Genomic DNA, 230686 nt, shown 5'->3' on the forward strand with positions numbered 1-230686 from the left:
GCTGTGGCCCCACCCGATCCCATCCCGAACTCGGAAGTGAAACGCAGCTGCGCCGATGGTAGTGTGAATTCTCATGCAAGAGTAGGTCACCGCCAGGGGCTTTATCCCTCAAACGCCTTCCCATCCGGGAAGGCGTTTGTCTTTGTGCGCTTTGAAAATTTTGCTGCATCGATACACGGCCAACTGCCACGGGCATCGTCTGAAAGCGCCGAAGTCGTCCGATGCGCGCTGTGCAGCAAAAACTTATCGCCTATGATGCAAAGCTCACCTGAGCTGCAAGCCGCGGAGCGTTTCCAGTGTTTGTCCATGTCGAAACCCGCCGTCGTCGGCATGTCCAATGGGCCACCGTGCTCGTGGTGGTCGTGTGCGTGATCAGTTTCGTCGGCCTGGCCTTGATGCCTGGGCCGCAGCGCATGTCGATGTGGCTCGAATGGGGTACCGTGCCGGCGAACATCTTCGATCCGAAGGCGCCGCTGCTGCCGCAATTGCACGATCCATCGCTGCTACGCCTGTTCACCGCGCTCTTCATCCATCTCGCCTGGCTGCATCTGCTGGGCAATCTATTGTTCCTGGTGATCTTTGGTTTGCCGGCGGAACGCGCACTGGGCTCGCTGCGCTTCCTGCTGCTGTTTGTGCTCGGTGGCATGGTGGCGAACCTAGTCGGTGCGCTTTCGTTGACTGGCGTGCGTTCGCCGATCATCGGCTGCAGCGGCGCCGTGTCGGCGGTGCTGGGAACCTACATAGCGCTGTTTCCCCGCGCGAGACTAGGACTGGTGTTGCCCCTGGGTCTCTACCTGGAATTCGTGCGCGTCCCGGCCTTTCTCCTGATCGGCATCTGGGTGCTGTTGCAGTTGCTCTTCAGCTACGCCGGGCCCAGTTATGGTGCGGTAGTGTGGTGGACGCATATCGCCGGCTTCCTGTTTGGCGTGGTGTTTGCCTTGTTTTCGCGAGAAGGCATCGCGCGGCGTCTACGCGGATAACATAGGCTCATGCGCAACAAGAAACTCTACAAAGTCACCTTCCTGCATCTGGGCAAGTGCTACGAGCTCTATGCCCGCCACGTGGCATCAAGCAGCCTGTGGGGTTTCACCGAAGTCGGCGAACTGGTGTTCGAGCCCGTGGGCGAAGGCCTGCTGGTGGATCCCACCGAAGAGAAGCTGCGCGACGAGTTCAAGGACACGCGCGTATTGCACCTGCCGATGCAATCGGTGGTGCGGGTCGAGGAAGTGGAGAGCAAGGGCGCGCTGGTGATCCGTGATGCCAGCGACGGCCAGAAGATCACGCCGTTTCCGATGCCGCCGCGCGGGCGCTGAATCGCTGGCTAGACGTGGCGGATTACCGCGATCAGGATCTCCACGGCAATCAACACGATGATGGCCAGCTCCATCAGCTCGCCCCGCTTGCTCGATGCCTCTTCATATAACGCCGCGTAGCTGTCGCGGATGATGGCCAGCTTGCGATCGACGGCTTTGCTGACATGCGGTACGCGAAACAACTCGAGTGCCGCCGCATAAACGCGCGCGAGATAAACGTCCTCGGTGACTTGCAGTGCGTTGTCGACTTTCTCGGTGATCTCGGTGACTTCCGCCACGAGCGTGTATAGATGCCGCGCCAGATCGGCGTAGCGTCGCGCTGCAAAAGGGTTGGCGACGTTGTGCGTCGCTTCCACCAGGTCGTACATGCGTGGCAGTTCGGCATCGAGCAATTCGTCGTAGTAGCGCAACTCCAATAGCTGGGCGTTCGCCACTTCGAGAATATCGACCACGTCCGACTCACCGCGCGGTTCGTAGATGAAGGCGCGGTCCCAGGTGACGACGGCCAGATCGTCGGTGTAATACGAAAAGCGCTGCCGCAGCAGTTCCTGGCGAGCAGACTCGGAGAGCGGTCGTGATTCACCGGCAAGCAAGGGCACAAGGTCCAGCTCGTCGTGAAGCGTTGCTGTACTCACGACTCCTTCGAGCGCATGTACCAGGCCCAGTAGATAGTCCTCGTGCAGGACGGCCACACTCGGCCGCAACAGCGCGGGCCCCACGATGTCCGTGATCTGCGCCAGCAGACGCGTCCACGCGTCTGAATCGGAGGCCAGACCAAACGCGGCATCGACTGCATTCACTCGCGCGCTGAAGTCCACCCATGAGAGATCGTCGGCAGGCACGCTGATGGATAAGGCGGCGACTCCGAACTCGTAGAGCCTCGCGAGCGCGGTGGCTTGCAAGGCGCGGCCACCGACATCAACCTCGATGGGACCCAGGGTCAACTCGACGGGTGGTACGCCGAACGTCAGCGCCTTCGTCGGCGCGGTCACCAACCGACTGCGGGCGGCGGCAGTACGCGCCCGTTGCGCCCAAAGTGATTCGGCGGCGGTCAGATCGATGGTGTCGGCAATGTCGACCAGCCGCATCGCAATGACCGATGCGCGGTGTACATGCGGTTGTCGACCCATGGTGTTCGTCCATGTGACGGCGCTCTGTGGAAGCTTCGCGCCGATGGCCCGATTCTAGACCGTGAGCGTGACAGTCATGTCAGCCGGCGGCCAGCCCATGGTGACGCGAGAACTGCCGGAACAGGCGGCGCGCCAGCGGAGTCGGGGCAACCTGCTTAAACGTGTGGTGCGGATCGAAGCCTTCGCGCTTCATGTCGTGGTGCTTGCGGTCAATGTAGGCGCGCATCACATCCGCATTGAATTCAGGATGGAACTGCGCGCTCATCGCGTTCTTGCCGTAGCGGACGAGATGATTCGGGTCGCGCGAGGAACTGGCCAGTACGGTCGTGTTCTTAGGCAGCTCGAGTACGCTTTGTTCATGCGTGGCATGGGCGCGAAATGCAGACGGGAAGCTGCTTGCCAGCGGATCGTTTTTGGCGGCATCGAGCATGTTCAGCGTCACGGTGCCGATCTCGCGACCGCCGGGCAGGTAGTCGACGCGCCCACCCAGGGCATGCGACATCAGCTGATGGCCGTAGCACACGCCGAACATCGGCAGCTCCAGATCCATGGCATCCCTGATCCAGCCCGCCGTGCGTTCGCTCCATGCGGCACGCTCAGTGACCATCGCGGCGGAACCGGTGATCAGTGCACCGGCCACTTCGCTGGGTGGTGGAAGTTGTTCGCCAGCTTCCACGTCGACCACGCGGATGCGCTCCGGCAACAGCTGTGCACCAAGGCGGAACCAGTGGGGAAAGTCACCGTGACGCGCGCGAATGGGAGCAGGGGCGCGACCGGTGCGGATGATCAGGACAGGCTTCATGCGATACGACGAATACGTTGGGTGAGCGAGCAGCGTCGTCAGACGACGCCATGTTCGATGGGCGGAATCACGGTCAGCACTTCCTTGACGGTGGTGACGCCGCGCGCCACCTGGGCCGCCGCGGAAATGCGCAAGGGACGCATGCCTTCGGCGAGCGCGGCGTGGCCGAAATGACCCAGATCCAGCTGCGATGAAATCAATCCGCGCAGGCGCGAGGACAGCGGCAGCATCTCGTAGATGCCGGTGCGTCCCATGAAGCCTGTATTGCGGCACTCCAGGCAACCGACCGGTTTGTAGACCTTCTCGGGCAGCGGCACGTCCCAGCCGTGCGTGAGCGCCGTCCACTCGTGCGGCTCCTGCTCGGTGGCCTGCTTGCAGTGGGCACACAGCGTGCGCACCAGACGCTGCGCCACCACGCCGGTCAGGGTGGATTGGATCAGGTAATGCGGTACGCCCAGATCAAGCAGACGCGTGATCGCGCTGGGCGCATCGTTGGTATGCAGGGTCGACAGCACGAGGTGACCGGTGAGCGAGGCCTGCACGGCCATCTGCGCCGTTTCCAGGTCGCGGATTTCGCCAACCATGATGATGTCCGGGTCCTGTCGCAGCAGCGTGCGCACGCCAGTGGCAAAGTCCAGGTCGATGGCCGCCTGCACCTGCATCTGGTTGAACTCGGGGCTCACCATTTCGATCGGGTCTTCGACCGTGCAGACGTTCAACTCCGGCGTCGCCAGATGTTTGAGCGTCGAGTAAAGCGTGGTGGTCTTGCCCGAACCGGTAGGACCGGTCACCAGCACGATGCCGTGCGGGCGTTCCACCATCGTTCGCCAGGCCTCGCCCTCTTCGGGCGAAAAGCCCAGCTGCGAGAAATCCTTGGCCACGATGTCCGGATCGAAGATACGCATCACCACCTTTTCGCCGAACGCTGTCGGCATGGTGGAGATACGCAGTTCCACTTCACGTCCTGAAGCAGAGCGTGTCTTGATGCGACCGTCCTGCGGGCGGCGCTTTTCGGCCACATCCATGCGCGAGAGGATCTTGATTCGCGCGGTGACCGCGGTCATCACCGGCGGCGGCAGCTCGAATACCTTGTGCATCACGCCGTCGATGCGAAAACGCATCAGGCCGGCTTCGCGGCGCGGCTCCAAATGGATATCCGAGGCGCGCTGTTCGAACGCGTATTGCAGCAGCCAATCCACGATGTGCACGACGTGGCGATCATCCGCGCCGACTTCGCCGCCCTTGCCCAGCTCCAGCAGCTGTTCGAAGTTGAGGATGGCGGAGGAGTCGTAGCCGGTGGTCTTGGCGTCCTGCGCCAGCTGGATCGAGCGTTGTACGCCGTAGAACTCCAGCAGGTAGCGGTTGATGTCGATCGGGTTGGACACCACGCGCTTCACGTCTCGCCGCAGCATCTGCGAGAGGTCGGCCGCCCATGCATTGTCGAATGGCTCGCAGGTGGCGAAGGTCGCTTCGCCCGGCGCTACCGCCACCGGCAGGATGCGATGGCGTTCGGCGTAGGCGCGGCTGACCACCTGGGTCACCGCGGCCACGTTGATCTTCATCGGATCGATTTTCAGGTACGGCAGCTGGGCGTGGCCGGCGAGCCATTCGGTCAGCGCCTCCAGGCTCAGCGGTCGGCCCGGATCGCGCTGGTTGGGCAGCTTGGCGTTGGCCACCAGCACCAGCGGATGCAATTCCACGGTGGCGCGGCCGCTGCGCGAGCCCATGCGCACCTGCTTGGCGTCTTCGGCGAGCAGATAGCCGTCGACCACCAGCGTGGCGAGCATTTCATCCAGCGCCAGCCGACTGCGGCGGCCGAGCAGGGACACTGTTTGCGGCGAAGCGGCCATGCGGCGATCTCTCCGATAGGCTTTCTGCGCTGGATTCCAGCGGAGAAAGCGGTCCCGGCTATACTAACCCGCTTTATTGAAGCCCACGGAAAGCCATGTCCGCGCGCACCTTCCAAGATGTGATCCAGACCCTTAACCGCTATTGGGCGGCGCAGGGTTGTGTCCTGCTGCAGCCCCTCGACACCGAGGTCGGCGCCGGCACGTTCCACCCGGCCACTTTTTTGCGTTCGCTCGGTCCCGAGCCCTGGGCGGCGGCGTACGTGCAGCCGTCCCGCCGTCCTACTGACGGCCGCTACGGCGAAAACCCGAACCGCCTGCAGCATTACTACCAGTACCAGGTGGTGATGAAGCCAAACCCGGACAACATCCTGGACCTGTACATCGGTTCGCTGAAGGAGCTGGGCCTGGATCCGCTGGTGCACGACCTGCGCTTCGTCGAAGACAACTGGGAATCGCCGACGCTCGGCGCCTGGGGTCTGGGCTGGGAAGTCTGGCTCAATGGCATGGAGGTGACCCAGTTCACCTACTTCCAGCAGGCCGGCGGCCTGGAGTGCCGTCCCGTGACCGGTGAGATCACCTACGGTCTCGAGCGCCTGGCCATGTACCTGCAGAACGTGGACAACGTCTACGACCTGATCTGGACCGACGGCCCGCGCGGCACCGTCACCTATGGCGACGTGTTCCACCAGAACGAAGTGGAGCAGAGCACCTACAACTTCGAGCACGCCAACGTGCCCGAATTGCTGCGCTGGTTCGACGTGTGCGAAGGCGAAGCCAACAAGCTGATCGCCGCCAACCTGCCGTTGCCTGCCTACGAGCAGGTGATGAAGGCCAGCCACACCTTTAACCTGCTCGACGCGCGCCGCGCCATCAGCGTCACCGAACGCCAGCGCTACATCCTGCGCGTGCGCACGCTGGCCCGAGCGGTGGCTGAAACCTATGTCGCACAACGCGAAAAGCTCGGGTTTCCCGGCCTGAAGAAGAACGTGAAGGAGCAGGCTGCATGAGCGCCGCCACCAAGCCGCTGTTGATCGAACTGGGCACCGAAGAACTGCCGCCCAAGGCGCTGGATGACTTGTCCGCTGCGTTCCTGCGCGGCATCTGCGACGGACTGGCCAAGCGCGGCGTGGACGCCGGCCTGGACGAAGCGAGGCTGTATGCTTCGCCGCGCCGTTTGGCCGTCTATATCCCGGCCGTGGCGGTCAACCAGCCCGAACAAAATGTTGAACGTCGCGGCCCGGCCGTCAACGCGGCGCTCGATGCCGATGGCCAGCCGAGCAAGGCCTTGCTCGGCTTTGCGCAGTCTTGCGGAGTGACCGTCGAACAGCTGGAAAAGCTCGAGACCGACAAGGGTTCGTGGTTCGTGTTCCGCGCGGTCAAGCCGGGCCAGCCGGTGGYGGCTTTGTTGCCTGAAATCGTCGACGAGGCGCTCAAGGGTTTGCCGATTCCCAAGCCGATGCGCTGGGGCGATCACGACTACACGTTCGTGCGTCCGGTGCACTGGCTGGTGATGTTGCACGGCGCGGACATCGTCGACGGCAGCGTGCTGGGCCTGACCAGCGGCCGCAAGTCGCGTGGTCACCGTTTCATGCATGGGCAGCCGGTGCACGTGTCCGACGCCGATATCTGGCTGGACTCGATGCGCGCGGCCAAGGTGCTGGCCGATCCGGCCGAGCGTCGCCAGAAAGTGCGCGATGAAGTCGCCCGTGCAGCCAAGGAAACCGGTGGCGTGCCGCAGCTCGACGAGGCTCTGCTCAGCGAAATCGCCAATCTCACCGAATGGCCGGTGGCGATTGCGTGCACCTTTGATCGCGAATTTCTTGCGGTGCCGCCCGAAGCGCTGGTCACCACCATGGAGACCAACCAGAAGTTTGTGCCGGTGTTCGACGCCAGCGGCAAGCTCACCGAGCATTTCATCGGTGTCGCCAACATCGAGAGCAAGCAGCCGTCGGAAATCCGCAAGGGCTACGAGCGCGTGATCCGTCCGCGCTTCGCCGACGCCAAGTTCTTCTGGGATGAAGACCTCAAGACGCCGCTGGCCGGCTATCAGGATCAGCTCAAGCAGGTCACCTACCAGCAGGCGCTGGGCAGCCTGTGGGACAAGAGCGTGCGCGTGGCCGAGCTGGCCCGCATCATCGCCGCCCGCGTGGACGTGGATGCCGGCGCCGCGACGCGTGCCGCCTCACTCAGCAAGTGCGACTTGCTCACCCGCATGGTCGGCGAATTCCCCGAGTTGCAGGGCGTGATGGGTCGTTACTACGCGGCGCACCACGGTGAAGCGGCCGACGTGGCCGAGGCGCTGGACAGCTATTACCAGCCGCGCTTCGCCGGGGACGCCATCGCGGCCGGCAAGGTGGGCCAGGTGCTCGCCGTGGCCGATCGCTTCGATACGCTGGCAGGCATTTTCGCCGTGGGCATGAAGCCCAGCGGCAACAAGGATCCGTTCGCCCTGCGTCGTGCAGCGCTCGGTCTTGCGCGTACGCTGGTCGAAGGTGGTCTGGAGCTGGATCTGCGCGGCAGTTTTGTCGAAGCGCTCGAATTGTTGCCGGAAGCAGCGCTCGCCGCTGGCCTCAAGCCGGGCAAGGATGGCAAGGCGCCTACGCTCGACGCCGGCAAGCGCCGTGCCGCGCTGGCTGACGAACTGGTCGAATTCGTGCTCGATCGCCTGCGCGGTTATTACGCCGAGCAGGGCTTTACGAGCGAGCAATTCGAGGCCGTGGCGGCCGTCTCGCCGTCCAGCCTGGTGGATTTCGACCGACGTCTGCGCGCGGTCGGCGAATTCGGTCGCCGTCCGGAGGCCTTGAGCCTGGCCGCGGCGAACAAGCGCGTGGCCAACATCCTGCGCAAGCAGGCCGAGGAAGCAGGCGCTGCACCGGTGGGCACCACGGTCGACCCCGCCCATTTCGAGGCGGAGGCCGAACGCTCGCTGCATGCCGCGCTCGACGCCGCCCGCGCCGACACGCATGCGCCGCTGGAAGCCGGCGACTACGCCGCGGTGCTCACGCGCCTAGCGCAGTTGCAGGCACCGGTGGATGCGTTCTTCGACAGCGTGCTGGTGAACGCGGAAAACCCGGCGGTGCGCGCCAATCGCCTGGCCTTGCTGGGTCAGCTGAAGGCGCAATTCGGCGCCATCGCGGACATTGCCCGCCTCTAGCAACCGGCCATCGCAGCAAAGAAAAACGGCAGCCTCCGGGCTGCCGTTTTTTTATGCCGTCTGCAATCGATGCACTTACGCAGCGACCTGACGGCCGCGCTTCACGCGCTCGTGCAGGCGCTGGTTGAACGAGACCATCGCGGTGGCGTCCACGTCGGTGCCGCCCGGGCCGAGGATTTCATAGAGGTCGGCCAGCATGTCGGCGTTGTCGGCCAGGGTCAGGCGGCTCTCGGCCAGGTCCAGCTCCGACTGCAGGATGCGCAGCGCCGTGTTGAGGCGGTTCGGATCCATGGCCAGGCCGCTGGCATGCAGCGTGTCCGCTGCGGTGCGCAGTTTGGAGCGATGGCGGTTGGCCATCGTTTCCGTATTCGTCTGGTCTTCGCCGGAGGCCATCGCGTCCGTGGTCTGGATGGTCCCTTCGCCGGCCACCAGCCACACCAGGGAAATACCCAGGGTCTTGGCCAGGGTCACGCAGCGTGCGCGCGACGGATCGGTATTGCCATCGCGCCAGCTACGCACGACACCTTCAGAAAAACCGCACATCCGAGCGATCTCGGTGACGCTGCCCACGCGCTGGATCAGCACTTTGATGCGATCGGCAAAGGTGGACGAAGACTCGTTTGTCGAAATTTTTTGCATGTTCATCGCATTTTCCTGGCGGATGGCGACTTGTAAGGGGAGCGTGGCCCGAAATTTAGAAACGTCAGCGTGAAGCAAGCGTTACGAAATCGTTGACACTCGTAAGAAATTTCTCATATGGTCGTAAGTTCTTGGTAGTCGCAGCCCCTGGGGAGCAACTTCTACCGAGACCAAGAACGCAACGGTTGCGAATTGGTAATCAAGAATGCGCCGGGTTGTTCAGCTGGCAGACAGCAAGTTTTGAGGGTGCAACGCCTTTGAAGCCTGCCACTTGCGAGCAAGTCGGCATTTTGGCGTCGGTTGGGGCCGGCGTCTTTACTGGGGAGTAAATATGCAGTTCCGCAAGAAAGTTGACAATAAACTTACGGTGGCCGTCCGCCTGGCTCTTGCCGTAGGTACCTTCGCAGCCATGGCTCCGGCCCTGGCGCAGAACACCAGCGGCCCCGCAGCCAGCGAGAGCGAGGTCAAGAAGCTCGAAACCGTCACCGTCACCGGTACGCGCATTCCGCGCGTCGACGTGGAAACCGCCCAGCCGGTGGTCACGATCGACCGCAAGCAGATCCAGAACCAGGGTTTCACCTCGGTTGCCGACATTCTGCAGAACCTGACCGAAGTCGGTTCGCCGCCGATCAGCCGCGCCAACGCGCTGTCGTCGGGCGAAGACGTGGGTGGCTATTACGTCGACCTGCGCAACCTCGGTGCCAATCGCACGCTGATCCTGATCAACGGAAAGCGCCTGGGCGCCAACACCTCGGGCCTGCAGGATCTGGGTCAGATCCCGGTGTCGGTGATCGACCGCATCGAAGTGCTGAAGGATGGCGGTTCGTCCATCTACGGTTCGGACGCGATTGCCGGCGTGGTCAACGTGATCACGCGCAGCAACTTCACCGGCGCCGAGGCCAATGCCTACGTCGGCCAGTACGACCAGAATGACGGCAAGGGCCAGAGCTACGACTTCACGCTCGGTACCGCCAACGAGCGCGGCTCGATCATGGCCAGCGCGCAGTACCAGAAGGACGATCCGGTCTGGGCAAAGGACCGCGAGTTCAGCGCCTATCCGGCGGGTCCCTTCCACCAGTTCCCGAACGCCAAGGACGGTGTCAACGGCTGGAGCGGCATCACCCAGAACGGTTCGTTCAGCGGCCCCTGCGGCCCGGGCGGCGCCAAGGCCACCTGTACGCTCACGCCGGGTACCGACCCGCGCAATATCGCCAACTACCAGCCGCTGACCACCTCGCGCTACGCCAACTCCAACCAGGAGATGTCGCTGGCCACCGGTCAGGAGCGCACCTCGCTGTTCGTGGCGGGCAAGTACAACCTGCTCGACAACGTCACGTTCAAGACCGACTTCCTCTACAACAAGCGCGAGACCCTGCAGCAGATCGCCGGTTATCCGTACCAGTCGGCCGCCTTCACCAGGCCGATGGCGGCCACCAGCTACTTCAACCCGCTTGGCACCACGCTCAACTTCGCCCGTCGCGGCTGGGAAGTGCCCCGTACGACCAACAGCGAACTGGAAACCTATCGCTGGACGGCTGGCTTCGAGGGCTACTTCGAGCTGGGCGGCCGCAACTGGAACTGGGACGTTGCCGCGATGACCAATCGCAACAACATGCTCAAGACCGGTCACGGCGACTTCAACCTGATCAATGCGGAGGCCGCCGTCGGTCCGTCCTTCATGGGCACGGATGGCAAAGTGCATTGCGGTACCGCCGCCAAGCCGACCGCCGGCTGCGTGGCGTGGAACCCGCTGCTGCCGTATGGCCAGGCTGGCGCCGGCTCGCTGGCGGATCCGGAACTGCAGGCCTTCCTGTTCCCGGAATTCCACGACACCGGCAAGACCACCACGACGGATTACACCGCCAACATCGCCGGTACCTTTGTGGGCCTGCCGGCTGGTGACATCGGTGTCGCCGCCGGCCTTGAGCACCGCCAGGAAGACGGCCGCTTCGTGCCGGACGCGTTCAACCAGGCGGGCCTGAGCTCGGGTCTGGCGGCCACCACGACCGAAGGCAAGTACTCGGTCAACGAGGCTTACCTGGAATTCGACGTGCCGCTGCTGCGTGACGTGGTGATGGCGCGCGAATTGTCGATCGACGTGGCCAGCCGCTACTCCGACTACGACAACTTCGGCACCACCACCAACAGCAAGGCCAGCGTCAAGTGGAAGCCGATCGACGACCTGCTCGTCCGCGGCAGCTGGGCGCAGGGCTTCCGCGCGCCGACCATTTCCGACCTGTACGGCGGTATCGGCAGCAGCTTCGAGTCGTACACCGACCCGTGCGATACCAAGAGCGGTTCGGCCAAGGGCAACCCGGCCGTGGCCGCGCGTTGTACCGGTGGCTTCGGCGGCCAACCGGCCGTGGCAGCGAACTATGTGCAGCTGGGCCAGGCACTCAATCCGTGCAGCACGTATCCGTGCCAGACCAACTACCAGTTCACCACCGGCTCCAACTCGAAGCTGACTCCTGAAACGGCGACCACCCGCACGTTCGGCGTGATCTACAGCCCGCACTACGTCGAAGGCCTCGACGTGTCGCTGGACTGGTACAAGATCGACATCAAGAACGTGATCAGCCAGGACGAAGTGCAGAACATCCTGGACGACTGCTACGTGGCAGGCATCAGCTCGCGTTGCTCGGGCTTCACGCGTGATCCGGCCAACGGCGTCATCACCAACATGTTCTACGGCCTGACCAACAAGGGCTGGCAGAAGACGGCGGGTTACGACTTCGGCGTGAACTACCGCTTCACCATCGACGCGATCGGCCAGTTCGCCACGCACTGGAACACCACCTATGTCGACTACCTGAACATCAAGGCCGACGACAATCCGGACACCACCGTGCAGCCGGAAACCGGCTACGGCGGCAACTTCCGCACGCGTTCCAACCTGTCGCTGGACTTCACGCGTGGCCTGTTCGGCATGACCTGGACGATGCGTTACTACTCCGGCATGACCGAGCGCTGCTCGTACGTCAATCCGGTCGAGTGCAACGACATCGACCACGTCGATCCGTTCAACGGCGCGCAGGCCCAGCGTCACACCGGCTCCACCACCTTCAACGACGTCCAGTTCCGCTGGACCATGCCGTGGAAGGGCACCATCTCGGTCGGTGCGAACAACGTGTTCGACAAGCAGGGCCCCATCATGTACTCGAAGCCGAACAGCGCCTTCGTGTACTACGGTGGCTTTGACATCGGCCGCTTCTATTACCTGAAGTACAGCCAGCGCTTCTGATCTTGATTGAAACCGTGCCGCATCCTGAAAAGGGGCGGCACGGTGTCTTGGGATGCATTTATTCAGGACCACATAACAAAAAACGCAGGACTGTCAGCGCCAATCATTTTTCAATGCCATGGAGGTTATTGTGAAAATCAGGAAAGCGGATTTGATTGCGAAATGGATGTTGTTGCTGGCAGTGGCCTGTATTGGATTACTGCGCGTTAATACAGCTTACGCAGCGGCGCGTGCGAACGAGCCGCCCACGATTATCTGCAATAGCTGCAATTTGGAAGAGCCTTACGCGGGTGGCGCGTCGAATGACGTGCGGACGACGCTGGGCGTGTTGACCTGGGCGGCATCGGTCGGCAACGTCAGATACTTCCCTTAGGGTGGCCCTGGCGCGGCAATTTGCAGGGAATCCGCAGTCGTCGCCAATAGCAGGTGCATCGTGTATTGGTTTAGCGGAGCCACCGGTCTATGGACCGGGTCCGACGATAACTTTCTCACTGACTCGTTCTGCATGTCGCATTTCAACGACGTGAATTGGCCGTATGACAGATGCGTGTTTGATCCGCAGGGTACGGGCGCGCCGCCGCCCGAATCTCAGCCGATCAGGGGGCCGATTTGCATCGTGGGTGGTATCCCGGCCTGCTGATTTCTAATGTGCTCAGGCGTTGACATTGAAGCGCTCTTGGAGCGCTTTTTTTTGCCGCACGGATGCGTGCACCAGCTCGAAACCGGTAAGCGGGCGTAAAGTGCTTTGCAGGGCTGGTTGAAGCCTTTGGTGGGACATACGCAAGCGCATGGAGCCAACTTTTACAAGCCCTTACGTTTGGGCTATCCTCAAGGGCTCCCCCGTGTAGAGTCGAGGCGTGTTGGGCGCCTGTTGGTTCTCGCGCTAAGCCCTGACTATCGATAGAGGTTTTCACATGCGCCGTCTTGTTTGGTCGCTGATGTCGGTCGCTGCTCTGGCTCTTGCCGGTTGTGGCAATTCTTCCCAGTCGTCCGAGGGCGGCGCGCAGGGCGGCGACGCCGCTCAGACGCCGGCTCAGGCCAACCAGATCACCGGCCAGGTGGCCCTGCGTGATGCGGCCACCACCGTGTCGCCTGCCGCGAAGCTCGAGCTGACCCTGATCGACGTGTCCACGCCGGACGCCACCCCGCTGGCCACCAAGACGATCGAGTCGGCCAATACGCTGCCGATCTCGTTCCAGCTGCCGTTCAACCCGGCTGACGTGAACCCGGCCGGCCTGTACGTGCTGAAGGCGACGCTGGTCGATGGCGAGCGTCACTACAACCCGCCGCTGCAGACCCAGGTGCTGACCAAGGGCATGCCGACCCAGGTGAACATCCAGCTCGTGGGCGAGCAGACCCAGGGTGAAAAGGAACTGGCTGCCTTCACCTCCGTGCAGAAGCAGATCGGCGGCATGAAGATCAGCAACGGCACCAAGCTCGAAGACAAGGTCTCGCGCGGCTGGCAGGTGTTCCGTGAAGCGGGCGAAGTGAAGTTCATCCGCGAAGAAGTCGACTACGGCGACAAGGGCTTCACCAGCACCGACTACGCCTACAAGGACGGCAAGCCGTGGGTGGTCGTGCAGCAGAAGAAGTCCAGCAAGGATTCCAAGCCCAGCTCGACCGAGCGCGCGGCATGGGGCCAGGACGGCACGCTGGTGCTCAAGACCAACGACCAGGGCAGCAAGAGCTCGCCGCTGTCCGACGACGAAGCGGCCAGCCTGCAGAAGCAGAGCCAGTCGATCCTGAATCTGGCGACGGGCGGCAAGGGCAAGTAAGTCCCTCGCTGGTTTCGCCGAAAAGAGCCGCCCGCAAGGGCGGTTTTTTTTGGCCGTATGGATGGCCAAATCGGTTTGGATGTGGATGGCGGGGCGAGTTCGACAGCGCGCGGCACCACCGCAAAGCTTTGGTAGGAAGCCTTTCGGACGCGCATAGGTCCGCTCTTGGCACCGCCGCTGCGCGCCCGATCCCCAACAAAAAAGCCGCCCACTTTCGCAGGCGGCTTCTTGGCAGAACCAACGCAACCCTTAGAAGGCGTACTTCATGCCCAGGTTGACGCTGTTGTACTTCTGGCTGTTGTCGCCGAAGCGGCCGCTGTAGCCGACCCAGCCGCTCAGCGCCTGGCTGAACTGGGCGCTCAGGCCGATGTCGCCGGTGCCCCAGGTCTTGTCCGGCGTGAAGCCGACCAGTTCAAACGAGCCGGGCATGCCGTTGAGGCCGGCGGTGACCAGGCGCGGATCAGCCTTGCTGTCGTAGTTGTAGGCCACCTCGGCGTACGGCGACAGCATGGTGTTGCCGGCCTGCCAGTGACCTTCCAGGCGCCAGCCCAGGGTGGAGATCTGCGAGTCGCGCTGCTGGCTGCCGAACCACATGGCGGTGCTGTCGCTGCCGCTCTCGTTGTAGCTGTCGACCTTGACGGTCTGCCACTCGAAGTTGGCGAACGGACCGGTGCGCAGCGTGCCCACGTCGAACCAGTAGCCGCCGTTGATGCCGCCGCCGACATGGTTGCCGTCGGCCTTGGCCGTTTCGCTGCGGAGCATGTTGCCGAGCTGGATCTTGCGCTCGATGTCCGAGAAGTTGTCCTGGCCGAAGTCCACGTAGCCGCCGACGTAGGCGCCTTCCTGGTGCCACATCATGTAACCCAGGCCCGACACGTCCTGCAGCTTGTAGCCGCCGCCGCCGGCGTAGTCGGCGTTGTGCTGGCCGATGTTCAAGGCGATGCCGCCGGACCAGTTGTCGTTGAAGCGCACGTCGACGCCGGTGGTCAGGTTGACGTTGTCGCTGGAGGTGCGCGGCGAACCGCTGCTGGCATCGAAGCGCTGATCGCCGTAGTCCACATTGGCGAACACGCGGGTGTCGCTGCCCTGGCCGTCGGCCAGCATCTGGTTGCGGATCGCGCGGTTCTGGGCCTGGATCGAGGCCAGCGGCGCTTCCGCCAGCAGCGAGGCGTAGCCCGGCGCGCTGAGGATGGAGATCACGTACTGGCCCAGCATCACGTCAGCCGCGGTGGTGGGGTGCACGCCGTCGGCGAACAGATAGGTCTGGTTGGCGCCGGCCGCATAGGTGTAGGGCAGGCCCGAACCGGCCGGGCCGCAGGCGACCGAGCTGGAGCCCACGCCGCAGGCTTCGTTGGTGACATTGGTGAAGCCGTAGGCGCCCGGGTTGGCGATGACTTCGTTGAGCAGGCTGTAGGCGTCGACCGGGACGATGCCCTTGCCCATCTGGGCGAGGCCGGCGCTGAGCGTGCCGTTGAAGATCAGGCTGAGGCCGGTCAGCGACGAGGCGGCGCTGGCGCCCTGCTCGAGCGCAGACGGCGTCAGGCCGATGTTGGGCAGATTGAACACCAGGATGTTCTTGGCCCCGGCCTGCTGCATCTGGCCGATCAGCTTCACTTCCTGTTGCGCGGCGGCAGCCACGGAGGCCTGCGCCTGAGCGGCCGTCTGGAAGCCCGACACGCCCGCGGCGGCGAGCACCTGCTGGGTTACGGCGGCGGTCACTGCCTGGGTGATCTGCGGGGTCAGCGCGGCGATCTGTGCCGCCGGCACGCCGGCGGCCTGCAGCTGGGCAATCTGCAGCTGCACGTTCTGCTGGATCAGCTGCTGCGCGGTGGCGCCGGCACCTGCGGCGGTGGCCGCATAGAAGATGTCGTTGGCGCCGCCCCAGACCGAGTACAACGCCTTGCTGTCAAACTTGCCGGCAGCGAGGTAGGCATTGATCTGGGTGGTGATGGTCGGCACCGCCGACGGCGTGCCCGGCGAATTGGTCAGTACGCCAGCGCCGCCCCAGGCGTAATCGCTGCCGCCCGCCAGCGAGGCGGTGAGGCTGTAGCCGTAATGGCCGGCCACGTTCTGCACCGTCACCGCACCCGGGTTGGTGGTGAATTCCAGCGGCGGCTGGATGGCCGGATTGGTGGCCAGCGAGATATTGCCGGCGTCGCTCAGGCTGTCGCCGAACACCACCACGCTATCGAACTGGGATTTGGCGGCGAACGCCGGAGAACTGATCAGCAACGCGGCGGCAATGGCGCCTGCAATCGTGCGAGTACGGGGCATGTCGGTAACACTCCTTGAACCGGGCGGCTTTGTTATGACTGCGTTACGGTAATGCATGCCCATACGTAAGCGCATGCTGCGCCGCACCGAGAAGGTTGGGGGCTAGTCCAGCCCTCAACGTTGTAGGAGCGCACCCTGTGCGCGACCGGGGCGATAGTTGGCTATCGCTGCGCGGTTCGCGCACAGGGTGCGCTCCTACAAAGGGGACTCTTAGCGCTTTTGGGCCTTGGAGAAGGCGTCGGCGAAGGCGCTGTTGGACGGCGCGGGCGCCGGCTTGGGTGCACCGCCGCCACCGCCGCCTGGACGCGGGCCGCGGTTGTCGCGCGGGGCGCCTCGGGAGGCGTCGTTGCCGCCGGCCGGGCGAGCGCCACGGACCTGCTGGCCCGGTTCGTCGTCCAGGCGCATGGACAGGCCGATGCGCTGGCGTGGCAGGTCGACCTCCATCACCTTCACCTTGACGATGTCGCCGGCTTTCACGGCATCACGCGGGTCTTTGACGAAGGTGTGCGACAGGGCCGAGACGTGCACCAGGCCGTCCTGGTGCACGCCGATGTCGACGAACGCGCCGAAGGCCGCCACGTTGGTTACGCGGCCTTCCAGCACCATGCCGGGACGCAGGTCCTTCACGTCTTCCACGCCCTCGGCAAAGCTGGGCGCCACGAATTCCGGGCGCGGGTCGCGGCCGGGCTTCTCCAGTTCCTTGAGGATGTCGCGCACGGTCGGCAGGCCGAACGTCTCGTCGGTGAACTGCTCGGCCTTGAGGCCGCGCAGGAAGCTGGTGTCGCCCATGATGGAGCGCACTTCGCGGCCGCATTGGGCAATGATGCGTTCGACCACCGGATAAGCTTCCGGATGCACGGCGCTGGTATCGAGCGGATTGTCGCCGTTGGGCACGCGCAGGAAGCCTGCGCACTGCTCGTATGCCTTGTCGCCCAGACGCGGCACCTTCAGCAGCGCCTTGCGGTTGGCGAACGGACCGTTGGCATCGCGATGCTTCACGACGTTCTCGGCCACGCTGATGCTCAGGCCCGCGACGCGCGACAGCAGCGCTGCCGACGCGGTGTTCACATCCACGCCTACCGCGTTCACGCAGTCTTCCACGCGTGCATCGAGTGCGCGCGCCAGCTTCACCTGGTTCACATCGTGCTGGTACTGGCCCACGCCGATGGCCTTGGGTTCGATCTTCACCAGTTCGGCCAGCGGGTCCTGCAGGCGACGCGCGATGGATACCGCACCGCGCAAGCTCACGTCCACATCCGGAAACTCCTTGGAGGCGACTTCTGAGGCGGAGTACACCGACGCGCCCGCTTCGCTCACCACGACCTTGGAAAGTTTGTGCTCCGGATGCGTCTTGGCCAGACCCTTGATCAGTTCGCCAGCCAGCTTGTCGGTTTCGCGCGAGGCCGTGCCGTTGCCGATCGCGATCAGATCCACGCCGTGCTTCTGGCAAAGGCGTGCCAGGGCAGCCAGCGATTCGTTCCACTGGCGGCGTGGTTCGTGCGGATAAATCGTATCGGTGCCGAGCAGCTTGCCAGTGGCATCCACCACGGCCACTTTCACGCCGGTGCGGATGCCCGGGTCCAGGCCCATCACGCTCTTGGCGCCGGCGGGGGCGGCGAGCATGAGGTCCTTGAGGTTGTCGCCGAACACGCGGATCGCTTCGTCTTCCGCGCCTTCGCGCACGCGGCCGAACAGGTCGAGCGTGAGATGCAGATGCAGCTTCACGCGCCAGGTCATGCGCACGGTTTCGCGCAGCCAGGCATCAGCGGCACGACCGCGATCGAGAATGCCCGCATGCGCGGCCACGCGGCCTTCGCCTTCGACGTGACCCTGTTCCAGGTCCAGCGCCGGTGAGAGCTCCAATTCGATCACGCCTTCGTTGCGCGCGCGCATCAGCGCGAGCAGGCGATGCGAGGGGATCTTGCCGATCGGTTCGATGTGGTCGAAGTAGTCGCGGAATTTCGCGCCTTCGTTTTCCTTGCCTGCAACCACTTTGGCGCGAATCTGGCCTTTATCCCATAGCCACTGGCGCAACTCGCCGACCAGGCTGGCGTCTTCGGCAATGGACTCCATGAGGATGGCGCGCGCGCCATCCAGCGCAGCGCGCACATCGGCCACGCCCTTGTCGGCGTCGACATAGGACTCGGCGGCCGCTTCCGGCGACTGCGTGGGATCTTCGCGCAGGCCCAGGGCCAGCGGCTCCAGGCCGGCTTCGCGGGCGATCTGCGCCTTGGTGCGGCGCTTGGGCTTGTACGGCAGGTACAAGTCTTCCAGGCGCGCCTTGGTGTCGGCCGAGAGGATGTCGTTCTTCAGCGCATCGCTGAGCTTGCCCTGTTCTTCGACGCTGGCCAGGATCGCGCTGCGCCTCTCTTCGAGTTCGCGCAGATAGCGCAGGCGCTCTTCCAGCAGGCGCAGCTGCGTGTCGTCGAGACCGCCGGTGGCTTCTTTGCGATAGCGCGCGATAAACGGCACGGTGGCGCCGCCGTCGAGCAAATCCACCGCGGCATGAACCTGATCCGGCTTGGCGGCGATGTCCTGGGCAATACGTTGTTCGATGCTGAGCATGGGGCTAAGACGATTCCTGAGCGTTCGACAAAACAACGGATCGCCACGCGATCCGCCGGACCGTCGATCATAGCAAGTCGATGCGTGCTTACAGATTGGCCGCGGGCGCCTGGTTCGGCCGCAGGATCAGAAAGCCCGCTGCGCCAAGCTCGGCAGGCGCGGCCTCGTGATCGCCGGGACATTGCGTGGCCACACGGCGGTAATGCGGCAAGCGGCGCATGCGCATCGGCCGGACGTCCTCCTGTTCGCGTGCCACCGGCATCACCGCGAGCGCCGGTTGTGGCGTCACGTGCGGCGCACGCCCTGCATCCGCGGGTGGATGCCACAGGCTGAACGCCGCCAGCACCGCCACGATGACCGCCAGCGTGATCGCCGCCGCCAGCCAGCGGCCGGAGCGTGGTGGGGCCCGTACGGGTGCAGGTGCGAGTGCCGGCGTTTTTGCGGTGGCGGTCGAATCATCATTGCTTGCGACATCCGGCAGCGGCTCGTCGGCCGGCGTCGCGCTGGACGGGACGCGATGCACCTCGCCGATGAAGCGATAGCCCAGGCTGTGCACGGTGGCGATATAGCGCGGCTGCGACGCGCAATCGCCCAGCGCGTGCCGCAAGTGCGAGATCACGCGGGTGAGTACGCCAGGAGTGACGTGCCGATGTCCCCATGCGGCATCGAGCAAGGTGTCTTTGCCGACCACTTCGCCGGCTTGTTGCAGCAGGACCACCAGCACCGCATAAGCCTTGGGCTCGACGGAAATCGGGCTGCCTGCCCGTTCGAGACGGTGTGCGCGCGGATCGACGACGAGGTCGTCGCACTGGTAAATCCAGCCGCAATCAGCATGTGACTGGGCCATGAGCTTGCCTGGTGCACGGCCCCCTGTATGACAAGCATGCGCTACTTACGCAAATACGCGCATCCGCCATAGGTCATAACGTGCGCGCAGGTGCATGAATTGCGCGGCAAAGCGATCGGACGTCCATTTGCCAATGGGCCAGCTCGCCACCGAAGGCATGGCCCATTGGCCGAGCAGATGCAACGCGTGCGTGAATGTGATGTGCCCGCGATGTCAGTTCCGCCGTGTTGCCACGGCGGGACGTCTCACGGCGAGAAAGCCCCTACGACCAAAGCCTCTATCACCAAGGTTCGATGGCTCAGGCGTTGAACGAGCTGTCGCTGTTGCCGGGGTCCGTGCGACGCGTCGTCGTGGCGACGTCTCTGGCGCGGCCATTGAGCACGAGCGTCTTTGCGAGCATGTCGTGCAGGCCTTGCTTGCGCTGGGTCCAGGCAATCATCAGGAAGCCGAAGCAAAAGATCAGCGCACTGACAATCTTGCCGAAATAGCGGCCGGTGGCACGCATGAAGCTGATGCGATTGCCGTCCATGTCGGTGACGCGGATGCCCAGGGCCAGCTTGCCCAAGGTGCCCTGCCATGCCGAGCTCTCGCACAGGCCGAAATACAGCCACGCCAGGATGGTCTGCGCGATCAGTGCGGGCCACAGCGCGTTCATATAGGTATCGAGCGCCTGCAGCACCAGGTGCGGATCGTCGCCGGCAGCGAGCTTGGCCTGCACATAGGCCTCGGCGGCCTTGCTGGCGCCAAGCATATTGCTGAGTATCGTGTTGGGGATCCAAAGCACCAGCGCGTCCAGGATGTAGGCCGCCAGTCGCTTCCAGAAGCCGGCGTAGTCGTCCAGCGCGGCCACGGCGCTGCTGCCGCCATACGATGTCGCGGGGGCCGCGGCATAGGGCGGTGCCGGGGGCGCAGGCGAAAATGCCGGCGGCTCGACCTGCGACTCTTCGGGGAACAGCGACGACAGCGGCGCCCAGTCCGTCATGCCTTCATACCAGCCCAGATCGTCAGGGCTGATCTGTCCGCTGCGCAGCCACTGGCGGATATCCACTTCCTTGTAAGGGCCGTGTCGCTCGCCGTCCCGTCCGATCCAAACTTCCATGGTGCGCTCCGAGATGCATCGTCAGGCCCGCATGATGCCATGCGGGCAGGCCGTCCTGGTGCAGCAAAGATCCCGAATCAGGCGGCGTCGCGGCGCTTGAGGTGCACCAGCAGCAGCGAAATGGCGGCAGGCGTGACGCCGCTGATGCGCGCGGCCTGGCCAATGGTTTGCGGCTGTACGCGCTTGAGCTTCAGCAGCACCTCGGCAGAGAGGCCGCGCACCTTGTCGTAGTCGAAGCTGCCGGGTATCGCCGTCTGCTCGTGGCGACGCTGGCGCTCGATCTCTTCGCGCTGGCGCTCGAGATAACCGGCGTATTTGGTCTGCACCTCCACTTGCTCGGCCACGCTGGCGTCGTCAACCGCCGGACCGATGCCGTCGACGGTCGTGAGCGTGGCGTAATCGAGCTCGGGACGACGCAGCAAGTCCAGCACGTTGGTCTCGCGGCTCAGCGTGATGCCAAGCTGCTGCGCGACAGTGGCGCCGAGCGCATTCGCGGGCGCGGCCCAGATGGCGCCGAGTCGCTGCGTTTCGCGTTCCACCGCGTCGCGCTTGGCGCGCAGTGCATCGTAGCGAGCCTGCGGCACCACGCCGAGGCGATGGCCGGTTTCGGTGAGACGAAGATCCGCATTGTCCTCGCGCAAATGCAGGCGATACTCCGCGCGCGAAGTGAACATGCGATACGGCTCGATGGTGCCATTGCTGGTGAGATCATCGATCAGCACGCCGATATAGGCCTCGTCGCGACGCGGATGCCATGGCGCTTCGCCCTTCACCGCCAGCGCGGCATTGAGGCCGGCAATCAAGCCCTGCGCGGCCGCCTCCTCGTATCCCGTGGTGCCATTGATCTGGCCCGCGAAATACAGGCCCGGGATGGTCTTGGTCTCCAGCGACGGATGCAGGCCGCGCGGATCGAAATAGTCATACTCGATGGCGTAGCCCGGGCGCGTGATGTGCGCTTTCTCGAAGCCCTTGATCGAATGCACCAGCGCCAGCTGCACGTCGTACGGCAGCGAGGTGGAGATGCCGTTCGGATAGACCTCGAAAGTGTCCAGGCCCTCGGGCTCGATGAAGATCTGGTGCGAGCTCTTCTCGGCGAAGCGCACCACCTTGTCCTCGATCGAGGGGCAGTAGCGCGGGCCCACGCCTTCGATCTGGCCGCTGTACAGCGGTGAGCGATCGAGCGAGCCGCGGATCAGCTCGTGCGTGTGTTCGCTGGTATGCGTGATCCAGCAGCTGACCTGGCGCGGATGATCCTCGCGCGAGCCCAGGTACGAGAACACGGGCGCGGGGTTGTCGCCGGGCTGCTCTTCCAGGCCGGTGAAGTCGATGCTGCGCAGGTCGATGCGCGGCGGCGTGCCGGTCTTGAGGCGGTCGGCGGCCACCGGCAGTTCGCGCAGCTTCAGAGCCAGCGTGCTGGCGGGCGGATCGCCGGCGCGGCCGCCGGCGTATTGCGCGGGGCCGATATGGATCTTGCCGGCGAGGAAGGTGCCCGCGGTCAACACCACGGCGCGGGCGTGGAAGGACAGGCCCATCTGGGTCACCACGCCGGTGACGCGGCCGCCCTCGAGGATCAGGTCATCCACCGCCTGCTGGAACAGCTCCAGGTTCGGCTGGGTTTCCACCATCCGGCGGATCGCCGCCTTGTACAGGGAGCGATCGGCCTGGCAGCGCGTGGCACGCACGGCCGGCCCCTTGGAGGCGTTGAGCGTGCGCCACTGGATGCCGGCGCGATCCGCCGCCTGCGCCATGGCGCCGCCGAGTGCGTCGATTTCCTTGACCAGGTGACCCTTGCCGATACCGCCGATGGCCGGGTTGCAGCTCATCTGGCCGATCGTTTCGATGTTGTGGCTCAGCAGCAGCGTGCGCGCGCCCGTCCGTGCCGCGGCAAGCGCAGCCTCGGTACCGGCATGGCCGCCACCGACCACAATGACGTCGTAGGAAACTGGGTGAAACATAGAAAACTGCCCCGGAAGCGCAGGTTTGGACCAAGTTGGACGCTTATGGTAACTCCGTGACGGCACTTTGGCCGTTGGCACGCTTCCTGCTTTTACTTCCGTGCACTTTCCACGGGCAGAAGCTGCGCTTCATGCGCGCCGAGATCGAACGACAGGGGTTCGATCGCGTGCCGGGGAGAGGAAGCAAGACGGCGCCCCTCGGGGCGCCGTCGCCTTTTCTAAGCCTTGTAGGGTCGCAATGAGCCTGCAAGCGCTCTGGATAAGATCTGGCGCCCGGCGGTCTCAGGAACAGGGGGAATCCAGGATGACCGTGTTGCCGGGCGCCAGAAACCGAAAATTCGTCACTGGCAGCAGCAAGTTGCTGCGCGTCTTGGGGGCGATATTTACCCCTTACGCGTGAACGTGGAGTGACTAAAACGCCCGTTTGTGCCGAGTCTTGGCACCTCATGACGTACAGCGTCATTCCGTGATCCAGYCCCAAAATGAATGTGATGGCGGTCACGCGGCTGGCACGCGCATTGCTTCTGCTCCCATGCCGGACAAGGCTATGGTTTGGGGGATTAACGTCATGGAATTGAGCGTCGAACTGCAACCGGTTTATCCGCACCACGATCTATTGATCGAACTTGGCCGCGTCGAAATGGCCATGGACTATCTGGAAGAACGCAGCGAGAACGAACGCCAGGCCCTGCGCCCGCGTCTGCTCTCACGCATGACCCGCTTGCGCGACGAATTGGCACAACTGGCGATCTGATCGTCGCGTTCGCGACGGCCGCCAGTTTGGGACGACCGGAACATCGGGCGCCTGCACGTCAGCAACACCGCTTCATCAGGTTTCATCCTCTCGATTCACCTCATTACGCCCGGGTGCCCCGTCCAAGGACGGGACGCACTCGGGTGTTTTCTTTTGCGAAGTCGATTTAGCCGTGCTGCATGCTGCGCACGATCTCGCTGAGATTGCGCGAGAGATGAGGCTGCGCCGCCAATGATTCGATGGCAGCACGCGCCGCCGCATGGCGCGTGGGTTCCAGTCGCTGCCAGCCGTTGAACGCCGTGGCCAGTCGCGCGGCCACCTGGGGATTGAGCGCATCCAGCCGCTGCAGGCGCTCGGCGAGCAGCTGATAACCACTGCCGTCCGGACGGTGGAAACCGTCAGGATTGCCGCGTGCCCACGCACCAAACAGCGAGGTGACGCGATTGGGGTTCTTCATGGTGAAGGCGGCATCAAGTTCCAGCGCCTGCACGCGCTCGATCACCGCATCGCCCGGCAGCTGCGTCTGCACCGAGAACCATTTGTCCATCGCCAGCGGATTGTCGGCGTAGCGTTCGCGGAAATGCAGCAGCGCGGCATGCGTCTGGGTGGCATTGCCGCGCACCAGCACCGAAAGTGCGGCCAATCGATCCGTCATGCTCGGGGCGTTGTCGTATTGAAGTGTGGCGAGCGCTTGCGCACTCCACGGATCGATCGTGGCGATCAGCTCCAGCACGCGCCGCTTGAGGCGCCGCTGCGCCTGGCTGATGGCGTCGAGCTGCACATGGGTGTGCGCGACCAGCGCGTCATAGCGCTGCTGCAGCACTTCGCGGCCAATGCGCAGGGCCAGATGTTCCTGCAGCTTCAGGCGCAGCGCGTGCACATGGGAAGGATCGACCACGCGTTCGCGCTCGGCCAGTTCGATCTCGCTGGGCGGCGTCAGCAGGTCGGCCAGCAGGGCATCGTCGATGGCGCTTTCCCCGAAAAGGGCGGCCAGCGCATCGCACCACGCATCCAGCGCGTGCGTGGCATCGCCGTCGCGCAGATTGTCAAACGCGCGCGCCGCCAGTTGCTGCCCCGCTTCCCAGCGGTTGAAGCCATCCACGTCGTGACGCAGCAACAGCGCCAGCTCCGCGGGGGAGTAGTCGCACTCCAGAATCACCGGCGCGGAGAAACCGCGCAGCAGGGAAGGCACGGGCGCGGATGCGACCTGCTGGAACACAAACGATTGCTCGGCGCGATCCAGCACGATCACGCGCTCGGTGGCGCCCGATGCATCGGCATCGCCGCCCGGCAGGTGCAAGGGCATCATGTGCCCATGGCGATCGAACAGCGCCAGCTTCACCGGTATCGGCAAGGGCTGCTTGGTCGGCTGGCTGGGCGTGGGCGGCGTGTGTTGCGACAGGGTCAGCGTGTAGCTGCGATGCGCGGCATCGTAGTGACCGCGCGCCGTCACACGCGGCGTACCGGCCTGCGCGTACCACGCCAGATACGGCATCAGATCGATGCCGTTGGCTTCGCCAAGCGCGCCGAGGAAATCCTCAAGCGTGGCGGCGCGACCGTCGTTGCGGGAGAAGTACAGATCCATGCCGCGGCGGAATCCCTCGCGCCCCAGCCGGCCGGCCACCATGCGTACGAGCTCGGAGCCCTTCTCGTAGACAGTTGCCGTGTAGAAATTGTTGATCTCGCTGTACTGCGCGGGGCGTACGGGATGCGCGAGCGGGCCGGCGTCCTCGGGGAACTGTGCGCGGCGCAGCAGCGCGACATCTTCGATGCGCTTGAGCGGCGCTGAATTCATGTCCGCCGAAAACTGCTGTTCGCGAAATACCGTGAGGCCTTCCTTCAGCGACAGCTGGAACCAGTCGCGGCAAGTGACGCGGTTGCCGCTCCAGTTGTGGAAGTACTCGTGCGCAACCACCGCTTCCACTGCGCGGTATTCGTCGTCGGTGCTGCTGTCGGGGTCGGCCAGCAGGTACTTCGCATTGAAGATGTTGAGACCCTTGTTCTCCATCGCACCCATGTTGAAGTCATGCGTGGCGACGACATGGAACACATCGAGGTCGTATTCGCGACCATAGGTTTCTTCGTCCCAGCGCATGGAGCGCTCCAGCGCATCCATGGCGTAACCGCACTGGCCGATCGCATCAGGCTCGGCCCAGATCACCAGCTGCACGTGGCGGCCGCTGTGGGTGACGTAGTCGCGCGTGATCTTCTGCAGGCGTCCGGCCACCAGCGCAAACAGATAGCTGGGCTTGGGGTGCGGGTCGACAAAGCGCGCCCAATGGCGACCGCCTTCCAGCTCGCCGTGGCCATCGGGATTGCCGCCGGCCAGCAGCACCGGAAAGCGCTCGCGATCGGCGCGCAGGGTGACGGTGTAGCTGCTCAGCACGTCCGGGCGATCAGGGAAGTAGGTGATGTGGCGGAAGCCTTCGGCCTCGCACTGGGTCAACAGGAAGCCAGCCTCGCGCGATCCGGACAGATACAAGCCTTCCAGCGCGGTATTGGCCGCCGGCTGCACGCGCACGCGCGTTTCCAGCACGCTGCCGTCGCGCGCGCCATCCACTTCGAGCACGTTCTCGGCGACACGCCAGGCGTGCTCGGGCAGGGGCTGGCCGTCCAGCGAGATCGACAGCAATTCCAGGCCTTCGCCGTCCAGCCGCAGCGGCTCCTGCTGGGCAGGATCGCGCTGCAGGTGCAGGCGCGAGGTGACCTCGGCGTTATCGATGCCCAGGTCAAAGTCCAGCTCGATCTTGTTCACGAGCCAGGCCGGGGCGCGGTAATCGCTGAGCCGGATCACGGGGGAGGCGATGTCGTTGCGAATGCTCATGAGGGGCCGAAACTGCGGAAGCGGGGGATGAGTCAGGCTAACATGCGGGCCTTTCCCGGCAGGACAAGACAATGGCGGAGTTTCTTGCGGAACGCGGAAAACTGGGCGTGCACGAGATCGCGGTGCTGACCGACCCGGCGCGGGGCCATAGCGTGCGCATCGCGCGACGCGGCGCGACCCTGCTGAGCTTCGAAGTGCCCTCGCCGCATGGCACCCGGAACATCGCCGATGGCTATCGCGACGCCGGTGAACTCGACACCCGGCCCAGCTCCCGTTTCGCCATCATGGTGCCATTCGCCAACCGCATCGACGACGCGCGCTACGTGTTCGACGGCGAGCCCTACGACTTGCAGCCAGGCGTCGAAGGCGATGCGCGTGCGGCACGGCACGGTTTTGTGCGAGGTGTCGACTTCGACATCACCCAGCTCGCCGCCGATGAGCAAGGCGCGCGCGTCACCTTCGCCACCCAGGCGATCCGTCCGGGTGTGCATGCCGGCTATCCCTTTGCCATCGACCTGGCGGTGAGTTACACGCTGGATGCGAGCGGTCTGACGGTTGAAGCCGCGATGCGCAATGTGGGCAAGCACGCGGCGCCGTGTTTCTTCGGTTGGCATCCGTATTTCCGATTGTCTGACTCGCCCATCGAGGGCTGGGAGTTGCAGATACCGGCGGACAGCTTTGTGCGTACCGACGAGGCCTTCATCCCGATCGCCGGGGCCGGCGCCCGTGCGCCGCTGGAGCATGCGCCGGAATTGGATTTCCGCACGATGCAGGCCATTGGTCGTCGCGAACTCAACCACGCGTTTGCCGATCTGCGCCGCGACACCGATGGCCGTGCACGCACGCGCCTGCGCGACCCGCAGGGCGGCATCGGGATTGCCGTATGGCAGCCGTCCGGGGTGATGCTGGCCTTCACCGCCGACACGGTGACGCGCGACGTGCGTCGCTCGGTGGCGCTGGAACCGATGGAAAGCTGGTCCGACGCATTCAATCGCCCCGATTGCGCCGACGCGATTCGTCTGGAACCCGGCGCCGAGCGCCGTTTCACCTGTGGTGTGGAGATCGACAATCCATGAGCGTTTCCTTTCATCGAGCCGCCCTGCCCACGTTTGCGCAGGTGCAGGAAGCCGCCGCACGCATCGCCCCGTATGCGGTGGTGACCCCGGTGCTGCGCAACGTCGCGCTGAATGCGCTGACCGGCGCGGATCTCTACTTCAAGTGCGAAAACCTGCAACGCGGCGGCGCCTTCAAATTTCGCGGCGCCTGCAATGCGGTATGGTCGATGGACGATGAGCAGGCCGCGCGCGGCGTGGTGACGCATTCATCCGGCAATCACGGCAATGCGCTGGCCCTGGCGGCTGCGACGCGCGGCATTCCGGCGCATGTCGTGGTACCCGACGGCGCGGTGCGTACGAAGCTTGAAGCGATCGAGCGGGCCGGCGCGATCCTCCATCGCTGTGAAGCCACGCAGGCGGCGCGCGAAGCCAAGGCCGATGAAGTGCGGCGAGCGACGGGGGCCGAGTTGGTCCATCCCTTCGAAGACACACGTGTGATGGCGGGACAAGGCACGGCCGTACTGGAGCTGCTCGAACAGAGCGGCGGCCTGGATGTGGTCGTCACGCCGATCGGCGGCGGTGGCTTGATCGCGGGTACGTCCATCGCAGCGCACGGCATCGCACCGCAGTTGCAGATCCATGGCGCGGAGCCGATGGGCGCCGACGACGCGGCGCGCTCGCTGGCGGCCGGCGCGCGGGTGGGGCCGTTCGTGCCCGATACGATCTGCGATGGGCTGCGCACGCTGATTGGCGCAGCGAATTTCGAGGCGCTGCAGATGCATCGGGTGGAGGCGACCACGGTGAGTGATGCCGAGGTGATCGCGGCGATGAAGTTGTTGTGGAACGAGTTGAAGCTGGTGGTGGAGACCTCCAGTGCAACGGTGTTGGCGGCGGTGTTGAAGCGGCCGGAGGTGTTTCGGGGGAAGAGGGTGGGGTTGGTGCTTAGTGGGGGGAATGTGGATATTGAGGCGTTGCCTTGGTGACGCTTTTCTCCCTCTCTCCTTTGGGGAGAGGGTTGGGGCATTGCCACCTTTACGGTGGTAAGGGGCGGGTGCTCGCGGGAGCGTCTCTTCTTTGGCGTCATCCCGGCGCGGGCCGAGACCCAGGTTTCAGTCTCGCTCAGTTGTTGCGATCCCGCGATCTGGCCGCCTACGCGGCGGGCGTTTCGATCGGCTGCCGCCGACCGAGTCACTTTTCTCTTGCTGGCCCAAGAGAAAAGTAACCCAAAGAGAATGGCCTAAAACGCCCGCAGCATCGTGTTGGGATAAGCCCGATCGCTTGAGGCGCGTGGTTGCGGGACAACCTCCGAGGGTACACAGGGGATACTTCCAAGCGCTGCGCAACGCGCCCGAATCGCTGAGGACTTAAAGCGGGGCCTCGCTGCGCATCGGCTTTAGCATGCGCCTCCGCCATGCCGGCTTGTCTGTGGGAGCGCACCCTGTGCGCGACAGCCACGATGCGGTGTACCGCTCCGTAGGTTTGTCGCGCACAGGGTGCGCTCCCACAAAAAGCTGACCGTAGTGTTGATCCGCCAGCGTGATCCCCTACAAACGCGTTATAGCGAGGTGCCGCCTCTCAAACCTTCTTGATAAAACATGTCTTCAACACCAGCGTCGAGCGCCCATCGCGGCATTCGACTTCTTCCGGATTGTCTTCGTCCACGCGGATGGACTTGAAGACGGTGCCGCGCTTGAGGGTCTGCGAGGAGCCTTTGACCTTGAGGTCCTTGATCACTTGGACCGAGTCGCCGTCGGCGAGCACGGCGCCGTTGCTGTCTTTGACGTTCATGGGTGGTCTCCTGGTCGACGCAAACCGGGCATTTTAACCGCGCGCAGGTTGGGAGCGGCGTAGGCGCACGCCGCTCACGGCGAGCAAGCCGAGCAGGATGAAGATGATGCCGAGGATTTCCATGCCGCTGGGTTGCTCGTGCAGGATCGCCCAGGCGAGCAGCACACTGACGATGGGCACGCCCAGGCTGGCGACGCTGGCGAGTGCCGTTGGCAGGCGTTGCAGCACGATCAGCCACAGTCCCCAGGCCAGGCTCGACGCCAGGATGACGCTATAGGCCAGGCCCGCGATCAGATCCCAGGTCCAGTCGAAGGGACGCTGGGGGACGCATAGCGCCACCACGATCAGCGCCAGCGCGCCGAACAGCATCTGCCATGCGGTGAGGTTGAGCGGTGTGGGCTTGTGGTGAATGAAGACGCGTTTGCTGAGCACCGTGCCCATTGCCCATGCCAGACCTGCGCAGATGGCGAGCAGCGTGCTTTGCCGACTGCCCAGGCCGTGCCAGGGTTCGATGATGCAAGTGAGTCCCATCGCGGCCAGCCCCAGACCCCACCAGTGGCGGCGGGTCAGACGGTCGTCGAGGATCACCCACGCCAGCAAGACCGACCAGAACGGCATCGTGTAGGCCAGCAGCGCCACGCGACCGGCGCCGCCGCTTTCCAATGCCAACTGACCCAGGCCCTGGAAGGCGGTGGTCTGGCACAGGCCGATGACGATGGTCGGCAGCAACGGTGGCGGCCGCAGCGATTGCCGGGTCACCGCCAAGGCGCCGAACAGCACCAGCGCACCGAGCGAGTAACGCAGCGCGGAGAAGTTGAACGGGCCCGCATGCTGCAACACCTGCTTCATCACGATCCAGCTGTAGGCCCAGATCAGGATGGTGGCGAGCAGGGCGAGCAAGGCGTGGCGTGAAGCTGTGGTTGATGTCATGGCGTTCTGCACGTGGCATCGCGCGCGGCAGGCTGCCCTTGTCCGGCGCGCAGGGGTGGGATAGCGTCGTGGCTTTCCCGGCAGCTTACAGGGGATGGGCGTGACAGGAACCCGTGCGAGAAACGTCCTTGTGGCCTGCATCGGGCTGCTCGCTTTCGTGGGCATGCTGTTTGCGTTCCCCGACGTGCTGCAAGGATTGCGCTCGGGCGTCGCGTGGCCGAAGGCGGCACCGATCGCGCTCGGCGCGCTGCTGTTGTTGATCGCCAGCGTCAGCTTGCTGTTGCGCCGCCCGGAGCATGGCTGGATCTTTGCCGTCGCGGCGATCAGCTTGCTGCTGGGCTTATTCTGGTTGCCGTCGTTGCGGCAATTTCTCTGGCCATGGCTCGCGGTCCTGGCCGCGTGTGCCGGCGCCATCATCGGTTTTCGCACGGGGCGCGGCGACCAAGCCGCGGATTGAATCATGGCGACATCCATCAAAAAACGCTGCCCCTGGGGCAATAGCGACGACATGCACGACTACCACGACACCGAGTGGGGCACGCCGCTGCATGATGACCAGGCACTGTTCGAATTCCTCTGCCTGGAGGGTGCCCAGGCGGGCCTGTCGTGGCGAACGATCCTGCTCAAGCGCGACAACTACCGCCGTGTCTTCCACGACTTCGACATCAAGCGGGTCGCTGCGATGAAAGAGCGCGAACTGGAGAAGGCCTTGCTCGATCCGGGCATCGTGCGCAACCGACTCAAGGTTTATTCCACGCGTGACAACGCGATTGCGGCGCTGGAGGTGATCGGCGAATTCGGCAGCCTGGACGCGTATCTGTGGTCGTTTGTCGACGGCAAGCCCATCCGCAACAAGTGGACCGGGCAGGGCGACGTGCCCGCCAGCACCCCGCTATCCGATCGCATGAGCAAGGATCTGAAGAAGCGCGGCTTCCGCTTCGTCGGCACCACCATCTGCTACGCCTTCATGCAGGCGACCGGCATGGTCAATGACCACGTGGTGAGCTGCTTTCGCTACAAGCAGGTCTAAGACACCGCATCGATCATGTGGGAGCGCACCCTGTGCGTGACTGGGGCGCGCGTCGCGCTGGGAAGTCTCGATATCCTTGGGGCCGTCGCGCACAGGGTGCGCTCCCACAAATGTGTGCACCCCAGATAACGGTGTGCTTCAGCGACGCCGTGATCCGCGCAAGCTGTCGATGGAGAAGCTGGCCATTTCGCCGCCGCCGGCCAGGCGGCGCGATTGGCCCGGCGGCGGGCCCCAGGCGTGCGCCGTGACCACTTCCCAGGTGGCGGGAATGCGGCCATCGACGCGCATGGTTTCGTAGGCAGCCAGCATGCGCTGGTAGTGCCGCTTGCCCAGCAGGTGACGTTCGCGTTCGCGGTCGGCGTTGGTGGCGCCGAGTCCCTGCAGTTCCTTCAGTAGCTGGCGCGGTTCGCTGTAAGTGAGCGTGTAACGGTCCACGTCGAGCACGGGGTCGCGCAGGCCGGCGCTGATCATGGCGTCGCCAAGATCGTGCATGTCCAGGAAGCGGCTCACGTGCGGCTGCTGGTCGGCGTCGGCCCAGGCGGCGCGCAGTTCTTTCAACGTATCCGGACCGAAGGTGGAGAACACCAGCAGGCCGCCCGGCTTGAGCACGCGCACGCATTCGCCGAACAGCGCCGGCAGATCATCGATCCACTGGAAACACAAATTGGAATGCAGCACATCCACGCTGTGGTCGGGCAGCGGCAGCGCGGTGGCTTCGGCACACACGCGCTGGAACGGTTTCAGCCAGCTGATGTTCTTCTTGGCGGCGCGCAGCATGGGCAACGCCAGATCCATCGCGATCAGCTGCGCCTTGGGATAACGCTTGCGCAGCAGGGCCGTGCCGCGGCCGGGGCCTGCGCCCACGTCGATGACGCGTTCCGGCGCTTCCAGATAGAAGCCCAGGCGATCGAGCAGCAGGGTCTGCACTTCGCGTTGCAAGGCATCGTGCTGTTCATAGGTGGTGGCCGCGCGGCTGAAATTGCGGCGCACCTGCCGGCGGTCGAAATGCGAGTCGGTCATCGAAAACTGTCCAGCAGCGGCGCCAGGGCGTTGGCGACGCCGCTTGCGTAACCAAAGAACGGCGCGTGGCCCGCGTGCGCGATTTCCACATAGCTGCCGTGTGCCTGCCCGGCCGACCATGCCATCGCCGGTGGCGGCACGATGCGATCGCGACGGCCGACGATCCATGCACTGGGCACGCTCAGCGTGGCGAGATCGGCGCGGCGGTCGGTGGTTTCCAGGATGCGGATGCCTTCCTGCAGCACGCGCAGGTTCGGTTCGCCGCGTTGGAAGATCAGGCTGCGCAGGTGGCGTACTTCGGCGATCGGATCGCGGCTGCCCATGGCTTCGAGCGCAATAAAGCGCTCCAGCGTGCCGTGATAGTCGGTTTCCAGATCGTCGGCCAGCTGGCGCACCAGCTTGGGATCGCTGCCGTGGGGCCAGCTGTCGTCGCGCGAGAATTTAGGGGTGCCGTCGATGACGCCCAGCGCACGCGCATGCTGCGGATGTTCCAGCGCGGCGGTCATTGCGATCAGTCCGCCCAGCGACCAGCCCACCCAGATCGCCGGAGGCGTCATGCGTGCAATCGCTTCGGCGACGAGCGAGGGCTCCAGCGGCAGCGTGCTGTCGCGCGAGCAACCGTGACCGGGTAGATCGACCACATGCAGGGTGCAGCGATCGGCGAGCGCTTCGCACAGCGGCTCCATCATGCCGCCATGCATGGCCCAGCCATGCAGGATCACGACGGGGATTTCGCCGTGGCCGTGGGTTTCGATATGTAGACTCACCCAAGCCTCTCGTCGTTGGCGAGCTGGGGCGCAGGCGCCAGGCTCTTGTCCACCGCGCCGCGCTCATCGAACACGAAGCATTCGCCGCGCCAGTGGGTGCCGTCGGTTTCTTCGAAGTACTTCAGGATGCCGCCTTCGAGTTGGAACACGTTGTCCATGCCGATGTCCTGCATGTGCAGCACCGCCTTCTCGCAACGGATGCCGCCGGTGCAGTAGGAGACCACGGTCTTGTTCTCGTAGCGCGCGCGGTCGGCCGCGATGGCATCGGGAAAGGCGGTGAAGCTGCCGATGCGATAGTCCACCGCGTTTTCGAACAGGCCGACATCGGTTTCGTAGTCGTTGCGCGTGTCGATCAGCACGACCTCGCGACCGTCGTCGTCATGGCCTTGTGCCAGCCAGCGCTCCAGCGTTGCCGGCGCCACCGATGGTGCGCGACCGCCTTCGGGGCGGATGGTCGGCATGCGCATGGTGATGATTTCCTTCTTCAGGCGCACGCGCATGCGGCCGAACGGCACGTCCCCGGAGATCGATTCCTTCGGCTCAAGCCCGGCGAAGCGCGGATCAGTGCGCAGCCAGTCCATGAACGCTTCGACGGGCTCGCGTGGACCGGCCAGGAACAGGTTGATGCCCTCGGGCGCAAGCAGGATCGTGCCCTTGAGCGCCAGCGTCTGGCAGCGTTCAAGGATGCGCTCGCGCAGCGCAGGGAGATCGTCCAGGCCGACGAAGCGATAAGCGGAAAGGTTGATGATGGACATGACGGGGAAGGGGTACGGCAAGACCGCCATTATACGGGGCCGGCCAGCCGGAGCCGGGAAAGCGCCTCCAGCAGGCGGTCCACGTCGGTTTCCTGGTGGGCGGCCGACAAGGTGATGCGCAGGCGGGCCTTGCCTTGCGGCACGGTCGGCGGGCGGATGGCGGTGACCAGGAAACCCGCTCGCTCAAGCGCTTCGGAGGCCGCCAGTGCGGCTTGTGCATCCCCCAGCAGCAGCGGCTGGATGGGCGTGGGCGAGGGCATCAGAGGCAGGCCGAGCTGCGCTGCGCCGGCACGGAAGCGGGCGATCAGCGCGTGGAGTTTCTCGCGCCGCCAGCCTTCTGTTTGCGCCAGCCGTATGGCGGCCAGCGTGGCGGCAGCGAGCGCAGGCGGCATGGCCGTGGTGTAGATGTAGGTACGCGCGGACTGCACCAATCCGTCGATCAGGGCAGCGGAGCCCGCGACGAACGCGCCGCTGCAACCCAGGGCCTTGCCCAGCGTGGCCATCAGCACGGGGACGTCGTTCTGTGAGAGGCCGGCAGCCGATACGCTGCCTTCGCCGTGCTCACCCAACACGCCCAGGCCATGCGCGTCGTCGACCATCAAGCTTGCGTCTTCGCGATGACAGAGTGCGGCCAGCTCGGCGAGCGGCGCGATATCGCCATCCATGCTGAATACGCCATCGGTGGCGAGCAGCGCCGCCGTTTCGGGTCGAGCGCGCAGCTGGCGTTCGGCGCCTGCCACGTCGGCATGCGGATAACGCTTCAACTCGCAGCCTGCGAGCTGGGCGCCATCGAGCAGGCAGGCATGGTTGAGCTTGTCCTGCACGCAGACGTCGTCGCGCGCCAGCAGTGCCTGCATCACGCCGAGATTGGCCATATAACCGGTGGAGAACAGCAACGCGCGTTCGCGCCCGGTCCATTCGGCGAGCGCTTCTTCCAGCGCAGCATGTGCGTTGCGATGGCCGCAGATCAGATGCGCGGAACCGCTGCCGACACCATCGCTGTCGGCAGCGCGCTTGAGTGCATCGATCAATGAGGGATGCTGCGCCAGGCCGAGATAGTCGTTGCTGCAGAACGAGAGCAGGCGACGGCCGTTGCGCTCCAGCCACATGCCGTCGGCGTGAGTCACCGTTTGCAGGCGGCGGCGCAGGCCGGCCTGTTCACGCTGTTGCGTCTGGGCGGCGAGGCGGGTGAGCAGGTCGTCACGCATCGCGATGCGTCTCCCTGTGGGAGCGCACCCTGTGCGCGACCGCGGCGCAGTGGTGTATCTCTGTCATCGGTGGTCGCGTCATGCAGCGTGCGCTCCGGGCCTGTCGCGCACAGGGTGCGCTCCCACAGGGGCTGATCAGGCCGCGCAATGCTCCACGATATCCGCGTGCACGGTGCCCGACGTCTCCACCACTTCCAATGCATGCAGGTTCAGACGCTGGAACAGCTGGCGGTCGTGTTCCACGTCCGGGTTGCCGGTGGTGAGCAGCTTTTCGCCGTAGAAAATCGAGTTAGCGCCGGCGAAGAAGCACAGCGCCTGCACGGCGTCGTCCATCTGCTGGCGGCCGGCGGAGAGGCGGACCATCGAGGCGGGCATCAGGATGCGGGCGACGGCAATGGTGCGCACGAAATCGAACGGGTCGATGGCTTCAGTGCCGCTGAGCGGCGTGCCTTCCACCTGTACCAGCTGGTTGATCGGCACCGATTCGGGATGTTCGGGCAGGTTGGCCAGGGTCTGCAGCAGGCCGGCGCGCTGGTCGCGCGTTTCGCCCATGCCCACGATGCCGCCGCAGCAGGTTTTCAGGCCGGCTTCGCGCACGTGTTCAAGCGTGTCCAGGCGATCCTGGTACTGGCGGGTGTGGATGATCTCGCCGTAGAACTCCGGCGCGGTGTCCAGGTTGTGGTTGTAGAAGTCCAGGCCCGCGCCTTTGAGGGTCTTGGCCTGTTCGCCATTGAGCATGCCCAGCGTGGCGCAGGTTTCCAGGCCCAGGCCTTTCACGGCGCGCACGATCTCGGCGACCTTCTGCACGTCGCGGTCCTTGGGGCTGCGCCAGGCGGCGCCCATGCAGAAGCGGCTGGCGCCGGCGCTCTTGGCGGCCTTGGCCTGTTCGAGCACCGCTTCCACGCTCATCAGTTTCTGCGCCTGCACACCGGTGTCATAGCGCGCCGCCTGCGGGCAATAGGCGCAATCTTCCGGGCAGCCACCGGTCTTGATGGAGAGCAGGGTGGACACCTGCACGGCGTTCGGATCGTGGTGTTCGCGATGCACACTGTGCGCGCGAAACAGCAGTTCGTTGAACGGCAGCGCGAACAGCGCAGCCACTTCGGCGCGCGTCCAGTCGTGACGGATGGGTTGGGCCATGGCGACAGCTCTGGGGTTGGGGATGAGGACAAGTGTGGCAGCGCGCGTTTTCTTGTCAACTTTCGATGAAAGGCGCGGGTTGACGATGCGCGGACGTATGGCTGCCGCTACCATCGAAGCATTCACTCCGCGGGAGTTGTTGGCATGAATGCACGACAGGTCGGCATTGGATCGGTGCCGGCGGCCATCTGCAGCTTGCTCATACCCGGGCTGGGGCAGCTACTGCAACGGCGCCCCTGGATTGCCCTCGTCATGATCGTGCTCGCCGCCGTGCTCTGGATCGTCAAAATGGGCTGGGTCATCCATCTTTGGGCGGGCCTCGACGCAGCCATTTACAAGCCACGAAACTAAGGATGGCCCATGCGCATGGACGCGCTACCGCTCGGGCGACCCCTGCTTGGGGCGCTGCAACGTTTTGTACTCCCCTATCGCTGCCTGCTGTGCGGCGCCGCGGGCGCCGACGGGCTGGATCTGTGCCGCCAGTGTGCCGCCGAGTTACCGCGCAACCAGGCGTGTTGCGCTCGCTGCGCGCTGCCCCTGCCCCAGGCGGCCGAACTATGCGGCCAATGCCAGCGCCGTCCGCCGCCGTGGGATTCGGCCTGGGTGCCATTTCGTTACGCATGGCCACTGGACCGTCTGGAATCGCGTTTCAAGTTCGGCGCCGACCTGGCCGCGGGTCGCGTGCTCTCGTCGCTATGGTTGCGGGAATGGCCACCGTCGAACATGCCGGCGTGGCTGCTGCCGGTGCCGCTGCATGCCGGCCGACTGCGCGAACGCGGCTACAACCAGGCGATCGAGCTGGGTAAGCCGCTGGCAAGCCGGCTTGGTCCCTCGCTCCACGTCGACGCCTTGATCCGCTCGCGGGCCACACCGGCGCAAACTGAACTTGGCGCACTGGCCCGTCGCCGCAACGTGCGCGGCGCCTTCAACGTACGACCGCATACGGCGTGGCCCGGGCACGTGGCGCTGTTTGACGACGTGATGACCACTGGCGCCACGCTGAGCGAATGTGCGCGCGTGCTGAAGCGGGCGGGAGTCCGACGCGTCGATGTCTGGGCGCTGGCGCGCGCGCCAGCGGCAAAGACCTAAGCGGTCTCGCAGGATTCGCCCATCCACTCCTGCAGCTTGCCGTGCCAGAGGCGGTACTTGCGGCGCTGGCGAGTCCCGTTGCCATGGCAGTGGTAGCGCGCCCATCCCGTGCTGCTCGCCTCGACCGTGCAGCCTGCGCTGAAACAGCTGCTGCCCAGTACGGGCGCGAGGCAGCGCAGCGCCCGGCGCAGGTCGTTCACCGATCCGCTGCCGAAATGAAACACGAAGATGGCCGAGCCGCGTTGCAGCGGAAATCGCTGCAGATCGAGAAAGTCGGGATTGCAGGTGAGCAGCACCCGTTCATGCGCCAGCGCATAGGCAGCATGGGCGGCGTCGGTCTGACCCAGCAGCCCGCAGTCGGCGGACGTCCAAACCTGGGCGCCTGCCGAACGCAGCAGTTCAACGCCACGCGGCGGAAACGATGCATCGACCAGAAACCGCGCGCGGCTTTCCACGTTGCCTTCTTCGGGCGCATTGCGATCCCTGGAACTTTCGAGTTCCCGCCACATGACGCTGCACGTCCCCGCTTGCTGCGTTCAAAAGCACGGCCGATCAGCCTGCGACTTGCACGCACCGGCGGTGCTGGCGCAGCGATCGGCGGGGTTGTCGCGCGCTGTCATCCCGCGTGGCAAGCCACTCGCAGCACGAACGCGCGCAATCGTGATTCCCCTCGTTCTTTTCTAACGCCCGCATCGTTACCAGAGCAATACGACCTTTAGGCCAGGGTCGGCGAACGACAACGTTGTCAGTGCGGACTGCCTGCCTCGATCGCGATGCGGATGGCATCGGCGCTGGTGGTCGCCCCGAGTCGCTTGAGCAGGCTGGCGCGGTGCATCTTCACGGTCTTCTCTTCGATGCCCAGCAAATCGCCGATCTGCTTGTTGCGCATGCCGCGCGACATGTGTTCCAGCACCTGCTTTTGCCGTGGCGTGAGTGCGCCCACCAGGGCTGAGGCATGGGCGATACGCTGGTTGTGCGCGCGATCGGGGGTGCCGGAGACGTCCATCTGCGAGCCGATGAAGTACTCGACGGCGCCGTCGGCGCCGATCAGAGGCGCCACCATCACGGCATTGCGGAACGCGGTGCCGTCCTTGCGGTAATTGGTGAGCACGGTCAACGAGGGTCGCCCGTTGGCGATGGCGTCGCGCAGCAAGGCCCGCTGATCGGGCTCGCTGCCGGCGCCCTGCAGGAAACGGCAGTTTCGGCCCAGGATTTCATCCTCCTGGTAGCCGGTGAGCTCGCAGAAGGCGGCATTGACGCAGACGATCGGGTTATCCGGCAGACGCGGGTTGGTGACCAGGGTCGCAAGGGGAGACAGGCCAATGGATGCGAACAAGGCGCCTTCAAACCCAGTTTGATGCATGTGCGATTTCCTCAGTCACCCGGTGCGCGTGTGACTGCGATTCGAACAGAACGGGTCGGCAATACCAAGCCCCGCAAGCGTGCTTGTCGATGTTTTTCAGACGACCTGCAAGACGCGGGCCGTCCGGTACCGAACCATCGAGGTATCCATGCTGGCTTATTCACGCGCCCCGTCGATCGGGCGCAGCATGAAGGTGTTGTGTCCCCTGGAGAGCGCCATGTTGAATTGGCCTGAATACCGCAAACAGCTGCTCGGCCGCATCGGCGAGATCGCCAAGCTGAGCCCCGACACCGTGGCCGGCTACCAGACCCTGTCCGCCGCCGGCAGCAAGACCGGTCACCTGGACGCCAGGACGCGCGAACTGATCTCGCTGGCGGTGGCGGTCACCACCCGCTGCGACGGCTGCATCACGGTGCACACCGCCGAGGCGCTGAAGCAGGGCGCCACCCCGGATGAAATTGCCGAAGCGCTGGGCGTGGCGGTGGCCATGAATGCCGGCGCGGCGCTGGTGTATTCAGCGCGCGTGCTCGATGCCGTCCACAGCTATCAGGCGGAACGATAGGGCACGGCCCGGTAAGAGTCGGCGACCACCCAGGCCCCGCACGCGATGGCGGCGGAAATCGCCAGCGCGGTCCAGCCGGTGCGGTCATGAGGCGTGGCGACCACCGTGGGCACCCACACCAGTAGGGTGATGATCCATAGCATCGCCGCCTCGAGCCTTGCCGCCAGCTGCGGCAATACGCCAAACAGCACCGCCAGGCAGGTGGCGATGCTGCAGGCGCCGGTGAAATACGCCCAGCCCAGGGGGTACGGCAACCAGGTCGGAATCAGCGCTACGGTCTGCTCGCTGTAAACAAAGTGAGACAGGCCGATCATCGGCAGCGATAGCGCAAACACCACGCGCGCCGCGCGCACGCCGCGTCGCCCGGTGAGATGGCGCAACCCGTCGCTGCGTTCGCCCAGATGGCCGGCAAACAACACCCACGCAGCCGCGAAGATCACCGCAATCTCGCCCAGGCCCAGCCAGGTGGCCTCCATCGAGGGCACCACGATCACGGCGGGCAATTTGAGCAATACCGTCCACACCAGCATGAAGACCACCAGCAAGACCGATGCGGGCTTTGCCCAGCTGCGCAGCAGCAGTCCGATGCCGGCCACCAGTTCGATCAGCGCAAACAGATAGGCGATCGGCCGCGCCCCCGGCATGTGCTCGATCGGCAGGTGCTGCCACACCAGGGCGACGTCGCCGTAGATGAAGCCCAGCGCGCCCAGCGACATCATGCAGAGGGCCAGCCACTGCTGGGACAGGTGTGTCTGCGCAGCGCTGTTGCCCCACGCGCCGCTGCCAGTCAGCACCGAGGTTGATGCCCGATACGAACGTTCCATGCCTTGCTCCTTCACCATGAACGGACAGAGGGAGGACAGCGCTTCGATGCGAGGGCGGCCCTGGGGCGGCCACGGGCTCCCAGGGGCTGCCCGCCGCGCCATTAAATCGGCAGATACGGCGTGGCGCAATGGAGTGCGATGATGCGCCGGCGAGCCCCGTTCTTTTGATCCCGCTTCAGAGGAAGCCAAGGCCATGTATCGCCCCCGCCCCATCGTGAACCTGCCTGCCGACACGGACGCCGACGGCATCAAGGTCTACACCATTGCCGCCGGCAGCGGCGCCGTGGATATCTCGCGCTACTTGCCGCGCATGGCGGCGATGAAGCGGGCGCGACCCATCGCATGGTCGACCACGCCGGCCTTTGCGATCTGCCACGAAGCGGCGCAAGCGCGTTATCTGGTGCTGGGGTGGTGGGGCAACGACAACGAGATGTTCATCGCGGTGGCGGCGGAAGATGCCACCGGCTGGGTCGAGGACATGTCGCGCTATTCGTTCTGCCTGTGGGACATGGAAGTGATGTGGCACGAGCGCAATGCGTTCGTCGACTGGATGTATGGCGCGGTGCCCAGCCTGGACGCCTATCGGGCTGACCGGCTGTGCAAGGTGTAGGCATGGACAAACTTGGCTGGGCCGCCAAGGGCGTGTTGCGGTTGGTGTTTGTCGTGCTGCTCAGCCTGTTGATGGCGGCCCTTGGTTACGCGGCGATACTTGGCTTGATCTTGTGCTTTCCGCCACACGCCATCCAGTGATCGCCTTCAGGCCGCGCTGCTGGCGGCCGCACGCTGCAACAGCAACTCCCGCTCGCGCAGGTTGCGTGTGAGCGAGGCGGCGCGCTCGAATTCTTCGCGCGCCTCGGCATGACGACCCAGCTTGCCGAGCAGGTCGCCGCGCACGCTGGGCAGCAGGTGATAGTGGCGTAGCAGGGGTTCGTCGCGCAGTGCGTCCACCAGGTTCAGGCCCACCTCGGGGCCGAATGCCTGCGCGTGAGCCACCGCGCGATTGAGTGCCACCACCGGCGAGGGCAGGCGGCGCGCGAGCGTGTCGTAGAGCGCGGCAATGCGCGACCAGTCGGTGGCGTCCACGGTGCGCGCCCGCGCATGACAGGCAGCAATCGCCGCCTGGAGTGTGTACGGACGTTCGCTGCCGCCCAGTGCTTCGGCGCGTTGCAGCGCGGCCAGGCCGCGTTGAATCAGCAGCTGATCCCAGCGCCCGCGGTTCTGCTCGCCCAGCAGGATGGGCTCGCCGTGCGGCCCTTGCCGCGCGGCGGTGCGCGACGCCTGGATTTCCATCAGCGCCACCAGGCCATGCACCTCGGCTTCGGCCGGGGCCAGGCCAGCGAGCACGCGGCCCAGGCGCATGGCTTCCTCGCAGAGCGCCGGACGCATCCAGTCGCTGCCCGAGGTGGCCGCGTAGCCTTCGTTGAAGATCAGGTAGACCACTTCCAGCACGGAGGCGAGGCGCGCCGCGAGCTCGTCGCCGCGCGGCACTTCGAACGGCACCTGGGCTTCGCTGAGCGTGCGTTTGGCGCGCACGATGCGCTGTGCCACCGTGGGCTCGGGCACCAGGAAGGCGCGCGCGATTTCGCTGGTGGTCAGGCCGCCGAGCAGGCGCAGGGTCAACGCCACGCGCGCCTCGGTGGACAGCACCGGATGGCATGCCGTGAATATCAGGCTGAGCAGATCATCACCGACCGGATTGTCGAGCATGGCATCCGGGTCTCCCACGGATTGTTCGAGCTGGTCTTCGATCTCGCGCGTCAGTTCCCCTTCCTTGCGACGATGCAGCGCGTGGCGCCGCATCTGGTCGATCGCGCGATGCTTGGCGGTAGTCATCAGCCAGGCGCCCGGATTGCGCGGCACCCCCGTCTGCGGCCACTGCTCCAGCGCCGTGACCAGCGCGTCCTGCGCCAGTTCCTCGGCCACGCCCACGTCGCGGACGATGCGGGCGAGGCCGGCGATCAGGCGTGGCGATTCCATGCGCCAGACCGCTTCGATGGTGCGATGGATATCAGTGGCCGTCATGGCCGCCGATCACAACACCACGCCGGTGGCGGCGCAAGTTCGCGCGCACCATGCCGCCGCCGGAATCAGGGTGGCGACATCACCATCCAGTGCACGCCGAAGCGATCGCGCAACATGCCGAAGCTGGAGGCAAAGAAGGTCTTGGACAGCGGCATGGACGCCTCGCCGCCGCCCTCCAGCAAGGCCTCGAACGAGCGCTTGGCCTCGCTATCGTCCTTGGCATTGATCACCAGCGAGAAGCCGCGAAAATCCGGCGTGCCACCACATTCGCCATCGGATGCATTGACCAGCGATTCGCCGATCCGCATCGAGGCATGCATGATTTTCTCGCCATGCGCAGGGCGTGGACCGGCGGCCTGGTCGCCCGGTTGTTCGGGGCTGTCCTTGAATCGCATCAGCGTTTGCACCTGCGCGCCGACGGCCTTGCCGTAGAAGGCGAGGGCTTCCTCGCAGCGGCCGTCGAAGAACAGATAGGGCTGGATCAGCATGGTGACATCTCCTGGCGGGTTCAGCGTGGATCGCCCATGCGGGCGCGCTGCTGTGCTTCCAATTCGCGCGCTTCGGGCGTGAAGGCATCGCCGAAATCCTCCGCTTCGAAGACGCGGCGGATCTCGATTTCCGAGGCGCCGTCATCGAACGGGTTGGGTGCGCGCTTCATCCACTCGATGGCCTCTTCCAGCGAGCTCAGCTGCAGTACCCAGAAACCGGCGATCAGCTCCTTGGTTTCCGTAAACGGGCCGTCGATGACAGTACGCTGGTCGCCCTCGTAGCGCACGCGTGCACCGCTCCTGCTGGGGTGCAGACCTTCGCCGGCCAGCATCACCCCGGCCTTGACCAGCTCCTCGTTGAAGCGGGTCATCTCGGTCAGCAGTTTTTCGCTCGGCATCTCGCCGGCTTCGGAGGCCCGGGTGGCCCTGACCATGGCTACGAATCGCATGTGCTTGCTCCTGTGAGTGTGGCTCTTATGCACACGACGAAGGAGCCCCGGTGGAATCGACAGGGTAGGCGAAGAAACCTGTGGGAGCGCACCCTGTGCGCGACAACCCGGCGGCGCGGCGATTGGCGATGCCGCGTCGGGCACAGGGTGCCCTCCCACAGGTGATGACGAGAGGGGTGTTGCTTAGCGGAACGCCAGCGCCAGCACGATGCCGATCCAGACCGCCATGCCCAGCCAGTTGTTGTTGCGGAAGGCCCACAGGCAGGCGGCGCGGTCGTGGCTGCGGATGCGCCACATCTGCCAGCCGAACAGGCCAGCGGCCACCAGCAGGCCCATCCAGTAGGGCCAGCCCAGCATCGCGCGCTGGCCCACCAGCAGCATCGCCAGCAGGAAGGTGGCCATCAGAATGCCCAGGATCGGCAGATCCGCGTCGCCAAACAGGATGGCGGTGGATTTGGCGCCGGCCTTGATGTCCTCGTCGCGGTCCACCATGGCGTATTGGGTGTCGTACACCACCGACCAGATGATGTTGGCGATGAACAGCAGCCAGCCCACCGGCGGCACGGTATTCATCACGGCCGCGAACGCCATCGGGATCGCCCAGCCGAACGCCGCACCCAGCACGACTTGCGGCAGGTGTGTGTAGCGCTTGGTGAACGGGTAGATCGCCGCCAGACCGGCGCCCGCGAAGGACAGCCAGATGGTGAGCTTGTTGGTGAACAGCACCAGCACGAAGGAGAACACCAACAGGCTGGCGAAGATGATCAGGGCCTCGCGCGGCGTCACACGTCCGGCCGCGATAGGTCGCCCTGCCGTACGTTCCACCTGGGGATCAAGCTTGCGGTCGGCGAAATCGTTGATGGCGCAGCCGGCCGCACGCATCGAGAACACACCCAGCGTGAAGATCACCAGCAGCTTCAGCGGCGGGAAATCCGAGGCCGCCAGCCACAGCGCCCACCAGGTCGGCCACAGCAACAGCAGCGCGCCGATCGGGCGATCCATGCGGGTCAGCACCAGATAGTCGCGCGCCTTGCTGCGATAGGGCGCCGGCAAACGCTGCAGCAGCCAGTCGAGCACGCGCGTGGCGCGGGAGGAGCTATCCGCGGGCTGCGTCGAGCGCGCCGGTCTAGAGCCCGCGCCAGGGCGCGGACGCGGTGTACTCGTAGTCGGCAGGTTGCGCCGCTGGCGCTTGCGGGAAGTAGGAGCCATCCATGAAGTGTAGCGTGGCCCACCGCCGTGGGTAGCGTGACGCAGCGCCGGTTTGCGGGGCGCACCTTGTCGCAACACGGTCATAAAGCGGCCTAAACTTTCCACTTTCCCGACTGGAGATGAGCCCGTGCCCAAAGCCCTGAGCCACGTCGCCCTGATCGTTGCCCATCCCACGCGCACGGCCGAGCTGTTGACCGGCGTGTTCGAGGATGCGCGCATTTTGCGCGAGGAAGATCCGGCCGATAGCCATCCGGAAGTCATCGTGGCGCTGGCGGGGCTGGAATTTGCCCTGATCCGCGGCAGCGGTCCCGCGTCACGCAACGGCGACCACATCGCGTTCGCCGTGACCAAGCAGGAGCAGCTCGATTGCGCGCGGCGCATGGACGAGCTGGCGCTGGATTATCAGATGGCCCGCGAGGACACGGCGCTGTATTTCAGTGATTACGACAACCATGTGTTTGAGTTGGAGGTGGTCGAGTCGTGACGGAGAGCGTCGCGCACAGGGTGCGCTCCCACAGGAGGATCCAGCCCCCTGTGGGGTCCCTGTGGGAGCGCACCCTGTGCGCGACTGACGTGCCTCATTCCCTCAACAACAACCGATACGCCGGATTCTCGCTCTCGTCGCGATACGGATAGCCGAGTGTGTCCAGAAACGCCTGAAACAGGATCCGTTCATCCGGCGGCACCTGAATTCCGACCAGGATGCGCCCGTAATCCGCCCCCTGATTGCGGTAATGGAACAGGCTGATATTCCAGTCCGGATGCATATGCCCCAGAAAGCGCGTCAGCGCGCCCGGGCGTTCGGGAAACTCGAAACGGAACAGCTGCTCGTCGCGCGCCAGCGGTGAGCTGCCACCTATCATGTGGCGCAGGTGCAGCTTGGCCAGTTCATCGTCGGTGAGATCGAGCACGCCGAAATCGTGGGCACGGAAAGCCTCGATCAACGTCTCGCGCTCATCGCGATGCGCAGTCTGTATGCCGACGAAGATATGCGCCTGGCTGGCATTGCCGATGCGGTAGTTGAATTCCGTGATGCTGCGCTGATCCAGTGCCTCGCAGAAACGGCGGAAGCTGCCGCGTTCCTCGGGTATGGTCACCGCGAACACCGCTTCCCGCTGCTCGCCCACTTCCGCGCGCTCGGCCACAAAGCGCAGCCGGTCGAAATTGAGGTTGGCGCCTGAGACGACGGCCACCATCGGGTGTTCCGAAGCGCCATGCGTGGCGACGTATTGCTTGAGCCCGGCCAGCGCGAGTGCGCCGGCAGGCTCGGGCACGCTGCGGGTGTCCTGGAAGACATCGCGGATGGCCGCGCAGATCGCGTCCGTATCCACCCGCAGCATGGCGTCCACATGGCGCTGGCACAGCGCAAAGGTGAGATCGCCCACACGCTTCACGGCCGTGCCATCCGCAAACAGGCCGACTTCCGACAGCGATACCGGTGCGCCTGCCTCCAGTGATTGGACCATCGCATCGGAGTCGCAGGTCTGAACGCCGATCACTTTCACATCCGGACGCAGCGCCTTCACATAAGCGGCGATACCAGCGAGCAAACCGCCACCGCCGACGGGCACGAAGATGGCGTGCAGTGGCCCGGGATGCTGGCGCAGGATTTCCATGCCCACGGTGGCCTGCCCGGCGATCACCGCGGGATCGTCGAACGGATGGACGAAGGTGTAGCCGTGTTCGTGCTGCAGTCGTGCCGCCGCGGCTTGCGCATCGCTATAGGAGTCGCCGGTCAGCACGATATCGACCTGGTCGCCGCCAAAGCGACGCACGGCGTCGACCTTGACCTGGGGTGCCGTCACTGGCATCACGATCACTGCGTGTATGCCAAGCCGCGCCGCCGCCAACGCCACGCCTTGGGCATGGTTGCCCGCCGAGGCGGCGATCACGCCACGGGCTCGTTGCGCCGCGTCCAGCTGACACATGCGGTTATAGGCGCCGCGCAGCTTGAACGAGAAAACCGGCTGCTGGTCTTCGCGCTTGAGCAAGACACGCTGCCCCAATCGCGTGGATAGGAGCGTCGCCGGCTCAAGCGATGTCTCGCGCGCCACATCGTAGACGCGCGCGCCCACTGTCTGGCGCAGTAGTTCGTGCTCGCTCAGCGGATCCGCGTCCAGCGTGGCAGCAAGTGCATTCATGGCGTGGCGAGCGGGTGGCTTACCTCGATCACGTCCACCAGCTTGCGCGTCTGCTTGATGATCTGTTCGACGGTGGCGTCGGCGCCATGCAGCACCAGGGTGAGTTGTGAGACGGCCAGATCTTCGGTGGCGGCGACGGTAAGCGTGTCGATATTGCAATGACGCGCGGCGAACAGCCCGGCCACGCGCATCAGGGCGCCGGATTCGTTTTGCAACAGGATGGATAGCGTATGTCTCATGCGGGCTCCGTGTTGCCGATGCTCAGAACATGTCCGAGGTGGCATCGCCGTCCGACGCCGGTGCCACCCGCGACGGAATGAAATCGCCGGTGATCATCTGCGCGTACGTCGCCCCCGGACCCACCATCGGATACACGCCGGCATCCGGGTCAATCATCACTTCCAGAAATGCAGGGCCATCGAAGGCAAGGAAGTCGGCGATGGTCTCCGCCAGTTCCGCCTTGTCCTCCAGGCGCTTCGCCCACTCGAACCCATCAGCCTGCGCCGCCTTGATGAAGTCCTTCTTGTGCAGGCTCTTGTCCGACGATGCAAAGCGGCCACGGAAAAACAGCTTCTGCCACTGGCGCACCATGCCGTCGCCGATGTTGTTGAGCACGACGACCTTGACCGGCAGGCCATAGGTGGTGACGGTTTCCAGCTCGCCCAGATTCATGCGGATGCTGGCGTCGCCGTCGATATCGATCACCACCGCGTCGCGCCGCGCGAACTGCGCACCAATGGCGGCGGGCAGGCCGAATCCCATGGTGCCCATGGAACCGGACGTGAGCCAATGGCGCGGCTCGCGAAAATCAAAGTACTGCGCGGCCCACATCTGGTGCTGGCCCACGCCGGTGCTGATCACGGCGCGGCCTTGGGTGTGTTCGTTGATGGCCTGGATCACCGCCTGCGGCTGGATCAACGCGCTCTCGCGGTCGTAGTTCAGCGCATGCGTGTGCTTGAGCGCAGCAATATGGGAGTGCCAGTCCGCATAGCGCCCATCGTTTGCGAAATGCAGGCCGTGACGGATGCCGTATTGCTGCAGGCGCGATAGCGTCGCGTCGAGGTCGCCATGATGATGCCAGTCCACCGACTTCACCTTGCCGATCTCGGCGGGGTCGATGTCGATCTGTGCGATGAAGCGTGCGTGCGGGGCAAAGCGCTCCGGCACGCTGGCCACGCGATCGTCGAAACGAGCGCCAAGCGCGAGCAGGAAATCGCAGTCCTCGACGGCGTAATTGGCGTAGGCCGTACCGTGCATGCCCAACATATGCAAGGCGAGCGGTTCAGTGGTGTCGATCGCACCGATGCCCATCAAGGTGGTGGTCACCGGCAGGCCAAACTGCTTCACGAAAGCGCGCAGCGTGGCGGAGGACTCCGCCGAGATGATGCCGCCACCCGCATAGATCAGCGGACGCTTCGCCCTTGCCAGCGCGTTGAAGAAAATCTCGCACTGCGCGTCATCCACGCGTGCGCTCTGGATGGCGTGCTGGCGGGCGCGATAGCCGGGAATAGGCAGCGTGCCTTCACCGGCGAAGGTGAGCGGACTGTTCTGCACATCCTTGGGGATATCGACAACGACAGGGCCCGGACGTCCACTGCGCGCGATCTCAAAGGCCGTACGCAAGGTGACTTCAAGCCGCGAGGGATCGGTGAGCAGGAACACGTGCTTGGCGCACGGACTCATGATGTTGCTGACCGGTGCCTCCTGGAAGGCATCGCTGCCGAGCGCGCCGGTGGGCACCTGGCCGCAGATCACCACCATCGGCACGGAATCGGACATCGCATCGCGCACCGGCGTGACCATATTGGTGGCGCCCGGGCCGGAGGTGACGATGGCCACGCCCACCTTGCCCGAGGCGCGCGCATAGCCGGCCGCCATGAAGCCGGCGCCTTGCTCGTTGGCAGGCACGATCAAGGGCATCGGCTCGCCGCCCATCGGCGACAGATGCGTGGCATTGAATCGGAAGACCGCGTCGTACACCGGCAGGATCGCGCCACCCGAATAACCGAACAGCACGTCGACGCCTTCGTCCGCCAATACCTGCACGACGACTTCTGCACCGCTCATGGTCTGGCCGGCGAGCGCATGCGTCGAAGCGGGCATGTCGCGACTTTCAAGAGCACGTTGCAGTGGCACGTTCACGATGGTCGGGTTCCCCAGATTCGCCGATGCTTCGGCGGATCGAGTTGGTTGGAAAAGTGCCCTCCCCCAAATCATCGGGGGAGGGCCAGGAAGGGTCTTGCATGCTTGCGGGATAAGCGCCCCTCTCAAGTCGAACAACAACCAGCATGCCGCTGCGGCATCAGCCGCAGCGGCCAAATATCAACCTACTTTCTTGAGCGGCTCAGCCGAGGGCTTGGGCGCATTCGCCTGCAGCCACGGCATGCGAGCACGCAGCTTGGCGCCGACCTGTTCCACCGGATGCTCCAGGTCCGCCTGCTTGAACTTCTTGTAGTTCGGCAGGCCGGCCTGGTATTCGGCGATCCAGTTGCGCGCGAAGGTGCCGTCCTGGATATCGGTGAGCACGTCCTTCATGCGCGCCTTGGTGCCGGCATCGATCACGCGCGGGCCGCTCACGTAGTCGCCGTACTGCGCGGTTTCGGAGACGAACTCCAGCATGCGTGAAATGCCGCCCTCGTAGAACAGATCCACGATCAGCTTCAGTTCGTGCAGCACTTCGTAATAGGCGATTTCCGGCTGGTAACCGGCTTCGACCAGCGTTTCAAAACCAGCCTGTACCAGGGAGCTGGCACCGCCGCAAAGCACCGCCTGTTCGCCGAACAGATCGGTCTCGGTCTCTTCCTTGAAGTCCGTCTTGATCAGCAGCGCGCGACCACCGCCGATGCCATCGGCATACGCCTTGGCGCGGGCTTCCGCCTGGCCGCTGACGTCCTGGTGCACGGCCCAGATGCTGGGCACGCCGCGACCGATTTCATACTCGCGACGCACCAGCGCGCCCGGGCCCTTGGGCGCCACCAGGATCACGTCGATGTCGGCGCGCGGATCGATCTGCTTGAAGTGCACGTTGAAACCGTGCGCAAACAGTAACGCTGCGCCCGGCTTGATGTTCGGCTCGATGTGCTCGCGATATAGCTGCGGCTGCACCATGTCCGGCGTGAGCACGGCGACCAGGTCGGCGTCCTTCACGGCATCGCCCGGCTCAGCCACGGTGAAACCTTCGGCGCGGGCTTTCTCCCACGAGGGGCCACCCTTGCGCAGGCCAACCACCACGTCGAGACCGGAGTCGCGCAGGTTGAGTGCGTGGGCGCGGCCCTGGCTGCCAAAGCCCAGGACGGCGATGCGGGCCTTGGCCAGCGTGTCGTTGTTGTTGCTCATGCGGTGACTCCTGCGTTCGTGTCTTCGTTGACGTGTCGGGAAACAGAGGCGGATGGACTGCGTGATGCGATGGGTTGCGTGGTGGCTCCTTCAGACGCGGAGCCCACCAGGGCGACGTACTTGGCCATGGCGCCGCGCGTGACCTTGGGCGCAGGCGGTTGCCAGCTGGCGCGACGGGAGGCGAGATCGGCGGTGGTGCTGATCTGGCGCGTTTCGGCGTCGATGCGGATGCGATCGCCTTCGTGCAGCAGCGCAATCGGGCCGCCGCGCGCCGCTTCCGGTGCGATATGGCCGACCATGTAGCCGTGGGTGGCGCCGGAGAAGCGACCATCGGTGATCAAGGCCACGTCGTCGCCCAGGCCGCGGCCGATCAGCGCCGCCGTCACGCCCAGCATCTCGCGCATGCCTGGGCCACCCGCCGGGCCTTCATTGCGGATCACGATGACGTCGCCCTTCTCGATGCTGCCGCCCTGAACGGCGGCAAACGCCTGCTCTTCGCTTTCGAACACGCGGGCGCGTCCCTCGAAGTGGTTGGCGCCCTTGCCGGCGAGTTTGAGGATGCAACCGTCCGGCGCGAGATTGCCGTAGAGGATGGAATAGCCGCCGCGCGGCTTCAGCGGCTTTGACACCGGATGCACCACGTCCTGCGTTTCAGCTCGCGGTGCCGCAGCGACTTCATCGAACAGGCTGCGACCGGTGACGGTGGGTGCGTCGATCAGCATGCCCGCGGCAATCAGTTCTTCCGCCACGCGTGCGCTGCCGCCGGCCCCGAACATCTCGACCGCGGTGTAGCGGCCGCCAGGCAACAGATCTGCGATCACCGGGGTGTGTTTCGATGCAGGCTCGAAATCCTCCAGCGTCCACGGCGTACCCGCTTCACGTGCGATGGCGAGCAGGTGCAGCACAGCGTTGGTGGAACCGGCCGTGGCTGCGACCATGCGCGCGGCATTGCGGAACGCGGTTTCGGTGAGCAGTTCGCGTGGCGTGCGGTTTTCTTTTAGGCACTCCATCACCAGCTCGCCGCAGCGGCGTGCGGCCACTGCCTTCGCTGGATGTGTGGCGGGGATGTCATTGAAGCCCAGCGGCGACAAGCCCAGCGTGGAGAGCACCATCGCCATCGTGTTGGCAGTGAACTGCCCGCCGCATGCACCGGCGCCGGGGCAGGCATCGCGCTCCACTGAAGTCAGTTCGGCATCGCTGATCTTGCCCGCGCCGTGCGCACCGACTGCTTCGAACACCTGCTGGATGGTGATCGGATGGTTGTCGTGGGTGCCGTGCGCAATCGTGCCGCCGTACATCGCGACGGCCGGGATATTGAGTCGCGCCATCGCCATCGCAGCGGCAGGAATGGTCTTGTCGCAACCGCACAGCACCACCATCGCGTCAAGGCAGTGGCCATCGACGGCCAGCTCGATGGAGTCGGTGATCACCTCTCGGCTGATCAGCGAGGCGCGCATGCCGGGCGTGCCCATGGCGATGCCGTCGGTCACGGCGATGGTGTTGAATTCCACCGGCGTGCCGCCCGCAGCGCGAATGCCGTCGGCGACATGTTCGGCCAGTTCGCGCAGATTGAGGTTGCACGGGCTCACGTTGGACCAGGTGTGCACGACGGCCACCAGCGGCCTGGCAATCGCTTCGTCGTCCAGGCCGGTGGCGCGGAGCATGGCGCGCGCGGGGGCACGGTCGGGGCCGGTCTTGATCAGATCACTGCGCATGCGTGTTCCTTGAGAGATGCTCGAATGACTCAGCCACAGGCGCGGCCCCAGCGAAGAAAAGCTGCCGCGTTGCAGGCGTGTTCGTCGATGGCGGCCAACACCGCTTCCAATACCTGCTGCGTGCCGGCGTCGCCGCCGATGTCGCGGGTATGCGGACCGTGCTCCAGCACTTCGGCCACGGCCGCTTCCACCGTAGTCGCTTCTTCTTCCAGCCCCAGCGAATGGCGCAGCAGCATCGCGGTGGAAAGAATGGCGCCAATCGGATTGGCCACGCCCTGGCCGGCGATATCCGGCGCGGAGCCGTGGATGGGCTCATACAGTCCACCCTTGCCTTCGCCCAGCGACGCCGAAGGCAGCAGGCCCAGCGAGCCGGCCAGCGCGGCGGCTTCATCGGTGAGGATGTCGCCGAACAGGTTCTCGGTGACCACCACGTCGTACTTGCCAGGCTGGGTCAGCAACAGCATGGCCATCGAATCGACCAGCTGGTGTTCCAGCTTCACATCGGGAAATTCACCGGCGATGCGCTGCACGGTGCTGCGCCACAAGCGCGAGGTTTCCAGCACGTTGGCCTTGTCCACCGAGGTGACGTGCTTGCGGCGTTCCCGTGCCAGCTGGAATGCGCGACGCGTCACGCGCTCGACTTCAGCCACGGTGTACTTGCATTCGTCGATGGCGGTGTCGATGGTGCGTGTCTTGGCACCGAAGTACGCGCCGCCGGTGAGTTCGCGTACGAACAGCACGTCGACGTTTTTCAGCTTTTCGTTCTTCAGCGGCGACAGCTCGGCCAGCGCGGGATGCACCTGCAGCGGTCGCAGGTTGGCGTAGACGCCCAGCGCGGCACGCAGCGCCAGCAGACCCTGCTCGGGACGCACCGGTGCACTCGGGTCGGACCACTTCGGGCCACCGACCGCACCGAGCAACACCGCGTCGGCGGCCTTGCAGGCTTCCAGGGAGGCCTTGGGCAATGGCTCGCCGGTGGCATCGATGGCGCAACCGCCAATCTGGTGTTCTTCAAAATGGAAGTGATGGTCGTAGTGCGCTGCCACGGCATCGAGCACGGCCACGGCCGCTGCAGTGACCTCGGGGCCGACGCCGTCGCCGGGCAGGGTGACGATGTGCGCTCTCATGCAGCTTTCTCCGTGCGTTGTTCGTAGGCGGTGATGGCGTCGCTGTGTTGCTGCAGGTACCCAAGCTGGTCCACGCCGTTGAGCAGGCAGTGGCGGGCAAATGCTTCGAGCTGAAAATGGATATGGCCGCCGTCGGGCAGGGCGATCACTTGTTCCTTCACGTCGATGGACAGCTCGATGCCCGGGTGTTCCAGCAGCCAGCGGTGTTCGGCTTCGTCCAGCACGATGGCAAGCAGGCCGTTCTTCAGCGCGTTGTTGCGGAAGATGTCGGCGATCTCGCTGCACAGCACCGCCTGGATGCCGTAGTCGAGCAGCGCCCACGGCGCGTGTTCGCGCGAGGAGCCGCAACCGAAATTGCGGCCGGCGATGAGGATCGAGCAGCCTTTCGCCTGTGGCTGATTGAGCGGGAAGGCCGGGTTGTCGCTGCCGTCGGCCTGATAGCGCCAGTCGTTGAAGCACAGCTTGCCCAGGCCGGCGCGCTCGGTGGTGGTGAGGAAGCGCGCGGGGATGATGCGGTCGGTGTCGATGTTCTCGTCCGGCAGCACGGCGGTGCGGGAGTGGAGGCGGGTGATCGGGCGCATTAAAAAACCTCCGAAGGACAAAGTCCCTTCTCCCCTCCGGGGAGAAGGTGCCCCGAAGGGGCGGATGAGGGGCGGGTGCTCGCGGGAACGCACATCGAAGCGCGCTCTGATGTTTGACCGAGGCAAGAGTGACCCCTCACCTCAGTCCTCTCCCCGGAGGGGAGAGGAAGAAAAGCTCGCCCCTTCATGCGGCCACCTCCGTCGCATACTCACGCGGATCGGCAATGCGCCCCGCGACGGCCGATGCTGCCGCCGTGGCCGGACTCGCCAGAACCGTGCGCGCGCCCTTGCCCTGGCGACCTTCAAAGTTGCGGTTTGAGGTGCTCACCACCAACTGTCCCGGCTGCGCGAAGTCGCCATTCATGGCGATGCACATCGAGCAACCGGGCTCACGCCACTCGGCACCTGCAGCGGTGAATACGTGATGCAAGCCTTCGTTCTCCGCGTCGCGGCGCACCGCTTCGGAACCCGGCACCACCAGCATGCGCACACCATCGGCGACGCGACGACCGCGCAGTACGTGAGCGGCCTCGCGCAGATCCGAAAGGCGCGAGTTCGTACAGCTACCGACGAAGACCACGTCGACCGGCGTGCCCTGCATCGGCTTGCCGGCCTCGGCCTTCATGTAATCCAGCGCGCGCTTTTCCTGAGCATTGCGTGCCGCGGGAACCGGCTTGTCCATCGCGATGGCCATGCCCGGATGCGTGCCATAGGTGACGGTGGGACGCACCTTGCTCGCGTCGATGCGCACTTCGCGGTCGTACTCGGCGCCATCGTCCGTGCGCAGCGACTTCCAGCGTGCGACGGCTTCGTCCCAGGCGGCGCCCTGCGGCGAACGGGGACGGCCCTTCAGCCAGGCGAATGTCGTTTCGTCGGGCGCGATCATGCCTGCACGTGCGCCCGCTTCGATCGACATATTGCACACCGTCATGCGCTCTTCCATCGACAGCTGCTCGATGGCGTCGCCGCGATATTCGATGACGTAGCCAGTGCCACCGTCCACGCCGATCTCGCCGATGATGTGCAGGATCAGGTCCTTCGCACCTACGCCCGCGGACAGATGACCGTCCACATGGATGGCCAGCGTTTTCGCCTTGCGCTGAAGCAGGCACTGCGTGGCCATCACGTGACCGACTTCCGTGGTGCCGATGCCGAATGCCAGCGCACCGAACGCACCGTGGGTGGAGGTGTGGCTGTCGCCGCAGACGATGGTCATGCCGGGTTGGGTCGCACCCAGTTCCGGGCCGAACACATGCACGATGCCGCGATCGCTGCTGTTCCAGCCGTGTAGTTCAACGCCGAATTCGCGGCAATTGGTTTCCAGCTGCGACACCTGCGCCTTGGCTTCGGCGTTCGCGTAGGGACGCTCGCCGTCGGCGCCGGCGGGCAGGGTGGGCGTGGAGTGATCGAGCGTTGCCAGCATGCGATCGGGGCGACGCAGCTTCAGACCGCGCTCGCGCAGTTCGCTGAAGGCCTGCGGCGAGGTGACTTCATGCACCAGGTGCAGATCGACGTAGAGGATTGCGGGGGTGTCGGCGCTTTCAGCGGCGACGACATGGGCGTCCCACACTTTTTCAAACAATGTCTTTGCCATTACGCAGCCTCCTGCGCTGCTTCGATCTGGACGGGCGTGAGCCAGCCCCACTGGTCAGCTGTGGTGCCATCAAACAAGCCAAAGAACGCCTTCTGCAGTGCGCGTGTGACGTCGCCCGGACGTCCTGCACCCACCGGCTTGCGATCGACCGAACGCACTGGCGTGATTTCCGCCGCGGTGCCGGTCATGAAGATCTCGTCGGCGGTGTATAGCGCTTCGCGCGGCAGGTCGCGTTCTTCCACCACGATGCCCAGTTCGCCGGCCAGCGTGATCACCGACTCGCGGGTGATGCCGGCGAGGATGCCCGCGCTGGTCGGTGGCGTGAGCAGTTTGTTGTTCTTCACCAGGAACAGGTTTTCGCCCGCGCCTTCGCTCAGCAGGCCGTTATGACCCAGCGCGATGCCTTCGGCGTAGCCGCCGCGACGCGCCTCGAGCGCGATCAGCTGGCTGCTGAGGTAATTGCCGCCGGCCTTGGCCCAGCTGGGAAAGGTGTTCGGTGCGGGGCGCTGCCAGGAGGACACGCACACGTCGGCACCGTGCTCCAGTGCTTCGCCGAGATACGCGCCCCATTCCAGCGCCATGATCGCCACGTCCACCGGCGAATCGGTCTTCGGCAGCACGCCCAGGCCGCCTGCGCCGCGGAACACGATGGGGCGCACATAGGCCGACTTCATGCGATTGGCGCGGATCACTTCATGGCAGGCCGCGTTGATCTCGTCTTCGCTGTAGCCGATCTCGATCTCGTAGATGCGCGCCGATTCGAACAGGCGGCGCGTGTGATCGGCGAGGCGGAAATAGGCCGGGCCCTGCGGCGTCGCATATACGCGCTCGCCTTCGAATACCGAGGAGCCGTAGTGCAGCGCGTGGGTGCTGACGTGGACCGTAGCCTCGGTCCAGGGTTTGATCTGGCCGTTGTGCCAGAGGAAGGGCGTCGTCATTTGGTGCTCCTCGGTTTCACAGGCTCGCGACCGCAGCCCGTGGCGACACGGGTTGTTGTCGTTCGATGCGGTTGACGATGGCGAGCGCGGCATGTGCGGTCGCTTCGATGATGTCGGTGCTTACGCCGGAGCCACGCCAGTCGCGCTCGGCGTGGCGCGCAGTGAGTTGGGCCTGGCCTTGCGCGTCGCCGCCCTCGCTCACGGCGCGCACCTGGAACTGGGTGACGTCGAGCGAGGTGCCGGTAGCGCGCTCGATGGCACGCAGCACGGCATCGACCGGGCCGTCGCCGATCGCCGCTTCACCCACTTCATGGCCGCTGTCATGGGTGAGCTTCACCGAGGCCGACGCGCTGCCGCCCAGATGAGAGTTGGTGTTGAGCTGCACGATGCGCCAGGGGCCGGTGGCTTCCGGATCCATGCCCAGCGCGATCGCTTCCAGGTCCTGGTCGTGCACTTCGCGCTTCTTGTCGGCCAGCGCCTTGAAGCGCGCGAAGATGCTGTCCATTGCGGCCTCTTCCACCTCGTGGCCCAGGCTCTGCAGACGCTGGCGCAGCGCATGGCGGCCCGAGTGCTTGCCCAGCACCAGTCGCGTCTCGCCCATGCCCACGTCTTGCGGACGCATGATTTCGTACGTGCCGCGATGCTTGAGCATGCCGTGCTGATGGATGCCGGACTCGTGCGCGAACGCGTTGTCGCCGACCACGGCCTTGTTGCGCGCGACGGCTTGGCCGGTCAGCTGGGTCAGCAGGCGCGAGGTGGGATAGAGCTTGCGCGCGTCGATGCCGGTATCCACGCCGAAGTAGGCAGCGCGCACACGCAACGCCATCACCACTTCTTCCATCGAGGCGTTACCGGCGCGCTCGCCGATGCCGTTGATGGTGCATTCGACCTGGCGCGCACCGGCGGCAACACCGGCGAGACTGTTGGCGACCGCCATGCCCAGGTCGTCGTGGCAGTGAGTGGAGAAGATCACCTGGTCCGCCCCGCGCACGTGCTGGCGCAGGTAGGTGATGCGCTCGGCCATTTCGATGGGCGTGGTGTAGCCGACGGTATCGGGCACGTTCACCGTGGTGGCGCCGGCGGCGATGGCCGCGCTGAACACCTCGACCAGGTACTCCGGTTCGGTGCGCATGGCGTCTTCGGCGGAGAACTCCACCTCGTGGCACAGCTTTTTGGCCCGCTCGATGGCGGCGCAGGCCGTGTCGATCACCTGCTGCTTGCTCATGTTGAGCTTGTGCTCGCGATGCAGCGGGCTGGTGGACAGGAACAGGTGGATGCGTCCGTGGCGCGCCACTTCCAGCGCGCGGCCGCAGGCGTCGATGTCGTTGTCGTGGCAGCGTGCCAGGCCGCATACGGTAGGGCCGCGCAGCACCCGGGCGATCTCCGCGACCGAGGCGAAATCGTCCGGCGAGGCGCTGGGGAAGCCGGCCTCGATGATGTCCACACCCAGCGCCTCGAGCGCATGCGCCATGCGGAGTTTGGCCCGGCGATCCATCGAAAAGCCGGGTGCCTGCTCGCCATCGCGCAGGGTCGTATCGAAAATGCGCAGGCGTTCGGCGGCTACGTCGCCCACGTCGCTGTTCTCGCTGTTGCCGCTCTGGGGCGGGGTGTTATCGGGGTTCATCGCTGGCTCCATGGGCACACGCCTTGGGCAACAAAAAACCCCGCATCCGTTACCGGGTGCGGGGTTCTTTGGTCGTATTCAGGTGGTCTTTCTAGTTACCTGGACACACGCCCTCAGCCCGCACCTCCGTTGGTAATAAGGAGTACGAGTACAAGGGCAAGAAGGAGGTTGGTGCGAAGTCGCAGCAGGCCGGCGACCGTCGGGGGACGGATCGGTTCGGCAATGCGGTCATGGCTGTTGCGCTGCGACATGCAGACGAACCTAATGGCCCGTCCGACGGGTTGTCAACAGTTTCTTTTGAAAATGTTTAAATCGCGTGTCGAGTTAGGCATTCGGACGTCCAGATGGCTGGACGTCCTACGCACGTGTTGCACGTGCGACACAGTTGTCGCCGCAATCAGCGCGACGCGAGTTCTCGCAGATAGAGCGAAAGTGCTTGCTGCAGCTGGTTTTGCGCGGCCTTGCGCAGGTTCGCCGGTTGCTCGCTTTCGAGCGCGACAGCGGCCTTCATGAATTGCTGCACCACCATCGCCGCCGGACGTAGCTCGCCTGCGGCAATCCCTGGCGCGTGAATGGCGATAATCTGACTCAAATAATCGCGCATGCGCTGGCGAATGGTGCGGCCCAGCATCGAGGGCAGCGAACCGGCGGCCTCGACCAGGGTGGCGAAGGCCGGATGCTGCTTGCGGTAATCGGCGAACGCGCGGATCAGCCGCGCCGCAAGTTCCTCCGTCGACCAGTTCGGCGTTTGCGCGACCAGGGTCTCCATGCGCTCGTTCAGTCCGTTGGCATGCTGGGTGATCAGCGCCTCGGCAACGGCCTCCTTGGTAGGGAAAAACTGATAGAGCGAGCCGATCGAGGCCTGAGCGCGAGCCGCGATCTCGGTCATGGTGGTGGCATCGAAACCTTTTTCGACGAAGCAATCCGATGCCGCAGAAAGCAGCGCCGCCACGCGTTCGTGGCCCCGGCGACGGCTGGGCGCTCGCGCCCCCTGGCTTGTGTTTTGCGAGGACATCCTCATAAACTCCAATGTGAGGCTGTCCTCACATAATAGTCTTGAAAGCCGGCGCATGGGCGCGGCCCGAACAGGGTCGATTGTACGTTGATGCCGGCGCAATCCCTGCCTGATCCCTGCACATCGCTGGAGTTCTCCCATGGAAAAGCTTGATCCCCGCACCACCGCGCTCGTCCTGATCGACCTGCAGAAGGGCATTGCCCCGTTTGGCGCGGGCCCCCATGCGAGCGCTGAAGTCTTTCAGCGTGCCGGTCGCCTGGCGGCGCGTTTTCGCGAGTTGAAGGCGCCCGTGGCGCTGGTGCGCGTGGGCTGGTCGGCCGACGCCGGCGACATGTTGCGTCCGCTGACGGACGAGCCTGCACGCAACTTCACCCTGCCGGACAACTGGTGGGACTACGCCGATGAACTGGCCGTGGCCGAGGGCGACCTGCACATCACCAAGCGCCAGTGGGGCGCGTTCTACGGCACCGAACTGGAGTTGCAGCTGCGCCGTCGCGGCATCACGCAGATCGTGCTGGCCGGCATTTCCACCAATATCGGCGTGGAATCCACCGCTCGCCAGGCCTTCGAGCTGGGCTTCAACCAGGTGCTGGTGGAAGACGCCATGAGCTCGGGCGATGCCGCGCATCATCGTTTCGCGGTGGAGCACATCTTCCCGCGCCTGGGTCGCGTGCGGTCCACGGAGCAGGTTCTTGCTGCTCTGGCCTGATCCGTCGAAGGGTCTGTACTCTCCGGGCATCGACTGACGGAGAGTACGAACATGCTGATGAAGCGCGTGGGATGGATGGCAGCCTCGCTGCTGCTTGGCCTGGCCGGATCGACGCACGCCGCTGACGCGCATTTCGTCGCCAGCGAAGTGACGGTGGATGGTCACCGCTATCCCTTCCAGGTGTTCGTGCCCACCGGCTGGACGGCGGATCGCCCGTGGCCGGTGGTGTTGTTCCTGCACGGCAGCGGCGAGCGCGGCAACGACAACGAAGCCCAGCTCAAGCAGGGCCTGCCGCCGTGGCTGGCCAAACATGGCGATGAATTTCCTGCCGTGGTGGTGGCGCCCCAGGCGCCCGACGACACGGTGTGGAGCGGTGAAGTGGAGCGCGCCGCCGTGGCCGCTCTCGAGCAGAGCATCGCGACCTATCACGGCGATCGATCGCGGCTCTACCTGACCGGCCTCTCGATGGGCGGTTATGGCGTGTGGCAGCTGGCGGTCGATCATCCGGGCATGTTCGCTGCTGCCGCGCCCGTGTGCGGCGGCATCCTCGGGCTCGACGACATGCCCGAACTGAAGGTCTACGGCGTGCCCAGTGGTGCCGATCCCTACGCCTGGGTGGCGAACCGGGTGAGGCCGACGCCGATGTGGATCTTCCATGGCGCGATCGACGACCAGGTACCGCCGGCCGATTCGCGGGCCATGAACAAGGCGCTTACCCGCGCCGGCGATGAAGTGCGTTACACCGAATTTCCCGGTGTGAACCATGGTTCCTGGGTGCCGACCTACGACTCGCCGGCGCTATGGCCATGGATGTTTGCGCATCGCAAAGCTACGGCAGGCTGACGGTTCGTTCACAACCGTGTCTGGTTCCCCACCGAAATTTTAGCGTTCGATGTTGCGACGCCATATGGCCGACGGCCTAGGCGGCAGCGTTGCTGTGTCCCCGGCTCGCAAGTTTTTATGCTTGAAAGTATTGCAGCGCAGCGAAAAAAGCCCGAAATGGTGGCTTTACAAGTTTCCATGAAAACGTTTACGTTCCGCCGCAGCGCCGCCGGGGAATCCCCTGCCGCCCTGTCCTAGGAGCCGATGTGACCACCAAGAAGGCCACCATCAAGGATGTGGCGCGGGAGGCGAAAGTCTCGATCGCGTCGGTGTCCCGTGTGCTCAATGGCCTGGGCGGGGTCACGACGGAAACGCAAAATGCCGTGCGCAAGGCGGCGGCTCATCTGCACTACGTTCCCGATTCTGCCGCGCGCAGCCTGATCACCGGCCGCACCCACACGATCGGGGCGGTGCTGCCCGACCTGTACGGTGAGTTCTTCTCCGAACTGATCCGCGGCATCGATCTGGCGGCACGCGCCAAGGGCCTGCATCTGCTCGTATCCAGCTCGCACGACGGCGTGGAAGACGCGGCGGTGGCGGTGCGCACCATGCGTGGCCGCGTGGACGGCATGATCATTCTTTCCGAATTCGTCGATGGCCCGTTCCTTGACCGGAACCTGCCCTCGGACCTGCCGGCCGTGCTGCTGGACAGCCCGGTCGACCATGCGCGTTATCCGTCGATCAACATCGACAACATCGCCGGCGCCCAGGCGATGGTGAAGCATCTGCTCGATGCCGGCCACGAATCGGTGGCCTTCATCACTGGCCCGGCCGGCAACTACGACGCGCAAGAGCGCGAGAAAGGCTATCGCGCGGCGATGGCCAGGCACGCGCCCAAGGCCACGCTCAACATCATTGCCGGCGACTTCACCGAGGAATCGGGTTATCGGGCCGGCCAGGAAATACTGGCGCAGGCGACGCGTCCGCGTGCCGTGTTCGCTGCCAACGATATGACGGCGGTGGGGTGCCTGATGGCATTCAAAGAGGCTGGCGTGAAAGTCCCCGAGGACATCGCGTTGGCCGGTTTCGACGACATCCTGATCGCACGGTACGTTTCGCCTTCGCTCAGCACCGTGGGCGTCAGCATTGCAGATTTGGGCAAGAGCGCACTGCTCCTGCTCACCGAGCTCATGGAAGGCAAGGGGCACACCGGCTCCAACAGCCGCACTTTGCGTTGCGACGTCGTCGTGCGCGATTCGTGCGGAGCTCATCAGACCAACGTAGCAACGAAACAGCCTCCGGCGCTCGTCTGAGCGGCGGCCTTTTGTGGGAGGGGAGACACCTTATGAATATTCAACGCCAAAAAAGTAAACGTTTACTAGCTACCGCCATTGCCCTCGCGATGGCTTCTTCCGCGCCGGCCATCTCGTGGGCGCAGAGCTCGGATGCGAACATTCGTGGCCAGGCTCCCGCCGATGTCGACGTGGTGGCCAAGAACACCGCCACGGGCGCTACCCGCCGCACGCATTCGGACAAGGACGGCAGCTTCGCGCTGGTCGGTCTGCCGCCGGGCACCTATCAGGTGGATGCCGGTCCGGGCACCGCGCGCACGGTGACGGTGACGGTGGCTTCCACCTTCACCCTGAACCTCACGGCGCAGCAGGCCGCTGCAGCGACTCCGGCCGAAGCCAATGCGCAGAACCTGGGTGGCGTGACGGTGTCGGCCACCACGCTGGAGGAAGTGAAGACCTCCGAAGTGGGCCAGCTGGTGTCCCTGCGCCAAATCGAAACCACGCCGGCTGCGTCGCGCAACTTCCTCGAATTCGCCGACACCGTGCCGGGCATGGTGTTCACGCGCGACGCCAACGGCAACACCAGCCTTCGTTCGGGCGCGCAGGCCAGCTCCAACATCAACGTCTATATCGACGGCGTGGGCCAGAAGAACTACGTGCTGCCCGGCGGCGTCACCGGCCAGAACAACAGCCAGGGCAATCCGTTCCCGCAGCTGGCGGTGGCCGAGTACAAGGTCATCACGTCCAACTACAAGGCCGAGTACGACCAGCTCTCCAGCGCTGCGGTGACGGCCGAAACCAAGTCGGGCACCAATGAGTTCCACGGCGACGTGTTCGGCAGCTTCACCAACACGGCCATGCGCGCAGAGACGCCTTCTGAGCAGGCGAACAACAAGAAAGTCGATTCCAAAGAGAAGGATTACGGCTTCGACATCGGCGGCCCCATCCTCAAGGATCAGGCGCATTTCTACCTTGCCTATGAAGGCAAGGAATTCAACAGCCCCATCACCGTGGTACCCACGGGCAACTCCGCCCTGTGGGCAAACCTGCCGGCGAGCGCGCAGGCCGGCATCGGCCCGGCCAACCTGCCGTTCAAGGAGAACAACTGGTTCGGCAAGGTGGACTGGGAGCCGACCGACCGCGACCGCATCGAAGTGAGCGGCAAGTACCGTGACGAAACCGCCATCAGCGGTATCGGCGGCAACAGCACGGCCAATGCCTCGCTCAATACGCGCAACACCGACAAGCGCTTCGACCTGCGTTGGGATCACAGCACCGACAGCTGGTTCAACCGCCTGCAGGCCACGTACGAAGACGCCCAGTACAACCCCACGCCCATCACCACGGGCTACGGCGCGTCGTACACCGACGCCAGCGACCAGAACTCCACGCTGCTCGTGGACGGCTCCTCGCCGCTGTCGTATCAGAACAAGGGCCAGAAGGGCCCGGCCATCTCCGACGATTTCACCCTCAACGACATCCAGTGGCATGGCGACCACGTGATCAAGATGGGCGTGAAGTTCAAGTCGGTGAAGCTGACCGCGCAGGACGCGGGCGACACCAACGCGCTGTACACCTATGCGGTGGGTCCAAACGGCACCGAGTCGATTCCGTACAAGGTGCAGTTCGGCAACCCGACGCCGGGCCAGAGCCCGGTGGCGACCAGCCGTGACCAGCAGTTCGGCACGTACATCCAGGATGACTGGCAGGTCGACGACCACTGGACGTTCAACCTGGGCGTGCGCTGGGATTATGAGAAGACGCCTTCGTACCTCGACTACCAGACGCCGGCTGGCGTGGTGTCCGCGCTCAATTCGCAGGATCCGAACGGACCGGCGGGCCAGACCTATGCGCAGTCGCTCGCCCTGGGCGGCGTGAACATCAACGACTACATCAGCAACGGCAACAACCGCAAGGCGAAGAAGAACGAAATCCAGCCGCGCCTGGGCTTCTCCAACGATCTGTTCGGCGACGAAGAGCATGTGATCTTCGGCGGCTGGGGCCGCTCGTACGATCGCAACCTGTACGAATCGCTGCAGGTCGAAGAGACCAAGTCGGTGCTGTCGCAGCCCACGCTGTTCTTCAACACGCCATCGCAGCCGTGCACGCCCAGCGCCACCTGCCTGGCATGGAACCCGGCCTACCTGAGCATTCCTGCCCTGCAAGCGCTCGTTGCCAACAGCAACGCGGGCAAGGAAGTTGACATGATCAACAACAACCTCAAGGCGCCGTATTCCGATCAGCTGAGCATCGGCATGCGCAACAAGATCGGCGAGTGGAACACCAGCGTCGCCTTCGTGAACATCAAGAGCCACGACGGCATCGTCTATACGCTGGGCAACCGTCGTCCGGACGGCACCTTCTGGGGTGGCGGCAGCCAGCCGTGGAGCTTCGGCATCCCGGGTTACGGCACGCTGATCATCGGCAACAACGGCCTGCAGACCAAGACCAACCAGTTCCTGATCTCTGCCGAAAAGCCCTATACGGTGGATTCGCACTGGAGCGCTTCGTTCGCGTACACCTACACGAACGCCGTGCAGAACAACGACAACAACGACCCGACCGACCAGTACGCGTTTGACTACGAGAAGATCGGCAACTATCCGTACTCGGCGGCTCCGGGCGTCGCCAAGCATCGCCTGGTGGCGACCGGCTCGCTCGACGGCCCGTGGGGCTTCGTGTTCGGCAGCAAGCTGACGCTGGCCACCCCGGTACCCGATCTGGGCCTGTCCTGCTATGGCGCACCCGCGCCAGGCTACGACAGCGGCTTCACCAACGGCGGCGGCTGCCTGAACTTTGCGGTCCGTCCGCCGGGCGAAGGCAAGTTCCTGATCGGTGGCAAGGTGTTCGGTTACCGCGACATCGACTTCCAGGCGACCAAGAACTTCAAGGTCTACGGAAACCTCAACGCCTATGTGCGCATCGACCTGCTCAATGCGTTCAACTGGAACAACTACGTCAACTACATCGAGACCATCGGCAACAATGGTGTGCTCAACAAGCGTCAGGTGATCTACAACCCCACGGGCGATATCACGGGTTACCCGCGTACGCTCAAGGTCACTGCAGGTATCAACTTCTAAGTGGCACCCCCCATGGCCGTCATGATGACGGCACTTCGAGGCCCGCATATTGCGGGCCTCTCTTTAAAGAGCAGCCGATCATGATCAAGCCTCTCCTTCGCGCCGTCCTGGTCGGCGCTCTCACGCTCGCCATCGGCACTGCCTGGGCGGCCCCTGCGTCGGATGCCGCCGCCGGGCTCAAGTACAACGCGCTTCCCAAAGACCAGCGCGCCGCCATCGATGAACTGGAACAGCGCACGTTCCAGTGGTTCTGGGACAGCGCCGATCCGAAGACGGGATTGATTCCCGATCATTGGCCGGGCGAGTCGTTCGCCAGCATCGCCTCGGTGGGTTTCGGCCTGACCGCCTATGGCGTGGGTGCGGAGCGCGGCTATGTAACGCGCGAGCAAGCGGCGGATCGCACGCTGGCCACGCTGCGCTTCTTCAACGACGCGACGCAGAACGACAGCGAAGACGACGCCAGCGGCTATCACGGCTTCTTCTACCACTTCCTCGACATGAAGACCGGCAAGCGCTATGGGCGCGGCGTCGAGCTGTCGAGCGTGGACACCACGCTGCTGCTCGGCGGCGTGCTGTTCGCGCAAACGTATTTCGATCGCCATTCCGCCAAGGAAAAGCAGATCCGCGAGCTGGCGGACGCCATCTACAAGCGCGTCGAGTGGACCTGGATGCAGCCCAAGGCGCCGTTGATCAGCATGGGCTGGACGCCGGGCGGCAAGTTCATCCCGGCCAACTGGAAGGGTTACGACGAAGGCATGATGGTGTACGTGCTGGCGATGGGATCGCCCACGCATCCGGTAAGCGATGACGCGTGGCAGGCCTGGGCCAAGAGCTATCCCAAGCAGTGGGGGGAATTCCAGGGGCGCACCTTCCTCAACTTCGCGCCGCTGTTCGGCCATCAGTTCAGCCACAGCTGGATCGACTTCCGTGGCATCCAGGATGCCTGGAGCCGGGATCACAACACCGACTACTTCCAGAACAGCCGCGAGGCGACCTACGCGCAGCGCTCCTATGCGATCGCCAATCCCAATCATTGGGAAGACTACGGCGAGAACATCTGGGGCCTCACCGCGTGCAACGGCCCGGGCGACGCGGTGGTGAAACGCGACGACGGCAGCACGCGCGCGTTCTACGGCTATACGGCACGTGGCGCCGGGCTCGACTACATTTCCGATGACGGCACCATCGCGCCCACCGCCGCCATCGGCTCCATCGCGTTTGCCCCGGAAATCGTGGTGCCGGCGCTATTGGAGATGAAGAAGCGCTACGGTGACGCGGTGTATGGCAAGTACGGTTTCGTGGATGCCTTCAACCCCAGTTACGATACGGGCGCCAGGCCGAGTGAAGGCCGCGTCGTGCCCAACATGGGTTGGGCGGACGACAAGCAGATCGGCATCGACCAGGGTCCCATCGTGTTGATGATTGAAAACTGGCGCAGCGGTTTTGTATGGAACGTGATGCGCAAGAATCCGTATGTCCGCAAGGGTCTGGAGCGCGCCGGCTTCACCGGCGGCTGGCTGGAGTCCAAGCAGCGATGAGCGATGCCTGAGCTGTCTCGCCGCATCAACGCAACGACGGGCCGGGTGGCATGCCGCCTGCTGTCCGTCGCTGCGCTGCTGCTGGCGGGCTGCTCGTCCTCGCAGGACGCGCACACGCTCACCTTCTGGACCATCGGCCGCGAAGGCGAGGCGGTGGTGAAGTTGCTGCCGGAGTTCGAGCGTGAGCATCCTGGCATTCACGTGAAGGTGCAGCAGCTGCCGCTCAGCGCGGCACATCAGAAGCTGCTCACCGCGTTTGCCGGCGGATCCACGCCGGACCTCAGCCAGCTCGGCAATACCTGGCTGCCGGAGTTCGTCGCGTTGCAGGCGCTGGCGCCATTGCAGCAACGCGTGGCGACATCGACGGTGGTAAAGCCCGACGATTACTTCGACCACATCTGGTCGACCAACCTGATCGACGGCGCGCTCTACGGCGTGCCTTGGTATGTCGACACGCGCCTGTTGTTCTACCGCCGCGATCTGTTGAAGGCCGCCGGCTTCGATGCACCGCCGCGCAACTGGGCCGAGTGGCGACAAATGCTCGCCGCGCTCAGCCAGCCGGGCAAGGGGACCTACGGCATTCTTCTGCCCACCAACGAATACGAGCAGCTGATGTCGCTGGCGCTGGAGCAGCCCGAATCGATGCTGCGTGACGGTGGACGCTACGGCAATTTCCGCAGCGACGGCTTCAAGCGTGCGCTGGCGTTTTATGTGGACACGTTCCGCTTGCAGCAGGCGCCGGCGATCACCGCGGTGGAAGCGGGCAACCCCTGGGAAGAATTCGGGCGCGGCGTCTACGCGTTCTATTTCTCCGGTCCATGGAACATCGGCGAGTTCCGCCAGCGTCTTCCCGCCGACCGCGAGAACGAATGGGCTACCGCTCCCTTGCCCGGGCCCGACGGTGCCGGCACAGGTGCGGCAGGCGGTTCCAGCCTGGTGATCTTCCGCCGATCGGCGCACAAGGATGAGGCGTGGGCGTTGATCGAATACCTGTCGCGCCCCGACGTGCAGCAGCGCTTCTACGATCTGCTCGGCGACATGCCGGCCCGGCGCAGCGCCTGGGACGGCGGCAGTCTGCGTACCGATCCCAAGGTGCAGGCGTTCCGCGAGCAGCTCGAACACGTGAAGGCGACCCCGCCCGTGCCGGAATGGGAGCAGATCGCCAACGAGATGCAGCTGGTGGCCGCGCAGGCGGTGGCGGGCGAGTTGACCATCGATCAGGCCGCTGCCGAAATCGACCGCCGCGCCGATCGCATCCTCGAAAAACGGCGCTGGATACTCGACCACGCCCGCGTTTCCGAGGCCTCGCCATGAATGGGCAGCGCGCCGCCTCGTGGTTTCTCGCGCCGGCACTGCTGGTGCTCGGCGTGTTCTTCCTGCTGCCCGTAGTGGCGGCGCTGGGACTGAGTCTCACCGACTACGATCTCTACGCCCTGGCGGATATCCGCCACCTGCGCTTCGTCGCGCTCAACAATTACTGGGATCTGCTGCACCAGCCGAAGTTCTGGTCGGCACTGGGGCATACGCTGTATTTCGTGGTCGTCGGCGTGCCCTTGTCGATCATGGTCTCGCTCGGCGCCGCGCTCCTGCTCAACTCGCCGCTGGTGCGCTTCAAGACCTTGTTCCGCACCGCGCTGTTCGCGCCGGTCGTCACCACGGTCGTCGCGGTGGCGGTGGTGTGGCGCTACATCTTCAACACCAAGTACGGCTTGTTGAACTACGCGCTGGGTCTGGCCGGGATACACCCGGTGGACTGGCTGGGCGATCCGCACTGGGCGATGCCGTCGATCATCGTGTTCGCCGTGTGGAAAAACTTCGGCTACAACATGATCATTTTCCTCGCCGGTCTGCAGGCGATCCCGCGAGACCTCTACGAGGCGGCGCGCATCGACGGCGCTTCGATGGTGCAGCAGTTCCGGCATATCACCTTGCCCATGCTCGCGCCCACCCTGCTGATGGTGGGCATCCTCACCGTGTCGGGCTATTTCCAGCTGTTCGCCGAGCCTTATGTAATGACCGAAGGCGGCCCGCTGCAAAGCACCACCAGCGTGCTGTACCTGATGTACAACGAAGGCTTCAAATGGTGGAACTTCGGCACCGCTTCGGCCGTGGCCTTCCTGCTGTTCGTGATCATGTTCGTCGTCACCGCGCTGATGTTGCGCGTGGGCCGGCGCGGAGAGCCGGCATGAATCCGCGCTTCGCCCGAGCCGTCATCTACGGCTTGCTGATCGGCGGCACGCTGGTGGCGGTGTTTCCGCTGCTGTGGATGTTCTCGGTGTCGTTCATGCGCCCGGGCGAGGCCAGCAACCTGCCGCCGCCGCTGTGGCCCGCGCATGCCAGCTGGCACAACTACGAAGTGCTGTTCCTGCGCGCAGGCGTGGGGCGCTACCTGTTCAACAGCCTGGCGATATCGACGGCGATCACCGCCTTGTCACTCGCCTTCAACGTGATGGCCGGTTATGCCTTTGCCAAACTGCGTTTCGCCGGACGCGAACGCCTGTTCCAGGTGCTGCTGGGCATGCTGGTGATTCCGGCCCAGGTGGCGATGCTGCCCTTGTTCCTGATGCTGAAATACATGGGTATGGTGAACAGCTACGGCGCGGTAATCGTGCCGGCGATGGCCACCGCCTTCGGCATTTTCCTGGTGCGCCAGTACGCACGAGGCATTCCCGATGAGCTATTGGAAGCAGCGCGCATCGACGGGGCGGGCGAGTGGCGCATCTTCGGCCAGATCGTGCTGCCGCTGCTCAAGCCGATCATGGTGACGCTGGCCATCTTCACCTTTCTCACCGCATGGAACGATTTCATGTGGCCGCTGATCGCGCTGACCGGACAGGAGCATTACACGCTGCCGTTGGGATTGGCCTCGCTCTCGCGCGAGCACGCGCAAGACAGCGAGCTGATGATGGCCGGGTCGGTGGTGACCGTGATACCGGTGCTTGCCTTGTTCCTTGCGATGCAGCGCTACTACATCGAAGGACTGTTACTGGGCAGCGTGAAGGGGTGATGGTCCACTCAGGCGATACGTGCGCCGGCGAGGGGGTCGAACACATGCAGACGATCAAGCGCCAGCTCGAAATGCATCACGCTGCCGACTTCGGGCAGCGCGCCGGGCGGTACGCGCGAAACCAGCGACTGCTCGCCGCGACGCAGGTTGAGGAAGATCTCGTTGCCGACCGGCTCGGTCACTTCCAGCACGGCGCTCAGCGTTGCGCTCGCTTCACCCGCAGGACGCAGATCTTCGGGACGCACGCCGATCACCACTTCGCGATCGATCCACGGCAGCAGCTCGGGCGTCTGCGCGTCGAGCGCGCCCAATCGCACGCTGCCTTGCGGCGTGTCGAGCTGCCAGCCGTTGCCGTGGCGCAGCGGACCGCGCAGCAGATTCATCGCTGGCGAACCAAGAAAACCGGCCACGAACAGGTTCGCGGGCTTTTCATACAGCCCCATCGGTGTGTCGATCTGCTGGATCTGCCCGCCGTTGAGCACCACGATGCGCTGGCCCAGCGTCATCGCTTCAACCTGGTCGTGGGTGACATAAATCATGGTGGCGCCGAGCTGGCGATGCAGGCGCGCGATTTCCACGCGCATCGACAGGCGCAGCTTGGCGTCCAGGTTGGACAGCGGCTCGTCCAGCAGAAACACCTTCGGTTCGCGCACCAGGGCGCGGCCCAGCGCCACGCGCTGGCGTTGGCCGCCGGACAACGCCGCCGGCAGCGACGTCAGGCGATGCTCGATTTCCAGCTGTTTGGCAGCCTGCGTGACGCGCTGGTCGATCTCCGCCTTGGTCTTGCCGCGCAGGCGCAGGCCAAAGGCGAGGTTCTCCGCCACCGTCATGTGCGGATACAGCGCGTAGTTCTGAAACACCATGGCGATGTCGCGATCTTTCGGCGAGACCTCGTTCACCACGCGCCCGCCAATGCTCAGCGTGCCGGAGGAAATCGACTCCAGGCCCGCGATCATGCGCAGCAGCGTGGTCTTGCCGCAGCCCGACGGGCCCACCAGGACAAGCAGTTCGCCATCGGCGATATCGAAGCTTGCTTCGGCCACACCGATATGGCCGTTGGAGTAGACCTTGCTGATGCGATCCAGATTCACCGTTGCCATCGACGCCTGACGCTCCTTCTTTCCGGCGGCTGCATGGCTCACCGTATACGAATGTGGATGCAACCGGTGCACATCTCGGCCGCGCTCCGCTATTCTCAGTATGTAATCGTTTACATCAAGCCGCACTGCGGCATAGGGGATTCTTTCCAATGACCCAGAGCTATCGCTTTCCCCCAGGCTTCCATTGGGGCGCCGCGACCTCGGCCTATCAGATCGAAGGCTCACCCCTGGCCGACGGCGCGGGTCCGAGCATCTGGGAACGTTTCGCGCATACGCCCGGCATGATGGCCAATGGCGACACCGGCGACATCGCCTGCGATCACTACCACCGCTACAAGGATGACGTGCAGCTGATGCGCGCGCTCGGCCTGCAAGGTTACCGGTTCAGCATTGCGTGGGCGCGCGTCTTGCCCGAAGGCACCGGTCGCATCAATCAGAAGGGTTTGGACTTCTATTCGCGCCTGGTCGATGAGTTGCTGGAAAACGGCATCGAGCCCAACGCCACGTTGTTCCACTGGGATTTGCCCGCGGCGCTGGACGACCGTGGCGGCTGGCTCAATCGTGATATCGCCCACTGGTTCGCCGAGTACGCCAGCGTGATGTACAAGGCGCTGGACGGCCGCGTGAAGCGCTGGACCACGCTCAACGAGCCCTGGGTCGTCACCGATGGCGGTTACCTGCATGGCGCGCTGGCGCCGGGACATCGCAGCAAGTACGAGGCGCCGATTGCCGCGCACAATCTCATGCGCGCCAGCGGTGCGGGCATCCAGGCATATCGTGCGGAAGGCAAGCACGAGATCGGCGTGGTGTTCAATATCGAGCCGAAATATCCCGCCTCCAACAGCCCGGAAGACATCGCCGCCACACGCCGCGCGCATGCCTATATGAACGAGCAGTTCGCCGATCCCGCGCTGCTGGGCAGCTATCCGCCGGAGCTCAAGGAAATCTTTGGGCCTGCCTGGCCGGATTTCCCGGAAGACGACTTCAAGCTCACCAAGCAGAAGGTCGATTTTGTCGGCCTCAACTACTACACGCGTGCGGTGGTGAAGAACGATCCGAACGCCTATCCGTTGAAAGCCGTGCCGGTGAAACAGCCCAACACGACGTATACGGAGACAGGGTGGGAAGTGCATGCACAGGGCTTCACGGACATGTTCACGTGGTTCAAGGATCGCTACGGCGATATCCCCATCTACGTCACCGAGAACGGTTCGGCTTTCTATGACGCGCCCGTGGCCGAGGGCGATATCGTGCAAGACCCGCTGCGCAGCAGCTACCTGCGCGAGCACCTCAAGGCGATGCACCATGCCATCGAGCAAGGCGTGAACGTCAAGGGCTATTACGCGTGGTCGTTGCTGGACAACCTCGAATGGTCGCTGGGTTTTGCCAAGCGCTTCGGTCTCTACCATGTGGATTTCGCCACGCAGAAACGCACGCCGAAGGCGACGGCGAAGCTTTATGCGAGCGTGATTGAAACCCATGGCGCGGTGCTGGATACCTGACAACAGGCTGCTTACTGTGGGAGCGCACCCTGTGCGCGACAGCCTGATGACGGAGCGGCGACGACAGGCCGCGTGCGCAGATCTCGTGTAGGAGCGCACTTGTGCGCGACCACCTCACGGAGCGGTGACGACATCGCGCCGCGGTCGCGCACAGGGTGCGCTCCCACAGGGATAGGCATGGCCCTTATTTAGCCGGCCGCCGCCCGAGCGCTTTCCACCCGCCCATCCAGCCACGACTTCAACGCATCGTCGCTGGCCGCCATCGGCTCCGCATACGCCGGACGCTGCAACATCGCCGCCAAAGCCGGCGGCACGTCCAGCTGACGGCCGATCAACGGCTCGACCACGCTGTCGAACTTGGCCGGATGCGCCGTGGCGACGACCGCCCAAGGCAGCCCCGTCGAACCCATGCCATCGAGCACATGCATCGCTGTGGCCGTATGCGGACAGAACACCTCGTCATGGTCGCATGCGTGCCGCACGATGGTTTCGCGGATCGCGTCGTCGTCGACGCTGCTCGCATGCAGCTGCAGGCGCAGCTCATGGTCGTGCGGATAGGTCCAGCGCAGCCGCTCGAAATTGCTGGGTGCGCCTACATCCATCGCATTGGCCAGAGTGGCGACGGCCGGACGTGGCGAGTAGGGCGAGCCGTCGAAGTAATCGCTGAGCGTGGCGTTGGCATTGCAGGCGAGGTGGATTTCTCCGACCGGCAATCCCATGTCGCGCACCCACACGCAGGCCAGCGCGTTGCCGAGGTTGCCGGTGGGTACGATGAAGTTGAGCGGTGCGCGGTGCCGATGCCACCAGCTCAGCGAGGCCTGCGCGTAGTAGCTCATCTGTGGCAGCAGGCGGCCGAGGCTGATGCTGTTGGCCGAGGACATCGGCACACGCTGCTGCAGCGAGCCGTCGTTGAGCGCGGCCTTCACCATGCGTTGGCAATCGTCGAACGTGCCGTCCACGCGCAGTGCCTGCACGTTGTCGCCGAAGCAGCCGAGCTGGTGCGCCTGGCGTGGCGACACGCGGCCATCCGGATAGAGGATCACCACACGCACACCGGGTTGACGATGGAACGCGGCGGCCACCGCAGCGCCGGTGTCGCCGGAAGTTGCCACAAGAATCGTCAGCGGCGACTGCGCATCACCTCGCAGACGTCGGAAACAGGCGGCCAGAAAGCGCGCGCCCACGTCCTTGAATGCGGCGCTCGGTCCATGGAAAAGTTCCAGCACCGAGGCATCGTCGCGATACGCCAGCGGTCGCAGCGGCGTATCGAAGTCGAGCGCTTCACGGCAGATCGCCGGAAGTTCATGGGCAAGTGAGGAGCCGCGAAAAAACGGATCCAGCAGCGTGGCAGCGGTCTGCGCCAGCGTCTGGCTCGCATCGAATTCGCTCGCATCCCGTTGCGGCAAGGCCTCGGGTACATACAGCCCGCCATCGGGGGCCAGGCCCGCGGCGATGACTTCCTCGATGCGCGCCGCGTGTTTCGCGCTGCGCGTACTGCGGTAATGCAACGGCTCGCTCATGCGGCCTCGTCCTCGTCGACCAGCGTGGCGGCCGGTCCGTTGATGGGTGACACCAGCACGTCGCTGGCGAGGCCTTCGTCGGCAAACGCCGCCGACATGGCCACCGCAGCGCGCTCGGCGTCCTCGCGTCGCTCATACCAGCCAAATACGCTGGGACCGGCGCCGGAAATACTTGCGCCGAGCGCGTGGTGATCCAGGGCAGCCTGTTTCACGCGCGCGAAGCCTGGGACCAGCGGCGCGCGCCTTGGTTCCACCAACACGTCCTTGAGGCCTTCGCGCACCAGCTCCGCGTCGCCACGATGAAGGCCGGTAAGCACCAGGGCGAGGTTGGCCTGTTGCGCCACCACGTCGTGCAGCGAGAAGCCATCGGCGAGCACGGCGCGCGCCTTGCGGGTTTCCAGCACGGCGTGCGGATGGACCAGCGCGCAGTACCAGTTTTCGGGCACCGGCAAACGCAGCAATCGATCGCGCGTGGCCAGCACCAGGCCGCCGAGGAGCATCGGCCCCAGGTTGTCGCCGTGGCGGCTGCCGCTGGCCACGGCCTCGCCGTCGAGCGCGAAGCCATAGAGCGCTTCGCGCGGCAGCGGGCGTTCGAGCAAGGCGTTGGCGGCCACCAGCGCGGCCACGCACGAGGCAGCCGAGCCACCCATGCCCGAACCCAGCGCGATGCCTTTGTGCAACTCCACTTCAAAACCATGGCGCAGGCCAAGCGCGCGGCGCAGCGACAGCAGCGCCGCACCCGCCGTATTGCTGCTCGCCTCCAGCGGCAGATCGGTCACGCGCCCGTGGATGGCGGCGATGCGCACGGTGGGCTCGTCGATGCGACGCACGATGGCGCGGTCGCCGGCGCCGGCCACGCTATGGCCAAGAATGTCGAAGCCGACCGCGACGTTGCCGACGCTGGCATAGGCCATGGCTTGTGCGCTCAACGCGCGCTGGGGAATGGGCATGGGATCGATCAGTTGTGCATTCATCACCGCGCCTCCAGCGTTTCGGCAATACGCAGGAGATCGGCGAATACGCCTGCCGCCGTCACTTCCGGCCCGGCGCCAGGACCCTGCACCAGCATCGGGTTGTCGCGATAGCGGTGCGTGGTGAACTGTACGATGTTGTCGGTGAGCCGCGTATGGGCGAACGGATGCGAGGCCGGCAACAGCGCCAGCCGCACGCTGGCATGGCCTTTGGCGTCGAGGCTGGCGACATGGCGCAGCACGCAGCCCTGGGCCTGGGCATGCGCCACCTGCTGCGCCATCGGCGCGTCGAGCAGATGCAGCTGGTCCATCACTTCATCGGCCGCCACCTCGGCCAGCTCGCGCGGCACCAGGCTCTGCACGTCCACATCTTCCAGCGAGAGCGACCAACCCGCCTCGCGCGCAAGAATCACCAGTTTGCGCGCCACGTCCAGCCCGGAAAGATCATCGCGCGGATCGGGCTCGGTATAGCCCAGGGCGTGGGCTTCGCGCACGAGCTCCGAAAACGGGCGGCTGCCGTCGTAGCGATGGCAAAGCCATGCGAGCGTGCCGGAGAACATGCCTTCCACCGCGAGCAATTCGTCGCCGGTGTCGAGCAGGTCGCGCAGCGTCTGCACCACCGGCAGGCCGGCGCACACGGTCGCTTCGTAACGGAAGCGGGCACCGCTGAAGGAAGCGGCGCGGATCGCCTGCAGTCGCGCCAGCGGGCCGCTGCTGGCCAGCTTGTTCGGCGTCACCACGTGCAAGCCGGCAGCGAGCCACTCGGCATAGTGCGATGCCACCGCTTCGCTGGCGCTGCAATCGATTACCAGCGCATGGCGGCCATCGTCGCCACGCAGATGCGCGGCGAATTCGTCGAGGTTGCTCGGACGCCAGGTTTGCGCGCTGCCGTGACGACCGTTGAGCTCAGGATCGTCCGCATCCAGCCACATGCGGCGGCTGGCAGCCACGGCGCATAAGCGCAGCTCCAATCCGGCACGCGCAAGCCGCGGCTGGGCGGTTCGCAGCTGCTCGAGCAAGGCGCTGCCGACGCGGCCGGGACCGACCAGGCCCACGGCGAGGACGCGCTGGCGCGCGGTGGTCGTCGGCAGCGCCATGGCATGTGGCGGTAACGACGGTTGTTCGAGCGAAGGTGCTGCGACAGCGTTCACGATGGCCTCTCCTTGTGGATGGCCCGTGCTCGCAGAGGGAGTCGGAGTGTGCGCCGGCCCGCCTCATCGAGGGCGGGGCCGTTTGCGTCAGAAACTTATTCGCGCACGCAGCTCCACCCCGACCTGGTGGTAATAGTGGTCGTGGTGGTGGTGGTGGCGTGGGTCATGGCGCCGGCGGACAGCGACGCGCACCCAGTGTGGACCGGGTGCTGGAACTTGCGTGCTGGCGCAATAGATGGCGACATGGCTCGACCTTAGGCCCGATGCTGCACTGCAGTCAACAGATTCGTTTGAAACTTTCGGGGTGGCCAGAGCGAGTCGTCGAGGCGGCGTTACAAGGTGTTGCAGCGGTGTAGCAGTTCGATGCCGCCGTTGCGCGAACCGCTCTTGTGTAGGAGCGCACTTGTGCGCGACCTCACCTGCGAAGCGGCGCCGCTGTCGCGTCGCGGTCGCCCACAAGTGGGCTCCTACAAGGGTGCGTCAAGCGGGAGGCTTCTTGTGGGAGCGCACCCTGTGCGCGACTACCCTACGGAGCGATGACGACGTGGCGCGGCGGTCGCCCACAGGGTGGCCTCCCACAAACGCTCAGTCCCGCCCTGCCACGTGGTGGGAAAGCCCCAACCCCAGCCGTCACGTTTTGCGGGAAACCAGTACGTCTTGTCGCCTTGCAAGGCTTTGCCTCCGAGCATGCCCTGGGTGAACGCGCGGCGCAGTCTACGCCGCCGCGCGTTCACCGCCAGTGCCCGGTTTAATGCGACAGGTCGATCGCGTACACCGCCGTGCCGTCGCCGTTGTCCTTGAGCTGGCGGATGTTCTTCAGCCCCGCTTCGCGCGCCACATCCTGCTTGTTCGAGGCGGCCTTGAACACCACCTCACCGTGCGTCTTCACCGGCACGAAATGCCACGAAGTAACGGGCAGATCCTTGGCGGTCAGGGTCTGCTTGCGCTGCAGCCACTTGGCCAGGATTTCGCGGGCGCCGTCCGGCGCGGCCAGCACGATGTTGTTGCCGACCAGGCCGGGGAAGTTGCCGCCGCCGCTGGCGCGGTAGTTGTTGGTGGCCACGACGAATTGCTGGTCGGGCTTCACCGGCTTGCCCTTGTAGCTGAGCTTGACGATGCGTTCGCCGGCCGGCTTGGTGACATCAATCTGATAGCTCAGCTCGCCCTGGATCTGGTCGAAGTTGTAGCCGGGCAGGCGGTCGCTGATGAGTTCCTGCTCGCCGTCCTTGCTGGGGTCGATGCGGTTGAAGCGCTCGGCTGCTTTTTCCAGCCAGGCCTTGAGCCCGGAACCGTCGACTTTCACGGCTGAGAGCGTGTTCGGATAGAAATACAGATCTGCGGCGCTACGCAGGGTGAGCGGTCCCACGGCGATGTCGGTGTAGTCATCCGGGCCGCCGAAGCCGGTGCGGAAGGCCGCGGCGGCGGAGAGCACCGGCAGCTTGGCCAGTTCCGGATGCGTCTTGGGCAATTCGCTTTGCACGTAATCGCGCATGGCGGCGTTGATCGGCGCGAGCGCCGTCATATTGCCCTCGTCGGCGAAGTAGCTGCTCAGATGCACGCGCGTCTCGCCGATCGGCGTATTGACGTATTGCACGGCCGCTTCATGCGCCTGCTTCACCAGCGGTGCGATGGCCGGGTCGGCCGGGACGCAGTCGTTCTTCTTGGGGCAGATAGGACGCACTTCGCTGTGCGTCTGGCTGTCGTCGATCACCCAGTGGCCGTCCTTGCGCTGCAAGGCCAGGTCGATCACGCCCAGGTCCTTGCCGAAGAAGCCGCCCATCACGGCCGGCTTGCCGCGCACGAAGCCGCGTTCGGCATCCACGTCCTTCATGCCCTTGTAGTGCGGGCCCGGGAATTCGGTATGCGAATGGCCCATCAGCAGCACGTCGATGCCGGGCACGCCGGCCAGGTACCAGCCGCCGTTCTCCATGTCGGAGGTATACGGCGCGGTGTTGAGGCCGCCGTGCAGCACGGCGACCACGATGTCCGGATGCTGCGCTTCCAGTTCCGGCAGGTATTTCTGCGCCGCCTCGACCACGCCGGTGACCGTCACCTTGCCGGCCAGATTCTGCTTGTCCCAGTCCAGGATCGGCGGCGGGGTGAAGCCGATGATGCCGACCTTGAGCGGCACTTTCCGCGTGCTGCCATCGGGGCCGGTGACGGTGATGTCCTTCTGCACCACGGTCCAGGGCTTGAAGATGGGCGCGCCGTCGCGGCTGCTGAACACGTTGGACAGCACCAGCGGAAAATGCGGGCCGGCGCAGCGGTTGGCGTGGCCGCCTTCCACGTTCATCGGGGTGCCGGTGACCTGCGAAAGAAAGCCCAGGCCGTAGTTGAACTCATGGTTGCCGGCGGTGCCGCCGTCGTAGCCCATGGCATCCATGGCGCGGTAAATCCCCAGCTCCTCATCGCAGCCCACCGGCTTCACCAGCGACTGGTAGTCGGCCAGCACGCTGCCCTGGATGGTGTCGCCGCTGTCGAACAGGAAGCTGTTGGGGTACTGCGCGCGGGCCCGGCGGATCAGGGTGGCCACCCGCTCGTAGCCCACCGTGTCGTCCTCGCGCTGCTTGTAATAGTCGTAGCTGAGCACGTTGGAGTGGACGTCAGTGGTTTCCAGGATGGCTACCTGGGCGCGGCTGCCGTCGGGCAGGGCGGCGGAATGGCTGGTGGTCTGGCTGGCGCAGCCCGCCAGCACGGCGGCGGCGAGGGCGGCGAGGGGAAGAAGGCGGTGGGTCATCGGCCGGTCCATGGGGTGGGCAACGGGGGCAAAGCGGGAAACCTAGCAGATCGGCATGTCGTCTTGCCGGCGCAACGGCTGCTGAACCGCATAGGGGCGCCGTTTGGCCGTTGCCGGCCATTGTGCATGTGACAGTTGCAAGTCCGTAGAATTGCGCTCGAATGACACCGGGGCCAAACAGGGGGCCTTATCCATATGCCGCAACGAACACTGGGCTTTCTGAGAAAAACCGGACCTTGGCTGGTCGCGGCAGGATTTTTCCTGTTCTGCGTCAGCATGACCGCGTTGCGCGAGCCCGCCTTGTTGCAGCAGGCCTTCGTGATTGCGCTGATGGTGTGCGCGTTCGGCGTGCTGCTGTCGGCGTTTGCGCGCCCCGCCACGGCCCTGGTGGTAAGCGGCGGCTTGTTCCTCGGCCTGAACTTCCTGTCCGTGATGAAGCTGCGCTATCTGGACTCGCCGCTGATGCCGGCGGACTTCGTCTATTACGCGCGCAGCAGCCTGCTCGAAACGCTGGGCCATTACCCGCACCTGTGGATGCTGTCCCTGGTGGTGTGCGTGGTGACGCCGCTGGTGCTGTGGGCGGTGTGGCATTTCGATCGTCGCCTGGTGGCGCATCTCAGCCGCCGTCGTGCATGGAGCATGCGCCTCAGCGGCATGGCGCTATGGGCCCTGGCGTTCTGGGTGTGCCTGCTGCCCAACGGCCCGTTCGCCGAGGTGCATGCGAGGAACGTGTGGGAGAAACTCTCCGACGACGCGCAGATCACCAATTTCTTCGTCAACTTCAGCGACTCGGATGTGCGCATGCCGGACATGGGCGATGACGCCCAGGCCGAGCAGGAGTGGGGTTCCACGGCGTCAGGCGAGCCGGCGGCGATTCCGCGTTCGCCGGAATCCTATCCGGACATCGTGCAGGTGCTGGAAGAAAGCACCTTCAATCCGGCCAATTTCACCCAGTGCAACATCCCCGAGTGTCGCGTGGCGATGTTCAAGCCGGACGTGCGCACGCGCTCGACCGGCCCCATGCGCGTGCACACCTTTGGCGGCGGCACCTGGGTGAGCGAATTCGCCACGCTCACCGGCATGCCGCAGGACATCTTCGGCCCGGGCGGCATGTACGCCCCGTACGTGCTCGCACCGCACGTGCAGGACAGCCTGCCGCGTCAGCTGCAACGCCTGGGCTATCTCACCGTGGCGATCTATCCGACCAATGGCGCCTTCCTCAACGGACGCAACGCCTATCGCGCGTACGGCTTCGATCAGTTCTACGACGCCGGCCAGCTCGGCCTGGAAGAGTGGGAAGAGACCGACAAGCAGATGTTCGACGCAGCCAAGCGCGTCTACGACAAGGTGAAGAAGCCCGGTCAGCCGGTGTTCGTGATGATCCTGACGCTGGCGCAGCACGGCCCGCACGATACCGATCCGTTGTCCTCGTTGCCGGCGCCGTTCAACAAGGGCGTGCTCAAGGGCCTGCCGACGCGCGAGTCGCTCAACTTCAACACCTATCTGGCGAACCTGCACAATTCCGATGCGGCGATGCACGGGCTGGAACACGATTTCCTCGATCGCGCGCAGCCTACCGTGATCGTGCACTTCGGCGATCACCAGCCCTCGTTCAGTGGCTTGATCCGCGAGATGCCGCGCACGTGGCCGGATGAGCTGTCCTCGGTCAAGGACTACCTCACGTATTACATGATCAAGAGCAACTTCCAGGGTGCGCCGTTGCCGCATTACCCGATGCTCGACATCGCGCTGCTGCCAAGCATGGTGCTGCAGGCGGCGGATCTGCCGACCGATCCGTATTTCTCAGCGGCGATTTCGCTGCGCACACGTTGCAACGGTCTCTACACCGATTGCGCGCAGCCGGACCTGGTGAAGTCGTATCACGCGTGGATATTCAATCGGCTGCACGTGTACGAATAGGCGCCGCGACGCGATCATCTCTTTCATTGCAGGAGCGCACTTGTGCGCGACCAGCCGACGTAGCGGCGACGCCGAGCGCCGCGGTCGCCCACAAGGTGGGCTCCTACAAGGGTGCGGCAAGCTTGGGCATTTCGGTGGGAGCGCACCCTGTGCGCGACAGCCGAACGAAACGATGGCGTCGAGGCGCTGCGGTCGCGCACAATGTGCGCTCCTACACCGAAGCTGCATTGCCCCCGCAGTCGTGCTGTAGGAGTGCACCCTGTGCGCAACCAGCCAGCGACGGACTTCCAATCGCCATCACCTTCAGCATGCACATGCAGACGGCTACGCCGACTGCCAACGTGTGCTGCTCCCCCAGAACAGGGATTACTCGTATTTGTAGCGCCGATGTCCGCGCTGCAAATTCCGCGGGCAGGGCAAGCCAGGCCTCGCCGCAACGCGGGAGTTCAAATGAAAATGCTCAGGCCGTCTTTGCTTGTTCTCATCCTGTCCGTCGCTCCCTTGCCGGTCATTGCATCGGCATCAGCACCTGAATCTGACTACACAGTGGCTGCTTCCAGCCAGACGTTCGTGCTCACGCGCGGCACGCCGCTATATGACGCGTGGAAAGCTTTTATTGACCAGCAGAACATCGGTAGACGCAAACTGGGTTGGGGCTTGGGTCTACCGTATGACGTTGGCCGCATCACCCTGACGATCACGTCAGGTACCGTGCGGCCAGCGATGTTGCCGGGTCCGCCGCTCGACCCGCCCAATATGGGCCCGCCGATGCCGTTGCCGGCAAACGGCAGTGAGGGTCAGACCCTGACCATGATCAGTCAGACCACCACCGTCTATCAATCGTGGATCTACGTTTTCGAGGGCAGAGCGGGTGGCTGGCGAGAATTCAGCTACAGGGGTTATGCCTGCCGTCGCGCGAGAGAAAATGGTGAACTCTGTGAACCGTAGAATTTCGGGTTTGCTTCGACCAGAGATCAATCTACGCTGGCTGCGCGCCAGCCGAGCGTGCTGACCGTGTGGGAGCGCACCCTGTGCGCGACCGCAGCGTCAGAGCGCTGTCGCTCCGCCCGGCTGTCGCGCACAGGGTGCGCTCCCACAAAAGTATCGCGTTGGTTTCAGGCGTCGTAGCGGACGCCTGAAATCCAGGTTTCGGTGACGACAAGGTTTTTGTCCAGCACGGCGAAGTCCGCTTGCTGACCCGCGACGATGCGACCATGCGTGCGATCCAGTCCGAGCCACGCGGCGGGATAGGCGCTTGCCATGCGCGAGGCCTCGGCCAGCGGCAAGCCGACCATCTCCATCAGATTGCGCACGCCAGTGGCCATATCCAGCGCGGAGCCGGCGAGCACGCCATCGTCGCTCTGGCAGATGCCGTCGCGGGCGATGATGGTTTGTCCGTTGAGCACGTACTCGGGACTGTCCGCGCCCACCGGCGGCATCGCGTCGGTGACCAGCACGCTCTTGCCCTTGGCCTTGGCGGCAATCGCGACGCGCAGCGCGACCGGATGCACATGATGGCCGTCAACGATCAGGCCGCACCAGCTGTGCGGATCGTCCAGCGCGGCGCCGACCACGCCGGGCTCGCGACTACCGAGCGGCGTCATCGCGTTGTACAGATGGGTGAAGCCGCACACGCCGGCATCGAGCGCGGCGCGCGTGGCGTGATAAGTCGCCGCGGTGTGGCCGGCAACCACCAGCACACCGGCTTCGCTGAGCTGGCGAATGGTGTCGCGCGGTACTTCTTCCACCGCGAGCGTGAGCATCACCACGCCACGGCGATTGCGCGTGATGGCTGCGATATCTTCGGCATCAGGCAGACGAAACAGCGAGGCATCATGGATGCCCTTGCGTGCCGTCGCGAGGAAAGGGCCTTCCAGATGGATGCCCAGCACGCCCGGCACGCCTTGCTCGATGGCGGCATCGACCGCATCAAGCGCCTTGCGCATCACGTCCGCGGTATCGGTGATCAGGGTAGGCAGAAAACCCGTGGTGCCAAACTTGCGGTGCGCGGCGCCGATGGTCGCCAACGCTTCCACCGTAGGTTCGGCATTGAACAGCACGCCGCCACCGCCATTGACCTGCACATCGATGAAGCCGGGCAGCAGCAGCTGGCGCTTGAGGTCGTGCTTCGTGGCCTCCGCAATGCGCTTGTCGTCGTCGCGCACGATCGCTTCGATGCGCTCGCCGCGCACCAGCACAGCCAGTCCCTCGCGCGGACCATGATCGGTCAGCAGGCGAGCATTGATGAGTGCGGTGAGTGGCGTGCTCATTACATGGTCTCCGTGACCTTGCGCAGGTGCGGCGGTACGTCCGGATCAAAGCCGCGTGCAAGCGACAGCGCACTGGCTGCGCGATAGAAGCTTTGCACGGCGAGTAGCGGCGTCACGATGGGCGCGATGTTTTCCGGCAGCGGCAGTTTGTCCGGATCGTGATTGCCCGGCGCGGCGATGAACACGCGCGCGCCGCGCGAGCGGAACTCGTTCGCCACGGCAATCGTGTTGTCCTGCGTGCCGTCGTCCTGTGCGAAGAACAGCACCGGGAAACCTTCACCCACGATGGCCATCGGGCCGTGCTTCACTTCGGCGGCGCTGAAGGCCTCGGCATGGAGTCCACAGGTTTCCTTGAGCTTGAGCGCCGCTTCCAGCGCGGCGCCGAAACCAAAACCGCGACCGACCACGAACAGGCTGCTGGCACCGGTGAGGCCCTTCACCATGGCGCTCCAGTCGCAGTCCCAGCCACGACGCAGATCGTCGGGCAGGCGATCGACCACGTCGTGCAGCGTCGCGTCGTTGCTCCAGTGCGCGGTGAGCTGCAGCACGGCTGCAAGCGTCGCGAGGTAACTCTTGGTGGCGGCCACGCTAAGTTCAGGGCCGGCGCGCAGCGGCACGAAGGTGTCGGCCATCTGCGCGAGCGGGGAATCCTCCACGTTGACCAGGGCCACCACATGGGCGCCGGCATCCTTGGCGGCCTGCGCGCTGCGCAGCAAGTCGGGGCTCTTGCCCGACTGCGAGATGGCGACGAACAAGGCGCCGTCCATGTGCAGGTCGGCGTCGTAGATGGACGAAATGGACGGCGACGCCGAGGCGGTGATCAGACCCAGGCGGGTCTCGAACACATACTTGGCATAGGCAGCGGCGTGATCGGAGCTGCCGCGCGCACAGGTGACGATGAAGCGGGGCGGCCTGGCCCGCAGCTGCTCGCCGAGCGCCTTGAGGATGGGCGCATTCTCGCGCAGCTGTCGCTCGACCACGGCGGCCGCCTCGTGGGCCTCGCGGTACATCAGGGTCTGGCTTGCTTCTTTCATCGTCCTATCTCGGTGACATGCACGAGGCGCATGCCGCGAGGCCAAGGTGCGCGAGCGCGACCTCAGCCCTTGCGGGGCGCCGGGGTTTGCGGTGGCGCGGTGGATCCACGCACGACCAATTCGGGTACAAAACATTCGCTGTGCGGCAGTTCAACCGCCGCGCCGGATTTGCGCTGCAATTCCGCCATCAGCTGCAGGGCCGCATGGCGGCCGATGTCGCTGGTGGACTGACGCGCGGTGGTGAGTGCGGGCCACGCCTGCTTGGAGAACGGGCTGTCCTCGAAGCCGGCGATGGAAAGCCCCCACGGCACATCCACGTTGCTCGAACGGGCCGCGGCGAGCACGCCCGCGGCGATTTCGTCGTTGCTGCCGAAGATCGCGGTCGGCGGATCCTTCAGCGCAAGCAGCTTGCGGGCGCCGCGGAAACCGTCGTCGAACGCATAACGGCCGGGCAGCACCAGCTTCTTGTCCAGCGGCAGACCATAGTCGCGCAGCGCATCGGCATAGCCCTGGTAACGCTCCGGGCTGGAGCGATGGTGCGGTTCGCCCCACAGGAAGCCGATGCGCTTGTGGCCCATCTGGATCAGGTGTTCGGTGATCGCATAGGCGGCGCTGCGGTCGTCGATGTAGACGCACGGCGCGCCGTCATGGGGATCGTCGCGCGAGGAAATGATGCGCACGAAGCTGATGTCGTTGGCGATCAGCGTATTGACCAGCTCGGCCTGCTCGGACATCGGCGGTGCCAGCACCAGGCCGGCGAGACGATTGCGTTCCACCAGCGCGCACAGCTCCGCCGCCAGGTCGGGCGAGGAGGAATCACACGGATGGATCAGCAGGCCGAAGCCGCGTTCGCGGCAGGCGGACAACACGCCGTCCTGCATGCTGATCACGTAGTGCGCGTTCGGGTTGTCGTAGACCAGTCCGATCGCATAGGCATGCGTGCTGCGCAGACCACGTGCTGAAGGATTGGGCTGGTAGCCCAAAGCCTCGATCGCGCGCTCGACCTTTTCGCGCGTATCGGCGCGAACCGAGGCCTCGTGGTTGATGACGCGCGAGACGGTCTTGAGCGAAACGCCGGAACGCTTGGCGACATCCTTGATGGTGGGGTTGCGCAACACAAGAAACTCCGGCAATCGGTAAGTAGCGGCATCGTAGCCCAGCGAAGCCTTACCTGGCGGCGCGGCGGGCGCCGACCCAGGCTTCAGCGCGCGTGCTGGCCGACGCGGTGCCCCTTAACGCCGTAGTAAAGGATGTACAGGTAGCAGGGCACCATCAGCGCCATGAATACCAGCTGGAAGTTGAAGTGCTGTTTCAGGTGCACGAACAGCTGCGGCACCAGCGCGCCGCCGGCGATCGCCATGATCAGCAGCGCCGAGCCGCGCTCGGTGAGGCGGCCCAGGCCGTGGATGGCCAGCGGGAAGATCGCCGGCCACATCATGGCGTTGGCGAAACCCAGCGCGGCGACAAAACCCACCGAGGTATGGCCGGTGGTGATGTACGCGCCCAGCGTAAACAGCACGCCGAGCACGGCGGACACCGCCAGGTAGCTCTGCTGCGAGATGAAGCGCGGAATCAGCACCAGGCCCGCCAGGTAACCGGCGAGCATGGCGATCAGGGTGAACGAGGTGAAGTGCTTGGTCTCATCCAGCGGCAGGCCAAAGCCCTGGCCATAGGTGCCGATGGCATCTCCCGCCATCACTTCCACGCCCACGTAGAGGAACAGGCACAGCACGCCCAGCCACAAGTGAGGGAAGCTGAAGATGCCGCCCTTGGAGTGACCGATATCCGACTCGGCATTGGCGCCGGACGGCTTGATTTCCGGCAGCGGCGAGCGGACCACCCAGATCGCCAGCACCACCAGCAGGCCGGCCATGATCATGTACGGCATGTGGATCTTGGCGGCGAAGGCGTTGAGCAGGGCTTCCTTTGCCTCGGGCGAGGCCGCGGCCTTCACCTGCTGGTCGAAGGTGTCGATGCCCGACAACACCAGCGCGCCGAACACGAACGGTGCCAGCGCACCGGCGACCTTATTGCAGATGCCCATGAAGGCAATACGCTGCGCGGCACTGTCGATCGGGCCGAGGATGCTGATGTACGGATTGGAAGCGGTCTGCAGCAGGGCGAGGCCCGCGCCGATCACGAACAATCCGGCCAGCGCCGGATAGAAGATGCGCATGCTGACGAACTGGCCGAACAACACCGCGCCAATCGCCATCACGAACAAGCCCAGTCCCATGCCCTTCTTCATGCCGGTGCGGCGAAGCACGCTGGACGCGGGAATGGCCAGGAAGAAGTACGAAAAATAGAACACCAGCGGTACGAAGAAAGCAGACACGTCATCGACGTTGAAGGCGAGCTTGACGAAGGTGATCAGCGGACCGTTGAGCCAGGTCACGAAGCCGAAGATGAAAAACAGCACGCCGATGATCAGCATCGGTACCACGCTGGAAGAGCGTGGCTCGCCAGCGGCAAGCGTAGTGGCAGACATGGATGGACTTACTCCCCGCGGATGGCCGCTGAACGATGGACCCATGACGGTCCGATTCCCCCTCAAAGCCCTTCCCTCGCCGCGAAGGAGAGGGAGAGATGAGCGTTTATCGACGCTATGCGTAACGTTGTCAAATTCTGACACGAGTGAGTCATCCAAAGGTGCACAAAGCGGTGGCTGCACCGACCCCGCAAAAACCTCGCTTGTTGCGCCGCAATAGCGATGTTTTGGCAGCAGGACGGCTCTTTTGACTAGTTAAAAATCCCTTTGTTTACAGTGTGTTGCACTGCATCATGATCTTGCGGCAAGGACGTCATTTGCTGCGATTGCTGGACCGCGCCAAACCCTTGTTTCGCATGAAAAAACGGCCTGTTGACAACGTTGTCATCCGTGGCGAGACTCGGGCCAAAATCGGGTCGCAGGTCGTGCAATGCGACACAGCAATGACGAGGGGATGACGGTGGCGCAACGCGGTAACCACAGTCTGGAGGCACGTCGCCTGGCGCTCCCTGCGGGGGCGTTCCTGGCGGCTGACGTCGGCGGGACGCATGCCCGCATCGGCCTGGTCAGCCACGAGCCGGATGGGACGCGCCCGGTGACGGTGCTGCAGTACCACCGCTATGCCTGCGCCGACTGGCCTAGCCTCACGGCCGTGCTGCAGGACTTCGTCGGCCAGCTCGATCGCTCTGTGCACATCCGTCGCTGCGCCGTGGCCAGTGCGGGTTACGTGCTGGGCGATGCCATCGTCAACGACAACTTGCCCTGGCCGGTTTCCATTCGCGATATCCGCGACAGCCTCGGCATCGAAGAGCTCGCCGTCGTCAACGACTTCGAAGCCGTGGCCTATGCCACGCAGTTCCTCAGCCAGGCCGACACCACTGCAGTGATCGAAAGCGAGGCACTGCCCGCCGAAGGTCCGGTGCTGGTGATGGGGCCCGGCACCGGTTTGGGCTCGGCGGTGCTGTTGCCCGGCAAACCGCACGCCACCGTGCTGGCCACCGAAGCAGGCCAGATCGCGCTGGCGCCGGGCAACGAACGCGAGATCGAGATTCTTCGTGCGCTGTCGCGCGACCGTTCGTATGTCTCGTTCGAACACGCCTTGTCCGGCCCCGGCCTGCTCAACCTGTACCGCGTGCTGTGCACGCTGCGCGGGCAGACACCCGAACTCACTTTGCCCAGCCAGGTGACGCAGTCGGCGCTGGAGCGCGGCGACGAGGCAGCCGTCGAAGCCTTGGAGGTGTTCTGCGGATTGCTCGGCAGCTTTGCCGGCGATCTGTGCCTGCTGTACGGCGCACGCGGGGGCGTGTTCCTGGCCGGCGGGATTCTTCCGCAGATCCGCGACGTGCTGCTCGCCAGCAGCTTCCGCCAGCGCTTTTTCAACAAAGGCGTGATGCGCGCCTTCCTGCAACAGGTTCCCGTACGACTGATGGAGCACGGCCAGCACGGTGTGATCGGCGCCGCCGGGCTGTTCCTTGACTTGCAAGACCGAGAGGGCATGTCCGCAGGCTCTCGCGCCGGGGAGAACGAAGTACTCAGATCGTCCAACTGAACCGGGCCCATGCCCAACAGCCACGCCGCAGCCCATGTCCACGTGCTGGCTGCCGATTGCCTTCGAGGGGAGGACACCATGTCACAACGCAAATCATTGCTAGCCGCCAGCATCATCGCTGGACTCTGTCTATCCGGTTCGCTTCGCGCCGCCGATACGGCGCCCGCTGCGCAACCGGCGCCGCAACCCGCACCCGCGGCAGCGACACAGGACAACAGCAACCCGCAGACGACCGCCGACCAATCGCAGGCCAAGCAGTTGGAAACGGTGACCGTCACCGGCATCCGCGCCAGCCTGCAACAGTCGCTGGACACCAAGCGCAACGCAGACGCCATCGTCGATGCCATCACGGCCGAAGACATCGGCAAGTTCCCCGCCACCAACGTGGCCGAAGCACTGGCGCAGATTCCCGGCGTCACGCTGGACCGTGCGTTCGGCGCCACGCAGCGCGTGAGCATCAACGGCATCGATCCCAGCCTGAACCTCTCGTTCCTTGACGGCCATCCGATCGCGCAGGCCATGTGGCTCTACGGCGACAGTCCCAACCGCGGCTTCAACTACTCGTTGCTGCCGCCGGAGATCCTCGGCTCGCTGGAGATCTACAAGAGCCCGGAAGCGCGCCTGCCTGAGGGCAGCCTCGGCGGCACGGTGATCATGCACACCATCCAGCCGCTCGACGTGCCGGCGAACACGCTCAGCGGTTCGTTCGGCGTGAACTACAACGACATGGTCGAGCAGAGCCGTCCGAACGCGTCGCTGTTCTACAGCTGGCACAACGCCGACAAGACGTTTGGTGCGGATGTCTCCCTCTCGCACTACGAGCAAAAGACCGATCGCCAGGGCCAGGAAATCTTCGGCTATACGCCGGTATCGGCCATCGCCGCCGCCAATCCGGCCATTGCGGGGCAGATTGCCGCCGGCACGCTCAAGGCGTCCGACCAGATGCCAACGGAACTCAACGCGGCCGACTTCCAGCAGACCGAGAAGCGCAGCAGCATCCTGGTCAATCTGCAGTACAAGCCGAACGACCATTTCGACAGCACGCTCAGCCTGCTGTACATGACCGATCGCCTCGACAACCTCAACGTGTCGATGTACCCGATCGCCGGCTTCAACTACGCCGGCATCTCGCATCTCACCGAAGGCCCGAACGGCATCGTGGTGGCGGGTACCCAAGTCGGCACGCCCTGCTTCAACACCACCTCGTGCACCAGCACGGCCGAAACCTTCATGGATAACGACGCACGCAAGTCGTTCATCCGTACCAAGGGCGCCGACTGGCGCGGCACCTACAAGGGCGACGGCTGGCGCATCAACGGGCAGTTGGGCGTAAGCACCTCCGACAACACCATCACGCAGGCCTTCAAGGAACTGTTCTACGGCGGCGGCTTCGACTGGAACATCAACAAGGGCTTCAACTACACCGACCTTGCCACGGCGAACAACCCGGCCTATTGGGCCGACAACAACTTCGGCGGCAACATCGGCTACAAGCCGTACAAGGCGCGCGACGAGTATGCCCAGGCCGACTTCACCAAGGACTTCGACGGCTTCTTCAACAGCCTGCAGATCGGTGCCCGCTGGGCGTCGCACTGGGAAAGCCAGTCGCTGTTGATCGACAACGTGGGCGTGCCCAACCAGACACTCAACCAGATCGGTTACGGCGGCATCAGCGATCTGAGCGGCGCGTCCAGCATCGGCCTGTCCGGCAGCACCGTGCATCACGTGCAGACGCTGGGCTTCCAGTCGATCTACAACGCGGTGCTCGACGGCAACCAGCTGAGCTCCAACGATCCGGTCGACTACTGGGACAACACGTTCAATGTGCAGCAGCAGAACAGCGCGGGCTTTGCCCAGCTGAACTTCGGCAACGACAACGTGCACGGCAACCTTGGCGTGCGTTTCGTGCACACCAAGATCGACTCCTTCGGCTACAACGTGCCCAGCACCTGCAGCACCTGGGATTGCGTGTTCCCGCCCGGTTTTGGCTATGTCGGCACCACCAGCACGTCCAACGACTGGTTGCCGGCGTTCAACGTCGCCTGGAACGTGGCGCCTGACATCATCCTGCGCGGCGCGGGTTCCGAGACGATTGCGTACGCGCCCTACAACCAGCTGGCGCCGTACTTCGAAGCCAACGACACGGTGCTCACCGCGACCGCAGGCAACCCGAACCTCAAGCCGTATCGGTCGGTGAACTTCGACCTGTCCGGCGAGTGGTACTTCAACAACGAGTCGGTGATCGCGGTCTCGGGCTTCTACAAGAACGTGCTGAACTACGTGGTCAATGCCGCCACCGTGCAGGGTCGCCAGAACGGTTCGTGGGCGGAACTGATCCAGGGTTCCACCGGCCAGATGCTGGTGAACAACGGCATGTGTACCTTGGCCGGCTTCTGCCAGTACAGCGTCTCCGCGCCGATCAATGGCGGTCGCGCCAAGGTGAAGGGCGCCGCGATCAGCTACCAGCAGGCCTTCGGTGACAGCGGTTTCGGTCTGCGTGCCAACTTCACGTACTCCGATTCGAGCACCGCGGCCGGCGGCCCGCTGCCGTACAACTCCAAGGACTCGTACAACCTCTCGCCGTACTTCGAGAAGGGTCCGTACAGTGCCAGCATTGCGTACAACTATCGCAGCAAGTATCTGGCAGGCGGCTACGTGGCCGGTGCGCCCGATTCGTATACCGACAGCTACAAGGAACTCGATGCCTCGCTGGGCTACAAGTTCAACGATCACATGTCGGTCACCTTCGACGCGCTGAACCTGCTCAACTCGACCTACAAGCAGTTCTACGGTTCCAGCATGACGGAACTGGCCAACGAATACGCCAGTGGTCGCGAGTACATCCTCGAAGCGCACTTCAAGCTCTGATTTACCCAAACCTCCCCGGTAAGGGCCTGGCGTCTTGCCAGGCCCTCTTTTTATGCGTCGCGGCGTCGCTCAGTCGAGGGCGCCGGCGCCGTAACGATCGTCGGTGTGCTGCGTGGCCGCTACCTCCAACGCGATGGACAGGGCGCGCACCACGTCGTCCTTGCTCATGCTGGGCGCGTTCGGAAAGCGCGCCGCCTGCGAGGGCAGGTAGGGGATGTGGATAAAACCCGCGCGCAGTCCGCGATGCTGCTCGGCCAGGTGCAGCATCAGATACGCCACGTGATTGCACACGAAGGTGCCCGCCGTATTGGACACTTCGGCCGGCAGCCCTTCGGCGAGCAGTGCCTTGAGCATGGCCTTGATCGGCAGTGTGCTGAAGTACGCCGCGGGGCCGTCCTCAACGATGGCCATGTCAATCGGCTGTGCTCCGGCATTGTCGGCAATGCGGGCGTCCTGCACATTGATCGCTATCCGTTCGATCGATAGTCGGCTACGTCCGCCAGCCTGCCCGACGCCCAGCAGCAGCTTGGGCTGCACCTCGTCGATGGCCAGCGCCAGCTCGCGCTGCGAATCGGCGAAGGCCGTCGGCAGCAACCGGGCCACCACGCGATGGCCAGCGATGTGCTTGCCGTCGAGCGCGCGCACGGCTTCCCATGATGGGTTGATGTCTTCATTCCCGAACGGCGTAAAACCGGTCAGCAGGATGCGCGGTTGGCTCATGATCGGATCTCAAGTCGTGCGGCGTCAGCGAAAGACCAGCAGCCACATGATGACGAAGGTGGCGACGAAGATGCTGGCAGCGCTCCACGCCTGCGCGCGGATCACGCCATAGGGATTGCGCAGCTCCAGCAGTGCTGCCGGCACCAGGTTGTAGTCGGCCGCCATGGGCGTGAGCAGGGTGCCGCAATAGCCGCACAGCATGCCCATGGAACCGAGGATGGCCGGGTTGGCGCCGTAGCGATGCACCAGCAGCGGCAGTCCGATGCCCGCCATCATCACCGGAAATGCGGCGAACGCATTGCCCATGATCACGGTGAACAACACCATGCCCAGCGAGAACACCAGCAGGCACAAGAAGGCATTGCCCTCGGGCAGGATCATCTGCGCCAGCGCCGAGATCGCCGCGCCAACGCCGCTCTGGGTAAACACTTCGCCCAGTGCGGCCAGCAACAGCGGCAACAGCGCCGCCCAGCCGATCGCATCGAGCAGGCGCCGGCCTTCCGACAAGCCCTGATGCAGCGGCGCCTGCGCCACGCGCGCCGCCGCGAACAGCGCGAGCACGCAGGCGAGCGTCAGCCCGGTCAAGGTCATCTGCGGCTTGGCGAACAGCGCGTAACCGCCGATGGACAGATGTTCGCCGAACAAGGCCACCAGCAAGGTCACCAGTGGAATCAGCAGGGCGGGCACAAACAGCTTGTGGCCAAGGCGCAGGGCGGACGCCTCGCGTGCCGATGCACTGGCCGTCTCCGGGTGGGCCTGGCGGCGAAGGCGGGGCGCGAGCAGCGCGAGTGCGATCACCATGCATCCGGCGATCTGCGCAGGCAGGGCGTTGCCGGCCTTCTGTTGCGCCAGCACCACGTCGCCACCGGCAAACAGCAGGCCCAGCAGCGCCCAGAAGGAGGCGCGAGCGATCTGTTGCGCACGCGCGTTGCGCCAGGCGGTGTAGAACAGGAAAGCTGCAATCAGCCAGTACGCGTATTCGATGCGCAACATGCTCAGGCTTCCGCTTCGACGCGGGCGAGCGCGGCGCGCCGCTGCAGGCGGCGCTGGAACAACCACACGCGTACCGACTGGATCACGAAGGCGGCGATGGCCGTGGGCAGCGCCCACAATGCGATGGCCAGTGGCGTGAGATCGATGCCGTGCTGGGCGTAGAAGCCCTGGACCAGCAGCACCGCGCCCAACGCGATGAAGACATCCTCGCCGAAGAAGCGGCCGATGTTGTCCGTGGCGGCAGCGACCGCGCGCACTTCGTCGCGCTCGGCGTCGCTCAGGTCAGGCTTGATCTTCTCGGCCGCGGCCTCGCCCATCGGCGCCAGCAGCGGGCGCACTGTCTGTGCGGCGCCGGCGACGCCGGTGAGCCCGAACATGGCGAGCACTTCGCGTATGAACAGATAACCGATCAAGAGCCGGGCCAGCGTGAAGCCGCGCAGGCGGTTCATCCATTGCTGGGCGTGCTCGCGCAGGCCGGCGTGTTCGAGCAGACCGATGGCGGGCAGGGTGAGCACGAACATCAACAGCATGCGCGAGGACACGAAGCTCTTGCCCAGCAGGGCCAGCAGGTCGGCGGGATGCAAGCCGGCGAGCAAACCGCTGACCAGCGCAGCGCACACCACCACGGGAACGGCATTGAAGCGCAGCGCAAAACCGATGACGATGACCGCGACGCCGAGCAGCGGCCAGTAATTCATGCGCGTGCCCCGCTGGCGTGCGGCGCGGCGATACCGATGTCGGCCGCTTCCAGTGCGGCGCGCAATCGACGTGCGAAGGCCACGGCGTGCTCGCCATCGCCATGCACGCACAAGGTGTCAGCCTGCAAGGCCACGATGCTGCCGTCGATGGCGCGCACCTGACCTTCGCGTGCCATCGCCATCGCCTGGGCAATCGCCTCATCGCCTTCCTGGATCACTGCGTCGGGTTCGCGCCGTGGTTGCAGCGAGCCATCGGCGCGATAGCGACGATCGGCAAACGCTTCGGCCGCCACCGGGATGCCGGCAGCCAGCCCGGCATCGATCAGCGCCGAGTTGGCCAGGCCGAACAGAAACAGCGAGTGATCGAAATCGTGGACGGCCCGCGCAATCGCGGCCGCCAGCCTGGCATCGCGTGCCGCCATGTTGTACAGCGCGCCATGCGGCTTGACGTGGCGCAGTCGTGTGCCTGCCGCCTGCGCAAACGCCTGCAGCGCGCCGATCTGATAAAGCGTCATGGCATAGGCTTCGTTCGGCGTCACCGCCATCTCGCGTCGCCCGAAACCTTGCAGGTCGGGCAGGGAGACATGCGCGCCGATCGCCACATCGTGTTGTACCGCCATGGCGACGGTGCCGCGCATGATGTCCGGGTCGCCGCCATGGAAGCCACAGGCGATGTTGGCCGAGCTGACGATGGCAAGCAGCGCGGCATCGTCGCCCATGCGCCAGGCGCCGAAGGATTCGCCCAGGTCGCTGTTGATGTCGATGGTCTTGGCGATGGAGAGTTTCATGCGGATTCCAGGCGTTGTTCGATGCGTTGCAGCAGGTGTTGCAGCGAGGCCTCGCGCTCGGTGAGGCGTTGCAGCGCCTCGTCCAGAGTTGTCTCGCGGAAGGATACGGTATCGCCCGGCCGACGCTGCGCGAGACGCGGCAAATCCACCATGGCCAGCTGGCCGATGCGCGGATAGCCACCGGTCACCGGCGCTTCGGCCAGCAACACGATGGGCTGGCCCGAGGGCGGCAGCTGCAAGGTGCCGGGCAGGGTTGCTTCGGAAATCAGTTCCAGCGGCTGGCGCAAGTGCAGGGGCATGCCTTCCAGTCGATTGCCGGTGCGGTTGCTGTCCTTGCTCACCATGAAGCGCTGGGTGAACAGCGCGTGTTGCGAGGCATCGTCCAACGCATGCCAGTGATGACCGCGCAACAAGGCCAGCGGCGCGCGGGCATAGTCGAGCCAGGGTTGCGGATCGAGGCCCCAGCGCAACGCCTGCATGGTGAGTCCGGCGCGGAACCAGGATGCCGATGCGCGTTCACCGATGTCGATGACGTCGCCGCTCTGCGCAGCCCTGCCCACGCCGGCATGCAGATCGCTGCTGCGGCTGCCCAGTACCGACGCGCCGTCGAAGCCGCCGCGCACCGCCAGATAGCTGCGGCACCCGTGGCGCATGCCGCCGAGGCGAAGCACGCTGCCGGCGGGCAGGAAGCAGCTGGTCCACGCGGGCAAGGGTTGGCCCTCCACGCGCGCTTCAATCAGGCCACCGGTGAGCGCCACGACGGCGTCGTGTTGAAAGCGCAGCGTGGGACCGGCCAGCGTGATCTCCAGCACCGCTTCGTCGCCGGCATTGCCGACGAGGGCATTGGCCAGCCGCCTGGCCGGCTCGTCCATGGCCCCGGCGCGGCCCAGTCCCAGATGTGCATACCCGCGACGCCCTGCGTCCTGCAGGCTGGTGAGCAATCCAGGCTTGATGACCTCGACGCTCATGGGCGTGTAACCGGGTCGGTGGCAAGTCGCTCGTACTCGTCCTGGTCGATCGCGCGAAAGCGCACATGGTCGCCGGGCCCCAGCAGGGAAGGCGATGCGGCAGCGAGGTCGAACAGACGCATCGGCGTGCGCCCGATCAGTTGCCAGCCACCAGGCAGGCTTTGCGGATAGATGCCTGTCTGCTGCCCACCGATCGCGACACTGCCGGCGGGCACGCTGGTACGCGGATGGCTGCGGCGCGGCATGGCCAGCGTGGGATCGAGGCCGAGCAGATAGGGAAATCCGGGCGCGAAGCCGAGCATGGCGACGCGATAGCGCGCAGCCGTGTGGCGCGCGACCACCTCTTCGATCGATATCCGCGCATGCGTGGCTACTTCAGGCAAGTCGGCGCCGTCGTAGCAGACCGGAATGCTCACTTCGCGCACCGCCTTTGCCACTGACGAGTGCTCGTTCCATGCGGCAGCGATCGCTGCGCGCAGGCGTTCGGCACCGAAGCGGCCGTCATCGTCCAGCCATTGCAGCACATCGAAACGCAGCAACAGGCTGGCATAGGCTGGCACGCATTCCACGTTCTCAAGGCCCGCCTGCAGCTTGGCGGCTGCGGCGTGGACGCGATCGTTGACGGCGGCGTCGATGGTTTCGCCAAAGCGCAACAGCCATGCGTCCTCGGCCAGTGTTTCGATCTGTACGTCGGCCAGCGGAAATGTCACGCGCGCACCTTCCCGGCATCGTCTCTTTCAGCACGTGGGCTGAGTTGCTCTGTGCGTGTCGACATGCGGGCGATTCGTGGGCGGGGGGGGGCGGGTCAGGTGGAGTGTTGCAGAAGAGACTGAGTTTGCCGACTTGCACTGCGACACACCCGTGTCCAGGCAAAACCCTGCGCTCCCATTGGCGCTCATCACACGAAAACAGCCTGTTTGCGCAGTTCTTTGCGATCTTTTCGGCGCAGGTTCACATCACTGGCGGATTGAGGAGACGTGAAGTTACGTCGCGAGCTCCTGCGACTCGCGGACTTCGCAACGTTGTCAAATGAGCCCGCTTTCATCTGTCGCGACAGGGGAATAGAGGCCGAAAATCCCCCCGTGTCAGAGGGCAAATGGCTGGCCTGAGTCAAGCGCCATGGGGGTCGCCATGGCGCGCTGCGAGATCGTTTCCTGGCGATGCTGAAATGGATTAAAAATACATATTAAACAAGCGATTGATGACGATCATGGGACCTGTGGCAGCCTGCCAGTAGAACCAAGATGCTGCCCTGCCGCATAGGCCATTTTCGTATGTGCCGGATGGATTGTTGACAACGTTGTCAACCATTACCCAGACTCCGGCCAAATGAGGGAGAGTTCACAGGAACGTGACATCAGGATGACGAGGGGATCGCAAGTGGTCGAAGGGGTCAGCCACAACGCACGTGAGTTCTTGGCGCAAGAAGCCATGTTTCTCGCTGCGGACGTCGGAGGAACGCACGCTCGCATCGGACTGGTGAGCCGCGAGCCGGACGGCACGCGTCCGGTGACCGTGCTGCAGTACCACCGCTATGCCTGCGCCGACTGGCCCAGCCTCACCGCCGTGCTGCAGGACTTCGTCGGCCAGCTCGATCACAACGTGCACGTGAACCGCTGTGCCGTGGCCAGTGCGGGGTATGTGCTGGGCGACGCCATCGTCAACGACAACCTGCCGTGGCCGGTCTCCATCCGCGATATCCGCGACAGCCTCGGTATCGAGCAGCTCGCTGTCGTCAACGATTTCGAAGCCGTGGCCTATGCCACGCAGTTCCTGCATCAGGCCGATACCACGCCGGTGATCGCCACCGACGCCGCGCCGGCCGAAGGCCCGGTGCTGGTGATGGGTCCGGGCACGGGTTTGGGCTCGGCGGTGCTATTGCCCGGCAAGCCGCACGCGACCGTGCTCGCCACCGAAGCAGGCCAGATTGCGCTGGCGCCGGGCAACGAACGCGAGATCGAGATTCTTCGCTACCTGGCCCGTGATCGCGAGTACGTGTCGTTCGAACACGCACTGTCTGGCCCTGGTTTGCTCAATCTGTATCGCGCGCTGTGCGCACTGCGCGGCCAGGCCCCGCTGCTGAGCTTGCCCAGCCAGGTGACGCAGTCGGCACTGGAGCGCAGCGACGAGGCAGCGGTCGAAGCCCTGGACGTGTTCTGCGGTTTGCTCGGCAGCTTCGTGGGCGATCTATGCCTGCTGTATGGCGCACGCGGGGGCGTGTTCCTGGCCGGCGGGATTCTTCCGCAGATCCGCGAAGTGTTGCTCGCCAGCAGCTTCCGCCAGCGCTTTTTCAACAAGGGCGTCATGCGCGCCTTCCTGCAACAGGTTCCCGTACGACTGATGGAGCACGGCCAGCACGGTGTGATCGGTGCGGCCGGCTTGTACCTGGACGGACGCACGTAAAGACCGCGGGAAAACGAAGTACCGACTCAGCACTACACCGTTGCACTGAACCGGGCACACGCCCAGACAGCCACGCCGCAGCCGGACGACCCACAACATCCGCTGCAGAAAACGCCTTCGAGGGGAGGATCACCATGTCACACCGCAAGACTCTGCTAGCCGCCAGCATCATCGCCGGACTCTGTCTGTCCGGTTCGCTTTATGCCGCCGACAACACGCCTGCGCCGCAGTCCGGCCCGGCCGCGTCGGGCCAGGACAACGCACAGACTGCCGCTGAAAAGGCCAAGGCCAAAGAGCTTGGCACGGTCACCGTGGTCGGTATCCGCGATTCGGAAGCCGAATCGCTGAACCTCAAGAAGGCCGCTGACTCGCATATCGAAGTGATCACCGCCGAAGACATCGGCAAGCTGCCGGCCAAGAACGTGGCCGACACGCTGCAGCGCCTGCCCGGCATCAACATCAGCTCGTCCAGCGCCAGCGAAGGCGGCTTTGACGAAAACGATCGCGTGAGCCTGCGCGGCACCAACCCGAGCATGACCCAGACGCTCGTCAACGGTCACACCGTGGGCACCGGCGACTGGTTCGTGCTGAGCCAGGTGCAGACCGTGGGCCGCAGCGTGAGCTACACCCTGCTGCCGGCGGAAATCGTCAGCGAAGTCACCGTGCACAAGACTTCCGAAGCCAAGCTGCAGGAAGGCGGCAGCGCCGGCACCGTCGACATCACCACGCGCAAGCCGCTGCAGTTCGCCCAGCCGTTCACCGCGCAGGCTGCCGTGGGTGGCGTGTACTCCGATCTGCCTGGCGACACCAAGCCGCAGTTCGACGGCCTGGTCAACTGGAAGAACAACGACAACACCTTCGGCGTGATGGCGCAGGGCTTCTATGAGAAGCGCAGCCTGCAGCGCGACGGCCAGGAAATCGTCGGTGGCTATAACAAGATCGCGGCCACCGATGCGATCGCCGTGGCCCATCCGGACCTGGCGAACAAGTACTACCCGAACCTGATCGGCCAGACGCTCTTCACGCAGACGCGTACCCGCAAGGGCGGCACGATCGACATCGAGTGGAAGCCGCTCGACAACCTCACGCTGAACCTGGACACCTTCTATTCCAAGCTGGAAGCGGACAACTTCAACCGCAACTACATGCTGTGGAACAGCCAGTACGTGCCCAGCGGCGTAGGCCTGCAGAGCTATGCCGTCAAGGGCAACGTGCTGACCAATGCCGTGTTCGCTCCGCAGCCGGGTAGCACCACGCCGTACGGCGTGTACGACCAGATCTCGCGTCCGGGCGCTTCGTCCTCGTCTGCGTTCACCACGCTCGATGCCGAATGGCGCGCCACCGACCACCTGACGTTCACCGGCCAGGTCGGCACCACCCAGGGCAAGGGCAACAGCGACGAGCAGAACGTCAGCGAGCTGGGCTTCGGCGCCGGCGCCGGCGCGAGCTGGGGCATGCGTGGCACCGGCAATCCGACCAACTGGTCGATCGGCGGCGACAACACCACGCCGTCGGGCATCATTCCGTCGGCTGGCTGGATCTTCGGCGACCAGAACATCCACGTGAAGGACAAGGAAAACTTCTTCCAGGCCGACGGCGAATACGCCTTCGACAGCTCGCCGATCGCGCTGACCACGCTCGACTTCGGCGTGCGCTATTCCGATCACACCCGCGACAACAAGACCGACATCGGTCAGGGTCCGACCGGCGACTGGCAGAATCCGGCCAACTACCCGACCAGCTGGAAGAACTATCCGGGCAGCTTCAACAGCGATCTGGGCGTGAATGGCCCCGGTCCGGCCTGGTACTACAGCCCGGGTGACCTGGCCGCGTTCAATGCGAAGTTTGCCAACCGCGATCCGGTGACGCGCTTCAACTGGCAGAACATCTACAAGGTCAACGAGAAGGACACGGCTGCCTACTTGCAGGCGAACTTCTCCGGCGAGCGCTGGAGCGCCAACGCGGGCTTCCGTTACGTCTATACCAAGGAAGACATCAACTACAACTCCAGCGCGGTGTCGATCTACACCACGAACGGCCCGATCACCGGTTCCGCGTTCGGCGACTACTACACCAACACCTACAAGCACAGCTACGACAAGCTGCTGCCGAGCTTCAACTTCAAGTTCAACCTGACCGACGACCTGCTGGCACGCTTCGCCGCCTCGCAGACCATGACCCGTCCGGACTACTCGGCACTGGCCGGTTCGTACTCGTTGGATGACCTCACGCACACCGGCACCGGCGGCAATCCGCAGCTGAAGCCGCTGATCTCGACCAACTTCGATGCAGCGCTGGAGTGGTACTTCGCTCCGCGTGGCCTGGTGTCGGCCGGCGTGTATGACATGCAGCTGAGCGACTACATCAACTTCGGTAACCAGAACATCCAGTTCAAGGACCAGCAGGCCAGCAACACGGCCGGCCGCGATGTGTTCGCGACGTACCAGGTCAGCGTGCCGACCAACGTCGATGGTCACGTCAAGGGCGTGGAGTTGAACTACATCCAGCCGATCGGCGACAACTTCGGCGTGCAGACCAACTACACCTACGCCAGCGGTTCGGCGGAAAACGGCGTGCCGCTCCAGGGCACCTCGAAGAACACGTTCAACGTCTCCGGTTACTTCGAAAACCAGATGTTCAACGCCCGCATCAGCTACACCTACCGTTCGTCGTTCTACGCCGGCGTGAGCCGTACCGATACGTTCTACCAGGATGGCATTGGCAACCTGGCGGCCTCGTTCGGCTACAACATCAACTCGTGGATGTCGCTCACCCTGGACGCCATGAACCTCAACAACCCCAAGCTGAAGTACTACACGCTCAGCCCGAACTACGGCAAGCAGCCCTACGCGTTCTACGTGAACGGCCGCCAGTACTACGTGAACCTTCGCTTCAAGATCTGATTTAAGGCTTCCTCCCCGCCAACGGGCCCGGCACACTTGCCGGGCCCGATTTTTCTTCGGGGTCTCGAATGCCGTTCCAAGAACCTGCGGGAGCCGATGGCATGAAGCAACGTCTTGCGATGATCTTCGCGGTGCTGGTCGCGCAGGGTGCGCTGGCATCGGAAGGGAAGGTACTGGTCGACCAGGTCGGTTACGACACCGGCGCGGTCAAGCAGGCCATCGTGATGGATGCGTCCGGCCCATCGCCGCAGACGTTTCGCGTTGTGGACGCCAACTCAGGCAAGGTGGCCATGGAAGGCAAGCTTTCCGCGCCCACGGGTGTGGCTCGCTGGAACGGCAGCTACGCCATCGCCGATTTCAGCAGCATGCGTACACCGGGGCACTACTACGTGGACGTCGCACAGGACAGCAGCGACACACGCTCCTCGACCTTCGCCATCCAGGACAACGTGCTCGAGCGCAACACGCTCTCCAACGTGGTCTATTACTTCAAGGGCCAACGCTCCAGCGGCTTGCTGGACAAGGCCGACACCCATCTTCCGCATCCCGACGGTACGCCGGGCACGCTCGATATCCATGGTGGCTGGTACGACGCGACGGGCGACTACGGCATCCACCTGTCGCACCAGAACCCGACCAGTTACTTCAACACTCAGCAGTTGCCGCTAGCCGCCTGGAGCCTGTTGCGCACCTGGCAGCAGCTGGAAGCGCGCAACGACAAGAATTTCCGTGAGTACATCCGTCGCCTGCTCGACGAGGGCTTGTTCGGTGCCGACTTCCTGGTGCGCGACAAGCGTCCCGACGGTTCGTTCTATCAGTCCATCGACGGTCCCGGTCCCGGCAAGCTGCCGCAGGATCGCCGCATCGGCGATCCGAACTGGCGTACGCAGATCAAGCTCAAGCCAGGCGATCACACCGAGCGCGTCGATCAGCCGGCTCATGGTCCGCATGCGTATGAGGCCAGTTTCCGCGCTGGCGGCGGCATGGCGATTGCCACGCTCGCACTGGCGGCACGTACCGGCGTCGATGGCGACTTCACTGCGAAGGATTACCTCAAGGCCGCCGAGGACGCCTATCGCTTTCTCGACGCCCACAATCGCGAGCTGACCAACGACGGCAAGGACAACATCACCGACGATTACTGCGCCTTGCTCGCTGCGGTGGAGCTGTATCGCACCACGCACGACGAGACCTGGCGCAAAGCCGCGGATGCGCGAGCGGATCGCCTGCTTGCGCGCCTGATCACGCACGACGGCCATCGCGACTACTGGCGCGCCGACGATGGCACGCGTCCGTTCTTCCATCCCTCGGACGCCGGCCTGCCGGTCGTCGCGCTGGTTGAGTACGCCGGTATCGCCGATACGAAGCGCCAGGCCAAGGTGCGCGACATCGTGAAGCGCTCGCTCGAAGCCGAGCTGACCGTCACGAGCGAGGTCAGCAATCCGTTCGGCTATGCGCGCCAGCTGGTGCGCGGCGGCGATGGCCGCGTGCGCACGGCGTTCTTCTTCCCACACGACACCGAGGCCGCGCCGTGGTGGCAGGGAGAGAATGCGCGCATCGCCTCGCTGGCGGCGGCGGCGCGCGTGGCTGCGCCGCTGTACGCCAGTGCAGGCGACGAAGCTTTCCGAAAGAAGTTGCAAACCTACGCCTGGAACCAGCTGCACTGGATACTCGGCCGCAATCCGTACGACAGCAGCATGCTGATGGGCAGCGGCCACAACAACGCGCCGTACATGTTCTTCGACTCGTACGCGTACACCAATGCGCCGGGCGCGATCATCAACGGCATCACCTCGGGCTTGAACGACGATGAGGGCATCGCCTTCGACCTCGGTTACGCCCAGACCGGCAAGGACGAAGACTGGCGCTGGACCGAACAGTGGATTCCGCACGATGCGTGGTATCTGTTCGCCATCAGCCTTCCCCATGATTGACGTCACATGACGAGACGAACCATGAAGAAAACATCCTGCGTACTGGCCCTCGCCCTTTGTGGTCTCTCCGCCTTCGCCCACGGCGCCACACCGGTGAACCTGATCCCGATGCCGGCGCAGCTGAGCGTGAGTGGTCAAGGATTCACCGTGACGCCGCAGACGGCCATCGTGGTCGACAGCGGCGATGCGGATGCGCGCCGCACGGCCGAGTATCTTGCCTCGCTCACGGCTCACACGCGCCATCTGCAACTCGCCGTGAAAGCGGGTGCACCCGGCGAGGGTGCCATCGTGCTCAAGCGCGATCCGCAGGCGCCGGTCGCCAACGCCGAAGGCTATACGCTGGATGTGACGCCCCAAGGCATCCGCATCACGGCGCGCGACGAAGCCGGCCTGTTCTACGGCGCCATCACCGCATGGCAGCTGATGACGCCATCGCCGGGTACCGGCGATGTGCGCGTGGAACCCGCGCATATCCGCGACGAACCACGCTTCGCGTGGCGCGGCATGATGCTGGACTCCGCGCGCCATTTCTGGACACCGGCCGAAGTGCGCACCGTCATCGATCAGATGGCGCAGCACAAACTCAACACGCTACATTGGCATCTCACGGATGACCAGGGTTGGCGCATCGAGATCAAGCGCTACCCCGAACTCACCCGCATAGGCGCCTGGCGCACGCCGCCCACGCTCGGCAAGCAGGCACCGCCGGCTCCTTACGGCGGCTTCTACACGCAGGACGACATCAAGGCCATCGTGGCCTATGCCGCCGAGCGGCATATCACCGTCGTGCCGGAACTCGATATGCCTGGTCACGCGCAGGCCGCGGTCGCTTCGTATCCGGAGCTTGGCGTCACCGGCACGCGACCGCCGGTGTCGGTGGACTGGGGTGTGAATCCTTACCTCTACAACGTCGACGATCACACGCTGCAGTTCCTGCAGAACGTGCTCGACGAAGTGATGGCCTTGTTCCCGTCCACCTATATCCATGTGGGCGGCGATGAAGCGGTCAAGGATCAATGGAAGGCGTCTGCCACCGTGCAGGCGCGCATGAAGACGCTGGGCATCAAGACCGAAGACGCGATGCAGAGCTGGTTCATCGATCAGATGGGCAAGTACCTCGCGGCCCACAATCGTCGCCTGATCGGCTGGGATGAAATCCTCGAAGGCGGCGTGCCGGCGAGTGCCACGGTGATGTCGTGGCGTGGCACGCAGGGCGCCATCGATGCGGCCAAGCTTGGCCACGATGTGGTGCTGTCGCCGGCGCCGCAGCTGTATCTCGACCAGATGCAGAGCGATCTGCCGGACGAGACCACCGGCCGCCTGCCGTCGATGTCGCTGCAGAGCTATTACGACTTCGAGGCAGTGCCCAAGGCGCTGAGCGCGGCGCAGGCGAAACACGTGCTAGGCATGCAGGCCAATCTGTGGACCGAGCATATGCCGACCATGCGGCATGTTCAGCACAACGTGTTCCCGCGCATCGCCGCCTTGTCCGAAGCGGCGTGGACGCCGGCGAAGGAACACGACTGGCACGGTTTCCTCGAGCGCATGCCGTCCCAGTTGGCGCGCTATCGCATGCAGGACATCGCATACGCCGACAGCGCATTCGCGGCGTCGATCGACACGGATCGCAATGCCGCCATCAGCAGCGGCCAGGCCAGCGTGAAGTTATCGAACCAGGCCAAGGTCGGCAGCCTGCACTACACCACCGATGGCCGCGAGCCGGATGCGTCCTCGCCGCTGTATGTGCGTCCCTTCGCGGTGAAGCTGCCCACCACGATCAAGGCCGTGGCACTGGCCGCTGACGGCACGCCGCTGGCTGCCGCGCGTACGCGTGTGCTCGATCTGCCATCGCTGCGCACGCGCACCACGGGTGAGCTGGAGAACTGTCCGGGCAGCGATTTCCGCCTGCGCGTACAGCCCACGCCGGATGCCACCAGCATGGCGCCGACGTATCTGATCAACGTGTTCGACAACTGCCGCATGTATCGCGCGGCCAGGCTCGACGGTATCGCCGCCATCCGCGTGGACACCGCGAGCCTGCCGCGCAACTACGCGCTGGCGCACGAGGCCAAGCTGGTCAAGGCATATCCGTCGGCCACGCCGCAGGGCGAGCTGGTGGTGCATATGGACAGCTGCAAGGGCAAGCAGCTTGCCTCGCTCCCGTTGCCTACCGATCAGCCGGCCACGTTCACCCTGAAGGGCGCCTTGGCGAAACAGGCCGGCACGCATGACTTGTGTCTGGTGTTCACCTCGCCGATCACGGGGCCGATCTACGGTGTGGGCGCGGTGACGCTGGTGCCGGCAGATAAACCAGCACCATGAGTGATGCGCTTCGCCGCCTGCCTTCAGTTGATGCGTTGCGCGGATGTACGGTCGCACTGATGTTGCTGGTCAATGATCCCGGCGATTGGGATCACGTGTACGGGCCGCTGGAACACGCCCAGTGGCATGGTTGCACGCCGACCGACCTGGTGTTTCCGTTCTTCCTGTTCGTGGTGGGCGTCTCCATTGCGCTCGCCATCGGTCCGCGGGTGGAGCAGGGCGCCGACCAAGGGCTGCTGATGCGCGCAGCGCTGAAGCGCGGCCTGCGCATCCTGTTGCTCGGCGTGGCCATCAACCTGTTGGCATGGGCGATCATGCCGCAGGCGCACCTGCGCTTCCCTGGCGTCTTGCAACGCATCGGCGTGTGCTTCGCGGGGGCGGCTGCGTTCGCCATCTACGTCAAGCCGCGTCTGCAATGGATCACCATCGCCGCGCTGCTGCTGGGCTATTGGGTATTGCTGCTGGCGGGAGGTTCGCTGGAGCCGTTCGCCAATATCGTCAGCCGCATCGACTTCGCCATCTTCGGCCACACCGTCTATCAGATCGATCCGGTCAGCGGTCGCGGCCATGACCCGGAAGGACTGTTGGGCTGCCTGCCTTCGCTTGCCACCAGTCTGCTCGGCCTGCGTGCCGGACACTGGTTGCGCGACAAAAACATCAAGGCGCTGGCGCTGTCCGGTATCGCGTACTTGCTGCTGGGCTTCGCATGGTCGCTGCTGTTTCCGCTCAACAAGAATCTGTGGACTTCGTCGTTCGTGCTGTGGACCGCAGGTTGGGCCACGCTCGCGCTGGTGCTGTTCCATGTGCTGATTGACCAGCGCGGTTGGCCGGCCATCGGGCGACGCTTTGGCGTGAATGCCGTGACGGCCTACGGCGGTTCCGAGCTGATGCAGATCCTGCTGCTCGGCCTGGGCATTCTCGATCCCCTCTATCGTCGCGTGTTCGCCAGCTGGATCACGCCGATTGCCGGACCGTACGTGGCGTCGGTGACCTTTGCCATCGCGTTCGTGGCGCTGTGGTGGCTGATCGTCTATGCCATGGATCGGAAGAAGATCTACCTCAAGCTTTGAATACTGTGGGAGCGCACCTTGTGCGCGACAGGCGCCTCGTCGTTCCCGCTCCGTCAGGTTGTCGCGCACAGGGTGCGCTCCCACAAAAAACTCGCGGGTTACCGCGACGTCTCAGCGCGGTGAGCCGGCGCCGGCGCGCTCGCCGTCTTCGGGCAGGTCGTTTGGCAGCGCCACGCGCACGCGGTTGCCGCCCTCCTTCTTCACCTGATACATCGCCGCGTCGGCCGCGCGGGTGAGGTCGCGCGAGGTGTGCCCATGCCGCGGATAAGTCGCCACACCCACGCTGGTCGATGCGTGCAGCGTGCGATCCGCCAGCTGGAATGGCTGGTTGATCGCGGCCCGCAGTTTCTCCGCCACCTGGATGCTGTCGGCCACCGATTGCAGTCGGCACAGCAGCACCACGAATTCGTCGCCACCCATGCGACCCACCACATCGCCTTCGCGCAGATGGCCACGGATGCGCTGCGCCACTTCGCACAGCAGCAGGTCGCCGGTGTGGTGGCCGTAGCGGTCGTTCACCTGCTTGAACTTGTCCAGGTCGATATAGAGCAGGGCGAGATTGCCGCCGAAGCGCGACACGTTCTCCAGCGCCGCCTCGAATTGCTGGTGGAAGAGGTCGCGATTGGCCAGGTCGGTCAGCGGATCGTGTCGCGCGATGTGATGCAGCCGCTGCTCTGCCTGCTTGCGTTCGATTGCCGCCGCGACCTGGGTGGAAACGAATTGCAGCAGCTCCTTGTCGGTTTCCGTATAGCGCGTCGCGTCCGAATAACTCTGCACAACAAGTGCACCCACTGCGGCGCCCTGCGAGCACAGCGGCACGCCCAGCCAGTGCAAGGCGTCAGTGCCGATCACCGGCAGCGATGGGTCGGTCGGCGTGCCAGGCGTGACCAGCAAGGCCTGTCCGGTACGGATCAGTTGCGCGGTCAACGTGCCCGAATCGATGCTTTGGGCGGGCGGCGCCTCGTCGCGTTCGTCGACGAAATACGGAAAACTCAGTTCGGCGTGCAAGGGGTCGTACAGCGCCACGAAGAAATTGTTCGCGGGCAGCAGTGCACCGACGATGCGGTGAATCTCTTCATACAGCGCCGGCAGGTTGTCTGCGGTGTGCGCAGCTTCGGAAATCGCGTGCAGCGCGGCCGTCATCGATTCGGCGCGCTTGAGCGCGGTGATGTCGCGCGCCACCGCAATGCGCACCTGGTCGGCCTCGGACCAGCGCGCCGACCACATGATGTGCACGACCGTGCCGTCCTTGCGGATATAGCGGTTCTGGAAGTGCGACTGCGGCTGGCCGGACATGATGGCGGCGGCCACCTCGATGGTGGCCTGGCGGTCGTCCGGGTGCACCAGCTCGATCATGCGCTTGCCGAGCACTTCCTCCGGCTTGTAACCGAAGATGCGCTCGTAGGACGCACTGACGAAGACGTAGCGCCCCTCCATGTCCACGACACAGATGGCATCCCACAGGAGATCCATGATCTTGTTGAGGAAGTCGGGTTCCATGGGACGCGTTCGGCAGGCTAGGGCTGGCTCGGAGCTGGCGGTATGCCACTCTCAGGCAAGATGCGTGCCGCTACGGTGATCATGGCGCCAACGTCCTCCTCCCAGCGCGCCGGTGCCGGACGCTAGTCGTCCAGCAGCGCCCGGCCAGCATTCCACATCGTGCGGGTCAGTGGTCGGTTCTCGTGCGGGGTCTGCAGCACGACGAGCGTGGTGGTGCTGATGCTGGCGTGGATCTTCAGCAGCCGGTCCAGCACGGTTTCCAGGTGCTGGATGGACATGGCCACCACACGCAGCAGGGCCGAGTCCTCGCCCGCCAGGCGGCGGCAATCGAGCACTTCGGGGATGTCCGCCACCAGCACGCCCACCCGGGCGCAGATGCCGCCATCGCAGCGCAGACGGATCATGGCGTCGATCTCATAACCGAGCTTGCGGGGATTGAGCACGGCGCGGTAACCGGAAATCACGCCGGCTTCCTCCAGCCGCTTCACCCGCTCGGCCACGGCCGGTGGTGAGAGTTTCACCTTGCGTCCGAGCTCGGCGTAACCCAGGCGGGCGTCCTGCTGGAGGGCCTCCAGCAGCAACCAATCCGTGGCGTCCCAGATCGGTTTCGATTCAAAGGTGACTGCGTTCATAGACATTTCGTTCGTTGGCGAAACATCACCATCCTACGCTGATTCATCATTCAAGCGCAGCACGGCAAAACTTACGATGCGCAGTATTCCCCACCCGGATCAAGTCCATGCAAACCCCGGAACGCCTCGATGGGCGCGCGCTGGTTTTTATCGGCATCGCGCTGCTTACCTGGTCGTCGGCCTATGCCGCGATCGCCTATGCGCTGGCTTCGTTCACCCCGGGCGAGGTGGCGCTGGCGCGCCTGGCCATCGGTGCGCTGTGTTTCGCCGCCCTGCTGGTGGTGAAAAAAGTGCCGATGCCTGACAGGCGCGACTGGCCGCAACTGACGCTGCTCGGCGTGATCGGCCTCACCGTGTACCACTTGTGCCTCAATACGGCCGAAACCCGCGTGGCCAGCGGCACCGCCGCCATCTTGATCTCACTTGTGCCCGCGACAACGGCGGCCTTGTCGGCGATCTGGCTGCGCGAACGCCTGTCGCCACGCACGCTGACCGGACTGGGCATCGCGCTGGTGGGCGTGGTGGTGGTCGTGCTGACCAGCGGCAAGGACGTGAAGATCGAACCCATGGCGGCCCTGGTGCTGGTCAGCGTGGTGGCGTGCTCGATCTTCTTCGTGTGGCAAAAGCCGCTATTCGCGCGCAACACCATGCTTGGCGTCACGGGTTTCACCTTCTTCGTCGGTGCTCTCGCCTCGCTGCCGTTTGGCCTGCATCTGCCGCAGGCACTGATGCATGCCCCGGCATCGCATATCGGTGCGCTGTTGTGGCTGGGCATTGCGCCCACCTTCATCGGCTATATCGCGTGGAACGCCGCCCTGCAGCGCGCGCCTGCCTCGCAGGTGAGCAGCTTCATCTATTTCTCGCCGCCGATCGCTGTGTTGATCGGTTGGGTCTGGCTGGGCGAGCGCCCGACGCTGCTGACCCTGGTGGGCGGCGTGATCACGGTGGGTGGCGTGGTGCTCGCCAATGCCCGCCGCCGCGCGCCGGTAAGCGCGCCGGTGGTGGCCGCGCCGGCCAAGCAGCACTGAGGTGGCGCCGCTCCGCTTGGCCGATGTCGCCGCCCAGCTGCCCCAGGCCTGGTCCTCAAGCGTGCTCGCCAGCTTCGGCAACGCGCGCCTGAAGCTGCTGCGCATGGACGAGCGGTCTTACCCGGAAGAAAGCCACGACTACGACGAAGCCCTGCTGGTGCTCGACGGCGTGATGGTGCTGCGCATCCACGGCGAGGTGCTGCGGGTGGAAGCGGGCGAACTGTATGTGGTTCCGGCGGGCATGCCGCACAGTGTGGAGGGCGGCAGTCGCGGTACGCTGCTGATCATCGACACCTGATCAGCGCTGCCGGAGCCGCCGTGACCACGCTCTATATCGCCAACAAGAATTACTCGTCGTGGTCGCTGCGTCCCTGGGTCTTGATGACCCAGCTGGGCATCCCGTTCGAAGAACAGCTGCACGTGTTCGGCGAAGGCTCCAACTGGGATGTGTTTCGCCAGTTTTCACCGAACGGGCGCGTGCCCTGCCTGCACGACGGCGACACCGTCGTGTGGGATTCGCTGGCCATCATTGAGTATCTCGCCGAGCGTCACGCCGGCGTCTGGCCATCCCGACCCGATGCGCGCACCTGGGCTCGTTGTGCCTCGGCAGAAATGCACGCGGGCTTCAGCACGCTGCGCAATGCCTGCGGCATGAGTTGCGGCGTTCGCGTGCGGCTGCATGCGGTCGATGCTGCGCTGAAGGCGGACATCGCGCGCATCAATGAATTGTGGAACGAGGGCCTGGCGCGCTTCGGCGGTCCTTTCCTCGCAGGCGATGCTTTCACGGCTGTCGATGCGTTCTTCGCGCCGGTGGTGTTTCGCATTCAAAGCTACGACATTCCGACGGACGGCGCAGCGACCGCGTATGTCCATCGCATGCTCGCGCTGCCAGCGATGCGCCAGTGGTACACCGCCGCACTGGCCGAGCCGTGGCGCGATCACGCGCACGAGGCGGAAACGCGTCTGTACGGCGATGTGGTCGACGACTTTCGAACGGGCTGATCAGGCCACTTCGGCGGCGGCGTGCCGTTGTCGGCGCGCCTGCCATCGACCGGCGGCCACGAGCAGCAAGGCGACCACGATGAAGGCCGCCAGCACGCCGATCGCATCGATCAGCACCTGCGCATAACCCAGCGCGCGCACGTCGAGGAACGGATAGGGATACCAACCGTTCACCGCGCCACGCAGCAGCACGTAGAAGAAATACCCGGCGGGATAGCTCTGCCACACCAGCACCTGCGACCAACGCAGTCCGCCCTTGGGCACCGCCAGCCACCAGTAGCCGACATACAGCAGCGGCATGGCGTCATGCACGATCACATCCGCCCCCAGCAACCAGCCCGACGGGCTCCACAACTGACGCAGCATCAGGTTGTAGATGGCGCTGACGATCACGATGCTCATCGCCGCCGCCGTCTGCACGCCGGGCCGCGACAGGAACACGCCGAGCCGACTGCGTGGGCCGGTAGCTGCCGCGGTCAATACGCTGGTGGCCAGCAGGTTGGAGAGAATCGTGTAGAAGCCGAGAAACAGCCACACGCCTTCCAGCGCCGTACCGCCGTTGCCCTGGGTCAGGCGGATCGAGAACCACAGCTGTAGCGCCAGGCCGAACCAGCCGAGCAGGGCGGCGAACAGGGCGAGCGGGCGATAGGGCTGCAGCACGGTGTCAATCTCAGGGCGACGCAGCGGCCGTGGCACTAGGCGAAGCCGTTGGTTTTCAGCTGTGAGAACTGCTGGGTTTCCGGGTCATAAAGCACACCCCAGAAATGATTCCCGCCGTCACAGACGATGATGGGCTCGGGCTCTGCCTCTGCCTGAAAAGGAGTGCCAGTGCTTTTGCTCGCAATGTGAGCAACCTTGGCCGGTTTCTCTTTCGGTACTGCGGCGTTGACGTAAATAAAGCGATGGCCGTCGACGATCACACCAAGATATTGCCGAAAGGAAGCCGTCCGATCGCCGATGGATGGGGATATGCCCTGTTGCGTCGCGAGTGTGGCCAATTGGGGAAGCTGGGATTCCAATTCGAGCAACTGGGCAGTCGTAGGCGTCCAGGCTCCAGTGGCATGCGGGGTGTCACGCGAGCACTGCTTCATGGTCGCGTTGAGCGCAGAGACCGGAAGCAACTCGAATCGCTGCTCCTCGGTTGCCCATAGCCTGGGCATGACCAACAGCAGTGGGAGCGCGGCGGCCAGGAGCACCTTGGTGCGAGCCGCCGCAAACATCAGAACTTGTAACCGCGATGAATGGCGACGATGCCGTTGCTGAGGTTGCGCACGTCCACGCGGCCGAAGCCGGCGCGCTCCATCATGCCCTTCAGCGTCTGCTGGTCCGGATGCTTGCGGATCGATTCGGCCAGGTACTGGTAGCTGTCCGCGTCGCCGGCAAACAGCTGGCCGAGCTTGGGCAGCACCTTGAAGGAGTGGAAGTCGTAAAGCTTGCTGAAGAGCTCGCTCTGCACGCGCGAGAATTCCAGCACCAGCGCACGACCACCAGGCTTGAGCACGCGGCAGATATCCGCCAGCGCCTTGTCCTTGTCGGTGACGTTGCGCAGGCCGAAGGCCATGGTCACCGCATCGAAGCTGTTGTCCGGAAACGGCAGGGCTTCGGCGTTGAGCTGGGTCCAGCGCAGGCCCGACACCAGGCCGCGATCGGTCATGCGATCGCGACCCACGCCCAGCATGGCCGCATTGATGTCGCCCACGATGATCTCGCCGTCGGCGCCCACCACCGGCTTGAGCAGGGCGGCGATGTCGCCGGTACCGCCGGCCAGGTCGAGCACGCGATCGCCGCGGCGCACGCCGCTGATGGCGACGAAGTGGCGCTTCCACAGGCGATGGATGCCGAACGACATCAGGTCGTTCATCAGGTCATAGCTGCTCGCGACCGAAGTGAACACCTGGCCGACTAGCTTCTGCTTGTCGGCGACAGGGACGTCGCGGAAACCGAAATGGGTGGTGTTGGGGGACTGGTCGTTCATGGGGTAATGGTAGCGGATTGGGGTTGGGCTTCGTCGTGTGGGACGTCTGCTTTGCTCCCTCTCCCCGCCGGGGAGAGGGCTGGGGTGAGGGGCGGGTGCTCGCGGGAACGTGTCTATTCGTCGTCCCGGCGAAAGTCGGAAGCGCACCTGTGCGCGACCAGCCTACGGAGCGGTAGACCCCAGCGCTGCGGTCGCGCACAAGGTGCGCTCCTACAAGTGTGCGCCCGGGCCCGTGGGTGACGGCCTGCTCTTTGTGGGAGCGCACCCTGTGCGCGACGAACCTACGGAGCGATACACCGCGGCGTGGCCGTCGCGCACAGGGTGCGCTCCCACAGACAAGCGGGCAGGACGGTGGCTGAAGGGCTGAGGCCGATGCGCAGCAAGAGAATGCGGCCCTCACCACACCCAAGTGCACACCACACAAAAGAAAAACGCCGCCCAGCGGCGGCGTTTTCCCAACATCCAAATTCTTGCGACTACCGACAGCGAAGCGCTTACTTCGCCTGATCCACAATCCAATGCACCGCCGCCTTCACCTGCTCATCGGTCAGCGCCGGATTGCCGCCCTTGGCCGGCATCATGTTGCCATCCGGGCCCTTGTAGCCGTCGATGGCATGCTTGACCAGGGTGTCGATGCCCTCGGCCACGCGCGGACCCCAGTTGGCCTTGTCGCCCAGTTTGGGCGCACCGGCGACGCCGGCGGTGTGGCAGGCGTGGCAGAGGTTGTCGTAGATGGTCTTGCCGTCGGTGCTGCCGCCGTAGGCCACTTGCGAGGCGGCAGCCTTGGCGGCGGCTTCCTGCGCGGCCTGCATGGCGGCGCGGCCGGTGTCGCCGGCGTAAACCGCACCGGCCGGCGCGATGCGGGCCTGGGTTTGTGCGGTGGTCTGGGGATTTATTTCCTTCGGCTCGTGGTCGTAGATCCACCAGGCGCCGCCGATCAGCAACAGGGTCAATACACTCAGGCCCGCGATCAGCATGGAAAAGCTGCGCATGAAGCTCTGGTCGGACTTCGTCATGGAACCGCTCACGCAATGACTCCAATTCAATGGACAGATCAATGGACAGCCGAAGAGGCCGGATTAGCTATGGTTCAGGCAACAATTAGCCGAGTATAGACGAAGGCCGCGGCAAGTTTCAGTCGGGTCGGGCGGACAACGTGTCGCGCCCGAATAAGCCCTGATTTCATGCAAGTTTCGTCATTTGGACGCGATACGCTTGGAAAACCCTGCCATCGGTCATGGGGCACCCCTGTCAACTGGCATTGTCTATTTTCGTTGATCTGACCCTATCCTTTCACTCGACACATAGGTCAGGCGCGCGGAGCGCACCGGTGGGGTCGGGTGGCCTGTCTTTCATTCTGGGAGTTTTTTCATGTCGCGTTTTTGGAAGATCGCGCTGATCGTTGTGGCCGTGATCGTGGTGGGAGCCGTGGGCTTCCGTCTGCTGCATAAGCCCGCTGCCGAGGAAGGCGCACAGGGTCAGCACCGCGGTCAGCACAAGGGACAGGGACAGGCCGACGGCGATGCCTCGGACAAGGACAAGGATAAGGACGCCGCACCGGTGCCGGTGACGGTGGAGCCGGTGCTCAAGCAGGATGTGCCGGTCTACCTGACCGCGCTGGGCACGGTTCAGGCGCTCAACACCGTCACCATCAATCCGCAGATCAGCGGCCAGATGCTGAGCATCAACTTCAAGGAAGGCCAGGAAGTGAAGAAGGGCGACCTGCTGGCGCAGATCGACCCGCGTCCGTTCCAGGCCGCCTACGACCAGTCCACTGCCAAGCAGCAGCAGGACGAGGCGCAGCTTTCCACCGCGCAGAGCACGCTCAAGCGCAACGACGCGCTGGTGGCCCAGGGCTATGTGGCGCAGCTGGACATGGACACCTTCCGCAACAACGTGGCCAATCTCGCCGCGATGGTGTCGGCCGACAAGGCCGCCGTGCGCGCCGCCAAGGTCAACCTCGACTACACCCACATCGTCTCGCCGATTGACGGCGTGGCCGGCATCCGCAACGTGGATCCGGGCAATGTGGTCACCACCACCACCGCGGTGGTGACGCTCACCCAGATCCATCCGATCTATGTGATGTTCACCCTGCCGGAGCAGAACCTGGAGATGGTGCGCGCTGCCGCCGCCTCGGGCGATCCGCTGGAAGTGCTGGCGCTGGACCGCTCCGACGCGCACACCATTGCGGACGATGGCACGCTCAACGTGGTCGACAACCAGATCGACACCACCACCGGCACGTTCAAGCTGCGCTCGGTGTTCCAGAACGCCAAGAGCGAGCTGTGGCCGGGCCAGTTCGTCAATACGCGCCTGAAGGTGCGCACCGTGAAGGGCGGCCTGGTGATCCCGGCGCAGGCGGTGCAGCGCGGTCCGGATGGCGACTACGTGTACCTGGTGCAGCAGGACCAGACGGTCAAGATGAACCCGGTCAAGGTGGCCGGTGAAGTGGGCGACAGCCACGTGATGATCGGTTCGGGCCTGGCGCTCAACGATCTGGTGGTGACCGAAGGCCAGTTCCGCCTCAAGCCGGGCAGCAAGGTCAAGGCGCTCAAGCCGGGTGAAGTGCCGGCAGCGCCGACCGCGGCCGAGATGGACAAGGCCAAGAAGAACGCCAAGCAGGGCGGCCGCCGCGGCGGCTGATTTGAGAGGGGCGAGGGGTGGGTGGCGAGGGCGCGACAACCGGGCCCATCGCCACTCATGAAGGCTGGCGAGCAGTTCGGGTTTGCGCCCTCGCTACTCGCTGCTAACCCCTTCAGCAACGACACGGGGCGCCGCAGGACAGGCACCCGCCACACACATCGACGGCTAACCCCATGGGCTTCTCCACACTCTTCATTCGCCGACCGATCGCCACCTCGCTGTTGATGGTGGCGGTGCTGTTGCTCGGCATCCTCGGCTACCGCGAGCTGCCGGTGTCGGCGCTGCCCGAGATCGACGCGCCCAGCCTGGTCGTGACCACGCAATATCCGGGCGCCAGCGCATCGACCATGGCGTCCCTGGTCACCACGCCGCTGGAACGCAATTTCGGCCAGATTTCCGGCCTCGCCATGATGACCTCCGACTCGTCGGCGGGTCTGTCCACCATCGTGCTGCAGTTTGCGATGGACCGCGATATCGATATCGCGGCGCAGGACGTGCAGGCGGCCATCAACCAGGCGCGCGGCACGCTGCCGAGCACGCTGCCGTATCCGCCGGTGTACAACCGCGTGAATCCGGCCGACGCGCCGATCATCACGCTCAAGCTCACCTCCGACAGCCTGCCGCTGCGCGAAGTGAACAACTACGCCGACTCCATCCTCGCGCAGAAGCTCTCGCAGGTGCAGGGCGTGGGCCTGGTGTCGATTGCGGGCAACGTGCGCCCGGCCGTGCGCGTGCAGGTCAATCCGTCGCAGCTGGCCAACCTCGGCCTCACCATGGAGGACGTGCGCAGCTCGCTCACCGAGGCCAACGTGAACGCGCCCAAGGGCACGCTCAACGGCGCCACGCAGTCCTACAGCATCGGCACCAACGACCAGCTGGCCGATGCGGCCGAATACAAAGACACCATCATCGCGTACAAGAACAACGCGCCGGTGCGACTGTCGGACGTGGCCAACGTGATCGACGGCGTGGAGAACGACCAGCTCGCCGCCTGGGCCAATGGCAAGCCCGCCGTGCTGCTCGACATCCGTCGCCAGCCGGGCGCGAACATCGTGCAGACGGTGGAGCAGATCCGCAACATCCTGCCGCAGCTGCGCGCCGTGTTGCCGGCGGACGTCCATCTGGATGTGTTCGCCGACCGCACCATCACCATCCGCGCCTCGGTCGAAGACGTGCAGTTCACCCTGATCCTCACCATCTTCCTGGTGGTGGCGGTGATCTTCGTGTTCCTGCGTCGCCTGTGGGCCACCATCATTCCGTCGGTGGCGGTGCCGTTGTCGCTGATGGGTACGTTCGGCGTGATGGCCTTCACCGGCATGTCGCTGGACAACCTCTCGCTGATGGCGCTCACCGTAGCCACCGGCTTCGTGGTGGACGATGCGATCGTGATGATCGAGAACATCGTGCGCTACATCGAGCAGGGCAAGGACGGCAAGGAAGCGGCCGAGATCGGTGCGAAGGAAATCGGCTTCACCGTGCTGTCGTTGACGGTGTCGCTGATCGCGGTATTCCTGCCGCTGCTGCTGATGCCGGGCGTCACCGGTCGCCTGTTCCACGAATTCGCCTGGGTGCTCACCATCGCGGTGGCCATCTCGATGCTGGTGTCGTTGACGCTGACGCCGATGATGTGCGCCTACCTGCTCAAGCCCGACGCGCTGCCCGAGGGCGACGACGCGCACGAGCGCCACGCCGCCGCCGGCAAGAAAACCTGGTGGACGCGAACGGTCAACGTGTACGAGAGCTCGCTGGACTGGGTGCTCGGCCACCAGCGCTTCACCCTGTTGGTTGCAGCGGCGGCAGTCGTGCTCACCGTGTTCCTCTACGTCGTGATTCCGAAGGGCTTGTTGCCCGAGCAGGACACGGGCCTGGTCACCGGCGTGGTGCAGGCCGACCAGAATGTGGCGTTCCCGCAGATGGAAGTGCGCACCAAGGCCGTCGCCGATGCATTGCGTCGCGACAAGGCCGTGACAGGCGTGGCTGCCTTCATCGGCGCCGGTTCGATCAACCCGACGCTCAACCAGGGCCAGCTCAGCATCGTGCTGAAGGATCGCGGCGACCGCGACGGCCTGGACGAGGTGCTGGCGCGACTGCAGAAGGAAGCGGCCGGCATTCCGGGCGTGGAGCTGTACCTCAAGCCCGTGCAGGACGTGACGCTGGATAGCCGCGTATCGGCCACCGAGTACCAGTACTCGATGTCCGACGTGAACGCGACCGAGCTCTCCGGCTACGCCAACCAGATGACGCAGGCGCTGCGCGAACTGCCCGAGCTGGCCGACGTCGACAACAACCTCGCCGACCAGGGTACCTCGCTCAAGCTCACCATCGATCGCGAAAAGGCCAGCCGCCTGGGCGTGCCGGTGCAGACCATCGACGACACGCTGTACGACTCGTTCGGCCAGCGCCAGATCTCCACCATCTTCACCCAGCTCAACCAGTACCGCGTGGTGCTCGAAGTGGCGCCGCAGTTCCGCACCAGCACCGCGCTGCTCAACCAGCTCACGGTCAAGAGCAATGGCAGCGGCGCGCTGACCGGCAGCAATGCCACCGCGTTCGGCCAGGTGGCCTCGAGCAACTCGTCCACCAGCACGGGTCTGGGCGTGGCCAATACCGGCGTGATCATCGGTGGCGGCGGCACCATTCCGCTGGCTTCGCTGGCCACGGCTCAAGTGACCACGGCGCCGCTGGTGGTGAGCCATCAGCAGCAGTTGCCGGCGGTGACGGTGTCGTTCAACCTCGCGCCGGGTTATTCGCTGTCCGAGGCGGTGGATGCGATTCGTGGGGTCGAGCAGAAGCTCAACTTCCCGCCGCAGGTGCGTGGCCAGTTCATCGGCAAGGCGGCGGAGTTCTCCACCTCGCTCACCAATGAAGTGCTGTTGCTGGTTGCCTCCATCGTGGTGATCTACATCGTGCTGGGCGTGCTGTACGAGAGCTACATCCACCCGCTGACCATCATCTCGACCCTGCCGCCGGCCGGCGTGGGTGCGTTGCTGGCGCTCATCCTGTGCGATATGAGCCTGTCGGTGGACGGCATCGTGGGTATCGTGCTGCTGATCGGTATCGTGAAGAAGAACGCGATCATGATGATCGACTTCGCGATCGAGGCGCAGCGCGACGGCATGAATCCGCGCGAGGCGATCCGTCGCGCGTGTCTGCTGCGCTTCCGCCCGATCATGATGACCACGGCAGCGGCCATGCTCGGTGCATTGCCGCTGGCGCTGGGCAATGGCATCGGCGCGGAACTGCGCCGTCCGCTGGGCGTGTCCATCGTCGGCGGCCTGCTCTTGTCGCAGTTGGTGACGCTGTACACCACGCCGGTGATCTATCTCTACATGGAACGCTTCGCCGACTGGCTGAAGGAGCGTCGCGAACAGCGCGCGCTGGCGCGTGCGCAGACGCGAGGCGCCATGTAATGGCAACCACGCCGATCCGGCACCTGCCGGGTCGGCGGCAAAACCACGAAAGGGGCGCGGCCGGGATGGCGCGCCCCTTTTCGTTGTGCAATTTCCCCAGGTCCGGAGTGACGACATGAGCAAACTGAGAAAGCCGCAGGTCTGCGTGCTGGGCAGCGCCGAACCGGGCTCGCAGGCCTATGAGCTGGCCGGTCAGGCAGGCGAGCTGTTGGCGAGATCAGGTATCACCGTGGTCAGCGGTTGCGGCAGTCCCGCCACGCGGCACGCGGCGCAGCGAGCCATCGACTCGGGCGGACTGGTCCTGAGCATCATTCCGGCCGATGCGATGCCAGAGGACGACTGGCCCGCCAGCGTAGTCATTCCCTGCGGCATGGGCGACGCGCGCAACCTGTTGATGGCGTTGGCGGGAGACGCCTGCCTGGTGATCGGCGGACGCGCCGGCACGATCTCCGAAGTGTGCCTGGCCTGGCTGCATCATCGTCCGCTGCTGCCGTTGACCGGTTGCGGCGGCTGGTCAGACGGGCTGCTGCAGAACCCGCCCGACGAGCGCGGCAATTCGCCCATCCTGCCGTGGGATTCCATGGCCGCGCTCAAAGCGCAGCTGCAATCCCTGAGACTCCTGCATTTAGACGTCTAATACCGATTGACTTCCAGCCACCTGCGCCGGAATGACGGCGAGGAGATATTCCGTCGATCCACGCTCAAACGGCTTCAACCAAACCGACCGTCATGCGTTCTTGCGTTAATGTGCGGTATATACGTACCTTCGTGCGCGCGCCTCCTCAGTGGTGTGCGGCTTCTTTGAATTCCTTCGCGCCCCGCGCGTCGTACCTGGTTTCCTGACGGCATGAACATTTCCGGTCCTTTCATTCGCCGCCCGATCGGTACCTCGTTGCTGGCCATGGGCGTCTTCGCCGTAGGCCTGATCTGCTACGCGCTGCTTGGCGTGGCCGCGTTGCCGAATATGCAGTTCCCGGTGATCTTCGTGCAGGCCAGCCAGGCCGGCGCCAGCGCCAGCACCATGGCCTCCACCGTGGCTGCGCCGCTTGAGCGCCACCTCGGCCAGGTGCCGGGCATCGACACCATGCGCTCGTCCAGCTCGCTGGGCAGCACGCAGGTGTTCCTGATGTTCGAGGCGGGTCGCAATCTCGACTCGGCAGCGCGCGACGTGCAGGCGGCGATCAATGCCGCGCAGTCGGACCTGCCCAGCGGACTCAATGCGCCGCCGAGCTACCAGAAGGCCAACCCCAACGACGATCCGATCATCGCCTTCGCACTGACCTCGGAAACGCAGTCGGCGCGCGAGCTCTACGACATCGCCGATTCGCTGCTCGCGCAGCGCATTCGCCAGCTCGAAGGCGTGTCGGAAGTGGACATCCTCGGCGCTGCGACACCGGCCATCCGCGTCGACGTCAACCTGCGCCAGCTCAACGCGCTGGGCCTCTCGCCGGACCAGCTGCGCAATGCGCTCACCGCGGCCAACGTGACCTCGCCGCAGGGCTTCCTGTCCGACGGCAAGACCACCATGGCGGTGACCGCCAACGATTCGCTGCACAACGCGGCCGACTTCGCCAGCCTGGTGATCGCCTCCAACAACGGCACGCCGGTGCGCTTGTCCGACGTGGCGAAGGTGTACGACGGCCTGCAGGACGCGTATCAGGCGGCGTGGTTCCAGGGCAAGCCGGCGATCCTGATGTACGTGTATCGCCAGTCCACCGCCAACATCATCGGCACGGTGGATCGCGTCAAAGATGCGGTGCCGCTGCTGCGCGATTACCTGCAGCCCGGCACCACGCTGACGCCGTACTTCGACGGCACACCCACCATCCGCGCCTCGCTGCATGAAGTGCAGGCCACTCTGCTGATCAGCCTGTTGATGGTGATGCTGACCATGGCGCTGTTCCTGCGCCGGCTGGCGCCCACCCTGATCGCCACGGCGGCGGTGCCGTTGTCGCTCGCTGGTGCGGCGATGGTGATGTATGTGCTGGGCTTCACCCTCAACAACCTCACCTTGCTGGCGCTGGTGATTGCGATCGGCTTCGTGGTGGACGATGCGATCGTGGTGATCGAGAACATCGTGCGCCACATCGACCAGGGCATGACGCGGATGGAGGCGGCGCTGGCGGGCGCCAAGGAGATTGGCTTCACCATCGTCTCCATCACCGCGTCGCTGGTAGCGGTGTTCCTGCCGCTGTTGTTCATGAGCGGCATCACCGGCCTGTTCTTCAAGGAATTCACCATCACGCTGGTAGCGGCGATCATCGTTTCGGCGTTGGTCTCGCTCACGCTCACCACCTCGCTGTGCGGCCAGTTCCTCAGCGGCCACGAGCAGGACAAGCCGACCACGAAGGTGGGCGTGGCCTTGGAGAAATTCCAGGCCGGCATGCTCGGCGTGTACTCGCGCTGCCTGAAGTTCTCGATCAAGCACGCGCTGGCGTTCTCGCTGACCCCGCTGGTGCTGATCGCCATCACCATCCTGTTGTTCGGCCAGGTGAAGACCGGCCTGTTCCCGCCGCAGGACACTGGCCTTATCCGTGGCCGCGCCACCTCCGGCGCCACCGTGTCGTTCCAGGATGCGGTGGCCCGCCAGCAGCGCCTGATCGACATGCTCAAGAAGGACCACGACGTGGCGCGCGTGGGCTCGCGTCTGGGCACGAGCCGCCAGGGTTCCTCGGGCACCTTCGACATCGAATTGAAGACGCATGCGCAAGGCCGCAAGGACGATACGTTTGCCGTGCTGGCGCGCCTGAGCGCCAAGGCGGCGCGCTACCCGGATCTCAATGTACGACTGCGTCCCATCCAGGATCTGCCGAGTTTCGGCGGTGGCGGCGGCACCAGCCAGGGCGCGCAGTATCAGGTGTCGCTGCAGGGCGACAATCCCGAAGAGCTCACCTTGTGGCTACCCAAACTCGTCGCCGAGCTGAAAAAGAATCCCAAGCTCAAGGACGTGGGCAGTGATGTCGACGACGCCGGCCTGCAGCAGAACATCGTGATCGATCGCGACAAGGCCGCGCGTCTTGGCGTGGGCATCGGGACCATCGATGGCGCGCTGTACAACGCGTTCGGCCAGCGCCAGATCAGCACGATTTATTCCGACCTCAACCAGTACAAGGTGGTCGTCAACGCGTTGCCGAATCAGACGGCCACGCCGGCGGCCATCGATGCAGTCTACGTGGCCAGCACCAACGGCAAGATGGTGCCGCTCACGGCGTTCGCGCAACAGGTGCCAGGCCTCGCGCCGACCCAGATCTCGCACGAAAACCAGTACACCGTGATGAGCATGAGCTTCAATCTCGCGCCCGGCGTGAGCATGGGCGAGGCCTTGGAGATCATCCAGCAGACTGGCTCGCAGATGCGCCTGCCGGGTGACATCCGCATCAATATCGGTGGCGATTTCCGCCGCTTCCAGCAATCGCAGAGCGGCATGCTATGGCTGCTGCTGGGCGCGGTGGTCACCGTCTACATCGTGCTGGGCATGCTGTATGAGAGCCTGATCCATCCGGTGACCATCCTCTCCACGCTGCCCGCGGCAGGTGTCGGCGCGTTGCTGGCGCTGTGGTACACGGATACCGAGCTGTCGGTGATCGCGCAGATTGCGCTGGTCTTGTTGATCGGCATCGTCAAGAAGAACGCGATCATGATGATCGACTTTGCCCTCGTGTCGCGGCGCGAACATGGCCTGAGTCCGGCAGAGGCGGCCTATGAAGCGAGCATGGTGCGCTTCCGCCCGATCATGATGACGACGATGGTGGCGATTCTTGCCGCTGTGCCGATCGCGATCGGCCTGGGCGAGGGTTCGGACCTGCGTCGCCCGCTGGGTATCGCCTTGATCGGCGGCCTGCTGATTTCGCAAAGCCTGACCCTGCTCAGCACGCCGGCGCTGTATGTGATTTTCTCCTGCCTGGCCGATCGCTACTCCGCGTGGCGTGCACGGCGTCGTGCGCCCAAGCGTCATCCGGCCGTCGAGGGCGTCTGATCAAACGCATTCCTGTGGGAGCGCACCCTGTGCGCGACTGCGGCGGCGCAGAATCCGCGCTCCGTCGCCGGTCGCCCACAGGGTGGCCTCCCACAAAAAAACCTCGCCGCACCATACGTTTGCGCATGGCTACACCCCCACGCTTTCGCCCCTTCCGCGAAATCGTGACAATGAGGGGCTTTCGTCCGCCCGTTTCGACCCCATGTCGAACGCTTCGGGCGACGTGTGCGTCCGCGCACGGCGCTGCCTTCGGGCGCGCAACCCCCAATTTGAATACGCCGTAGCCAGCGAGGTCATAGCAGACAATGTCGAACACGCCCAAGATCATCTACACGCTCACCGACGAAGCGCCGTACCTCGCCACGCATTCGCTGCTGCCGATCATCAAGGCCTTCACCGCTACCGCCGGCATCCAGGTGGAGACGCGTGACATCTCGCTGGCCGGCCGCATCATTGCCCAGTTCCCGGACATCCTCCCGGACAACCAGAAGATCGCCGACGATCTGACCGAGCTGGGCAAGCTGGCGACCACGCCGGAAGCCAACATCATCAAACTGCCCAACATCAGCGCCTCGATGCCGCAGCTCAAGGCCGCGATCAAGGAGCTGCAGTCCCAGGGCTACGCGCTGCCGGACTATCCGGAAGATCCCAAGGACGTCAGTGAGTGGAACGTCAAGGCGCGCTACGACAAGGTGAAGGGCAGCGCCGTGAACCCCGTGCTGCGCGAAGGCAACTCCGATCGCCGTGCACCGCTCTCGGTGAAGAACTATGCGCGCAAGCATCCGCACAAGATGGGCGCGTGGAGCAAGGATTCGAAGACGCACGTGTCGCATATGGACGGCGGCGACTTCTACGGCAGCGAGAAATCGACGGTCGTTGAAAAAGCCACCAGCGTGAAGATCGAGTGGTTCGGCAAGGACGGCTCGAACACGGTGCTGAAGGAAAAGACCGCGCTGAAGGACGGCGAGATCATCGACGTCGCCGTGATGAGCAAGAAGGCGCTGACCGCTTTCATCGACGCGCAGATCGAAGACGCGAAGAAACAGGGCGTGCTGTTCTCGCTGCATCTCAAGGCGACCATGATGAAGGTCTCCGACCCCATCATGTTCGGCTTCGCCGTCAACGAGTTCTACAAGGACGTGCTGACCAAGCACGCCGATGCGCTCAAGAGCGTGGGCTTCGAGCCGAACAACGGCATCGGCGACCTGTACGCGCGACTCGGCCAGTTGCCTCAGCCGAAGCAGGATGAAATCCTCGCCGACATCAAGGCCGAATACGCCAACCGCCCGGCGCTGGCCATGGTCAATTCGGACAAGGGCATCACCAACCTGCACGTGCCGAGCGACGTGATCATCGACGCTTCGATGCCGGCGATGATTCGCGACTCCGGCAAGATGTGGAACACCGAAGGCAAGCTGCAGGACACCAAGGCGGTAATTCCCGATCGCAGCTACGCCGGTGTCTACGCCGTCGTCATCGACGACTGCAAGGCGAACGGTGCGTTCGATCCGGCCACCATGGGCAGCGTGCCCAACGTAGGCCTGATGGCGCAGGCCGCCGAAGAATACGGTTCGCACGACAAGACCTTCAAGATCGCCGGCGACGGCGTGGTCAAGGTGATCGACGAAGCCGGCAAGGTGCTGCTGGAGCAGCCGGTGGAAGCGGGCGACATCTGGCGCATGTGCCAGACCAAGGACGCGCCGATCCAGGACTGGGTGAAGCTCGCCGTCTCGCGTGCGCGCCTGTCCAACACGCCGGCCGTGTTCTGGCTCGATGCGAACCGCGCACATGACACGCAGGTGATCAAGAAGGTCGAGCGCTATCTGAAGGATCACGATTTGTCGGGTCTGGACATCCGCGTGCTGTCGCCGGTCGACGCCACCAAGTTCTCGCTCGAGCGCATCCGCAAGGGTCAGGACACCATCTCGGTGACCGGCAACGTGTTGCGCGACTACCTCACGGATCTCTTCCCGATCATGGAGCTGGGCACCAGCGCGAAGATGCTCTCCGTGGTGCCGCTGATGGCTGGCGGCGGCCTGTTCGAAACCGGTGCCGGCGGTTCGGCGCCCAAGCACGTGCAGCAGTTCGTGGAAGAGGATTACCTGCGCTGGGATTCGCTGGGCGAATTCCTCGCCATCGCCGCGTCGCTGGAACATCTGGCCAACCGTTACGACAACGCCGACGCCCGCGTGCTGGCCAAGACGCTGGACGAAGCGAACGGCAAGATCCTCGACAACAACAAGTCGCCGGCCCGCAAGGTCGGTGAACTGGACAACCGCGGCAGCCACTTCTACCTGGCCATGTACTGGGCACAGGCACTCGCCGCGCAGAACGACGACGCCAAGCTCAAGGCGAAGTTCGAGCCGATCGCCAAGGCGCTGACCGAGAACGAAGCAAAGATCATCGGCGAGCTCAACGGCGCACAGGGCAAGCCCGTCGACATCAAGGGCTACTACCACGCGAACGTCGAGCTGATCACCAAGGCCATGCGCCCGAGCAAGACCTTCAACGACGCACTGGCGCCGTTGCAGGGCTGAGCCAACTGTCGACCAAGCAAGTGAAATAGAAGGGCGCCGATGGCGCCCTTCTGCTTTTGGTGCAGTACGTTGGCGACAGTTGGCACGAAATAATCAGATTGACCGGCGCCAGAGCGAAGAGCACGTTGTTGCGGTGAGCCAATTTCCGCTCGACCCCGGAGAAATCGGGAGGGTTCGTACGGCTTTCCTGGCGCCTTTCGGGCAGGCCTCGTTGTTGAATTCTGGGATCTTTGAAGAGGCCGGGCACACCGTGTCGCGGCTGTGGGCCAGATGGAAATCGACCATCCATTTGGGGACCGCATCACCCTGGCCGGTCAAAATGATCCGGATGCGCGCTCGCTGGAGAACAACAGTCATGCTGACACCATCAATCATTCGAAGTGACGCACACAGCATTCGCAGGGCCTGGCGTCTCTTGCCGTGGCTGGCGTTGTGTCCATCGCTCGCGCTCAGCGCAACGCCCCATGGCGCAGCCAACCTCTGGTTGTTCGAGCAGCCGGAGCAAGCGGCGCCGCTGTATCGCGCACGCATCGCCGGCAGCGCGACGTTTCAGCACTACACGGCCAACGCGACGCTGGCATTCGCCTGTCGTACGGATGGCGGACGCGTATCGATGGAACTGGTGATCGACCCCAAGGCATTGGGCTTTGATACGGACCCATTTGAGGGGCCTGACGCGACGGCGCACGGTCCCCTCGTCGTGACGGGTATGCCGGCGACATCCGTCAAGCTGAAGGTTGGCGGCTGGTATGGCGATGGCGGTGCGTTCAATGTCGGTACGCCGTTCGTGTTTGGCGCGTCCACGGGCGACATTGATGCGGTGGCGAAACAGGGGCTCGCAGGCGGTGGAAGCGTGACGCTCGCCATACCGGCTGCCAAGGGCGGCGAGACGCTTAAGGCGACATTTCGCTGGCCGGACGACAGCGGCGTGTTGAAACGCGTCGTCGCGCCTTGCCTGGGCGCGCCAGCATCTCGCGGGCCATGATGAACGCCGCGTTGATGCGAAACCAAACGGCAGCTGGATAAAGATCCATCGGCTGTCGCCGTTCTCCGCGAGCCAGCGTTCTAGAATGGCGCGCAGGCAGCGGCGTCGGCTCGCCGAACGCACCTCCACAAGGAACCCGGCTGCTGCACGCGTGTCTCAAAGCAGCCCTTCAAGGAATTCGAAACGATGACACCCACCCGCCTGGCTCGTTCGTTATCCATGCTCCTGCTGACGGGGCCGCTCGCCATGGCGGGCACGGCGGTTGCACAGCAGGCACCTGCGCCGGCAAGCAGCGCGGCGGGCCAGGTGCAGAATCTCGAAGCGGTGACCGTCAGCGGCATCCAGCCCGGCCCCGGCCTGTGGAAGGTGAGCAAGGGCGATCACGTGATGTGGGTGCTCGGCACGTTGTCGCCGCTGCCCGACAAAATCCAATGGAAGACCGACGAAGTCGAGCAAACCATCGCCGAGTCGCAGGAGGTGTTGGGGCCGCCGTCGGTATCGCTCAAGCCCAAGACCAATTTCTTCGGCAAGCTCTTCCTGCTGCCGTCGCTGGTGGGCGCACGCAAGAACCCGGATGGCCAAACGTTGCAGCAAATGGTGCCGGCGCCAGACTATGCGCGCTGGCTGACGCTGAAGAAGCAATACATCGGCAACGACAGCGGCATCGAGAACTGGCGCCCGATCTTTGCCGCGGTCGAGTTGTACGACAAGGCGATCAAGCACTACGGACTCACCTCCTCCGGCGGCGTGAAGGATTCGGTCCGCAATATCGCCAAGAAGCACAACGTCAACTTCGTCACGGCGCGCTACACAGTGATGATCGAGGAACCGCGCAACGCGGTGAAGACGTTCAAGACATCGCCCATGGACGACCGCGAATGCTTCGGCCGCACGCTCGATACCGTGGAGCGCGATATGGGCCGAATCACCGAGCGCGCGAATGCCTGGTCTACGGGCGATATCGACACGCTGCGCAAGCTGCCGATGAACGACCAGCGCGAAGCATGCATCTCGGCCGTGACCGAGGCGGGCTTCGCCAAGCAGCTGGGTTTCAACGATGTGAAGCAGAAGGCCGATGCCTTGTGGATAGGCGCGGCGGAACAAGCACTTTCCACCCATACGCAGACCTTCGCCATGCTTCCGATGGAAGAAGTGCTGTCGCCGAAAGGTCTGATCGCCCGCCTCAAGGCCCAGGGCTACCAAGTCGAAGCGCCCGACGGCAGCGACGCGGAAGGCGTGGCGTCCCCCTCCCCATCGCCTTGAACCTGGCGCTCCCGCCTCCCCCGTGGGAGCGCACCCTGTGCGCGACAGCCTTTCGCGAAAACCTCAACCGCTCGCCTGATCCAACGCCGCAATCTCATCCTTGCTCAACTGCAAGCTCACGCCACCCAGCAATTCCTTCAGCTGCGGCACCGTGGTCGCACTCGCGATCGGTGCCGTTACGCTTGGCCGCGCAATCAACCACGCCAGGGCCACCTGTGCAGGCGTCGCGCTGTGCGCCTTGGCCACCTTGTCGAGCGCCTCGAGCACACGCAGCCCGTGTGGGTTGAGGAATTTCTGCACGGCGCCGCTTCGGGCTGCGCTCTTGGCGAGATCCGCCGCGCTGCGGTATTTGCCGCTCAAGAAGCCGCTGGCCAGCGCGTAGTAGTTGATGACGCCGATGTTTTCCGCGACCACCAGTGGTTCCAGTTCCTTCTCGTAACCGCCACGGCTGACCAGGTTGTACTCCGGCTGCAGCGTTTCGTATCGCGGCAAGCCGTGTTCGGCGGAGACTTTCAAGGCCTCGGCAAAGCGGTCTGCCACATAGTTCGACGCGCCGATCACGCGCACCTTGCCCTGTTCGATCAGCTTGCCGAAGGTCTCGAGCGTTTCATGCAAGGGCACCGTGGCGTCGTCTTCATGCGCCTGGTAGAGATCGATGTAGTCGGTCTGCAGGCGCTTGAGCGAACCTTCGACCGCCTGGTTGATGTTCATCGGCGACAAGCCGGGATGCTCCGCCCACTTCGCCACCTTGGTGGCGATCACCACCTTGTCGCGCTTGCCGCTGCGCTTGAGCCACTTGCCGATGATGGTTTCCGATTCGCCGCCGTAATTGCCGGGAACCCATGCCGAATAGACGTCCGCGGTGTCGATCAGGTTGAAGCCCGCGTCGACGAACGCATCGAGCAGCTCGAACGAGCGTTGTTCATCCGCGCTCCAGCCGAAGACGTTGCCACCGAAAGCCAGCGGCGCGACGGAAAGGGAGGATCGACCCAGGGGACGCAGTTGCATGGATGTGCTCCGTGTTCGATGTGGGGAAGAAAATCTTGGGGCATACTCGGGTGCCAAGGCCCGCGAGTATACGCGCCGCCCGTGTGATGCCCAGGCGAGCACGATGGCCTAGCGACAGCGAAGGAGGACGGATGAATAGCAAGATGACCGCACTGCGGTGTGCAGTTTTGACCGGTTTGGTTGTGATGGGATTGTGCACGTCGGCCGGCGCGGCGCCGTCGCAAACCACGGCCCGGCCGTGGAACGACACCACGCTTTCGCCTGATGCGCGCGCCCAGCTGCTGCTCGCGCAACTCACCCAGGACGAAAAATTCCAGCTGATCCGCAGCTACTACGCCGGTCCGGATCGTCCCGCCACGGCGCCGTTCCCGAAGGGCGCGATTGCATCGGCCGGCTACGTTCCACCCATCGAACGGCTTGGCATCCCGGCACTGGAAGAAAGCGATGCGGGCCTGGGCGTGGCCAGCTCCGACCGCATGCGTCCCGGCGATCACGCCACGCCGCTGCCGGCAGGCCCGGTGACGGCAGCGAGCTGGGATCCGCAGGTCGCCTATCGCGGTGGCGCGATGATAGGCAGCGAGGCCCACAACAAGGGCTTCAATGTGCTGCTGGCCGGCGGCGTCAATCTGACGCGCGAGCCGCGCAATGGTCGCAATTTCGAGTACGCCGGCGAAGACCCGCTGCTGGCCGGCAGCATCGTCGCCGAAGCGATCAAGGGCATCCAGGGTCAGCACGTCATCTCCACCATCAAGCACTACGCCTTGAATGACCAGGAGACGGCGCGCAACACCATCAACGTGCAGCTTGGCGAGCAGGCCATGCGCGAATCGGATCTGCTCGCCTTCGAGATCGCCATCGAGCGCGGCAAGCCCGCATCGGTGATGTGCTCGTACAACAAGATCAATGGCGACTGGGCGTGCGAGAACGATTACCTGATGAACCAGGTGCTCAAGCGCGACTGGAAGTATCCCGGCTTCGTGATGTCCGACTGGGGCGGCGCACATAGCGCGGCCAAGGCGGTCAATGCGGGACTGGACCAGGAGTCCGCGGGCGAAGTGTTCGACAAGGAAGTGTATTTCGACGCACCGCTGCGCACGGCGCTGGCCAAGGGCGAAGTGAAGCAGTCGCGCATCGACGACATGGTGCAACGTATTTTGCGCAGCATGTTTGCCGTCGGCGTGTTCCAGTATCCGGCCGGCAAGGCGCCGATCGATGCGCAGGCAAACCTGAAAGTCGCGCGTGAAACGCTGGAATCGGGCGCGGTGTTGTTGCGCAACGAAAACAGCCTGCTGCCGCTCGATCTCACCAAGCTGCAATCGATCGCGGTGATCGGCGCGCACGCCGACAAGGGCGTGTTGGCCGGCGGCGGTTCGTCGCTGGTGACGGCCATGGGCGGCAATGCCGTGCCGGGTCTGCCGCCGACCACCTGGCCCGGCCCCGTGATGTATCACCCGTACGCCCCGTTGAAGGCGCTGCGCGATGCGGCACCCAAGGCCGATGTGCAGTTTGCGGAGGGCACCGACGTGGCCGCCGCGGCGGCGCTCGCGGCGAAGGCGCAGGTGGCGGTGGTGTTCGTGCAGAAGTGGCAGGCGGAGTCGGTCGATACGCCGGATCTGTCGCTGCCGGACAACCAGGATGCCCTGGTCGATGCAGTGGCCAAGGCCAATCCCCGCACCATCGTTGTGCTCGAAAACAGCGGTCCCGTGGCGATGCCGTGGCTCGATCAGGTTGGCGCCGTGCTGGAGACCTGGTATCCCGGCGGCGACGGCGGCAAGGCGATCGCCAATCTGCTGTCGGGCAAGGTCAATCCCTCGGGCCGCTTGCCGGTGAGCTGGCCGCGCGATCTCTCGCAGCTGCCGCGCAAGGAGATTCCCGGCGTCTCCGGCGGCACGCAGCCCGAGTCCGTCGACTACGCCATCGAAGGCGCCAATGTGGGTTATCGCTGGTACCAGTCGCGTGGCATCAAGCCGCTGTTCCCGTTCGGCTATGGCCTCTCCTACACCAGCTTCCAGCATGGCCCGTTGAAGGTTGATGCAAAGGGCGCCCAGCTCGAAGCGACGGTGGAGATCGCCAATACGGGCTCACGCGCCGGCGCCGAGGTAGCGCAGGTCTATGTACACGTACCCGGGGCCAAGTCGGCCCGCCTGGCCGGCTTCGCCAAGGCATTCCTCAAACCCGGCGAGCACCGCACCCTCACCATCTCGCTGGAACCGCGACTGTTGGCGGATTTCGATACCGCCAAGCACGCCTGGGTGATCCGTGGCGGGCAGTACAGCGTCGTCGAAGGCCGTTCCTCGGAAGACCTGGGTACGCCGGTCAACGTCCAACTGGCCGCGAGCAAGCTTTGACTGTTCTGACACCGGCCTCACGGGGCCGGTGTCACCAGCTCAGCCGCAGCCGTCGTGGGCAAGTTTCGAGGGCGCCACGCTCTTGCGGATGGCCGTCATCAGGTTGGGGGTAGGCTGGCGCTTGCCCTTGGAGCGCGGCTGGCTCGGCGGTGCGTCAGCCAGACGACGCGCCAACTCCAGGTTGGTGATATGGCCATGCATGAACAGCAAATTCGTATAAATCGAGCTCATGACACCCTCCCGTCCGTTTGAGTGAGTCCTCAAGGTAGAACCGCCGCGCGCGACCAAAAAGCGATATATTCGCAAACCAGCCTTGAAGGAAATTCAAGATGGGACGCGTATCGCTGGATCTCCTCCAACAGTTCGTCCAGGTCGCCCGGCTGGGCAATCTTTCGCGCGCCGCCGAGCAAGCCAACCTCACCGTGAGCGCGCTCAGCCATCAGGTGCGGCAGCTGGAGCAACGGCTGGAACGCAAGTTGTTCGAGCGCGGTCCGCGCGGCGTGCAGCTCACGGCAGAAGGCCGCCGCCTGATGGAATCGGTGAGCCATCATTTCGAAGGCATCGATCGCGCCATGGCCGGCTTCCGCTGCCGCCGCGACGATGTGCTTACGCTCAGCGCCATTCCCGGTGTCATGTCCAGCTGGCTGGTGCCACGCCTGGCGCGACTGGTGGCGGCGCATCCCGAGCTCCAGCTCAACCTGCAGTCCAGCGTGGAGCTGGTCAATTTCGAACGTGATCCGGTGGACGCCGCCGTACGCTATGGACGCGGGCCGTGGCCGGGCCTGATCACCGAGCGGCTATTCGGTGAATGGATTGCGCCCGTGGTGTCGCCCGCGCTGATCGAGCGCATGGGCGATCTCGATCCCAACGACCTCAGCCAATGGCCGCTGCTGGGCGATCCGGGCGATCGCTGGCGCGACTGGTTCGCCGACGGTGAAAGCGCGTTGCCGCGTCGCTACGTGGCCCACTTCGACAATACCGACGCGCTGCAGCGCGGCGCCATGGAAGGCATGGGCGTCGCCCTGGGGCGCATGGTGATGGCGCGTCCGCTGATCGAAGCCGGCCAGCTCACGGTGCTCGGCGATCGCTATCAGCAGATTCCCGAGGCGTATTTCCTTGTGTATCCCGAGCACGCGAAGGATCACGCGGGGCTGCGCACGTTCCGTGAGTGGTTGCTGTGCGAGGCGGGGAAGTATGCGGAGACGATGTCGTACGCGACTGGCAACAGCCCTGTGTAGGAGCGCACTTGTGCGCGACCGGCGCTATGTCGATGCCATCACGCGAGGTTGTCGCGCACAAGTGCGCTCCTACAAGGTAGCGGCATGCACCAAAGTCGACGTACCCGACAGTTTCACATCCCGCCCCAACCCTTCATCATTCGCATTCCCCACCACAGCCCTCAAGGATCCAAGCCATGAAATCGCGCGCCGCCGTCGCCTGGGAAGCAGGCAAGCCTCTGTCCATCGAGCAGATCGATGTGGCCGGACCCAAGGCCGGTGAAGTGCTGGTGCGCATCGTGGCGACCGGCGTGTGCCACACCGATGCGTTCACGCTGTCGGGCGCCGATCCGGAAGGCCAGTTCCCGGTGATCCTCGGCCACGAGGGCGGCGGCATCGTGGAAGAAGTGGGCGAGGGCGTCACCTCGCTCAAAGTGGGCGATCACGTGATTCCGCTGTACACGCCCGAATGCGGCGAGTGCAAGTTTTGTCTCAGCGGCAAGACCAACCTCTGCCAGAAGATCCGCGTCACCCAGGGTCGCGGTGTGATGCCGGACGGGTCGTCGCGCTTCTCGCTCAACGGCAAGCCGCTGCTGCATTACATGGGCACCAGCACCTTCAGCGAATACACCGTCCTGCCGGAAATCTCGCTGGCCAAGATCAACAAGGCCGCGCCGCTGGAGAAGGTCTGCCTGCTCGGCTGCGGCATCACCACCGGCATCGGTGCGGTGCTCAACACTGCCAAGGTGGAACCGGGCGCGAGCGTGGCGGTGTTTGGCCTTGGCGGCATCGGCCTGTCGGTCGTGCAGGGTGCGGTGATGGCCAAAGCCGGCCGCATCGTGGTGGTGGATACCAACCCGGACAAGTTCGAGATGGCGCGTGCGCTGGGCGCCACGGATTTCGTCAATCCGAAGGATTATGCGGACACCTCGATCCAGCAGGTCATCGTCGATCTCACCGAGGGCGGCGTGGACTATTCGTTCGAGTGCATCGGCAACGTCAACGTGATGCGCTCGGCGCTGGAGTGCTGCCACAAGGGTTGGGGCGAGTCGATCATCATCGGCGTGGCCGGTGCGGGCCAGGAGATCAGCACGCGTCCGTTCCAGCTGGTGACCGGCCGCGTATGGCGCGGTTCCGCATTCGGCGGTGTGAAGGGCCGTTCGCAGCTGCCCGGCTACGTCGACCGCTATATGGCCGGTGAGATCAAGATCGACGAGATGATCACCAAGGTGTTGCCGCTGGAGAGCATCAACGAGGCCTTCGATCTGATGCATGAGGGCAAGGTGATCCGCTCGGTCATTCATTACTGAGCGGCAGCACCGGCGCCTCCCCGAGACCGCCCGAGGCCGCGAAAGACCGCCTCCAGCTTCCCGTGTTTAGCTAGTTTCACCCAGGGGTGGAAAACCTCCGCATTTCCACCCTTTGTATACATCGTGGCCGGCAAGCTCACGCGCGGTGCTGCGTGCGCCTTTCAGACGTTCAATAGGGGTTTTCAATGAATAGCCGTGTGTTTCTTGGGCTGGCCGTGGTGCTGCTGGCCGCTTGCAGTGGCAACTCCACACCCGCCAACGCGCAGGCGCAGGACCAGCCAGCCGGCGCCCTGGTGCCACCCACCAGCGCCACTGACTTCACGGCTTCCCAGCTGGATCAGGTGATTGCGGGCGACTGGCGTGCGCAGGACCACAAGGCGCGCGACGTCTATCGCCATCCCAAGGGCACGCTGCAGTTCTTCGGCATCCGACCGGATCTCACCGTCATCGAAATCACCCCGGGCGGCGGCTGGTATACCGAAATCCTCGCGCCGCTGTTGCGCAACAACGGCCACTACATCGCCGCCACCTCCAAGCCCGCCGCCGATGGCGAGGCTAGCCGCGATTTGAATTCCCTGAAGGCCAAGTTCGCTGCCGACCCCGCGCATTACGGCAAGGCGCAGCTGGTGGAATTCGACCCGAAGGCGCCCTCGTTTGGCCCGGCCGGTTCGGCGGACATGGTGCTGACCTTCCGCAACGTGCATAACTGGGTGGAAGCCGATACGGCGCCGGCCATGTTCAAGGCCTTCTTTGCCGTGCTTCGTCCCGGCGGCGTGCTGGGCGTGGAAGATCACCGCGCCGCCGACAACGCCAGCCTGGATGCGGTGAAGAACAGCGGTTACCTGCCCACCAACGTCGTGATCAAGCTCGCCACCGACGCAGGCTTCCGCCTGCAGGAATCGAGCGAGATCAACGCCAACCCCAAGGACACCAAGGACTATCCCAAGGGTGTCTGGACGCTGCCGCCCACGCTGACCCTGGGTGAGCAGGATCGTGCGAAGTACCTGGCCATCGGCGAATCGGACCGCATGACGCTGCGCTTCGTGAAGCCGGACACAGCGACGGCTTCGTCACACTGAGAGAGCAGCGATCCGTCGTTCGGCGGGTCGCTGCGCGCGCTGCATGCTGATTGCGCTCAACAAACCCTATGGTGTGCTTTGCCAGTTCAGCGATGCGGATGGGCGTCCCACGCTGGCTGGCTTCGTCAAGCAAAAAGACGTCTATCCGGCCGGACGGCTCGATCACGACAGCGAAGGTCTGCTGCTGCTGACCGACGACGGCCGGCTGGCGCATACGCTGACCGACCCGCGGCACAAAGAACCCAAGACCTACCTGGTACAGGTCGACGGACAGATCACCGACGAAGCGATCGATGCGCTCCGTCGCGGCGTTGTGCTCAATGACGGCCCCACGCTGCCTGCGCCCGCGGAACATGCGAGCGAGCCCGAGTGGCTATGGCCGCGCGATCCACCCGTGCGCTTTCGCAAGCTGATACCCACCAGCTGGCTGCGCATCACGTTGCGTGAAGGACGCAACCGGCAGGTGCGGCGCATGACGGCGGCGGTGGGTTTTCCCACGCTGCGCCTGATTCGCGAACGTATCGGGCCGTATGCGCTGGATGGACTCGCACCGGGAAGCACGCGCGTGGTCGGTTGACGACTGCTACGCGTGCGCCAGATCAAGGCCCCGCCATGGCGGGGCCTTTGTGCATCAGTCGGTAGGCAATCCAAAAAAGGCGCGTGCGGCCGCCGTGCTGTTCGCGGCAGTCTGCTCAGGTGACTCGCCGCGATCCCGCGCAATCTCATCGCAGATATGCCGCAAAAACATCGGCTCATTGCGCCGATGCGACGGCTGCGGCCTGACCGTGCGCGGCAACAGATACGGCGCATCCGTTTCGATCAGCAGGCGGTTGGCGGGAATCTCCTTCACCAGCTCACGCAGATGCGTGCCGCGTCGCTCGTCGCAGATCCAGCCAGTGATGCCGATATGGCAATCGAGCGCGAGATAATCACGCAACGCCTCGCCGGTATCGGTAAAGCAGTGCACGACCACGGCCGGCACTTTGTCGCGATAACGGCGCAGCAGGGCGATGAAATCATGATGCGCATCGCGCTGGTGCAGGAATAGCGGCTTCTGCACGTCCACCGCAATCTGCAACTGCCGCTCGAACACGGCCAGCTGTACATCGCGCGGGGAATAGTTGCGGTTGTAGTCCAGCCCGGTTTCGCCCACGGCGCGCACTTCCGCATGCGCCGCCAGCTCGCGCAGCAGCGCATCGGTGGCGTCGCCGTAATCGATCGCGTGGTGCGGATGCACGCCCGCCGTGGCATAGAGCGTGCCAGGGTGCGCCCGGGCCAGGGCCAAGGCATGCGTGCTTCCGTCGCGCGAAGCGCCGGTCACCACCAGCTGGACGACACCATGTTGCTTTGCACGATCGAGCACGGCATCAAAGTCGTGCCGAAAGGATTCGTGGGTGAGATTGGCGCCAATATCGACGAGTTGCATGGCCTGGCCAAGGTCTGGGAATAGGGCATTTTCCCAGAGTTTCCGTGCTGTGAGAACGATCCTGGACGATATTGGGCATAGGAGCCGGCTGACTGGCGATCCCACCAGGCACCTGGTCGACCGCGATGCGTCAATGCGCATCCGTATCGGACAAATCCGACCACTCGCGACGCCAATGGTAGCGAGACGCGCGCGCCTAATTCGATTGTTCGCTTACTGGTCGCCCGTTGATAGTCGTTCGGTCTTCGCAAGTGGCTGGAGGTCTCGCCATGGGGATGGCGGGACTGACGTGAGCTTGGGTCGAGGCAACGCTCGCTGCCGAAAGGCGGCACCGACATCATCAGGGAGGTTCAATTCATGGAGTGCATCATCACAAGAAGCGCATTGGCTGCCGCCGTTACTCTAGCGCTGTCGTTCACCATCACGGTTCATGCTCAAAACACGGCGTCCGTCAACGACGTCTCGGCGCGGATCAACACCAGCTCGCTGGAAGACTCCGGTACCTACAACCGCTTTATCGTCCGCTATCGCGATGACGCGCCCACCGCGTCGGTCGTGGCAAGCCAGGCTGCCGCTGCGGCGATGACGCGCGCCGGCAGGATGCAGCTTTCACTGTCCGTCCATGCGCCGAAAGTGACGTACAAGCGGCCATTGGCCATAGGTGCGCATGTCATCGCCACCTCGCGCAAGTTGAACCCGAGCGAGGCAAGCGCCTTCATGCAAGCGATCGCCAGCGATCCGAGTGTCGCCTATGTCGAGCCGGATGTGCTGCAACACGCCATCGGCATCAAGGCGCTCGCCGCCTTTGTTCCCAGCGATCCCATGTTCGCCAAGTACCAGACGGACTACCTGCCGGGCGACGGTCTTCCGACATCGGGCGGCAGTAGCGTGCCGAACTGGGGCGGAGCCAACATTACCGGCGCTTGGAATCTGACAGACGGCACCGGCGTGACCATCGCGGTGTTGGATACAGGTATCGTCAAGCACGCCGATGTCGACACCTCGTCGGCGGACGACGGTTACGATTTCATCTCCGACGGATATGTTTCCGGCCGATCCAAGGACGGCCGCGCGGCAGGTGGCTGGGATCTCGGCGATTGGACCACCGGCGCGCCGTATTCGTCAGGCAACGATCCCTGCGTTCTTCCTGAGGATGGGGATGACAGTTCGTGGCACGGGACCCATGTCGCCAGCGCCACGGGCGCGGAAATCACCAACAACGGCGTCGGCTTGGCTGGCATCGCATACAAGGCCAAAGTGCTGCCGGTGCGAGTGCTCGGGCATTGCGGCGGTTACGTCAGCGATACCGCCGACGCCATCGTCTGGGCCTCAGGCGGGCATGTGGATGGTGTTCCTGACAACAAGCATCCGGCGCAGGTCATCAACATGAGTTTGGGTAGCGATGGCTCGTGCAGCGACGCCAGCTCGACGGCCAAGGCCATCGCCAAAGCAAGAGCCAATGGCACGAGCATCGTCGTTGCTGCTGGCAACAGTAGCAGCGAGGCCGTGGGGTATTCGCCGGCGAGTTGCCCCGGTGTCATCACGGTGGCCTCGATTGGCGTGGGTAGCGGATTGGCGTTCTACTCCAACTTCAACGGACCCGAGCAGAACATCGTCAAGCTTGCTGCTTTTGGCGGTGGCGTCTATGCCAAGGATGACTCGTCAGGCGTCAAACTCAATCCCGAGGGTTTTGCGTGGCAAGCCGTCAATAACGGAAAGACCAAGCCGGTGCCAAGCCCTGGTGGCGATGCGTATGGTGGGATGGCGGGAACATCGCAGGCGGCACCGCATGTGACTGGCGTCGTTGCCCTCATGCAATCGGCTCGTCTGGCTGCTGGCCTGCCGCTGCTCACGCCGGACGATGTCCTTGGCATCCTGCAGAAGACGGCACACAAACCGCATGCCGGTGTCACCAAGGGCAGGACATTCGGTGCGGGCGTTCTCGACTCGAAAGCCGCCGTATTCGTGGCTGTAGGCAAGGCCGTTCCGCCGCCGGACCCCAGGGTGCTGAAGAACGGTGTGCCGCTCACCGGGCAAGAGGGCGACAGCGACAGCGAGGCGACTTACAAGATCGACGTACCTGCCGGTGCGCGATCATTGTTGATTCGCACCGCGGGTGGTACCGGCGATGTCTCGCTCTATGTAAAGGCGGGAAGCATGCCGACAAACACCTCCTTCGATTATTCCTCGGTGCATGTCGGCAACGCGGAGTCGGTCATCATCAGGAGCGTGCCCAAAGCCACCACATATTTCGTGCGTGTAGTCGGCGTGGAGGCTTATAGCGGAGTGAGCGTGCAGGCTACCTACAAGCTCTGACGAAACCGTGGCAGCTGTGTGGCCAAGTGCCGCGCAGTTGCCATGCAATCGAACCCTCTCCCGTGCGGCGCCCTCGCGGGCTTTTTGCGTACACGGCTCTACGCATCACTACGTTGACGGACGGCATGTCATTGGCTCCGTCGCTGAAATGTGCGCCTCATTGCATCCAGCATTTCGCGGCACTGGTCGCCTACGGCGCGCACTTCAGGTTACGTGGCCAAAATCTGGAAGCAGGGCATTACTCCGGAGTTTCCTCGTCATGAGGACGCAGCAAGATGACGTCGAAAGCAGAATCGGGCCGGCCAGAAGCACACCAGAGGCCCGCTTCCCTGCGGTGCGGCAATGCGCGTCCGTATCGGATAAATCTGACTATGGGTGGCGACAAATGCAGCGAGCTGCGCGCGCCTAATTCGATTGTTCGTCTCCTGATCGCCCGTCGATAGTTGTTTGGTCTCCGCAAAAGAACGGATTGGTTGCCTTTCGCAGTGCCGGCAACCGTGAGCTTGAGTGGAGGCAAGGCCGGCTGCCGAAAGGCGGCATCGACATCATCAGGGAGGTTTCAATTCATGGAATGCACCACCATCCGAAGTGCTTTGGCTGCCGCCGTTGCCGTCGCACTTTCGTTCAGCGTGACGGTTCATGCTCAAAGCGCGGCATCCGTTAACGACGCTTCAGCACGGATCAATACCAGCTCGCTGGCAAACAACGGTACCTACAACCGTTTTATCGTCCGTTATCGCGATGACACGCCGACTGCGCCGGTAGCGGCAGGCCAGGCTGCCGCGGTAGCCATGGCTCGCGCTGCCAGGTCGCAGTCTTCGCTTTCCATCCACGCGCCCAAGGTGGCCTACAAGCGCACCGTGGCCATCGGCGCGCATGTCATCACCACATCGCGCAAATTGAACTCAAACGAAGCTGCCGCTTTCATGCAGGCGATCGCTGCCGATCCCACGGTTGCCTATGTGCAGCCCGACGTGCTGCGACATGCTATCGGCATCAAGGCGCCCGCGGCGTTCGTTCCCAACGACAAGCTGTTTGACAAATATCAGACGGATTATCTGCCCGGCGACGGTATGCCAACCGCGGCCGGGAATAGTGTGGCCAATTGGGGTGGCGCAAATATCACAGGCGCGTGGAATCTGGCCGACGGTACCGGTGTGACCATCGCGGTGTTGGATACCGGTATCGTCAAACACGCCGACGTCGACACTTCGTCGGCGGGCGACGGCTACGACTTCATCGTCGACGGTTTCATGTCCGGTCGCGGCACGGATGGCCGTGCGGCAGGTGGCTGGGATCTGGGTGACTGGACCAAGGGTGCGCCGTACGCATCGGGTGACGACGCCTGCCTTTCCCCCGGCGATGACGGGGATGACAGTTCCTGGCATGGCACCCACGTCGCCAGCGCTACCGGCGCGGAGATCACCAACAACGGCATCGGTCTGGCGGGCATTGCATACAAGGCCAAGGTGTTGCCGGTGCGTGTACTCGGCCATTGCGGTGGCTATGACAGCGACATCGCCGACGCCATCGTCTGGGCGTCGGGCGGACATGTGGACGGCGTGCCCGACAACAAGCATCCCGCTCAAGTCATCAACATGAGTTTGGGTGGCGGGGGTAGGTGTACTGCTGCCAGCATTTACGGGAAGGCCATCGCCAGGGCACGGGCGAACGGCACTGCGGTGGTGGTTGCCGCCGGAAACTCCGACGCTCCCGCGGAGGAATTTACGCCGGCCAGCTGCCCCGGTGTCATCAGCGTGGCGTCGATCGGTGTGGGTAGCCGCCTGGCGTTCTACTCCAACTACAACACTCCCACCAACAGCACCATCGCGCTCGCTGCTTTCGGCGGCGGTGTCTTTGCGAACGAGGATGCATCCGGCACCAAACTCAACCCCGAAGGCTTCGCCTGGCAAGCGCTCAACAGCGGAGACACCACGCCGGTGGCAAGTCCTGCCGGCGATATATACGGCGGAATGGCCGGTACGTCGCAGGCGACCCCGCATGTGGCCGGCACCGTGGCCTTGATGCAGTCCGCGCGCCTGGCCGCTGGATTGCCGCTGCTTTCGCCCGATGACGTGCTCAGCATTCTGAAAAAGACCGCGCACAAGCCGCACTTCGCCCCCGATCCACTCAAGACCTTCGGTGCGGGCATTCTTGATGCCAAGGCAGCCGTGTTTGCTGCCGTTGGCAAAGCGGCTCCGCCGCCGGAAACCAAGGTGCTTCAGAACGGTGTGGCGCTCACCGGCCAACAGGGCGATGGGGATAGCGAGGCCTTCTACAAGATCGACGTTCCCGCTGGCGCACGCGCGCTGGTGATGCGTACCGCAGGTGGCACCGGCGACGTCTCGCTCTACGTGAAGGCAGGAGCCTTGCCGGCGGCGACGTCATTCGATGCGTCCTCGGTGCACGTGGGCAACGCCGAATCGGTGATCGTCAGGAGCGTCCCGAAAGCGACCACTTACTACCTGCGCGTGGTTGGCGTGAAGGCCTATCGCGGAGTGAGCGTGCAGGCCAGCTACAAACCCTGACACAACGCAGGCAGCTGCGTCGCCAGGAGCTGCGCAGCCGTCACACCCCATCGAACGAACCATCTTGTGCGGCACTTGCGTGCGCGGTTTGCGCGCGCGGCTCTGCGCATCACTACATAGACGGACGACATGGAATTCGTCCCGCCGCTGGCACGTCATAGGGCGAGTTCCATGCCGCTCCCATCAGGAGCAGTTGAATGAACAAGATCTACAGCAAGGTCTGGAATCGGTCTCTCGGCAAGCTGATCGTTGTATCGGAGTTGGCAAAGCGAAACGGCACAACCGGTTCAAGGCAGGTATCGGGTGTGATCCCGTCGATAGGCGTCGCGTTGCTGCTGGCGACGATGTCCGCAACGGCCGGTGATGCCCCCCAAGAGAAGGTCGGGTACGAGACCATCCTAGCCAGCAGCAGTCCCACGCACGTTGCGAATATCGATATGCACGCTAGCGGCAACACGGACGTCGCCGGTCATCTCATCGATGCCAATGGCGCCACCGACGGCAGCGAAGATGCGGCCGCGACGGCCACGCACGCACTGGCCGTTGGTGCCATGGCCAAAGCAAACGCCATCAATAGCGTTGCCGCTGGCTATCAATCGGAGGCGGGCGGTGAAGAGAGCATGGCCGTCGGTACCAACAGCACGGCTGCTGGCGCTCGCAGTAGCGCGGTGGGTTCCCATAGCCTTGCCGATGGCAGCGAGAGCACCGCCTTGGGTGCGGGCAGTGTGGCCTACGACGACAACAGCATGGCCTTGGGTGCGAAGGCAGTGGCGCAGGGCAAGGGCGCGTCCGCCATCGGTAGCGGCGCAAGCACCAATGCGGACTTTGCCTCGGCGATGGGCTATGGCGCGTACGCCAATGGCGTCAGCAGCCTCGCGCTGGGTGTCAACACGGCGGCCAACGGGGCCCGTGCGATTGCCCAGGGTTTCCGTGCCATCGGTGACGGTGACGACAGCGTAGCGCTCGGCACCAACAGTCATTCGGTGGGCACTAACTCGATGGCACTCGGTGTGGGTACGAGCTCGTTAGGTGCGCAGAGTGTCGCGCTGGGCAAAGGCGCGCGGGCGGAATTGAACAACAGCATGGCGTTGGGTGTGGAGGCTTATGCGGGAGGTGCCAATTTGCTCGGTGCCCCCGAGGCCGGTGGTGCCGTTGCCATTGGCTATCAGGCCCAGGCCAACGGTGCCGGCAGTGTCGCCATTGGTCGCTACAGTTTTGCCAATGCCCCGGATTCGGGTACCGCCTACGGCGTGGCAATCGGTGACGCCAGCATCGCCGGTGGGGCCGGCAGCTTGGCTGTGGGTCACGGTGCGCTGGCTTCATCGGACCTGGACCAGGCCATGGGCACTGGCGCCCGGGCCGACGGTGGGGACGGCAAGCGCAATCTTGCCATTGGCAACAACGCTTCGGCCGGTACTCTCGACGGCGCCAGCAAGATAGGCGATGTGAGTGACGCGATGGCTGTGGGCGCTTCCTCCCAGGCATGGGCAAATCGCGCTCAAGCCATCGGCGTGAACGCGTCGGCAGTGGGCGAGGACAGTGTGGCTGTCGGCCCCAACAGCGTCTCTGCGGCCATTGAAAGCACCGCAGTCGGCGCCGGCAGCGCGGCTTTTGACAACAACAGCACCGCCATGGGCAGCAACGCCGTGGCTCAGGGCATCGGCTCGTCGGCGTTTGGCAGTGGCGCCGGCACCAATGCCACTTACGCCACGGCCATGGGCTACAACGCTTTTGCCAATGCAGCGAACAGCGTGGCGATCGGTGTAAACGCGGTGGCGAAGGCGGCAAACAGCGTTGCCCTGGGCGCCTATTCGGTGTCGGATCAGGCCAATACGGTATCCGTGGGCACGATGGGCGGCGAGCGTCGCATCACCAACGTGGCTGCAGGCATGGGCGCCACGGACGCCGTCAACATGTCGCAGCTAAACAGCGTTGTCGCCAGCGCCAATAACGCGTTGGCCGGCGCCGTGATGTACGGCGATGCAGGCAAGTCCACCGTGGCGCTCGGTGGCGCAAGCGGCACCGTCGTCACCAACCTGGCCAATGGCACGCTGGGCAACGGCAGTACCGACGCCGTCAACGGCGGCCAGCTATTCGCTACCAATCAAGCGGTGGACAAGCTCGGCACGCGCGTGGGCAAGGTGGAAGCCACCATCGCCAACGTCAGCAACCTGAGCACCGGCCAGGCCGGCATGTTTCAGGTCAGCGGAACCAACGCTGCCGCGCCCACGGCGAGCGGAAACAACGCCACCGCCGGCGGCGCATCGGCCCTCGCATCCGGTGCCAACAGCACGGCCATCGGCAGCAGCGCGCAAGCCAAGGCGACCAATGCCGTGGCGCTGGGCAGCAACTCAGTGGCCACGCGCGACAACTCGGTATCCGTGGGTTCGGTGGGTCATGAGCGGCAAGTCACCAATGTAGCAGCGGGCGTGCAAAAGACCGACGCGGCAAACCTTGGGCAGGTGCAGGAAGCCCTGGTCACCGCCAAGACCTATGCCGATGCCGGCGACCAGAACACGCTGAGATCGGCCAAGGCCTATACCGATACCAAGCTGACCGGATTCACCACCACCGGCGATTTCAACGCCTTCCGTGACCAGGTGAACCAGCAGTTCCACACTGTCAACACGCGATTGGATCGCGTCGGTGCGATGGGGAGCGCCATGGCCGGCATGGCGGGCGCGATCGCCGCCGCACCCAATACCGAGAATCGCGTCAGTGCAGCGGTGGGCGGCTATAGCGGACAGAGTGCACTCGCCGTGGGCTACTCGCATCGTCTACCGGGCAACGGTGCCGTGCTGCTCGGCGGCTCCATCGCGGGCGGCGGCGAATCCAGCGGCACCGTGGGCGTGAGCTTCGGTTGGTAGTGAGGGGCAGGCAGCCGGCGTTCGACTGACGCCGGCTGCCTGGCTGGGTGTCGTCGCGCCTCAGGGCGATGCCCGCGCGTGGAACCAAGGAGCCGCCATGTTGTGTCTTGTCACGACTTTGAAGGGACTTGCCATGGCTGCGCCCGTCTTGCTGGCGACGGCGATCGTCTGGCGAGAAACGACGGTGCGTACCGAGTTGGCGGGTTCGCTGGCCGAGGGCATGGTCCTGGCCGTCGCCTGCATGTTCTGGCGCCCCGTGATGAAAGAAACCGGGCGCTCCCCGCGATGGCGCAAGGGTCGACGCTAGCCAGGTCATCGCTGCCGTCGCCATCCACCACCCCGCGCTGCCGTTTTGCACCCGGCGTGGCGGTGAGTTCTTGCGAATCGGCGATCGAGCCGGTACCTCGCAGCCGTGCCCATTGGCGCTGCCCGTCCTTTGCATGAATCGCGGAACACTGGCCGCGCGGTGTGGTCCGAACCAGTGAGCCGAGGTGAGAAACCGTGCTCGCGCGCGTATAGGCGGGTGTGTTAACAATGCGCCTCCGGTGCCGTTGGGGGCGACGTCCGGGTTGGAACCAGTCTTGAAACGGGGTGATGCATGTCGGCAGTCGCTAAGCCGGCGGCCAACGCGGAGGGTGCGGCAACGGAAGGCCGCGAGGTAGCGGTCTGTTCGCTGCTGGTCTCCCGTGGGCGGCTGAAGGAGTCGGATCTCGTCCGTGCGCGCCGTCTTCACGAAGAGTCGCCCGATGGCACGCTCACGGGCTTGATGGCCCGGCTGGGCCTGGTCTCGGAGCGCGATCTGGCTGAGGCCTGGTCCGAATTGCTCGCGATTCCCTTGCTGGCGGCCCGCGACGCGCCTGATATGCCCCCGGCCGAGCTCGACGTGTCCGCACGCTTCCTCAAGCAGCAGCATGTCGTGCCTGTCCGGGTGGGCGAGGACGGGCTAGGCCTGGTCGTCTCCGACCCCGCTGATCCGTATCCGCTGCAGGCCATCCAGCTGGCGGCCGGTCGGCCGGTGGCGATGCGCATTGGCCTGCGCTCGGAGATCGACGACCTGATCGAGCGCTACTACGGCACCGGTCGCTCGGCGATGGGCACCATTGTGGAGAACCTCGACGGCAGTGCCGCCGTGGAAGACGACGTGGAGCATTTGCGCGATCTTGCCTCCGAGGCGCCGGTGATCCGCCTGGTCAATCTTATTCTTCAGCGCGCGGTCGAACAGCGCGCCTCGGACGTGCATATCGAGCCGTTCGAAAATCGCCTGAAGGTGCGTTATCGCATTGACGGTGTGCTGCATGAAGTGGAAGCGCCGCCATCGAGCTCCACTGCCGCGGTGATTTCGCGCGTGAAGATCATGGCCAAGCTCAATATCGCCGAACGCCGCCTGCCGCAGGATGGGCGCATCCAGTTGCGCGTGCAGGGCAAGGAGCTGGACCTGCGCGTGTCCACCGTGCCGACCAGTTTTGGCGAATCGGTGGTGATGCGTATTCTCGACCGCGAATCGGTGGTGTTCGATTTTGCGTCGCTGGGCTTTACCGACAACTTCCAGCAGCGTTTCGTCGATGTGCTGGAGCGGCCGCACGGCATCCTGCTGGTCACTGGTCCCACCGGTTCGGGCAAGACCACCACGCTGTACACGGCGCTGTCGCAGATCAACACGCCCGACGTGAAGATCATCACGGTCGAAGATCCGGTGGAATACCAGATCGAAGGCATCAACCAGATCCAGGTGAAGCCGCAGATCGGGCTGGATTTTGCTGGGGCTTTGCGCTCGATCGTGCGCCAGGATCCGGACGTGATCATGATCGGCGAAATGCGCGATCTGGAGACGTGTCGCATCGCGATCCAGTCGGCGCTCACCGGTCACTTGGTGCTCTCCACGCTGCACACCAACAGCGCCGCCGGTGGCATCACCCGTCTCTTGGACATGGGCGTGGAGGATTACCTCCTGGGTTCCACCGTCAACGGCATTCTGGCGCAGCGCCTGGTGCGCCGACTGGATCCGGAGACCGCCATCCCTTATGACGCGCTGCCCGAAGTCATTGAGCAGTTCGAGTTGCACAAGTACACCAACGAACGCCCGATTCGTTTGTGGAAACCCGGCACCAGCACGACCAATCCCACCGGCTATCGCGGCCGTCGCGCCATCATGGAGTTCCTGGTGATGACCGATCCGCTGCGCCGGCTGGTGATGCAGCGCGCCGATGCAGGCGAGATTGAACGCCTCGCGCGCAGCGAGGGCATGCGCACCATGTACGAGGATGGGATCGCCAAGGCGGTAGCGGGCGTTACCACGCTTGAGGAGGTGTTGCGTGTTACGCAGGAAGGCTGACGCGATTGCACTTGCTCCCTCTCCCCTGCGGGAAGAGGGCTGGGGTGAGGGGCGGGTGCTCGCGGAAACGCGGCTAAGTGTGACCACGCCTGTTGCTGCTCTATCGCGAGCACCCGCCCCTCACCTCAATCCTCTCCCCGACGGGGAGAGGAGGTTAGTCGCATGACCCAATTCCGCTACCGCGCCGTTAGCGCCGCCGGCGAAATGCTGCAAGGCCAGATGGAAGCGGCCAGCCTCGACGAGGTGGTGAGCCGTCTGCAGGACCAAGGCCACACGCCGCTCGATGCGCGCGCCGCCGACAGCGGCGCCGCCAGCGGCGGTATGGCCGGCTGGTTCAAGCGCGGCGCCTTCACCGGCGATCAGCTGGCGCAGTTCACCCACCAATTGGCCACTTTGCTCGGCGCCGGCCAACCGCTGGATCGCGCGCTCGGCATCCTGATGGATCTGCCCGAAGGCGCCAGCGCCAAGCAGCTGATCGAGCGCGTGCGCGACCGCGTGCGCGGCGGCACGCCGTTGTCGCAGGCACTGGATGATGAGCACAGCGTGTTCCCCAAGCTCTACATCAGCCTGGTGCGTGCCGGTGAAGCGGGCGGTTCGCTGGAAGACACCCTGCGTCGCCTCGCCGACTATCTGGAGCGCTCGCAGCAGCTGCGCGGCAGCATCATCAACGCGTTGATCTATCCGGCCTTCCTGATGGTCGGTGTGCTCGGCTCGCTGCTGTTGTTGCTCGCCTATGTGGTGCCGCAGTTCGTACCCATCTTCGACGACATGCAGGTGCCGATTCCGTTGATCACCCAGGTGGTGCTCGCGATCGGCAACACCTTGCAGAGCTGGTGGTGGGCGCTGCTGATCCTGTTGATTCTCGGCGTACTGATTGCCCGCTCGCGCTTGCGCGATCCGGCGGCGAAGCTGGCGTGGCACACGCGCCTGCTCACCATGAAGCTGGTCGGCCCGCTGCTGCTCAAAGTGGAGACGGCACGCATCGCCCGCACCCTCGGCACCTTGCTCAAGAACGGCGTGCCCCTGCTGACCTCGCTCGGCATTGCCCGCCAGGTCACCGGCAACAAGGCCTTGGATCTGGCACTGGCGCAGGCCTCCGAGCAGGTGAAGGAAGGCGCCGGCTTGTCGTTTGCGCTCGCCCAGGCGCAGCGCTTCCCGCGTCTTGCCTTGCAGATGGTGCAGGTGGGCGAAGAAGCCGGCCAGCTCGACACCATGCTGCTCAAGGTGGCCGACACCTTCGAGCTGGAAAGCCGCCGCGCCATCGACCGCCTGCTGGCGGCGCTGGTGCCCGCGCTCACCATCGTGATGACGGTGATGGTGGCCTTCATCATGGCGGCCATCCTGCTGCCGATGCTCGATCTGACCAGCCATATCCAGTAATCCCTTTCTAGAGCTGCTTTCGAACCACGATGAGGTACCCCATGCGACAAAGGACTTTCGGCCGTCATACGGCAGCGCGCGGTTTCACCCTGCTGGAAATGCTGGCGGTGATCGTGCTGATCGGCATCATCGGCGCGGTGGTGGTGACCCAGGTCGGCAAGAACGTCGACAAGGGCAAGTACGGCGCGGGCAAGGCCCAGCTCACCACGCTCAGCCAGAAGATCGAGAACTATGCGCTCGACAACGGCGCCCCGCCGCAGCAGCTGCAGGACCTGATGGTGAAGCCGGCCAACGCGCGCAACTGGCAGGGGCCGTATGCGAAGGAGTCGGAGTTGCACGATCCGTGGGGCCATGAGTTTGGCTACAAGGCCCCCGGTGATCACGGTGCCTTCGACTTGATCTTCTACGGCCAGGACGGCAAGCCCGGCGGCGATGGCTACAGCGCTGACGTGGGCAACTGGCAGTAAGCATGCGAGGGATATCGCCACGCACGTCAACCCACTGCACTTCGGGTGCGGCGCGTGGCTTTACCCTGCTCGAAATGCTGGCCGTGATTCTGCTGATCGGCATCGCGGCGGCCGCCGTCGCGGTGTCGGTGACGCAGGGCCTGGCCAGTGCGCGCGTCAACGCCGCGAGCGGTGAACTCGCCGCTGCGCTGCGCGGTGTGCGCACGCAGGCCATCGTGCACGGCAACGAACACACCTTCGATGTCGATACACGCGATAACACCTATCGCGCAGACAACGGTCCCAGCGTGCGCCTTCCCTCGGGAATGCGCCTAGGGATCACCAGCGCGAAGGAAGACCAGGTCAACAGTTACACCGGCCGCATCCGCTTCTTCCCCGATGGCAGTTCCACCGGCGGCCACATCACGCTGCAGCGCGAGCGGCGCCAGTGGCGCGTGAATGTGTCGTGGCTCACCGGTGCCGTCAGCGTCGCTGACGTGAGTGCAAAGCGATGAAGCGGCACGCGCGCGGCTTCAGCCTGCTCGAAGTCGTGGCGGCGACCTTGCTGCTCGCGATTGCATTTACGGCCTTGCTGAAAGTGGCGGGCGGCTCCATCCAGCTCACCCGCAATGCGGACGACCACAGCCAGGCCGCGATGTGGGCGCGCTCAATGCTCGATACCGTGGACATCACCACGCCTCTGCAAGCGGGTAGCACCGAAGGTCGCTTCGACGCGAACTATCGCTGGCGCCTGGTGGTGACGCCGTGGAGTCAGGCGCCGGTTGGTCAGAACATGCCCGTACGCGTGCTGAAGCTCGACCTGGATGTGATCTGGGGACCATCGGTGCACCCGCGTTCGGCGCATTTCAGCACTTTGCGTGTGCTCGGTCCGGCGAGGACCTCATGAAGCATCACGCCGTCCATCGTGCACGCGGCTTCACCCTGCTGGAGGTGCTTGGCGCATTGGCGCTGTTCGCCATCCTGCTGCTGGGTGTCTATTCCGGTGTGCGCACGGCCACGCATACCGTGCGCTCCGGCGAGGCGTCGATCGAACGCATGGACGAAGTGCGCTCGGCACAGCAATTCCTCAGGCGTGAACTGGCGCAGGCGCGCGCCGTGCCGCTGGCGCACACCGACAAGGGCGATCCGCTTTACTTCAAGGGCGATGCGCGAGAGCTCAAATTTGTCGCGCCGCTGCCCGGTTATCTCGGCAAGCTGGGGCCGCAATTGCAGCAGCTGAAGCTGGTGGATAACCGCGACGGCACCTCGCGGCTGGAAGCGAGCTTTGCGGTCATGCCGCCCGATGGCAGCGCACCCAAGCCGGTGGGCGATCCTGAAGTGCTGGTGGATCACATCCGCGGCGGCAAATTCAGTTATCGCTCGGCCGATGCGCAGGATCGCGCCGGGCAGTGGAGCGACGAGTGGGATGACACGCGCGCCATGCCGCGCATCGTGCGCGTCGCCCTGCAGCTGGATGGCACGACTACGTGGCCTTTGCTCGATGCGCCGATCCGCGTCGACGTGACCGCAGTGCAGGGACAGGCCGTGGATCTGCTGCAGGGCCTGCAGCGCCGGAGCACGCAATGAACGCGGCCTTGCAGCGCCAGCGCGGTGTGGCCCTGCTGGTGGTGCTGTGGGCGTGCACGCTGCTGGCCATCCTGGTCGGCGGCTATGCGATGTTGGCGCGCACCGAAGGCCTGCAGGCGCGCTATCAGTTTGCGCAGACCCAGGCGCACTACGCGGCGGAAGCGGGGGTGATGCGCGCCATCTATGCCTTGCAGGATCCGCAGCAGGACCAGCGCTGGGTGCCGGATGGCCGCAACTATCCGTTTGCGTTCGATGGCGCCAAGGTGATCATCAGCATCATCAGCGAGACCGGCAAGGTCGATCTCAACGCCGCCACGCCGGATGTGCTGCAGAACTTCTTTCGTGCCGCCGGCATGTCCGACATGGACGCGCAATCACTGGCCCGCAATATCGTGGACTGGCGCAGCTTTTCCTATACACCCGCGGGCACGGTGCCCAATGCCGCCTATGCCAATGCCGGGCTGGACTACGGTCCCCGGCACGGGCCGTTTGGCACCGTCGAGGAGTTGCAGATGGTGCTGGGCATGACTCCCAAGACGTATCGCGCGGTGGCCTCGCAGGTCACGCTGTGGTCGGGCCGGCCCTCGCCCGATCCGCAGACCGCGCCGGCGCTGGCCCTGGCCGCCGTGCCCGGAATGACGCCGCAGCAGGCCCAGGCCATAGCCGCGTCCCGTGGCGCTGGTCCGCAACAGCCGGGCCTGGTCGCTATACAGGGAGTAACGGATAGTATTCGTGCGGAGGCCACGCTGGCTGACGGTACGCGCGCGATCCTGCGCGCCACGGTGCGATTACAGGGCATACGCCCGGGCGCATTGCCGTATACCGTGCTGCGTTGGCAGGAGGGAGAGGGCGAGTGAATACGACAACGCAGCCGCTGCAGTTGCAGTTCGATCGCGCACGTCGTGCGTGGCGTGGCTCGCCCATGCCGCGCTTTTTTGCGTGGTGGGGCAGTGAGCTGCAGGGGCTGTTGCCAGCATCCTGGCACAGCCGCTTTGGCGGCGGCCTGGCCTGGTATCTGCTCCAGCTGGAAGGCGACGAATGGACGGTGCGCAAAGCTGGCAGCAGTCAAGTGCTGGCGAGCTGGAGCAGCCAGCTCGATCCCGCCAGTCAGCAGGTGGCCTTGGCCGATGCGTTGCGCGGCATCGATGCCGAAGACCTGCGCATGGCGCTATGCCTGGATCCCACCCATGTCCTTCGTCCGCGCCTGAACCTGCCGCTGGCGGCGCGCGACAATCTCACCCAGATCGGCGCCTTCGAGATGGATCGGCAAACGCCGTTCCGCGTCGAACAAGTGCGCTACGACGTGCGCGAAATACGCGCACCCGCACCGCCGGGGCGTTTCGCCGCAGAACTCGTCGTGGTGCCGCGCCAGGCGCTGGATCCCGTACTGGCCAAACTCGCCGCCTCGGGTTTGCAGGTGGATGCCGTGGATGTGTCGTTCGGCGCGGATCGCCTGGGCGCGAACCTGCTGCCGGCGGAACTCGCCCTGCGCCGCAAGCATCCGCGGCAACGACTGAATTTTGCGCTGGGTGCTGCAGCGATGGTGCTGTTGCTGCTGTCGCTAGTGCAGTTCCTGCATAACCGCGCCAGCGCACTGGACCAGATGCGCGGCGAAGTGGAAGCGATGCGCGCGGATGCGCAGCAGGTGGCCGGACTGCGTCAGCAATTGCAGGACAACGCCGGCGCTGCCGGTTTTCTTGCCGAACGCAAGAAGCGCACGGTATCGGCGCTCGGCGTCTTGCAGGACATCAGCCAGCGACTGCCCACCACGGCGTGGCTGGAGCGTTTGAGCATCGACAATAGCGGGCAGGTCGGTTTCCAGGGCCAGAGCCCACAGGCGGCGCGTCTGGTGGATGCACTCAAGGGCTCACCCGTCATCACCGATGCGAACTTCCAGGGCACCATCCAGGTCGACCCTTCGACGGGCAAGGAGCGCTTCTACATGGTGGCGCAGCTGCGCAAGCCCAACGATGCCAAGCCCAAGGCGCCGGCGGCTTCAGGGAGCGCACCATGAAGATGACGACGCTCAAGCCGCGCGAAAGCCGCATCGCGGCGGTGCTGTTGCTGCTGGTCGTGTTGGTGGTCGCGTACTTCGCGCTGCTGCACTGGTGGTTCGTCGCGCCGCTGCAATCGATCCACGCGGAGATGGACGACCTGCGCGACACGCATGCGCGCTATGCCGCCGCCATCGCCGAGAAGCCGCAGCTGCAGCAACGCATCGCCGCGATGGGCGCAGGGCAGGCCGCCAGTCACGCCTTCCTGCCGGAAGATGATCCGAACGCCGCCGCTGCCGGTTTGATGCAGCGCGTGGTCGATGCGGTGGCCGCGCATCCGCAGGGCGGTTCGTGCGATGTCACGCAGAAAATGCCGGTGACCAATCCACCCGCCGCGCCGGACGAGCCGTATCGCAAGGTGGCGGTGAGCATCACCCTGCGCTGCGATGTGCAGCCGCTGGCCGAAACGCTGCACGATCTGGAGCAGGGCACGCCGTACCTGTTCGTCGATGACCTGAGCATCTACCGCAATCCGGTGGCGGCGATGCAGCAAGCCGCGGCGCCGTTGGAAGTGCAATTCACCTTGTCCGGCTATGTGCGCCAGCCACGCGCGACGAACGGCGACACGCAGGGAGCCGCGCCATGAACGCCGCCGCCCAACGTCGCCTGACGCCTGTGCTCGGCACGGTGGCCGTGCTGTTCGGTGCGCTGCTGCTGGTCTTGCTGGCCGGTGTGGGACGCGGCGTGTCCTGGGGCGCCCAGCGCCCGGCGGCGCCTCTGCCACCGACGCACGACCAGGGCCTGCCGCCGCCCGTGCCACTGGCGCAGTTCTCCGCCGTGTGGACACAGCCGCTCTTCAGCAACGACCGCAAACCGACGATGCATGCCGCCGCCGGTGGCGCGAGCCTGGGCGACATGCAGCTCACCGGCATCATCCTCACCCCGCCGCTGCACATGGCTTTGCTGCGCGACAAGAGCGGCGAGCACGAAGTGCGCGTGCGCCAGGGGGATGCGCTGCCCGATGGCAGCTGGCGCCTGGTCGATCTGAAGCCGCGCTCGGCCGTGTTCGAATCGGGCACTGGCCGCACCGAACTGCAATTGCCGGCCGGTGCGCCGATCGACATGCCCAAGGCCGACGGCAATGCGCCGCCGGCCCCGCCACCGCAACCGGGCATGGCCGTCGGCCCGGTGCCGGCACCGCAAAGCGGACCGATGTTCAATACCGCCAACCCAACGAATACGCCCAATCCTGCCTTGCAGTCGCCCAACGGGGTGGACGCGCAGGCCGATCGCATTCGTCTGTTGAAAGAAGCCATCCAGAAGCGCCGCGCCCAACAGCAGGCGGCGCCCCCCCAGGGAGCCCATTAAAGCCATGTCCATCCAGCGCACGCCGCGGTTGACCCGCATCAGTACGCTCACCCTGGCCCTGTGGCTGGCCGGTTGTCAGACGCTGCCGCCGCCCCGGAGCGACGACGGCGCGTTGCAGCGCGAGGCCATGGCCGGCACCGAGAAGCCGGTGCCCCCACCGTTACCGTTGAACACACGCAACACCACGCCCGATCAGGGTGTCACACCCAAGCCGCAACTGAGCGAAGGCAGCGGCCAGTTTGTGCGCGCCACCGGACTCAGCCAGCCGCGCAAGGCGGCCAGCGGCGACGGTGCGGTGACCTTCAACTTCGAGAACCAGCCGGTGCAGGCGGTGGTGAAGGCCATCCTCGGCGACCTGCTCAAGCAGAACTACACCATCGTGCCGGGCGTGCAGGGCAATGTGTCCTTCTCCACCTCCGAGCCGGTGGACAGCAGCCAGGCGATTCCGATTCTGGAAACGCTGCTGTCGTGGACCAACAACGCGTTGGTGATGCGCGACGGTCAATACGTGGTGATGCCGGCCAAAGACGCCGTGGGCGGCAACCTCGTGCCCAGCCTCAATGCGGTGGCACCGCAAGGTGGCCTGCAGGCGCGCTTGTTCCCATTGCGCTTCATCTCGGCTACCGAGATGCAGAAACTGATCAAACCCTTCGCGCGCACCGACGCGGTGCTGTTGGCCGATCCCTCGCGCAACGTCATCGTGCTCTCGGGCACCACGGCGGAGCTGGACAACTACCAGCGCACCATCCACACCTTCGACGTGGACTGGCTGCGCGGCATGTCGGTGGGCGTGTTCAGCCTGCAACATGCCAACGTGAGCGAACTCGGTGGGCAGCTCGATCAGATGTTCGGCCCCAAGGGCGACACGCCACTGGCCGGCATGGTGCGCTTCCTGCCGATCGAACGCACCAACGCCATCGTGGTGATCAGCAGCCAACCGCAGTATCTGCAGGAAGTGGGTGACTGGATCACCCGGATCGATCGTGGCGGCGGCAATGAGCCGGAGTTGTTCGTCTACGACGTGCGCAACCTCAAGGCGTCGGATCTGGCGCAGTACCTCGGGCAGATCTACACGCGCGGTAATGGCGGCGGCAACGATGCCGGCAAAGTCGGGCCGGGCCTCACCGGTTCCACGTTGGGCACCGACAACGCCAGTGGCAATGCCAGCGGCATGGGCAGCACGGCGGGCAGCTTCGGCAGCTCGCCCAGCGTCAATGGCGTGGGCGGAGGGTTTGGTAACGCCGGTGGCTTTGGCGGCACGGGAACGACGGGTACGACCGGCACCACGGGCGGCTTCGGTACGACGGGAACGGGCACGGGCGGTGGTTTCGGAAACACGGGCGGCAGTGCCGCCGGCGGCATGTCTTCGTTTGGTTCCAGCAACAATGCCAGCGGCAACAACAGCGCCGGGCAACAGTACGTCTCCGAAGATGGTTCCATCCGCATCGGCTCGGTCGACTCCAACAACCAGCTGATGGTGCGTGCGCGCCCGTCGCAGTGGAAGGAGATCGAAGAAGCCATCAAGCGCCTGGACAACGTGCCGCTGCAGGTGCAGATCGAGATGCGCATCCTCGAGGTGGATCTCACGGGGCAGCTGGAGTTTGGTGTGCAGTGGTATCTGCAGGGCCTGGCCGGCAGCACGCCCAGCTATGACAGCAACGGCAACGTCAACGGCGCGACCAATATTCCGCCAGGCGCGCATCGTCAGATATCGCTGGGTTCGGGTGGCAACCAATACGCAGGCGAGCCGCTCTTCTATTCTTTCCTGAGCACCAACGGCAAGTTCCAGGTGGCCATTCGCGCCCTGGAAACCAATGGCAACACCAAAACCTTGTCGGCGCCGTCGCTGGTCGTGCTCAACAATCAAGTCGCACACATCCAGGTCGGCGATCAGGTGCCGATCAATCAGACGTCCATCGTGACCGGCCTCAACACCACCGGATCGACGGCAAGCAGCGTCAGCTATATTCCGACGGGCGTCATTCTTGACGTGCAGCCGCGCGTGAATCCCGGCGGGCTGGTGTATCTGAATGTGCAGCAGCAGGTGAGCAACACGACCGGCTCAGCCAACTCGCAAGGCAACTTCACCATCCAGCAACGCGCCGTGGGTACGCAAATCGCCGTACAAAGCGGCCAGACTGTTCTGCTCGGCGGCCTGATCCAGCAAAACGAGAACAGCACGGATACCGGCATCCCCGGTCTCAATCGGGTGCCAATCATTGGTCGGCTGTTTGGCACAACCAATCACAACCGCAACCGCACCGAACTCATCGTGCTGATCACGCCGCGCGTGATCACCAGCAGTGAAGAAGCCAAGCAGGTGACGGACGAATACCAGCGCAAGTTTGAATCGCTGGCGCCGTTGCGGGCGACGGGTACTGCAGCGGGCGGGGCGGCAGCGCCCAGTCCTGGCGCGGGGGCGGCGAGTACGACGGCGCATCCGTAAACGGGTTTCTCTCTTTCCTGCGGGCGGCCTGAAAATGCCGCCCGGCGTTTTGCAGGCCTGGCACACCTCTTGTAGGAGCGCACTTGTGCGCGACCAGCCTACGGAGCGGAGCGCCGCAGCGTTGCGGTCGCGCACAAGTGCGCTCCTACAGTGGATGGCACCGGCTTCGGGTCGTGGATCAACGGCTGCAGACCGCCATTTGTGGGAGCGCACCCTGTGCGCGACAGACCTACGGAGCGGTACACCCATGCGCGGCTGTCGCGCACAGGGTGCGCTCCCACAGACAAGCGGGTGCGCCCGGTTTTGACTGTGTCATTCCAACACCGTCATGCATCGCAAACGCGCGAACAGGCAAAAGCCACCCACGCGACGCCAATCCGCACCCCGCTATCATCCCCTGATGAACACCGTCTCATCCTTTCCCATCACCCCCCTCCTGCCCGAGATCACAAGCTCCCTCGCGGCACATCCGCGCCTCGTGCTCGAAGCGCCGCCCGGGGCCGGCAAGACCACCCAGGTGCCATTGGCGCTGCTCGATCAACCTTGGCTCGCCGACGGCAAAATCCTGATGCTCGAACCGCGCCGCATCGCTGCGCGGGCGGCGGCGCAGTTCATGGCCAGGCAGCTGGGTGAGGAGGTGGGGCAGACGGTGGGGTATCGGATTCGCTTCGAGGCGAAGGTCAGCGCGGCTACGCGTGTTGAAGTGGTGACCGAAGGCATCCTCACGCGGATGATCCAGGACGATCCCGAGCTCACCGGCATCGGTGCGATCCTGTTCGACGAATTCCATGAGCGGCATCTCGCCGGGGATCTGGGTGCCGCGTTTGCGTTGGACATACAGGGCACCTTGCGTCCGGCGCTGCGACTGGTGGTGATGTCCGCCACGCTCGATGGCGAGCGCATCGCGCAGTGGCTCGATGCGCCGCGGATCAGCAGTCCGGGTCGCAGTTTTCCCGTGCGGGTCGAATATCCCGCCGCTCGCGCGCAGGAGACCACCGAGCATCAGCTGGCGCGTGTGGTGCGTCAGGCCCTGGAGGAAAACCCCGGCGACGTGCTGGCGTTTCTGCCCGGCCGTCGCGAGATCGCGCGCACGCAGGCTGTGCTGGCATCGTCACTGGACGAGAACATCGACATCGTGGCCTTGCATGGCGAACTGTCGATGGCCGAACAGCAGGCCGCGTTGAGTCCGGCGGAGCCCGGTACGCGGCGTGTGGTGCTCGCCACCAATGTTGCCGAATCCAGTGTCACGCTGCCGGGCATCCGTGCGGTGGTGGACAGCGGGCTGGCGCGCGAGCCGCGCTTCGATCCCAACTCCGGCTTCACGCGGTTGGAGACGGTGAATGTCTCGCAGGCTTCGGCCGATCAGCGTGCCGGTCGTGCCGGTCGCGTCGCCGAAGGGACGGCGTACCGCCTGTGGCCGCAAAGCAAACGACTGGATCCGTCGCGCACGGCCGAGATGGCGCAAGCCGAGTTGTCGGGGCTTGCCTTGGAACTCGCCGCATGGGGCATCACCGCGAACAGCGGCAACACGCTGCCCTGGCTCGATGCGCCGCCCTCGGGTGCCTTGGCGCAGGCGCGTGAGTTGCTCGTGCAGCTGACTGCGTTGACGGCAGATGGGCGCATCACCGCGCTCGGTCGCCAGATGCTCGAACTCGGCGCCACGCCACGGCTGGGTGCGGCGGCCTTGCGCGCCGAGCCTGAATTGCGCGCGCTGGTCGCCGATCTGCTTGCCTTGATGGAAGCGCGCTCGCCCCTGCGCGGTGAGCAGGCGCGCAGCGATGACTTCCGTGCCCGCGTGAGCGCGCTTCATGTGTGGCGCGATCGTCACACCGCGGGCGCGCGCGGTGGTGCGGACGCCGGTGCGCTTGCGGCCATCGAGCTGGCGAGCAAAGGTTGGCGTCGTCGCCTGGACATGCGTTCGGCGGCAAGCGGTGTGCCGGACAGCCATGCCGTGGGCGATTTGCTCTTGCATGCGTTCCCGGATCGCGTGGCGCGCCGCGACGACAACAACCCGCTGCGTTACACGCTAGCCAATGGTCGTGGTGCGCGCCTGCACGAGAATACTGCGCTGCACGGCGAGCCGTGGCTGGTGGCGCTGGACCTGCGCTTCGAGGCGCGGGACAGCCTGATTCTCGCGGCCGCGCCGATCGATTACCGCGTGCTGGAGCGGGACTACCCGGCGCAGTTCAAACGCGAACGCGCCTTGCGCTGGAACGACGAACGCAACGCGGTGGAAGCCTTCGACGAACACCGCTTCGCCAACATCGTGCTGGAACGACGCAGCGTGCCGGTGAAGCCTGAAGACGCGCTGCCGGCATTGCTCGCCGCGGTGCGGGCGAAAGGCATCGATACCTTGCCGTGGAGCGATAACGCCAGACGCTTGCGCGCACGCATGCAGGCTTTGCGTGGATGGGTGCCGGAACTGGGTCTGCCCGATATCTCGGATACGGCGCTGCTGGATACTTTGGAAGACTGGCTCGCCCCGTATCTCAACGGCAAGCGTCGCCTCGACGCCTTGAGCGCGGAAGAACTCTCGCAGGCGCTAGGCTCTTTGTTCGATTACGAGCAACGCCGCCAGCTTGATGCGCAGGTTCCGGAAAGCCTGACTGTGCCCAGCGGCATGACGCGTCGCCTCGAATACGCCGAAGGCGAAGCGCCGGTGCTGGCAGTGAAGCTGCAGGAATTGTTCGGACTGGCTGACACGCCGCGCGTGGCGAACGGACGCATTCCCGTCACGTTGCACCTGCTCTCGCCCGCGGGTCGCCCGATCCAGGTCACGCAGGATCTCAAGGGCTTCTGGGAGCGCACCTACCCTGAGGTGAAGAAGGAATTGAAGGGACGCTACCCGCGTCATCCCTGGCCGGATGATCCGTGGACGGCCGCGCCGACGCATCGGGCCAAGCCGCGCGGCACCTGATAAAAAAGGCTGCCGACCTTTCGGTGCGGCAGCCTTGGTCAGACGCAGCTTTCAACTAAAGATCAGCGGCCGATCTCGCGCAGCCGCTTGCCGCTCATCAGGTTGCGCTCGATCTGCTCCAGCGTCACGCCCTTGGTCTCCGGCACCAGCCAGAACGTCACCAGGATGAATACCGCGTTGAGCGCGGCATACAACCAGAACGTGTGTGCATTGCCGATGCCGTTGAGCAGGCTCAGGAAGGTGAAGCCCACGATCATGTTGCAGATCCAGTTGGTGAAGGTGGAGCAGGCGATGCCGAAGTCGCGGCCCTTGAGCGGCTGGATCTCCGAGCACAGCGTCCACACCAGCGGGCCGGCGGACATGGCAAAACCCACGATGAAGATCAGCAGCATCGTCACCGTGAAGATCTGCGCACCATGGTCGTGGATGCCGTTGTTCATCATCGTACCCACGACACCCAGGCCTACGGCCATCACGGCAAAGCCGGTGTAGAGGATGGGCTTGCGGCCCCAGCGGTCGATCAGCGCGATGGCGATGAAGGTGGCCAGCACATTGGTGAGGCCGACCAGCGCGGTAAACCACATCTGCGCCGAGGTGTCGTAGCCCATTTCCTTGAAGATGCGCGGCGCGTAATACATCACCACGTTCATGCCGGTGAACTGCTGCATCAGCTGCAGCAGCACGCCCAGCCACACCGAGCGACGGAAGTTGCGGTTGTCCTTGAACAGATGCCAGCCGCGTTGCGGGGTCTTGAGCTGCTCTTCGATATCAGCGGCCTCGCGCGCCACCACGACGCTGTCGCCGCGCAGGCGCTGCAGCACTTCGATCGCCTCGTCGCGGCGACCGCGCATCATCAGCCAGCGCGGACTATCCGGCAGGAACATCACGCCGAGCAGGAACAGCACGCCGGGAATCGCGATGATGCCGAGCATCCAGCGCCAGGCGCCGTTGTAGCTCAATGCGGTGTCCGAGAGAAACGCCACCAGGATGCCGATGGTGATCATCAGCTGATAGGTGGAAATCATCGCGCCGCGGATGCGCTCCGGCGCCACTTCGGCCAGATAAAGCGGTGCAGTGAACGTCGCCAGGCCAATCGCCAGGCCGAGCACCACGCGCGCGGCGATCAGCGTTTCCGGCGACCACGCGCCGCCCGACAGCAGCGAACCGAGGATAAACAACACGGCACCGAGGATCAGCGAGCGCTTGCGGCCCAGCGTGGCCGACAACCAGCCGGCGCCTACCGCACCGACGGCTGCGCCGAACATCATCGAGCTCACGATCCATTCGATCATGTGGTCGCTGACTTTGTATTCGGCCTGGATGAATTGCGTGGCACCGGAAATCACGCCGATGTCCAGGCCGAACATGAGGCCCGCCAACGCGGCGAGCACACAGGTGAAGATGATGGTGACCTTGGCTTGCGCCGAGGCTGGCGAGATGACTTGGGCATTCATGGAAAAACTCCCCCGCTGGCGATAGTGGTGCCTCTAATGGGCTGGTGTGCTTGAGCCGCGGTCCCTAGGCGGCAGCGATGACGTGTGGCGGCGGCCCGGCGAAACGCGGTTCGGGCAAGCCACGAAAACCTGCATCGGCGACGAACAACGCGCCGGCATAGGGTTGAGCAGCGAGCGCGGCCTCGTCGAGACCGTCGCGCGCACTGGTGATGTACAGCGTCGAAAAATCCGTGCCGGCGAAGGCCGGTTTGGTGGGCTGCGATGCAGGCACGTCGATGATGCGGTCGAGCTGGCCCGCCGGCGTGTAGCGCACCACGCGGCCCAATCCCCATTGGGCGTTCCACAGGCCGCCGTCGCGATCGATGGCTGAACCATCGGGTTCGCCGCGTGCATCGTCCAGCGTCACGAAGTGGCGCACGTTGGATACCTGATCGCCGTAATCGCAGCACTGGATGGTGCGCGTGGGCGAATCGCAGAAATACATCGTGCCGCCATCCGCACTGAACGCGATGCTGTTGCTGATCGCCACGCCCGGCAAGGGCAGGCGCTCCAGCGACAAGTCATGATTGAGACGATAGAAACCACCCACCGGTTTCTTTGGCCCACTTGCGGGCTCATGCAATGTGCCGAACACAAAGCGGCCCTGGCGATCGCAGCCACCGTCGTTGAGTCGGGTGGGCAGTTCGGCTTCCACGTCGGTGATGCCAACGAACGTGTGTGTGGATGGATGAAAGAACGCCAGACGCGATGCCAACCCCAGCAGCAGCCAGCCGTCCGCTTCGCACAGCGCAAAACTGCCGAGGCGCTCGGGCATGCTCCACTGGTGAAGTGCACCGTCGTGCGGGCGGTAGCGCCACAGCGTACTGGCGTGGATATCGGTCCAGTACAGCACCTGGCCGCGATCGCACCAGGTGACGCCTTCGCCCAGCGTGTTGTGCACCTGCATGGCGACAGCGGCGCGGATGTTCATACCCAGCCACCGTCGACGATGAAGTCCTGGCCGGTGCACATGCGGCTGTCGTCGGCGGCGAGGAAAAGCGCCGCACGTGCCAGATCGTCGGCCATCAGATAGCCGGGCAGGCACTGCACGCGGGCAATCTCCGCTTCGCCTTCGGCATCAAGCCACAGGCGACGCTGCTTCTCGGTGATCACCCAGCCGGGCACCAGCACATTGATGCGGATGCGGTCGCGGCCCAGCTCCCGAGCGAGGCCATTGACCAGGCCGTGTACCGCGGATTTCGCCATCGCATACATCGGATAGCCGGCGTTCTTCTTCATCCAGCCGGTGGAACCCAGGCAGATCACCGACCCGCCGCCCAGCGAACGCATGTCGTCGCGCACGGCCTGCGTGGCGAAATATTGATGGCGAAGATTGATCGCCATGTTCTGCTCGAACTCGGCTGCCGTCGTGCTGCCGAATTCGTGGCGTACGTCGTTGGCCGCATTGTTCACCAGCACGCCGATGGGGCCGTGCACTTCACGCGCCGTCGCGATGGCGGCTTCCAGCGCGTCGAGCTGGGTGACGTCGCAACGTACGAACAAAGGGCGATGTGCGCTGGCGGCGAGACCTTCCACAAGTTGCTCGCCATTGGCCTGATCGATATCGATGAACGACACCCGCGCGCCCTGTTTCGCGAAATGCTCCACGAAGGCCGCGCCGATGCCGGTGGCGCCGCCCGAGATGAACACGTGGCGGTCGATCAGGCTGGGATAGCTCGCGTACGCCATGCTTACCACTCCGCCACGCTGCCGTCGGCATGGCGCCAGATCGGATTGCGCCAGCGGTGACCCACGGCGGCGCGCTCGGCCACGTAGGCTTCGTTGACCTCGATGCCCAGGCCGGGTCCATTCGGAATGGCGACGAAACCATCCTCGTAGGCAAACACGCTGCGATCCTTCACATAGTCGAGCAGATCGTTGCCGGCGTTGTAGTGGATGCCCAGGCTCTGTTCCTGGATGAAGGCGTTGTGGCACACCGCATCGAGCTGAAGATTCGCAGCAAGCGCGATCGGGCCGAGCGGGCAGTGCAGCGCCAGTGCCACGTCATACGCTTCGGCCATGGCGGCGATCTTGCGCGTTTCGGTGATGCCGCCCGAGTGCGAGGGATCGGGCTGGATGATGTCCACGCCGCCCATCTGCAGCACGCGCTTGAAGTCGTAGCGCGTGTACAGGCGCTCGCCCAGCGCGATCGGCGCCGGCGAAATCGCGGCCAGTTCCGGCAGCGCTTCGAGGTGATCGGACAGCACCGGCTCCTCGATGAACATCAGCTTGAACGGGGCGAGTTCACGCATCAGCACCTTGGCCATCGGTTTGTGCACGCGGCCATGGAAATCCAGGCCGATGCCAATATGCGGGCCCACCGCGTCGCGGATCGCCTGCACGTTCTCGATCACCAGCTCGACCTTGTCGTAGGTGTCGACGTATTGCAGTTCTTCGGTGGCATTCATCTTCACCGCGGTGAAGCCACGCGCCACGGCTTCCTTCGCGGCACGCGCCGTGTCGGCCGGGCGGTCGCCGCCGATCCACGAGTACACGCGAATGCGATCGCGCACCGGGCCGCCCAGCAGCTGATGCACGGGCTGGTTCAGATCCTTGCCCTTGATGTCCCACAGCGCCTGGTCGATGCCGGCGATGGCGCTCATCAGCACCGGGCCACCGCGGTAGAAGCCGCCGCGATACATCACATTCCACAGGTCTTCGATATGACGCGGGTCCTTGCCGATCAGGTAGTCGGACAACTCATCCACGGCCGCAGCGACAGTGTGTGCACGCCCTTCGACGATGGGCTCACCCCAGCCGACGATGCCCGCATCGGTCTCAATGCGCAGGAACAGCCAGCGCGGGGGAACCAGGAAGGTGGTGAGGCGGGTGATCTTCATGCATGCGATCCTTGTGCATCAGAGTGGCTGCGCCAGGCGTCGGCGAACGCGCGTGCGCGCGCCGCGACATCGCTGGCCGGACGGCCGGGAGCGTAGAGAGAGGAACCGATGCCGAAGCCGCCGGCGCCGGCGGCCAGCCACGGTCCCATGTTGTCGGGCGCGATGCCGCCGACCGGCAGCACCGCGAGATCCTTGGGCAGCACCGCGCGCCATGCCTTGAGCACGGCGGGGCTGGCTTGTTCGGCAGGGAACAGCTTGAGCGCATCGGCACCGGCGGCAAGCGCGGCGAACGCCTCCGTTGGTGTGGCGACACCCGGTACGCAATAGAGGCCTGCCTGCTTGGCCGCGCGAATCACGTTGACGTCGGCATGCGGCATCACAATGAGGCGGCCGCCAGCATCAGCCACGTTCTTGACGTCGGCAGGGTCGAGCACGGTGCCTGCACCGATCAGATAGCCATCGCCCAGTGCGTCGACCATGCGACGGATACTGTCGAACGCCCGCGGCGAATTGAGCGGCACTTCGAGCATGCGAAAACCGGCGTCGACCAGCACGCGGCCGATCTCCACCGATTCGTCGGGCGTCAGGCCGCGCAGGATGGCGACGAGGGGGAGTGGATCAAGCCATGACTTCATGCGTTTATGCCGTTGCTTGCGTGGGGATCAGGCCGGCGGCTTCGGCGATGCGCCAAAGGCCGTGCGAGGTGGTGGCATCGGGCGCCTTGTGGACGGTGAGCCCAAACATCGCCGCTGCCTTGAGGTAGCGATCGCATAGCGCACCTTCGCCCACCATGTGCACGCTGGACGATGGATCGGCCCAGCCGGCGGCGATAGCGATGCGCATTTCGTCGCCTATCAGCAGGCCGGACAGGTAGTCGGTCACCGAACTGGGGGCAAGCACGCCGTCGAGCATGAGGGTGCGCGCCGAAAACACGCACGAGAGCGCGCCGGCCGCGCCGCTGTCGCGCGCCATCGAGACGCCGCGACGAAACGCGTTGTCGTCATCGATGGCGGGCGGCAGTTGCGCGCCAAGTATCGAATGCTGGGTCAGCAGGCCGAACAGCTCGCCGGTCATCACGGTGGCAAAGCCAGTCACCATGCCATCGCGCAGCGACACCCACTTGCTGTGCGTGCCGGGCAGCAACAGGCAGCCATGGCCGGCGACATCCGGCGATTGCGCAACGACGCCGACGACCTGGGTCTCCTCGCCACGCATCACATCGGGACGCGCGGGATCGCGCAGGCCCGGCACGAGATGAAGCGTGCGGCCATCGGCAGCTAACGTGCTCAGCGCACCGGCGAGCCGATCGACGCTGGTGGGCGTATCGAGATAAGGCACTTCCAGCCAGCCGTTGCGACTGCCCACCATGCCGCAGGCCAGCACCGGCAGCTCGGGCCAGTGTTCGACGGCCTGCGCAAAGGCGGCCGGAAAGCCGCCCTCGGGAAGATGGCGGATGCCGTGCGAGAACGTGCGCTTCTCCAGCACCTGGCCCTGACCGTCATAGAGATAGGCACGCAGCTGCGTGCTACCCCAGTCCAGGCCGATAAGCGCGGTGTTCACGCGCTGGCCTTCTTGCGCGCCTTGCCGCGGCTGCGATGCAGGTTGGTCTGCGAGTCGGCAATCATCGCCAGCATGGTCTTGCGCGCCACTTCCGGCTGCTTGCGCTTGATCGCCTCGAGCACCTTCTGGTGATAGGGCAGCGAATACTTGAAATCGCTGGCGCTGCGTGCGGACAAGGTGAAGAAGGTGCCCAGCGCCGTTTCGATCACCGAGAACAGCGACTGCATCAACTCATTGCCGGTGGCGTGCAACACCGCGTCATGGAACATCAGGTCGGCGGTGGACCACTCGTCCAGCGTCTGTGCGGCGTCCATGGCGTTGTACGCCTCTTCGATATGCGCCAGCTGTGTCGTCGTACGTCGACGCGCAGCGGCAGCCGCGGCGGCCGGCTCGATGATCTCGCGCATTTCCACCAGCTTGTCCACGAAGTCGTCGGTGGGCATGGAGGCACAACGCCAGGCCAGCACGTCGGCGTCCAGCTGATTCCAGTAGCGCTCCTCGAGCACGCGGGCGCCAACGCCGGTGCGTGATTCGATCAAGCCTTTTGCCGACAGCACCTTCAGGGCCTCGCGCAAGGCGGTACGACTGACCTGCAGGCTTTCGGCGAGGGTTTCCTCGCGCGGCAGGATCTCGCCGGGCTTCACCTTGCCGCTGACGATGCGCAGCCCGATCTCGTGCATGACATGCCCGTACAGGCTGCGAACTGCGATCGGCTTCTTCATGAAATCCTCTTACCCCTGGCCCTGACGAAGGGTGATCCGTGCGCGTGCAGGCATATTAGATGCGCCCGATTCGATTGTCATACAAACGGACTATAAGCAACTTGGCCCGCTGATGCCAAGGTGTCCGCAGCGATTTTTTGGTGCGTTGGTCCCGGCCGGGTGTGCGCTGGCAGGAACATGCGATGACGCAATGCAGAAAGTTCTCATCCGCATGACGTCCCCAGCGTCGCCGTGTTCGCCTCCGAACATCGCATGAAAGCGCCGCTTTTGGTTTTTTCGAGCATGCCACTTCACGCAATGTCGCATCGCACCAAGAAAAAATTCGGTGCCGATGAACACTTGCACGATAATCATACAATGTGATTGCATGCGCTCCATCGTGATACGGCGAAGGGGACACCAGGGACATGCAGCGCGCAGGTTTGATGGCTTCGATTCTTGGCCTGGCGACTTTGTCGATGGCCGCGCATGCGGCTGACGCCAGGCGCGAGACCTTCGGCAGCATGCCCGATGGCAGCAAGGTGGATGCGGTGGTGCTGAGCAACGGCCATGGCATGCAGGCGCGCATCATCGCGCTGGGTGCGAGCATCCAGTCGCTGGCCACGCCCGATCGCAACGGCAAGAGCGCGAACATCGCGCTGGGTTATTCGTCGCTCGCTGATTACCTGAGCAATCCCCAATATTTCGGCGCCACCGTCGGCCGCTACGCCAATCGCATCGCCAAGGGCAAGTTCACCCTCGACGGCCACGCCTATAGCGTGCCGGTGAACAACGGCGTCAATTCCCTGCACGGTGGCAGCAAGGGTTTCGACAAGGTGCTGTGGACCGTGGGCGAGGTGAAGCACGATGCCGGCAAGGCCAGTGTGACGCTGAGCTATGAGAGTCCCGATGGCGACATGGGATATCCCGGCAAGCTCACCGCCATGGTGACTTACACGCTCGACGAGCAGAACCGTCTCTCCATCGATTACCGCGCCAGCACCGACAAGACGACCATCGTCAATCTGAGCAACCACGCCTATTGGAATCTTTCCGGCGAAGGCTCGGGCAGCGTGATGGACCATCGCCTCACCATCGCCGGCGACGCTTACCTGCCGGTCGATGCTGGTTCCATTCCGACCGGCGAGATCCGCAACGTCGCCGGCACGCCGTTCGATTTCCGCCAGGCCAAGCCCATTGGCCGCGACATCCGTACCAACGACACGCAGTTGCTCAATGGTCATGGCTATGACCACAACTGGGTGATCAGCAAGGACGAAGCACCTGCGTTGCGCATGGTTGCGCGCGTGGAAGATCCGGCATCCGGTCGCGTGCTGACGTTGAAGTCGAGCAAGCCAGGCCTGCAGTTCTACTCGGGCAATTTCCTGGATGGCACCACCGTGGGCACGGGTGGTCATGTGTATCGCCAGGGCGACGCGTTTGTATTGGAACCGCAGCTTTATCCGGATACGCCCAATCAGGCGTCGTTCGGATCGGCACGGCTGGAGCCGGGCCATGAGTACCGCAACCTGATCGTGTACGAGTTCACCACCGAGTCGGCGCGCGGAGCGCACTGACCTATCGAACATTCGAAACAAGGGCGCCCGCGAGGGCGCTCGTAGGGTCGCTTTGTCTTCGAACAAGGCGTCCATGCGCAACTACTACGTCGCTGCATGAAGCGCGACGGCATCGAGGGAGAGCTGATGAAGTACGCATTTTTGGCAGTGGCCTTGGGTCTGGCGGCAACGATCGCCGCGCCGTCCCATGCGCGCGACGCGTCGCAACGCTGGACGCCTGCCGAGGCCAAGACCTGGTACGCCAGGCAGCAGTGGCCGCTGGGCAGCAACTATCTGCCGTCCGACGCCATCAATCAGCTGGAGATGTGGCAGGCCGACACGTTTGATCCCGCGCGTATCGACCAGGAGTTCGGCTGGGCGCAGCAGGCCGGCATGACCACCATGCGCGTGTTCCTGCACGACCTGCTGTGGCAGCAGGATGCGGCGGGCTTCAAGAAGCGCATCGATACCTTCCTCACCATCGCCGACAAGCACGGCATCAAGCCGATCTTCGTGCTGTTCGATTCCTGCTGGGATCCGGAGCCCAAGCTCGGCCCGCAGCACCCGCCGATCCCCGGCGTGCACAACTCCGGCTGGGTGCAGAGCCCGGGCGTGGCGATGACTGATCCCAGCCAGGTCCCGCGCCTGGAGCAGTACGTGAAGGACATCGTGGGCAGCTTCGCCAAAGACAAGCGCATCCTGGCGTGGGACGTGTGGAACGAACCGGACAATCCGGGTGGCGGCAACTACGACGCCAAGGAGCCGGCCGACAAGATCAACCACGTAGCCGCGCTGTTGCCGCAGGTATTCGCCTGGGCGCGCAGCACCGCGCCAGTGCAGCCGCTCACCAGTGGTCTTTGGCACGACGACGACTGGACCGATCCGGCCAAGCTCAATGCGGTGGAGCGCACCCAGCTCGAGCAGTCCGACGTGATCAGCTTCCACGACTACAGCTGGCCGGAAACCTTTGCGGGTCGCGTGAAGCAGTTGCAGACGTATGGACGTCCGTTGATCTGTACCGAATACATGGCGCGCGGCAACGGATCCACCATCGACGGCGTGTTGCCCATCGCCAAGAAGGCCGACGTGGGCATGGTCAACTGGGGCTTCGTGCTCGGCAAGTCGCAGACCAATATGCCGTGGGATTCGTGGCAGCGCCCGTACACGATGGCGCCGCCCACCTTGTGGTTCCACGACCTGTTCTATGCCGATGGCAAGCCTTATCGCCAGCGCGAGATCGACATCCTTCGTTCGCTGTCGCACGCGCCGCGCGGCACGGTGCCGGCGGATGCAGTGACGTTTCCGATGCAAGCGGCGGGTGCCGTCCGCTGAGGCGGCGCCGTCTTTTCAACTTCTAGCGCCGTCGCGGAGAACGACGGCGTCCTGAATAACGATGCCGCCGGCTGAGCTGGCGGGCCATGACCTCTGAGGGGAGGCTTTCCATGATACGCACACATATCCAGAGAACCTTGTTGGCAGCCGCCATCGCCGCATCGTTCAGCGTCGCGCACGCTGCCGATGCACCGGCCGCGCCGGCCGATCCGCAACAGTCGACGGACACCACCAATCCACCGGCGAATGCACCGAAGAAGCCCGCCACCGCCTCCGACGCACAGCAGAAAGACGCGGTGAATCTGTCGGGCGTGGTGGTGACGCCCTTGCGCGAGAGCCTGCAGAGCGCACAGACGCTCAAGCAGGATTCGCGCATGATCACCGACTCGATCGTGGCCGAAGACATCGGCAAGCTGCCGGACAACAGCGTCGCCGACGCACTGCAGCGCATCACCGGCGTGCAGGTGGCGCAGGGCTTCCAGGGCGAGACCAGCTCGGTGGTGATCCGTGGCCTGCCCAACGTGATCACGACGCTCAATGGCCGCGAAATCTTCAGCGGTGTCGGTCGCGCATTCGCGTTCCAGAACCTGCCGGCGACGGCGGTGAAGACCGTGCAGGTGTACAAGACCAGCGAGGCCAGCCTGCCCGACGGCGGCATCGCCGGCATGGTCGACATGCAGCTGTTCCGCCCGTTCGATTTCGACGGCAGCAAGGTGGCCGCGACGGTCAACGAGACGCACAGCAAGTACGGCGACCACACCGATCCCTCGGGCAGCGTGTTGCTCAGCGATCGCTGGAAGACCGACCTGGGCGAGTTCGGCGCGCTGATGAATGTGGGCTACGACCGCCAGCATTACGCCTATAACGCCGTATGGGACGACTTCCCGAAGGTGCTCACCGATGGTTCCGGCGCACCCGTGCGCACGTCCAGCGGCAATCTCATTTCCGCCCCGAACGGCTTCGGCGCCGACTACAACATCGGCGACCGCACGCGTCAGGAATTCAACTACGCGCTGCAGTGGAAGCCCAACGACAGCACCGAGATCTATGTCGAAGGCCTGTATGACTGGGATTCGGATAACTACAACCAGCCGTTCTTCTTCAGCTTCCCGGTGGGCTCGGTCGATCCGCAGAACATCAAGGTCACCAATAACTGCTACGCCAATCAGCTGACCGGTTCCACCTATTACGGCCAGACCATCTGCGACGCGGCCAGCGGCAGCTGGACCGGCAACACCTATGCGGCCACCAGTACGCAGGCGCACCAGGAGTGGGGCCACGACATCCAGAACTCGATCGGCGCGAAGTGGCATGGCGATCGCCTGAACCTGTCGACCGACCTGTCGTTCAACTCGTCCTCGTTCCATGAGCAGACCTTTATTGTCGACACCTTCCTGAAGGCGCCGATCACAACGGTCTGGAACGGCGCGCAGAACTGGCAGCTTGCGGGCAACCCGGCCAACGATCCGTCGAACTACTACCTCAACGGCTTGTTCCAGACCTGGAACAACCAGCGCGGCAAGCAGACGGCGTGGCGTGGTGACGGCAACTACGACATCAACGGCAGCTTCTTCCAGTACGTGGATTTCGGCCTGCGTTATTCTGATCACAAGGCGCAGTACAACGGCAGCATTGAAGTATCCACGCCGCCGCCGGGTGGCACGGGAGATATCTCGCTCAATCCCAATCCGGCCAACCAGGTGATTGCGCGCTTCCCCAGCGGCTACTTCTGCAGCCAGCCGACCACCAATGCGATCCCGCAGCCGTGGCTCAGTGGCTGCTTCAATTACCTGACCAACAATGCCGATGCGATTCGCACGCTGTACGGCGTGCCGACCGGTCTGGCGGCGGAGAATCCGGGCCGCTTCTATCACATCGACGAGAAGTCCTATGCGGGCTACTTCCAGTTTGGTTACGGCAACGAGCTGTGGGGCATGCCGTTCGATGGCCTGATGGGCATGCGCATCGAACGCGTGAAGCGCAACCTCGATGCGTTCTCGTATGACGCTTCCACCAACGTGTACTCGCCGCTGTCCGATTCGACCGACTCGCCGGTGTACTTGCCGAACCTCAGCTTCAACCTGCACATCAAGGACAACCTGCAGTTGCGCCTGGTGGCGGCGAAGACGCTGACGTATCCCGATTTCGGCCAGCTCAACCCGTCGCTGTCGCTCAACCCGGGCACGATCAATCGCGCCGGAGTGGCGAGCAGCGGCAATCCGGACCTGAAGCCGATTCGCTCCAACAACTACGACGCGGCGCTGGAGTATTACTTTGGTCCGGCCAGCTACGTGAGCGGCAGCGTGTTCTATCGCGATATCAACGGCTACATCCAGAACTACGTGACGGATGTGACCATCGGTGGCCAGCCGTTCCAGCTCAATTCGCCGCAGAGTGCGGGTTCGGGTCACCTCGATGGCGCGGAAGTGGCGTACCAGCAGTTCTTCGATTTCCTGCCTGAACCGTTCAACGGCCTGGGCATGCAGCTCAACTACACCTATATCGAAGGTTCCACGCGTTCGCCGCAGTTCATCGGCGGGCCGGTGGTCACCTCGCCGCTGCAGAACGTGTCCAAGAACAACGGCAATGCCGTGCTGATGTATGAAAAGTTCGGCTGGTCCGCACGACTGGCCTACAACTACCGCAGCCGCTTCATCGATGGCTTCAACCAGCCCACCGTGGCCGGCGTGAACGACGAGATCAAGCCGGCCAACCAGGTCGACTTCTCGCTCGGTTACGACATCAACAAGTACTTCACCGTAGTGTTCAACGCGACCAATATCCTTGGCGCGAACCTGCATCAGTATTGGGGCGATGGCGACACCCGCCCGCGTGACATCCGTTACCAGGACCGCACCTACGGCCTGGGCGTGCGCTTCAAGATGTAATCCTCTCCCACTTGGCGGGAACGGTAGTGACATGCCGTTTCCCGCCTCCTTTTTTGGGAGGCTCACTCATCGTGCGCCGTTGCAGGCGTGAACCGGGATTCCGTGCATGACTCGCTTGACGTTAGGTTTGTCCACGCTGGCCGTTTGCATCGCCACGTTGCTGTCCACCCGTGCGACCGCTCAGGATGCTCCTGAACCCGCCGTGGGCACGCATCTGGCGGACGCTTCGGGCTATGTGTCGATCACGCGCATCGAGCACGGTTCGCCGGAAGACAAGGGACGCCTGCTGATGGCGTTCGAACAGGACGGTATGAACGGCATTCCGCTGTGGGAAAGCCGCGACGGTGGCGATCATTGGCGCTTCCTCATGAATGTCGCCGATCAGACGCACAGCAAGGACAAGAACTGGCAGCTGCGCTGGCAACCGCATATCACTGAACTGCAGCGCGCGAGCGGCGATCTGCCGGCAGGCACGCTGGTGCTCTCGGCCAACGCCACCGGCAACGATGCGCAGGGCAGGGTGAACGAAGAAGACCTGCAAATGTATACCTCCACCGATGCCGGCAAGACCTGGCATTACCGCAGCTCCATCATCAAGGGCGGCGGGCGGCCGGAGGACAAGGACAACAAGGGCGTGTGGGAATCCAATATCCACGTGCTCGACGACGGCCGCATGGTGGCCTATTACTCCACCGAGCAGCACAAGGCCGAGGGTTATAACCAGGCGCTGGGACACAAGGTCTCCGACGACGGCGGCAAGCATTGGGGCAAGGAAGTGCTGGATGTGGCGATACCCGGTGGCGTGGAGCGCCCCGGCATGGCCATCGTCACGCGCCTGGGCGACCATCGCTATGCCATGACGTACGAGAACATCGATGGGCCCAGGAATGGCCAGGTGTTCATCAAGTTCAGTCGCGACGGACTGGACTGGGGCGATCCGCAACGCCACGGCGAACCGGTGATGACGCTCTCGGGCTTCTGGCCCGCCGCGTGTCCCGTGGTTCAGTGGTTCCCGCTGGGCGGTCCCGAAGGCGTCATTGTGGTGTCCGCGGAACGCGGCGGCGGCGGTGCGGATGAAGGCGGCCGCTCGCTGTACTGGAACAACGCTTCCGGTCGCGGCCCATGGTGGGAAGTACGTGCACCGGTACAAAAGCGCACCGGCAATATCCATGCGGGTTGGACGCAGGCACTGCTGCTGCGTGATGACGGCCGCATGCTGCATGTCACCACCTCGTCGTCGCCCGAGGCGCCGACCAGTGTCAAGCACAACGAAATCCTGTTCAACACGGCGAAGTTGAACTTCAATCGCTACGAAGCCGAAGACGCGCAGTTCACCGGCGCGGTCTCCGTGCCGGATCGAAAGGCGTCCAGTTTCCGCAAGGCGCGCCTGAGTGCGGGTCCCGAAGGTCGCCTGCGCTTCGTGGTCAACAGTACGGGCGGCGAACACGCGCTGCGTGTGCGCTACGCCGATCTCGGACTGGCGGCGCAGCCTGCGATCGTCGTCAATGGTGCGCGTCTTGCCAATGCCAACCTCACCAAGACGGATGACGGCTGGCTGCTCGAGAACATCTCGGCGTCCTTGTTGCCCGGGTTCAACACCATCGACGTGGACGGCGGCGCCCACGTGGTCGACGTCGACTATCTGCAGATCGACGGCGATGCCGCCACGGCGGGTCAGCCGTGAAGCGCACGTTCGCCGCCATCGCTGGCATGTTGCTGATCGCGGCCTCGCATGCGCAGCCGCCGGCCACCATGCATGCGCTGCTGCCGTCCGGGCCCGACCCGTGGGTAGCGCAGCGCGACGGCGTCTATTACTACACGAGCACCGAAGGCAACCGCATCTCGCTGCGCAAGACCACCGACATGGCGCATCTGGCCGATGCCACGCCGGTGGTGGTGTGGCGTCCGCCGGCCGAAGGTCCCAACTCCCATTCGATCTGGGCGCCCGAGCTGCATTACCTGGACGGCAAGTGGTACCTGTATTACTCAGCGTCCGACAAGGCGCATGACGACGACGCGCATCGCCACGTGTGGGTGCTGGAGAATGCGTCGAGCGATCCCACCCAGGGCGAGTGGATCGACAAAGGCATGCTCAAGACGCATCTCACCGGCATCGACGGCACCGTGTTCGATCATGCCGGCAAGCGCTACTTTGTCTATTCCGCCTATGTCGACGATCACAGCGACCTGATCATCGCGCCAATGAGCAATCCGTGGACGCTGGGCGAGCCGCAAGTGGATATCGCCCATCCCACTTATGCATGGGAGATGCAGGGCGGCCGCAAGATCCTGGAGGCGCCGGAGTTCATCGAAGGTCCGCGCGGGCAGGTGTTCCTCACCTATTCCGCCAGCGCGTGCTGGTCGGACGGCTATTCGCTGGGCCTGCTGAGCGCCGCCGCAGACGCCAACCTGCTCGACCCTGCGTCATGGCGCAAATCGCCCACGCAGGCGCTCGCCAGTTCGCCGGCGCGAGGCTTCTATGCGCCGGGGCACAATGGCTTCTTCAAATCGCAGGACGGCAAGCAGGACTGGATCATCTTCCACGCCAATGGCGGCGCGGACTGGAAGTGCACTGCACGCCGCGCGCCTTACATCATGCCGTTCCACTGGAAGGCCAATGGCGAGCCGGACTTCATGGGCGGTCGCGAAAACTGAGTTGGACCGTGCGGGGCAGGGCGCGATCCGACGTTGGTCTGGTTTGATCGATCCCGGCGGGCGTGGCACCCTCCCAGTCCACACCCCCCGGACGATGCCGTCCGCGCCACTGGAGCGTCCATGTCCCGCACGTTTCTCGCTTTCGCGCTAGCCGCGAGTCTGACCACCACCGCGCTGGCCGCGGTTCCCGCACCGGAGCAGCCTGGCCTTGCACAGATCCGCCCGGGCGACTTGCGTGCGGATATCAGCTTCCTGGCGTCGGATGCCCTGCAAGGGCGTCTCTCGCTGCAGCCGGGTGACGATGCGTCGGTGCAGTGGATCGCCTCGGAATTTGCCAAGGCCGGCTTGAAGCCTGCGGCGACCGATGCGCAAGGCCAGCCGAGTTTTCTGCAGGCCGTGCCGTTGATCGAGTATCGCCCTGATGGCAAGGCCACGCGCCTGACGCTCAAGCGTGCCGGCAAGGAGACCGAATGGAAGGATCCGGAAGTCTCCGGCGCCTTTCCCACCGATCAGGACGTCTCCGCGCCCGTGGTGTTTGCCGGCTACGGCATCACCGCGCCGGAGCTGGGTTATGACGACTACGCCGGCCTCGACGTGAAGGGCAAGGTCGTCGTGGTGTTCGATCACGAGCCGCAGGAGACCGATCCGAAGTCGATCTTCAATGGCACCGGCAATACGCGCTACGCGACCGGCTACGTGAAGGTGTTGAATGCGCAGGAGCACGGCGCGGTGGCGGTGCTGCTGGCGCCGGAGCCCTCGCATAACCATCCCTCGCAGCTGGAGGTGCGCAAGCGCATCGGCCACCAGGCTGAGCACGCGGCGAACCCGATTCCCGCCCAGGCGCTGGCGGACAGCCCGGTCCATATCCCTAGCATGGTGATCTCCGCCGAGGTCGAGGACGCGCTGCTGAGCACCAGTGGCAACACAGCCAAGGCACTGCAGTCCGGCATTGATGGCGACCTCAAGCCGCGCTCGCAAGCCCTGCCCGATACCACCATCAGCCTGCACCTGAAGAACAGCTCGCGCCGTGAAGCGACTACCTGGAATGCGGTGGGATTGATCGAAGGCAGCGATCCGAAGCTGGCGCCCGAGACCATCATCATCAGCGCCCACCACGATCACGACGGCCAGGCCGGCGACAAGATCTGGCACGGCGCCGACGACAACGCGTCGGGGACAGTCGGTGTGGTGACGCTCGCCCGTGCCTTCGCCGCCAACCCGACCAAGCCCAGGCGTTCGATCCTGTTCGCGGTGTTTGCCGCTGAAGAACGTGGCCTGCTCGGCGCGTACTATCTCGCCGCGCACCCGCTGCGTCCTCTCGACACCACGCGCGCGATGATCAACTTCGACATGATCGGCCGCGACGAGAAGCCCAGCCCGCAGACCGACGGCCTGATCGAGATTCCCGCCGATACCAGCAATCGCCTCAACCTGATCGGTGCCGCGTACAGCCCGGACTACCAGCGTACGGTGGCCAAGGCCAATGGGGACGTGGGCCTGGTGCTGGACGATCGCTTCGATCACGAATACGCCTTGAACGTGTTCTTCCGCTCCGACCAGTTCCCCTTCGTGCTGCACAATGTGCCCGCGTTCTGGTGGTTCACCGGCTTCCATCCGGACTATCACCACCCCAGCGATACGGCCGAGAAGATCGACTATCCGAAGATGGCCAAGATCCTCAAACTGGCTTACCTGAGCACCTGGCAGTTCGCCAACGAGGCCACGCCGCCGCGCTTTGTGTCGCATCCGGGCAGCGACAAGTCGCCCTGAGCTATCGCCATACCCGCGATGAAAACACCCCGGCGCGCCGGGGTGTTTTCGTTTACGGGCTGAACGACACGCGTTGTTGCGCGCGAGCGATCAAGGCCTTTTCGATCGCCGGCCAACGATCGTGCGCCGTACCGTGCTCACCCAGTTGCGCTGCGGTGAAACCGGTAGGGGCGAGATCCTCGCCATAGATCACCATCAGCTCCTTGCGCTTCTGGTCATCGGGAAGATGCACGAGGCGCACATACATGGCATTGGCTGGCCGCTGATAGCCCTTGGCGGCGAGCAGGCGACGCTGATGGTCGCCATCGGAGTCCTTCTCGGCCGGCTGTTCGGCGCTTTGCACCCAAGTGTCGAGATAGAAGTCCAGGCCGTTGATGGTGATATGGCGCGAGCCGGAGTAGTCGTGGTGCAGTTCAGGGCGTTCGGGTATGTAAGCCTCAAATTGCACCCAGTACAGGCGCTGGATGCGCTTGTCGGGTCCGGCGTCCACGAAGACGTGCATCTCGCAATCGTCGAAGCCCAGCAGCATCCAGCGATCCGAACCCACGTAGGTCGCGGTGGCTGGCAGATCGACGCGTATCTTCGGATCGTGCGTCGAGGTGACGGTGCTGCCGCTCACCGTACGCTGCGGTTCCGCTGCGAGCGCCGGCAGCGCGCAGGCCAGCGCGAGCGACAGCGTTGCCATCGTTTTCCACATGACTCACCTCTTCGTTCCGTGTCGGGATCAGGGCAGGACATCGTCCCGCTGCAGGTGGTGTGGCAACAAGCGTGCCACGGTTCATGCGGCTCGCACATCGCCTGGCACGGCCATCGCCACGAATGGATCGATGCGGGAGCACTGTCCGCGGACGCGGTGCGGACGTCCGCCGATGCGAGCGCTCAGCTTTTCTTCGCGCCTGCCTGTTTGGCCAGATACTCGCAATTGTTGCCGTAGGTACGCAGATCGTTGCGCACCGGATCGAGCGCCATCCAGAAACCGTAGCGCACCGCGCCGCCACGATCGGCCAGCCATGCGGCCATCAGATGCGCGGACAGCAACTGGTTGAGTTGCGCGAGCGCCAAGGGCTGGCTGACCACCACCGATTGCTCGACGGCCGATGCGCTGACGCGGTCGCTGCTGTTGATGGGCTGATCGTTGATCTCGAAGTACGAACGGCTGGCGCGCGCGACCATCTGCCGGGCGCGGTCGGCGCCGATGGCGTAATACGCGGTGATGGTGAGGCCATCGGGGCGGCACTGCAGAGTGATGCGATGCTCGCCTTCACGCGTCACCTGCGTGAGCGAGATCGAGGCGACACTGCTGACCGGGCTGTTGACCGCCGTGGGCAACAAGCGCCCATTGTTGGATAGACCGTTGGCCAGCATTTGATCGGCATTGAGCCACGTCACTTCGCCGCCGGGCGAGGTGCCGAACACCTGCGGATTCACGCCCATGTCCTTCAGGTACGCCGCAGCATCGCTACCGGGCGTAACCGTGCCTGGCAGCGGCTGCGCGCCAAAGCGATCGCTGCCCGTCGGCGCCCAGCGAAAGAGTCCGCCCGCATAGGCATAGACACAGGCGTTCACGCATTGCGAGGATTTCGGCACGATGGGCTGGCGCGCGGTCTTGCGCGGCGAACCCAGGTGGGTGGTCATGTTGCCGGCGCGAAACAGACGACCCAGCGCCATGCCCGCAGCCACGTCGCCGCCGGGTGAGTTGAGATAGATGTCGCTGTTGGGCGGGATCCTGCGCGACTGGATCATGGCCTGCACGCGCTGCGCGGCGCCGGCATCGATGGGTCCATACAGATAGACCTGTGGCACCTTCGCCACCGAGATGGTCATGCGATCGTCGTTGACCTGCACGGCAAGCTGTTCGCTGGCCGAACTCTGCGATCCATTGCGCGACGGAGATTCACCATGCGCCTGCACCGCGAAGAGGCTCGTCAGCAGCGTGCTGGCCAAATAGAGCGAACGGCGGCATCGAGCGCCGGCATGGCGTTGAACTTGAACGGCTGGCACGCGGCTGATCCTGCGACAGAGGTCGGCAAGTGTGCTTCAAGGCGGATGTCTCGCGAGTGAAGAGGAGGTAAGGCGGTACTGCCACGTGCCGGGATGGGGCGGACACGGCCGGACGTCCGCGTGTTTGTCCGCGGACGCGGCCGCGGGCGCGCGTAGCGTGCGCAAGTCACTGATCTGTGATGCTTCGTGGTTTGGCACGCCGTTTGCTGATGTCCCCATGACGGCATGCCCCAGGCAGTCAGACCGTACCCGTTCGGGCGAGGGGCCCGGCGGAAAGCCAATCACACCAGCCAGGAGAGCTGACTTGAATATCTTGCGTGCATCCCTGTTCGCCACGTTGTTGCTCGCGATCGGCGCGCCCGTCGATCGCGTCCGCGCCGACGATGCACCGGCCAAGCCGGCGGCATCCGCGACCAAGGCGGACCCATCGATGATTTCGCGCGACGAAGTGCGCCGCATCCTCGACAGCAATCGCATGATCTTGACGCCGCAAGGCATCGACGAAAAGATCAAGCTGCACATCAACGGCATCGACCAGTGGATCTCGGTGCGCGGCAAGGATCGCCGCAACCCCATCCTGTTGTTCCTGCACGGTGGCCCGGCCTCGCCGGCGATGCCCGAGGGCTACACCTTCCAGACGCCGTGGGAGGATTACTTCACCGTCGTGCAATGGGATCAACGCGGCTCCGGCAAGACGTATCGCGCGAACACCGAAGCGGCGATGGCACCGGGCATGACGGTGGACGGCATGACCGACGACGCCGCGCAGGTGGCCCAATACCTGCGCGAGCACTACAACAAGAAGAAGATCTTCCTGCTCGGCCACTCCTGGGGCACCGTGCTCGGCGTGCATCTCGCGCAGCTGCATCCGGATTGGTTCTACGCGTATATCTCGGTGGGACAGGTGGTGAACGGCCGTCGCAATGAAGCGATTGGCTACAACTACGCGCTGGGCCGGGCCAAGGCCGAGAACAACACCAAGGCCATCGCGGAACTGGCATCGATCGGACCGTATCCGGGCGATACCAAGCTCACCATCGACCGCATCGGTGTGCGCGGCAAATGGGAGATGTACTACGGCGGCCTGGCCTGGGGCCGCAAGGATTTCCAGTTCGACGTGGACGCGGAAGAGCTCTCACCCGATTACAACCGCCAAGACCTCGATGCGATCGACAAGGGCAGCCTGTTCTCGCTCAACCACCTGCTCGATCCGCTGCTGGACGTGAACTTCGATCAGGTCACGGACTTCAAATTGCCGGTGATCGTGTATGCGGGCGCGCACGACTACACCACGCCGCACGAAACCGCCGAAAAATGGTTTGGCGATCTCAAGGCGCCGTCCAAGCACCTGGTGATCTTTGCCGACTCGGCGCACATGATGATGCAGGAGCAGCCCGGCCGCTTCCTCATGCACCTGGTGAGCGATGCGCTGCCGCTGGCGCAGAAGGTGGGTGATGCGGCGCCGGCGGAAGTGACCCGCGACCGCTGAGCACGAAAACGACCGAGGCGTCGTGCATGGTCTGCACGACGCCTCGGTCACTCTGCATAGATCGAATCAGGTACCGGCGTGCTTGGCCGCATCCTCGATCAACGCCGCCACTTCCTTCGGGTGCGACTCGTAGACCGAGTGGCTGGCGCCTTGCACTTCGATGGTATGGCTGCCGGCGCGCTTGGCGTACATGCGCTCCAGGTCCGGATTGATGATGCGATCGGCTGTGGCCACGGCGTACCAGCTGGGCTTGTCCTTCCATGCAGGATGGCCAGCAGGCGCTGCAAACACGGAAGCCGCGGTCAGTTCCTGCGAGTTCGCTTCGAACTGCGCCTGCTGCAGCGGCAGATCGGCAGCGAAGTCGGCGGGGTAATGGGCCGGGTCGAGATAGAGGAAGCCGTCGGCGGTCTTCTTGATGTCGGTCGTTTGACTGGTAGCGCTGGGGAACTTCTTGCCATTGGCTACTTCGGTTTCGCCCTGGTCGAGCGCATGGGCGGCGATATAGACCAGGCCAACCACGTTCGCGTCGTTGCCCACGTCGGTGACCAGCGCGCCGCCATAACTGTGACCCACGAGAATGGTGGGGCCATCCTGCATGTCCACGATGCGTTTCACGGCTGTCACATCGTCGTTGAATGATGTGAGCGGATGTTCGGCGACGGAGACGTGGTAGCCATCTTTCACGAGGATGTCATAGACGGGTTTCCAGCCACTGCCGTTGACCCATGCGCCATGCACGAGGACGATGTTGTGCACGGGTTCGGCGGCCAGTGCGGGGCCGGCGGCAAGGGTGCCAAACAGCAAGGCTGCGGCCAGGATGTTGGGGTGGAAGAAGCGCTTGTTCACGGGGATAACCTCTCGACAGGGAAGTGGGGTGATGGCGTCGGTATGCCATCGAAAACGTTGCGGTCATGGCCGGGTGCGAGCGGCATGTTTCCCGGATGGACACAGCCTAGCCCAGGCGAAGGCGTTGATTTATGAAGAATCCAGCGACGATTGAGAGGTTTTTGCGATGAGACCGTTACCCACCGAACTCCTTCGCAGCTTTGTCGTCGTAGCGCAGACCGCCAGCTTCACCGCGGCGTCCGAGCAGCTGTGCCTGTCACAATCCACGGTCAGCCAACATATTCGGCGCCTGGAGGACCTGGTCGGCGTACCCTTGTTCGAACGCGATACGCGCAATGTGCGGGTGTCGCGCCACGGCGAGTCGCTGCATCGCTACGCCGTGCGGATTCTCGATCTGATGGACGAGGCGATGACCACGGTGTGCGGCCCGCCGTTGAACGGCACGGTGCGCCTGGGTCTTCCGGAAGACTTCGCATCGTCGCGGCTGACCGGCGCGCTGGGCAGCTTCGTGAGGCGCAATCCGGAAGTGGAACTGGTGATACGCACGGGCCTTAGCGGCGATCTGTTCCGCGAGCTCGACGAGAACAAGCACGACCTGGTGTTTGCCAAGCGCCTCAGCGGCAGCCAGCGTGGTTACGTGGTGAAGAGCGAGCCCTTGCACTGGTGCACCGGTGCGTCATCGCCGGTGCGTGGCGATGAGGCCGTCTTGCCTTTGGCCGTCCATCCCGAACCCAGCATTTCGCGGACGCGCATGTTCGAGGCCTTGAAGTCGGCAGATCGTTCGTACCGCATCGCCGTGGTGAGCAGCAGCATCATGGTGATCCAGGCCGCGGTGATGGCCGGCCTGGGCGTGTCGGCATTCACCGGCTATGCCATGCCCGAGGGCATCGTGCCGCTGGCCGAGGATCTTCCATCGCTTGGCGTGCTCGAATACGTGATCGACCGGCAGTCATCGATCTCGCAGGCCGCGCAGGCGTTGGAACACGTGCTCGCGGACGCGGCGAAGGAGCTTTGAGCGCTCCTTCGCGCGCCTGGCTTCAGGCGAGATGCTGGTGGAAGAATTCGTAGGTGCGTCCGTTCGCCAGCCTGGCGGCGTCAGCGTCGTAGTGCGTTCCGGTATGCCGCGCAAACGCGTGGCTGCAACCGGGATAGCTGTAGATCGTCACGTTGCTCTTGTTCGAAAACGCCGCCTTGATCTTGGCCTGCGCGTCCTTGGATATGAATTCGTCTTCCTCGCCCAGGTGCATCATCAGCGGTGCCTTGATCGCCGGCGCCTCGGCCAGGTATTTCTCAGTGCCGCCGCCGTAGTACTCCACGCCCGCGTCGATGCTTGATCGCGCGGCGGTGAGGTAAGTCATCAGGCCACCGAGGCAGTAGCCCATCACGCCGACTTTGCCGTTGGCGCCCTCCAGCTTGCGTGCGGCGGCGACCACCGCCTCGACATCGCGCTCACCGGCGTCGAAGTCATACGCTTCATACAGCGCGAAGCCTTTTTTCCAGTCCTGTTCGGACCATTCGTTCAAGTCGAGCCCCGGCTCCTGGCGCCAGAACAGGTCCGGGCAGATGGCGATGAAACCCTGTTCCGCCAGTTCGCGGCAGGACTGGCGCAGGTCGTTGTTGATGCCGAAGATTTCCTGCAGCACCACCACCGCTGGTGCGGGTGTCTGATCGGGATAGTCGATGTAGAGCCGAAAGCTGCCGTCGGCCGTCGAAAGAGTGTGGTACTCGCCCATGACGTACTCCGGGGATGTGTCGCCCCTGTGCCAGCGGGCGACGTGGCAGACCCTGCAGGATGGAGCGGCCTCAGGCCACCGCGCGCACCCTGAAGGATTTGGTGGCGCGCACGGCGACCACGATGAAGACAATCAACACCACCAGTTCGGTGGCGCCAAACAGCTTCTGCTTTAGGTCCGGCGCCAGCGCGTTCAACACTGGCCACTTCGCGAAAATCTGCGCGACCAGTACAAACATCAGGAAGTACTCGCTGATCACGATGCCGATGGGAAATTGCGCCGTCCAGAAGCCGGAGCGGCCAATCGAGCGTCGCGCCATGACCGTCCAGGCCAGCACGATCAGGGCAATCACCCCCACCACGATGGCCGGCGTGACGCCATGAAAGGGAAAGAAGAACCCGGTGACGCTGGTAATGACTGCCGTCCAGAGGAAGCTCGTGATGGCGCCTGAGCGATAGCGGCCGACCATCAGGTCGCGAATGGCCCAGAGGCCGACGATGGTTGCGACGAGACTGATCAGCGTGTGGAAAGCGGTAAGCCAACCCAGTGGTGTATTCATCAAGGCGCTCCGTGGTGGTGTCGCGGAAACTAACGTGGGCACGGCTCGCGCAGGGGCGATGCATCGCGATGCCGCCATCGGCTGTTGTGTTGCGCTTGGTTACTCGGGCGGTCCCCTGGCCACCCGCTGCCCACTATGCGCCTGTGGCCGGCCTGGCCTCAATCCTTCTGTGGGTGGGCGCGCTGCATCGAGGCGTGTTGTGAAACGCAGGTGACAGCGCCCGCGTGGCACGCCAGTTCTTGTAAACCGCCGGGCGCAGGGGGCATATTGGTCGGGCAGCAGCAGTTCGCCGTTGGGAGAAGTCATGCGGGTCCGCCTCGAAGATGTAGCACGCGCCACAGGTGTCTCGCCAAAAACGGTTTCCCGCGTTCTCAACGAAGAATCTTCGGTGAAGGAATCCACCCGCCAGAAGGTGCTGGCGGCGATGGAGTCCATGAACTACCGACCCAGCCCGGCGGCACGTGGCCTGGCCGGCAGCCGCTCGTTCCTGGTGGCGATGCTTTATGACAACAACGACAACCCGGCCTCGACCTATCTGGCCGAGGTGCAGGACGGCGTGCTCGACGCCTGCGATGCCCACCGCTACAGCATGATGGCCTGCCCCCTGCGCATGCGCGGGCAGGATTTCATCCGCCGCGTCGATGCGCTGGTGTTCGATCACCACATCGAAGGCGTGATCATGACGCCGCCGCTCACCGACTACGCACCGCTGCTGCAGCGCCTGAAGGAGCACGGCGTGCCGCATTCGAGCATCTCGCCGGTGCATCGCGAAGCGTCCATCGGCGTGTGCATGGACGAGCAGCAGGCGGCCAAAGCCCTGGTGATGCACCTGGTGGAACTGGGTCACCGGCGCATTGCGCACATCGTGGGCATCGCCAATCACGGCGCCAGCCGCTGGCGCATGGCCGGCTACAAGGAAGCGCTCGCCACCGCGGGCTTGCCGTTCGATCCGCAATACGTGGTGCAGGGCGAGTTTTCATTCGGCTCGGGCGTGCTGGCTGCGCGCGAGTTGTTTGCGTTGCCCGAGCAGCCCACGGCGATTTTTGCCGCGAACGACGATATGGCCGCCGGCGTGATGTGGGCGGCCAACGAGCGTGGACTGAAAGTGCCGCGCGATCTCTCCGTCTGCGGCTTCGACGACACGCCGCTGGCCACCCAGTTGTGGCCGCCGCTGACCACCGTGCGCCAGCCCAGCCGCGACATGGGCAAGCTGGCCGCGCTGCAGTTGATGGAAGTGCTGCGTGGTCGGGGGGATGGGCTGCTGGTGCAGGTGCCGTATGCGCTCCAGCTGCGCGAATCCACGTCGAAGGCGCCTTAAGGACTTCGGACTCGCTTACCGCCGCTCCGGCCTTGGTCCGAGGCGGCCTGAGTCGCGCACAGGGTGCGCTCCCACAGAGGAACAGGCCGGCACACTTGTGGGAGCGCACCCTGTGCGCGACGGGCCTCCCTCAACGGGTCCTTTTGCGCGGCAAGCGCCCCATCTTCCCATAACACCCTGCTTTAAAAGAGAAAAGGCAGCCATGAGGCATCCTCGCGGCCCTCGCCCCAGCTTGCTGCATCGCAAATTGACAGCGCTGTCATTTCTGTCAGTCTCCGGACCGACTGGCTCCGAGGGGGAGCCATCCCCCCTGTCTGCTGGAGAGAGCCGTGCGGGCTTCCGTTCGTCGTTTGCCTTGTGTTCCGACCGTTCTTGCCGTGGCCCTGGCCTGCGCCATGGGTGTCGCATCCGCCGACGACGCGTCCACCGTGCACCCCGACAGCTGGCCGCGTGCCAGCTGGCCCTTGCCCAAGGATGCGGCGCTCGAACAGCGCGTTGCCGCCCTGCTGGCGAAGATGACGGTGGAGGAAAAAGTCGGCCAGCTGGTCCAGGCCGACATCCTCAGCGTGACGCCGGACGATGTGCGCAAGTACCACCTTGGCGCGATCCTCGCCGGCGGCAATTCCAAGCCCAACGCGCAGCTCACCGCCACGGTCGCGCAATGGCAGGCCTTGTCGGACGAGTTCTATCGCGCGTCGATGCAGCCCAGCGGCAGCGCGCATGCGCCGATCCCGCTGCTGTTTGGCATCGACGCCGTGCACGGCCACAACAACGTCGTGGGCGCGACGCTGTTCCCGCAAAACTCCGCGCTGGGCAACGCGCACGATCCGGAACTGATCCGTCAGATCGGCGAGGCCACCGCGGCTGAAGTGCGCGCCACCGGTATCAACTGGAGTTTCGCGCCGACCCTTGCCGTACCGCAGGATGTGCGCTGGGGCCGCGCCTACGAAGGCTATTCGCAGGATCCCAAGCTGGTCGCGCAGTACGCCACGGCGATGGTGGAAGGCCTGCAGGGCAAGGTCGGCACGCCGCAGTTTCTCGACGGCTCGCATGTGCTTGCCTCGGCCAAGCATTTCGTCGGCGACGGCGGCACCAGGAACGGCAAGGACCAGGGCGACGCGCAAATCAGCGAGGCGACGCTGCGTGATCTCCACGCTGCTGGCTATCCGCCCGCCATCGATGCCGGCGTGCAGACGGTGATGGCTTCGTTCTCCAGCTGGAACGGCAGCAAGATGTCCGGCAACAAGGCGCTGATCACCGACGTGCTCAAGCAGCGCATGGATTTCCAGGGCCTGGTGGTGGGCGACTGGAATTCGCACGGCCAGGTGCCCGGTTGCGCGAACGACGATTGTCCGGCTTCGTTCAACGCCGGCCTGGACATGCTGATGGCACCCGACAGCTGGCGCGGCCTGGTCGAGCACACGCTGGCCGAGGTGAAGTCCGGCGTGATCCCGCAGGCGCGACTGGACGATGCGGTGGCGCGGATCCTGCGCGTGAAGTTCCGCGCCGGCCTGTTCGATGCGGGTGCGCCGTCGACGCAGCCGGTCGCGCAGAAGGCCGCAGAAATCGTGGGCAGTCCCGCCCATCGCGCCATCGCGCGCCGCGCGGTGCGCGAGTCGCTGGTGCTGCTGAAGAACAACGGCGGCGTGCTGCCGCTCGATCCGCGCAAGCACATCCTCATCGCTGGTGATGGCGCGGACAACATTTCGCGCCAGAGCGGCGGCTGGACGCTCAACTGGCAGGGCACGGGGCTGAAGAATGAAAACTTCCCCGGTGCGCAGTCGATCGGCGCCGGTTTCGCGGAGCAGGTGAAGGCCGCGGGCGGCTCGGTCGAAATCGAAACGGACGGCCATTTCAAAGCCAGGCCGGATGTGGCTGTGGTGGTGTTCGGCGAGGACCCTTATGCCGAATTCCAGGGTGACATCCCCAACCTGATGTTCCATCCCGGCGATGATCACGAGCTTGAATTGATCCGCCAGCTGCGCGCGCAACACATCCCGGTGGTGGCGGTATTCCTCACTGGCCGTCCGCTATGGGTGAATCGCGAGATCAATGCGGCCGACGCCTTTGTCGCGGCGTGGCTGCCGGGCAGCGAAGGCGGCGGCATCGCCGATGTGCTGCTGCGCAAGCGCGACGGCGGAATCGCCAACGACTTCCACGGCAAGCTGGCCTATGCGTGGCCGGGCACGGCCATGGTGGGGCAGGGCAAGCCGCAGTTCGCGTTGGGTTACGGGCTCACCTATGCCGATCGCGCGGCGGTGCCCAGGCTCTCCGAAGTGTCGGGCATCAGCGGCGAGCAGATTCCGATCGGCAATTATCTCGATCGCGGCAAGGCCGTGCACGGCTATCGCTTCACCCTGGTGGACGGCCAAGGCGCATCGATGACTGGCGATGTGTCGCCGGCAACGACGCCGGACGGCGCGCTGCATATGGCCGCACTCGATTACAAGGCGCAGGAGGATGCGCGCCTCTTCAGCTGGAACAGCGACAACGCCCAGCTGGCGATCCACGCGCGCACGCCGCTCGATCTCGATCGCGAAACCAATGGCGACGTGCTGCTGGTGACGACGCTGCGTGTCGATGCGATGCCGGCGCAAAACGCATGGGTCGGCATGGGCTGCGGTGCGCATTGCGAAGGCCACGTGCCGTTGGCCAAGACACTGGCGACATTGCCGCCGGGCCAGTGGACGCGCGTCGGCGTGCCGTTGAAGTGTTTCCGGGCCGCTGGCGCCGACATGCATCACATCGATCAGCCGTTTGCGTGGGGCGCCGGCAAGGGCACCAGGCTGGCGATTTCACGCGTGGCCCTCGGCACGGACGTCGATCAGGTGGTCGATTGCGTCAAGTAAGGGAAGCGAGGCGAACGGCGGGCCCGCAGAGGTTTGCGAGGTCAGCCCAGGCCGCCTCAAGAAGGGTTTGAAGGAAGGGATGTGTCAGCGATAACGCGCCACGGATGGCTGAATGACGATTTGCTCTTGCATCAAAACCGGCATCAAGGCGGTTCGCTTGAAAGGCGAAAACGAGCTACAGCAAGGGTTCCGGGGGAATCTTTAACTTGCTGCCGCGCGTCAAGCTTCTGCCGGGGAACCGGTCTATGATCCGCATGACAGCGCTGTCATCAATCTAAATGACAGCGCTGTCATCGGGGATGACATCAAACCAGTCGCCGTCGAGGGCGGTGACGAACAACAATCCGAATGAATTGAGGGGAAGCCAAATGAAGTTGCGCTATTCGGCGTTGTACATCGCCATGTCCCTGGTACTCGCGCCTGGCGCAGTGCTGGCGGCGGATCAGGATGCAGCGCCGCAGAGCGCGTCTTCGCAAAACGCCACGCCGCCGGGCGAGCGCAAGGTGAAGCAGCTCGATGCGATTTCGGTGAGCGCGACCAAGAGCGAGACGCTGCTGCAGAAAACGCCCGTCGCAGTCAGCGCCATCACGCCCGACACGCTCGACAAAGAGCGCGTCATGACCGTGCAGGATCTCACCAAGCTGGTGCCGGGCCTGCAGGGCACCAGCCAGGGCGACCACGGCGTGGTCACGCTGACCTTGCGCGGTATCGGCAACGACAGCGCGAAAACCGAATACGCCGATCCTGAAGTCGCCACCTTCGTCGACGGCGTGTACGCGCCGCGTGCGGAAGCTGCCTCCGGCCTGCTGCTGGACATGGATGGCGTGGAAGTGCTGCGCGGTCCGCAGGGCACGCTGTGGGGTCGCAACTCCACCGCCGGCGCCATCAGCTTCCAGACGGCCAAACCCGATATCGCTGCGGGCTTCTACGGCAATGCGCAGGTGGAAGCGGGCAACTTCAACGAGTTGGGCGCGCGCGGCGCATTCAATCTGCCGATCAGCAGTACCTTCGCCATGCGCGTAGCGGTGGTGCACGAGCAGCACGACGGTTACGTCGACTACCAGAATCCGTCCACCGAGCTGCCCAGCGTGGCGCAGCAGCAGCAGGCGTATCTGGCCTCGCCCGCATCGGGCGGCACGCTGGCCAACTTCAAGCCGATCGACCCCAGCCAGTACGTGCAGGGCGGCAAGAAGTACAACTCGCAGGATCAGTCCGCCGCGCGCGTGAGTGCCTTGTGGCAGCCCAGCGATACGTTCAAGTGGAACCTCTCCTACGAGTACTTCCTCGATCGCGGCACGCCGGATCTGAGCCTGATGCAGACGCCGCGCCAGGGCCAGGAGTTCTGGTCCGCGCTGATCGACACGGCGCCGTACCTGGACCGCACGTCCAAGACGGTGCGCAGCCGCATGGACTGGAACATCAACGATGGCATGGAGCTGAGCTACATCGCCGGCTACAACCGCTACTCGGGCAAGAGCGACTTCGACCAGGACGTCGGTGTCAGCGTGCCCACCAGCTTCACCACCAACGGCGTGTACCAGGACGACCGCACCAACTACTCCAACTACGAAAGCTGGAGCCAGGAAGTGGACCTGAAGTCGACCGGCCCGCAGACCGTGGACTGGATCGTGGGCGCGTACTACGGCTACGAAGACAACAACATCCGCTTCGACATCCCCATCATGAACGGCACCAAGTACGGTTCCGTGAACTGGCAGGGCTCCTTCATCCAGCCGAAGGAAACGGTGGAGTCGTACGCCTTGTTCGGCCAGGCCACCTGGCACATGACCGATCACTGGCGCCTCACCGGTGGTGCGCGCTGGTCGCATGACGACAAGGAAAACAAGGGCGGCATCAACTGGGGCTGGAACTACGATCCCAATGTGCCGCAGCTGCCGATCTCCCCGGGCGTGTATCCGGATCCGTCCAACGGCTTCAGCATTTCGCAGCGGAACACGGCCAAGTACAGCAAGAGCAAGCCGACCTGGCTGGTGCGCGTGGATACCGATGTCGGCGCCAACGGCCTGCTGTACGCCAGCGTGTCCACCGGCTACAAGTCCGGCGGCACGCAGGACGCGGGCACGCTGTACAAGCCCGAGACGCTGACCAACTATGAGATCGGCAGCAAGTTCAGCTTCCTCGATGGCCGCATGACCTGGAACTCGGCCGTCTATTACGAAGACTTCAAGAACTTCCAGCTGTCCGCGCCCATTGTCTATCCCGACGGCAACCATGGCCTGGGCTTCTCCAACGTGGGCGGCAGCACCAAGGTGTTCGGCATCGAATCGGAGCTGGCGTACCAGACCAAGGACGATCGCGCCAACCTGATCTTCTCGGCCATTCCGAAGAAGGAGCTCGGCACGCTGGTCTACGCAGGCAGCAACGATTACCAGGGCCTGCCCGCCTGTCCGCCGGCGTCCAACCTGGCCAACTGCGCAAACGTCACCGGCAACGATCTGCCGCACGCGCCCAATGTCTCGCTCACCGCGATCTACGAGCATGACTTCCATCTGGGCAACGGCGGTCGACTCACGCCGCGCGTCAGCGCGCAGTACCAGAGCTCGCAGTGGCTGAGTTACTTCAACCTCGGCTCCGGCGACCAGCAGAAGGCGTATACGCGCGGCGACCTCTCGCTGCGCTACACCGAGCCGGGCGACAAGTGGTGGGTCAACGCGTACGTGCAGAACATCTCCGACGGAAAGGTCCGCACCAGTGCCGGTCGCTTCCTGATGTCTGATGGTTCGCTGCAGTACGTATCGCAGTACCTGGCGCCGCGCACCTACGGTGTGCAGCTGGGCGTGTGGTTCTGATGAAGTTCGGGGCGGCCCCATGACATACGCGCCGCCGATGGTTTGCCGTTCTATAGGCGATGCTCCGGGGAGCATCGCCGCCTCTCCCCTTGAATGGCTTTTTTGCCGGGCCCGCGTGGGGCGGCCCGGCAGTTCTTTCTTACTATCGTCTGCGGATGCATTGCCGCAGCGCGCTGGCCTGCCCGCCAGCCGGGAGATCCCATGGCTCGTCTGAAGAAAGTGCTGATCGTCGGCGGTGGCACCGCCGGCTGGCTGGCCGCGTGCTATCTCGCCAAGGCGGTGAATGCAGTCGATCCCCATGGCGTGCAGGTGCATCTGGTGGAATCGCCGGATATCGGTCTGCTCGGCGTGGGCGAGGCGACGTTTCCCTCCATTCGCGGCACGCTTGCCGCCATCGGCCTGGACGAGCGTCGCTTCCTGGTCGGCGCGACGGCGACGTACAAGCAAGGCATTCACTACCGCCATTGGGTGCGCCCGCCGGGCACGCCCGGTGCGGATCATTTCTTCCATCCTTTCAATGCACCGAGCCAGCGTCCCGGTGGTCCGGAGCTGCTGCCGTATTGGCTGCTCGGCGTGGCGCCGGAAGGCGTGCCGTTCGCCGATGCGGTATCGATGCAGAGCGCCCTGGTCGATCACGGCAAGGGCCCCAAGCGCCTCAAGGACCCCGACTACCAGGGTCCGTTGAACCACGCGTTCCATTTCGATGCGGCCTGCTTCGCGCGCGTGCTGGCCGAGCATGGCCAGGAAGCGTTGGGCGTGCAGCGCCATGTGGCCACGGTAGAGCGCGCGGAGCTCGACGAGCACGGCGCCATTGCGCGCGTGGTGACCAAGGAACTGGGCGAACTCACCGCCGACCTCTACGTGGATTGCACCGGCCTCAAGGGCATGTTGATCGGCAACGTCATGCAGTCGCCGTTCCGCAGCCGCGCCGACGTGCTGTTCGCCGATCGCGCGGTGGCCATCCAGGTGCCTTATGCGCAGCCGGATTCGCCGATTCCGTCGTATACGATTTCCACCGCGCAAGAAGCGGGCTGGATCTGGGATATCGGCCTGCAGAAGCGGCGCGGCGCAGGTTATGTGTATTCCTCGCGGCACACCGACGTGGAGCGAGCGGAGGCGGTGTTCCGGAACTATCTTGGTCCGGTCGCAGAGGGCCTGAAGGCCTTCCATATCAAATTTGAAACCGGCTATCGGCCGGAGCACTGGCGCAAGAACTGCGTGGCGGTGGGACTTGCCGGCGGCTTTGTGGAGCCGCTGGAATCCACCGGCATTGCGCTGATCGAGTTGGCGACCTATCTGCTCACGCATTTGCTGCCGAGCGATACCGACACGATGGAGCAGGCCGCGCGCCACTTCAACGAGATGATGATCGCGCGCTACGACCGCATCATCGATTTCATCAAGATGCACTATTGCCTAAGCCAGCGTCGCGACTCGAAGTTCTGGATCGACAACGCCGATCCGGTGAGCATTCCCGACACGCTGCAGGACAAGCTGGCGCAGTGGAAGCATCGGCCGCCGCATCGGCTGGACTTTGTCAGCGACCTGGAGATGTTCCTGGTCTCCAGCTGGCAGTACGTGCTCTATGGCATGGAATTCAAGACGGACCTGTTGCCCATGCGCAACCTGTATCCGCGCGTCGACGAGGCGCGGCAGGAATTTCGCAATATCCAGGTGGCCGCATCACAGGCCTTGCACGATCTGCCCGATCATCGCGCCCTGGTGGAGCAGATGTGCAAGGAGTTTCGCGAACGGGCGGGTGTCGAGAACGCAGTGGCGTAGCGCCGCTGACCTCCGCGCTCAATGCAAGCACGCCAGCGCCTCGATGAAGCGCTGGCATGCGGCGGCTCAACGCCCGTAGTGAATATCGCCGATCGCGTGGTCCACGGCCGCCTGGGCCTGGTCCACGTGCATCAGGGCGCGATGCTTGAGTTCGCGCGACTGCGGATCGTCTTCTTCGCGATCGATATCGTTGTGCACCTTGGCCAGCAGCTGTGCAGCCTGATGCAGGCGGCCCGGCTGGTCCGTGCCCATGTCGACCGACGGGTGATCGTCCAGGTTCTTGCCGTCGTCATAGGCGGCGTGCTTGATCTCGCCCATCGCGCGGTCGATCTCCGAGATGGCGATATCTTCCTGGCTGCTCACCGCAGCATCGCCCGGACGATGCGAGAGCATCCAGCGTGCCGCACGCAGATCGGACAGCGCGTGCAGGTAGGCAGGGTGGCGACCCGGCATATCGGCGTGGGCAGCCAACGGCAACAACACGGCCAGGCTGGTCGTCAACATCATGCGCTTGCAAAGCAACTTCATGCGGCCCCCTCGGGTAGGAAAGTGGCCGCATTATTCAGCGCCCCCGCTTGCGCAGGCCTTGCCGGAAGAACCTGCGTTTAGCCGGCGGTTGGCGATGCGCAAGCGTGCTCAGGGCAGTGTGGCGACGCCTGTCGCACCGAACGTGCGGATGGTTTCGTCGATGGCGAAGTCCGTCGCATTCATCGACGGGTCGGCGCGATAGCGGTCCCAGTCCCGCTCCATCGCGCGCAACAGCACGCGACGTGGTGTATCGCCGATATCGGCGGGTGATTGCCCGGCGCCTGTCCCATAGGTCGCCGGAAGCTTGGCCTGCATGAGCAGGCATAGTGCTTCCTCGATGTCGTAAGCCGTGCCGCCGTGCGCATAGATCAGGTTGATGGCTTGCGATGCCTTGTGGCGCTTCTTCCAGTCGTCAGCGTGGCCGCTGAGCATCATGTGGGTGCCGTCGTAGCCCACCACCGCAGGCAGGCTCGCATCTTTCATGGTGGCAAACATGATCGGGGGATTCTGCATGTTTCCACCGAGCGGGCCGAGCGCGATCACCGCGACCTTCACCGTGGAATAGGGAAAGCGCAAGCGCGTGAGTCCTTCCAGCCGCTCGACGTTGCGGGCCTTCGCCTCTTCGGCCTTCCATGCAGCGATGGTCTCCTGCTCCCTGGGTTCCACGTTTCGCCGCCAGTAGGCCATGAACGCGGGGAAGTGCGACTCACCCTGCTTCAACGCTGCGACCAGTGCAGCGCTGTTGTCATAGGTGTAGGCGAGCCGATACAGGTCGGCGTAGCTGCGGATATCCGACACCATCGCGTACGCGGGGAGAAAGGCACCGGTATTGAGCTCTTTGACGTCATCGAGCGGCACGGACGCTCGCAGGTCGGGGAAGTTCGCGTTGTCCCGATGCAGCAGATAGAACAGGAAGTCGGCAAAAGGCGAGGCGACAAATTCCAGCGAGGGAGCAGCCTGGCTTGCATCAGTCGATGGCGCAGCATGGACAGCGCCTCCCAGCAACATCAGAACGGCGACGAGAAAACCCAGCGTGTTTCCAGCTTTGCGTGCGCGCATGTCAGTCCCTCATTGGCGTGGCAGTTCGACAACCCCTGAAGCCAGGCACATCCATCCGGCCGGAGTCGTTGGGTCCGGTCAGACACGCGAATGCCGCAGCATCGCGTCTATCTTTCTGAGTTCAGGCGACGCAACAAAGGGGGACGTCGTCGCCAGATGACTGCATCAAACCCCAGTCACCCGTCGGTGACAAGGGGGAGATATCGGCCACGCGGCACACGTTGTGCGCACGCGTGGCGATCTGCTGCTCCGGCATCACACGTAGCGATCGGCCAAGGCATCCGTCGCGCTGACCAGGACATCCACGATGGCGGGATCGGCCGCGCTATGACCGGCCAGCACGATATGGAATGCCGCCTCTGGCCATGCATTGGCGAGGTCGCAGGCGCTCTTCACCGGACAGATGATGTCGTAGCGGCCATGCACGATGGTGGCGGGGATGTGCCGCACACGGTCCACGTCACGCAGCAGCTGATCCGGCTCGAGGAAGACGCGGTGGCGGAAGTAGTGTGCTTCCGCGCGTGCCACGCTCACGGCGGCATGCGGGTCCTCGAAACTGCCGGGCTCGTCGGGATCGTGGACCAGCGTCGTGCTGCCGCCCTCCCAATTGCCCCACGCGATCGCCGCGGCGATGCGGACGGCCTCGTCGTCGCTGTCCAGGCGTCGCCAGTACGCCTCCACCATGTCATGGCGTTCCTCCTCGGGGATATGCGCGAGATAGCGTTCCCATCGCTCGGGAAAGATCCAGCGCGCACCGCCATCGAGTTCGTTGAACCAGCGCAGCTCGCCGGGCCGGCCGAGGAAGATGCCGCGCAGCACCAGCCCGAGCACACGTTCGGGATGCTTCTGCGCATAAGCGAGCGCCAGCGTGGAACCCCACGAGCCACCGAACACGACCCAGCGTTCGATGCCGAAGAATTCGCGGATGGCTTCGATATCGCTGACCAGATGCACGGTCGTGTTGTCGCGCAATTCCGCATGCGGCGTCGACTTGCCGGCGCCGCGCTGGTCAAACAGCACGATGCGGTAGCGCGCCGGGTCAAAGAAGCGGCGGTGATACGGCGACACACCAGCCCCCGGGCCGCCGTGCAGGAACACCACCGGCAGGCCATCGGGATTGCCGCATTCCTCGACGTGCAATTCGTGGATGTCATCCACGCGCAGGCGATGGGTGCGGTAGGGCTCGATCTCGGGGTATAGCTCGCGCACGGGTGTTCTCCGTTGAAGTGCTCGTCCCAGCATAGCCATCCCTGGTCTCGTGGGGCAGTCGCGCACAGGGTGCGCTCCCACAGTGTGAAGGCTACGGAGCCATGGTGGGCGAACAATGGGCGCTGGCCATCGTGCTAACGATGGCCAGCGCCCACCCGATCCATCCGCCAATTTCCTTCATGCCGCTTCCCTGGGGCGTTAAGGCGAGGCGGGTCGTAACCCGATCAGAGCTTGTAGTTGATGCCGAACATCACCGTGCGGCCCCAGGTGTTGTAGTCGAGCGGACGTCCGATCGACACGCCATTGGGCAGCGCGGAAATCTGCGCGGTCTTGTACGCCGAGTTGGTGAGGTTGTAGACCTGCAGCAGCACCGACAGGCCGTTCCATGAGCCATCGGTGAAGTTGTAGCCGGCCTGGAAATCGGTCTGCTTGTCGGCGAGCACTTGCTGATAGCCCAGCTGGTCGAACAGGGCGATCGCTTCGCCGGTGAAGGAGGAGCGATAGCGTTCGGAGATGCGCACCGACCAGCCGTATTTCTCGTAGTAGAACGCCAGGTTCGCCACCTTGCGCGAGAGGCCGGGCAGGGTGGACGGCGCGCCCGGAATCGAGGACACCGAACTCACCGGCACGGTGCTGTTGGTCAGCGAGAAATTGGCCTGCATGCCGAAGCCGTCGAGCGGACGGGCGATCAGCGCGCCTTCGAGCGCACCGGACAGTTCCAGGCCTTCCATGCGGCCGCCCGTGCCGTTTTCCGGCGTGGTGAACGAGCCGATGTTGCTGGTCGGCACCAGGGTCGGATCGTTGTTGACGTACTTGGAGAAGTCGTAGTTGAGCACCGTCTGGTTGTAGATGTAGTTCAACAGATTCTTGTTGAACACCGCGACGGCGACGTAGCTGGACTTGCCGAAATACTTCTCCCACGACAAGTCCGTGCCCACCGCGACATAAGGCTTGAGCTCCGGATTGCCGCCGCTGCCCGTCCACAGCACCTGGCCGGCCGCGGGGCCATCGGTGACCTGATACACGCCGGCCGAGGTGGCGACCTTCTCATCATCGATGCGTCCGCGCGTCATGGTCTTGGCGAAACCGAAACGCAGGTATTGCTGGTCGGCGATCTCAGCCGCCAGGTTCAGGCTGGGCAACACGTTGTTGTACGTGGTGCCGCCGCTGATATTGCCCACCAGGGTGTTGCCGTTGGTCTGCAGCGCTGTCGACGACTGGTCGGTGTGTACAAACTGGACGCCCATATTGCCGCGCAGCGGCACGTTGCCCAGCATCGTGTCGATATTGAACTTCACGTAGGCGACCGGCACTTTCTCCTCGACGCTGTAGTTGCGCGCCCAGTCGCCCTGGCCGTTGCCGTCGGTGAGATAGAACTGGCTGTTCAGCGCCGCCAGCACGTTGTAGTTGAGGATCGGCCCGATGCCGCCGTAATTGATCGAGGTGGGTCCGTACAGGAAGGCCGGATTGACCGGTACCGAGTAGCCCGGCTGGTAGGTGCTGCCGGTCGAACCGTTGCCGTTGAGCCACGCGAATTGCACGTCCGCCGACTTGGTCTTCTTGCGGTCGGAGTAGTTCACGCCCACATCCACGGTGCTGAAGATCCAGCCCACCGGATGGGAGACCTGCAGGCGGATCGCCTTGATCACATCGTTCTGGTGGTCGAACTCCTGGCGGCCGTTGTAGCCGTAGCCATCGGGGTCGGTGAACTGGATGCCCGATGGATCGGCCAGGTTCACGCCCGCGTTGAAGTTCGGAAAGCCGTAGTTGAGCGGCGTGGCGAACTGCACGCTGGTGGTGCCCTGGCCAGGAATGCCGGTGAACAGGTAGGCGTCGTGCAGGTCTTTCTTCGCGCTGGAATAGGACAGATCCGCCACGCCCTGCCAACCGCCGCCGAATTCGAACTGGTTGTTCCAGCCCACCGAGAACAGCTTGTCGTGTTCCTTGGTGTACTCGTTCTGCAGGATCGGCCGGATGCCATCCATCGTGCCAGTCGTGACGACCGGATAGGGTTGCGACGGCACCACGCCCACATTGCTGTACACGGCGGGGCCGGCGTTGTCATAGGGGCCGCTCGCCCACTGCACGCCGTTGGTGGTCTTCTTTTCGTTGAAGGTGGAGTAGTAGGTGTCCAGCGTCGAGTGGTACCAGTCGTTCGGCGCCCACTCGAGCACGGCCATCAGGCCGTTGCGCAACTGGTTCTCCGACTGCGCGCGCAGCTGCATGCCTTCCTGCGAGAGCACGCCGTCGGGCAGGCCCGGCGAATGTGGTCCGCCCCAGGCGCCTTCGATGCTGCCCGGGCCGTTGTTGAGGCTCCACCACCACGCCTGGTACTGCTTTTCCTGGATCGGCGAATCGAGTTGGGCGAAGCCGATGGCCAGGCCCAGCGTGTGATCCAGAAACTGGTCGACGTAGGAGAAGCTGGCGCGATGGCCAAGATCGCCCACATCCGAGCCCGGGTTGTTCTTGCCGTTGGTGGTGTACTCGCCGCGCAGGTTGGCCACGATGGTACGGGTGGACAAGTCCAGCGGCTTGAGCGTGTGCAGGTCCACCGTGCCGGACAGGCCCTGGCCGATCAGGCTCGCATCAGGCGTCTTGTACACCGCCGCGCCGCTGATGAGTTCCGCAGGGTATTGATCGTATTCGACGCCGCGGTTTTCGCCGATGGTGGCCTGCTCGCGGCCGTTCAAGGTGGTGCCGGCAAAGTCGGGCGCCAGGCCGCGGATGGAAATCTGGTTGGCACGACCATCCACGCGTTGCGTAGCGAGGCCGGGCAGGCGCGCCAGGCTTTCGGCGATGCTCGCATCGGGCAGCTTGCCGATGTCTTCGGCGGAGATGGCCTCGATGATGTTGTCCGAGTTCATCTTGGCCTTGATTGAATTCTCGATGCTGCCCGCGATGCCGGTGACGGTGATCGCATCGAGCGTGGCGGCTCGGTCTTCCGATTTGGGCAGCGCGTTCTGGTCGGTCTTTGCAGGCTTCGTAGCCGGCGTCGGCTGGGTGCTCTGCGGCGTGCTGGATGGATCCTGTGCCTGTTGCGCAAACACCGGTTGCGCAGCCGCCAAGGCGATCAGGGCAGCGGCACATGCAACGGTGAGTGGGCGCTTGGCCCCGATGAAACTTGCGACGAAAACCTGCGAGCGGCGACCGTTCATTCCCTTCCCCATGACGTGATTCGATGACTGCACCCCCCGGTGCAGCACGCTGAAACGCACTTGGACATGACCGGCAATTTCTTGCGGTCAGACTTTGGGCGGTAGGTTTCTGCGTGGAGGGGGAGCATGAGCGAGAGAATTTGCCGCTGTCATCATGCGACGCAGCAAGTTCGTTCATGGTGCTGAAGGAGACGCGCTCCCCGGTTCAGCGAGGTGAGGAGACTGTCGTCTATTTGCTGGACGACGACGTGCAGCCGGCAACGATGGGCGCTGCGTTCGGGCCGGCGGTCATGTCGTACAGGTCGCCGTTGTTGCCCTTGGTCCACCACGTATACGGACCGGCCACGTATTTCACGCCGGAGCCGGCCATGGTGTCGACAAACAACATGGGCTTGTCCTTCACCAACAGCAGCGCAAAGCTCTGGCCGCCATGGCTGTTGTAGTACGTCACCTTGAGCGACTTGCCAGCCTGGCATTGGTAGTTGCGCTGCAATGTCCCGTCCACCGGGATCTCCGGCACGTTCAGCGTATCGGCCAGCGCCGTGGCGCCAGCCACGGAGACTGCCGCGCCCAATACCAGGCGCAGCCCGTTGCGATGCAAAGCGTTCATGGCTTACTTCACCTCGTCGTAGACGTATTCATGCTGGTCGTCGCGCAGGACCAGCTTGCGATTGTCCGCCGTGCCGGAGACGACGAATTCGAAACCATCGGATCCCGGCGAAATGGTCACGAACGACAGCGAGCCGTCGTCGTTCTTGCGTGACGCCACATCGCTATGCCACGCGCCGAAGTTGAAGACCAGGTTCTTGCCGCTGCGATCCACCTGGATGCTGCCCACGGCCGGGTTGCGATAACGGTCCGCCAGCTTGGCTGCCTGGGCGGGATCGGCGGGCACGGTCAGGCGCTTGCGCTGGGCGGCGATCTCCGCCTTCAGCCGCTTCACGCCGGCATCGATGTCACCCTGCGCCAGCGGCTTGCCGTCAAACAGCACTTCGAGCAGCCGGCGCTGGAACGGTCCGCGTATGAACAAGCCGGCGTCGGCATTGGTGAGGATCACCGCACCCACGCCCTGCTCGGGCAACCACAGCATGTCCGAATGAAAACCGGCCAGGTCGCCACCGTGATGCACCACCGGGACGCCCCAGGTGTGATCCACCATCAGGCCCATGCCATAGGTGGCCGTGGTGCCGAGCGCCACGTTCGGCTTGCGGCGTTCCAGCAAGGCTTCTTTTGATACGTAGCGTTTGCCGTCCGGCAGTATGCCGTTGGCCAGCTCCATCTGCACATAGCGCAGCATGTCGCTCACCGCGCTCCACGCCGCACCGGCGGGACGCGCCGCGCGGATGGAATCATTGATGCCCATGCCGGCCACCGCCGTATGGCCGTCCACATCCATGCCGTGTGGCGTGGCGTGGTCGCCGAGCAGGGCGCGGTCGTAGTCGAAGGTGGTGATCTTCATGCCGAGCGGATCGAACACCTGCTTCTGCATCGCCAGGTCGTAGGCCGCGCCCAGCTCCATATCCGGATACAGCACATGGCCGCCGATATAACCGGCCGCTGCCGCCATCAGGTTGGAGTACTGGAACAGCTCGCCGAACTTGCTGGTGGGCTGCATGCCCGACAATGCCCGCAAGACTGTCTCCGGCGTGGCGTCGCGACTGTTGAGCAGCCATTCCATGTCCTGCCGCGGCATGCCGGTGCAGGCGCAGATCAGGTGCTTGATCAGCACTTGCCTGGTGGTTGCCGCGTCGCCCAGCCTGAAGCTGGGCATCACTTGCACCACGGGCGTGTTCCAGGTGAATTTCTTTTGATCGACCTCGCGCGCCAGCATCAGCGTGGTCAGCGCCTTGGTATTGGAGGCGATCATGAACAGCGTGTCGGCGTCGATCGGCTCGGGCTTGTTGATCTCGCGCACGCCCAGGCCGCCGGCGAACACCACCTTGCCGTGATCGATCAGGCCGATGGCGACGCCCGGCACGTCGTACGCCTTGCGTGCATCGTCCACGAAACTCTTGAGCGTTTCGATGCGCGCCGCATCGAGCGGATGCGCCTGCCTGCCGGCGAAACTCTCGCGCTGGTAGCCCTTGGGCAACAGGCGGTCGGAGATCGCGCGCAGTTGCGAGGCGCGCTTTTCGCCCACCGCATTGGCCACGTCGTAGATCAGCACGGTGTACTGGTCGCCATGACGGTAGGCGATGGCGGTGACGCCGCTCTTGTCGTTGGCGGAGGTCTCGTAGTTGTAGATGCGGATCTGGTCCCAGTTGTCGCGCGGGGATACATCGGTCGCCACCTGCAGCGGCCAGGTCTTGGCGGGGGCATAGGCCTTCCACGCTTGCGCCACGGCGTCATCGGGAGTGCCGGCCTTCACGTCCACCAGCACGGCCTGCGAACCGGCCTCGGGCGGATTGAGCGTCAGCTTGTTGCCGCTGGCGTGCAGCGTCCAGTCGGAGGGCAGCATGAATTGCGTGCCGGACGATGTGCTCTTGGGAGCATCGGCCTTCACCGCCGCGCCCGCGGCCGGTGCAGCAGGTGAGGTCGCGGTGCCGGCCAGCGAAGAAGCGGCCAGTGCAAACAGCCCGACAAACACAACGCAACGCATCAACATGGAGGTACCTCGCAGCGAGGGAAACGCTCTGTTGTCACGCGCCGGAACGGCGACCCGGCGCGACATGGTCGGAGACACGGGTGGTCCGGGGGAGTCTACACAGGTTGCGATGGCGTGCCAGTGCGCGTGGCCTCCACAGCGCACGCGCTACGCCGTGCCATACAGACGCCGCGATGCGGTCCGGTCCGGACGGCGCGGCCTTGCCACCGAGCGTACGGCTAAGCGCGACCTGACCGTTCCATCGATAGGGGAACTGCGATGAAGCGTTGGCTGTCCTTGCTGCTGTGCCTGCTGGTCGTCCGCCCGCTGTCCGCGGCGGATGCCGGCAAAGACCCCAAGACCGTGCTGCTGGCGTTCTACAGACTCGCCATGCAGGACTTCAAGCCGGCCGAGGCATGCGAGAAACCAGTGAACCCCCATTCGATGTTCTGGGCGCAAGTGCATGCCGCCCTCGCGCTGAGTCGCACTCAATTCAACGCAGCAGCGTGCACGCCTTCGCCGCGCACACGGCCGGGACATCGGCCGCTCACACGCTTGAACAGGCGGCGAAAGGCCGCTTCGCTGCTATAGCCCAATTGCTGGGCGATGCCCGCCACCGATTGCTGGCGGTCGCGCAACAACTGCTCGGCCACGCTGACGCGCCACTGCGTGACATATTGGATCGGCGGCTGCCGCATCAGCTGGGTGAAGCGCTCGGCAAACGCGGAACGGGACATGCAGGCCAGGGCGGCCATCGATTGCATGGTCCAGGCCTTGCCGGGATGGTCGTGTACGGCCTGCAGCACGCGGGAAATACGCGGATCGGCCAGTGAGGCAAACAGGCCCTGGCGTTCTTCCGTGGTGCGGGAGTAATCGCAGATCGCCAGCGTGAACAACGCATCGGCCAGCTTGTTGAGCAGCACAAGGCGGCCGGCGCAGTCGGCGTGCACCACCTGCGCCATGGTCGAAGCCAGCTGTCGGAACGGAGCGCTGGCGTCGGCGGCATGGATGACCATGCAGGCGGGCAAGGCCAGATTGAGCGGATGCTGGGAACTGCCGGTGAAGCGGAACTCGCCGCAGATCAGGCTGGTCTGCAGCATGTCGTCCCCGTCCCCGTCCCCGTCCCCGTCCCCGTCACCGCCGATGCCGCTGAGCCGATGCGGCGCACCGTGCGGAAAGATCACCAGGTCGCCGGTTTCAAGCGTCACCGCGCCGCCGAGTTCCTCGCTTTCCACCTGGCAGCGGCCGGTGCCCACCAGATGGAACAAGCCGCACTCATAGCGCGGTGCATCCGCAAACCACGAACCGCAACGATGCAGCTCGGCGACCACCTGCACCTGCAGCATCGACCGGTTGAGCAGGGACTCCAACGCCGGTTCCACCAGTCGCGGGCGCGGGCCGGCGGGTAGCGACGGATTCGGTTCGATGGACATGGGGTTCCTTCCGGCGGGTCTCATCAAGGACTTCGCCGCCGGTAGGCTGCCGGTTACATCGCCGATTGGATGACCGCTTAGAGGGCTGATCCTCCTGGCAGGGCCAGCTGTCCGATCAGCCCATCGCCCAGCCACTGCGCCAGCAGGGCGGCCATGCGGGGCAGGTCTGAATCGCCATGACGCTGGGCGAGGCGTTCGCACAGTTGCGCAAAGGTGTCGCCATGGAGGGCGCCGAGCAGTGCAGGCAATTCGCGCGTTTCAACCTGCCGGTAGCGCACGTCCAGCGCCGGCCGCCATACCAGCAGATGACGTGGCCGGCGCCAACGCCGCAACGCCGGACGAGGCTCGCCCCGGTCGGCCGCACGCCGGAACGCATCGATATTGCAGGTACTGCGCAGCAGATGCGCGTGCGGCAGAGGATGCAGCCGCAATGCCGCCCATCCCTCGGGCGCGATGCCCGCCAGTTCGGCGGCGCTGACCGTGCCATGGTCGGCTGCGTCGAACGCGGTGGAAATGCCCCAGTCCAGTCGCGCCATCTCGGCCAGTTCGGGCCGGTCACGCCATGGCGCCGTGCGGGTGAGAAACCCGGCGAGGCCTGCGCCATGCCAGCGAATATTGAAGTGCGTGGAGGGATGCGCGGCCACGTAGTCGTCCAGCAGCCCGGCGAAGCGTCGCCCGGACAGCAGGGCCAGACCGGGAAACTCCGTTGCCAGCGCCTCGCGCAGACGCATGCGATAGCCATGCTGGTAGATGGCGAGCCGGCTCGACTCGTCGGCCCTGTCGTCACCGCGCAACGAGCCGGGCAAGGGCGTGCCGCCCGCCAGCATCGCATCGGCCAGTTGCAGCTGCAGGGCGCGCAGATCGCTCACGCGGCTTCCTGCATCAGCGCGTCGGCCAGCGACCTGGCATGGTCGAGTTCCACCAGCAGCTCGGCGAGCGGAGGAATGTGGTCGTCGCGCTCGATCATGGTCGACACGCGACCGAAGCGCCGCACGGCCTCCACGTAGAGATCCCACACGGCATCGACCACGGGTGCATCATGCGTGTCGATCAACAACTCGCCGCCGTGCTCGTGGCCGGCCAGATGGAATTGCTGCACGCGTGCAGGCGGCAGGCCGTCGAGATAGTCCAGCGCGGCAAACCCATGGTTGTGCGCGCTCACGTGCACATTGTTGATGTCGAGCAGGATGAGGCAATCGGCACGCTCGGCGACGGCGGCGAGAAACTCCCACTCGGTCAACTGCGACTGCGCAAAGCTGATGTAGCTCGACACGTTCTCCAGCAGGATGCGCCGCCCCAGCTTGTCCTGCACGCGGCGCACGCGGTCCACCACATGCACCAGCGCTTCCTCGGTGTATGGCAGCGGCATCAGGTCGTGCAGGTTGACCCCGTGCACGCCGGTCCAGCACAGATGATCGGAGATCCAGGCAGGTTCGACGTGTCGCGCCAAGGCCGCAAGCTGGTCGAGATAAGCCATGTCGAGTGGATCGGTGCCGCCGATGGACATCGACACGCCGTGCATCACCAGCGGGAAACGCTCGCAAAAACGCTCCAGCCAGCGCAGCGGCCGGCCTCCGGGAACCAGATAGTTTTCCGAAACGATCTCCAGCCACTGGACGTTGGACGGTTCGTCGATCAGCGTTTCGTAGTGATCGACGCGCAGGCCGAGACCGAAGCCCAGATAAGGCAGCTGGCGGGAAGTGGGCATGGCGTTTCTCGCGATAAAAAGCGCGGGGCTTTCGAGCGGGCCGAAAGCCCCGCGATCAAGCTCAGGAGGCCTTGGCGGCTGCCTGGGCGGCGTCACATTCCTGCTGGCTCTTCTGCATGGTGAAGCCCTGGCCCTTGCAGGCGTTCTGGCCCTTGCAGGCATTGCTGGCCTGCTTGCAGGCGCCATGGCCCTTGCAGGACGACGAGTTCATGCACTTCACGCTGGCGGTATCGGCCGACTTGCTGCCGTCGGTCTTCTCGGCCGCCGAAGCGGACATCGTGGTGACGGCGAACAGGCCGGCAACCATCATCGCCATGGCGGCGCCGTTGAGCTTGTTGGTCTTCATGGAAACACTCCTGACAGGTGGACGGCCGCTTGCTGGCGGCTTGGATGGACAACGTCGGGCCCGGACACCATGGCCAAGCACTGCCGACTTCAGCATTCTCGACAGACGGCCAGCCGCGCGCTGTCCCCACGCGTCTCCCTTTTGTGCCCGATCGTCCGGCGATGGAGGTGTCGCGCAGGACCGGACGGCGGGCAAGAAAGCATGGACGACCAGCCATGGCGGCGATCGCCAGCGCTTCGCATGATGCCCGCACCTCAATCCCCGGAAGCTGACGTCATGCGCCCCTACCTCGCCGACAAGGCAACGCAACTGCTCGCATGGCTACAGCGCATCGAATGGCTCGGGCCCTTGGTGGTGCGCGTGGTATTCGGTTACTTCTGGCTGGAAACCGGCATCGCCAAGGTGCACAACCTCGATGGCTTCACCCAGCGCTTCGTCGGCTGGGGCATTCCCTTCCCGGCGTTCAGCGCGGTACTGTCCGCGTGGACGGAATTGCTCGGCGGCCTGCTGATCATGCTCGGCCTGTTCACCCGCCTGGTGTGCATCCCCATGCTCATCAACATGGCGGTGGCCGTGGTGCTGGTCGTATCGGCCAACCTCACGGGCCTGGATGACTTCGTGGAAGCCGACGAGATCGTCTACAGCCTGATCTTCTTCTGGCTGCTGATCAGCGGCCCGGGCAAGGCCAGCCTCGACACGCTGCTGGCGCGGGCGCTGGGAATTCGCACCGCATCCGAGGCGACACCGTCAGCGCGCATGGCCATCCCTGTCATCGACTGACGGTGGGGCACAGGAGTCTTCGTGATCATGAAAACCAAGTTTCACCGATGGATGTTCGGCACGCTGTTGCTGGCGCTGGCCGGCACCACAGCCGCCGCTGAAGTGCCTTTCGACCAGGCGTCCTATGTGCGGACGCTGGCCGCGGGCAAGCCCGTCGTGGTGTACCTGCACGCCGACTGGTGTCCGACCTGTCGCGCGCAGCAACCCATCGTGGATCGCCTGTCAAAGGAACCACGGCTAAAGGATGTGACCATCTACGTAGCGGACTTTGACAAGGAAACGGCGCTGGAGAAATCGCTCAAAGTCACGCAGCAATCGACGTTCGTGGTTTTCAAGCAGGGCCACGAGGTAACGCGCTCCACTGGCCAGACGACAGAGCCTGCCATTCGCGCGGTGCTTGAGCAGGCGCTCTGATGGATTTTGGTCTGGGCACTTATGTGCTGGGTTTCCTGGCCGGCATGGCGACGCTGTTGTCGCCGTGTGTGCTCCCCATCCTGCCGATCCTGATCGCATCGGCGCTGTCCCGGCATCGGTGGGGCGTCGCGGCGCTGGCATTGGGCTTGAGTCTTTCGTTCGCGTTGACCGGAACCCTGCTCGCCACGCTCGGTGCTTCGATCGGCCTGGAGGCTGGCACCTTGCGCGTTGCGGCCGCGGTGCTGATGGTGGTGTTCGGCCTGGTGATGCTGTTGCCGCCGCTGCAGCGTACGTTTGCGCGTATCACCGCGCAGCTGGGCAACCGAAGTCAGCAGGCGCTGGGTTCGGTGCGTGGCGAAGGCGGCTTCAGCCAGTTCCTGATCGGCTTGCTGCTGGGACTGGTGTGGAGTCCTTGCGTGGGGCCGACCCTGGGTGCGGCGACCACGCTGGCGGCACAGGGCACGCATCTGGTGCAGATCGCGCTGTTGATGCTGGTGTTTGGCCTCGGCGCCGGACTGCCACTGCTGGCGCTGAGCACGGTGTCAGGCGCCGCCATGACACGCATGCGCGGCTCACTGATGTCGGCGGGCAGCGTGGCCAAATCGCTGCTGGGTGCCTGCTTCGTGGTGATCGGCGTGCTGGTGATCAGCGGCCTGGACCGCCGCTTCGAAGCACTGGTGCTTTCGGTCAGCCCGGATTGGCTGACTCGCCTGACCACGTCGCTATAAGGTGCTTGCGCAACGCTAGCGCCACTTCACCGATGCCAGCAGGTCCGACAACCCCACCCACAACAGCTGCATGCCGATGCAGAAGGTGACCAGCGCAAACAGGCGCATCACGATCTTGGTGCCGCCGGAGCCCAGCCATCGCTCCAGCGTGTCGGCGAAGCGCATGCAGATGTAGATGCTGGCGCATAAGACCACCAGCGCAGCGGCGACGCCGAGGAAGTGGACGGCCGACAAGCCATCCTTCGGCGAGCTGGTACCAAGCGCGATGGCCACCGAGATGGAGCCCGGACCCACCATCAAGGGCAGGGTCAGCGGGTAGAAGGTCTTGGCGGCCAGCGATCCGCTGCGCGAGCCGGGGTTCACTTCCTGCGCCTTCTCGTTGGCGGCATCGTCATCGTCGGGCTTTTGCAGCAGGTTCCAGCCCGCCACCGCGATGATCATGCCGCCCGCCACGCGCAGCACCGGAATGGAAATGCCGAAGAAGGTGAGCACGTAGGCGCCCATCAGCAGCGACACCAGCAGGATGGCGAAGCTGTTGGTGGTGACGCGCCAGGCCAGTTCGGTGCGTTCGGCAGCCGTAGTGTTGGGCACCATGCTCAACACGATGAAGGCCGAGCCGATCGGGTTGATGATCGGGAACAGGCCCGTGATGAGCAGCAGGGCGGTCTGTGTGAAATCTCTCAGCATGCTCGCAGCTCCCCGGGGCAGGCTTGCGGTGGGATCACGATGTGTGGCGCACCGGGCCCGCTGGCAGCCCGCGGGGAAAACCTAGCATGTCGATCCGCCGACCGCGCCCCTCATGCCTGCGTGTTTGCCTCGTCGGGTGTCGCGAAGCGGTGAAGGATGCCGCCCAGGCTGCGCAGATCCTGGCTGTTGTGCCGCGCCACGCGATGCAGCGCCTGCGCCGAACCGCCGCGCAAATAGCCCAGCCACGCGGCCGGCGCTTCGGAGCCGGGCAGGTCGTCCTCGCGCACGACCTGCAGCAGTTGTCGCTCGGCGGTGGCCAGGCGGCAGTTCTCCCAGGCACCGCGCCAGCGGCGCCGCACGGGGTGGAGCAGGTCGATATGCGCCAATCCTTCGAGCGGACACGCACGGTGGTGCAGGCGAAAGCGCGTCTTGAGCAAGGGCGAGTCGTACGACTTGCCGTTGTAGCTCACCAGCACCGCATCCGGACGCAGCCACGACGCGAAGCAATCGAGCATGGCCGCTTCGCCGGCCAGCGTGGTGATCAGCAGCTGGCGTTCGCGAAAGCGGCCTTCATGCCAGTCGCCCACGCCGATCATGAAGGCGCGTGTGCCGGTGCCGCCGGCCAGTCCAGTGGTTTCCGTGTCGAACAGCACCAGTCGTTCCGCGGCGATCTCTTCGTCGACGCGCGCAAACGCGGCATGGAAGGCAGGCGGTTCGGGCGGCCACGCGCTGCTCGTTTCGCACAGCTGCAGGCCGGGTGCGATGGTCTGCCCGGGTAGCGACGAGGGTTCGATGCTTGCCTTGCGTCGTGGCGTGGCGGCCGCGCCTTGCGTGCGCTGGCGGATGCCGAGCAGCTGCGCGATGTTGTCCGGCAACGCGGGACGCGGCTTCGCCGGCACAGCCACGGCGGCGGGTGCGGGCGGCACCACGCCGGCCTGGCGACGCAGGCCGCGCAATTTATCGGCCAGCGCGCTCATAGGGCGACGATCAGGTCGAGCACACGCGTAGCGAGCGATTTCAGCGAACGCTCGTTCTGTTCGTCCGCGGCCAGCACCGGGCCAACGCAGGCAGGACAGCCGCCGCGGCAATCGCAACGACGCACCAGTTCGCGCGCGAGGCGCACCAGATCTTCGCGTCGCTCATACAACGGTGCGCTGAGTCCCACGCCACCAGGAAAGGCGTCGTAGAGATACAGCGTGGGCACGAAGGGGCCGCTCATCGATGGCTCGCCCTCGCCGAAGCCCGAGCGAAGCTGCGCGCGACCGTTGGCGTCCGGCGTGGCGAACCACGCACCGTCGCCGCTACCCACGGCCTTCTGCAGGTCGCGCGCTTCGGCCGTCACCGCCACCGTCGCCACGATATGCAAGGCATGCGCCGCCGCTAGGAAACCGTCGAGCGCCTCCTGGCGATGATCGAACGCCTGTTCCAGCGCGCGTTGCGGCAACTGCCACCACACGGCGGTGGTATGCAGTTCAAGGTCGGGCAGGTTCACCGGGCCGTAGCCGATATTTTCGTGGGTGTAATAGCGGATCTTCTTGTAGCCCGCCACGCGGCGCGCTACATGCACTTCGCCGTGATGCGCACTGCCATTGCCGGCCGGCGAGCCATCGAATGCCTCCAGCACTTTGAGCTTGGTGTAGTCGATGGCGTCGGTGTAGTAGTCCACGTTGGTACGCGTGACGAAGGCCTTGCGGCCGTTCCAGTCCAGCCGCTCCACCTGGTAGGGCACCGACTGGATCATATGGATGGCGCCCTCGTACAAGGTGAGCGAGGCCGCGCTGAAGTCCACCTCCGCCACGATGGTCTGGCGACCATCGGTACGATCCACCACCACGAAGTTGCCGTCGGCCACCGAACGCAAGGACACCGCGTTGGCGGGGTAACTATCGGCGATCCATTCGAAGCGCTCGCCTTCCTGATGCAGCACGCCTTCTTCGGCAAGCACCTGCAGCCATGGCGTGGCGTCCTGCGGGCCGAACAGCTCGCCGTCGCGGAAGGGCAGCTCGAAGGCGGCGCAGCGGATGTGATCGAGCAGGATCAGCGGCTGGTCGGCGGCGATGCGCGCATGTTCCGGCGTGGCGTCCTGGAAGAATTCCGGATGACGCACCAGATACTGGTCAAGCGGATCGCTGCTGGCGACAAGCACACCGAGCGAGGCCTGCTGGCGTCGACCCGCGCGACCGAAACGCTGCCAGGTGGCGGCGACGCTGCCGGGATAGCCGTTGAGCACCACCACGTCGAGCGCACCGATATCCACGCCCAGTTCCAGCGCTGAGGTGCTGACGATGCCATCCACCTGTCCCGCCCGCATCTCACGCTCCGCCGCGCGACGTTCGGTGGGCAGATAGCCGCCGCGATAAGCGCGAATGCGCGGCGCCTTGCGCGGATCGCTGTCGAACACGTCCTTCAAATACTTGGTGAGCACTTCCACCATCAGCCGCGACTGCGCGAACACCAGCGTCTTCAGTCCCGCCCGGATCGCTGTGCGCGCAATGCGGTTGGATTGCGAGCGCGCCGAGGCACGCAGGCCCAGATCCGCATTGACCACCGGCGGGTTCCACAGCAGCACATGTTTCTCGCCCACCGGAGCACCGCTTTCGGTAATCGCGGTGACTGGTTGTTCGATCAGCGCGCTCGCATGCTCCGCTGGATTGCCGATGGTCGCCGAGCACAGGATGAACTGCGGCGTCACCCCGTAGAAAGCACACACGCGCTGCAGGCGGCGCAGCACGTTGGCCACGTGCGAGCCGAATACGCCGCGATAGGTATGCACCTCATCGATCACGATGTAGCGCAGGTTCTCGAAGAACTGCGCCCACTTGGTGTGATGCGGCAGGATCGCCTGATGCAGCATGTCCGGATTGCTCACCACGATGTCGCCATGCAGGCGGATCGCCTGGCGCGCATCGCCCGGCGTGTCGCCGTCGAAGGTGAAGGCTTTGACGCCGAGGTCGCCGGCCTGGTTGAGTTCCAGCAGCTCCGCCACCTGATCCTGCGCCAGGGCCTTGGTGGGAAACAGGAACAACGCCTTGGCGCGCTGGCGGATCGCTGCGCTGATCACCGGCAAGGTGTAGCACAGCGATTTGCCCGAGGCGGTGGGCGTGGCAATCACTACATGCTCGCCCGCAGCGGTGGCATTCCATGCCTGGGCTTGATGCGCATAGAGCTGATGGATACCGCGTGCTCGCAGCGCCTGGGCAAGTGCTGGCGGCATGTCGCCGGGTAGCGGAGCGAATTGACCCTCCCGTCCCGGGAGGACGAACGAGCCGGTGATGCGGTCGCCGTAACGTTTGGCAAGCCGCCGGGCGAGCTGGTCGCCGCCGGAAACGGGTGCAGCCAGCGCACCGTCGCCGCGCACCGCGCGTTGGGCCATGGGGTTAGGCAAGGCGTTCATCGGTGCGCTCCATCGGGGGATGGCATTGCACCCGCAGGCCGTCTCAATCCCTGAGACGGCCCGGTGCGGCGTGGCTTAGAACATCCAGGTCAGGCTCATGCGGGCCGCCTGGTCGTTCGCCCGGCTGGCGAACTGGCCGTTGTAGCTGGCATCCACCGTGACGTTACGCGACAAGGCGAAGCTCAGCCCGCCGGTGAAGGCTGCCGCATTGCGAGCCACCGGCACGCCATCGACGGTGTAGGCCAGGTTGCCGTTGGCAAAGCGCAACGCGCTGCTGGTGGCAGTGTCACCCCAGGCGTGCTGCCAACCCAGGCTGAAGTGCGCACGCAGGCCGCCGCTGGCATCCAGCGCAAACGCGCTGCGCAGGCCGAGCGTGGCATAGGTGGACGAATCGGTCTGCGCATTCGCGTCCAGCGCCGCGGCGCCATCGCCTTCGCTGGCGGCATCCGTGTGCAGACGCACATAGGCCACATTGAGGAAGGGCGAGAACGTCGCGGCCGGCGTGCCGAACGCGTAGCTCGCGTCGATATAGGCCTGCCCGGTGTTGCCGTCGTACTCGCTGTTGTAGCGTTCGTTGAAGGTGTCGAAGGCCACCGAGCGATGGCTGTCCACCGTCTGCCAGCTATACGCCACCGCGCCCTGCAACTGGAAGGCGTCGGCATGCAAACCGCCGTATACACCCAGGTGCGTGCCGGTGGTGTGCGACGACGAACCCAAGGCATCGACATTCGCGCTGTTCTGGCCAAAACCCGCAACCGCACCGATGCGTGCCTGCGAACCCAGCAACATGTCCGCACCGACCAGCAGGCCGCTGCCGTTCGCTTGCAGGCGCGAGGCATTGCCGTCGCCATCGTGATTGCCCCAATGGCCCCAACCGGCGGTCCAGGCGGATACGCCGTTGTCGTTGGTGGCACTGGTTCCGGTGGCGCTGTTGTTGAGGCCAAGCAGGTGATCGTTGATCGCGTCGCGCACGTAGCGGCTATCGTCCATCAATGCGGTGCGTGTGCTGGCGTAGATCTCGCCGGAGAGCTGGTCATACGCATGGCGCGCCGTTGCTGCGTCAGCCATCACCACGGCGTTGTACAGGGCGCTATTCCAGCCCAGCGCTTCGACCGCCGTGGCCGTGGCGCGTTCGTTCGGCGTCTGTGCGACACCGGCGAAGCTTACGTCGTTGCGCTCCAGCGACAGCGTCACGCTGTTGGCGCCATAGGCCAGCGTGGGCGTGAGGAAGGCGAGATTGCTGCTGGCCGAAGCAAACTGCCCAGTGATGCCCTGCGTGGCGGTGAGGATGGTGTAGTCGGTGCGCGGAGCCCAGTTGCCCGTCGTACCCAGCACCACCGTGCTGCCGGCGATGCTGGCCTTGCCGTTGACGGTGAGCAGGTCGGCCTGGCCGGTGGGCGCCGCATCGATCACCAGCGCGCCGTTGGCAGCCTGCGTGTAATTGCCGTTGATGGTGAGGGTGCCGATCGAGCCACCCGGCTGCAGCATGCCGTTGTTGGTGACATTGCCCACGATGGTGCCGTGACCGCGCAGGGTACCGCCCGCGGCCACCTGCACATTGCCGCCCAGCGTCGCAGACGCATTGCTCGCATCGCCAACTTCCAGCGTGCCGGCCTGCACCGTGGTGGTGCCGGCAAAACTGTTCTTGCCGTCGAGCACCAGCATGCCGCTGCCGCTCTTGGTGAACGAGCCCGTGCCGCTCAGCACGCCGTTGTAGATGCCGTCGCTGGCCTGGTCGAACACCAGCGCCGCGTTGTTGGTGATATTGCCCTGCAGGCTGGCGGTACTGCCCAGCAGCGTGCCGCCACTGATGGTGGTGCCGCCGCTGTAGCTGTTCGCGCCGGTGAGGGTGAGCGTGCCGCTGCCGGTCTTGTTAATGCCGAAGCTGCCACCAATGACGCCCGACTGCGTGGCCGCATCGCTTCCATCCACATCGAGCGTCGTTGCACCTTGCAGGCTGATCGCATTGGCGAGGTTGATGCCGTTGCGATAGACCAGCGTCGGCGCCGCGGCCACCAGCGTGCCGGTGCCGATCGCGCTGCTGTTGCCCAGCACCAGGGTGCCGCCGCTGACCGTGGTGTTGCCGCTGTACGTACTGGCGCCGTTGAGCGTGGTGGTGCCGGCGCCGATCATCACGCTGGCAAAGTTCGCGATGGAACCGGCATAGCTGAAGCTGTTGCCGGCGCCGGGCGCAATGGTCAGCGTGCTGCTGCCGGTGCCGCCATTGATATTGCCGTTGATCACTGCCGAGCCGCCCAGGATCTGCAGGCTGCTGTTGCCGCTGCCCAGATCCACCGCCAGGTTGCTGCTGTCGGCCGTGATGGTGCCGTAGTTGATCACGGTGGCGTTGTTGCCGCCGGTGTAAACCGCCGCTGCCGTGCCGCCGCCTTCCAGCGTGCCGCCGGCAAGGTTGGTGATGGTGACGGTGAAGGCGTTGGCAGCGCCGGTCACGGCGATGGCGGAGTCGCTCTGGCCGCGGATCAGTCCGCTATTGGTGACGCTGGTATTCCCATAGATGCCCTGGGTGGGAATCGACGCGTCGGTGGTCGGGTCCTTGTCCAGGCCGGCCAGGGTGATGCCGCGGCCCGTGCCGGTGTTGACGGTGCCGTCGCCATTGGTCGCCGAGTTGTCGCCTTCGATGGTGCCGGAGTTGACGATGGTGCCGCCGCCCACGGTCACGCCTTCGCTGGTGTCGTTGTACGCATGCAGCGACTTGATCGTGCCGGTGTTGGTGATGTTGACCAGGCCATCCACGTCGACACCGTCGCCGTCGCCATTCACGCCGTTGCCGGTGATCGTGCCGTGGTTGACCACGGTCACCACTTCGTTGGCGTTGAAGCCGTCGATATTGATGCCCGAGCCGTTGTCGCCCTGGATGGTGCCGCCGAGGTTGTTGGTCACCGACAAGGTGTACGCGCCGCTGGTGGTCACATCCGTGTTGCCGCCGGTAATGCCGTGGCGCGCGCCTTCGATGGTGCCGGTGCCGGCCACGCTGGCCGAACCGGTGGTGGCATTGACGATGGTGATGCCGCTATTGCTCTGCGCATCGATGCCATCGCTGCCGTCGGTGCTGCCCGCTGCGTTGGTCGATTTGATCAGGCCGTCGTTGTAGACAAAGCCGTTGACGCCGGGACGCACGGCGTCCGCTTCGTACGCGTCGATTTCACCGCTGGCGTAGTTGTACAGCTTATTGCTACCGGTGGTGATCGCATTGAAGTCGATCGCCTGGGCGCCACCGAGTGACGCATTGGACGAAACCAACTTGCCGTAGTTGTAGAACACGACGCTGCTGCTCGCCTTGTTCATCTGGATGACGTCGTTGTCCGCCGTCTGCATCAACGCGCCCACACCGTTGGTGACGGTGAGCGTGAGGTTGCCGGTGTTGTCGCGGATGGCGCGGCCGGTGGTCGTATCGATCAGGCTGCCGTTGTTGGTGATCGTGCTGCTGCCGGTCACGGTGACGGCGACCGCCGTGCTGCCGCCGATCGACAGCGTGCCGGTGGCGTCGATGGTGCCCGTCTGGCCCGCGGCGAGGGTCTGTGCGGTGTTGGAGGTTTGTCCGGCGGTGATCTCGAACGTGGCGGCGTGGGCGGTATCGACCAGCGCGAGCAGGATTCCGGCGACGAGCAGCTTCTTCTTCATGGGGCCCCCTGTGGCGTAAGCCCGCAAGTGTTGCGATGGCATTGCGTAAGACCCATGACAGCTTGGCTACGCCGTCCGGCCCTTTCCTTAGCGTTGTCTTAGAGAGCCTTCGCGGCCAGCCGCAGGCGTCTGACCTGGCAGAGAAAAAATCAAGCGGGACAGTCGCTTAAGTGTTTCCTAAGGCGCATGACCGATAATCCCGGCGTACATCGCCAGCAGGGCGAAGGAGCGTCAGGTCGTGCACATTCTTCTGGTCGAGGACGACGCGCAGCTGGGAGCGGCGATCCAGCGCGCCCTGGAACGGCTGAGCTATACGGTGTCGTGGCTGCGCGACGGCCGTTCGGCGCTCAACGCCATGCGCGATCGCACCGCCGACCTGGTCTTGCTTGATCTGGGCCTGCCCGGTCGCGACGGTATCGAAGTGCTGGTGGAGGCGCGCCGCGCCCATGTGGATACGCCCGTCCTGGTGATGACGGCGCGCGACGGGCTCACCGCGCGCGTCGATGGTCTGGATGCCGGCGCCGACGACTACCTCACCAAACCCTTCCATGTGGAAGAACTGGCTGCACGCATCCGCTCGCTCACCCGCCGCATGCGCGGCCTGTCGGTGAACCGTATCGAAGTGGGTGCGCTGAGCCTGGACGTGGGCACTTCAGAGGTGACCTTTCGCGGCGAGGCGGTCGACCTCACCCGCCGCGAATTCGCGCTGCTGCAGGCGCTGATGGAAAGCGCCGGCCGCCTGGTGCGGCGCGAGAGCCTGGAGAATTCCCTGTACGGACTGGATCACGTGGTGGGCAACAACGCACTCGAAGTACTGGTGCATTCGCTGCGCCGCAAGCTGAGCTTCGAGACGGTGCGCAACGTGCGTGGTTTCGGTTACATGATTCCGCAGGATCCCAAGTGAGCCGCGGCAGTTTGCGCGGACGTCTGCTCTGGTTGGTCCTCGGCGTTCTCGCGGTGGTGCTGGTGCCCTTGGCGATCTACAGCCTGCGTCGCACCACCAATGAAGTGAACGAGCTTTCCGATGGGCGCCTGGCGCAATCGGCGCGCACGCTGCAGACCTTGATCAGCGAGATCGGGCTGCCTGCCCTGCAACGCCGCAACGCCGAAGCAGGCGTGGTGGTGCCGATCACGGCGCGCTCCACCCAGGAGCTGGTGCTGCATGGCCACACCTATGAGTCCGAAGTCGGCTTCCAGGTGTTTGACCGCGACCATCGCCCGCTCCTGGTGACCGGCAATCTCACTGCCTTGCCGCCGCCCGACACCGCCAAGCCCGGTTTCAGGAATCTGCGCTACGGCAATTATCGATGGCGCCTGTTCACCCTGCCGCCGACCGCCGATGGCGTGGTCGTGCGTGCGGCCGAGCGCTATGACAGCCGTGCCGACATCCGCACTGCGCTGTGGATCGAGCATGGCCTGCCGCCGCTGATCGCGCTCCCCGTGCTGGCCTTGCTGGTGGGCTGGGCCGTGCGGCGCGGGTTGCGTCCGCTGGATGCGCTCGCGGAAAAACTGGCCGCGCGCAAACCGGGCAGTCGCGACACGCTCGACGTCGCCGACGCGCCGCGCGAACTTGAGCCGGTGCTCGCTGCACTCAACAGCCAGTTCACCCAGCTCGAGGAGGCGCTGGAGCGCGAGCGCCGCTTCAGTGCCGACGTGGCGCACGAACTGCGCACGCCGCTGGCCTCCACCATGATCAACCTGGAGAACGCCGAGGCCAGCCGCGATACGCGCGAAGCCGACGTGGCCCTGGCCGGCGCGCGCGAAAGTCTCGCTGCGCTGGCGCGCCGGGTGGAACAGCTGCTGTCGCTGGCGCGCCTGGAGGCGAGCTCGCGCGCCGAGCAGAACAGCGATATCGACCTGCTGGCGGTCGCGCGCAATGTCATCGAGGAACTCTCATCGCTGATCGGCGACTCCGATGTGGAACTGGACGTGGCCCTGGCCGATGGCACGCTGATCGTGCACGGCCACGAAGTGGCGCTGGCCGCGCTGCTGCGCAATTTGCTGGAAAACGCGCTGCGCCATGTGCCGCTGGGCGGCCAGGTGCGGCTCAGCATCCAGCGCGAGCAGGACCAGGCCGTGATCGACGTGATCGACAATGGCGAGGGTATTCCCCCGGAACGCCGCGCGGCCGTTTTCACCCGCTTTCACCGCGAGGCCGGCAGTCAGGGCGAGGGCTACGGGCTGGGACTTTCCATCGTGCAGCGGGCGGCGCAATTGCACGATGCGTCGATCCAGCTGCTCGATTCGCCCTATGGCCGCGGCCTGCGCGTCTGCGTCCGCCTGCCGCTGGGCGACTGCCGCGCCTGAGTCCGCGAGATCCTGGCGGCGCTTACAAAGTGAACGCTAAGCCAGTTTCGCTAGGGTATGGACTCCCTACTCATGCCTGGATTGTTGGTGTCTTCTCTGTCTGCCAAGCATCGCAGCTTCGCGGCCATCGCCTTGGCCATGTGCCTGGCGGGCTGCGCCACCAGCCAGCCCAAGCCGCTGCCGGAACAGGCCGCTTCCGCGTCATCGCTGTCGCAGCTGCAAGGTTATGACGCCGCCGCGCTGCCGCTGGACATGGCCGCGGTCGAGCGCCTGGTGCTGCTCAATAATCCCGACCTCAAGACCCAGCGCGCCCGGCACCAGGCGGCGCAGGCGCAGCGGCTGCAGGATGGCGTGCTGCCCAATCCCACCGTCGGCGGCAGCATCGGCTATCTGCTGTCGGGTCCGGGTGACGCGACGGCCTGGACGGCCTCGATCAGCCAGGACATCGCCTCGCTGATCACCCTGCGTCCCCGCCGCGAGGCGGCGAAAGCCAGCGCCGATGAAGTCGACGCCGGCCTGCTGTGGGAGCAATGGCAGACCGTGGGCAAGGCGCGCCTGCTGGTGATCGATCTGGTCGAAGGCCAGCGGCAGATCGCGCTGCAGACGCAGGCACTGCAGGCCCAGGCGGAGCGCGAATCGCGTATCGCCAAAGCCGTCCGCGATGGCAACCTCGAGCGCGTGGCGGTGGCTTCCGATCTCGCCGCTGCCGCCGAGGCACGCAGCGCACTGAGCGACATGCAGCGCCGCCAGCTCGACCAGCAACAGCAGCTCCATGCGCTATTGGGTCTGCAGCCGGGCGTCGTGCTGCCGCTGGCGACAAACTTGCCATCCGCCCAGGTGGACCCCGCGGCGATCCGCACGCAGTTCGACAGCGTGAGTCGTCGCCGGCCGGACCTCGTTGCTCTGCAGCTGGGCTATCAGGCCCAGGAAGCGAACTTGCGCGCCGCCGTGCTGGCGCAGTTTCCGCCGCTGGCGATCGGCTACGACGCCTCGCAGGACAATAGCCGGGTGCGCAATGGCGGCCCCGCGGTGAACTTCACGCTGCCGATCTTCGATCACAACCAGCACAACGTGGCGATGGCCCGCGCCACCCGCGACCAGCTGCACCAGGAATACACCACGCGCCTGGCGACTTCGCACGACGACGTCGAAGCGCTGCTGGCGCAATACGCACAGCTCGATGCGCAGCATCAGGCGCTTACTCCCGCTACCGACGACGCCGTGCACGCTGCCTCTGAGGCCGGCCAGGCGGCGCAAGCCGGCTTGATCGACCTGCGCAACGTCACCGATCTGCGCGTGGCCGCCCTCAACCGGCAATTGGCGCAACTGGCGACCGAGCAGGCCATGCTCGAACAGCAGGCTGCACTGGAATTGCTGGTCGGTCGCGGCATGCCGACTTCTCTCGAACAGGATGTGATGGCCCCATGAGTTACCGACAGCCATGGATCGCTGCGGCGCTGGCCGCGTTTGTTTTGGCCGCCTGCTCCAGCAGCGAAGCACCGGACGAAACGGCCGTGAGCGCCGCGGTCACCACCGTGCCGCTGAAGCAGGGCAGCGTGGCCGATACCGTGACCGCCTACGGCAGCGCCGGTCCGGCCGCCGATGCCGCGCAAGTGATCAGCGTGCAGGCCGCGGGTCGCGTGACGCGCTGGAACGTCACGGCGGGTGAGTCGGTGAAGCGTGGACAGTCCCTGCTTGCCTTCGCACTGGCGCCCTCGTCGGTGGCGGCCTATCAACAGGCGCTGACGGCGCAGAAGTTGGCCCAGGCGCAGCGTGCCCATACCGCGCAGCTGCTGTCGCAGCAACTCGCCACCCGCGATCAGCTCGAGCAGGCCGAAAAGGCCTTGCAGGATGCGCAGTCCAATCTCGATGCACTGGTGCAGCAACAAGGCCGCAGCGCCACCATGGATGTCACCGCGCCGTTCGATGGCACGGTGGTGACGGTCGACGCACCGCAGGGCGACAACCTGCAGGCGGGTGCCGCCTTGCTCACGCTGCAGCGTGGTGACGGCATGGTCGTCACGGTCGGCGTCGAGCGCGATGCGATGACGCGCGTGCAGGTCGGCGCGAAGGCGGATCTTGCGCCCATCGATGGCGGTGCCGCCATGCACGGCACGGTGCGCCGCGTGGCCCATGCGTTGGATGCGCACACGCATCAACTCAATGTGGAGATCGTGCCCGATGGCGCACTGGTCAGCGGTGAGGGCTTCCGCGCCGACATCATCGTGGGTCAACGGCAAGGCTGGCTGTTGCCGCGTGATGCGGTGCTGGGCGACGACGCGGATCGCCATGTCTTCCAGGTGGCGAACCACAAGGCGGTGAGCGTGCCGGTCAAGGTGCTGGGCGAGACGGACAGCATCACCGTCGCCAGCGGCGCACTCGACGCCAAGCTGCCGCTGGTTACTGAAGGCGCGACGCAGCTGGACGACGGCATGGCCGTGCGCCTGCCGACGGAACAGGCCAAGCCATGAGCTTGCCGACACTCTTGGCGCGGCACGCGCGTGCCATCGTCATCGTGGCTTTCGCACTCGCGCTGGCGGGTCTGGCCAGTTCGCTCACGCTGCCGGTGGGGCTGTTCCCGCAAGTGTCGTTTCCGCGCGTGGTGATCGATCTCGACGCCGGCGACCGGCCGGCGGACCAGACCGCGCTGCTGCTGACGCGGCCGGTGGAAGAGGCGATCCGCACGGTGCCGGGTGTGGCCGGTCTTCGATCGGAAACCACGCGCGGTTCGGCACAGATCTCGGTCGACTTCGGCTGGGGACGCGACATGATCGCCTCCACTCTGCAGGTGGATTCGGCCATTGCACGCGTGCTGCCGAGTTTGCCCGCGGGCGCCAGCTACAACGTGCGCCGCATGGATCCCACGGTGTTTCCCATCATCTCCTATGCGCTGCAGTCGGACAGCATGTCGCCGGTTGCGCTGCGTGATCTCGCGCAATACCAGATCGTGCCGTTGCTGGCGTCGGTCGAGGGTCTCGCGCGCGTCGACGTGCAAGGCGGCGAAACCGCCGAAGTGCAGGTGGAGGCCGACCCGCGCAAGCTCGCGCAATACGGTCTGAGCCTGGACGACCTGGCCACCGCCGTGAGCGGCGCCAACCAGCTGGAGGCCGTCGGTCGGCTGCAGGATCGCAATCAGCTTTATCTCGTCGTCGCCGATCACTCGCTGCAACACATCGAAGCGATCCGCAAGATCATCGTGAAAAACGATGCGCACGGCTGGGTGCGATTGTCGGATGTCGCCACGGTGCGCGATGGCTACGTGCCGCAATGGATCAAGGTGAGCGAGGACGGCAAGCCTGCCGTGCTGTTCAACGTGTTCGAGCAGCCGGACGGCAATGCGGTGCAGATCGCCAGCGAAGTACGCGCGCGGCTGGCCTCGTATCGACTGCCCAAGGGCGTGACGCTCAAGCCGTGGTACGACCAGAGCGAGCTGGTGGTGGAGTCCGCCCATAGCGTGCGCGATGCGGTGTTGATCGGCCTGCTGCTCGCCGCGGTGGTGCTCTTGGTATTCCTGCGCAATCTGCGGGTGACCCTGATCGCGATGCTGGTGGTGCCGGTGACGCTGGCCGTCACGGTGTTGCTGCTGCAAGTGTTCGGCATGAGCTTCAACATCATGACGCTCGGCGGCATCGCGGCTGCCGTCGGCCTGGTGATCGACGATGTGATTGTGATGGTGGAACACGTCGCGCGACGAGCGGGCACGCTGGATGGCGGTGGCGAAGCCGTCGTTTTGCCAGCGGCGCGAGAGTTCCTCGCACCACTGACTGGATCAAGCCTCGCCACGCTGATCGTGTTCGTACCGCTGGGTCTGCTCAGCGGCGTCACCGGCGCCTTCTCCAAGGCGCTCTCGATTACCATGGCCAGTGCGCTGGCCGTCTCGTGGCTGGTGACCGCGTTCGTGGTGCCGCCGCTGTTGCGGCGCTGGATCGACTTTCGACACTGGCATGATCCGGGGCTCGATCACGAAAGCTGGCTGTCGCGTTCGCATGCGCGCCTGTACGACGCGTTCGCGCGCCGCCCGGCGTGGCTGCTTGCGTTCGTCGTGCCGCTGCTGGTGATCGGCGGCGTGGCTTACACGCACGTGACCACGGGTTTCATGCCTTCGGTGGACGAAAGCGGCTTCGTGATGGATTACTACACCAAGCCCGGCACCTCCTTGCCCGAAACGGCGCGGCAGGTCGCGCAGATCGAAGCCATCCTGCATGCGATGCCCGAAGTGGACACGTTCTCCCGCCGTCTCGGCACCGGGCTGGGCGGCGATCTGGGGCAGTCGTATCACGGCGACTTTTTCGTGCGGCTGAAACCCGATCACGCGCGTGCCACCGAGGACGTGATGAGCGACGTGCGCGAACACGTGGAGCACGAGGTGCCCGGTGTGGAGGTGGAGCTCGCACAGCTGATGGAAGATCTCATCGGCGATCTCACCGCCGTGCCGCAGCCGATCGAGATCAAGCTGTATTCGGCCGATCCGGACACGCTGGTGCCGCAGGCGCGACGCGTGGCCAAGGCGCTGGCCGATATCCCCGGCGTGGTGGAGATCAAGGATGGCCTGCAACTGGCCGGCGATGCCTTGAACGTGCGGATCGATCCCGACCGCGCCACGCTCGAGGGCATGACGGTGGCGGCGGTGACGCAGGCGATCAACAACGCGCTGACCGGCGTGGTGGCCACGCAGTTGCCGCAGGCCACCAAGAGCGTGGGCGTGCGCATCCGCATGCCGGACTCGATGCAGTGGCGGCTGCCGCAGCTGCTCGCCTTGCCGGTACGCGCACCCGACGGACATGTCTTTCCATTGAGCCGCGTCGCCAGTATCGCGACTGAAAACGGGCAACCGCAGATTTCCCGCGAAAACCTGCAGCAGATGACGGCGGTGACGGCGCGCATCGACGGCCGCGGCATGGGCGCTGCCGTGGCCGACGTCAAGAAACTGCTCGCGCAGCCGGGCATGCTCGATGCCGATACGCGCTACGAACTGGGCGGCCTCTACCAGCAGCAACAGATCGCCTTCCTCGGCCTGGGCAAGGTGTTTCTGATGGCGCTGGTGGCGGAATTCGTGCTGCTGCTGTTTCTCTACGGCCGTGCCGGGCTGGCCCTGGTGGTGATGGGTTGCTCGTTGTTCTCGGCCACGGCGGTGTTCATCGCGCTATGGCTGTGCGGCGTGGACCTCAACATCACCGCGATGATGGGCATGACGATGATCATCGGCATGGGCACGGAGATGGCGATCTTCTACGTGTCCGAGTACGTCACGCTGTCGCGCGAGCTGCCGCCGCTGCAGGCTTTGCGCCTGGCCAGCCGCGATCGCCTGCGACCGATCACCATGACCACGCTCGCCGCGATTCTCACGCTGTTGCCGCTCGCGCTGGCCTGGGGGCAGGGTGCTGGCATCCAGCAACCGCTCGCCATCGCGATCATTGCGGGGCTCGCCTTGCAATATCCGTTGGTGCTGCTGGTGATGCCGACCCTGATCGGCGTGGTGGCAGGACATGCACGAAGGCGATGAGCGGCCACCAGCGCCGGCTGGTGCCTAGCTCGGAAGACCGGCGATGCCTTCGATCGGATGATCGTGGGGCGGCTCCGCCGCCGGCACGGTCGTGGGCACGATGCCCTCGGCATGCTCGCCGTAGATGACGCGGTTGCGGCCTTCGCGCTTGGCCTGGTACAGCGCGTTGTCGGCATCGATCATCAGCTGGCGCAATTCGTAGCCGCTGCGATCGGTAGACGCCACGCCAAAACTCGAGGTGATCACCACGTTGCGGGTCTCGCCCCACAGCGGGGTGGCGGCAATCGCCTGGCGGATGCGCTCGGCGCGTTCGCGCGCCTGCGACGCGCTGCAGTCAGGCAGGTACAACGCAAACTCTTCGCCGCCGAGGCGCCCGAAGATGTCGCGGCGATGCAGATGGTGCTGGCAGGCAGCGACGGCGCGCTTGAGCACCAGGTCGCCGATGACGTGGCCGTGCGTATCGTTCACTTCCTTGAAGTGATCCAGGTCCAGCAGGATCAGACACGAGGTGCGGGTGGCCTTGGCCGCCGCGCGCAACGCCAGTTCGGTCTCGTCGATGAAGTGCTGGCGGCTGTGGATGCCGGTGAGGCTGTCGCGTGTCGCCAGACGCTTGAAGCGCATCTGCGAGCGCTTGATGCGCAGCAGCCATAGCGCGATCGAGGCCACCACGGTGAGCAGCAGGGCGATATACAGCCGGCTGGTCTCCATGTCCTTGTGGTCGAGCTTGCGCTGCAGTTGCAGGATCTCGTTCTGCTTGTTGAGCGAATCGACCTGCACCTTGTTGGCCAGCAATTGCTGCCTGACCGTCTGATAGGCGATGGCGCGGGCGCTCACGTCGGTGAGATAGCCCTTGTCCGCATCCATGTACAACTTGTGGAGGTCGAGCGCGGCACGCGTGTTGCCTTCGCGTTCCTCGACCTGGTACAGCACCTGGTAGGCCGGCCCCAGTGAATCGGAGTATTTGTCCTTGATGGCTTCGGCAACGGCTTCGCCCGCGTATTTGCGCGCCGCCGTGGCGTCGCCCAGCTGCCAGTAAGCCTGCGCCAGCGTCACGTTGACCGCGTTCATCAGCACGCGATAGTGGTACGAGACGAATTCGTCGTAATGCGCCTGCAGCAGGGCGATGGCGTCCTTGGGGCGCCCCTGGTCGATCGCGTACTTGGCCTGGTCGTTGCGCAGCGAGTTGGCATACAAGGCCTGGTTGGCCTTGATGCACGTATCGATGCCGCGATCGTATTCGGGATCGGTGCCGCGCACCTTGCCTGCGCGGAACAGCACGCGCAGCTTGAACGCCATGCCCTGGCACGCGCGGTCGCGCAATTGGGGGTCATCCAGGATGCGCTGCGCGTAGCTGGACGCCAGGTCGAACTGCCCCGCCGCGGCAAGGAACTGCGCGCCTTCACCGAGTGCCTGGTAGCGGGCCTCCGGATCTTTCGCCGCCGGCATCAGATCCATCAGTACGCTCAGTTGGGTGAACGCTTCCTCGTAGTGCCGACTGAAGCCGAGGATGTTCACCAGCGTGGCCAGCGCGCGAACCTGCAGCGTGGTCTCGCCCGAGTGCGTGACGATGTCGTGCAGCGCCGGCCCGGCGACGTCGTAGCGACCTTCGAACGCCAGTTGCCAGGCATCGAGATAGCGCAAATGCCATTGCTGGTCGGAGGAAAGCTCGCTCGCGCGCTGGTCCAGTTCACCGAGCAGGCGCAGGAACTGGGCGTGGTCGGCGGTTTTGATCTTGTCGGCCTGCGCCAGCATCTGCACCGGATCTTGCGCAGGCGCAGCTGCGGCCGCGACGGCCGCACCTGCGTGCCAACCTGACAGCAGCACTGCCAGGATGATCGCCCGCCCGAAGTGGCCGGCGCGGAACATCGTCATGCTTTCTTGCTGGGCTTGGACGGGGGTGCGTCGCTCTCGCTCTCTTCGCCTTCCTCGCCTTCCTGCTCTTCTTCCTCTTCCTCGTCGGGGCGACGCGGCACGGTCTGGAAGCAGCACAGCGGTACGACCTTCAGCAGCGCATGAAGCTCTTCCACGTTGCGAGCCAGGATGGCTTCACCGGCGGTAGCCTCGATCTTTGCATCGGCCAGCGCCAGTGCGATTTCGTCCTTGGCGCCCTGAAATAAACGCGCGTCGCTGCCAAGCCTTTCCAGAAACTCGATCACGTTGGACATGCGGTTTTCCCCCCTAGCGGTTGATACGACGGCCACAACTTCCTTGCGCCTTGCGCGTGAACGGCGACGCTGCGCTTTTCCCAGGCGGAAGGAGCGGCAACGAGGTCTCGCTTGTTTTCCCCGATATCCCCACGCGACTGGCCGATTCGACTTTGCCCCTGGCTCGGCGCGATTTGTGATGATAGCGCTGTTTTTTGCTGGAAATGTGCAAGGTGAAGACGACGCCGGACCTGCGCCGGCTCGGCGTCGAGACAGACCGGGCCGCCGCGGATCGCATGTCGACTTAGATGCGGTGCGCGCCGGCGATGGCAGCGGTATCCGCCAGCGTGAGATCGGCCATGGACTTGGATCGATTCGATAGCATGCTTCGTTGGGCTTGGACATTCGGGCAGCAGTCGCTGCCCACGCAAACGAAGCTGGCGGCCTGAAGGCGAGCTTGGGCGACGTGCTCCAGCACCGAGGTGACCGGCAGGTTAGCGTCCGATTGTGTCATTGCGCGTACGAAGAGGTCCCCACGAAGGACATCACTTCGGCCAGGAAGGCGTCCGTATGTTCGCCATGCAGGCGATGCCCACTGCCGAACTGGCGGGTGACGGCGTGCGGAATCTGTGCGGCCAGCAGGGGCAGTCGCGCGCTGACCAGGCCGTCGTCATGGCTGGCCAGCAACAGGCACGGGGCGCGCACGCCGCCCAGGCGTGCCCACCATGCCGGCATCGGCGTGCGCAGTTCCGGCAGCACGGTACGGGCGGAGCGCACGTCGAATTGACGCAACAGCATCAGGCGCAGCAGTTTTCCTCCACCCAGCAGATGCAGGGAGCGCACCCAGGCGGGGCCGGGCCGGGCGGCTGCCAGGGCGGCGGCGTCCGCCATGTCGCGGGGTGGTACCGGGGCGGCTTCAATGATCAGGCGACGGATGCGCTCGGGCTGGCGAGTGGCCAGTTTCAGGGCCAGATGCCCGCCCAGCGAATGGCCGATAAGGTTGATGGCGCCCAGCCCGAGCGCATCGAGCAGGGCGCTCAAGTCCTCTTCGAAATCCATCAGCGAATAGGTGGGCGTCCACTGGCTGCGCCCGTGCCCGCGCAGGTCCGGGGCGATTACCCGGAAGCCCTGTCGCGCCAACGCTTCGGCGATGTACTCCCAGCTGCCGGACTGGCTCGCAAACGCGTGGATGAGTACCACTGGTTCGCCGCCCTCGTCACCGCACGAGCGATAGGCCAGCCGATGGCCGCGCAGCGGGAGGAAGCGATGCATCGACAGGCGGCTATCCAAGACATCCGGGCTCCACGGCGCGATGGTGGCAATGTCGCATGGCGACCGGCGATGCGGTAGCAGGAAAGTCGTTACTGGCTCGCTTCATATTGAGCTGGCTATGATCGGTCGGTCGACGGGGTGTCGGCAGCACAACATCGGTCAGGCCATGGAGAGGAATAGGGCGATGAAACAGCGAACGATTTTTGCGATGGGCTTGTGGGCTGGCGTTTTAATCGCGCCGGCATGGGCGCAGCAGGACACGCCGGCTCAGTCGGAGGCGCCCTACCATGAGCCCCTGAGCGCGGCGGCAAAGACACAAGCGCCTTCGGCGCCGACACTGGCAGCTCGCGCGTCGTTGCCAACCTTTGCAGTGCAGCCCACCGCGGCCCAGCGCGTCTCGCAGAACGCGATGACGTTTGCGGCCCTCACTGCTGTCTCGCTGGCAGCCCAAAAGCGGGGCAGCTTCCCGCCCCCTGCATCTGCGCCATCGCAGCCTTATCGCCCCGCTATGTCCGTGCCTGAGCCGGCAACCACCGAACGACTTTGCCCGCCCCTGGGTTCGCAGAACATGCCGGCGGCCTGCAACACCGACGCGATCGTGACGATGGAGCACCGCGGGCCCGGCGTAGCCGTCAAGCCCTGAGCACTTCAGTCGCTTGATCGGGACGCCGGTGACACTTCCAGCGAGTGCACTGGCGCGTTGCGCAACGTCGTGACTGCCGAGGTGTGATCACTGGCTTTACGTCGTGGGCGAGGTTCCGCTGCCCGTCTTCAGTTTGGCCAGTGCATCGAGCAGGGTCTGTCCCTTGGGCGTGCCCAGGCCCGTGCATGCATCCCACCCTTTGGCTGCCTTGAACTTGCCGTTGCTGCCCTGGGTGATGTCATGGAACGCGGCAAGTCCGATGCTGTAGAACGCCTCATGCGGATCGCCGATGTTCTGCCCCAGCTGCTGGTTGAAGCGCGCGATGAGGGCCGCCCACAGCGGCGCGACTGCGCTGGTGCCGCCGATCACCTCGTTCTGTCCGTCCACGCGCACCTGATAACCGGTATTGGGATCGGCGTCGCCCGCGACGTCCGGCGTGCCGCGCCCGACGAAGCCATTGGCGGCCTTGGGGACTTTCATCGCCTTCTGCCAGGCCGGCAGCGCAAAGCTCGCGCTGACGCCGCCACCGGTGGCGCCTTCGTTGGTGGCCAGTTCGTTCCACACGGTCTCGCTGGTGATCGCCGTGCCGCTGGCCACCAGCTTGGTGCCGCCGCAGGCGAGCGCATAAGGGCTGGAGGCAGGAAAGTCGACATGCGGCTTGCCATCGCTCTCGCCATCGGTAAAGCCGCTGTCGCCACAGGCGACGGTGACGGTAACGCCAAGCGCCGCGGCATCCTGCAGTGCGCTCTCCATGGCGTTGAGCGATGAGGCGGACCAGCTGTCTTCCGGGCCGCCCCAGCTGATCGAAATCACCGACGGCTGATGGGTGGCGTCGTGCGCGGCCTGCGAGATGGCTTCGTAGAATCCCTGGTCGGTATTGGGCGCAAAGTACACGTCGATGTTCGCGCCGGGCGCGAGCGCGCCAATCACTTCCACATCGAGCATGACCTCGCCGTCCGCATCGCCACCGGGCTGGCTGCTGCCGCCCTGCACGGATACCACGTTGACGGTGGGCGGCTTGATGCCCAGCGACTGCATGCATTGGGTGAAGTCGCTCTGCGTAAAACCGCCACCGAGTTCGATCACCGCCACGCTCTGGCCCGTGCCGTCGAGCTTCGCGGGAAACTGATACAGCGTGCCCAGTGCCACCGGCGTATAGGTTTGTGCGGGCTTGGCAGCGGGGCGACGGAAGTGCGGGCGCGCGATGGGTCGCTTGTCGAAGCCGAGCACCGCAATGACGCGGGACGAAATATCGCCGGGCAGCGACGGCGGCAGATGGCACCCCATCATCTCCGGGCCGCCATCGGGCATCTGATAACGCCCCAGTTGCACGCCGAACGCCTGTTGCAGCGCCTGCGGCGTGCCGCGCAGATGCATCACGCGACGATGCAGCTCGCAACTGGTTTCGGTGAGTCCGTGACCGCGTGCGAAATTGCGAATCGACTCGGCATCCGCCGGATCGGCGCCCCACTGCGCACCGAAATCCTCGCGCGGCACGGCGGCCTGGTGCGGCCACGCAGCGGGCGTCGGATGGTCGCCGCGGCGTCGCATCACCACCGTGATATCGATGGGATCCGTACCTTCATGCGGTCCCAGGTAACGGGCTTCATTGGCGAGCGGCCAGTGATGCTGCTGGACGGCGGGCGTACTCATGGTCTGACTCCTGCGGGGCGGCGGGCAGAGAGACTGCACTCTCAAATGTTGCAGCAGGGTGTTTGCGCGGCGGCGCGTTCATGCAGGGTGCGGTTTTGTCGTCTCATCGACCGCGTCAACCTGCCTTTCCCGGCGAACCCTCCAACAGGCGCTAAAATGGGCCGATGTCCTGCCCGAGAGTTCACCCATGAGCTATCCCGCTGTCCGCATGCGTCGCATGCGTCGCGATGCCTTCTCGCGTGCGCTGATGCGCGAGAACACCTTGCTGCCCACCGACCTGATCATGGTCGCCTTCATCATCGAAGGCGAAGGGCAGCGCGAACCGGTGCCGTCCATGCCGGGCGTGGAGCGATTGTCCATCGACGAACTGCTCAAGCTCGCCGGCGAGTGCGTGCGCCTGGGGATCCCGGCGCTGGCGCTGTTCCCGTCGCCCGGTGCCGCGGTGAAAACCGAAGATGCACGCGAAGCATGGAACCCGGACAGCCTGATGCAGCGCGCCACGCGTGCGCTCAAGGCCCAGTATCCGGAGCTCGGCCTGATCGGCGACGTGGCGCTCGATCCATACACCACGCACGGACAGGACGGCCTGATCGATGAGGACGGCTACGTGATGAACGAGCCCACCATCGAAGCGCTGATCAAGATGTCGCTGGCGCAGGCCGGGGCCGGCATGGATTTCGTGGCGCCCTCGGACATGATGGATGGCCGCATTGGTGCGATTCGCGATGCGCTGGAGGATGCCGGCCACATCCATACGCGCATCCTCGCCTATTCCGCCAAATACGCTTCGGCGTTCTACGGCCCGTTCCGCGACGCCGTGGGTTCGGCCGCCAATCTCGGCAAGGGCAACAAGCACACCTACCAGATGGATGTGGGCAACAGCGACGAAGCACTGCGCGAGATCGAGCTTGATATCCACGAGGGCGCGGATGCGGTGATGGTGAAGCCGGGCATGCCTTACCTCGACGTGTTGCGTCGGGTGAAGGATGCGTTTGGCATGCCGACGTTTGTGTATCAGGTGAGCGGTGAGTACGCGATGTTGAAGGCGGCTGCGCAGAATGGGTGGCTCGACGAGAAGGCTGTTGTGTTGGAGTCGTTGACGGCGTTCAAGAGGGCGGGGGCGGATGCGATCCTGACTTATTTTGCGGTGGATGCGGCGAGGTGGTTGAGGGGGGAGTGAGGGTTCTCGCTCGTTGTCCCGGCGCGCGCATTCACTAGCTCGTCATCCCGGCGCAGGCGGAGATCCAGAGCCTCGGTTTCTGGTTGTCGCGTTACCGCAAGGGTGCCGCCTACGCGGCGGGCGTTTCGATCGGCTGCCGCCGCTCGAGTCACTTTTCTTTTGCTGGCCCAAAAGAAAAGTAACCCAAAGAAAATGGCCTGATAACGCCCGCAGCATCGTGTTGGGATAAGCCCGAACGCTCGAGGCTCGCTGTCATGGAACAACCTCCGAGGGTACACAGCGGGTACTTCAAAGCGCTGCGCAACGCGCCCGAATCGCTGAGGACTCAAAGCGGGGCCTCGCTTCGCATCGGCTTTAGTCCCGTACATTGCGAACTGAGTACCGCGCCTGGCGCTTGTCTGTGGGAGCGCACCCTGTGCGCGACAAACCTACGGAGCGATCCACCGCACTTCTCCCTCTCCCCTCCGGGGAGAGGGTCGGGTGCTCGCGGGGGCATATCTATTCTTCGTTTCAATGCCGGCGATGTGAGTGCAAGAGATAGCAAGCGCCTCACTACGTCCACCCATCACACATGCCGATACGTCCCCAGATCCGCCTGCACCCCCAACTGCTGCATGAAAGCTGCGGGATCAAACCGCTCCTGCGCATAACGCGCCTGCATCACCGCTTTGGCGGCGGCGAAGTGGGATTCGTGGCTCCATTCCACCAGGGTCATCACATTGAACTCGCCGGCCAGGTCGGGTTGGGTGAGTACCAGGTTCTGGCGGCAGCCGGGGAGTTTGTCGAGCAGGCGCTGGGTGAGGTGCAGGCGTTCCATGAAGGCCGCTAGGGCTTTGGCGGGGACGTTGAAGCGGTCGATGCGGTAGATGGATCGACGGGCGGTCGGTGGGCTCATGGGTATGCCTCGCAATGAAGTGCGTGGCACTCTAGGACCTCAAGCTAACTTGAGGTCAAGAGGTGTCGCATGAGTGAGGGTGCGAAGCACGGGCTGCCGACCACGCTGGGCGTGGGGGAGGTTGCGCGTCGCAGTGGTGTAGCGGTCTCCACGTTGCACTTCTACGAGACGAAGGGACTGATCCGCAGCGAACGCTCGGTAGGCAATCAGCGGCGGTATGCGCGTGCGGTATTGCGGCGCGTGTCGTTCATTCGTGTCGCGCAGCGCGTGGGCATCTCCCTGGCCGATATTGCTGCTGCGCTGGCTGCGCTGCCGGCCGGCGAGGCGCCCAGCCGACGCGACTGGGCGCGCTTGTCCGCCCAATGGCGCGCGGAACTGGACGAGCGCATGGCGCAGCTGAGGAAACTGCGCGACACGCTCGACGACTGCATAGGCTGCGGCTGCCTGTCGATCGACCGCTGCCGCCTGCGCAATCCCGGCGATCGACTGGCCAGCGAAGGCGCCGGGCCACGGCGGCTGCTCGTCAAGCAACGAACTTAGGCGTATGGCGCCTCGCCGTTGCCGAACGACCAGTTCTCCTTGGCCGTTTCCAGCAGGTTGATGAAGACATCCTGCGGTCGCAGTCCGGGTTCCTTGCTGAGGAGCTCCGCGGTGTACTTGTAGAACGCCTTTTTCTGCTCGACGGTGCGCGTGTTGTTGCAGGCGATCTGGATGATCACCAGGTCGTCGGTGCGCGCAATGCCGAGATAATTGGAGTCGTAGTCGAATTCGTCGGCGTCGTGCTGGTGCACCACGATGAAGCGGTCGTTCTGCGGCACGTTGAAGGATTCGATCATCGCGCGATAAATGCTGTTGCGAATGGCGGCGATGTGTTCTTTGGATTTGCCGCGGCGAAGCGAGACGCGTACGAGAGGCATGGGGGAATCTCCGGTGAAGGATCAGGGTTGTGATACGTGGCCAACGTCGTAGCGTTGGCCAGAGGTGTGGGCAGGAAGGCTCTCATCCCACAGGCGAAAGCTCACTCGCGTCCACGTGGTGGGCTCGAAGGCGCTGACGGCGGCGACGGCGCCGCGCTCGATATCACGCTGCAGCACGCTGCGTTGTTCCTCGCGCAGTGACTCGAGCGCGGCATAAGGCGCGATCGGCTGGATGTCGCGTGTAGCAAAGCGCGCATGCTCGGCCTCCGGCGAGAGATACACATCCCACACCGGCCACACGCGAATGGATGGCCAGCCGAAAGCCTTGGTGAGATTGGCGAAGCCCTCGCTGCCGAGAAAGCGTTGCATTGCCGCGCTGTCGCGCCACACGTAAAACGGCGCGTAGAGATTTTCATCCGACGACGGACCGCGCTCCGCGTGCAGATACGCCTTCAGCATCAGCCCCTCGAAGTGATCGAGCAGGTGCCCCTTGTCCGCGATGCGCTGCCGGACGATCGCCATGTCGTAGTCGGCGGGCAGGGTGAAGCTGTATTGCATCGCGATCACGAGTGAGCCTCCTCGTCTTTCAATTCGCGCAGTACCGCCGTGGCTGCAGGCCAGGCGGCATAGCAAGCCAGATGTGCCGTGAGCGTCCCGAGTTCGCCCGCCACATCGCCGAAGCTGCTTTGCCCGTGGCCGGAACGAATGCCCATGAACGACTCCTCGTGCGCTTGACGAAGCGAAGCCTAGGGCGGAGAGTACCGTCCTGAAAAGCGGAAAATATTGAATCAATAGTCCATAAAAACAGGATGATTGCCATGCGGCGGATCACCTTTGATCTCGATGTGCTGCGCACCTTCGTGACGGGCGTGGAGCTGGGCAGTTTTGCCCGCGCTGCTGACCGGCTGGGGCGCTCGACCTCGGCCGTCAGCGCGCAGCTGAAGAAACTGGAAGAGCAGGCCGGCACGCCGGTGCTGCGCAAATCCGGCCGCGGCATGGCGCTCACCGAGTCCGGCGAAACCATGCTTGCCTATGCGCGCCGCCTGCTCGAGCTCAATGACGAAGCCGCCGCCGCGCTGCACGGTGCAGAGCTGGAAGGTGCGGTGCGGCTGGGCCTGCAGGAAGATTTCGGCGAGAGCCTGCTCACTGACGTGCTGGGCCGTTTCGCCCGGGCGCATCCACGCGTGAAGGTGGAAGTGCGCATCGCGCGCAACGCTGAGCTGCTCGAGCGCGTGGGCTCGGGGCGTCTGGACCTAGCGCTGGCCTGGGAGGCCGGCATGACCACGCCTCATACCGAACGCATCGGCACCCTGCCGCTGCGCTGGATCGACGGCGCAGGTGCCGGCTCCAACTGGCCACGCGAGGACGGCGAGCCCTTGCCGCTGGTGATGCTGGACGCGCCCTGCATCATGCGGACCGCCGCCACCACGGCGCTGGACCGCGCGAATATCCCCTGGCGCATCGCCTTCACCAGCGCGAGCCTGGCGGGCACCTGGGCCGCCGTCGCGGCAGGGTTGGGCGTGTCATTGCGTACGCCCGCCGGACTCCCGGCCAGCGTGCGCGCCCTGCTGCCACACGAGACCACGCTGCCGTCGATGGGCGAATTGGGCTTGTGCCTGCACCGCGCCGAGGCCGAGTCGTCACCCGCCGTGGAGCGCCTTGCATCCATCATCACGCAACAATGGCAAGGCCTTTCGCTTGCTGCATAAGTCGTAGCGTTGATCGCTGACTTTCTCTTCAGGGGTCGGCTTACACAGCGTCAGCGTGGAATAATGCGATTCCCCCGAATGGAGCGCACGAGTGGATAGCCGCCATTTTCTGCAGACAGCGCTCGTATTCCTGCTGGCGACCGTCATCGCGGTGCCGCTGACCAAGCGCTTCCGCCTGGGTTCCGTGCTCGGGTATCTGCTGGCTGGCATCGTCATCGGTCCGCAGGAGCTGGGCCTGATCTCCGATACCGCGGGCGTGGCCACCATCTCCGAGTTCGGCGTGGTGCTGATGCTGTTCGTGATCGGCCTGGAGCTGTCGCCCCAGCGTCTGTGGGTGATGCGCAAGCAGGTGTTCGGCACGGGCCTGCTGCAGGTGCTGGCGACCAGCCTGGTGATCGGTGCGGCGGCGTACTACCTGTTTGGACTCACGGTGAATGCCGCCACCATCGTGGGCGGCAGCCTGGCATTGTCGTCCACCGCGTTCGGCTTGCAGATACTCGCCGAGCGCAAGGAAGCCGGTACGTCTTACGGGCGACAGGCGTTCGCCGTGCTGCTGTTCCAGGATCTGGCGGCGATTCCACTGATCGCGGCCGTGCCGCTGCTGGCCAGCGCATCGACCAAGCATGGTTTTGATGTCTACGCGGTGCTGCGCACGGTGGCTGCGATCGTGGCGGTAATGGTCGGTGGCCGCTATCTGTTGCGTCCGATCTTCCGCTTCGTGGCGAAGGTCGACAATGTCGAAGTGTCCACCGCCACCGCCTTGTTGGTCGTGATGGGCACAGCGTGGTTGATGGAGCTGGTGGGCGTGTCCGCCACGCTGGGTGCGTTCCTGGCCGGCGTGCTGCTGGCCGATTCCGAATACCGCCACGAACTGGAATCGCATCTCGAACCGTTCAAGGGCTTGCTGCTCGGCCTGTTCTTCATCAGCGTGGGCATGTCGATGGACCTGACCCTGCTGATCGAGCAGCCGATGCGCGTGTTCCTGCTGGTGCTGTTCCTGTTGTTGATCAAGGGCGCTCTGCTGTGGCCGCTGGGTCGCATCGTGGGCGGCCTGAATGGTCGCGATGCGCTGCGCCTGGCGGTGTTGCTGGCCTGCGGCGGCGAATTCGCGTTCGTGCTGCTCAAGCTCGCCGGCGAGCAAAACCTCATCACCACCGAGCAGCACAGCCTGCAGGTGCTGGCCATCACCTTGTCGATGGCCTTGACGCCACTGATGGTGGCCGTGCTCGGTCGCATGCTGTATCAGGCCAAGACCAAGAAAGAGCGCGAGTTCGACACCATCGTGGCCGACAAGCCGCGCGTGATCATTGCCGGCTACGGGCGCATGGGGCAGATCGTGGCGCGCATGTTGCGCGCGCAAGGCATTCCGTTCGTGGCGCTCGATCATTCGGTGGAGCAGATCGACCTGGTCCAGCGCTTTGGCAACTGGACCGACATCTTCTACGGCGATCCGGCGCGTCCGGAATTGCTGCGCGCCGCGCAGGCGGACCAGGCGGCGGTGTTTGTGCTCGCGGTGGACGATCCCGAGGCAAGCCTGCGCACGGCACGCGTGGTGCGTCGCATGTATCCGAGCCTGAAGATCATCGCGCGTGCGCGCAATCGCCAGCATGCGTGGCGACTGATGGATCTGGGCGTGGATTTGCCGGTGCGCGAAACGCTGTATTCCAGCTTGAAGATGACGCGCCAGACACTGGAAGCACTCGGCATGTCGCCGGAAATGGCGGCCGATCACGTCGAGCGTTTTCGTCGACAGGATGCCGAACTGCTCAAGCGCCAATACCTCGTCTACGACGACGATGCGCGCATTGTGCAGACCACGCGCGAAGCGCTGGTCGATCTGGAACAGCTGTTCCAGGCCGACGCTTCGCCCGAGGTCACGCGTGCCTTGGAGAAGCCCACCGATGCCAAGGCAAATGACGAAGATGTGACACGCTGACGTTGGGCTGACGGGATTTCTTGCGTGCCGTTATTGCACGTGACTGCATGCGAACTTGCGTCAAATCCGCAACTCATTTCGCCGCGCATCGGGAAAGATAGGCGCGCCTGAAGGTCGTGCCGTCGCGGGGCGGGCCGCCTGAGGGATCGGGCCTGCCCGACGTCGACCTGAATTGCATGGGCCAGCGTGCGCCACTTCATCCCGTCGTCATTCGATTCGGACGACTGGGCGACACCATTCTTTTGCAGCCACTGCTGCACAAGCTGCATCGCCGTTATGGCAGTGCATGCCGGCTCGTTTCGCTGGGCGAATGCTCGCGCGTGTTGTACGAGGGCCATGAAGACGTCGCCGAAGTGCGGAAGGTCGACAGCCAGTATGGTTCGCTCTGGCTCAATCCGCAGCGATTGCGCACGGCGTTCGCGTTGCGCGAACTGCGCGCGGCGCCGTTCTACATCTGCGAGCCGGATGTACGTACGCGCACGAAGATAAGGCCGATGCTGGCGCTGGCCGGCATTGCGCCCGAGCATTGCGTGTTCATCGAAGACACGCCGTTTATCCAGGGCGATCATTGGATCGACTGGCTGATGCGGTTTGCGGATGAAACGCCAGCGGCCTTTCACGATGCCCTGTGTTCGTCGCATGCCCTACCTTGCGCGCCACGACTGGAGCCAACCGCCATAGAACTCGGTGAAGCGCAGTTGTGGCTGGCGCGGCGCAATCTGCACGGACGTCCGTTGGTACTGCTGCAACCCGCGAACAAGCGCACGATGCGCTGGAATGGCATACGCAAGCGCGAGGACGAC

Annotated in this window: 185 protein-coding genes and 1 rRNA gene (1 of these 186 cut by a window edge); 93 read left to right on the forward strand and 93 right to left on the reverse strand. The window is 64.7% G+C overall.

All coding sequences use genetic code 11. The features are described from left to right. From rrf to AC1DKY_RS08465, 3 genes are all read left to right on the forward strand, one after another. Positions 1-98 (forward strand): 5S ribosomal RNA (gene rrf / locus AC1DKY_RS08455); the annotation flags it as partial. A 198-nt stretch (positions 99-296) separates the two neighbouring features. Further along, entirely contained in the window at positions 297-980 is a 684-nt protein-coding gene (locus AC1DKY_RS08460) for a rhomboid family intramembrane serine protease (protein ID WP_441602698.1), read from the forward strand. A 9-nt stretch (positions 981-989) separates the two neighbouring features. Continuing rightward, positions 990-1313, forward strand: coding sequence for a DUF1820 family protein (locus AC1DKY_RS08465; protein WP_046970761.1), 324 nt, complete (start codon positions 990-992; stop codon positions 1311-1313). An 8-nt stretch (positions 1314-1321) separates the two neighbouring features. On the opposite strand, the gene AC1DKY_RS08470 is transcribed toward AC1DKY_RS08465, so the two are convergent. The 3 genes from AC1DKY_RS08470 to tfpB all read right to left on the reverse strand — a co-directional run bounded on the left by AC1DKY_RS08470 (position 1322) and on the right by tfpB (position 5095). Next, the gene (locus AC1DKY_RS08470) at positions 1322-2443 is read right to left on the reverse strand and encodes a hypothetical protein (RefSeq protein WP_441602699.1); all 1122 of its coding nucleotides are present in this window, start codon (positions 2441-2443) and stop codon (positions 1322-1324) included. A 79-nt stretch (positions 2444-2522) separates the two neighbouring features. Beyond that, on the reverse strand, positions 2523-3245 hold the full coding sequence (locus tag AC1DKY_RS08475; protein WP_441602700.1) for a glutamine amidotransferase: 723 nt from the start codon (positions 3243-3245) through the stop codon (positions 2523-2525). A 38-nt stretch (positions 3246-3283) separates the two neighbouring features. Continuing rightward, the gene (gene tfpB / locus AC1DKY_RS08480; protein WP_441602701.1) at positions 3284-5095 is read right to left on the reverse strand and encodes a type IV pilus assembly ATPase TfpB; all 1812 of its coding nucleotides are present in this window, start codon (positions 5093-5095) and stop codon (positions 3284-3286) included. 95 nt (positions 5096-5190) lie between these two features. Between tfpB and glyQ the strand changes: the two genes are divergently transcribed. After that, positions 5191-6102 (forward strand): glycine--tRNA ligase subunit alpha, encoded by a 912-nt coding sequence (gene glyQ, locus AC1DKY_RS08485; RefSeq protein WP_121883603.1) that lies wholly within the window; start codon positions 5191-5193, stop codon positions 6100-6102. After that, positions 6099-8249 carry a glycine--tRNA ligase subunit beta gene (gene glyS / locus AC1DKY_RS08490; RefSeq protein WP_477179898.1) on the forward strand — a complete coding sequence of 717 codons (2151 nt, stop codon included), beginning with the start codon at positions 6099-6101 and terminating at the stop codon, positions 8247-8249. Before glyQ ends, glyS begins: the two co-directional genes overlap by 4 nt. A gap of 75 nt (positions 8250-8324) precedes the next feature. On the opposite strand, the gene AC1DKY_RS08495 is transcribed toward glyS, so the two are convergent. After that, entirely contained in the window at positions 8325-8894 is a 570-nt protein-coding gene (locus tag AC1DKY_RS08495) for a helix-turn-helix domain-containing protein (RefSeq protein ID WP_441602703.1), read from the reverse strand. A gap of 325 nt (positions 8895-9219) precedes the next feature. On the opposite strand from AC1DKY_RS08495, the gene AC1DKY_RS08500 reads away from it, so the two are divergent. From AC1DKY_RS08500 to AC1DKY_RS08510, 3 genes are all read left to right on the forward strand, one after another. After that, positions 9220-12129 carry a TonB-dependent receptor plug domain-containing protein gene (locus tag AC1DKY_RS08500; protein ID WP_441602704.1) on the forward strand — a complete coding sequence of 970 codons (2910 nt, stop codon included), beginning with the start codon at positions 9220-9222 and terminating at the stop codon, positions 12127-12129. 130 nt (positions 12130-12259) lie between these two features. After that, entirely contained in the window at positions 12260-12502 is a 243-nt protein-coding gene (locus AC1DKY_RS08505; RefSeq protein WP_441602705.1) for a hypothetical protein, read from the forward strand. A 541-nt stretch (positions 12503-13043) separates the two neighbouring features. Then, positions 13044-13904: a DUF1481 domain-containing protein gene (locus tag AC1DKY_RS08510; protein WP_441602706.1), complete on the forward strand. Its 861-nt coding sequence runs from the start codon at positions 13044-13046 to the stop codon at positions 13902-13904. A 249-nt stretch (positions 13905-14153) separates the two neighbouring features. Here AC1DKY_RS08510 and AC1DKY_RS08515 read toward each other — a convergent pair whose 3' ends face one another. From AC1DKY_RS08515 to mnmG, 5 genes are all read right to left on the reverse strand, one after another. After that, entirely contained in the window at positions 14154-16178 is a 2025-nt protein-coding gene (locus AC1DKY_RS08515) for an autotransporter outer membrane beta-barrel domain-containing protein (protein WP_441602707.1), read from the reverse strand. Between the two features lie 210 nt (positions 16179-16388). Next, positions 16389-18743, reverse strand: coding sequence for a Tex family protein (locus AC1DKY_RS08520; RefSeq protein WP_441602708.1), 2355 nt, complete (start codon positions 18741-18743; stop codon positions 16389-16391). An 88-nt stretch (positions 18744-18831) separates the two neighbouring features. After that, positions 18832-19590 (reverse strand): winged helix-turn-helix domain-containing protein, encoded by a 759-nt coding sequence (locus AC1DKY_RS08525; protein WP_441602709.1) that lies wholly within the window; start codon positions 19588-19590, stop codon positions 18832-18834. A gap of 298 nt (positions 19591-19888) precedes the next feature. Further along, the gene (locus AC1DKY_RS08530; protein ID WP_441602710.1) at positions 19889-20689 is read right to left on the reverse strand and encodes an RDD family protein; all 801 of its coding nucleotides are present in this window, start codon (positions 20687-20689) and stop codon (positions 19889-19891) included. A gap of 77 nt (positions 20690-20766) precedes the next feature. Then, positions 20767-22644, reverse strand: a complete 1878-nt coding sequence (gene mnmG, locus AC1DKY_RS08535; protein WP_441602711.1) for a tRNA uridine-5-carboxymethylaminomethyl(34) synthesis enzyme MnmG — start codon at positions 22642-22644, stop codon at positions 20767-20769. A gap of 568 nt (positions 22645-23212) precedes the next feature. Here mnmG and AC1DKY_RS08540 point away from each other — a divergent pair. After that, positions 23213-23398, forward strand: a complete 186-nt coding sequence (locus AC1DKY_RS08540) for a hypothetical protein (RefSeq protein ID WP_441602712.1) — start codon at positions 23213-23215, stop codon at positions 23396-23398. 166 nt (positions 23399-23564) lie between these two features. Here AC1DKY_RS08540 and pepN read toward each other — a convergent pair whose 3' ends face one another. Continuing rightward, on the reverse strand, positions 23565-26222 hold the full coding sequence (pepN, locus tag AC1DKY_RS08545; protein ID WP_441602713.1) for an aminopeptidase N: 2658 nt from the start codon (positions 26220-26222) through the stop codon (positions 23565-23567). A 71-nt stretch (positions 26223-26293) separates the two neighbouring features. Between pepN and AC1DKY_RS08550 the strand changes: the two genes are divergently transcribed. Both AC1DKY_RS08550 and AC1DKY_RS08555 read left to right on the forward strand, forming a co-directional pair. Continuing rightward, positions 26294-27298 carry an aldose 1-epimerase gene (locus tag AC1DKY_RS08550; protein WP_441602714.1) on the forward strand — a complete coding sequence of 335 codons (1005 nt, stop codon included), beginning with the start codon at positions 26294-26296 and terminating at the stop codon, positions 27296-27298. Beyond that, positions 27295-28260: a pyridoxal-phosphate dependent enzyme gene (locus AC1DKY_RS08555; RefSeq protein ID WP_441602715.1), complete on the forward strand. Its 966-nt coding sequence runs from the start codon at positions 27295-27297 to the stop codon at positions 28258-28260. The genes AC1DKY_RS08550 and AC1DKY_RS08555 overlap by 4 nt, the downstream gene beginning before the upstream one ends. Positions 28261-28852: 592 nt before the next feature. Here the strand turns inward: AC1DKY_RS08555 and AC1DKY_RS08560 are convergent. Beyond that, a complete protein-coding gene (locus tag AC1DKY_RS08560; protein ID WP_354014380.1) occupies positions 28853-29065 on the reverse strand; it encodes an alkylphosphonate utilization protein in 213 nt (70 codons plus the stop codon). A gap of 33 nt (positions 29066-29098) precedes the next feature. Continuing rightward, entirely contained in the window at positions 29099-29995 is an 897-nt protein-coding gene (locus AC1DKY_RS08565) for a DMT family transporter (RefSeq protein ID WP_441602716.1), read from the reverse strand. A gap of 100 nt (positions 29996-30095) precedes the next feature. On the opposite strand from AC1DKY_RS08565, the gene AC1DKY_RS08570 reads away from it, so the two are divergent. Beyond that, entirely contained in the window at positions 30096-30452 is a 357-nt protein-coding gene (locus AC1DKY_RS08570; protein WP_441602717.1) for a hypothetical protein, read from the forward strand. A 3-nt stretch (positions 30453-30455) separates the two neighbouring features. Beyond that, on the forward strand, positions 30456-31025 hold the full coding sequence (locus tag AC1DKY_RS08575) for a DNA-3-methyladenine glycosylase I (RefSeq protein WP_441602718.1): 570 nt from the start codon (positions 30456-30458) through the stop codon (positions 31023-31025). A 138-nt stretch (positions 31026-31163) separates the two neighbouring features. On the opposite strand, the gene bioC is transcribed toward AC1DKY_RS08575, so the two are convergent. From bioC to bioB, 5 genes are all read right to left on the reverse strand, one after another. Beyond that, the gene (bioC, locus tag AC1DKY_RS08580; RefSeq protein WP_441602719.1) at positions 31164-32045 is read right to left on the reverse strand and encodes a malonyl-ACP O-methyltransferase BioC; all 882 of its coding nucleotides are present in this window, start codon (positions 32043-32045) and stop codon (positions 31164-31166) included. Then, complete coding sequence (gene bioH, locus AC1DKY_RS08585; RefSeq protein ID WP_441602720.1) at positions 32042-32812, reverse strand: pimeloyl-ACP methyl ester esterase BioH; 771 nt, start codon at positions 32810-32812, stop codon at positions 32042-32044. The genes bioC and bioH overlap by 4 nt, the downstream gene beginning before the upstream one ends. After that, entirely contained in the window at positions 32809-33567 is a 759-nt protein-coding gene (locus AC1DKY_RS08590) for a sulfurtransferase (RefSeq protein ID WP_441602721.1), read from the reverse strand. Before AC1DKY_RS08590 ends, bioH begins: the two co-directional genes overlap by 4 nt. Positions 33568-33596: 29 nt before the next feature. Further along, positions 33597-34775, reverse strand: coding sequence for an 8-amino-7-oxononanoate synthase (gene bioF / locus AC1DKY_RS08595; protein WP_441602722.1), 1179 nt, complete (start codon positions 34773-34775; stop codon positions 33597-33599). Between the two features lie 135 nt (positions 34776-34910). Further along, positions 34911-35915 carry a biotin synthase BioB gene (bioB, locus tag AC1DKY_RS08600; RefSeq protein WP_441602723.1) on the reverse strand — a complete coding sequence of 335 codons (1005 nt, stop codon included), beginning with the start codon at positions 35913-35915 and terminating at the stop codon, positions 34911-34913. 144 nt (positions 35916-36059) lie between these two features. Here bioB and AC1DKY_RS08605 point away from each other — a divergent pair, with 144 nt between their 5' ends. Continuing rightward, positions 36060-36266 carry a hypothetical protein gene (locus AC1DKY_RS08605; protein WP_441602724.1) on the forward strand — a complete coding sequence of 69 codons (207 nt, stop codon included), beginning with the start codon at positions 36060-36062 and terminating at the stop codon, positions 36264-36266. A 15-nt stretch (positions 36267-36281) separates the two neighbouring features. Further along, positions 36282-37004 carry a ComF family protein gene (locus AC1DKY_RS08610; protein ID WP_441602916.1) on the forward strand — a complete coding sequence of 241 codons (723 nt, stop codon included), beginning with the start codon at positions 36282-36284 and terminating at the stop codon, positions 37002-37004. On the opposite strand, the gene AC1DKY_RS08615 is transcribed toward AC1DKY_RS08610, so the two are convergent. Together AC1DKY_RS08615 and AC1DKY_RS08620 are read right to left on the reverse strand one after the other, a co-directional pair. Beyond that, positions 37001-37513, reverse strand: coding sequence for a DUF5615 family PIN-like protein (locus tag AC1DKY_RS08615; protein WP_441602725.1), 513 nt, complete (start codon positions 37511-37513; stop codon positions 37001-37003). The genes AC1DKY_RS08610 and AC1DKY_RS08615 overlap by 4 nt on opposite strands. 236 nt (positions 37514-37749) lie before the next feature. Further along, positions 37750-38367 carry a PAS domain-containing protein gene (locus tag AC1DKY_RS08620; RefSeq protein ID WP_441602726.1) on the reverse strand — a complete coding sequence of 206 codons (618 nt, stop codon included), beginning with the start codon at positions 38365-38367 and terminating at the stop codon, positions 37750-37752. A gap of 217 nt (positions 38368-38584) precedes the next feature. Between AC1DKY_RS08620 and AC1DKY_RS08625 the strand changes: the two genes are divergently transcribed. Further along, on the forward strand, positions 38585-38929 hold the full coding sequence (locus tag AC1DKY_RS08625; RefSeq protein WP_441602727.1) for a carboxymuconolactone decarboxylase family protein: 345 nt from the start codon (positions 38585-38587) through the stop codon (positions 38927-38929). On the opposite strand, the gene AC1DKY_RS08630 is transcribed toward AC1DKY_RS08625, so the two are convergent. Beyond that, entirely contained in the window at positions 38914-39753 is an 840-nt protein-coding gene (locus tag AC1DKY_RS08630) for a DoxX family membrane protein (RefSeq protein ID WP_441602728.1), read from the reverse strand. The genes AC1DKY_RS08625 and AC1DKY_RS08630 overlap by 16 nt on opposite strands. Before the next feature lie 193 nt (positions 39754-39946). Between AC1DKY_RS08630 and AC1DKY_RS08635 the strand changes: the two genes are divergently transcribed. Further along, the gene (locus AC1DKY_RS08635; RefSeq protein ID WP_441602729.1) at positions 39947-40363 is read left to right on the forward strand and encodes a hypothetical protein; all 417 of its coding nucleotides are present in this window, start codon (positions 39947-39949) and stop codon (positions 40361-40363) included. Positions 40364-40365: 2 nt separating this feature from the next. Beyond that, the gene (locus AC1DKY_RS08640; protein ID WP_441602730.1) at positions 40366-40503 is read left to right on the forward strand and encodes a hypothetical protein; all 138 of its coding nucleotides are present in this window, start codon (positions 40366-40368) and stop codon (positions 40501-40503) included. A gap of 6 nt (positions 40504-40509) precedes the next feature. Here the strand turns inward: AC1DKY_RS08640 and AC1DKY_RS08645 are convergent, their stop codons facing one another. The 4 genes from AC1DKY_RS08645 to ubiA form a co-directional block, all read right to left on the reverse strand. Continuing rightward, the gene (locus tag AC1DKY_RS08645; protein ID WP_441602731.1) at positions 40510-41775 is read right to left on the reverse strand and encodes an RNA polymerase sigma factor; all 1266 of its coding nucleotides are present in this window, start codon (positions 41773-41775) and stop codon (positions 40510-40512) included. Positions 41776-41840: 65 nt separating this feature from the next. Beyond that, the gene (locus AC1DKY_RS08650) at positions 41841-42263 is read right to left on the reverse strand and encodes a VOC family protein (RefSeq protein WP_441602732.1); all 423 of its coding nucleotides are present in this window, start codon (positions 42261-42263) and stop codon (positions 41841-41843) included. Between the two features lie 20 nt (positions 42264-42283). Further along, the gene (locus AC1DKY_RS08655; protein ID WP_441602733.1) at positions 42284-42712 is read right to left on the reverse strand and encodes a YciI family protein; all 429 of its coding nucleotides are present in this window, start codon (positions 42710-42712) and stop codon (positions 42284-42286) included. A 183-nt stretch (positions 42713-42895) separates the two neighbouring features. Further along, entirely contained in the window at positions 42896-43789 is an 894-nt protein-coding gene (gene ubiA / locus AC1DKY_RS08660) for a 4-hydroxybenzoate octaprenyltransferase (protein ID WP_441602734.1), read from the reverse strand. 259 nt (positions 43790-44048) lie between these two features. Between ubiA and AC1DKY_RS08665 the strand changes: the two genes are divergently transcribed. After that, a complete protein-coding gene (locus AC1DKY_RS08665; protein WP_441602735.1) occupies positions 44049-44405 on the forward strand; it encodes a VOC family protein in 357 nt (118 codons plus the stop codon). 94 nt (positions 44406-44499) lie between these two features. Here AC1DKY_RS08665 and ilvA read toward each other — a convergent pair whose 3' ends face one another. The 11 genes from ilvA to AC1DKY_RS08720 all read right to left on the reverse strand — a co-directional run bounded on the left by ilvA (position 44500) and on the right by AC1DKY_RS08720 (position 57929). Beyond that, entirely contained in the window at positions 44500-46062 is a 1563-nt protein-coding gene (gene ilvA, locus AC1DKY_RS08670) for a threonine ammonia-lyase, biosynthetic (RefSeq protein ID WP_441602736.1), read from the reverse strand. Further along, complete coding sequence (gene ilvN / locus AC1DKY_RS08675) at positions 46059-46301, reverse strand: acetolactate synthase small subunit (protein WP_477179899.1); 243 nt, start codon at positions 46299-46301, stop codon at positions 46059-46061. Before ilvN ends, ilvA begins: the two co-directional genes overlap by 4 nt. A 22-nt stretch (positions 46302-46323) precedes the next feature. After that, complete coding sequence (gene ilvB / locus AC1DKY_RS08680; protein ID WP_441602737.1) at positions 46324-48165, reverse strand: biosynthetic-type acetolactate synthase large subunit; 1842 nt, start codon at positions 48163-48165, stop codon at positions 46324-46326. Between the two features lie 219 nt (positions 48166-48384). Then, positions 48385-49398: a ketol-acid reductoisomerase gene (gene ilvC / locus AC1DKY_RS08685; protein ID WP_441602738.1), complete on the reverse strand. Its 1014-nt coding sequence runs from the start codon at positions 49396-49398 to the stop codon at positions 48385-48387. Then, complete coding sequence (gene ilvD / locus AC1DKY_RS08690; protein ID WP_441602739.1) at positions 49395-51113, reverse strand: dihydroxy-acid dehydratase; 1719 nt, start codon at positions 51111-51113, stop codon at positions 49395-49397. The genes ilvC and ilvD overlap by 4 nt, the downstream gene beginning before the upstream one ends. A gap of 29 nt (positions 51114-51142) precedes the next feature. Further along, the gene (leuB, locus tag AC1DKY_RS08695) at positions 51143-52240 is read right to left on the reverse strand and encodes a 3-isopropylmalate dehydrogenase (protein ID WP_441602740.1); all 1098 of its coding nucleotides are present in this window, start codon (positions 52238-52240) and stop codon (positions 51143-51145) included. Further along, positions 52237-52821 (reverse strand): 3-isopropylmalate dehydratase small subunit, encoded by a 585-nt coding sequence (gene leuD, locus AC1DKY_RS08700; RefSeq protein WP_441602741.1) that lies wholly within the window; start codon positions 52819-52821, stop codon positions 52237-52239. Before leuD ends, leuB begins: the two co-directional genes overlap by 4 nt. A 184-nt stretch (positions 52822-53005) precedes the next feature. Next, the gene (gene leuC, locus AC1DKY_RS08705; protein WP_441602742.1) at positions 53006-54415 is read right to left on the reverse strand and encodes a 3-isopropylmalate dehydratase large subunit; all 1410 of its coding nucleotides are present in this window, start codon (positions 54413-54415) and stop codon (positions 53006-53008) included. Beyond that, on the reverse strand, positions 54415-55353 hold the full coding sequence (locus AC1DKY_RS08710; RefSeq protein ID WP_441602743.1) for a branched-chain amino acid transaminase: 939 nt from the start codon (positions 55351-55353) through the stop codon (positions 54415-54417). Before AC1DKY_RS08710 ends, leuC begins: the two co-directional genes overlap by 1 nt. Positions 55354-55369: 16 nt before the next feature. After that, on the reverse strand, positions 55370-56977 hold the full coding sequence (locus AC1DKY_RS08715) for a 2-isopropylmalate synthase (protein WP_441602744.1): 1608 nt from the start codon (positions 56975-56977) through the stop codon (positions 55370-55372). Between the two features lie 397 nt (positions 56978-57374). Further along, positions 57375-57929: a TetR/AcrR family transcriptional regulator gene (locus tag AC1DKY_RS08720; RefSeq protein WP_441602745.1), complete on the reverse strand. Its 555-nt coding sequence runs from the start codon at positions 57927-57929 to the stop codon at positions 57375-57377. A gap of 202 nt (positions 57930-58131) precedes the next feature. Between AC1DKY_RS08720 and AC1DKY_RS08725 the strand changes: the two genes are divergently transcribed. The 8 genes from AC1DKY_RS08725 (at position 58132) to AC1DKY_RS08760 (ending at position 68443) form a co-directional block, all read left to right on the forward strand. Beyond that, entirely contained in the window at positions 58132-58701 is a 570-nt protein-coding gene (locus AC1DKY_RS08725; protein WP_441602746.1) for a hydrolase, read from the forward strand. 51 nt (positions 58702-58752) lie between these two features. After that, the gene (locus tag AC1DKY_RS08730) at positions 58753-59544 is read left to right on the forward strand and encodes a carboxylesterase family protein (RefSeq protein WP_441602747.1); all 792 of its coding nucleotides are present in this window, start codon (positions 58753-58755) and stop codon (positions 59542-59544) included. Positions 59545-59789: 245 nt separating this feature from the next. Further along, positions 59790-60836 carry a LacI family DNA-binding transcriptional regulator gene (locus AC1DKY_RS08735; protein WP_441602748.1) on the forward strand — a complete coding sequence of 349 codons (1047 nt, stop codon included), beginning with the start codon at positions 59790-59792 and terminating at the stop codon, positions 60834-60836. Positions 60837-60868: 32 nt separating this feature from the next. Beyond that, complete coding sequence (locus tag AC1DKY_RS08740; protein WP_441602749.1) at positions 60869-63898, forward strand: TonB-dependent receptor; 3030 nt, start codon at positions 60869-60871, stop codon at positions 63896-63898. A gap of 80 nt (positions 63899-63978) precedes the next feature. Beyond that, a complete protein-coding gene (locus AC1DKY_RS08745) occupies positions 63979-65436 on the forward strand; it encodes a glucoamylase family protein (protein ID WP_441602750.1) in 1458 nt (485 codons plus the stop codon). 3 nt (positions 65437-65439) lie between these two features. Next, the gene (locus tag AC1DKY_RS08750; protein ID WP_441602751.1) at positions 65440-66750 is read left to right on the forward strand and encodes a sugar ABC transporter substrate-binding protein; all 1311 of its coding nucleotides are present in this window, start codon (positions 65440-65442) and stop codon (positions 66748-66750) included. After that, entirely contained in the window at positions 66747-67625 is an 879-nt protein-coding gene (locus tag AC1DKY_RS08755; protein WP_441602752.1) for a carbohydrate ABC transporter permease, read from the forward strand. Before AC1DKY_RS08750 ends, AC1DKY_RS08755 begins: the two co-directional genes overlap by 4 nt. Then, complete coding sequence (locus AC1DKY_RS08760) at positions 67622-68443, forward strand: carbohydrate ABC transporter permease (RefSeq protein WP_441602753.1); 822 nt, start codon at positions 67622-67624, stop codon at positions 68441-68443. The genes AC1DKY_RS08755 and AC1DKY_RS08760 overlap by 4 nt, the downstream gene beginning before the upstream one ends. Positions 68444-68451: 8 nt before the next feature. Here AC1DKY_RS08760 and AC1DKY_RS08765 read toward each other — a convergent pair whose 3' ends face one another. Next, the gene (locus AC1DKY_RS08765) at positions 68452-69543 is read right to left on the reverse strand and encodes an ABC transporter ATP-binding protein (RefSeq protein WP_441602754.1); all 1092 of its coding nucleotides are present in this window, start codon (positions 69541-69543) and stop codon (positions 68452-68454) included. A 149-nt stretch (positions 69544-69692) separates the two neighbouring features. On the opposite strand from AC1DKY_RS08765, the gene AC1DKY_RS08770 reads away from it, so the two are divergent. Next, a complete protein-coding gene (locus AC1DKY_RS08770; protein WP_441602755.1) occupies positions 69693-71045 on the forward strand; it encodes a GH1 family beta-glucosidase in 1353 nt (450 codons plus the stop codon). 188 nt (positions 71046-71233) lie between these two features. Here the strand turns inward: AC1DKY_RS08770 and thrC are convergent, their stop codons facing one another. The 4 genes from thrC to AC1DKY_RS08790 all read right to left on the reverse strand — a co-directional run bounded on the left by thrC (position 71234) and on the right by AC1DKY_RS08790 (position 77424). Beyond that, positions 71234-72565, reverse strand: a complete 1332-nt coding sequence (gene thrC, locus AC1DKY_RS08775) for a threonine synthase (RefSeq protein ID WP_477179900.1) — start codon at positions 72563-72565, stop codon at positions 71234-71236. After that, positions 72562-73539 carry a homoserine kinase gene (locus AC1DKY_RS08780; RefSeq protein ID WP_441602757.1) on the reverse strand — a complete coding sequence of 326 codons (978 nt, stop codon included), beginning with the start codon at positions 73537-73539 and terminating at the stop codon, positions 72562-72564. Before AC1DKY_RS08780 ends, thrC begins: the two co-directional genes overlap by 4 nt. Next, positions 73539-74633 carry a homoserine dehydrogenase family protein gene (locus AC1DKY_RS08785; RefSeq protein ID WP_441602917.1) on the reverse strand — a complete coding sequence of 365 codons (1095 nt, stop codon included), beginning with the start codon at positions 74631-74633 and terminating at the stop codon, positions 73539-73541. The genes AC1DKY_RS08780 and AC1DKY_RS08785 overlap by 1 nt, the downstream gene beginning before the upstream one ends. 802 nt (positions 74634-75435) lie before the next feature. Further along, entirely contained in the window at positions 75436-77424 is a 1989-nt protein-coding gene (locus AC1DKY_RS08790; protein WP_441602758.1) for a bifunctional 2',3'-cyclic-nucleotide 2'-phosphodiesterase/3'-nucleotidase, read from the reverse strand. Between the two features lie 195 nt (positions 77425-77619). On the opposite strand from AC1DKY_RS08790, the gene AC1DKY_RS08795 reads away from it, so the two are divergent. Next, positions 77620-79344: an LTA synthase family protein gene (locus AC1DKY_RS08795; RefSeq protein WP_441611453.1), complete on the forward strand. Its 1725-nt coding sequence runs from the start codon at positions 77620-77622 to the stop codon at positions 79342-79344. A 450-nt stretch (positions 79345-79794) separates the two neighbouring features. Continuing rightward, positions 79795-80292, forward strand: a complete 498-nt coding sequence (locus AC1DKY_RS08800) for a hypothetical protein (protein ID WP_441602760.1) — start codon at positions 79795-79797, stop codon at positions 80290-80292. Positions 80293-80459: 167 nt separating this feature from the next. Here the strand turns inward: AC1DKY_RS08800 and nagA are convergent, their stop codons facing one another. From nagA to AC1DKY_RS08820, 4 genes are all read right to left on the reverse strand, one after another. Beyond that, positions 80460-81614, reverse strand: a complete 1155-nt coding sequence (nagA, locus tag AC1DKY_RS08805; RefSeq protein ID WP_441602761.1) for an N-acetylglucosamine-6-phosphate deacetylase — start codon at positions 81612-81614, stop codon at positions 80460-80462. Continuing rightward, positions 81614-82648, reverse strand: coding sequence for an SIS domain-containing protein (locus AC1DKY_RS08810; protein ID WP_441602762.1), 1035 nt, complete (start codon positions 82646-82648; stop codon positions 81614-81616). The genes nagA and AC1DKY_RS08810 overlap by 1 nt, the downstream gene beginning before the upstream one ends. A gap of 62 nt (positions 82649-82710) precedes the next feature. After that, positions 82711-83763, reverse strand: a complete 1053-nt coding sequence (locus AC1DKY_RS08815) for a LacI family DNA-binding transcriptional regulator (protein ID WP_441602918.1) — start codon at positions 83761-83763, stop codon at positions 82711-82713. 86 nt (positions 83764-83849) lie between these two features. Further along, positions 83850-85136, reverse strand: coding sequence for a sugar MFS transporter (locus AC1DKY_RS08820; RefSeq protein ID WP_046970698.1), 1287 nt, complete (start codon positions 85134-85136; stop codon positions 83850-83852). A gap of 454 nt (positions 85137-85590) precedes the next feature. Between AC1DKY_RS08820 and glk (AC1DKY_RS08825) the strand changes: the two genes are divergently transcribed. Together glk (AC1DKY_RS08825) and AC1DKY_RS08830 are read left to right on the forward strand one after the other, a co-directional pair. After that, positions 85591-86685, forward strand: coding sequence for a glucokinase (gene glk, locus AC1DKY_RS08825; protein WP_441602919.1), 1095 nt, complete (start codon positions 85591-85593; stop codon positions 86683-86685). A gap of 78 nt (positions 86686-86763) precedes the next feature. Next, a complete protein-coding gene (locus AC1DKY_RS08830; protein ID WP_441602763.1) occupies positions 86764-89553 on the forward strand; it encodes a TonB-dependent receptor in 2790 nt (929 codons plus the stop codon). 69 nt (positions 89554-89622) lie between these two features. Here the strand turns inward: AC1DKY_RS08830 and pcp are convergent, their stop codons facing one another. From pcp to pxpB, 6 genes are read right to left on the reverse strand one after another with little or no spacing between them, the layout of a single operon-like run. Continuing rightward, on the reverse strand, positions 89623-90273 hold the full coding sequence (gene pcp / locus AC1DKY_RS08835; RefSeq protein WP_441602764.1) for a pyroglutamyl-peptidase I: 651 nt from the start codon (positions 90271-90273) through the stop codon (positions 89623-89625). Positions 90274-90297: 24 nt separating this feature from the next. Then, positions 90298-91266: a 5-oxoproline transporter, DUF979 family subunit gene (locus AC1DKY_RS08840; RefSeq protein ID WP_441602765.1), complete on the reverse strand. Its 969-nt coding sequence runs from the start codon at positions 91264-91266 to the stop codon at positions 90298-90300. A 2-nt stretch (positions 91267-91268) separates the two neighbouring features. Continuing rightward, positions 91269-91964: a DUF969 domain-containing protein gene (locus AC1DKY_RS08845; protein WP_441602766.1), complete on the reverse strand. Its 696-nt coding sequence runs from the start codon at positions 91962-91964 to the stop codon at positions 91269-91271. After that, positions 91961-92752, reverse strand: coding sequence for a LamB/YcsF family protein (locus AC1DKY_RS08850; RefSeq protein ID WP_441602767.1), 792 nt, complete (start codon positions 92750-92752; stop codon positions 91961-91963). The genes AC1DKY_RS08845 and AC1DKY_RS08850 overlap by 4 nt, the downstream gene beginning before the upstream one ends. Further along, on the reverse strand, positions 92749-93720 hold the full coding sequence (locus AC1DKY_RS08855) for a 5-oxoprolinase subunit C family protein (protein ID WP_441602768.1): 972 nt from the start codon (positions 93718-93720) through the stop codon (positions 92749-92751). The genes AC1DKY_RS08850 and AC1DKY_RS08855 overlap by 4 nt, the downstream gene beginning before the upstream one ends. Continuing rightward, on the reverse strand, positions 93717-94430 hold the full coding sequence (gene pxpB, locus AC1DKY_RS08860) for a 5-oxoprolinase subunit PxpB (protein ID WP_441602769.1): 714 nt from the start codon (positions 94428-94430) through the stop codon (positions 93717-93719). Before pxpB ends, AC1DKY_RS08855 begins: the two co-directional genes overlap by 4 nt. A 619-nt stretch (positions 94431-95049) precedes the next feature. Here pxpB and glk (AC1DKY_RS08865) point away from each other — a divergent pair. The 5 genes from glk (AC1DKY_RS08865) (at position 95050) to AC1DKY_RS08885 (ending at position 104352) form a co-directional block, all read left to right on the forward strand. Beyond that, positions 95050-96123: a glucokinase gene (glk, locus tag AC1DKY_RS08865; RefSeq protein ID WP_441602770.1), complete on the forward strand. Its 1074-nt coding sequence runs from the start codon at positions 95050-95052 to the stop codon at positions 96121-96123. 134 nt (positions 96124-96257) lie between these two features. Continuing rightward, positions 96258-99026 carry a TonB-dependent receptor gene (locus AC1DKY_RS08870; RefSeq protein ID WP_441602771.1) on the forward strand — a complete coding sequence of 923 codons (2769 nt, stop codon included), beginning with the start codon at positions 96258-96260 and terminating at the stop codon, positions 99024-99026. Between the two features lie 101 nt (positions 99027-99127). Continuing rightward, complete coding sequence (locus AC1DKY_RS08875; protein WP_441602772.1) at positions 99128-100960, forward strand: glycoside hydrolase family 9 protein; 1833 nt, start codon at positions 99128-99130, stop codon at positions 100958-100960. 21 nt (positions 100961-100981) lie between these two features. Next, entirely contained in the window at positions 100982-103282 is a 2301-nt protein-coding gene (locus AC1DKY_RS08880; RefSeq protein WP_441602773.1) for a family 20 glycosylhydrolase, read from the forward strand. Next, on the forward strand, positions 103279-104352 hold the full coding sequence (locus tag AC1DKY_RS08885; protein WP_441602774.1) for an acyltransferase family protein: 1074 nt from the start codon (positions 103279-103281) through the stop codon (positions 104350-104352). Before AC1DKY_RS08880 ends, AC1DKY_RS08885 begins: the two co-directional genes overlap by 4 nt. A 111-nt stretch (positions 104353-104463) precedes the next feature. Here the strand turns inward: AC1DKY_RS08885 and AC1DKY_RS08890 are convergent, their stop codons facing one another. Both AC1DKY_RS08890 and AC1DKY_RS08895 read right to left on the reverse strand, forming a co-directional pair. Continuing rightward, entirely contained in the window at positions 104464-105852 is a 1389-nt protein-coding gene (locus AC1DKY_RS08890) for a sensor domain-containing protein (protein WP_441602775.1), read from the reverse strand. 122 nt (positions 105853-105974) lie between these two features. Next, positions 105975-106484: an Lrp/AsnC family transcriptional regulator gene (locus AC1DKY_RS08895; RefSeq protein ID WP_441602776.1), complete on the reverse strand. Its 510-nt coding sequence runs from the start codon at positions 106482-106484 to the stop codon at positions 105975-105977. A gap of 107 nt (positions 106485-106591) precedes the next feature. Here AC1DKY_RS08895 and AC1DKY_RS08900 point away from each other — a divergent pair, with 107 nt between their 5' ends. The 3 genes from AC1DKY_RS08900 to AC1DKY_RS08910 are packed head-to-tail and all read left to right on the forward strand — an operon-like array spanning position 106592 to position 108514. Continuing rightward, complete coding sequence (locus AC1DKY_RS08900) at positions 106592-107512, forward strand: DMT family transporter (RefSeq protein WP_441602777.1); 921 nt, start codon at positions 106592-106594, stop codon at positions 107510-107512. A 1-nt stretch (position 107513) separates the two neighbouring features. After that, positions 107514-107810, forward strand: a complete 297-nt coding sequence (locus AC1DKY_RS08905; protein WP_441602778.1) for a cupin domain-containing protein — start codon at positions 107514-107516, stop codon at positions 107808-107810. A gap of 20 nt (positions 107811-107830) precedes the next feature. Next, complete coding sequence (locus AC1DKY_RS08910) at positions 107831-108514, forward strand: glutathione S-transferase family protein (protein ID WP_441602779.1); 684 nt, start codon at positions 107831-107833, stop codon at positions 108512-108514. Here AC1DKY_RS08910 and AC1DKY_RS08915 read toward each other — a convergent pair whose 3' ends face one another. From AC1DKY_RS08915 to AC1DKY_RS08930, 4 genes are all read right to left on the reverse strand, one after another. Further along, the gene (locus AC1DKY_RS08915) at positions 108515-109174 is read right to left on the reverse strand and encodes a Pr6Pr family membrane protein (RefSeq protein WP_441602780.1); all 660 of its coding nucleotides are present in this window, start codon (positions 109172-109174) and stop codon (positions 108515-108517) included. Positions 109175-109209: 35 nt separating this feature from the next. Then, positions 109210-109734, reverse strand: a complete 525-nt coding sequence (locus tag AC1DKY_RS08920) for a hypothetical protein (RefSeq protein WP_441602781.1) — start codon at positions 109732-109734, stop codon at positions 109210-109212. Continuing rightward, positions 109734-110489: a bifunctional demethylmenaquinone methyltransferase/2-methoxy-6-polyprenyl-1,4-benzoquinol methylase UbiE gene (gene ubiE, locus AC1DKY_RS08925; RefSeq protein ID WP_441602782.1), complete on the reverse strand. Its 756-nt coding sequence runs from the start codon at positions 110487-110489 to the stop codon at positions 109734-109736. The genes AC1DKY_RS08920 and ubiE overlap by 1 nt, the downstream gene beginning before the upstream one ends. Positions 110490-110983: 494 nt before the next feature. After that, the gene (locus AC1DKY_RS08930; protein WP_441602783.1) at positions 110984-111505 is read right to left on the reverse strand and encodes a c-type cytochrome; all 522 of its coding nucleotides are present in this window, start codon (positions 111503-111505) and stop codon (positions 110984-110986) included. 355 nt (positions 111506-111860) lie between these two features. On the opposite strand from AC1DKY_RS08930, the gene AC1DKY_RS08935 reads away from it, so the two are divergent. From AC1DKY_RS08935 to AC1DKY_RS08965, 7 genes are all read left to right on the forward strand, one after another. Then, positions 111861-113135: an efflux RND transporter periplasmic adaptor subunit gene (locus AC1DKY_RS08935; RefSeq protein WP_441602784.1), complete on the forward strand. Its 1275-nt coding sequence runs from the start codon at positions 111861-111863 to the stop codon at positions 113133-113135. A gap of 173 nt (positions 113136-113308) precedes the next feature. Continuing rightward, positions 113309-116545, forward strand: coding sequence for an efflux RND transporter permease subunit (locus AC1DKY_RS08940; protein ID WP_441602785.1), 3237 nt, complete (start codon positions 113309-113311; stop codon positions 116543-116545). Between the two features lie 115 nt (positions 116546-116660). Then, positions 116661-117182 (forward strand): SLOG cluster 4 domain-containing protein, encoded by a 522-nt coding sequence (locus tag AC1DKY_RS08945; RefSeq protein ID WP_441602786.1) that lies wholly within the window; start codon positions 116661-116663, stop codon positions 117180-117182. A gap of 210 nt (positions 117183-117392) precedes the next feature. Further along, positions 117393-120521: an efflux RND transporter permease subunit gene (locus tag AC1DKY_RS08950; protein WP_441602787.1), complete on the forward strand. Its 3129-nt coding sequence runs from the start codon at positions 117393-117395 to the stop codon at positions 120519-120521. A 305-nt stretch (positions 120522-120826) separates the two neighbouring features. Beyond that, positions 120827-123058, forward strand: coding sequence for an NADP-dependent isocitrate dehydrogenase (locus tag AC1DKY_RS08955; protein WP_441602788.1), 2232 nt, complete (start codon positions 120827-120829; stop codon positions 123056-123058). Between the two features lie 133 nt (positions 123059-123191). Continuing rightward, positions 123192-124043, forward strand: coding sequence for a nitroreductase family protein (locus AC1DKY_RS08960; protein ID WP_441602789.1), 852 nt, complete (start codon positions 123192-123194; stop codon positions 124041-124043). A 186-nt stretch (positions 124044-124229) separates the two neighbouring features. Beyond that, on the forward strand, positions 124230-125306 hold the full coding sequence (locus AC1DKY_RS08965; protein WP_441602790.1) for a TraB/GumN family protein: 1077 nt from the start codon (positions 124230-124232) through the stop codon (positions 125304-125306). 63 nt (positions 125307-125369) lie between these two features. Here the strand turns inward: AC1DKY_RS08965 and AC1DKY_RS08970 are convergent, their stop codons facing one another. Next, complete coding sequence (locus tag AC1DKY_RS08970) at positions 125370-126314, reverse strand: aldo/keto reductase (RefSeq protein WP_441602791.1); 945 nt, start codon at positions 126312-126314, stop codon at positions 125370-125372. 131 nt (positions 126315-126445) lie between these two features. Here AC1DKY_RS08970 and AC1DKY_RS08975 point away from each other — a divergent pair, with 131 nt between their 5' ends. Beyond that, the gene (locus tag AC1DKY_RS08975; RefSeq protein ID WP_441602792.1) at positions 126446-128662 is read left to right on the forward strand and encodes a beta-glucosidase family protein; all 2217 of its coding nucleotides are present in this window, start codon (positions 126446-126448) and stop codon (positions 128660-128662) included. A gap of 39 nt (positions 128663-128701) precedes the next feature. On the opposite strand, the gene AC1DKY_RS08980 is transcribed toward AC1DKY_RS08975, so the two are convergent. Then, positions 128702-128893, reverse strand: a complete 192-nt coding sequence (locus tag AC1DKY_RS08980; RefSeq protein WP_441602793.1) for a hypothetical protein — start codon at positions 128891-128893, stop codon at positions 128702-128704. Positions 128894-128991: 98 nt separating this feature from the next. On the opposite strand from AC1DKY_RS08980, the gene AC1DKY_RS08985 reads away from it, so the two are divergent. From AC1DKY_RS08985 to AC1DKY_RS09000, 4 genes are all read left to right on the forward strand, one after another. Next, a complete protein-coding gene (locus AC1DKY_RS08985) occupies positions 128992-129900 on the forward strand; it encodes a LysR substrate-binding domain-containing protein (protein ID WP_441602794.1) in 909 nt (302 codons plus the stop codon). 176 nt (positions 129901-130076) lie between these two features. Then, entirely contained in the window at positions 130077-131189 is a 1113-nt protein-coding gene (locus AC1DKY_RS08990) for an S-(hydroxymethyl)glutathione dehydrogenase/class III alcohol dehydrogenase (protein WP_441602795.1), read from the forward strand. A gap of 185 nt (positions 131190-131374) precedes the next feature. Then, entirely contained in the window at positions 131375-132268 is an 894-nt protein-coding gene (locus AC1DKY_RS08995) for a class I SAM-dependent methyltransferase (RefSeq protein WP_441602796.1), read from the forward strand. 43 nt (positions 132269-132311) lie between these two features. Continuing rightward, the gene (locus AC1DKY_RS09000) at positions 132312-132845 is read left to right on the forward strand and encodes a pseudouridine synthase (protein WP_441602797.1); all 534 of its coding nucleotides are present in this window, start codon (positions 132312-132314) and stop codon (positions 132843-132845) included. A 54-nt stretch (positions 132846-132899) separates the two neighbouring features. Here AC1DKY_RS09000 and AC1DKY_RS09005 read toward each other — a convergent pair whose 3' ends face one another. Beyond that, complete coding sequence (locus tag AC1DKY_RS09005) at positions 132900-133694, reverse strand: TatD family hydrolase (RefSeq protein ID WP_441602798.1); 795 nt, start codon at positions 133692-133694, stop codon at positions 132900-132902. Positions 133695-134051: 357 nt separating this feature from the next. Here AC1DKY_RS09005 and AC1DKY_RS09010 point away from each other — a divergent pair, with 357 nt between their 5' ends. The 16 genes from AC1DKY_RS09010 (at position 134052) to hrpB (ending at position 155875) form a co-directional block, all read left to right on the forward strand. Further along, a complete protein-coding gene (locus AC1DKY_RS09010; protein ID WP_441602799.1) occupies positions 134052-136010 on the forward strand; it encodes a S8 family serine peptidase in 1959 nt (652 codons plus the stop codon). A 566-nt stretch (positions 136011-136576) separates the two neighbouring features. After that, positions 136577-138538 (forward strand): S8 family serine peptidase, encoded by a 1962-nt coding sequence (locus AC1DKY_RS09015; protein ID WP_441602800.1) that lies wholly within the window; start codon positions 136577-136579, stop codon positions 138536-138538. Positions 138539-138735: 197 nt separating this feature from the next. Continuing rightward, complete coding sequence (locus AC1DKY_RS09020; protein ID WP_441602801.1) at positions 138736-141405, forward strand: ESPR-type extended signal peptide-containing protein; 2670 nt, start codon at positions 138736-138738, stop codon at positions 141403-141405. A gap of 133 nt (positions 141406-141538) precedes the next feature. Further along, positions 141539-141712, forward strand: coding sequence for a hypothetical protein (locus AC1DKY_RS09025; protein WP_441602802.1), 174 nt, complete (start codon positions 141539-141541; stop codon positions 141710-141712). A 291-nt stretch (positions 141713-142003) separates the two neighbouring features. After that, positions 142004-143737 (forward strand): type II secretion system ATPase GspE, encoded by a 1734-nt coding sequence (gene gspE / locus AC1DKY_RS09030; RefSeq protein ID WP_441602803.1) that lies wholly within the window; start codon positions 142004-142006, stop codon positions 143735-143737. Between the two features lie 162 nt (positions 143738-143899). Further along, positions 143900-145117, forward strand: a complete 1218-nt coding sequence (gspF, locus tag AC1DKY_RS09035) for a type II secretion system inner membrane protein GspF (RefSeq protein ID WP_441602804.1) — start codon at positions 143900-143902, stop codon at positions 145115-145117. Between the two features lie 41 nt (positions 145118-145158). Then, positions 145159-145584: a type II secretion system major pseudopilin GspG gene (gene gspG, locus AC1DKY_RS09040; RefSeq protein ID WP_441602805.1), complete on the forward strand. Its 426-nt coding sequence runs from the start codon at positions 145159-145161 to the stop codon at positions 145582-145584. A 2-nt stretch (positions 145585-145586) separates the two neighbouring features. Next, positions 145587-146078, forward strand: coding sequence for a GspH/FimT family pseudopilin (locus AC1DKY_RS09045; RefSeq protein ID WP_441602806.1), 492 nt, complete (start codon positions 145587-145589; stop codon positions 146076-146078). Continuing rightward, positions 146075-146470: a type IV pilus modification PilV family protein gene (locus AC1DKY_RS09050; RefSeq protein ID WP_441602807.1), complete on the forward strand. Its 396-nt coding sequence runs from the start codon at positions 146075-146077 to the stop codon at positions 146468-146470. The genes AC1DKY_RS09045 and AC1DKY_RS09050 overlap by 4 nt, the downstream gene beginning before the upstream one ends. After that, positions 146467-147150, forward strand: coding sequence for a prepilin-type N-terminal cleavage/methylation domain-containing protein (locus AC1DKY_RS09055; RefSeq protein ID WP_441602808.1), 684 nt, complete (start codon positions 146467-146469; stop codon positions 147148-147150). The genes AC1DKY_RS09050 and AC1DKY_RS09055 overlap by 4 nt, the downstream gene beginning before the upstream one ends. Next, a complete protein-coding gene (locus tag AC1DKY_RS09060; protein ID WP_441602809.1) occupies positions 147147-148007 on the forward strand; it encodes a type II secretion system minor pseudopilin in 861 nt (286 codons plus the stop codon). The genes AC1DKY_RS09055 and AC1DKY_RS09060 overlap by 4 nt, the downstream gene beginning before the upstream one ends. Next, the gene (locus AC1DKY_RS09065) at positions 148004-149164 is read left to right on the forward strand and encodes a PilN domain-containing protein (protein WP_441602810.1); all 1161 of its coding nucleotides are present in this window, start codon (positions 148004-148006) and stop codon (positions 149162-149164) included. Before AC1DKY_RS09060 ends, AC1DKY_RS09065 begins: the two co-directional genes overlap by 4 nt. Next, entirely contained in the window at positions 149161-149790 is a 630-nt protein-coding gene (gene gspM, locus AC1DKY_RS09070; RefSeq protein WP_441602811.1) for a type II secretion system protein GspM, read from the forward strand. Before AC1DKY_RS09065 ends, gspM begins: the two co-directional genes overlap by 4 nt. Further along, positions 149787-150512 carry a hypothetical protein gene (locus tag AC1DKY_RS09075; RefSeq protein ID WP_441602812.1) on the forward strand — a complete coding sequence of 242 codons (726 nt, stop codon included), beginning with the start codon at positions 149787-149789 and terminating at the stop codon, positions 150510-150512. Before gspM ends, AC1DKY_RS09075 begins: the two co-directional genes overlap by 4 nt. A 4-nt stretch (positions 150513-150516) precedes the next feature. After that, positions 150517-152958 (forward strand): type II secretion system secretin GspD, encoded by a 2442-nt coding sequence (gspD, locus tag AC1DKY_RS09080; RefSeq protein WP_441602813.1) that lies wholly within the window; start codon positions 150517-150519, stop codon positions 152956-152958. Positions 152959-153358: 400 nt separating this feature from the next. Beyond that, positions 153359-155875: an ATP-dependent helicase HrpB gene (hrpB, locus tag AC1DKY_RS09085; protein WP_441602814.1), complete on the forward strand. Its 2517-nt coding sequence runs from the start codon at positions 153359-153361 to the stop codon at positions 155873-155875. 62 nt (positions 155876-155937) lie between these two features. Here the strand turns inward: hrpB and AC1DKY_RS09090 are convergent, their stop codons facing one another. The 7 genes from AC1DKY_RS09090 to AC1DKY_RS09120 form a co-directional block, all read right to left on the reverse strand. After that, the gene (locus AC1DKY_RS09090; RefSeq protein ID WP_441602815.1) at positions 155938-157329 is read right to left on the reverse strand and encodes a sugar porter family MFS transporter; all 1392 of its coding nucleotides are present in this window, start codon (positions 157327-157329) and stop codon (positions 155938-155940) included. Between the two features lie 64 nt (positions 157330-157393). Then, positions 157394-158299 carry an SMP-30/gluconolactonase/LRE family protein gene (locus AC1DKY_RS09095; RefSeq protein WP_441602816.1) on the reverse strand — a complete coding sequence of 302 codons (906 nt, stop codon included), beginning with the start codon at positions 158297-158299 and terminating at the stop codon, positions 157394-157396. After that, positions 158296-159057 carry an SDR family NAD(P)-dependent oxidoreductase gene (locus AC1DKY_RS09100; RefSeq protein WP_441602817.1) on the reverse strand — a complete coding sequence of 254 codons (762 nt, stop codon included), beginning with the start codon at positions 159055-159057 and terminating at the stop codon, positions 158296-158298. The genes AC1DKY_RS09095 and AC1DKY_RS09100 overlap by 4 nt, the downstream gene beginning before the upstream one ends. A 2-nt stretch (positions 159058-159059) precedes the next feature. Next, positions 159060-160208 (reverse strand): galactonate dehydratase, encoded by a 1149-nt coding sequence (gene dgoD, locus AC1DKY_RS09105; protein WP_441602818.1) that lies wholly within the window; start codon positions 160206-160208, stop codon positions 159060-159062. After that, positions 160205-160843, reverse strand: a complete 639-nt coding sequence (locus AC1DKY_RS09110) for a 2-dehydro-3-deoxy-6-phosphogalactonate aldolase (protein ID WP_441602819.1) — start codon at positions 160841-160843, stop codon at positions 160205-160207. Before AC1DKY_RS09110 ends, dgoD begins: the two co-directional genes overlap by 4 nt. Before the next feature lie 4 nt (positions 160844-160847). Then, a complete protein-coding gene (locus tag AC1DKY_RS09115; RefSeq protein WP_441602820.1) occupies positions 160848-161768 on the reverse strand; it encodes a 2-dehydro-3-deoxygalactonokinase in 921 nt (306 codons plus the stop codon). After that, positions 161765-162490 (reverse strand): FadR/GntR family transcriptional regulator, encoded by a 726-nt coding sequence (locus AC1DKY_RS09120; RefSeq protein WP_441602821.1) that lies wholly within the window; start codon positions 162488-162490, stop codon positions 161765-161767. The genes AC1DKY_RS09115 and AC1DKY_RS09120 overlap by 4 nt, the downstream gene beginning before the upstream one ends. Positions 162491-162915: 425 nt before the next feature. On the opposite strand from AC1DKY_RS09120, the gene AC1DKY_RS09125 reads away from it, so the two are divergent. The 6 genes from AC1DKY_RS09125 to AC1DKY_RS09150 all read left to right on the forward strand — a co-directional run bounded on the left by AC1DKY_RS09125 (position 162916) and on the right by AC1DKY_RS09150 (position 172670). Continuing rightward, on the forward strand, positions 162916-164046 hold the full coding sequence (locus AC1DKY_RS09125; RefSeq protein WP_441602822.1) for an aldose epimerase family protein: 1131 nt from the start codon (positions 162916-162918) through the stop codon (positions 164044-164046). Positions 164047-164172: 126 nt separating this feature from the next. After that, complete coding sequence (locus AC1DKY_RS09130; RefSeq protein WP_441602823.1) at positions 164173-165357, forward strand: glycoside hydrolase 5 family protein; 1185 nt, start codon at positions 164173-164175, stop codon at positions 165355-165357. 110 nt (positions 165358-165467) lie between these two features. Beyond that, complete coding sequence (locus tag AC1DKY_RS09135) at positions 165468-168245, forward strand: TonB-dependent receptor (RefSeq protein WP_441611445.1); 2778 nt, start codon at positions 165468-165470, stop codon at positions 168243-168245. Positions 168246-168351: 106 nt separating this feature from the next. Further along, positions 168352-169929 carry an exo-alpha-sialidase gene (locus AC1DKY_RS09140; RefSeq protein WP_441602825.1) on the forward strand — a complete coding sequence of 526 codons (1578 nt, stop codon included), beginning with the start codon at positions 168352-168354 and terminating at the stop codon, positions 169927-169929. Next, positions 169926-170900, forward strand: a complete 975-nt coding sequence (locus AC1DKY_RS09145) for a glycoside hydrolase family 43 protein (protein ID WP_441602826.1) — start codon at positions 169926-169928, stop codon at positions 170898-170900. Before AC1DKY_RS09140 ends, AC1DKY_RS09145 begins: the two co-directional genes overlap by 4 nt. 120 nt (positions 170901-171020) lie before the next feature. Further along, positions 171021-172670 carry a M20/M25/M40 family metallo-hydrolase gene (locus tag AC1DKY_RS09150; RefSeq protein ID WP_441602827.1) on the forward strand — a complete coding sequence of 550 codons (1650 nt, stop codon included), beginning with the start codon at positions 171021-171023 and terminating at the stop codon, positions 172668-172670. Between the two features lie 52 nt (positions 172671-172722). On the opposite strand, the gene AC1DKY_RS09155 is transcribed toward AC1DKY_RS09150, so the two are convergent. Together AC1DKY_RS09155 and AC1DKY_RS09160 are read right to left on the reverse strand one after the other, a co-directional pair. After that, complete coding sequence (locus AC1DKY_RS09155) at positions 172723-173367, reverse strand: hypothetical protein (RefSeq protein WP_441602828.1); 645 nt, start codon at positions 173365-173367, stop codon at positions 172723-172725. A gap of 182 nt (positions 173368-173549) precedes the next feature. Next, positions 173550-174671, reverse strand: coding sequence for a hypothetical protein (locus AC1DKY_RS09160; RefSeq protein WP_441611441.1), 1122 nt, complete (start codon positions 174669-174671; stop codon positions 173550-173552). Between the two features lie 304 nt (positions 174672-174975). Here AC1DKY_RS09160 and AC1DKY_RS09165 point away from each other — a divergent pair, with 304 nt between their 5' ends. After that, on the forward strand, positions 174976-176160 hold the full coding sequence (locus AC1DKY_RS09165) for an alpha/beta fold hydrolase (protein ID WP_441602830.1): 1185 nt from the start codon (positions 174976-174978) through the stop codon (positions 176158-176160). Between the two features lie 66 nt (positions 176161-176226). On the opposite strand, the gene AC1DKY_RS09170 is transcribed toward AC1DKY_RS09165, so the two are convergent. After that, complete coding sequence (locus tag AC1DKY_RS09170; RefSeq protein WP_441602831.1) at positions 176227-177006, reverse strand: alpha/beta hydrolase; 780 nt, start codon at positions 177004-177006, stop codon at positions 176227-176229. Positions 177007-177172: 166 nt separating this feature from the next. On the opposite strand from AC1DKY_RS09170, the gene AC1DKY_RS09175 reads away from it, so the two are divergent. Continuing rightward, on the forward strand, positions 177173-178021 hold the full coding sequence (locus tag AC1DKY_RS09175) for a LysR family transcriptional regulator (RefSeq protein ID WP_441602832.1): 849 nt from the start codon (positions 177173-177175) through the stop codon (positions 178019-178021). 22 nt (positions 178022-178043) lie between these two features. Here AC1DKY_RS09175 and AC1DKY_RS09180 read toward each other — a convergent pair whose 3' ends face one another. Continuing rightward, positions 178044-178739: a dienelactone hydrolase family protein gene (locus AC1DKY_RS09180; protein ID WP_441602833.1), complete on the reverse strand. Its 696-nt coding sequence runs from the start codon at positions 178737-178739 to the stop codon at positions 178044-178046. Positions 178740-178809: 70 nt separating this feature from the next. Continuing rightward, positions 178810-179298, reverse strand: a complete 489-nt coding sequence (locus AC1DKY_RS09185; RefSeq protein ID WP_441602834.1) for a hypothetical protein — start codon at positions 179296-179298, stop codon at positions 178810-178812. Positions 179299-179602: 304 nt separating this feature from the next. Between AC1DKY_RS09185 and AC1DKY_RS09190 the strand changes: the two genes are divergently transcribed. The 4 genes from AC1DKY_RS09190 to AC1DKY_RS09205 all read left to right on the forward strand — a co-directional run bounded on the left by AC1DKY_RS09190 (position 179603) and on the right by AC1DKY_RS09205 (position 188057). Further along, positions 179603-180616 (forward strand): LacI family DNA-binding transcriptional regulator, encoded by a 1014-nt coding sequence (locus tag AC1DKY_RS09190; protein ID WP_441602835.1) that lies wholly within the window; start codon positions 179603-179605, stop codon positions 180614-180616. A gap of 395 nt (positions 180617-181011) precedes the next feature. Beyond that, entirely contained in the window at positions 181012-183465 is a 2454-nt protein-coding gene (locus tag AC1DKY_RS09195) for a glycoside hydrolase family 3 protein (protein ID WP_441602836.1), read from the forward strand. Positions 183466-183833: 368 nt separating this feature from the next. Beyond that, positions 183834-186275, forward strand: coding sequence for a TonB-dependent receptor (locus tag AC1DKY_RS09200; RefSeq protein WP_441602837.1), 2442 nt, complete (start codon positions 183834-183836; stop codon positions 186273-186275). A 201-nt stretch (positions 186276-186476) separates the two neighbouring features. Beyond that, entirely contained in the window at positions 186477-188057 is a 1581-nt protein-coding gene (locus AC1DKY_RS09205; protein WP_441602838.1) for a tryptophan halogenase family protein, read from the forward strand. Positions 188058-188123: 66 nt separating this feature from the next. Here AC1DKY_RS09205 and AC1DKY_RS09210 read toward each other — a convergent pair whose 3' ends face one another. The 10 genes from AC1DKY_RS09210 to bufA2 form a co-directional block, all read right to left on the reverse strand. Continuing rightward, on the reverse strand, positions 188124-188585 hold the full coding sequence (locus tag AC1DKY_RS09210; RefSeq protein ID WP_441602839.1) for a hypothetical protein: 462 nt from the start codon (positions 188583-188585) through the stop codon (positions 188124-188126). 108 nt (positions 188586-188693) lie between these two features. Further along, the gene (locus AC1DKY_RS09215; RefSeq protein ID WP_441602840.1) at positions 188694-189644 is read right to left on the reverse strand and encodes a hypothetical protein; all 951 of its coding nucleotides are present in this window, start codon (positions 189642-189644) and stop codon (positions 188694-188696) included. A 255-nt stretch (positions 189645-189899) separates the two neighbouring features. After that, entirely contained in the window at positions 189900-190853 is a 954-nt protein-coding gene (gene pip, locus AC1DKY_RS09220; RefSeq protein WP_441602841.1) for a prolyl aminopeptidase, read from the reverse strand. 224 nt (positions 190854-191077) lie between these two features. Further along, positions 191078-194008 (reverse strand): TonB-dependent receptor, encoded by a 2931-nt coding sequence (locus AC1DKY_RS09225; protein WP_441602842.1) that lies wholly within the window; start codon positions 194006-194008, stop codon positions 191078-191080. 229 nt (positions 194009-194237) lie between these two features. Then, positions 194238-194618 (reverse strand): MliC family protein, encoded by a 381-nt coding sequence (locus tag AC1DKY_RS09230; RefSeq protein WP_441602843.1) that lies wholly within the window; start codon positions 194616-194618, stop codon positions 194238-194240. A gap of 3 nt (positions 194619-194621) precedes the next feature. Then, a complete protein-coding gene (locus AC1DKY_RS09235; RefSeq protein ID WP_441602844.1) occupies positions 194622-196613 on the reverse strand; it encodes a serine hydrolase domain-containing protein in 1992 nt (663 codons plus the stop codon). Between the two features lie 467 nt (positions 196614-197080). Beyond that, positions 197081-198025: an AraC family transcriptional regulator gene (locus AC1DKY_RS09240; RefSeq protein ID WP_441602845.1), complete on the reverse strand. Its 945-nt coding sequence runs from the start codon at positions 198023-198025 to the stop codon at positions 197081-197083. Between the two features lie 77 nt (positions 198026-198102). Next, entirely contained in the window at positions 198103-198894 is a 792-nt protein-coding gene (locus AC1DKY_RS09245) for an HvfC/BufC family peptide modification chaperone (RefSeq protein ID WP_441602846.1), read from the reverse strand. Next, on the reverse strand, positions 198891-199733 hold the full coding sequence (gene bufB, locus AC1DKY_RS09250) for an MNIO family bufferin maturase (protein ID WP_441602847.1): 843 nt from the start codon (positions 199731-199733) through the stop codon (positions 198891-198893). The genes AC1DKY_RS09245 and bufB overlap by 4 nt, the downstream gene beginning before the upstream one ends. A gap of 61 nt (positions 199734-199794) precedes the next feature. Continuing rightward, complete coding sequence (gene bufA2 / locus AC1DKY_RS09255) at positions 199795-200079, reverse strand: BufA2 family periplasmic bufferin-type metallophore (RefSeq protein WP_441602848.1); 285 nt, start codon at positions 200077-200079, stop codon at positions 199795-199797. Between the two features lie 276 nt (positions 200080-200355). Between bufA2 and AC1DKY_RS09260 the strand changes: the two genes are divergently transcribed. From AC1DKY_RS09260 to AC1DKY_RS09270, 3 genes are read left to right on the forward strand one after another with little or no spacing between them, the layout of a single operon-like run. Beyond that, positions 200356-200859, forward strand: coding sequence for a DoxX family protein (locus AC1DKY_RS09260; RefSeq protein WP_441602849.1), 504 nt, complete (start codon positions 200356-200358; stop codon positions 200857-200859). Positions 200860-200886: 27 nt separating this feature from the next. Continuing rightward, positions 200887-201273 (forward strand): thioredoxin family protein, encoded by a 387-nt coding sequence (locus tag AC1DKY_RS09265; RefSeq protein WP_441602850.1) that lies wholly within the window; start codon positions 200887-200889, stop codon positions 201271-201273. Then, positions 201273-202001, forward strand: a complete 729-nt coding sequence (locus AC1DKY_RS09270) for a cytochrome c biogenesis CcdA family protein (RefSeq protein WP_441602851.1) — start codon at positions 201273-201275, stop codon at positions 201999-202001. Before AC1DKY_RS09265 ends, AC1DKY_RS09270 begins: the two co-directional genes overlap by 1 nt. A 15-nt stretch (positions 202002-202016) precedes the next feature. Here AC1DKY_RS09270 and AC1DKY_RS09275 read toward each other — a convergent pair whose 3' ends face one another. The 4 genes from AC1DKY_RS09275 to AC1DKY_RS09290 form a co-directional block, all read right to left on the reverse strand. Next, the gene (locus AC1DKY_RS09275) at positions 202017-202688 is read right to left on the reverse strand and encodes a MarC family protein (protein WP_441602852.1); all 672 of its coding nucleotides are present in this window, start codon (positions 202686-202688) and stop codon (positions 202017-202019) included. 110 nt (positions 202689-202798) lie between these two features. After that, positions 202799-203665, reverse strand: a complete 867-nt coding sequence (locus AC1DKY_RS09280) for a ribonuclease H-like domain-containing protein (RefSeq protein WP_441602853.1) — start codon at positions 203663-203665, stop codon at positions 202799-202801. Beyond that, positions 203662-206082 carry a DEAD/DEAH box helicase gene (locus tag AC1DKY_RS09285; protein ID WP_441602854.1) on the reverse strand — a complete coding sequence of 807 codons (2421 nt, stop codon included), beginning with the start codon at positions 206080-206082 and terminating at the stop codon, positions 203662-203664. The genes AC1DKY_RS09280 and AC1DKY_RS09285 overlap by 4 nt, the downstream gene beginning before the upstream one ends. A 75-nt stretch (positions 206083-206157) precedes the next feature. Next, positions 206158-209724, reverse strand: coding sequence for an autotransporter domain-containing protein (locus tag AC1DKY_RS09290; RefSeq protein WP_441602855.1), 3567 nt, complete (start codon positions 209722-209724; stop codon positions 206158-206160). A gap of 238 nt (positions 209725-209962) precedes the next feature. Between AC1DKY_RS09290 and AC1DKY_RS09295 the strand changes: the two genes are divergently transcribed. The 5 genes from AC1DKY_RS09295 (at position 209963) to AC1DKY_RS09315 (ending at position 217534) form a co-directional block, all read left to right on the forward strand. Then, the gene (locus AC1DKY_RS09295) at positions 209963-210628 is read left to right on the forward strand and encodes a response regulator (protein ID WP_441602856.1); all 666 of its coding nucleotides are present in this window, start codon (positions 209963-209965) and stop codon (positions 210626-210628) included. Continuing rightward, entirely contained in the window at positions 210625-212031 is a 1407-nt protein-coding gene (locus tag AC1DKY_RS09300) for an ATP-binding protein (RefSeq protein WP_441602857.1), read from the forward strand. Before AC1DKY_RS09295 ends, AC1DKY_RS09300 begins: the two co-directional genes overlap by 4 nt. 87 nt (positions 212032-212118) lie before the next feature. After that, positions 212119-213459 carry a TolC family protein gene (locus tag AC1DKY_RS09305; protein WP_441602858.1) on the forward strand — a complete coding sequence of 447 codons (1341 nt, stop codon included), beginning with the start codon at positions 212119-212121 and terminating at the stop codon, positions 213457-213459. Continuing rightward, a complete protein-coding gene (locus AC1DKY_RS09310) occupies positions 213456-214502 on the forward strand; it encodes an efflux RND transporter periplasmic adaptor subunit (RefSeq protein WP_441602859.1) in 1047 nt (348 codons plus the stop codon). The genes AC1DKY_RS09305 and AC1DKY_RS09310 overlap by 4 nt, the downstream gene beginning before the upstream one ends. After that, entirely contained in the window at positions 214499-217534 is a 3036-nt protein-coding gene (locus tag AC1DKY_RS09315; protein ID WP_441602860.1) for an efflux RND transporter permease subunit, read from the forward strand. The genes AC1DKY_RS09310 and AC1DKY_RS09315 overlap by 4 nt, the downstream gene beginning before the upstream one ends. A 24-nt stretch (positions 217535-217558) precedes the next feature. Here the strand turns inward: AC1DKY_RS09315 and AC1DKY_RS09320 are convergent, their stop codons facing one another. From AC1DKY_RS09320 to AC1DKY_RS09335, 4 genes are all read right to left on the reverse strand, one after another. Continuing rightward, positions 217559-219406 carry a tetratricopeptide repeat-containing diguanylate cyclase gene (locus tag AC1DKY_RS09320; protein WP_441602861.1) on the reverse strand — a complete coding sequence of 616 codons (1848 nt, stop codon included), beginning with the start codon at positions 219404-219406 and terminating at the stop codon, positions 217559-217561. Next, on the reverse strand, positions 219403-219699 hold the full coding sequence (locus tag AC1DKY_RS09325; RefSeq protein WP_441602862.1) for a hypothetical protein: 297 nt from the start codon (positions 219697-219699) through the stop codon (positions 219403-219405). The genes AC1DKY_RS09320 and AC1DKY_RS09325 overlap by 4 nt, the downstream gene beginning before the upstream one ends. Before the next feature lie 489 nt (positions 219700-220188). Further along, the gene (locus AC1DKY_RS09330) at positions 220189-220968 is read right to left on the reverse strand and encodes an alpha/beta fold hydrolase (RefSeq protein ID WP_441602863.1); all 780 of its coding nucleotides are present in this window, start codon (positions 220966-220968) and stop codon (positions 220189-220191) included. 721 nt (positions 220969-221689) lie between these two features. Then, the gene (locus tag AC1DKY_RS09335) at positions 221690-223246 is read right to left on the reverse strand and encodes a S53 family peptidase (protein WP_441602864.1); all 1557 of its coding nucleotides are present in this window, start codon (positions 223244-223246) and stop codon (positions 221690-221692) included. Between the two features lie 187 nt (positions 223247-223433). Between AC1DKY_RS09335 and hemB the strand changes: the two genes are divergently transcribed. Next, positions 223434-224426 (forward strand): porphobilinogen synthase, encoded by a 993-nt coding sequence (gene hemB, locus AC1DKY_RS09340; protein WP_441602865.1) that lies wholly within the window; start codon positions 223434-223436, stop codon positions 224424-224426. Between the two features lie 565 nt (positions 224427-224991). Here the strand turns inward: hemB and AC1DKY_RS09345 are convergent. Then, positions 224992-225321, reverse strand: a complete 330-nt coding sequence (locus tag AC1DKY_RS09345; protein ID WP_441602866.1) for a hypothetical protein — start codon at positions 225319-225321, stop codon at positions 224992-224994. A 69-nt stretch (positions 225322-225390) separates the two neighbouring features. Here AC1DKY_RS09345 and soxR point away from each other — a divergent pair, with 69 nt between their 5' ends. Continuing rightward, on the forward strand, positions 225391-225861 hold the full coding sequence (gene soxR / locus AC1DKY_RS09350; RefSeq protein ID WP_441602867.1) for a redox-sensitive transcriptional activator SoxR: 471 nt from the start codon (positions 225391-225393) through the stop codon (positions 225859-225861). Here soxR and AC1DKY_RS09355 read toward each other — a convergent pair. Genes AC1DKY_RS09355 through AC1DKY_RS09365 form a run of 3 tightly spaced genes read right to left on the reverse strand, consistent with a single transcriptional unit; the run spans position 225858 to position 226951 of the window. Beyond that, the gene (locus tag AC1DKY_RS09355; protein WP_441602868.1) at positions 225858-226238 is read right to left on the reverse strand and encodes a tautomerase family protein; all 381 of its coding nucleotides are present in this window, start codon (positions 226236-226238) and stop codon (positions 225858-225860) included. The two genes, soxR and AC1DKY_RS09355, sit on opposite strands and share 4 nt — an antisense overlap. Positions 226239-226259: 21 nt before the next feature. After that, positions 226260-226796 carry a DUF4865 family protein gene (locus AC1DKY_RS09360; RefSeq protein WP_441602920.1) on the reverse strand — a complete coding sequence of 179 codons (537 nt, stop codon included), beginning with the start codon at positions 226794-226796 and terminating at the stop codon, positions 226260-226262. Between the two features lie 5 nt (positions 226797-226801). Beyond that, positions 226802-226951 (reverse strand): hypothetical protein, encoded by a 150-nt coding sequence (locus tag AC1DKY_RS09365; protein ID WP_441602869.1) that lies wholly within the window; start codon positions 226949-226951, stop codon positions 226802-226804. A 105-nt stretch (positions 226952-227056) separates the two neighbouring features. On the opposite strand from AC1DKY_RS09365, the gene AC1DKY_RS09370 reads away from it, so the two are divergent. The 3 genes from AC1DKY_RS09370 to AC1DKY_RS09380 form a co-directional block, all read left to right on the forward strand. After that, on the forward strand, positions 227057-227947 hold the full coding sequence (locus AC1DKY_RS09370; RefSeq protein WP_441602870.1) for a LysR substrate-binding domain-containing protein: 891 nt from the start codon (positions 227057-227059) through the stop codon (positions 227945-227947). Positions 227948-228038: 91 nt separating this feature from the next. Then, positions 228039-229883 carry a monovalent cation:proton antiporter-2 (CPA2) family protein gene (locus tag AC1DKY_RS09375; RefSeq protein ID WP_441602871.1) on the forward strand — a complete coding sequence of 615 codons (1845 nt, stop codon included), beginning with the start codon at positions 228039-228041 and terminating at the stop codon, positions 229881-229883. Positions 229884-230059: 176 nt separating this feature from the next. After that, positions 230060-230686: the 5' portion of a glycosyltransferase family 9 protein gene (locus AC1DKY_RS09380; protein ID WP_441602872.1), read on the forward strand. The gene runs 543 nt beyond the window's last position; 627 of the gene's 1170 nt are visible here — the first part of the coding sequence; the start codon lies at positions 230060-230062; the stop codon falls past the right edge of the window.

The organism is Dyella sp. 01N448 (genome assembly GCF_056399225.1).

Bases quoted from the DNA above. Each gene is read 5' to 3' on its own strand.
- AC1DKY_RS08465 (WP_046970761.1), top strand. From the start codon at position 990: ATGCGCAACAAGAAACTCTACAAAGTCACCTTCCTGCATCTGGGCAAG.
- AC1DKY_RS08470 (WP_441602699.1), bottom strand. From the start codon at position 2,443: ATGGGTCGACAACCGCATGTACACCGCGCATCGGTCATTGCGATGCGG.
- AC1DKY_RS08475 (WP_441602700.1), bottom strand. From the start codon at position 3,245: ATGAAGCCTGTCCTGATCATCCGCACCGGTCGCGCCCCTGCTCCCATT.
- tfpB (WP_441602701.1), bottom strand. From the start codon at position 5,095: ATGGCCGCTTCGCCGCAAACAGTGTCCCTGCTCGGCCGCCGCAGTCGG.
- glyQ (WP_121883603.1), top strand. From the start codon at position 5,191: ATGTCCGCGCGCACCTTCCAAGATGTGATCCAGACCCTTAACCGCTAT.
- AC1DKY_RS08495 (WP_441602703.1), bottom strand. From the start codon at position 8,894: ATGAACATGCAAAAAATTTCGACAAACGAGTCTTCGTCCACCTTTGCC.
- AC1DKY_RS08500 (WP_441602704.1), top strand. From the start codon at position 9,220: ATGCAGTTCCGCAAGAAAGTTGACAATAAACTTACGGTGGCCGTCCGC.
- AC1DKY_RS08510 (WP_441602706.1), top strand. From the start codon at position 13,044: ATGCGCCGTCTTGTTTGGTCGCTGATGTCGGTCGCTGCTCTGGCTCTT.
- AC1DKY_RS08515 (WP_441602707.1), bottom strand. From the start codon at position 16,178: ATGCCCCGTACTCGCACGATTGCAGGCGCCATTGCCGCCGCGTTGCTG.
- AC1DKY_RS08520 (WP_441602708.1), bottom strand. From the start codon at position 18,743: ATGCTCAGCATCGAACAACGTATTGCCCAGGACATCGCCGCCAAGCCG.
- AC1DKY_RS08525 (WP_441602709.1), bottom strand. From the start codon at position 19,590: ATGGCCCAGTCACATGCTGATTGCGGCTGGATTTACCAGTGCGACGAC.
- AC1DKY_RS08530 (WP_441602710.1), bottom strand. From the start codon at position 20,689: ATGGAAGTTTGGATCGGACGGGACGGCGAGCGACACGGCCCTTACAAG.
- mnmG (WP_441602711.1), bottom strand. From the start codon at position 22,644: ATGTTTCACCCAGTTTCCTACGACGTCATTGTGGTCGGTGGCGGCCAT.
- AC1DKY_RS08540 (WP_441602712.1), top strand. From the start codon at position 23,213: ATGGAATTGAGCGTCGAACTGCAACCGGTTTATCCGCACCACGATCTA.
- pepN (WP_441602713.1), bottom strand. From the start codon at position 26,222: ATGAGCATTCGCAACGACATCGCCTCCCCCGTGATCCGGCTCAGCGAT.
- AC1DKY_RS08550 (WP_441602714.1), top strand. From the start codon at position 26,294: ATGGCGGAGTTTCTTGCGGAACGCGGAAAACTGGGCGTGCACGAGATC.
- AC1DKY_RS08555 (WP_441602715.1), top strand. From the start codon at position 27,295: ATGAGCGTTTCCTTTCATCGAGCCGCCCTGCCCACGTTTGCGCAGGTG.
- AC1DKY_RS08560 (WP_354014380.1), bottom strand. From the start codon at position 29,065: ATGAACGTCAAAGACAGCAACGGCGCCGTGCTCGCCGACGGCGACTCG.
- AC1DKY_RS08565 (WP_441602716.1), bottom strand. From the start codon at position 29,995: ATGACATCAACCACAGCTTCACGCCACGCCTTGCTCGCCCTGCTCGCC.
- AC1DKY_RS08575 (WP_441602718.1), top strand. From the start codon at position 30,456: ATGGCGACATCCATCAAAAAACGCTGCCCCTGGGGCAATAGCGACGAC.
- bioC (WP_441602719.1), bottom strand. From the start codon at position 32,045: ATGACCGACTCGCATTTCGACCGCCGGCAGGTGCGCCGCAATTTCAGC.
- AC1DKY_RS08590 (WP_441602721.1), bottom strand. From the start codon at position 33,567: ATGTCCATCATCAACCTTTCCGCTTATCGCTTCGTCGGCCTGGACGAT.
- bioF (WP_441602722.1), bottom strand. From the start codon at position 34,775: ATGCGTGACGACCTGCTCACCCGCCTCGCCGCCCAGACGCAACAGCGT.
- bioB (WP_441602723.1), bottom strand. From the start codon at position 35,915: ATGGCCCAACCCATCCGTCACGACTGGACGCGCGCCGAAGTGGCTGCG.
- AC1DKY_RS08605 (WP_441602724.1), top strand. From the start codon at position 36,060: ATGAATGCACGACAGGTCGGCATTGGATCGGTGCCGGCGGCCATCTGC.
- AC1DKY_RS08610 (WP_441602916.1), top strand. From the start codon at position 36,282: ATGGACGCGCTACCGCTCGGGCGACCCCTGCTTGGGGCGCTGCAACGT.
- AC1DKY_RS08615 (WP_441602725.1), bottom strand. From the start codon at position 37,513: ATGTGGCGGGAACTCGAAAGTTCCAGGGATCGCAATGCGCCCGAAGAA.
- AC1DKY_RS08620 (WP_441602726.1), bottom strand. From the start codon at position 38,367: ATGCATCAAACTGGGTTTGAAGGCGCCTTGTTCGCATCCATTGGCCTG.
- AC1DKY_RS08625 (WP_441602727.1), top strand. From the start codon at position 38,585: ATGTTGAATTGGCCTGAATACCGCAAACAGCTGCTCGGCCGCATCGGC.
- AC1DKY_RS08630 (WP_441602728.1), bottom strand. From the start codon at position 39,753: ATGGAACGTTCGTATCGGGCATCAACCTCGGTGCTGACTGGCAGCGGC.
- AC1DKY_RS08635 (WP_441602729.1), top strand. From the start codon at position 39,947: ATGTATCGCCCCCGCCCCATCGTGAACCTGCCTGCCGACACGGACGCC.
- AC1DKY_RS08640 (WP_441602730.1), top strand. From the start codon at position 40,366: ATGGACAAACTTGGCTGGGCCGCCAAGGGCGTGTTGCGGTTGGTGTTT.
- AC1DKY_RS08645 (WP_441602731.1), bottom strand. From the start codon at position 41,775: ATGACGGCCACTGATATCCATCGCACCATCGAAGCGGTCTGGCGCATG.
- AC1DKY_RS08650 (WP_441602732.1), bottom strand. From the start codon at position 42,263: ATGCTGATCCAGCCCTATCTGTTCTTCGACGGCCGCTGCGAGGAAGCC.
- AC1DKY_RS08655 (WP_441602733.1), bottom strand. From the start codon at position 42,712: ATGCGATTCGTAGCCATGGTCAGGGCCACCCGGGCCTCCGAAGCCGGC.
- ilvA (WP_441602736.1), bottom strand. From the start codon at position 46,062: ATGAATGCACTTGCTGCCACGCTGGACGCGGATCCGCTGAGCGAGCAC.
- ilvN (WP_477179899.1), bottom strand. From the start codon at position 46,301: ATGAGACATACGCTATCCATCCTGTTGCAAAACGAATCCGGCGCCCTG.
- ilvB (WP_441602737.1), bottom strand. From the start codon at position 48,165: ATGCCCGCTTCGACGCATGCGCTCGCCGGCCAGACCATGAGCGGTGCA.
- ilvC (WP_441602738.1), bottom strand. From the start codon at position 49,398: ATGAGCAACAACAACGACACGCTGGCCAAGGCCCGCATCGCCGTCCTG.
- ilvD (WP_441602739.1), bottom strand. From the start codon at position 51,113: ATGCGCAGTGATCTGATCAAGACCGGCCCCGACCGTGCCCCCGCGCGC.
- leuB (WP_441602740.1), bottom strand. From the start codon at position 52,240: ATGAGAGCGCACATCGTCACCCTGCCCGGCGACGGCGTCGGCCCCGAG.
- leuD (WP_441602741.1), bottom strand. From the start codon at position 52,821: ATGCGCCCGATCACCCGCCTCCACTCCCGCACCGCCGTGCTGCCGGAC.
- leuC (WP_441602742.1), bottom strand. From the start codon at position 54,415: ATGGCAAAGACATTGTTTGAAAAAGTGTGGGACGCCCATGTCGTCGCC.
- AC1DKY_RS08710 (WP_441602743.1), bottom strand. From the start codon at position 55,353: ATGACGACGCCCTTCCTCTGGCACAACGGCCAGATCAAACCCTGGACC.
- AC1DKY_RS08715 (WP_441602744.1), bottom strand. From the start codon at position 56,977: ATGAACCCCGATAACACCCCGCCCCAGAGCGGCAACAGCGAGAACAGC.
- AC1DKY_RS08725 (WP_441602746.1), top strand. From the start codon at position 58,132: ATGGAAAAGCTTGATCCCCGCACCACCGCGCTCGTCCTGATCGACCTG.
- AC1DKY_RS08730 (WP_441602747.1), top strand. From the start codon at position 58,753: ATGCTGATGAAGCGCGTGGGATGGATGGCAGCCTCGCTGCTGCTTGGC.
- AC1DKY_RS08740 (WP_441602749.1), top strand. From the start codon at position 60,869: ATGAATATTCAACGCCAAAAAAGTAAACGTTTACTAGCTACCGCCATT.
- AC1DKY_RS08745 (WP_441602750.1), top strand. From the start codon at position 63,979: ATGATCAAGCCTCTCCTTCGCGCCGTCCTGGTCGGCGCTCTCACGCTC.
- AC1DKY_RS08750 (WP_441602751.1), top strand. From the start codon at position 65,440: ATGCCTGAGCTGTCTCGCCGCATCAACGCAACGACGGGCCGGGTGGCA.
- AC1DKY_RS08755 (WP_441602752.1), top strand. From the start codon at position 66,747: ATGAATGGGCAGCGCGCCGCCTCGTGGTTTCTCGCGCCGGCACTGCTG.
- AC1DKY_RS08760 (WP_441602753.1), top strand. From the start codon at position 67,622: ATGAATCCGCGCTTCGCCCGAGCCGTCATCTACGGCTTGCTGATCGGC.
- AC1DKY_RS08765 (WP_441602754.1), bottom strand. From the start codon at position 69,543: ATGGCAACGGTGAATCTGGATCGCATCAGCAAGGTCTACTCCAACGGC.
- AC1DKY_RS08770 (WP_441602755.1), top strand. From the start codon at position 69,693: ATGACCCAGAGCTATCGCTTTCCCCCAGGCTTCCATTGGGGCGCCGCG.
- thrC (WP_477179900.1), bottom strand. From the start codon at position 72,565: ATGAGCGAGCCGTTGCATTACCGCAGTACGCGCAGCGCGAAACACGCG.
- AC1DKY_RS08780 (WP_441602757.1), bottom strand. From the start codon at position 73,539: ATGAATGCACAACTGATCGATCCCATGCCCATTCCCCAGCGCGCGTTG.
- AC1DKY_RS08785 (WP_441602917.1), bottom strand. From the start codon at position 74,633: ATGGCGCTGCCGACGACCACCGCGCGCCAGCGCGTCCTCGCCGTGGGC.
- AC1DKY_RS08790 (WP_441602758.1), bottom strand. From the start codon at position 77,424: ATGACCCACCGCCTTCTTCCCCTCGCCGCCCTCGCCGCCGCCGTGCTG.
- AC1DKY_RS08795 (WP_441611453.1), top strand. From the start codon at position 77,620: ATGCCGCAACGAACACTGGGCTTTCTGAGAAAAACCGGACCTTGGCTG.
- AC1DKY_RS08800 (WP_441602760.1), top strand. From the start codon at position 79,795: ATGAAAATGCTCAGGCCGTCTTTGCTTGTTCTCATCCTGTCCGTCGCT.
- nagA (WP_441602761.1), bottom strand. From the start codon at position 81,614: ATGAGCACGCCACTCACCGCACTCATCAATGCTCGCCTGCTGACCGAT.
- AC1DKY_RS08810 (WP_441602762.1), bottom strand. From the start codon at position 82,648: ATGAAAGAAGCAAGCCAGACCCTGATGTACCGCGAGGCCCACGAGGCG.
- AC1DKY_RS08820 (WP_046970698.1), bottom strand. From the start codon at position 85,136: ATGTCTGCCACTACGCTTGCCGCTGGCGAGCCACGCTCTTCCAGCGTG.
- glk (WP_441602919.1), top strand. From the start codon at position 85,591: ATGACGGTGGCGCAACGCGGTAACCACAGTCTGGAGGCACGTCGCCTG.
- AC1DKY_RS08830 (WP_441602763.1), top strand. From the start codon at position 86,764: ATGTCACAACGCAAATCATTGCTAGCCGCCAGCATCATCGCTGGACTC.
- pcp (WP_441602764.1), bottom strand. From the start codon at position 90,273: ATGAGCCAACCGCGCATCCTGCTGACCGGTTTTACGCCGTTCGGGAAT.
- AC1DKY_RS08840 (WP_441602765.1), bottom strand. From the start codon at position 91,266: ATGTTGCGCATCGAATACGCGTACTGGCTGATTGCAGCTTTCCTGTTC.
- AC1DKY_RS08845 (WP_441602766.1), bottom strand. From the start codon at position 91,964: ATGAATTACTGGCCGCTGCTCGGCGTCGCGGTCATCGTCATCGGTTTT.
- AC1DKY_RS08850 (WP_441602767.1), bottom strand. From the start codon at position 92,752: ATGAAACTCTCCATCGCCAAGACCATCGACATCAACAGCGACCTGGGC.
- AC1DKY_RS08855 (WP_441602768.1), bottom strand. From the start codon at position 93,720: ATGAGCGTCGAGGTCATCAAGCCTGGATTGCTCACCAGCCTGCAGGAC.
- glk (WP_441602770.1), top strand. From the start codon at position 95,050: ATGAGGGAGAGTTCACAGGAACGTGACATCAGGATGACGAGGGGATCG.
- AC1DKY_RS08870 (WP_441602771.1), top strand. From the start codon at position 96,258: ATGTCACACCGCAAGACTCTGCTAGCCGCCAGCATCATCGCCGGACTC.
- AC1DKY_RS08875 (WP_441602772.1), top strand. From the start codon at position 99,128: ATGAAGCAACGTCTTGCGATGATCTTCGCGGTGCTGGTCGCGCAGGGT.
- AC1DKY_RS08880 (WP_441602773.1), top strand. From the start codon at position 100,982: ATGAAGAAAACATCCTGCGTACTGGCCCTCGCCCTTTGTGGTCTCTCC.
- AC1DKY_RS08885 (WP_441602774.1), top strand. From the start codon at position 103,279: ATGAGTGATGCGCTTCGCCGCCTGCCTTCAGTTGATGCGTTGCGCGGA.
- AC1DKY_RS08890 (WP_441602775.1), bottom strand. From the start codon at position 105,852: ATGGAACCCGACTTCCTCAACAAGATCATGGATCTCCTGTGGGATGCC.
- AC1DKY_RS08895 (WP_441602776.1), bottom strand. From the start codon at position 106,484: ATGAACGCAGTCACCTTTGAATCGAAACCGATCTGGGACGCCACGGAT.
- AC1DKY_RS08900 (WP_441602777.1), top strand. From the start codon at position 106,592: ATGCAAACCCCGGAACGCCTCGATGGGCGCGCGCTGGTTTTTATCGGC.
- AC1DKY_RS08920 (WP_441602781.1), bottom strand. From the start codon at position 109,734: ATGTTTGCGGCGGCTCGCACCAAGGTGCTCCTGGCCGCCGCGCTCCCA.
- ubiE (WP_441602782.1), bottom strand. From the start codon at position 110,489: ATGAACGACCAGTCCCCCAACACCACCCATTTCGGTTTCCGCGACGTC.
- AC1DKY_RS08930 (WP_441602783.1), bottom strand. From the start codon at position 111,505: ATGACGAAGTCCGACCAGAGCTTCATGCGCAGCTTTTCCATGCTGATC.
- AC1DKY_RS08935 (WP_441602784.1), top strand. From the start codon at position 111,861: ATGTCGCGTTTTTGGAAGATCGCGCTGATCGTTGTGGCCGTGATCGTG.
- AC1DKY_RS08940 (WP_441602785.1), top strand. From the start codon at position 113,309: ATGGGCTTCTCCACACTCTTCATTCGCCGACCGATCGCCACCTCGCTG.
- AC1DKY_RS08945 (WP_441602786.1), top strand. From the start codon at position 116,661: ATGAGCAAACTGAGAAAGCCGCAGGTCTGCGTGCTGGGCAGCGCCGAA.
- AC1DKY_RS08950 (WP_441602787.1), top strand. From the start codon at position 117,393: ATGAACATTTCCGGTCCTTTCATTCGCCGCCCGATCGGTACCTCGTTG.
- AC1DKY_RS08955 (WP_441602788.1), top strand. From the start codon at position 120,827: ATGTCGAACACGCCCAAGATCATCTACACGCTCACCGACGAAGCGCCG.
- AC1DKY_RS08965 (WP_441602790.1), top strand. From the start codon at position 124,230: ATGACACCCACCCGCCTGGCTCGTTCGTTATCCATGCTCCTGCTGACG.
- AC1DKY_RS08970 (WP_441602791.1), bottom strand. From the start codon at position 126,314: ATGCAACTGCGTCCCCTGGGTCGATCCTCCCTTTCCGTCGCGCCGCTG.
- AC1DKY_RS08975 (WP_441602792.1), top strand. From the start codon at position 126,446: ATGAATAGCAAGATGACCGCACTGCGGTGTGCAGTTTTGACCGGTTTG.
- AC1DKY_RS08980 (WP_441602793.1), bottom strand. From the start codon at position 128,893: ATGAGCTCGATTTATACGAATTTGCTGTTCATGCATGGCCATATCACC.
- AC1DKY_RS08985 (WP_441602794.1), top strand. From the start codon at position 128,992: ATGGGACGCGTATCGCTGGATCTCCTCCAACAGTTCGTCCAGGTCGCC.
- AC1DKY_RS08990 (WP_441602795.1), top strand. From the start codon at position 130,077: ATGAAATCGCGCGCCGCCGTCGCCTGGGAAGCAGGCAAGCCTCTGTCC.
- AC1DKY_RS08995 (WP_441602796.1), top strand. From the start codon at position 131,375: ATGAATAGCCGTGTGTTTCTTGGGCTGGCCGTGGTGCTGCTGGCCGCT.
- AC1DKY_RS09000 (WP_441602797.1), top strand. From the start codon at position 132,312: ATGCTGATTGCGCTCAACAAACCCTATGGTGTGCTTTGCCAGTTCAGC.
- AC1DKY_RS09005 (WP_441602798.1), bottom strand. From the start codon at position 133,694: ATGCAACTCGTCGATATTGGCGCCAATCTCACCCACGAATCCTTTCGG.
- AC1DKY_RS09010 (WP_441602799.1), top strand. From the start codon at position 134,052: ATGGAGTGCATCATCACAAGAAGCGCATTGGCTGCCGCCGTTACTCTA.
- AC1DKY_RS09015 (WP_441602800.1), top strand. From the start codon at position 136,577: ATGGAATGCACCACCATCCGAAGTGCTTTGGCTGCCGCCGTTGCCGTC.
- AC1DKY_RS09020 (WP_441602801.1), top strand. From the start codon at position 138,736: ATGAACAAGATCTACAGCAAGGTCTGGAATCGGTCTCTCGGCAAGCTG.
- AC1DKY_RS09025 (WP_441602802.1), top strand. From the start codon at position 141,539: ATGGCTGCGCCCGTCTTGCTGGCGACGGCGATCGTCTGGCGAGAAACG.
- gspE (WP_441602803.1), top strand. From the start codon at position 142,004: ATGTCGGCAGTCGCTAAGCCGGCGGCCAACGCGGAGGGTGCGGCAACG.
- gspF (WP_441602804.1), top strand. From the start codon at position 143,900: ATGACCCAATTCCGCTACCGCGCCGTTAGCGCCGCCGGCGAAATGCTG.
- gspG (WP_441602805.1), top strand. From the start codon at position 145,159: ATGCGACAAAGGACTTTCGGCCGTCATACGGCAGCGCGCGGTTTCACC.
- AC1DKY_RS09045 (WP_441602806.1), top strand. From the start codon at position 145,587: ATGCGAGGGATATCGCCACGCACGTCAACCCACTGCACTTCGGGTGCG.
- AC1DKY_RS09050 (WP_441602807.1), top strand. From the start codon at position 146,075: ATGAAGCGGCACGCGCGCGGCTTCAGCCTGCTCGAAGTCGTGGCGGCG.
- AC1DKY_RS09055 (WP_441602808.1), top strand. From the start codon at position 146,467: ATGAAGCATCACGCCGTCCATCGTGCACGCGGCTTCACCCTGCTGGAG.
- AC1DKY_RS09060 (WP_441602809.1), top strand. From the start codon at position 147,147: ATGAACGCGGCCTTGCAGCGCCAGCGCGGTGTGGCCCTGCTGGTGGTG.
- gspM (WP_441602811.1), top strand. From the start codon at position 149,161: ATGAAGATGACGACGCTCAAGCCGCGCGAAAGCCGCATCGCGGCGGTG.
- AC1DKY_RS09075 (WP_441602812.1), top strand. From the start codon at position 149,787: ATGAACGCCGCCGCCCAACGTCGCCTGACGCCTGTGCTCGGCACGGTG.
- gspD (WP_441602813.1), top strand. From the start codon at position 150,517: ATGTCCATCCAGCGCACGCCGCGGTTGACCCGCATCAGTACGCTCACC.
- hrpB (WP_441602814.1), top strand. From the start codon at position 153,359: ATGAACACCGTCTCATCCTTTCCCATCACCCCCCTCCTGCCCGAGATC.
- AC1DKY_RS09090 (WP_441602815.1), bottom strand. From the start codon at position 157,329: ATGAATGCCCAAGTCATCTCGCCAGCCTCGGCGCAAGCCAAGGTCACC.
- AC1DKY_RS09095 (WP_441602816.1), bottom strand. From the start codon at position 158,299: ATGAACATCCGCGCCGCTGTCGCCATGCAGGTGCACAACACGCTGGGC.
- AC1DKY_RS09100 (WP_441602817.1), bottom strand. From the start codon at position 159,057: ATGGCGTACGCGAGCTATCCCAGCCTGATCGACCGCCACGTGTTCATC.
- dgoD (WP_441602818.1), bottom strand. From the start codon at position 160,208: ATGAAGATCACCCGCCTCACCACCTTCCTGGTTCCCCCGCGCTGGCTG.
- AC1DKY_RS09110 (WP_441602819.1), bottom strand. From the start codon at position 160,843: ATGAAGTCATGGCTTGATCCACTCCCCCTCGTCGCCATCCTGCGCGGC.
- AC1DKY_RS09120 (WP_441602821.1), bottom strand. From the start codon at position 162,490: ATGAAGAAGCCGATCGCAGTTCGCAGCCTGTACGGGCATGTCATGCAC.
- AC1DKY_RS09125 (WP_441602822.1), top strand. From the start codon at position 162,916: ATGGCTTCGATTCTTGGCCTGGCGACTTTGTCGATGGCCGCGCATGCG.
- AC1DKY_RS09130 (WP_441602823.1), top strand. From the start codon at position 164,173: ATGAAGTACGCATTTTTGGCAGTGGCCTTGGGTCTGGCGGCAACGATC.
- AC1DKY_RS09135 (WP_441611445.1), top strand. From the start codon at position 165,468: ATGATACGCACACATATCCAGAGAACCTTGTTGGCAGCCGCCATCGCC.
- AC1DKY_RS09140 (WP_441602825.1), top strand. From the start codon at position 168,352: ATGACTCGCTTGACGTTAGGTTTGTCCACGCTGGCCGTTTGCATCGCC.
- AC1DKY_RS09150 (WP_441602827.1), top strand. From the start codon at position 171,021: ATGTCCCGCACGTTTCTCGCTTTCGCGCTAGCCGCGAGTCTGACCACC.
- AC1DKY_RS09155 (WP_441602828.1), bottom strand. From the start codon at position 173,367: ATGTGGAAAACGATGGCAACGCTGTCGCTCGCGCTGGCCTGCGCGCTG.
- AC1DKY_RS09175 (WP_441602832.1), top strand. From the start codon at position 177,173: ATGAGACCGTTACCCACCGAACTCCTTCGCAGCTTTGTCGTCGTAGCG.
- AC1DKY_RS09180 (WP_441602833.1), bottom strand. From the start codon at position 178,739: ATGGGCGAGTACCACACTCTTTCGACGGCCGACGGCAGCTTTCGGCTC.
- AC1DKY_RS09185 (WP_441602834.1), bottom strand. From the start codon at position 179,298: ATGAATACACCACTGGGTTGGCTTACCGCTTTCCACACGCTGATCAGT.
- AC1DKY_RS09190 (WP_441602835.1), top strand. From the start codon at position 179,603: ATGCGGGTCCGCCTCGAAGATGTAGCACGCGCCACAGGTGTCTCGCCA.
- AC1DKY_RS09195 (WP_441602836.1), top strand. From the start codon at position 181,012: ATGGGTGTCGCATCCGCCGACGACGCGTCCACCGTGCACCCCGACAGC.
- AC1DKY_RS09200 (WP_441602837.1), top strand. From the start codon at position 183,834: ATGAAGTTGCGCTATTCGGCGTTGTACATCGCCATGTCCCTGGTACTC.
- AC1DKY_RS09205 (WP_441602838.1), top strand. From the start codon at position 186,477: ATGGCTCGTCTGAAGAAAGTGCTGATCGTCGGCGGTGGCACCGCCGGC.
- AC1DKY_RS09210 (WP_441602839.1), bottom strand. From the start codon at position 188,585: ATGAAGTTGCTTTGCAAGCGCATGATGTTGACGACCAGCCTGGCCGTG.
- AC1DKY_RS09215 (WP_441602840.1), bottom strand. From the start codon at position 189,644: ATGCGCGCACGCAAAGCTGGAAACACGCTGGGTTTTCTCGTCGCCGTT.
- AC1DKY_RS09225 (WP_441602842.1), bottom strand. From the start codon at position 194,008: ATGAACGGTCGCCGCTCGCAGGTTTTCGTCGCAAGTTTCATCGGGGCC.
- AC1DKY_RS09230 (WP_441602843.1), bottom strand. From the start codon at position 194,618: ATGAACGCTTTGCATCGCAACGGGCTGCGCCTGGTATTGGGCGCGGCA.
- AC1DKY_RS09235 (WP_441602844.1), bottom strand. From the start codon at position 196,613: ATGTTGATGCGTTGCGTTGTGTTTGTCGGGCTGTTTGCACTGGCCGCT.
- AC1DKY_RS09240 (WP_441602845.1), bottom strand. From the start codon at position 198,025: ATGTCCATCGAACCGAATCCGTCGCTACCCGCCGGCCCGCGCCCGCGA.
- bufB (WP_441602847.1), bottom strand. From the start codon at position 199,733: ATGCCCACTTCCCGCCAGCTGCCTTATCTGGGCTTCGGTCTCGGCCTG.
- bufA2 (WP_441602848.1), bottom strand. From the start codon at position 200,079: ATGAAGACCAACAAGCTCAACGGCGCCGCCATGGCGATGATGGTTGCC.
- AC1DKY_RS09260 (WP_441602849.1), top strand. From the start codon at position 200,356: ATGCGCCCCTACCTCGCCGACAAGGCAACGCAACTGCTCGCATGGCTA.
- AC1DKY_RS09265 (WP_441602850.1), top strand. From the start codon at position 200,887: ATGAAAACCAAGTTTCACCGATGGATGTTCGGCACGCTGTTGCTGGCG.
- AC1DKY_RS09270 (WP_441602851.1), top strand. From the start codon at position 201,273: ATGGATTTTGGTCTGGGCACTTATGTGCTGGGTTTCCTGGCCGGCATG.
- AC1DKY_RS09275 (WP_441602852.1), bottom strand. From the start codon at position 202,688: ATGCTGAGAGATTTCACACAGACCGCCCTGCTGCTCATCACGGGCCTG.
- AC1DKY_RS09280 (WP_441602853.1), bottom strand. From the start codon at position 203,665: ATGAGCGCGCTGGCCGATAAATTGCGCGGCCTGCGTCGCCAGGCCGGC.
- AC1DKY_RS09285 (WP_441602854.1), bottom strand. From the start codon at position 206,082: ATGAACGCCTTGCCTAACCCCATGGCCCAACGCGCGGTGCGCGGCGAC.
- AC1DKY_RS09290 (WP_441602855.1), bottom strand. From the start codon at position 209,724: ATGAAGAAGAAGCTGCTCGTCGCCGGAATCCTGCTCGCGCTGGTCGAT.
- AC1DKY_RS09310 (WP_441602859.1), top strand. From the start codon at position 213,456: ATGAGTTACCGACAGCCATGGATCGCTGCGGCGCTGGCCGCGTTTGTT.
- AC1DKY_RS09315 (WP_441602860.1), top strand. From the start codon at position 214,499: ATGAGCTTGCCGACACTCTTGGCGCGGCACGCGCGTGCCATCGTCATC.
- AC1DKY_RS09320 (WP_441602861.1), bottom strand. From the start codon at position 219,406: ATGACGATGTTCCGCGCCGGCCACTTCGGGCGGGCGATCATCCTGGCA.
- AC1DKY_RS09325 (WP_441602862.1), bottom strand. From the start codon at position 219,699: ATGTCCAACGTGATCGAGTTTCTGGAAAGGCTTGGCAGCGACGCGCGT.
- AC1DKY_RS09335 (WP_441602864.1), bottom strand. From the start codon at position 223,246: ATGAGTACGCCCGCCGTCCAGCAGCATCACTGGCCGCTCGCCAATGAA.
- hemB (WP_441602865.1), top strand. From the start codon at position 223,434: ATGAGCTATCCCGCTGTCCGCATGCGTCGCATGCGTCGCGATGCCTTC.
- AC1DKY_RS09345 (WP_441602866.1), bottom strand. From the start codon at position 225,321: ATGAGCCCACCGACCGCCCGTCGATCCATCTACCGCATCGACCGCTTC.
- soxR (WP_441602867.1), top strand. From the start codon at position 225,391: ATGAGTGAGGGTGCGAAGCACGGGCTGCCGACCACGCTGGGCGTGGGG.
- AC1DKY_RS09355 (WP_441602868.1), bottom strand. From the start codon at position 226,238: ATGCCTCTCGTACGCGTCTCGCTTCGCCGCGGCAAATCCAAAGAACAC.
- AC1DKY_RS09360 (WP_441602920.1), bottom strand. From the start codon at position 226,796: ATGCAATACAGCTTCACCCTGCCCGCCGACTACGACATGGCGATCGTC.
- AC1DKY_RS09365 (WP_441602869.1), bottom strand. From the start codon at position 226,951: ATGGGCATTCGTTCCGGCCACGGGCAAAGCAGCTTCGGCGATGTGGCG.
- AC1DKY_RS09370 (WP_441602870.1), top strand. From the start codon at position 227,057: ATGCGGCGGATCACCTTTGATCTCGATGTGCTGCGCACCTTCGTGACG.